Below are 230,686 nucleotides of genomic sequence, written 5' to 3' on the forward strand. Positions count from 1 at the left end.
TTTGGACTTGGAGATGCCAGGGAAGGGGCAGGTCTCAACGGACGAAATCGTGGCGGCGGTCAAGAGCGGCGACCTCCAGGAATCCACCCTCAACCGCTCCGTCCTGCGTGTCCTGAAGATGGCCAAGCGCTTTGCAGCGGAAAATCAGCCGGCGGTGAGATACGACAAGGAGGAGCAGCACGACTTTGCCCGCAAGGTGGCCGACGACGGGATCGTCCTGCTCAAAAACGACCAGGACCTTCTGCCACTCAAGGACCAAAAGCTGGCAATCGTTGGTGAGCTGGCCGCAAAACCGCGGTTTGAGGGTGGCGGCAGCTCCCACGTCAACGCCCACCACGTCGTTAGCCCGCTGGCGGCGGCACCGGACCAGGCCAGCTACTACCAGGGCTACACCTTGTCCGATGACCAGGTTGACGATAACCTGACCCAGGAGGCCATTGCGGGTGCCCAAAATAGTGACGTGGTCGTCTTCTTTGCCGGCTTCCCTGAAGAAATGGAAACCGAGGGCTTTGACAAGACCAGCCTGGCCCTGCCCAAGAACCAGAACCAGCTGCTGGAAGAACTTCTCAAGGTCAACTCCCACGTGGTCGTGGTTCTGCAGAACGGCTCGGTCGCCGAGCTGCCATGGGCCGATCAGGTGCCGGCAATTGTCGAGACCTACCTGGCGGGTGAGCCCGTTGGTGAGGCAACCTGGGACATCCTGCTGGGGCGGGTTAACCCGTCTGGCAAGCTGGCCGAGAGCTTCCCAATCCGGCTTGAAGATAACCCAACCTATGGTACCTTTGGCAAGAATCACGACGAAGAAAACTACTACGAGGGGATCTTCGTCGGCTACCGCTACTACGACCTGCACGCCATTCCGGTCCGCTTCCCATTCGGGCACGGCCTCAGCTACACAACTTTCGCTTACCGGGATCTTGCGATCAAAGAGGGCGCCGACAGCGTCACGGTCAGCTTTAAGATAAAGAACACGGGAAAACGTGCCGGCAAGGAAGTACCCCAGGTTTACGTCGGCAATCACGCCAGCCGGGTCGAAACACCGGTCCGGGAGCTGCGGCAGTTCACCAAGGTTGAGCTAGCCCCGGGTGAGGAAGAGACGATCACCCTTGACCTGCCACGGCGGGCCTTCAGCTGGTACAATGCCAAGGCAAAACGCTGGGAGGCCGACAATGGCGAGTACGTGATCGAGGTCGGCAGCTCCTCGCGCGACATTCGGCTGACGGGCACACTCCAGCTGACGATCGGCTACGATCCCAACCAGACGATCACCGCTGAGACCTACGTTGGTGAGCTGATGGCCCGCCAAGATCCGGCAATTGAGGCGGCCTTGAAGAAGGCCGGCCTGCTGGAGATTATCAAGCAGGCACTGGCCAGCCCGGAAGGCAAGGCGATCTTTGCCAACATCCCGCTGCGTTCGCTGACGATGACAGGGGTCAAGCATCAACAGATTGAGGACTTTCTTCAACATGTCAATTAAATCAAAATAAAGCAAAGCGGCTCCCCGGCAGAAAACTGTTGGGGAGCCGTTTTGTGCTGCCCATAGTGCCTTCCTTGATAATCCACAACATCTCCCCACTTCGTTCACAATTAATCTGCTTGACATTCACATCTTTCTAGTATGATCAATGAAATTTGGATAAGGAGCAGAACGCCTATGAGCAAAAAAAAGAAATGGATCCTTGGGGCAGTCGTCGCGATCCTGCTCGTGATCGGGGGCACGATGCTGGCACAGCGCAAGTCGCTGGGGATTATTTCCGACCGGCAAATCGCCAAAAACATCGACAGTCGGGTGATCAGGGAGAACCCGACGACCAGCGCAACGAAGAAGTACGCCAAAATCGTCAGGACAACCAAGCGGACCCTGAACAACGCCTACGTGAAGGTTAATCCCTACAAGACCTCGCCGCTGACGGCACTGGTAATTTTCAAGACTGACAAGGCGGCCCACGTCACCTACACCGTGGTGGGGAAGACGAGTGAGACGTCGATCACTAACAGCGTCAAGGGCTACAGCAAGACCCACCAGGTGCCGATCGTGGGATTGTACGCCGACTACGCCAACCAGGTGCGGATTAAGGTGAAGTACAAGGACGGAACGACGGAGACCAGGACGCTGACGATTCAGACCGGCAAATTGCCAAAGGAACTGCAGAGCACGAAGATCACTATTTCCAAGAGTGACAAGTCGAAGATGTCCGTCGGCAAAAACGACTTGACCTACATCAACAAGACTTCGCAGGATCCGTTCGCGGTCGACAGCGATGGCCAGATTCGTTGGTACTCAACGCTTTGGAGCCGCCACACCTTCGTTCAGCTGAAGAACGGTCACCTGCTGATCCAGAACAAGGAGAGCGGCAAGACCGCCTACAACATTCTGAACGAAACCGACTACCTCGGTCGCATTTACCGGCGCTACAAACTGAGCGATAAGTTGGGCCGTAGCTCGGAGGAGAAGGTGATCACCGCCGTTCACCACGATGCCGTCGAACTGCCGAACGGTAACTTCCTGGTAACCATTTCCGGTGGGGACAAGTATGTCGAGGACGTCATCGCGGAGATCAACCGGAAGACCGGGAAGGTTGAAAAGGTGATCGACATGAAGAAGATCCTGCCGGCAAGCATGTACCGTAATTACAAGAGCACCAGCTCCAGCAGCGGCAAGATCGACTGGCTGCACATGAACTCGCTCTACTACGATACCAAGACCGGTAACCTCTTGATGTCAGCGCGGAACCAGGACATCATCCTCTCGATGAATTACAAGACGAAGAAGATTAACTGGATCTACTCTGGCAAGAAGAAGAGCTCCTGGCCACTCAAGTACCGCAGCAAGGTCCTGACGCCAACGAAGGGCACGACCATCACTGGGGGCCAGCACTACCTGTCGCTACTGAGCGAAAAGAATGGCAAGCTGAAGATTCTGCTGTATGATAACAACATCGACGTCACGAACGGTGACAAGCAGACCTCCGGGAAGTACTCCCAGGCCGTCGAGTACGTCATCAATACCAAGAAGAAGACGATCAAGCAGACTTGGTCCTACGGCAAGAGCCTCGGGAAGGCCAACTTTACCCGGGTGATCGGCTCGGCCCAGCGCTTGAGCAATGGCAACACCCTGATTGACTTCGGCTACAAGAACGACGGAAGCGAAAGCAACATCATTGAGGTCAATAAGGCCGGTCAGCAGGTCTGGAACCTGACGATCAGCTCCTCGAAGGCGGCCAAGACCTACGTCTATCGGGCGCTGCGGGTTCAATTTACCCCAAGCAACTTTGTCTTTGACGCTACTAAATAAATAGAAAAAATCTGAGGTGGAGCTTGTTCATCTCAGATTTTTTGCTTTATCGGGTTGATTCTGCTGGCCAGAGCGTGCTGAGTTCCTGCAGAACCGGGCGCAGCTGTGCGCGGCGGCTCTTGAGGTAGGAGACGTAGAAGGTCATCGTGGCCGCGGCGTCCGTGATTGGAATGCGGACCCGGTCGTTATCGGGACGCTTGGGCTGGTGGGTCTCCCAGTCGGTGACGTTGGTGCTGAAGTAAGGGAAGTTGGAATACTTGGTGATTTCGGTCATCGCGTCCCGCTGCGCCTGGTAGAGAAACTTGGCGTCGGGGATGTTGTCCTGGATGATTTGCTTCCAGGGGCCAATGTCGCTGAGGACGACGAAGCTCAATCCCCGCAGCTCTTTGAAGGTTACCCGTTGCTTATTAGCGAGGTACATGAACTGGTCGAGGTTGACCATCAGGTGTTCTTTGCCAATGAAAAGCGACTCGATCTGGTCATTTTGGATTTCCTGGTCGCTGAAGATGAGGGAGTACTGGTGATCCAGCAGGGCGGAATTAACGTCCTGGCGCAGGACAAAGTGGCGGTCGACCGCGACGTTGAAGTCCTGCTTTAGGTGTTCGGCGATCGGCAGCGGCCCCGGGGCAATGGTGCCGATTTTGATGGTCTGCTGGGTTTGGTCGAAATTGCGAATCTGGGTGACAAAATCCTGGTTGGCTGCTAGGAGCTTTTTGGCCTGTTGGGCCGCCAACTGGCCGGTTTTGGTCAGGGTGATCTTGTTAGGCTGGCGGTCAAAGAGGGTGACACCCAATTCCTCCTCCAGTTTTTGCATCCCCCGGGTGACGGTCGGCTGGGTGACCATTAATTTTTCGGCGGTTTTTGCCAGCGTCTGGGTCTTGCTGAAGACGACGAGCTCTTCTAATAGGTAGTTATCGATCATTTGCTCCACCTCACAATACTTACTTCAGTATACACCATGCGTATGCTCGGGACTGGGTCGGCGTTCCACAGACGGAACCAAAGTCCAACCAGCTGTTCTGGAAGAACGTTGGCCTGCGCGGCGGGATCGCATCCGTAACAAAGCCGGACAAGGAAATCTTGCTCCAGGCGGTTCTGGACGGCAAGATCAACCCCGGGAAGGTCTTCACGAAGAGCTTCAAGCTGGATGATGTTCAGGACGCCTACGCGGCCATGGACAAGCGGGAAGCAATAAAATATGGGAGTAAAAGGGAACTGCCTATCCGGGTGGTTCCCTTACTGTTTATTAACTTTGATAGAGCGAAAATGGGTTTTTAAGCCCATCAATACCAAAGCGATTTGTGAGCGTAATGTAGTACCCGTTTTGGAGTAACCCTACTATTAGCTCGTTAATTTCATTTAGCTGGAGTGAGGTATTGCAAATGCTGCTGAGAAGGATCTCGATGATGGAATTGAAAGCACAATTAAGGAGCTGTTTTTCATCTTCTGATTGAGAAACGGCATTTTTATCGATACAGACACGCAGAAGAAAATCACGAAGACTTTTAAGATAGTTTTCCGCGAAGAATGGATCGCGGCGTTCCAGCACTAAAAGGCGAATGTAGTCCTTGGTTATTTCTTCGCTATAACATTCATAGAGAATCCGGTTGAAGTCAGCAAGCTCTGGCTCCTTTTCGCTGATTTGGTGGCATTTGTGTTCAAGAGCGAGATTAAGCTCTGCTTCGATCTTTTCAAGAACAGCGTAGACATCATGAAAGTGATTGTAAAAAGTGCCGCGACCAATGCCACACAGATCGGCAAGCTCTTTAACAGTTATTCGATTGATCGGTTTTTCTTGGTATAGTTCCCAAAAAGAAGACAGGATCTTGCTATCGGTTTCTTTTCTGGCATTTGTATAGATTCCCATTTTAAAATTATCCTCCTGTTTTAAAATTTGAACACTAAGATCAAGATTGCTCATTGAATACTTAAGATGCGCCCGATATCATGAACAACATACGAAGGTCATAGCTAAATTATGAAGATAAATTAAACGCTGTGTCAATATTTTAATCAGGAGGAATTGCAACAATGGATCAAAATATGATGGTGAATCCCCAAAAAGATTTGGCATATAAAAAAGATTTTCAGGCAAATTCATGGTTTGCCATTGGTCACTTCGAGGTGGATGGACAGTTACTTAATTGGCTGTACCACATTATCATCACTAAAATGGGGCCCTTGGCAATCGTGGACTCCAACTTCTCTGTTTATAATGAAACAACAGGCGAATATCATTATAGCGATCAGTTGTTTAGCAAAATGCGCTGCAACTTCAAGGAGTTTGCCACCCCGAATGGGCAGGGCTTTTCGATTAAATGCCCGATGGGTGAAATTTCTGGAAATCCAGAAGAAATTCATGTAGAGGCAATGATGAAAAATGGTCGGGTCAATTGCGATCTGAAGCGTACTAGGGAGTATCTCTATAATGCCGGTACGGGAAGCTTTATGACATTCCTTGGCGGTCGGGTTCAACAGTTTTCCATGGCACATATGGATTCTACTGGCAGCCTTACGATTGGCAGGAAAAAATATCCGATTTCAGGTGATTCGTGGTTTGATCGGCAGTGGCAATTTTCGAAAAAAGAGCGGAAAACAATGAACATGCATAGTGATTGGAGATGGGTGTGGATGGATCTAAACCTCGACAACGGAGACACCATCAGCCTATGGGATATGCACGATTTGAAAAATAAAACAACCAAAACGTGGGGAACGATACTGCATGCTGATGACAGTCAAGAAGTTGTGGAAATTGATCCGATTGAAAAAGAAGCAGGCAATTACTGGAAAAGCTCTGTATCGAAAAATAAGTATCCAACAAGCTTTATTGTAAAGATACCGTCGAAGCAAGCAGTCCTTAAGGTTACCACGGATGTCCAGGATCAGGAAATTGTTAGCAAAATGCCACTATTTACAAAGTACGAATCCGGAAGTAAAATTGCGGGAACCTATGAGGGAAAGGACGTTACCGGGTATACTTATGTGGAGTTGCTTGGAAAGTGGCAATGATAGCACTATGGAAGTGAAGAAGCTGAATTAGAGCTTTGAACCCAAACACGCAAACAGGACCAGCAAGCATTTCGCTTGCTGGTCCTGTTGCACTTAATTCAGTTCTTGATAAATGTCACTCAACGGCTGCCGAACCTTGGGCTTGATTGGCTGATCGCGGTAGCCAAAGCTGACGAGGACCGAAACCCGCCACTTGGTCGGGTCCATGAAGCCCTTGCTTGCCAGGTAGTCGTTCATCTGGGCGTAGTTGAAGCCCTCAATCGGGCAAGAGTCGATATCGAGCTCCGCGGCTGCCGTCATCATGTTAGCCATGGCAATGTAGGTTTGCTTGCTGGTCCAATCAAAGCGGGCCCGATCGCTATCCAGCTTGAGGTCGCGCTCCTGGAAATTCTTGAAGTGCTGGGATGGGGCCGAAGTTGGTGAATAGTGCTTGCCCTTGATGTTCTCCACCAGGTCCTTCACGTAGTCGCTGTCGTAGGTCACGTCCGTCCGGGCCAGGATGATCAAAATCTTGTCCGCCCCGTTCAGGCTGTTGACCGCGCCCCAGGCAAAGGGTCGGATGTCGTCCCGGATCTGCTGGTTGTTGATTAACAGGAAGCGCCAGGGCTCGTAGCCAAAGGAACTCGGGGACAGGCGGCCCGCCTCAAGGATCGTCTGCCAATCCGCCTCACTGATGTGCTTGGTCGGATCATACTTCTTGGTGGCGTAGCGACGATTGGCCGTTGCCACGATCTGTTGCCGAATTGCTTCCTTATCCATACTGGTTCCCCTCCTAATTTACGTGCTGGCGGTTGCGGTAGTCCTTGACCTCCCGAAAACGGGCCAGCTCTTCTTTCTGACCGCTTTCCTCCAGATGGCGTTCGTACTGCTTGGCCAGGTCGGGCACGACCTCGCTGCTTCCCGGAACCAGGTGAATTTTCTCCGTCCCGGCGTCCACGGCGGTTTGGTAGTACCATTCCTTGAACTTGAGGTAGGACAGCGTGTCGAGCAGGTCGTTAATCTGGGTTCGCAGCTCCCGCTCATGGTCTGCTAAGAGCTGGGCCCGCGCTTCCAGGGTTGAGTCGCCGACCATCCGCATGCTGACGAACTTGGCAATGTCGCTTACTGACACACCTGCGTTCTTCAGGCAGATAATTGTCCGCATCAGGTGAACGTCATTTTCCGTGAAAATCCGCCGACCGCTGCTGCTCTTCTTCACGAACGGCAACAGGCCCTGTTTGTCGTAGTAGCGAATTGTGTCAATTGTCAGGCCAAGCATGGTTGCGACCTGGCCAATGCTGTAATTGTTAGCCATTGTTCTTCCTTTTTAGTCGTCTGTTGATAATGAAATGTCCTTGTGACTTTCGATTTCCTTAACCAGGCCCTGCAGGTTTTCCAGGCCACCGTTGTAGGCGAATTCGCCCAGTGGCAGGTGGGCCGGCGTGTCCGGACTTTCGACGGCATCAATAATTGCCTTGGCAATCAGCTTCGGGTCGCCAGGAGACTTGGTGACGCCCTCGTCCATCGTTTCGACCATCTGCTGGTAACCGGCGTAGTCAGCGATTTGTGGCACCTGCTTTTGCGAGGAAGCGCCAGACCAGTTCGTCCGGGCGCCGCTTGGTTCTACCGCCAGCACCTTGATGCCCAGCGGGGCCAGCTCCTTGCGCAGCGTGTCGGAATAGCCTTCGACCGCGTACTTGGTGGCCGAGTAGAAGCCCATCGTCGGCAGGGTCGTCAGTGCCAGGGCCGAGGAAATATTGACGATCGTCCCGGACTTGTGCTGACGGAATTGTGGCAGGAATGCCTTGGTCACCTCGGCCAGGCCGAAGACGTTGACCTCAAACATGTAGCGGACTGCCGCCATGTCGCTCTCCTCAATCGTTGAGAAATAGCCCAGGCCGGCGTTGTTGACCAGCACGTCGATCTGCTTGCTGAAGGCCAATGCCTCGCGGGCCGCGCTCTTGATCTCTTCCGGCTTGGAAACGTCGACCAGGACCTTCTTGATCTGACCGTGGTTGTACTGGTCGAGGTAGTCAAGGTCGCTCTTCTTCCGGGCGGTGGCGATCAGCTGCACGTCATCCTTCTGTGCCAATTGTAATGCAAGTTCCTTACCGAAGCCACTTGAAGTTCCGGTTACCATCCATGTCTTTGTCATTTTCATCAACCTCCTAGTAGTTTTCCTTTGCAGCCTTTACCAAACCATCGAGCCAAGCCTGGTGCCCGTTGAGCATCGGGTTGGGCTTCTGAACTGCCAAGTCGGCGGCGGACTTGCCGATTTGAGATTCCTGAGTCAGCAGGCGGACCCGCTTGCCCGGCAGCTGTTCGATCAAGAAGGCGTGGTAGACGTCAATTGAGGAATCCTCATCGCCGTCGTTCCAACCGTGCCATGCCAGGCGAGCCGTGGGGTCATCCGCGCTTGGTGCCACCAGCTCCATCACCTGGGCGTCGATTGGAAAGCCAAAGGTGTCGAAGTGGAAGCGTTCCGCATAGTGCAGCAGGCTGTTTTCGCCGTTGGTCAGCTCAATGTTGGCGGCGTTGTCGTAGTAGCGCTCCCACTTGGACGTGTCGACCAGGTAGCGCCAGATGTCGGCAGTCGTCAGGTCGCTGGCGATCACCTCGTTGGAAACAAAGTTATCGGTTGTCCCGGGTAAGAACCGGGTGGGAAATTGAATTGATTGCATTGTAAATTGCCCCTTTCAAATTGATTTATCTTTGACGTTGGTCACAGCTTATTACCTGGAGCCGACTCCAGGTCAAGGGCAAATTTCAACTTTTTTGAAAAAGTCTGTCTGCTGTTCGCATAGTGAACAAAGAACCGCGATGATGGTCAATTCGCAGTTTAGATGTTAACTTGAACTTATATAGGAAGGTGGGGGTGAGCACGATCGATTGGCAAAAGGACTCAAAGCAATTGCAAACGGCGGTTAAGCTGGCGGCCCAGGGCAAAACAAGCTTGGCACGTCAGCAATTGGCAAAGCTGCTGGCCGGCGGTTCAATGAAGGCTGGCCGGTACCTGGCCGTGCTGGATTTGGAAATCGCGGCCAAGCGGGGCGACATCACGGCCAAGATCGCCTTGGCCAATCTCTATGAGCTCGGTTCGATCGTCGACCGGGACCTGAGCCGGGCGGTGGCCCTTTACTGCTCCGCACTGGAAGACAACCACCGGGACACGGCCGGCTTCATGCTGGCCGCGGGGGCCGACCTCGGCTTGGGCCGGATCGCCTTCTTTAACCACGACTTTACCCACGCCCGGGTCCATTTTGAAAGAGCGGCTGCGACGGGGCGGCCGGAAATCAAGGACATGGCGACCGCCTACCTGACTTTAATGAGGAAAGGAAATGATGAAAAATGAAGTTAACCTCAATGAGCGATACCTACACATTAAATAACGGCGTGCAGATTCCGGTGATTGGCTTCGGTACTTGGCAGACGCCGGACGGGGACGTTGCCAAGGCCGCGGTGAAGGCGGCCATCCAGGCGGGCTACCGCCACATCGATACCGCGGTGGCGTATGGCAATGAGCAGAGCGTCGGCGCGGGAATAAAGGAGAGCGGCATTGACCGGCACCAGTTGTTCATCACGAGCAAGCTCTTTAATGACGCCCACAGCTACGACGCGGCCGCCCAGTCGATTGATCGCAGCCTGCAGAATCTACAGACCGACTACCTGGACCTGTACCTGATCCACTGGCCTAACCCGGTCGCGATCCGCGATCACTGGCAAGAGGGGAACGCGGCGGCCTGGCGGGCAATGGAGGATGCCGTGCGGGCCGGCAAGCTGCGGGCGATCGGCGTTTCCAATTTCCGGCGGCAGCACCTGGATGCTCTGTTGAAGACGGCGACGATCAAGCCGGCGGTCAATCAGATCATGCTCAACCCGAGCGATCTACAGCCGGCAGTGACAAAAACGAACGCGGAACTAGGACTCTTGAGTGAGGCTTACAGCCCGTTGGGAACGGGTGGCCTGCTGGGCAACGCGACGGTTAAACAGGTGGCCGCGGAGACCGGCAAGTCCCCGGCCCAGGTGTTGATTCGCTGGTCGCTCCAGCACGGTTTCCTCCCGTTGCCCAAGTCCATTCACCCGCAGTACATCCAGGCCAATACCGACGTGTTTGACTTTGAACTGACGGTGGCACAGATGACCGCCTTGGATGCGCTGCACGGGGTCAGCGGCTTGGCGCTGGACCCGGACCAAGCTCAATTTTAATTACAGGTGGATGAAGCACTCGCTGTTGTGGCGGGTGCTTTTTTGAATTTGGCGAAAAGAAGGCCCGATAAATCTGCGGATTCACGCAATAGTTGCGTAAATTTGTGGATTTATCGGGTCTTAAAAGTGGAAAAGGTGATTTTGACCAGTTCATCCTTTTTTGTGGGCGGCACTTTATTGTTCTGCATACAAGACCAATATTCGCTATTTTTGTTCTGTATACAAGACCATTTTTCGACTTTTTTGGTCTTGTATGTAGAACAAAAGTTAAGGGCTACTTTGCAAATTGAGGTAGCCGGCTGCGATGTTAATTTACTTGCACACTCTCACCATTTATTTTATTTGTGTGAAAGTAATTTCGGTAGATTATAGAATGAAGTTAGCCACCCAGTTGGTGGTAAATAAAAAACGCCATTCGGCGTGACATCAGGTATCATATTAAGTGAACCAAACCTATATGAAAGGATGTCCGTCAAATGACGCACTTAAATGATACCATGTCTACTATTTTATTGACTACTCATAAAAAGAATGCTCATCTTACTAAAGAAGAACGTGTGATGATTGCGACTTTAAAGTCGCAAGGACTTTCCAATCGCGCAATTGGTCGCCAATTAGGAGTTAATCATCAAACAATTAATAACGAGCTCAACCGTGGTACGGTCCGCCAACTTCGTCGTCAAAAATCTAATGGTAAGATTTACGAATATTCTTACTACATCTATAGTTATGAAGCTGGTCAGGCCACATATCTTGAACATCACCGCCATTCTGGTCGTCGTCGCTTATATTATTCTTCAAAGCAATTTTTACGATTAGCTGATCAGCTAATGCTTGGTGAGTTTGACGACCACCATTACTCCCCACAAGCGGTTATTTATAAGGCTCGAGATTTAATGAATGATGGCACCCTGATCCCAAAGTCGGTTGTAACTTTATATCAATGGATTAATGAGGGTGTGCTTCGTACGTCCAATTTAGACCTCTTTGAAAAACCTAAACGTAAGCATCATCAAACTCATCCGCAAGCTAAAAGGTGCTTAGGGCCTAATATTGCTCAACGACCTCAAACTGCGGACCAACGGTCCGAAATTGGCCATTGGGAACTGGATACAGTTCAGGGACAGAAAAACGGTAATGACAGTGTTGTACTAGTAATGACTGATCGCCTTTCACGAGTTAATATCACGAGTAAAATTGCTGGTAAAACTGCGCATGCAGTAAATCAGTTCTTTATAAATTTGCGCCAGAAAATGGGCACAGATGCTTACTATCGCATTTTTAAGACAATAACCTCTGACAACGGTTCAGAATTTAGTGAGTTAACACAAGTTCACGATCATGTTTTCTATGCTGATCCGTATTCCCCTTGGGAACGTGGATCCAATGAGATCAATAACCGGTTTCTCCGCAAGGAGATTACCAAAGGTGAAGCTATAAATAACTATAGTAGTGCTCAGATCATAGCGACTAATGATTGGATGAATCACTATCCACGAGCTATGTTTAATGGACATTCGTCAATGGATATCTATCGTAAGGCCTTCTACCAAGAGATATCACAGCTCCATCAACCAATAATCAATTGGTCAGTATTATTTATTTGAGTCCAGTGGCTAACTTATTCTTGAAATTTAGGGTGAAAGTAATTTCATATTCATGCTCTGATAACGGTGTAAATTCAAATGCCTATCAACTAAAAGAAGATTAGTGAGTTGGCAAGGGCTCACTAATCTTCTTTTTTTATTGCTCTGTCGCAAAATTCTACTTTAGGTAGTCAATAATCAGATCAACCACTTGCCGGTGCTTTTTGCCATAGACCAAGCCAAAGGGCGCGCTGAAGTCCCAGTCGACGGTCTGTGCCTTCAGCATGGGGTGGGCGGTTTGCCAATCTTCGGCAGAACAGAGGAGCCAGTTATTCTCGACGCAGGCATTCAGGACGGGGATATCAAAGCCGTGAATGTCTTTAATCTTAATCGCGGGGTCCTTTTCCAAGAGATCCCGCACCTGGTCAAAACACGCAAATTCCCCGCGCGGCGAGAGGGCGATCGTCTGGCCCTTCAAATCTGCCATGGTGAGCCGATCCTTTTTGCTCAAGGGGTTCTGCACCGGCACGGAAATCCTTAGCGGCGTGACGTCCAGCTCGGTCGCTGCCAGGTTGAAAGCCTTCAATAGATTCAAGTCATAGACTGACGAAACGAGGTCGAATTCTTTGTTGATCCCGGCCAGAAACTCGTTAAAACTGCCCAGTGCGCAGGAACAGGGGATGAATTGAAACGAGATGTTCGGGTGCTTTTGGCTAAGCTCCAGCCATAAATTATTGGTTCCTACTCCCGTGGCGAGCGGGCCCACCCCGATTTTGACGACCTGCTTTTCTTCCGCGAGGTTTTGGGCATGGCTGATCGACTGGGTATAGGCGGCCACGAGCTTTTTGACGTCCTGATAAAAGGACTTGCCGGCTGTGGTTAGCGAAACCCCGCTGTGGGTCCGGTCGAAGAGGGTGACGTGAATGTTTTTCTCTAGGGCATTGATCTGTTTAATAACGGCCGGCGCGGAAATGAAAAGCTGACTGGCGGCCTTGTTAAAGCTTTTATTTTCGGCCACCGCGATGAAAGTTGTTAGTTGATCGTTCATTGATATCACCCTTTTAACCTTTAGTTATTAGCTAATAACATTTTAGTACTTCCGCTTCCCCCGCGCATGAACTATCATACTTACAGAAAGTAAGAAAGATATCAAAACAGAACGGAGGATTGGAAATGGAATTTATTGATACTGTAAATAATCGTCACTCAGTTCGTGACTTCAAGTCACAGCCAGTTGCCAAAGAAGATCTTGAAAAAATTGTTGAAACTGCCGGGAAGGCACCCTCATGGGCGAACGTCCAGCCATGGAAGGTTGTGATTGCGACCGGGGAAAGCCTCGAGAAGATTCGGGCTTACCATGAATCAGGGCGGATGGAGCATTCTGAATTTCCAGCCCTCCACCGTGGCAGTATGGGGAAGCGGGGACAAGCAAACCTGAGGACCTGGTCCAGTGGGATCCGTCGTTTCCTAGGGGCTGATGGTGACGCCATGTACCGCGACTCGGAGAAGCTCTTCAATGCGCCCGCAGTTGCCTACCTGCTGCTGCCACGCAACATCAACCCGTGGACAACCTATGACCTGGGGGCCTTTGGCCAGACCCTGATGCTGGCTGCTAAGGACTTGGGGATCGACTCGCTGCCGGCCGAGGAATTTGTCTTCAACCCGACTTACCTGCATCAGGTCTTAGGGGTTAGTGATGACTATGTTTTCGCCGTCGGAATCGGTCTTGGCTACCCGAAGGACGCGAAGATTAACCAATTCCGTTCAGAACGGATGAGTTTGGATCAGTTTTTGACAATCAAGGATTAATTGAGGAAAGAGGGATCTTATTATGAAGAACGTTTTAGTAATCGGTGCTAACAGTCGGATCGCTCAGTGGGCTGACAAGATGCTTTTGGATAATCAAGATGTCAATTTAACCATGTTCGTGCGGAACAAGGCCAAGCTGGCTCCAGAACTGGCAGATAAGAACGTGATTGTCGGGGATGCGACCAACAGTGCCGACCTCGAAGCAGCACTTCAGGGCCAAGACATTGTTTATGCAAGCTTAGCCGGCAACGTTGTCGATGAGGCGCAAAAGCTGGTGACGGCAATGGATAAGCTGGGCGTCAAGCGCTTGATCTGGACTTCTTCCTTGGGAATTTACGACGAAGTTCCCGGTAAGTTTGGCGAGCTGAACACGCGGGCATTGCCGGGTTATCTGCAAACCTACCGTCAGGCGGCGGATGTTGTTAGTGGCAGTGACCTGGACTACACCATTATTCGGCCGGCCTGGCTGACCGACAACGATGAGGTGGATTATGAAACCACCAGCTACAACCACGGTGAAGCATTCAAGGGGACCGAGATTTCCCGGAAGAGCATCGCTGCCTACGTGGTTAGCCTGGTCAATGACCCAACAAAGGACGTTCGCGACTCAATCGGGGTGGACAAGCCCGGTTCCGATGGCGATCGTCCGCGCCGTGAAGTCATGGAGGCAAACGGCTTTGATCCGGAGATGTAAGAAAAATCGAATATATCCCTCAAGGGCTTCATCCGCACGATTGATGTGCGGATGAAGCCCTGTTTAGTCAGTTGTCTTCGGCCCAGGTGACCTTTGCGGTGAAAGAATAGTATCTGGTGGACAAAAAAACCCTAGCACCCAAGCTAGAGCTTTTTTCTATCCGTATGGTTAAATTAGTCCACGTCGCCGGTGTCGCCGATCACTTCGGCCAGGTGGCGGGGATCATCATAGCCGTAGCCCGTGATCCAGACCTTGGTAGTTAAAAAGAGATCCTTGCGTTTAACGCCGAGTTCGGCTTCGGCCTTTTTGATCCCCTGGCCGACCTCTTCTTCATTGAAATAGGCCTGGGCGGTGTCGATAAGACGGTAGCCGTTTTTGATTGCCTTAAAGACCAGGTCGGCGGTTTGTTCCTTACTGAGTTGGAAAACACCGTAGCCGACCAGCGGCATCTTGACGCCATTGTTCAGGGTAACAGTCTCCATCTGATTACTTCCTTTCGATTAAATCATTCAGTTCCTTTTGCAAGCTCGCGTTCTGGCTGTCCATGACTTTGATTAATAGTTGCTGCTCGCTTGCGGAAAGACGATTGAAAACCTGGTTGTCGGCCTTCAGCACCGGTGCAACCCACTGCCGGACGAATACATGTCCGGCATCCGTCAGCTTGACCAGCTCCCTCGTTGGTGCGGGGAGTTAGTCAGCTCGACCAAGTTGCGGCGGACGAGCCGATTAACCGCGGAGTTGACCGTTTGGCGAGGATAACAGTGTTCGTCGGCGAAGGCGCTCTGCATCAGCGGCTGCTGGGTCTGACAAATTGAATACAGAATCCAAAATCCCATTTCAGAGATGCCAGCATTGGTGGCCACTTGCCGATAGATGTTTTCCCGGGTGGCAAAGAGGTGGTTGTAGTTTTGCAGTTCTGACATCTTATTCTCCTTAATCCGATATCGGATTTACTTTAGTAAAACAAGCGGGTGAGAAAACGGCAAGTAAATCTGGATCTAAGGCAAGACTATTCAGCAAGCAAAGTGATCGGGAGAAATAAATTAATTTTCTAAACAGAACAATGGAATATTGGGTGCAAGAAGAGTATATTAGACCATAATTAGAAAACAATTATAAGATGTGGAGATTTTCATAATGAGCGAGAAGTTAAAAGTTGGTGTAATTGGTGCTACGGGGATGGTCGGGCAGCGTTTCGTTACGCTGCTGGCCAACCACCCCTGGTTTGAAGTGACGGTCGTTGCTGCCAGCAAGCACAGCGCGGGTAAAACCTATGAGGAAGCCGTCAAGGATCGCTGGAAGATGGGCGCAACGCCGATCCCGGAGGCCGTCAAGAACCTGACGATTTTGGATGCCGAGGACGTCGATCAAGTTGCCTCCCAGGTTGACTTCGTCTTTTCCGCCGTCCACATGGACAAGGATGCCATCCGCAAGCTGGAGGACGAGTACGCTAAGCATGAGACGCCGGTCGTTTCTAACAACAGTGCCCACCGCTGGACGCCAGATGTGCCGATGGTGGTTCCTGAAATTAACCCGGACCACACGGATGTCATTAAGTACCAGCGCGCTCGCCTCGGCACGCAGCGGGGCTTTGTCGCCGTCAAGCCAAATTGTTCGATTCAGAGCTACACGCCAGCCATTGCCGCTTGGCAGCAGTTCGAACCAACCCAGGTTCTGGCATGTACCTACCAGGCAATCTCTGGAGCCGGCAAGACACTGGAGGGCGCCCCGGAAATCCAAGGCAACGTGATCCCGTACATTCCGGGTGAGGAAAAGAAGTCCGAGGACGAACCGTTGAAGATCTTCGGTCACGTTGACCCAGAACAAAAGGCAATCGTGACGGCCGAGTCTCCGGTGATCACCAGTCAGTGCCTGCGGGTGCCGGTCCTGTACGGGCACACGGTCGCAGCCTTCATTAACTTCAAGCAGAAGCCGACGAAGGAAGACCTGATCAAGGCACTGGAGGACTACTCCGGTGAACCACAAAAGCTTGACCTGCCGAGTGCACCTAAGCAGTTTATCCAGTACCTCGACGACGATTTCCGTCCTCAGGTCCGCTACGACGTGAACTTTGAGCACGGGATGGGCATTTCCATCGGGCGGCTCCGTCCCGACAAGCTGTTTGATTGGAAGTTTGTCGGCCTGTCCCACAATACCGCGCGGGGAGCAGCCGGTGGGGCCATCGAATTTGCCGAACTGTTGAAGGCTCAGGGATACATCCAAGCGAAGTAATAGGTAGGAAGCCAGCGGTGCATGGGAGTGCGCTTTGCTGGCTTTTTGCATGCTGGTAACGTTGGTGGGAGCTTAAGGGAAAATTAAATAGCCATTTTTGGAAAAAAAGACTATAATGACAGTATAGAAAGAAGGCATAATCATGGAAATTGATGAAGATGCTCTTAAGAACTTCCAGAACTCGAAGTTTAACTTTGTTGACGCAGATGGCAACGATGTTGACTACAGCAACTTGTCTGAAGACGGCACGTACACGTTACGGGACGGCGACGCAATTGTTGAAGACAACATGAAGGCCGAGAATGTTGTTAACACGATTAACAACGAGTATGGCAAGACTGTGAATGTCTGATTTAATGCCATATATGCTAACTTCTATGGATCTTCCCGAACATCCAAGCAGGGAAGATCTTTTTCTATACTTTGACTAAATTTTCCCTTGTAAAAAGCCGGGAAAACGATTATAGTATTTAACTGTTGTGTTTTTACTGTGAAAACACGATAATCACTGTCATTAATCAAAACCACTTCACAATGTTGTGGTAGTCAATTCTTGAAAGCTAGTTTTGATGACTACATGAAAAAACAATCATTAAAGCCAACCTTGACGATGAGAATAGACGTGATTACAATAGATGGTGCTGCCTTAAGAGAAGCATTAATCAATTTTGAAAAAGTGAAATTGGTTATTGACTTCTGATGGCGGAATTGATATTATGAATAAGCTGACTTCTTCGGCAAGACCAATTACTTGCTTGATGATTAATCAAAAAAGTTCTTGACTTACTGATAAGTTAGATGATATAATATTAACGCTGATTAGCTACTTGCCAATCAGCGCGGTAGACCTTTGAAAACTGAACAAAGTTTCGACAAATCAAATGTGTAGGGTCTTCAATTACTTCGGTGATTTGAAGCAAAACATTTGCGAAGTCAATTCGCTTAATAACTTTTAATTTGAGAGCTATCTCAAATTCTTATATTTTATATGAGAGTTTGATCCTGGCTCAGGATGAACGCCGGCGGTGTGCCTAATACATGCAAGTCGAGCGCACTGGCCCAACTGATCTGACGTGCTTGCACAGAAGTGACGATGGATTACCAGTGAGCGGCGGACGGGTGAGTAACACGTGGGCAACCTGCCCTGAAGCGGGGGATAACATTTGGAAACAGGTGCTAATACCGCATAACAACGAAAACCACATGGTTTTCGTTTCAAAGATGGTTTCGGCTATCACTTCAGGATGGGCCCGCGGTGCATTAGCTTGTTGGTAGGGTAACGGCCTACCAAGGCAATGATGCATAGCCGAGTTGAGAGACTGATCGGCCACAATGGAACTGAGACACGGTCCATACTCCTACGGGAGGCAGCAGTAGGGAATCTTCCACAATGGGCGCAAGCCTGATGGAGCGACACCGCGTGAGTGAAGAAGGGTTTCGGCTCGTAAAGCTCTGTTGTTGAAGAAGAACGTGCGTGAGAGTAACTGTTCACGCAGTGACGGTATTCAACCAGAAAGTCACGGCTAACTACGTGCCAGCAGCCGCGGTAATACGTAGGTGGCAAGCGTTATCCGGATTTATTGGGCGTAAAGCGAGCGCAGGCGGTTGCTTAAGTCTGATGTGAAAGCCTTCGGCTTAACCGAAGAAGTGCATCGGAAACTGAGCGACTTGAGTGCAGAAGAGGACAGTGGAACTCCATGTGTAGCGGTGGAATGCGTAGATATATGGAAGAACACCAGTGGCGAAGGCGGCTGTCTGGTCTGCAACTGACGCTGAGGCTCGAAAGCATGGGTAGCGAACAGGATTAGATACCCTGGTAGTCCATGCCGTAAACGATGAGTGCTAGGTGTTGGAGGGTTTCCGCCCTTCAGTGCCGCAGCTAACGCATTAAGCACTCCGCCTGGGGAGTACGACCGCAAGGTTGAAACTCAAAGGAATTGACGGGGGCCCGCACAAGCGGTGGAGCATGTGGTTTAATTCGAAGCTACGCGAAGAACCTTACCAGGTCTTGACATCTTGCGCTAACCTAAGAGATTAGGCGTTCCCTTCGGGGACGCAATGACAGGTGGTGCATGGTCGTCGTCAGCTCGTGTCGTGAGATGTTGGGTTAAGTCCCGCAACGAGCGCAACCCTTGTTACTAGTTGCCAGCATTCAGTTGGGCACTCTAGTGAGACTGCCGGTGACAAACCGGAGGAAGGTGGGGACGACGTCAGATCATCATGCCCCTTATGACCTGGGCTACACACGTGCTACAATGGTCGGTACAACGAGTCGCTAACCCGCGAGGACAAGCTAATCTCTTAAAGCCGATCTCAGTTCGGACTGTAGGCTGCAACTCGCCTACACGAAGTCGGAATCGCTAGTAATCGCGGATCAGCATGCCGCGGTGAATACGTTCCCGGGCCTTGTACACACCGCCCGTCACACCATGGAAGTTTGTAACGCCCAAAGTCGGTGGCCTAACCATTTTGGAGGGAGCCGCCTAAGGCGGGATAGATGACTGGGGTGAAGTCGTAACAAGGTAGCCGTAGGAGAACCTGCGGCTGGATCACCTCCTTTCTAAGGAATAAAACGGAACCTGCACATTAGTTGAAACTTTGTTTAGTTTTGAGGGGTTTACCCTCAGAGTTTGTACTTTGAAAACTAAATAATATCTATTTTCTTATTTATTAACTTAAAACAATAAACCGAGAACACCGCGTTATTTGAGTTTTATTAACGAAATAATCGCTAACTCAATTAATCAAGGTGATCACTTCGTGATCATCAAGGTTAAGTTATGAAGGGCGCATGGTGAATGCCTTGGTACTAGGAGCCGATGAAGGACGGGACAAACACCGATATGCTTCGGGGAGTGGTAAGTACACTTTGATCCGGAGATTTCCGAATGGGGAAACCCAAGCACCTTAGTCGGTGCTTGCTTGACCAGTGAATCTATAGCTGGCAAGCGGTAAACGCAGTGAACTGAAACATCTCAGTAGCTGCAGGAAGAGAAAGAAAATTCGATTCCCTGAGTAGCGGCGAGCGAAAGGGGAAGAGCCCAAACCAGTGAGCTTGCTCACTGGGGTTGTAGGACTGAACATTTGAGTTACCAAAGTGCGACGTAGTCGAAACAGTTGGGAAGCTGTGCCAGAGATGGTGAGAGCCCAGTAGACGAAACGTCACACCCTCAGTTCAGGATCCTGAGTACGGCGGGACACGTGAAACCCCGTCGGAAGCTGCGAGGACCATCTCGCAAGGCTAAATACTACCTAGTGACCGATAGTGAACCAGTACCGTGAGGGAAAGGTGAAAAGCACCCCGGAAGGGGAGTGAAATAGTTCCTGAAACCATGTGCCTACAAGCTGTCGGAGCCCGTTAATGGGTGACGGCGTGCCTCTTGCAGAATGAACCGGCGAGTTATGATTGCATGCAAGGTTAAGGTGGAAAAACCGGAGCCGCAGCGAAAGCGAGTCTTAAATGGGCGTATGAAGTATGTAGTTATAGACCCGAAACCAGGTGACCTACCCATGTCCAGGTTGAAGGTGCGGTAAAGCGCACTGGAGGACCGAACCCGTGTCAGTTGAAAATGGCTGGGATGAGGTGTGGGTAGCGGTGAAATTCCAAACGAACTTGGAGATAGCTGGTTCTCTCCGAAATCTCTTTAGGGGGAGCCTTGAGGTAAGAATCGTGGAGGTAGAGCTACTGTTTGGACAAGGGGCCCGTCATGGGTTACCAACTTCAGATAAACTCCGAATGCCATTGATTTATCCTCAGGAGTCAGACGATGAGTGATAAGATCCACCGTCGAAAGGGGAACAGCCCAGATCACCAGTTAAGGTCCCTAAATATATGCTAAGTGGAAAAGGATGTGGAGTTGCATAGACAACTAGGATGTTGGCTCAGAAGCAGCCATCATTTAAAGAGTGCGTAATAGCTCACTAGTCGAGTGATCCTGCGCCGAAAATGTACCGGGGCTAAGCATATTACCGAAACTGTGGATGTGCACTATGTGCACGTGGTAGGAGAGCGTTCTAAGGGCGGCGAAGTCAGACCGTGAGGACTGGTGGAGCGCTTAGAAGTGAGAATGCCGGTATGAGTAGCGAAAGACAGGTGAGAATCCTGTCCACCGAATGACTAAGGTTTCCTGGGGAAGGCTCGTCCTCCCAGGGTAAGTCGGGACCTAAGCCGAGGCCGAAAGGCGTAAGCGATGGATAACAGGTTGAGATTCCTGTACCAGTTAACTGCGTTTGAGCAATGGAGGGACGCAGGAGGCTAAGCGATCCGCACGATTGGAAGAGTGCGGTCAAGCAGTAAGTCAGGAGTTGAGTCAAATGCTTAACTTCGGGTTGACAAGCTGTGATGAGGAGTGAACTTTTAGTAACGAAGTCGCTGATGTCACACTGCCGAGAAAAGCTTCTAGCAAGTAGTTAACTGCCCGTACCGCAAACCGACACAGGTAGTCGAGGAGAGAATCCTAAGGTGAGCGAGAGAACTCTCGTTAAGGAACTCGGCAAAATGACCCCGTAACTTCGGAAGAAGGGGTGCTGGCCGCAAGGCCAGCCGCAGTGAATAGGCCCAGGCGACTGTTTATCAAAAACACAGGTTTCTGCAAAATCGTAAGATGAAGTATAGGGGCTGACGCCTGCCCGGTGCTGGAAGGTTAAAAGGAAGGGTTAGCTTCGGCGAAGCTCTGAATTGAAGCCCCAGTAAACGGCGGCCGTAACTATAACGGTCCTAAGGTAGCGAAATTCCTTGTCGGGTAAGTTCCGACCCGCACGAAAGGCGTAACGATCTGGGCACTGTCTCAACGAGAGACTCGGTGAAATTGAAATCCCTGTGAAGATGCAGGGTACCCGCGACAGGACGGAAAGACCCCATGGAGCTTTACTGTAGCTTGATATTGAGTGTTTGTACTGCTTGTACAGGATAGGTAGGAGCCGTAGAAAGCGGAACGCTAGTTTCGCTGGAGGCGTTGGTGGGATACTACCCTTGCATTATGACCACTCTAACCCGCAGCACTGAACGTGCTGGGAGACAGTGTCAGGTGGGCAGTTTGACTGGGGCGGTCGCCTCCCAAAAGGTAACGGAGGCGCCCAAAGGTTCGCTCAGAATGGTTGGAAATCATTCGTAGAGTGTAAAGGCACAAGCGAGCTTGACTGCGAGACAGACAGGTCGAGCAGGGACGAAAGTCGGGCTTAGTGATCCGGTGGTTCCGCATGGAAGGGCCATCGCTCAACGGATAAAAGCTACCCTGGGGATAACAGGCTTATCTCCCCCAAGAGTCCACATCGACGGGGAGGTTTGGCACCTCGATGTCGGCTCATCGCATCCTGGGGCTGTAGTCGGTCCCAAGGGTTGGGCTGTTCGCCCATTAAAGCGGTACGCGAGCTGGGTTCAGAACGTCGTGAGACAGTTCGGTCCCTATCCGTCGCGGGCGTAGGAAATTTGAGAGGACCTGTCCTTAGTACGAGAGGACCGGGATGGACATACCGCTGGTGTACCAGTTGTTCCGCCAGGAGCATCGCTGGGTAGCTATGTATGGACGAGATAAACGCTGAAAGCATCTAAGTGTGAAACTCGCCTCGAGATGAGATTTCCCATTCCCTTCGGGGAAGTAAGACCCCACAAAGATGATGTGGTAGATAGGATGGAAGTGGAAGTGCAGTGATGCATGGAGCGGACCATTACTAATCGGTCGAGGACTTAACCAAGAAGAGCGGTTAGGTTTATTGAAGGGAATAGATATTGTTTAGTTTTGAGAGCATAAGCTCTCACCCGAGAGGGTAGTGTGGTGATGATGGCTTGAAGGATACACCTGTTCCCATGCCGAACACAGCAGTTAAGCTTCAATACGCCGAAAGTAGTTGGGGGATCGCTCCCTGCGAGGATAGGACGTTGCCACGCTAAAGGGCCTCATGAGTCTGCATTTCCAGTGCAGGCTCTTTTTTGTATAATCTTTTACAAGAAGTGTTTTTCAATAATCTCTTGCGTTGAATAAAACGCGTACTTTACCAGGCTAAATGCCTTGCGATTTGAATCCACATCGGCCTAACTAGTTACCGGAGAAGAGAAATGAAGAAAGTCAGACTAATTGAAGCAATCATTTTCGTTGTGGGCTGGAATAGCATCTTTCTTGCCGGGGCAGATTTTCCACCGCCTAAAGGCTTTGCTTGGTTAGTGATAACAACGATAGTTCTCGCTATACTTCAAGATTGGTACTTGAAAAGCTTATTTTCCTGGATTAATAAACCACATGCACTTCTTGATAATGAAATTTTATTTGGTATTGCTGGACTGCTAGTGGCACTCTGTTTTGCTTTCCCGCAGCTAGCTCATTGGCCTGGTTATGAGTATTTGTGGCTTTGGATTTTAATAATTGTCCTTGTTGCAGTGACCTATGGAGCAGTCTTCTTTCTGGTTAATCGTTGGCTCGCCAAACGATATTTGAAGGGTGGAAACGAGGGAAAGCATCGTAACAGGCCGTAATTTTGCCAACCTGGCTGAGCTTTGGCAGACGTTCGCGGGACATCAAAACGCATGCCGGGAGCTTAATCGGTCACGACGCTTAATTTTATTAACTTAATAACCTAATAAATCAAGCGAAAATAAAAATCACTTACGAAAATTAATTCAATCTGGTAAAGTAACCAATTGTGTCTAAGAGAGAATTAATTGGAGGAGTGATTTTTTATTATGAATATTCAAGCGCGCCGGCATGTCCGCCATCCCAAACTGGCGATGGTCAGCATGCTCCTGGGGGCCTTCGTGGGAATGCTCAGTGAAACCTCGCTGAACATCGCCCTGCCTAAACTGATGGCGTCCCTCAACGTCAACACCGCGACCATCCAGTGGCTGGTGACCGGCTACATGCTGGTCATCGGGATCATTCTGCCGCTGTCGAGCCTGATCTCGAAGTGGTTCACCACCCGTCAGATCATCATCTTCGCCCTCAGTGACTTCATCGTCGGGGCGATCATTTCGGCGCTAGCGGGCAACTTCCCCGTCCTTTTGATTGGCCGGATGATTCAAGGGATCGGGACCGGCTTGATTCTGCCGCTGATGTTTGCCGTGGTCCTGCAGATCTTCCCGCCGCAGAAGATCGGGGCCGTCATGGGAGTCTGCGCCCTGGTGATCATGTTCGCCCCGGCGATCGGTCCCACGCTGACTGGGCTGATCCTGGCCCAGCTTTCCTGGCACTGGATCTTTTGGCTGTTCGTGCCGTTCCTGCTGATTGCCCTCTTGTTTGCAATTAGCTCCCTGGAAAATGTCGGTCGGATCACTCGGCCCCACGTCGACGTCCTTTCAATCATCGAATCCGCGGTTGGCTGCTCCGGCCTGGTCGTTGGCGCCAGCCTCTCCAGTCGCGATGGTTGGCTCTCGGTGCCCGTTCTGGCTGCCTTGATTATCGGTCTGATTGTTCTGGGCCTGTATGTTTACCGGCAATTGCACCTGGAAACACCAATCTTGAACCTGCGTGTTTTCAAGAATCGTTCCTTCGCGATCGGTTCAACCCTGGTAATGCTGGACTTTGGGATCATCCTGTCCGCCATGTACCTGCTGCCGATGTACATCCAAAACGGACTGTTGCTGCCAGTTGCCCTAACCGGGATCATCATGCTACCGGGTGGGGTGATCAACGCGCTGACTTCCGCCGTGGCTGGTCGACTGTACGACAGCATCGGCGCTAAAAAGCCGGCAATGCTGGGCTTTGCAATTGCCCTCGTCGGTGCGATCATGCTGGCCTGCACCAGTACCCATTCGTCGGTCGCCTACGTGATTGGCGCCCACGTGATCTTGATGATCGGCTGCCCGCTGGCGATGTCGCCATCCCAGACCAGCGCCCTTAACTCGCTTTCGGGCATGGAGTCGGCTGACGGCAGCACCATTCTCAACACCATGCAGCAAATTGTCGGCGCCCTGGCAACGGCCCTGGCGACCAGCTTTCTGGAGTTGGGCCGCCACTATGCCAGTGGATCCGCTGCTGTCCGTTTCACGACGGGAGCACACTGGGGCTTTTACTTTACGATTGTCCTCGTGGTTGTTGCTTTGCTGTTGACCTTCCAGATGACGGCCAAGCCCCACAGCAGCGATTTGCAAGAATAAAAAATGGAGTAGGATTGAACTCGTTTTCGGGCAATCCTACTCTTATTTTTATTTAGCAAGCCGTTGCAGTTCCTTCAACGCCAGTGGAAATTGGGTGAAGCCGTCGCTGGTGAGAAAATGCCCGCCCGTTTCCTGGACGATCAGCTTGGCGTGGATGTGGTGGGCAACCTGAATGCTGTTCTTGTACGGGGCGATCGGATCATTCTTGGCGGCGATCACCGTTGCCTTGCTGACTTTGGGCGCGATTTGTCCGTAGTCGGGTGCCGGCTGCATGAAAACATCCAGTTCCGGATAGGTTGGCAGGCCTTGGTCGAAGGCCCCGACCAAGAGGAGGCGGGCATCCTTGATCTGGTGGCGTTCAATAAAGCGGAGCGCGGTGATGCAGCCGAGACTGTGGGCCACCAGGATCAGTCCGTCGGTCGGCTTGATCTGATCGTCAACCGCCGCATTCCAAGCGTCCCGCTGTGGGTTGAACGGTTCCGGCAGCCAGAGCCGGTCGAGTTGGATTGTGGGTGCCGCTGCCTGTTCTAACCAGGGGAACCAGTCGTCGTCACGGGTTGAGGTGCCGTGGATGAGGTAAGCTTTTGTCATGATTTTCCCTTCTTTCGTTAGTTTAATTATGGCGCAAGGCTACCAGAATGCCAACCGATGCGACTATAATGGGGATAATAAAATACGAAAGAGTGGTATGATGTCAGAAGTTTCATTGCGGGTTGCCCGCCTGACCGACGCGGCGGCAATCCGACAGATTTACAGTTACTATGTTCAGAACACGGCAATTACCTGCGAGGTGACGGTGCCGACGGTTGAGGAGATCACCGGACGGATGAAGAAGACCCTGCAGCACTATCCTTACCTGGTTGCCGAGCTTGACGGTCAGGTGGTTGGCTTTGCCTACATCGGCCCGGCCAATCCGCGTGAGGCCTACCAATGGACGGTTGAGACCTCAATTTATGTGGACCGGGAGTGCCGTGGCCACCGGATCGGCACCCGCCTGTACGACGCGCTGGAGGAACTCTGCCGGCGGATGCACTTCGTCAACATGACGGCTCATATCGTCTATCCGCACGACGACCAGCCCGACCAGTACCTGACCCTCGCCAGCCCAAAGTTCCATGAGTACTACGGCTACAAGCTGGCGGGCCGCTTTGATCGCAACGTCTACAAGTTCGATAAGTGGTACGACATGATCTGGATGGAGAAGAGCATCGCGGATCACACGCAGGCACCGACAGCACCACTCGACTTCGCGGACGTGGCGGATGACTTCTTTGCAAAATAAAAGGCGGTGGGACAGAACTCGCTAGCGAGTTCGTCTTCCCACCCCCGCGAGGCTGGCTAGGCGTTCCGGGCGTTGATTTATCAACGTTCGGAATCCAGCCAGCTACCGCGCTGTAGCATTTACAGCTATATAAAAGCAAAGAGGCTGGGTTAATTCCCAGCCTCCAATTATGGACCATGCGAGATTCGAACTCGCGACCTCCTGCATGCGAAGCAGACATTCTCCCAACTGAACTAATGGCCCGTTACGGATCCTATTATAGCAGGTTAATTGAAAATGAGTTAATATTAATTCCGTAAAGGGGGATGAAAAGATGAGCAATGAGCAGATTAAGGTTGCCGACCAGGACGATCTCAACGCCCTGGCTGACCTCTATAAGGCGATTTGCGACCACCAGCCACTGGATCAGTACGGCGCTGATTGGACCTGGGGTGAGTACCCGAGCGTCGATGGCTTGCGACAGATGATTGATGATGCCCAGGTACTGGTCGCCTACCAGGACGGCCAGGCAATTGGTGCCGGGGTCCTGACGACCGGGGAGGATTATCCCCAGGTTGACTGGCCAACCCCGGCGGACAACGACGAGATTGGCGTGCTGCACCTCTTTGGCGTTCGCCCAAAGTATCGGGGAACCGGCATTGCCTCCAAGCTGTTGCAGGCGATTTTGCAGCAAGCAAAGACTGTTGGCAAGCGGGTCATTCACCTGGATGTGTTGGATGGCAACCTGCCGTCTGAAAAGCTATATGTAAAAAACGGCTTTCGAGTAGTCCAGTCGCTGACGCTTCATTATGATGACATCGGCGATCAGGATGCCAAAGTTTTGGAATACCAGTTGTAAGAGGGGATCAAGCACCGGAAACGGCGCCTGATTCTTTTATTTTGGCCGAATTAACAATTTAGCCTTGCAAATCAGAAGAAAAGCTCCTATAGTATTTAACTGTTGTGTTTCTACTAACGCAACTAAGTTTTAGCTAGACCAAAGTTGACCACTACTGACTGTCAAGGATAATTACTTGATAGCTGGTTTGGAAAACTACATGAAAAAACAATCATGTTTATTCTTGATTATTTAATACGGACTAGTTATAATAGACAACGCTGCTTGAGGATTACAGCGATTTGTTTTAAGAAATTAAAATTGATTGTTGACTTCTGATGGCGGAATTGATATTATAAATAAGCTGACTTCTTCGGCAAGGCCAATTACTTGCTTGATGATTAATCAAAAAAGTTCTTGACTTACTGATAAGTTAGATGCTATAATGGTGATGCTGATTAGCTACTTGTCAATCAGCACGGTAGACCTTTGAAAACTGAACAAAGTTTCGACGAATCAAATGTGTAGGGTCTTCAATCACTTTGGTGATTTGAAGCAAAACATTTGCGAAGTCAATTCGCTTAATAACTTTTAATTTGAGAGCTATCTCAAATTCTTATATTTTATATGAGAGTTTGATCCTGGCTCAGGATGAACGCCGGCGGTGTGCCTAATACATGCAAGTCGAGCGCACTAGCCCAACTGATCTGACGTGCTTGCACTGAAGTGACGATGGATTACCAGTGAGCGGCGGACGGGTGAGTAACACGTGGGCAACCTGCCCTGAAGCGGGGGATAACATTTGGAAACAGGTGCTAATACCGCATAACAACGAAAACCACATGGTTTTCGTTTCAAAGATGGTTTCGGCTATCACTTCAGGATGGGCCCGCGGTGCATTAGCTTGTTGGTAGGGTAACGGCCTACCAAGGCAATGATGCATAGCCGAGTTGAGAGACTGATCGGCCACAATGGAACTGAGACACGGTCCATACTCCTACGGGAGGCAGCAGTAGGGAATCTTCCACAATGGGCGTAAGCCTGATGGAGCGACACCGCGTGAGTGAAGAAGGGTTTCGGCTCGTAAAGCTCTGTTGTTGAAGAAGAACGTGCGTGAGAGTAACTGTTCACGCAGTGACGGTATTCAACCAGAAAGTCACGGCTAACTACGTGCCAGCAGCCGCGGTAATACGTAGGTGGCAAGCGTTATCCGGATTTATTGGGCGTAAAGCGAGCGCAGGCGGTTGCTTAAGTCTGATGTGAAAGCCTTCGGCTTAACCGAAGAAGTGCATCGGAAACTGAGCGACTTGAGTGCAGAAGAGGACAGTGGAACTCCATGTGTAGCGGTGGAATGCGTAGATATATGGAAGAACACCAGTGGCGAAGGCGGCTGTCTGGTCTGCAACTGACGCTGAGGCTCGAAAGCATGGGTAGCGAACAGGATTAGATACCCTGGTAGTCCATGCCGTAAACGATGAGTGCTAGGTGTTGGAGGGTTTCCGCCCTTCAGTGCCGCAGCTAACGCATTAAGCACTCCGCCTGGGGAGTACGACCGCAAGGTTGAAACTCAAAGGAATTGACGGGGGCCCGCACAAGCGGTGGAGCATGTGGTTTAATTCGAAGCTACGCGAAGAACCTTACCAGGTCTTGACATCTTGCGCTAACCTAAGAGATTAGGCGTTCCCTTCGGGGACGCAATGACAGGTGGTGCATGGTCGTCGTCAGCTCGTGTCGTGAGATGTTGGGTTAAGTCCCGCAACGAGCGCAACCCTTGTTACTAGTTGCCAGCATTCAGTTGGGCACTCTAGTGAGACTGCCGGTGACAAACCGGAGGAAGGTGGGGACGACGTCAGATCATCATGCCCCTTATGACCTGGGCTACACACGTGCTACAATGGTCGGTACAACGAGTCGCTAACCCGCGAGGGCAAGCTAATCTCTTAAAGCCGATCTCAGTTCGGACTGTAGGCTGCAACTCGCCTACACGAAGTTGGAATCGCTAGTAATCGCGGATCAGCATGCCGCGGTGAATACGTTCCCGGGCCTTGTACACACCGCCCGTCACACCATGGAAGTTTGTAACGCCCAAAGTCGGTGGCCTAACCATTTTGGAGGGAGCCGCCTAAGGCGGGATAGATGACTGGGGTGAAGTCGTAACAAGGTAGCCGTAGGAGAACCTGCGGCTGGATCACCTCCTTTCTAAGGAATAAAACGGAACCTACACATTAGTTGAAACTTTGTTTAGTTTTGAGGGGTTTACCCTCAGAGCTTGTACTTTGAAAACTAAATAATATCTATTTTCTTAATTTATTAACTTAAAACAATAAACCGAGAACACCGCGTTATTTGAGTTTTATTAACGAAATAATCGCTAACTCAATTAATCAAGGTGATCACTTCGTGATCATCAAGGTTAAGTTATGAAGGGCGCATGGTGAATGCCTTGGTACTAGGAGCCGATGAAGGACGGGACAAACACCGATATGCTTCGGGGAGTGGTAAGTACACTTTGATCCGGAGATTTCCGAATGGGGAAACCTAAGCACCTTAGTCGGTGCTTGCTTGACCAGTGAATCTATAGCTGGCAAGCGGTAGACGCAGTGAACTGAAACATCTCAGTAGCTGCAGGAAGAGAAAGAAAATTCGATTCCCTGAGTAGCGGCGAGCGAAAGGGGAAGAGCCCAAACCAGTGAGCTTGCTCACTGGGGTTGTAGGACTGAACATTTGAGTTACCAAAGTGCGACGTAGTCGAAACAGTTGGGAAGCTGTGCCAGAGATGGTGAAAGCCCAGTAGACGAAACGTCACACCCTCAGTTCAGGATCCTGAGTACGGCGGGACACGTGAAACCCCGTCGGAAGCTGCGAGGACCATCTCGCAAGGCTAAATACTACCTAGTGACCGATAGTGAACCAGTACCGTGAGGGAAAGGTGAAAAGCACCCCGGAAGGGGAGTGAAATAGTTCCTGAAACCATGTGCCTACAAGCTGTCGGAGCCCGTTAATGGGTGACGGCGTGCCTCTTGCAGAATGAACCGGCGAGTTATGATTGCATGCAAGGTTAAGGTGGAAAAACCGGAGCCGCAGCGAAAGCGAGTCTTAAATGGGCGTATGAAGTATGTAGTTATAGACCCGAAACCAGGTGACCTACCCATGTCCAGGTTGAAGGTGCGGTAAAGCGCACTGGAGGACCGAACCCGTGTCAGTTGAAAATGGCTGGGATGAGGTGTGGGTAGCGGTGAAATTCCAAACGAACTTGGAGATAGCTGGTTCTCTCCGAAATCTCTTTAGGGGGAGCCTTGAGGTAAGAATCGTGGAGGTAGAGCTACTGTTTGGACAAGGGGCCCGTCATGGGTTACCAACTTCAGATAAACTCCGAATGCCATTGATTTATCCTCAGGAGTCAGACGATGAGTGATAAGATCCACCGTCGAAAGGGGAACAGCCCAGATCACCAGTTAAGGTCCCTAAATATATGCTAAGTGGAAAAGGATGTGGAGTTGCATAGACAACTAGGATGTTGGCTCAGAAGCAGCCATCATTTAAAGAGTGCGTAATAGCTCACTAGTCGAGTGATCCTGCGCCGAAAATGTACCGGGGCTAAGCATATTACCGAAACTGTGGATGTGCACTACGTGCACGTGGTAGGAGAGCGTTCTAAGGGCGGCGAAGTCAGACCGTGAGGACTGGTGGAGCGCTTAGAAGTGAGAATGCCGGTATGAGTAGCGAAAGACAGGTGAGAATCCTGTCCACCGAATGACTAAGGTTTCCTGGGGAAGGCTCGTCCTCCCAGGGTAAGTCGGGACCTAAGCCGAGGCCGAAAGGCGTAAGCGATGGATAACAGGTTGAGATTCCTGTACCAGTTAACTGCGTTTGAGCAATGGAGGGACGCAGGAGGCTAAGCGATCCGCACGATTGGAAGAGTGCGGTCAAGCAGTAAGTCAGGAGTTGAGTCAAATGCTTAACTTCGGGTTGACAAGCTGTGATGAGGAGTGAACTTTTAGTAACGAAGTCGCTGATGTCACACTGCCGAGAAAAGCTTCTAGCAAGTAGTTAACTGCCCGTACCGCAAACCGACACAGGTAGTCGAGGAGAGAATCCTAAGGTGAGCGAGAGAACTCTCGTTAAGGAACTCGGCAAAATGACCCCGTAACTTCGGAAGAAGGGGTGCTGGCCGCAAGGCCAGCCGCAGTGAATAGGCCCAGGCGACTGTTTATCAAAAACACAGGTTTCTGCAAAATCGTAAGATGAAGTATAGGGGCTGACGCCTGCCCGGTGCTGGAAGGTTAAAAGGAAGGGTTAGCTTCGGCGAAGCTCTGAATTGAAGCCCCAGTAAACGGCGGCCGTAACTATAACGGTCCTAAGGTAGCGAAATTCCTTGTCGGGTAAGTTCCGACCCGCACGAAAGGCGTAACGATCTGGGCACTGTCTCAACGAGAGACTCGGTGAAATTGAAATCCCTGTGAAGATGCAGGGTACCCGCGACAGGACGGAAAGACCCCATGGAGCTTTACTGTAGCTTGATATTGAGTGTTTGTACTGCTTGTACAGGATAGGTAGGAGCCGTAGAAAGCGGAACGCTAGTTTCGCTGGAGGCGTTGGTGGGATACTACCCTTGCATTATGACCACTCTAACCCGCAGCACTGAACGTGCTGGGAGACAGTGTCAGGTGGGCAGTTTGACTGGGGCGGTCGCCTCCCAAAAGGTAACGGAGGCGCCCAAAGGTTCGCTCAGAATGGTTGGAAATCATTCGCAGAGTGTAAAGGCACAAGCGAGCTTGACTGCGAGACAGACAGGTCGAGCAGGGACGAAAGTCGGGCTTAGTGATCCGGTGGTTCCGCATGGAAGGGCCATCGCTCAACGGATAAAAGCTACCCTGGGGATAACAGGCTTATCTCCCCCAAGAGTCCACATCGACGGGGAGGTTTGGCACCTCGATGTCGGCTCATCGCATCCTGGGGCTGTAGTCGGTCCCAAGGGTTGGGCTGTTCGCCCATTAAAGCGGTACGCGAGCTGGGTTCAGAACGTCGTGAGACAGTTCGGTCCCTATCCGTCGCGGGCGTAGGAAATTTGAGAGGACCTGTCCTTAGTACGAGAGGACCGGGATGGACATACCGCTGGTGTACCAGTTGTTCCGCCAGGAGCATTGCTGGGTAGCTATGTATGGACGAGATAAACGCTGAAAGCATCTAAGTGTGAAACTCGCCTCGAGATGAGATTTCCCATTCCCTTCGGGGAAGTAAGACCCCACAAAGATGATGTGGTAGATAGGATGGAAGTGGAAGTGCAGTGATGCATGGAGCGGACCATTACTAATCGGTCGAGGACTTAACCAAGAAGAGCGGTTAGGTTTATTGAAGAAATGGATATTGTTTAGTTTTGAGAGCACAAGCTCTCACCCGAGAGGGTAGTGTGGTGATGATGGCTTGAAGGATACACCTGTTCCCATGCCGAACACAGCAGTTAAGCTTCAACACGCCGAAAGTAGTTGGGGGATCGCTCCCTGCGAGGATAGGACGTTGCCACGCTAACTAGTAAAGGAGCAGCAATTTCGGTTGTTGCTTCTTTTTTGTTTTAAATCTGTATTAAATCGTCCCCGACAAGCGTAAACTAAAATTACGAAGGAGGGACTTGGGATGGAAAAGGCAGTCAATTTTGATTACTCAGCGCAGCCGGACAGCTTGCTTAGTATTACCTCGGTGGGACGTTCAGACACCATGGCAGGTCACCAGTACGGTCCGGCAGTCCGTCCCTACTACCTGTTTCACTATATTTTGTCCGGTTCGGGGACCTTTCGCGTTAATGGAATTCGGTATCACCTTCACGCCGGTCAGGGATTCTTCATCGCCCCGAACTGTCAGACCGATTACGAGGCGGATGATGTCACTCCGTGGTCCTACATCTGGCTGGGCTTTACCGGTGCCTATGCCCAGGAAGTGATTAATCAGCTGGCGATATCTGCGGAAAATCCCGTCTACAGCAATTCCCACTACTATGAGCTTGCCAACTGCGTCAATCAGATTATCCAACACCGGCCCGTCACGGTTGCCAATAATCTCCTGGCTAATAGCTACTTGCTTCGCTTCCTCAGCCTGATCGCCGATTCGACCATCGTTTCGAGGCAACAGACCCAGCAGAAGAATTCCTACGTAGACCGGGCGATCGACTACCTGGCTAACCACATTGCGACGGCCTCGGCCGATCAACTGGCCCGGGCAGTGAACCTCGATCGGAGCTACCTCACCACGTTGTTTAAGCAGGTGACCGATCTGACGCCCGGCCAGTACATTCGTAACTTTCGGATCACCAAGGCCCGCCACCTGCTGGAATCGACGACCCTGCCCGTGGAAAAGATTGCCACACTCTGTGGTTACACCCATGCTAATTCGTTTGCGCGGATTTTTAAGCAGACGTACGGTTTGTCGCCGCGGGCCTACCGGAAACAAGTGGAAAAAGAATTGAAATAATAAAAGCGTTTAGTGAATCAATCGCAGGTTCACTAAACGCTTTTTGCTACGATGAATGATCGTATCAGATGAATTTCATGGAGACTTGATCTGGCTTTTCTGAATGCTCGGCAATTACCGTAGCAAGCCCGTCTACGAGGACACGTCTCACAAGGGCAACAGCCGAGTCGGCGTCAAAATGCTTTCCCTTACTGTACCAGGAGACGTAGAATGACAAACCCGACATGATAGCAAAATCAAAAACATATTCCATATCCTGATCAGTTGGTGGAATGGCGAATACTTTAAAATAATAGGGCTTTAATGCTTCTTTGATTTTGACGGCGAAATGCGGATCGCCATTTTCACTCAGAAGATACCACAAAATTTCGCCGCTCTCTTCATTGATGCGGGTAAAAGAGTGGATAAACGCTGCCGTTAGACTTTCGGTTGAGCTTAATGTGAAAATTTTAGTAAGTGAAGCAATCAGCCGATCTTCCGTTTGATCTCTAAGGTCGTAGATATCCGAGTAATATTCATAAAAAGTGCTACGGTGATAACCCGCACAGGAACAGATATCTTTGACCGAGATGCGGGTAAATTCTTTTTCCCGGCAAAGCTTAAAAAGAGCAGTGGTAAAGTTTCCCTTTGTAATCCTGCGTTTCTCTTGTTGTTTCATGATGGCCTCCTAAAATCCGACAGTCTTGCGACGACTGTACGTTGTTTCTCCATATGGCAGGCTTTATATTGTAATTGTACGACAGGTTGTCGGAAGTTTTGCAACATTAATTCAAAAATTATCATCTAAATGGAGGGTTTAATCATGTTCAATTGTAAAGCAGTTATTAACGATCAGACCTACACGCCGGAACTTCTCGAATGGATTTTTTATCAACGAACAATTTATACACTTCACGAAATGAAACGCTTGGGGGCAGAAATCAAGGACGGCAATCGGATCCTCTCTGACAGCGACATCAATTTCCTTGGAATGAAGGATGCCAAGAGAATTTCCATTGCTGTTCGGCAAGAACTTGGCATTGAAGGCGTTAAAAAATTGTATGCCGATGCGCTTAAAAACTCTGATGCATTTTGGAAAAATATTCATAGTCAGAGTGGCAAAGCAACAGCGGCTAAAGAGGCTTATACCTATCTGAAAATTGAGGGAATTACAATGCAGGACATGCAAAAAGTCGTCCGTGCTTCAGGTAGTGAAGGGGATACCATCGGCTACGTTTCACATCCAGAACATTTCTTTGTTACGGCGGATGCCGAGGGGAACAGAGGAATGGAAACAATGGGGATGTATGGGGAACCCGTGGATGAGATTGTCGTTTTTGATCAGTCCCTGGATATTCCCAAGGGAAAAGATCCTGAATATCCACTGGCAATGACAAGCTATACGAAACTGGCCTCAGATGGCACGCCAACCGGCATTCGGATCTTGAACCAGTTTAAACCGGCCGACAATGGACTCGAATTAAAACTCAGCATCTTCTTCCCAGAGAAGACCCCGGACGAAATGGTCTTTGGGCACGAGGTTCATCTCGCAATCGAGTTTTACGAAATGGCCAAGCAAGTGTATGCTACTAAGTAAATTTGCCGGTAAGAGAGGGAGTACATTGTAACGGTGCTTAGTAAAAAAGCGTTTAGTGAATCAATCGCAGGTTCACTAAACGCTTTTTGCTATGCCACGGCACGCTGGCCGCCTGCCAAGAGCGGTTCGGCGACGTGGGTGCGGAACCACTGGGTGAGCGGCCCCATGAAGAGGGCGGTGACGATCGTGCCCACCCCGAGGGTCACGTTGAAGAGAAAACCAACCAGGACGCAGAGGCTGTCGCTGATGATCCGGCAGTACTTGAACGGCAGGAGCTTGTACTGGTAAGCGGCGATCAGGGCAATCGCGTCGTAGGCCGAAACGCCCAGGTCGGCGGTGAAGTAGAGCGCCGCTGCCAGACAGGCGAAGACGATGGCGACTACCATCAGCGTTGCACGGAAGACAAGCCCCGGATGCGGTGCCAGGATGTCGAGCAGGTGGTGCATTCCGTCGGCCGCCACCCCGGTGAAGAAGAGGTTAATGACCGTTGCCACGCCGATGTAGTGGCGGCGCAGGACGAAGACCAGCACCAGCAGGAGTCCGGTAAGGATTAGGTAAAAAGTTGAATAAGTAGAGCTGAAGATATTGGCGATCCCGGTGACGAAACAGGTGAAGGGATCCACGCCAAGGTCAGCCTTTTGCAGGGCACCGACGCAAAAGCCACAGAGAACAACGCCACAAAAAGCCATGATGATTCTTCGTACTTGGTACATTTCCTACCTCCGATCTTAACCACTTGAGCAAAATATGAAAATAACAGCGGCAATCTTAACTGCTGTCATTTCCCAAACCAGAGCCTATTGTAGCGCTTTCATCATTGAAAGAGAATAACTAAATGTTGGAGGAAATGCACATTTTGTGGACCAAAACCAATCTCTTTTTAGGGATGAGGTATAATCGCCTAGAGAAGCACAATTAACGAAAAGGTTCAATGTCAAACACTTGCCGTTAACTGATTTTGTGTGATAATAGTTGTAAATATTAATGCTTTAATGGTCTAAACTATCGCAAAAGGGAGAATTGGTAATTATGGTTGGAAAGAATAATCAACAAAATAGGTTACAACATAGCGCGGACCGGGTGCCGCACTATGGATTGCGGAAACTGTCGATCGGCGTTACTTCGGTACTGCTATCAACGATGATATACCTGGGGGGGGTACAAACTGCCCAGGCGGACGCTGATACGCCGCCCCAGTCTAATGAAACTGAGGTGAGTTCGGCTGGAAATGAATTGCAGGGTAGCCAGGCAACGCTGAAGACGAGTACGAGCCAGGCTGGTCAGACTACTCAAGGTGAATCAGCGGCTTCCAGTGCTTCACAATCTAGTTCTAGTGCACAGCCCGCACCCCAAGCCCTTCCAGCTCCGACGACTCCCATTGAAGTTCCGGCAAATCAGGACGCAAATACTAATAAGCAAGAAGTCGGTCAGGGACAATCCCAAACTGTAAGTCTGAACGATGGTGATCAGGCCAGTATCACGATTAGCAACGACCAGCTCGACGAGGCTAAGAGCAGTTCGAGCTTGAAATTCATTTCGAATAACTTCCAAGATGATGACGTCTACCAGATTTATATCCCAAAGGGTGGGATTGAAGTTGGCAGTAATGACGTGGCTAAACTGGGATCCTATTTGGGAACAACGACTTTTACTGAGGATCAGAATTACTACATCATCACGGATCGCTTTACTACTACTGGCAGCGTCAAACAAACAATCACCCTCAGTTTGTCGTCTGTTCCTGGACTTACGGAGGCCGGTTCTTACGAAAAGGTCATCAATCACGGTTACGTTACTAAAAACGGCAGCAAAATTGGGAATTTTGATATTCAGGCCATTGGTCGGCCGTTCACCTTGGAGGAAGATAACGGTTCAACCATTGAAAACGTCTGGAATAAGAAGAGCGGGGTCGACCTGGTGACCAAACTTGTCCCGGGGACCGTCAACATGATGGGGTCCAAGGACAACCTGACCCACATGACCGTGGTTTATAACAACCTGCCCGATTATTACCAGCCAACCAAGGTTGACCTGAAGGAAGGCGACAGGATCATCGAGAGCATTGCTGTCACTAGCGGCATGGTCTCGGGTAAGACGCTGACGATTGACATCCCGGTGGACAGTAATTCCCAGCTGCGTTCACTGCTGAACGCCAGGGAACTGCAACTGATTCTGACGGGGGTTTACAACGTGCCCGACAGCGCCTTTGCCAACGGGGTTTACAACACCACCCTGCAGCAGCCTGCCGTCACCCTGACCGACCAAAACAACTATTCGCTGACTCAGACGGCGGCGCCGGTTAACCTAAAAATCTTTGAATCCACGGATAATACCCAGATTGGTCAGCTGGTTGGGGTTAATCAATCATACGAAGCCGACTACACGAACAAGACTGACGACGTCCCAGAGAATACAGTGGACGTTGATACTACGCACAAAAATGGAGGCTCTGGCTTTTATGCCACGGTCACCCCGATTTCCAACCGGCAGGCAACCAACGTCGTCATTTCTGTACAAATCCCTAACGGGGTCAATGCGCATTCCGTTCAGCTCTCCAGCAACAATAAAGGGCTTGCGGATTTGGATTTGAGTTACGGGGTTCAAATCACTTACACCGATGGTACGACGGCCTTGATCAAGGAGATTCCTAATAACGGGATCATTCAGGGAGCAGCCAACAAATCCATCCGGTCCTTATCAGTCCGGTTCGCGACCTACGATTATGAAGATCAGCTGAGCTTCCAATTGAAGCAGGGGTCCAATTTCACCCTGGCTTCCAGCTACGCGAACGGCAACCCAGTTGCCAGCGGCGACCTGCTGGTCTTGAAGGCCAGCGTGTCGGCCGATCAGGCACCGGTGGCCTCGTTTAACACGACTTATGACCGTCTCACCTTGTTCAAAAGCAATAAACAGGGTGTGTTAATGGCTTCGGACAGTTCTCAGAACTCTGTTGATCCGGGGGTCGTTAGCGCCGGCAGCATTGGCTATGAAATCACCGATTCCGGGTATGGCAAACCGCAGCTGGACCAGCCAATTATGTACATCGAAGTCCCGGACAACGCCATCCTGGACCCAAACAAGGCTATCCAAGTCGGCGAAGCTGGAAATGCGATGCCATGGGGCAATGGTCACACTTCATTAACTCCAAAAAGCACCACGACCTTGAATATTAATGGCCACACCTTTTTGAAGATCGACCTGTCAAACTATGCTCATTTGGAAAATGGATTTTCGGTCAAGGTCTACTACAGCAACGGGATCGACTACCTGACCTCGGTAAAGCACACGCCATTCCTGGTGGTCGCCAAGAATGGGGATCAAGTTGAATCCGTCAATGATAATTCCAATAACGCAGCGGACCACCGCCCGACCAGCAATAATTTCGAAGCCAGCGATAAGGATACCTTTGAGGCCCTGGTCAGCCAAGAACACATCGATGTTCAAAAGGCAATGTATCATGGCAGCAGCGAAACCGGCCTTGGATATAATGCGCAGTGGAAGATCAACGTGGCAGCCGGGACCGTACCGGCAACTATGACCCAAGGAAATACGAATACTACTTCCGTAAGTACTTCAACCCAGGATATCAGTGGCAATGACCCGACCCATTTTACGATCTTCGGTTCACTGATCAACGGAGATTCAGACGCTAAAATTGAGCACGCCACTCAGGTCATTAATCTGCCAAGCACAGAGGACGGCAAGAGTGGATTCACCCCAGCGTTGACCGGCCCAGTTTCTGTGACCGACCCGAATACGAACACGGACCTCTCCAATCAAGTGACGGTCACTTACTACACGGACCGCGCCGACTTAGATCAAGGCGCAAACAGCCTAGCCGGTAGGACGGGCCTGACGGCTGACCAAGTAACCGATTGGAGCAAAATCAAGGCCATCAAGATCGTCTTTAATTCGGAAATTAATAAACAGTTGACAGCCCGGGTGACCATGAAGATGATTGACAATCAGATTTATGATCATGTTGGCAAGTCTATCTATGCTTCAGAACTTGTCTATAGCTCTGGTGACGATCTACGGCAAATCGCCATTCACCCGGGTGACAAATCCTCGGCTAAGCTGACAGTTGTCGGGAAATCAACAGTCAAAACTATCGTTCACTATCAGGATGATAACGGGACTGACCATTATGTTGAATTGTCAGATAAGGCCGTGACCTATAACGATGACGGCAGCGCAACGATGAAGCGGACGGACTTCGTGACTAAGGACAGCGATTTGACCAACAGCGATCACATGCTGCTGCCGGAACACATGGTTCTGGACTATGACCACCCAACGATTAAAAATTCGAATGCCAGCTACGCCGCTGGTTATACCAACGGAACGGCCGCCTTCGACCAGACGGTGGCGTATGACTTTGACGGGGATGCAGTGGTCTTCGAAGGCAAAGTCGCGCAAAAGGTTACTGGAGAACATCAAGTTACTAGAACTGTTCACTATGTTTATGCTGATGGTTCTAAAGCGCACAACGATGCTGTGCAGACGTCAAAGAAGTTTGAAAGCACTGGCTACAAAAATCCATTCACCGGTAAAGTTGCCTGGTCCGAGACAGTGGCAACGGATACTCTGCCTGAGGTGACGAGTCCAACTATTGACGGCTATACACCAGATAAAACTTCGGTTGCCGCGGTGACCGTTGATTCGTCGACTGATGATTTGGTCGAAACGGTGACCTACTCGCCAGCTGACGAAACAGCTAAAGTTGAGTACATTGATGATTCCGATAATTGCAAGGTTCTTGAAACAAAATCGCTAGCCGGTAAATATGGGGCAGATTCTGGCTACAACACTAAGAAAACCATTGCTAAGTATGAAAACTTAGGCTATGACTTGGTTTCCGACCCGACTAAGGGGCAGAACGTGGTCTTCACCAGCAGTCAGGATCCCATCAAGGTTCACCTGAAATTTGTTGGACATGCAGTCATCGTTAAATTTATTGATGATGATACCGGCGAACAAATCGACAGTACTTATAGCTCATCGGGCCGCGTTGGTGCGGAGCTTTCAGATGATCAGCTTAAAGTCCCGGTGAATGAAGAATTAGCGGAGTTGACGCAAAATTGGTATGACTCTAATGGTAATAAGCACAAAGATGGAAAGTATGCTCGCTACCAATTGGTCAGCAACGGCTTCACCGCTTTTGACGGAAAAATTGGCAATCAGGACCTGAATTATGTAATTCACGTCAAAGAGAATGTCGTTCAGGAAAAGCTTGATATTCCAATTGCCCTCCCGCCAATTGTGCAGGTGGATCCCGCATACGCCGATCAGCTAGCACAGGCTTACACTGACGGGACATATTCTGATACGAGCAATGCCGATCACCAAACCCTGGTCGATCATGCTCACCTGATCTACGGGACATTAGTGCCGAATGCAGATGGTAAGGTTGATACCTTATCTCCGCACAATACCAATGGTGGCAGCATTCAATTCAATTTGGATGGAACTCCTTATACTTATGAAGGAGAGGATGCCGACTCCTTGATGGGTTCAATCCAGGGCCTGCAAAAAGCCAACCACTTGGACGCAACCATCACCTTTGATCTCAACATTGCCAAAAACTACAATGGTGACGAGAACCAAGGTGTTTCCAACTTAAAGATTGCTTTTGGTGATTATCACGGCTTTGATACAAAAGGCTATCATGACCTGAAAATGCTGGTTCAGGATCCCCAAAGCGGCCAATACAAGTGGATTTCATTAAATGATCCAACGGTGTTACAAGCTGAGATGAGTGCCGAAGATTATGTGAAGAGCGTTATCGACCAAAGTAATGGTTCTTCTGGCCTAACTATTGATGGCATTCAGGTTACGCCTTCATCATCTAGTATCTATGTTTACTATTCACCAAATTATGAATCAGGGTATAGCTCCATGATTCCGGCAACGACGATCGCAACCAAGCAATACGAGCAATATCAACAAGATTACACGACGGCATATATGCCACAAAATTCGTCCTACGTCATTACCTACATCACAATGACTCCTGACACGGAACAGGCCACGATCGAGTACATTGATGACACGACTGGCCAGACTTTGGCAACTGAGCAAACTAGCGGCGACTATAATTCGGTAATTAATTTCCCAACTAAACCAACTGATAAGATCAGCGCCTACGAAGGACAAGGCTACGAGCTGGTTTCCAATGACTTCACAGATGGCACTAAATACGGCTTAAAGAATAATTTCGAAGTCCATCTGAAACATGGCACGCATGTCGACTACGATTTTAAGACGGTTACGGAAACGATCCATTACAAGTATGATAATGGCACGACGGCTAAACCGGATAAGGTACAGAGCTTCACCTTTAGTCGCAGCAAGACGACTGACTTAGTAACCAAAAAATCTAAATGGAGTGCTTGGTCAGAAAATGGTCGGCACACGTTTGCCGAAGTGATTAGCCCAACGATTGATGGCTATACTCCTGATTACAGCAGTATCGAAAGTGTTACTGTTGATCCTGATAGTCAGAATATCGAAAAGACGGTTATTTATACTGCCGACAAACAAAACGCCAAGATTACCTACATTGATGATACGACTGGTCAGATCTTAAACACGGATACTGCTACTGGCAAGTCTGGCGATGAGATTAGTTTCAATATTGATCCAGCAACGCGGATCAATAATTACAAGAGTCAAGGTTATATTCTTGTTTCTAACAGCTTCACTGCCGGCGCTAAGTATGATTCTGATAATGCCAAGAACGTCTTCGTAGTTCACCTGAAGCATGGCACAAAGTCTGCAACGCAAGACGTAACGATCAAGCAGACGATTCACTATATCTACGCTGATGGTACCAAGGCCGCTGATGATAATGTTCAAAGCGTTAAGTTTACCCGAACCGGGACAACTGACCTGGTAACGGGCAAGACGACTTGGAATCCGACGTCACCACAGAAGTTCAAAGACGTCACTAGTCCGACGATCAACGGCTATACTGCTGATCAGACGAGCGTCAAAGGAGCCACTGTTAATGCTGGCGATGCTGACGTTGTTAAGACGGTCATTTACACGCCGAATGGTTCGACGCAACCGACACAGCCAACGACAGCACCGAGCGAGCCAAGCAATCCGACGCAACCAACAACGGCGCCGAGTGAGCCAAGTAATCCGACACAGCCAACAACGGCGCCAAGTGAGCCAAGCAGTCCGACGCAGCCAACGACAGCGCCGAGTGAGCCAAGCAATCCTACCCAGCCGACTACCCCGGCAACACATGATGAGTCAGGACACCCTACCAAAGAAATCATTTCGTCAGGGAATCACGATTCAGTGAGTGGAAAACGGACAACGACAGGTTCGAGTGCAAAGCAAACCCAGCAGAACAAGTTACCGCAAACGGGCAATGATCGCTCCGAAGCCGCAATTGGCGGTTTGATGCTAGTCGGCTTGACGAGTATGTTTGGCTTGGCTAAGCGGAAGAAACGTGACTAAGGGTTTAAGTGATTTTTCCGGTAACGGATGATCAGAACTATGTAAAATAAAGTCCTCCACTAGCACTACTTGAGTGTTAGTGGAGGACTTTTTGTCGTGTCGAAAATTTTCTTGGATTATTCCTGAATTCGAGGCCACCGGGCGAGGAGAACAATGTAAGCAATGTCAAATACCGAACACAAGGCACCGCAGACGATGACGTAGATGTTGATTTCTTGGAGAACCCCCATCAAAATGGTTGGCGCCAGGGTGCCCAGCCATTTGGCAACCGCAATGGTCATGCTTTGCCCCCTTTTGCCGTCACGCTTGAAGAGCATCGCGATAAAGAGAAGCGACATCACTAGATTCTGCAAGAAGGCGGAATAACGGGAGCCATAGCGCAGGCCGAACTGCCAGTAGAAGGCCAGCTGGACTAACAGGCAGGTTGCAAAAACGGTGATGCTGATCGGGACGAAGAATCGCTGACTATTGGCGGAAAATTCCTTGCGCCCGAACTTGAAATAAGTATAGACAATCAGCAGATCACAGACAAACCAGACAAGGTTCGCAATTGTTTGTGCCGAAAAGGACTGAAGGTCGACGAAGGAATAGATCCCTTCCCAGGCAATGTTTAAAGCGAGGGCGAAGAGGGGCATGCTATAGGTCTTGTCCTTAAATCCCAGGCGAATGCATTCAATGTAGACAATCGTCCATGCGATTCCGCTGACAAGGGTTAAAAAGAGGGTCATCGTCTCAGCCTCCCGTTCTATTCGTTGGCCTTATGCGGGAATACAACCTCGTGCAGCGAATGGGTTTCGTCGACTTCCTCCTGACCGTGGCGCTTAACGGTTAAAGTTTCGTTGCCGACGTAGCGATAAGCGGATTCTCCACCGGTTGGCAACTCGTTTAGGTCCTTCATGACAAAGTGATCGACTTTGATGTCCAGGTCCAACTTGATTTCCGGCGTCTTAGCATGGATCACCAGCCGCTGGGCAAAGGACAAGCCGAGCGTTGGCTCCTTGACCGTGTCCAGCAGCTCGAAGCTGACTTCGCCCTTGCGATGGTGCTCGTCACCGGGCTCCAGGTAAAGATGATCCCGATCCTCGACCAGGAGGGTAATTGCCGGTGCCACATTCGGGTTGGCTGGAATCATGATCCCGTAGTCAACTGCCAGTTCGGCCGTGTGGACCTTTCCCCAGTGCCAGTGGTCAAGCATGTCCCCGTTGTCCATATTCATCCAGTTGTGATCGTGGTAGCCGGTCCCCTTAACCATGATTGTTTCCTGGTTCTTAACCAGCTTTCCTTCCACCCGGGCCGCCGGTTGGGCCACCACCCAGGCCTTTTCGTCCCCGGTCTGCGGGTTATACATTAGGCGCCCTTCCTTGCCCGCTTGCCAGCCCGGTACCTGAGGATAGAAACGCAGATCCACTTCGTAACCGTTAGCGCGGGCCCGGACCTCATAGTGGTCACCGCAGTCCCGGCACCATTCCTGGTTGGCAAAGTTGGCAGCACACTTTTCACGACTGAAGGCGGCGTCCTCTTCGGTGTATTCGTTGATGAACGAATGGTTGTGTCCGTTCTTTTCGTAGAGGTCGAAGCGCACGGACGGCTTGCGAGGGTACAGGCGGGTGTCGTTGACCGAGTACATCAGGACCAGCCGATCGCCGTTGTCGAGGTCGGCGTCGAAGTACCACCATTCGGCCTCCTTGTTGCGTTCCTTGATTGGATAATTAATGTGAAGCTTGTCGTATTCTGCTTGGTAGTTTTTCATGTTCTGATCTTCCCTTCAATAATGTTTTTGTTGATAATTGAAGTATACGGATCCGCACGAAATTTTATAAGATACAATCAAACGCGTTTTGTTACATGGAGGAAAAAGATGGCAGAATACTCACTCAAGGCGTCGGCGCTCATCACCGATGCCCTATTTGAACTCCTCAAGAAGAACTCCTTTGAAAAGATCAGCATCACGGAACTTACCCAAAAGGCCGGGGTCGCGCGCCTGTCCTACTACCGGAATTTTAAAAGCAAAGAAGATATCGTTGAGAAATTCTTTGACCACGAATTCAAGAACTTCATGGCTGAACTCGCCAAGCAGGACCAATCCCAGGTCAGCTTGCAAAGCATCATGATCCTGAGCTTTTCCTATTGGCAAAAAAAGCACCAGCAAATCAGGATGCTGGTGCGTGATGGTCAAATTGATTTGATTTATCTGTCGTTTCAAAAGAACATGCAGCTTATTTTGCAACGGTACCAGGAACAGTTTTCCCTGACCCAGCGCCAGGCGGAGTTCGTGGAGGGTGGCATCATGATTGTCCTCCTGGAATGGATCCAGGATGGCTGCCAGGAGACGCCCGAAGAGATCGCCGCTGACGTCGGCCGGCGCTTCCTGTTCAACATTTAGCCGTGACTGGAAGAGCGGTGGAACAGTCCCAGCAGCTTTTGCATCGGAATCGCCTGAAGAAAAGTGGTGAAGAGGATCAAAAGCGAACCAACCACGGCTGCCAGGGTCAGTCGGGTGCCAAGCAGGGTCACGGCCAGCAGGGTGGCGATCAGGGGCTCAAAGGCACTGAGAATTCCGGTGACCGATGGTGAGATGTAGCGGATGCTCTGTAAAAACATCGTGTAGGAGAACATCGTCCCACCGACGATGATGTAGGCCACCAGCCACCAGTCGCCCGCGGTCAGGTGCGGCAGGGGCATCGTCACCAGCCACGGCAGGAGGACGATCCCGCTGATCAGCATCGCCAGCCCGCAGACGGCTAGGGCATCGTAGCGTTGCAACAGTGGTCGGGGCAAGAGAGTGTAGAGCGCCGCGGCTCCCGCGCACCAGAGCCCCCAAAAGAGGGCGATCGGTGTCAGCGTTAGCGTGTTGAGATGGCCGCCCGTCACCAGGTAGAAGGTCCCGATCAGGGCGATGACGATCGAGATGCAGTCGATGCGCCGCGGCCACTGTCGTTGGGAGATGGACAGCCAGAGGATGATCAGCACCGGCTGCAGGTACTGGATCACCGTGGCGGTCGGCGCGTTGCTGTACTTGACCGCCAGAAAGTAGGTCAGCTGCGAGTTCATCATGCCGAAGAGGGCGAAGGCAAGCAGGTAGGCCAGGTTGCGCCGCTGGTGGGTGAGGGCCCGGACCTGGTGCGGGACCTTAATCGCACTGATGAGCGTCAGCAGAATTCCGGCGGCGATCAGGCGGACGGCCACCAGCCAGGTCGTCGAAATATTGGTGGTCGAAAAAAGGTACTGGGCGGCGGCCCCGGAGCCACCCCAGAGTGAGGCCCCGCCCGCGGCGAGCAGGATTCCCTTGGTTTGCTTGTTCAATCTAATTCCCCCCGTTTACGTAGTTAGTCCAATGTAACACGGATTGACCGTCCTGCAAACCGCTGGGCAGATTTTCCTAGCAAAGTAAAGGGAAAGCATTTAAAATGATTAAGGATGTTTTGGCGACTCGGATTTTAAATTAAAGAAGGCAAGAACTATGCAAACAGTTAAAATTGGCGGTACCAATTGGGTGGCTTCGAACGTGGCCCTGGGGATCATGCGGATGGGCACCCTGCCCGTTCCGCAGGCGGTCGAAGCTCTGCAAATGGCCCACGAGGTCGGAATCAACTTCATCGATTCGGCGGATATTTACGGCAACGATCCCGTGCTCGGTCGGGGATCTTCCGAGATTCATTTCGGCCAGGCCTTCAAGAAGAGTGGCTTGAGTCGGGATGATTTCTACATCCAGTCCAAGGGCGGCCTCTTTGCCAACAGCGACAACAAGATCACCCGCTACGACTCGTCCAAGACGCATCTCATTCAGGCCGTCGACGGGATCCTCCAGCGGATGGGAATCGACTACCTGGATTCCTTCTTGATCCACCGGCCCGACCCGCTGATGGACCCGGCGGAAGTCGCGGCGGCTTTTGATGAGCTCCAGGCGGCGGGGAAGGTTCGCCACTTCGGCGTCTCCAACTTCAACCCCCAGCAGATCGCGCTACTGCAGTCGGCCACCGATCAGCGGCTGTTGGTCGACCAGGTCCAGTTCAGTATTGCCCACACGGGGATGATCGACTTTGGCCTCCACACCAACATGACCGACGCCCGCTCGATCAACCACGACGGCGGCCTGCTCGAGTACGCCCGGCGCAAGCACATGACGATCCAGACCTGGTCACCGTTCCAGTATGGGACCTTTGCCGGCACCTTCATCAACAATGACAAGTTTGCCGACCTCAACGACCTACTGGCCAAGCTGGCGGATAAGTACCATGCCAGCAAGAACGCCATCGCGGTGGCCTGGATTCTACGGCACCCGGCCCAGATGCAGGTCCTACTCGGCACGATGAACACGGCCCACATTGCCGACAGCGCGGCCGGTTCCGACATCCGGTTGACCAAGCAGGAATGGTACGACATCTACTTCGCGGCCGGCAACGACCTGCCATGATCAGGCATGACTACGTGGCCTTCTATCAGCGACTGACCGCGCCGTTCGTCCGCCATCCCGGCTGGATCCGCCTGCTGCGGTTTTTCAACCACCTAATCGAGGTTGTGATGTACGGCTGCTACATTGCCCTGCTTGCCGGTCTGATCTGGCTGGGGAGCCGGGTGAGCTGGGATGCAGCTTTCCATCGGGTGTTGCCCTTTGTTCTCGTGCCGGGGATCAGCTTCATCCTGCTCTCGCTGGTACGGGACTGGCTGAACAGCCCCCGGCCCTACGAGGAATGGGCGATCGATCCCCTGATTCCCCGAACCAAGAAGGGGGACTCGATGCCGAGCCGCCACGTCTTTTCGGCGGTCACGATTGCCATGTGCGTGCTGCGGCTCAGCTGGCTCTGGGGGGCACTGTTCCTTGTCCTGGCGGCCGCATTGGCCCTGATCCGGGTGATCGGCGGGGTTCACTACCCGCGCGACGTCATCGTGGGTGCTCTCTGTGGCCTGGTAGCCGGTAGCTTATTGTTTATTTAAAAATCCCGGCCCGTTTGTGCACGCAAGCGGGCCTTCATTATTGGGGAGGAAAAAATGGATCCGTTAGAAAATGCAATCTTAAACGGGCTCTACGACCAGCGCTACCGCGGCCACGAGCTGCTTTCGCCGGGGCTGTTGACCAACCGGGACCAGGACAAGATCTGGTTGACTTTGCGGCGCGAACTGCTCACCTGCCGGAGTTTTACCTGGGCGGTGGCCTTCATCACGGCCGACATGCTGGTGCCATTTAAGGTCGTGATGGCCGACCTGGCCGCCAAGGGAGTGCGGGGAACGCTGCTTACCGGTGACTACCTTGGCTTCAACTCGCCCCGGGTCTTCGAAGAGCTGCTGAAGATCCCCAACCTGACCGTCAAAATCGCAACGGGACGGGGCTTTCACGCCAAGGGCTACCTCTTCGATCACGGCGATTACCAGACGGTGGTGATCGGCAGCGCCAACTTCACCCGTGCGGCACTGTTGGCCAACACCGAGTGGGCGCTGAGGATCAGCACCCGCGACCAGGCAGCCCTGGCCGAGCAGCTGAAGGAACAATTGGCGGCACTGGAGCGGGACAGCCGGGAGCTCGATCAGGAATGGCTGGCCGACTACGCGCAGCGCTGGCGGCCGCCGGTTCGGGCCGCCGCTCAACCCGCGTCAGCCGCCACGGCCAAGATCGAGCCAAATCCAATGCAGGCCGCGGCCCTCAAGGAGCTAAACGCCCTCGTAAAATCTGGCGCCCATCACGGATTGGTTGTTTCGGCTACCGGGACGGGGAAAACCTACCTCGGCGCGCTGGCGGTCCGTGACTTCCGGCCGCACCGCTTCCTCTATCTGGTCCACCGTGAACAGATCGCCCGTAAGTCACTGGCCAGCTTTCGACGGGTAATCGGCGGCCCGGCGACGGACTTCGGGATGCTGACGGGGGACCGCCATGATACCGGGGCCAAGTACCTCTTCGCCACCGTTCAGACGATGAGCCAGCCGGCGGTGCTGGAGCGCTTTGCCCCGGACGAGTTCGACTACATCCTGATCGATGAGGTTCACCGGGTGGCCGCGCCGTCCTACCAGCGGATCATGGAACACTTCCGGCCACAATTCTGGCTGGGGATGACGGCCACACCCGACCGCCCCGACCAGCAGAGCGTCTACGCCAATTTCGACTACCACCTGGCCTATGAGATCCGCCTGCAGGATGCCCTGGAGGCGGGGATGCTGGCGCCGTTCCACTACGTCGGTGTCCAGGACTACACGGTCGGTGACACGACGATCGATGAGACCACCCAGCTGCGGCGGCTGGTGGCCCCGGAACGGGTGCACTATGTCTTACGGCAGCTGGACTACTATGGCTACTGCGGCCGGCAGCCACGGGGGTTAGTCTTCTGTTCTCGCCAGGACGAGGCCCACGAACTGGCGGCCCAGTTCAGCGCCCAGGGTCATCCGGCTGTCGCCTTGACCAACCAGAATTCAGTCGCGCGGCGCCACCAAGCGGTCCAGGACCTGGAAGCCGGAAAAGTGGAGTACATCGTCACCGTCGACCTCTTCAACGAGGGGGTCGATATCCCGTCCTTAAACCAGGTCGTGATGCTGCGCAATACCCAGTCGGCGATCGTCTTCCTCCAGCAGCTCGGCCGGGGCCTGCGCAAGTACCCGGGCAAGGACTACCTGACCGTCCTGGACTTCATCGGCAACTACAAAAACAACTATTTGATTCCACTGGCACTTAATCACGACACCAGCCGCAGTCTTGACCGGGCCCGGGCCGAGACCCGCCTGCCCGGAATTGTCGGCCTCTCGACAATTAACTTCACCCGGGTGGCCACCGCACAGATCCTGCATTCTCTGGGGCAAACCAAGCTCGATTCGATGACCAGCCTGCGCCAATCCTACCAGGAGCTGAAGAACAAGCTGGGCCGGGTACCCTACCTGCGCGACTTTCAGCGCTTCGGCTCAACCTCGCCACTGGTCTTCGCGGCTAATTCGCGGCTAGCCCACTACGGCAACTTCCTGACCCGGATGGGGGAGCGAGTGACCTTGAGCAAGGGGGAGAGTGCGGTCCTTTCCTTTGTGACCAAGGAGTTGCTGAACGGCAAGCGACCCCACGAACTGTTGCTGCTGCGGGAACTGGTGGACCACGCCACGTGTTCGCGGGAGCGTTGCCGGGAACTGTTGAAAAGGGCGGGGGCCAGCGCCGATCCGGCCACGCTGCGGTCCGTGCTGGCAATCCTCTCGCTGGATTTCTTCGACGTGAAGGCCGGCAAGCAGACGAAAAAGGCCCGTTACGGTGGGCAGCCGCTGGTCATTCAGACGGATAACGGTTATCGGTTAAGTCCGCAGTTGACGGCGGCCCTGCAGGACAATTCCCAATTCGCTAAGCTCTTTACGGATGCCGTTGCCACCGGCCTGGTGATCAGTCACGGCTACGACCCGGCGCGCCAATTCACCTTGTACCGGCAATACAGCCGACTGGACGTCTGCCGCTTGCTGAATTGGCCGCTGGACGTCAGTGCGCCGATGTACGGCTACCGGGTGGCCGGGGACGTCTGCCCGATCTTCATCACCTATCACAAGGACGACGGGGAAAAACGCAACGCCGTCTATGATAACCAGCTGCGCAACGGCCAGTCACTGCGCTGGTACACCCGGAGCCCGCGCCACTTGAGCTCACCAGAGGTGCAGGAGCTGCTGGCCGGCGTCGACGAGGGCCAGCCCAAGGTGCAGCTCCACCTCTTCGTCAAGCGTTCGGACGCGGCCGGCAAGCAGTTCTACTACCTGGGCCCGGCTAAGATTCAGCCCGGCACGGTTAAAGAAGAGCAGCTGGGGCCGAAGAAAAAAGCCGCGGTGGGGATGGACCTGCTATTGGACCGGCCCCTGGCGCCGCGGATGTATGAATTGTTATTTGATTAATCAAATCACCTGATGAGAGATCGTCAGGTGATTTTTACTTGCATTTTGATATGGTTGCCTATATACTTAGTTACATAAGTAATTAACCAAATAAGTAACCAAGCGAAGAGAAGGTGATCCTTTGCAATTCAAGTTTGACGAATCGGCACCGCTCTACCAACAGCTGGCCGCACAGCTGGAAGAGATGATCTTCACCGGGGCCTTTGAGGAGGACAGCCAGGTGCCGTCAACGACCCAGCTTTCTCAGCAGCTGCACATCAATCCAGCCACCGTTTTGAAAGGGATGAACATGCTGGTGGATGCGGGTTTGCTGGAAAAACGACGGGGCATCGGGATGTTTGTCCGCCCGGGGGCCCGCCAGAAAATCATGGAGCAGCGCAAGGACAATTTCTACAACGACTACGTCAAAAAACTCCTGGTCGAGGCCGCCAAGCTCGGCATCACCACGGAGCACCTGATTGAACTGATCGAACGGGGGGAACACGATGGAACAATTAAGCATTAAGCACGTCACGAAGCGTTTCGGACATCGGGAGGTCCTGGACGACGTTTCGTTTACTCTGGCGCCGGCCAAGATCTACGGCCTGCTGGGGAGCAACGGGGCCGGGAAGTCGACCCTGCTCAACATTATCACCAACCGGATTTTTCCGACCAGCGGCACGGTTGAGCTGGGCAAGGAGAACATCAACAACAATGATGACGCTCTGGGCAAGATCTTCCTGATGAGCGAGGCCAACCTTTACCCGAAGCGGACCAGCGTGCGGCGGATGTTCGACCTGGCCAACGGCGCCTATGGGCATTTCAACTACCAGACGGCGGAACGCCAGTTAAAGCTGTTCGGTCTCGATGAATCGGCCCACCTCAACAACCTGTCGACCGGGGAACAGACGATTGCCAAGATGATCCTGGCCCTCAACGTGGCGGTTGACTACGTCTTGCTGGATGAACCGGTGCTCGGCCTGGATGCCAGCCACCGGGAGCTTTTCTACCAGGAACTCCTGAAGAGCTACCAGGCCCAGCCGCGGACCTTCGTGCTCTCGACTCACTTGATCGAGGAGGTTCAGCAGCTGGTGGAACACGTCATCGTCATTGACCAGCACAAGGTTATCGCGGATTCGGACGTCCAGGAGATGCTGGACCGGGCACACAGCGTCAGCGGCCCGGCCAAGCTGGTTGACCAGTACACCGCCGGCCTGCGGGTCCTGAAGGTCGAAGACATGGGGAAACTGCGGACCGCTTACGTCTACGATGACCTCGACGACGACCGGATCCTGCCCGACCAGGTTCAGCTTGGCCACTACGACCTGCAGCACTTATTTATCTACTTAACGAACGGAGGGGAAAACAACCATGATTAGCACGAAGAAGGAAATGGTCACGACCAACGTCCTGCACCAGCTGGGTATTACGGCCCTGACCGCCGCGGCCTGGGTGGTCGGCGTTGAGCTGGTTTTTGATTTACTGGCATTGATTTTTAACCATAATCTGCAATCATTCTTGGTCAGCCTGCAGGGAATTCCGACCACCCTGGCGAATATTCTGCCGATCGTTCTGGCCATCTACTTTCTGGTGACGCCCTACATCGACTTTAAGTGGGCGATTCAAAATGGTGTTTCACGGCGAACAATGTGGCAGGGACGCCTCTTAGCTTTAATGCTTTCAACCATTTTGATTGACCTGATCGACGAGCTCTTGGCCCTTACCTACCGGCCAATGGGCAGCTGGAGCGCGCTGCTGATTCACCTGCTGGGCCTGCTGACAACGGTGCTGACCTTCCAGGCAATCGGCAATGGCTTTGGCCTCCTCAATCGGAAGTGGAAGGTAATTGTCGGAATCGGCATACCGATAGTGATAATTATTCTGTTGATGATGCTGATGTCAGCCGTCGATGGCGTAACTCTCGACTACAGCAACGGCCACTTTATCGGTTCACTGGGCTGGCTCTTCAACCTTCTCGATTCGTCGGCAACCCCGTGGATTCTCTGGATGATTTACCTGGCCGTCGTCCTCTTCTTGACCAAGTTCTTTAACGACCGCATGCAGCTGCGGCGGGATTAAAATTAAAAAATGGTTCAGAGCGAAAAAATCGTTCTGAACTTTTTTGTTGCCCTAAAAGCAGCGCATTTTATTTCGTCTTTAATTACGGGCCTAATTGGAAATGGTCAAAAGATTATTGATCTATAGATAAGTGGTGAACAATAATATAAAAAGACACTGATTTGGAAAATGTTCATTTAGAAAGCTCCGCTAATTAGGTTAATCTTACTATGGCAGTTTTTGCTCTTATTATCCGCAATTTTTTTGCTTTTACCGTGATTTATTCATGAACAGTAGTTATAATGTTAACTGACATAAGCAAGCAATTTATCGATTGCTAAATAAACAGGAGGGGCTTTCTCTATGTTATCTAAGAATAACCATTTGATGAAGCAACGATTGATTAGTAATGCAGCTACGCACCAGCGGTTTGGTTTGCGCAAGTTATCCATCGGGGTGGCCTCGGTCTTGCTGTCCACCACCTTCTTTTTAGGTACTGCTCATGCTGACGCCATGGGAGCTACAGTTACCCAAGCTGGCAACACGGCAATGCCGAGCGAGAATGTCACCAGTTCTAGTGCTTCTAATTTACAAAACAGTAATACTATTACTCTCGGCTCCGGAAGTCCTGCTGACTCAACATCAGCTTCGACTAGTAATGATTCTGGTGCTAGTTCGTCAAATAACGAAAGCACGTTATCTTCAGAAGTAAATTCTGCGGCTTCTGAGAGCAGTAGTCAGAATACTCCTGCAGCTACTGTCGCTAACTCTAAGCGTGTCGCTGCTGCCCCGGCAAGCGAGACTCCAGCTGAGCAAGCTTCGGCAACTATCGTTTACCGGGAAGGCAGCAAAGAAGTCGGAACTGAAAGTACTATCTCAGGAACTGTTGGCCAAACAGTAGATTTGACCCTCAACGTTCCGTCTGGTTACTCACTAGTGCCTGGTGTCACTGTGCCGTCCACTTATACCTTCACCAATGCCAGTGAACAATACATCTACATTCCGGTAGTCGCACCTGATCACCGAGTCGTTCACGCTGATGAAACTAAATCACTCAATTTCACCTTCAACTACGAAAAGGTCAAGGTTAACTACGGCGCTAATGGTCTACCGACTGGCGTAAGTGATGACGGCCGGCTGGGAACCAACAACGATTCCCTCAAATTCACCTACACCTATACCGGTGATGTTCTGGATGCGAGCGACAACACTATTATCCAACAAGGACTATGGGAATTTACGAGTGTTGATAACCAGCTGGCTAATGACCCCCGCGGCAATGATGGTTCTAATGGGGGAACATTCCTGCAAGGCTCGACCATGTACCTTTTCCCAACGGGTAAAGAAGGTGTTCCTAGTTACTCAAATCACTATAATGGCTGGCTGATTGGGCCTAATATTTCTGATGAGGAGCTGAGCCATTACTATTTGATTATTTCGAATGATTCTGCTTCACCTTATTCTTTGGTTTTTGATAATCCCCAGTTAGCTCAATATATTAATATAATCGGTTACCTTGGTTTCCAGCTTCAATTGCTTGGCAGCGATTATGATAATGTCGAAAAATTACCTGACACCATCGGTTTGACTTTAAAATATCTGGAAAATCCCAGCGTGGTCGCTATTGGCACCGATGGCCAGCGAATCACCACTCTATCACCGCTGCAACTAGCTGGCTACAATGGCAGCACCGGGGATATCCATTCTCCTCAGGTCATGATATATGATCATGGTTATAGCGACATTTATGGTTTCGCGGACACCTCTCAATGGGCCGGTTATCACCGCTACACGGGCAGTGATGCGTCACATATCATTGAGCAGTTTGGGGACAACAATGGCTTCAAGGATAGTGGCTACACCGCTAGTGGCGCCAGCTTTGATTCCGATAGCTCAACGATCGCCAAATATGACGAAGGCATCTCTTATGGTAACGGCTTTACCTTAGCTGATGGCACGCAACTCTTGGGCCCCGTTTACGTCGTGATGGTAACTGATCCTCAGTCAGTCACCTACCGTTTCGTTGATACTGATAACAACAATGCCCAAGTTGGTTCAGATCATACTTACGAAGGCAAAACAGATCAACCGATTACACTCAGCCCTAGTCTTAGTATTCCTGAGGGCTATGAGCTCGCTGATGGCCAAACGTTGCCGACTTCATACACCTTTAAGGCCACCAACCAGCCGATCGTCATTCGGCTGAAGCACCAGCGTAAGGATACCAGCGACACGGATCCACAGACTACGAAGACGGTCACCCGGACAATCATCATTAATAACCCGGTTGACGGAACCAGCAGTCAAGTGCAAACCGTCACCCTTCACCGGACGGCAAGCTACGATGTCGTGACTGGCCAAACCAGCTATGGCGTTTGGTCAGTCGGTGAATGGGCTGCCGTTGCCGTACCAGTTGTTGCTGGTTACACGGCCAGCCAAGCTGAAGTTCCAGCCGTGACGGTTACCGGTTCAACAGCGGATGCAACCGTGGTGATCAATTACACCGGGGATGAGCAGACTAATGTCTATCGGTTCGTCGATACGGACAATAATAATCAACAGGTTGGCTCTGACGTCACGATTAGCGGTAAAACTGGCCAAACAGTTGCCCTCAACATTAGTATTCCTGAAGGCTACGAGCTCGCTGATGGCCAAACGCTGCCGACTTCATACACCTTTAAGGCCACTAATCAGCCAATTGTCATTCGTCTGAAGCACCAGCGCCAGGATACAAGTGACACGGACTCTCAAGCTACGAAGACGGTCACCCGGACAATCATTATTAATAACCCGGTTGCCGGAACCAGTCGGCAAGCCCAAACCGTTACCCTTCACCGGACGGCAAGCTATGATGCCGTTACTGGGCAAACCACTTACGGAGACTGGTCCACTGGCGAATGGGCTGCCGTTGCTGTACCAGTCGTTGCCGGTTACACGGCCAGTCAAGCCGAAGTACCGCAAGCAACAGTTACGGGTTCAACAACGGATACAACCGTGGTGGTTAATTACACTGCAAATGACCAGACCAACGTTTACCGTTTCGTCGATACGGATAACAATGATCAGCAAGTTGGTTCTGACGTTATGATTAGCGGTAGAACTGGTCAAACGATTGCCCTTAACATTAGTGTTCCTGAAGGTTATGAGCTCGCCGATGGCCAAACCCTGCCAACTTCGTACACCTTTGAAGCCACTAACCAGCCGATCGTTATTCGCCTGAAGCACCAGCGTCGGGATACCAGCGCTACGGATCCACAGGCTACGAAGACGGTTACCCGGACAATCATCATTAATAACCCGGTTGACGGGACCAGCAGTCAAGTGCAAACCGTCACCCTTCACCGGACGGCAAGCTACGATGTCGTGACTGGCCAAACCAGCTATGGCGTTTGGTCAGTCGGTGAATGGGCTGCCGTTGCCGTCCCAGTCGTTGCCGGTTACACGGCTAGTCAAACCGAAGTACCGCAAGTAACGGTTAATGGCTCCACAACGGATACGACCGTGGTGGTTAACTACACCGGCGATGACCAGACGAATGTCTACCGCTTCGTTGATGCGGACACCAACCAACAGATTGGTTCTGACTTCACGATCAGTGGTAAGACTGGCCAAACGATTGCCCTCAACATCAGTATTCCGGACGGCTATGAGCTCGCCGATGGCCAGACCCTGCCGACCTCATATACCTTTAAGGCCAACAACGAACCGATCATCATTCGCCTTAAGAGCCAACAACAGAATGCTAGTGGCGCGGATTCGCAAGCAAAGCGGCCGGACACTGGTTCAAACCAATCCAGCAACAGTCAAACGGGGACAAACGCTAGTCCTGTTGTTAACAATGTCCAATCACAATCCGCTGCTGGTTCAAAGCAGTCCCAGCAAACGTCGGCTAGTCAATTACCGCAAACTGGTAATGACCATTCCGAAGCCGCAGCTGCCGGCTTGATGTTAGTTGGACTGACAAGTATGTTTGGCTTGGCCAAGCGGAAGAAGCGTAACTAAGGGCAAAAAGCTATAGTTTGATTGCTCCTTTCGTTAGATGATCAGTACTCAACATTTTAAAGCCCCAAAAAAGAAGAACCATTCAGGATTTCATTTGAAACTCTGAATGGTTCTTCTTTTTGTTACCTTCTACTCACTTTTAATCATGTAACTGCCGTGCCTTCAGCGCCCAGAGGATCGAGACGGTGTCGATCACTTCCTGGAGCATGGCGCCAACGAAGGCCGGGATGATCCCGGTCGTCGCAATCAGCATCAAGAGAGTACAGATGGCAATCCCGATCAAGACGGCCTGACGGGCAATCTTCAGGGTGTCCTCGGAAATTGCCACCGCCTTGGCAACCTTGTAGAGATCGTCCTTTAGGATCACGACCGCGGCTGATTCGCTGGCCGCCGAAGAACCGTGGGCCCCCATGGCAATCCCGACGTCGGCGGTAACCAGGGATGGCGCGTCGTTGACCCCATCGCCGACCATGAAGTCGGGGTGAAGATCCTGCGGCACGCTCTTCAAGGCGGCAATCTTGTCCTTTGGCAGGAGATCGGCCCGGACGTCGGTAATCCCGACCTGCTTGGCGACCCGCTCGGCGATTGCCCGCTGGTCCCCGGTCAGCATCATCAGGTTGGTGACGCCGAGCTCCTTGAGCTTGGTCATCGTCTTGGCGGCTTCTGGCCGGATGTGGTCGGTGAAGGTGACCGCCCCGTAGTAGTGGCCGTCAAGGCTGACGTAGATGGCGGTCGTCTTCAGCAGAGGCTGCCCGCTGTCGGGCGCGGCGAACTTGAGCTTGCCGACCTTGACCACCTGAGTATCGATCTTGGCGGCAACCCCCATCCCAGTAGTTTCGGTCAGGTCACTGACGTCCAGGAGCTTGGTTCCCGCGTCCTTGGCGTAGGCAATCATGGACCGGGCCAGGATGTGGGACGAGTCCTGTTCGGCGCTGGCCGCGATCTGCAGGAGCTTGTCCTTGTCAGCACCGGCAGCCGGGAGAACCTCATCGACGGTCAGTTGCCCGTTGGTGATCGTCCCGGTCTTATCGAAGGCGCCCGTCTTGGCAGCGGCCAGCTTCTCAAGCACGCTCCCGGTCTTCACGACGATCCCGTTCCGCGAGGCCCGGCTCATCCCCGAAACCATGGCAACGGGCGCCGCCAGGATCAACGGACACGGCGAGGCAACCACGAGCACCTCGGCGAAGCGCCGCGGGTCGCCGGAGAGCCACCAGGCGGTCACCGAAATCACGATGGCGAGGATGGTGAAGGGCACCGCGTACCGGTCGGCTAGCCGAACAAAGTGGGCCGGGGTGCTCTCGGCCTCCTTGACCAGTTTCACCAGCTGCTGGTACTGGCTGTCCTTGGCCAGCTTGGTGACGGTGATCGTGACCGCGTTGTCACCGTTGACCGACCCGGACATCACCGTGTCGCCGATTTCCTTGTCGACCGGCTTGGATTCCCCGGTCAGGGAGGCTTCGTTGAAGGATCCGCTCCCCTTGATGATTTGTCCATCGACCGGGACCAGCTCCCCGGGTTTGACCAGGACCTTTTGCCCGACCTTGACCAGATCGACCTCAACGTCATTGGTGCCGGTCGCGGTCAGCAGGTGGGCGGTTTGCGGCGAGTTGTCGAGTAGGGACTTGAGCTCCGAGTTGGCCTTGCGGGCGGCGTAGTCCTCGAGGGCATCCCCGCCGATCAGCATGACCAGGATCACCATGGCGGCCCAGTACTCGCTGATCGAAAGGGTGGCGACCACCGCCATGATGGCGAGCAGGTCGACCCCGTACTTGCCGGAACGCAGGGTTTTGATCATCCCGATGAACATGTTGATGGCCATGATCGCCCCCACGATCGTGACCAGTCCCTGGGCCCAGAGTGGCTGGTGAAGAGCGTACTGCAGGATTAGGGCCACCGTGGCGATTGCCAGGATGATGGCCAGCTTTTGCTTATTCGATAAACGTTTCATAATTTAACACCCCTCCCAAAGTATTACTATCTTAATTATAGAATAAGTGCCGGATTAACGCAGCTTTTTAAGACAAATTGGTGGAAGAGTGTAAATAGATGATTGACGACTAGCGCCGGTTATTGAAGTAAAAGGCCAGGGCGATCAGAAGAAGCAGGACGATAATGGCCAGCCGTGGATTGGCCTTGAACAATTCGTGGAAGGCGTGAACCTGACCGATGCCGAGGGGTAAAGCGAACATAAGAAAGCCTCCTTTAAGTCTTTGGGGTCAATTATGACGGTTGGTGGCGCGGGGATCAAGCAAGAACAACTCTTTAAGAATTGGCAATGTTTCGGGTCGACTGCTTGGCTTGTGAAATCGGTTCCGGGATAATGAAATTAGAAGAGCCGTCTCGGCCCCAACTGACAGTATTCGCACCACGAAATGGAGGAAACGCTATGACCAAGATTTTCGCGTACAGTATTCGTAAAGATGAAGAACCCTACTTAAAGGAATGGGCAAAAAACCATCCCGAGGTTGAGGTCGACTACACGGCTGACCTGCTGACGCCGGACACCGCCGCCAAGGCCGCCGGTGCTGACGGGGTGGTTGTCTACCAGCAGCTCGACTACACGCCAGAGACCCTCAACGCCCTGGCCGACGAGGGGATTACCAAGATGTCCTTGCGGAACGTCGGTGTCGACAACATTGATATGGCAACCGCCAAGGCACGCGGCTTTGAAATCACCAACGTGCCGGTTTACTCACCAAACGCGATTGCCGAGCATGCGGCCATTCAGACGGCCCGGATCCTGCGTCAGACGAAGGTCCTCGACGCCAAGATTGCCGCGGGTGACCTGCGTTGGGCACCAACGATCGGGCGCGAGGTGCGTGACCAGACGATCGGGGTGGTCGGGACCGGCCACATTGGTCAGGTCTACATGCAGATCATGGAGGGCTTCGGCGCCAAGGTTATTGCCTACGACGTCTTCCATGACCCGAAGCTGGAAGCAGCCGGCTACTACGTCGATTCACTGGATGACATTTATCGCCAGGCCGACGTGATTTCGCTACACGTGCCGGCCCTGGAGAGCACGATCAAGATGATCAACGATGAGACGATCGCCAAGATGAAGGATGACGCGGTCCTGGTCAATGTTTCACGTGGAGCATTGGTTGATACCGACGCGGTCATCCGGGCACTTGATTCCAGCAAGCTCTTTGGCTTCGTGATGGACACCTATGAAAACGAGGTCGGGATCTTCAACGAAGACTGGCGGGGCAAGGAATTCCCGGACGCCCGGCTCAAGGATTTAATCGACCGGCCAAACGTCCTGGTAACGCCGCACACGGCCTTCTACACGACACACGCGGTTCGCAACATGGTCGTTCTGGCCTTCGATAACAACCTGGCACTGGTCAAGGGTGAGCAACCTGCTTCACCGGTTGAGGTTAAATAAGTATAATTAAGATTGGAAGTGGAAAATAACCACTAAAGTGGGGCGTATGGCTAACCTAGGGCGGGAGTCGGCGCTGAAGGCGTCGGCTTTCGTCCGTAGTTAGACACTAGCCCCACGGTTATTTTCCACGTTATCTTTTTCAATAACTTGGGGCGCAGTTTCGGCTGGGCCCCTTTTGCAATTAAAGGGGGAATCGAGAATGGAAAAGCAAGAAGAACTGCGCAGGCGCCTGACGCCGGAGCAATACGCCGTCACCCAGGAGGCGGCGACCGAGCGGCCCTTTACCGGTAAGTACGACCAGTTCGACCGGCCGGGAATTTACGTCGACGTGGTCAGCGGGGAGCCGTTGTTTTCCTCGCTGGATAAGTACGATGCCGGCTGCGGCTGGCCGTCCTTTACCAAGCCGATCGCCAAGCTGACGGAAAAACGGGACCAGTCCCTGGGAATGGAACGCACCGAGGTTCGCAGTCAGCAAGCCAACTCCCATTTGGGCCATGTCTTCACCGATGGTCCAACCGACCGGGGCGGGCTGCGCTACTGCATCAATTCAGCGGCCCTGCGCTTTGTCCCACTGGCCGACCTGGAGAAGGAAGGTTACGGGCAGTACCGTGCATTATTTGAATAAAGAAAAAGCAAAGGCCCCAGCTCGTTTGAGTTGGGGCCTTTGCTTATAAATGAATAATTGCTTGGATTAGTTATTCTTGGGGTTTACCACCTATAAACATCCCGGCAGCAGAAGCCAAAATAATTCCAATGAAACTTACAACAGCGATCATGTTACTAAGAGCTGACATCATGGTAAACACCCTTCCTTTTCTAAATAAGCTCTGATATCTTTCAACACCCATATTATAGCAAGTTTCTGCCATTACGCTGATAATAATTGGGTAATTTTTTGCTAAGCAAAACCGGCGACAATGCTTATTAAACGCTTAGGAATAGTTAATAATCTGGTAGTGTGTTCCCATTAGGGTGGTAGGGTCCAAATTGTCCAAAAAGTGGATAGTGAACGAAAAATGATTCGCCAAAATGAATCTTCACCTTTTCTTAAACAAATGTGAATGAACCCGCCGGATTATCAACTTATTGCCAAAAGAAAACGCTGAGGAAAATTCTCAGCGTTTGGAAGGGAGTTAATAATCTTCTAATCGAAGAAATCATGGACGATTTGTTTGTAGGTTTTAATGGTAGAAAGAAAACTGGAGATGGTGGTGTACTCGTCCTTTTGGTGGGCACGCTCCCACTTATCGCAGCCGAGCACCACCACCGGAAGGTCCGGCCGGTGCAAGGTGAAGACGCTGGCGTCCGTGGCCCCGTTGATGATGTCGAGCTTGATCTCCTTATCAAAGTTCGTCTGGGCGGCACTTAGGATGCCCTGCACGAACTTGCTCTTGGGATCGGTCGCCACCGGCCGAAAGCTCATTAGGATTGTTAATTCGAGGTGGTAAGGAGTGGTCTGGTTGATGTGGGCGATTGTCTGCTTGAGCCGCGCGATGACCTTGTCGTTGTCAAAGACCGCCGTGGGCCGGATGTTGCCCTGCAGGATGGCCCGGTCCGGAATCGTGTTGACCTGGTCACCGCCCTTGATGACGGTGACGCTGTGCTGGAGCTTTCCCAAGTAAGGGTCGTCCTGCACGTCGTCGAAGAGCTGGTTTTCGGCCTGGATGAAGGCAACCAAACCGCTGATGGCGTTGATCCCGTCGGCGGGGCGGGAACTGTGGACGGACTTGCCGAGGCTGGTGACCTGGTAGTTCATGCTGCCGGAGTGGGCAAAGATGACGTTGCCGCTGGTTGGTTCACCAACGACGAGGGCGTCAATGTCCTTTGCCGCGCCCGCGTGTTCGAGGCGGTTGGCCCCTGGCGTCCCGTATTCCTCACCGGCCGTGGCAATGAAGCGCAGCGTGCCGGCTGGCAGCTGACCTTCCTCCTTTAACTCGATCAAGGTGAGGGCCTGGGCGGCCAGGCCGCTCTTCATGTCGGCGGCTCCACGTCCGTAAAGACGGTCGCCGTCGATTTCGGCACCAAACGGGTCGTGCTGCCAGCTTTCGGGATCGCTGACGGCGACCGTGTCCTGGTGCCCGGTCAGGGCGAGTACTCGTGGATCGCTGCCTTGACCGATCTGGGCGGTCAGGTTGGCCCGGTGATCGCCGAACTCGTCGACGGTCGCTTCAATGCCGTGGGCCGCAAGCAGCTTTTGCAGGTAGCGGGCGACCGCCACCTCGTTGCCATTGACGGAATGGATCTTGATCAGGTCCTGCAGAATCTTTACCTTTTCACTATCTTCCATAAGAACGACTACTCCTTCCAATCAAACAATTAGCGCAAATTAACGATCCTGGTGGTTGAACTTCTTGGCGAGCAGGTCACCGACGATCTGGATGATCAGGACGAACAAGAGGACCAGCAGGGTGGCCACCAGGGTGACGTCGTTGTTGAAACGATCGTAACCGTAAGAGATGGCAGTGTTCCCCAGGCCACCGGCACCGATCGCCCCGGCCATGGCGGTCAGGCCGACCAGGCTGATCAGGGTAACGGTTGAAACCCGAATGATTTCGGACCGCCCTTCACGCAGGTAGACGTCGTGGATGATGTCCCAGTTGGTTGCCCCGATGGCCTGGGCGGCTTCGATCTTACCGTGATCAACGCTTTCCAGGGCCACCTGAATCTGCCGGGCGTAGAAGCCAAAGGCCCCGACCGTCAGTGGCACCAGGGCCGCGGTCGTCCCGATCTGGGTACCGACCAGCAGCTGGGTGAACGGTGCGATGAAGGCCAGCAGGATGATAAATGGGATGGCCCGGAAGATGGAAACAAGCTTGTCGCAGATGTTGAACCAGACCTTGTTTTCCAGGATGCCACCGGGTTCGGTAACGACGAGGGCGACTCCGAAGAAGAGTCCGAGTAGGCCGGCAAAGATGGCGGGCCAGAAAGTCATGTACAGTGTTTGGAGAATCGACGTGCCCCAGCCGTTATCGCCGGACCAGCCGAGTTCCACTACGTTAGGAAAAATACTACTCATTCCAAATCCTCCTATCATCAATCTTGGTTACGGTAACGTTACTATCGTGCAGGAACTTAACGGCGTCCTTGCGCTGCTGATCGTCCCCCTTGACGACGACGAACAGGGTCCCAACCGGTTGGCCGGAGAGAACTTCGACGTTCCCGTAGAGAATACTTGCTTCGACGTTGAGCCGCTTGTAGAGCTCAACGATGATTGACTGGGTGACGTTATTGCCGTTGTAGACCAGCTGGAAGAGCTCTTCGTTGTCGGCCAGGTGGTCGAGGTTGAAGGCCTTCAGGGTATCGACGGCGGCCAGGGAGCCACCGACGAACTGCCGGGTCAATTCCTGCTTTGGCCGCAGGAAGACGTCCTGGAGGGCACCCTTTTCAATGATCTTGCCGTGTTCCATGACGGCGATCTTGTTGGCAACCCGCTTGACAGCGTCCATTTCGTGGGTGATGAGGACGACGGTCAGGCCACGCTCCTGGTTAAGCCGCTTCAAGAGGTCCAGGATCTGGTTGGTGTTTTGTGGGTCGAGGGCCGAGGTCGCTTCGTCGGAGATCAGGATCTTCGGGTCGTTGGCCAGCGCCCGGGCGATTGAGACCCGCTGCTGTTCACCACCGGAGAGCTGGACCGGGTAGAATTCGGCCTTATCCTTTAAGCCGACCAGGTCGAGCAGTTCGAGCGCCTTCTTTTCCTGGGCGTCGTCGTCCAGGTCACTGTGCTTTAGGGCGAAGAGGACGTTTTCGATCACCGAGGTTTCGTTTAGGAGGTTGAAGTGCTGGAAAATCATTCCGATGTTCCGGCGCTTAGTCTGGAGCTCCTTGCCGGAAACCCGTTGCTGGTGGTCACTGAAGAAGGTGTCGCCATCGACGGTCACCGTCCCAGCGGTCGGCTTTTGGAGGAGGTTGATCGTCCGGACCAGGGTTGATTTCCCGGCACCGGAGTAACCGACGATCCCGTAAATGTCGCCGGGCTGGATCTGCAGGTTGACGTCCTGGACGGCACGGACAACCTTTTTGCCCTGCTTAAAGGTCACATCAATATCTTGTAAGTTAATGATTGGTTCTGCCATGCAAATCCCTCCGCTTATTACTTATTGAAGTTCAGGTTCCAGGCTGGAATTTCGGCACTGCCGTAGTGCTTCTTCAGGAATTGCTTCGTCTTTTCAGTCTGGTAAGCCTTGACAACGTCCTTGTACAGTTCGTTGTTCTTGTCGCTCTTCTTGACGGCGATGACGTTGACCCATTGCTTAGCGTCCTTGTTGATTGGTTCAACGAAGATGGCGGACTTGTAATTAATGCCAGCGGCTTGGGCGTAGTTGGTGTTAACAACGGCGGCGTCAACGTTGCTTAAGGAACGTGCGGTTTGGTCAGCAGCCAGTTCCTTGATCTTGATGTTCTTCGGGTTGCTTGCGATTGAGTTAGCAGTGGCGAGCTTGGTGCCCTTCTTCAGGGTGAACAGGCCGGCGTTCTTCAGAACAGTGAGGGCCCGGGATTCGTTGGTAGCGTCGTTTGGAACGGCGATTGTGGCACCGTTTGGCAGATCCTTGATGCTCTTGTACTTCTTGGAGTAAACCCGGATTGGCGTGATGAAGGTGTCACCTAAGGAAACGATGTTGGTCTTGTGAGCCTGGTTCCAGTTCTTTAAGAACAGCTTGTGTTGGAAGGCGTTCAGGTCAACGTCACCGTTTTGCAGGGCCTTGTTTGGCTGGTTGTAGTCGGTGAATTCCTTGGTCTTGATCGTCACGTTGTACTTATTCTTGGCGGTCTTGGCAACGGACTTCCAGAGGTTCTCGTCGTTCTTGTCCCCGGACATAATCCCGACGGTCACCGTCCGCTTGGCCTGTTGATGGGGCCGAACAAAACTAAAGTAACCAAAGACGATCACTAAGACAGCGACGATGGTCCAAATAATTGCATTTCTCTTCTTTCGATTCTTCCGCATAGTAAAAACTCCCTTTCTTGTTGTTATGCATTTGTTAGTTTCAATTAATCGTCACGATCGAATGCTTAGAATAAAAAAAGCACTCGTCCCTAATTCAAAGGACGAGTGCTCGCGTTACCACCTTTATTCGCCGTACCGTCACCGGTACAGCCTCAGCAGGTTACTCTAATTAAATCATTAGAATTACCTAGCACGAATAACGTGTGCTAACCCGTTACCGACTAACTATCGCCGGTACCATTCCAAGCCCATCTTCGGCAGTTAGACCTGCTTCCTTCCACCACCCGGAAGCTCTCTTAAAGGCTTGGCTGCTTACTCTGCTTTTCGATATGTTTGTTTCGATTAATTGATTATGGGTTCATTATAATGGAAATCTAATCTTTGTCAACAACTTTTAAGAGAAAATTCTAAGAAAATTAATTTGCCCGCTAAATCGACCTGTCGGAAGAGCAGTTGAAATTGGCCAAATTAGCGCTATGATAGGAAATGTTAAAATGATGAGTGCTTCATGCAAAGGAATGTGATATTAATGGTAGAACCGTTATTCTTAAAGCCCGTTTTTCATGAAAAAATCTGGGGTGGCCGTCGCCTGGCAACCGACTTTGGCTACGACCTTCCCGCGGGAACGATCGGCGAATGTTGGGCCATCTCTGGCCACCCGCACGGTCCTAACGAGATTGAAAATGGTGAATTCAAGGGGCAATTGCTGCCGGACGTCTACGCCCAGCACCCCGCAGTCTTCGGCAATCCCAAGTCCAAGGTTTTTCCCTTATTGACCAAGATTCTGGACGCGGAGGCGAGCCTGTCCGTGCAGGTGCACCCGGACAACGCCTACGCCGAGGAGCACGAGCATGAACTGGGCAAGACCGAATGCTGGTACATCATCCACGCCGACGAGGGCGCCTACCTAACCTATGGCCACACCGCCAAGACCAGGGAAGAGCTCAAGGAGATGATTGACAAGCGCGAGTGGGGCAAGCTCTTCGCTAAGAAGCCGGTCAAAACCGGTGACTTTGTCTACGTCCCGAGTGGCACCATCCACGCGCTGAACAAGGGGATCATGGCACTGGAGACCCAGCAGAGCTCGGACACGACCTACCGGATCTACGATTACGACCGGGTGGACAAGAAGACCGGCAAGAAGCGGGCCCTTCACCTCAAGCAGTCGATCGGCGTGACGACGGTGCCGTTTAAGGAACCGGCCCTCCACAGCACCACGGAAAAGGTCGGTGATTCCACGGTTACCACGCTGATCACCCAGCCCGACTCGCCATTCTTCAGCGTCTACAAGTGGGAGGTCAACGGCAAGCTGACGCGGCGCCACGAACACGGTCCGTACACCCTGATGTCAATCATTGACGGCGAGGGGACCCTAACCGCTGCCGGCAAGACCTACGACCTGAAGAAGGGGACCCACCTCCTGATGCCAGCCACGATTGATGAATGGACGCTGGACGGTAAGATGTTGATTATCGCCTCGGAATCGGTTGAATAAGGCTATTCTTATGCAGGGCCCGGCGCTAATTTAGTGGTGTCGGGTCCCTGTTTAATTTGGTAAAATGGGGGAAACTTTTGGGAGGTGGACGCAGTGACGAGTTCCTTAACCATTGCACTGGCGTTTTTTCTGGTTTGTGCCGGCAGCTTTGCGGCGGTTCTGTACCACGATAAGCGAACCCTCTGGACGGGTGCCTTAGCCGTCCTGACGGTGATCAGTCTGGGAGTGCTCCTGTTAGTCGGTGCAATGATCATCTTCAACGTGACGGGTGCCGACCACAAAGTGTTGCTCGGCATCCTGGTGGCGATCGCCCTGCTGATCCTGATTGCGACCCTGTTGTTTATGGTGACGGTGGTCGTGATGTTTCTCGCCGAGGGGGTCAGGATTCTGACCAAGGAAGGCTGGCAGGTGCGCAATATGCTGTCACTGGCCACCGGGATCCTACTGGTGGGCTACCTGGTGGTCTGGCCGTTTATCGGCCGGCTGGCCCGGCAGAGCTTCACGACCTACCTGTACGAGTACGTCAGCCTGGTGGCCCTCTACCTGCTGTTTTTGGTTTCGATGTACGCCCTGACCGCGATCCTCAACCTTTATAATCCCGGGAAGCACCAGCTGGACTACCTGGTGGTGCTGGGCGCCGGGCTGATCGGTGAACGGGTCTCGCCCGTGCTGGCGGCCCGGATCGATCGGGCAATCGGCCTGCTAGCGCAACACCCGCACGCCAGGCTGGTGATGTCGGGTGGCCAGGGACCGGACGAGGTCATCCCCGAGGCCGTCGCGATGAAAAACTACGCGGTGGCCCACGGCGTCCCGGCGGAGCGGATCATCCTGGAGGATCAGTCAAGGACGACCTACGAGAACATCAAGTTTTCCTACCGGTTGATAAAACCCGGCGCCCAGGTCGCGTTGGTGACGAACTCCTTCCACGTTTACCGGGCCCTGCTGATTGCCAAACGGCAGGGCTTCAAGTGCATTGGCTACGGGGCCAAGACCAGGTGGTACTTCACCCTCAACGCCTTCGTTCGGGAATTTGCGGCCTACCTGAAGATCACCTACCGGATGCAGTTGACGGTGGCGGTGGGGATTGCCGCCCTGGTGATTTTCGATGCCCTGGCCCAGCGTTTCTGAAGTTTGATCATTTTATAAAAAGTTGCGAATTTGCTCCCTAATTTAAGACCTAAATTTCAAGAATAAGTTAGCCACTGGACTCAAATAAATAATACTGACCAATTGATTATTGGTTGATGGAGCTGTGATATCTCTTGGTAGAAGGCCTTACGATAGATATCCATTGACGAATGTCCATTAAACATAGCTCGTGGATAGTGATTCATCCAATCATTAGTCGCTATGATCTGAGCACTACTATAGTTATTTATAGCTTCACCTTTGGTAATCTCCTTGCGGAGAAACCGGTTATTGATCTCATTGGATCCACGTTCCCAAGGGGAATACGGATCAGCATAGAAAACATGATCGTGAACTTGTGTTAACTCACTAAATTCTGAACCGTTGTCAGAGGTTATTGTCTTAAAAATGCGATAGTAAGCATCTGTGCCCATTTTCTGGCGCAAATTTATAAAGAACTGATTTACTGCATGCGCAGTTTTACCAGCAATTTTACTCGTGATATTAACTCGTGAAAGGCGATCAGTCATTACTAGTACAACACTGTCATTACCGTTTTTCTGTCCCTGAACTGTATCCAGTTCCCAATGGCCAATTTCGGACCGTTGGTCCGCAGTTTGAGGTCGTTGAGCAATATTAGGCCCTAAGCACCTTTTAGCTTGCGGATGAGTTTGATGATGCTTACGTTTAGGTTTTTCAAAGAGGTCTAAATTGGACGTACGAAGCACACCCTCATTAATCCATTGATATAAAGTTACAACCGACTTTGGGATCAGGGTGCCATCATTCATTAAATCTCGAGCCTTATAAATAACCGCTTGTGGGGAGTAATGGTGGTCGTCAAACTCACCAAGCATTAGCTGATCAGCTAATCGTAAAAATTGCTTTGAAGAATAATATAAGCGACGACGACCAGAATGGCGGTGATGTTCAAGATATGTGGCCTGACCAGCTTCATAACTATAGATGTAGTAAGAATATTCGTAAATCTTACCATTAGATTTTTGACGACGAAGTTGGCGGACCGTACCACGGTTGAGCTCGTTATTAATTGTTTGATGATTAACTCCTAATTGGCGACCAATTGCGCGATTGGAAAGTCCTTGCGACTTTAAAGTCGCAATCATCACACGTTCTTCTTTAGTAAGATGAGCATTCTTTTTATGAGTAGTCAATAAAATAGTAGACATGGTATCATTTAAGTGCGTCATTTGACGGACATCCTTTCATATAGGTTTGGTTCACTTAATATGATACCTGATGTCACGCCGAATGGCGTTTTTTATTTACCACCAACTGGGTGGCTAACTTCATTCTATAATCTACCTCCCTAATTTAAGAAAATCTTTGTAAAATAGAAACATGCAAAACTATCAAAGTCGATCAGAAAGACACCTAAAACATTCAAATAATTTTAATCGCTACTGGCTGCTGGCGATCGTCGTCCTGGTGCTGATTGCCCTGGTGGCCTTTTTCCGCCGGCCCTACCGGCAGTCAAAATCGCTGTCCTACACGGTTAACCAAACGGCGACCGTCAAGGAAGACGCCAATCTCTATAAATCACTCTCGGCGCGCGTACGGACAAGCCGCGCGAATAACGCCTCTGGAACCGTGAAAAAGTACTATCTACTGACCCGGGATAAGAAGCAGGTGACCTATGCCAAAGTAAAGCTCGGTGGCAAGACCTACTACGTCAATGCCAAAAACCTGAACCTGACGATGACTAATCCGGTCAACCGCTACGTGGCCCAGCTGGGTTACCCGCACGCCAAGATTACCAAGCGGATTTATCACAAGTTCAACCATAAATCCTACGCGACCGCTAGCGGGAAGCCCCGCGGCGTGGTCGTCCACGATACGGGAACCGACTATTCGACACTCAACGGGGAAGCCTCTTACATGGAGGAAAATTATAAGACGGAGGAGGTCTTCGTCCACACCTTCGTCGACAGCAACGAGATTCGTAACATTGCCAGCCTTAAGTACATGGCGGAGGGGGCCGGGCCCAAGGCCAATCCCTACTTTGTCCAGTTTGAAATGATCCGGGAGACCTCCGCCCGCGGCTTTGCCAAGCAGCTGGCCAATGCCGCCTACTACACGGCCTACATTCTGAAGAAGTATGATCTGCCGGTAACGAAGGGGACGAAGAGCGGCTCGGGGACGGTTTGGACCCACAACATGGTTTCCAACTACCTCGGGGGAACCGATCACGTCGACCCGAACGCATACTGGCGTCGGGATGCTAGACGCTACTTTGGCACCACCTACACGATTGATGACTTCATCAAGCTCGTTCAGGCCTACTACAACCAAATCTAATAAAATGCGTAACAAAAAGAGCAATCTGTCAATTAATTTGCGGATTGCTCTTTTTTGCTTCTTGATGTTTAATGCCAGGGCCGTATAGTCGAAATAGACGCTATCAAGGGGGAATGCAAATGCTTGGAACAGTTTTAGTCGGCATCAGCGGAGTCGCGTGGACGGTGGTCTACATTGAGTTGATTCGCCGGGGCTTTCGTGAGCGGGCGTGCGGGATGCCGCTCTTCGCTCTGGCGTTAAACCTGGCCTGGGAATGGCTCTACGGCCTGGACGGGTTCTTCGGCAGCCGTTCCTTTATCCCGGCCCAGTCAATCGCCAACATCGCCTGGGCGCTCTGCGACGTCGCGGTTCTGGCCACCTGGCTGAAGTTTGGCCGGCAGTATTTGCCGAAGTGGGGCCAGCACTTTTTTGTCCCCTATACCTGTTTGGCGCTGGGCTTTGGTTTTGCCCTGCAACTGGCCTTTTATTTCAACTGCGGCACCATGGAGCGGGCGTCGATCTACTCGGCCTTTGCCCAAAACGCGGCGATGTCGGCGATGTTTATCGACCAGCTGCTGCGCCGTCCCGATATCAAGGCGCAGTCGCAGAGCATTGCCATTGCCAAGTGGTTGGGGACGCTCGCCCCGACGATTTATGGGCAGCTCAACGGTAATTCCCTGGGAAACTATATTTTAATCACGGGGATTGTCTGCTGCGTCTTTGACCTGCTTTACATTGCCCTATTGAGGCAGCGACAAAGAACCTTGGGGAGGTGGGCAGATGAAGAAAAAGCTTGAGAGTCGGCGCTTGATCGGCTATTTGATCGGGATGAACCTGCTCTGCGTCGGCATCAACCTCAATACCCGGTCCGGGCTGGGGGTAGCCGCCTTTAGTACCCTGCCGTACTCGCTGTGCCGGATCTTTCCCCATTTAACATTTGGTCAGACCAACATCATCGTCTACCTACTGATCGTGATTCTCCAGTTCATCATTGAGCGCCGCTTTAGCTGGGCACTGGTGGCGGAGATCCCGTTCTCGTTTGTCTTCGGAATGTTCGTCGACCTCTACAACGCAATTCTGCCCACGGTCGGCCACGAGATCATTCTGCGGTCACTGATTTTGCTGCTGGGCAACACTTGCAGCGCGGTTGGCGTCTTTCTGATGGTTGAGGGGGATTTGGTGGTGGCCCCGGTCGACGGGATCGTGGTCAGCATCTCCAAGGTCTCGAAAAGGGCCTATTCCCTCTGCAAAAACTGTTTTGACCTTTCGATGGTCTGCATCACCGTCGGCGTCTGCCTGGTCTGCCGGAGCCCCTTTTACGGCATCGGCGTGGGAACGATCTTTTCCGCACTATACGTGGGGCGGATGATCCGGCTGTGCGAACGGGTTGCGACGAAAGATTAACGGGTGCCGGTCAAAAACTGGTCGCAGAGCTGGTAGAGGCGCTTTTGAATCTCGGCCTTGCTCATTTGGGGATGGTGCAGCCACCAACGGATGCACTGGTTGAGCGCACCGGTCAGGAACTGGACGGCCAGCTCGTCGCGCATCCCCGGTGGCAAAATCGCTCGGACCTGCTTGTCGCCCGACTTACCTGGGTGCTCACTCAGGGTCAAGATTACCCCGGTGGCCGCGGGACTGCTGTCGAGCGCCAATAAGAGCGCGCGGTGGTTTTCGACGAAGGCCAGACCGCTATCGACCAGAGCGTGGTAATAGGCGACGGGTGAAGCGCCTTGCGGGACGGTTTCATTGATGATTTCGGCGCGGATGGTGGTAATCATGAAGGCCAGGAAATCATACTTGTCGGCGAAGTGCTTATAGAAGGTGGCCCGCCTGGTTTGGGCGCGCGTGCAGAGCTCGGCCACCGTGATCTTCTCGAAGGGCTTCTCGGTCAGCAGCTGCTGGCAGGCGGCGATTAGTGCCCGGTAAATTTTTCGTGTTCGCAGGTCCATTTGTCTTCCTCCAAATTAATTATTGGTTTTACCATAGTTAAAAACGTAACAACTGTCAATGAATAGTTAAAACGGCACCCGACCGCTAGTAGTCGGGTGCCGTTTCAGTTATTCTTTATAAACATTTTTCAGCCACTTGAGCGATTGCTGAACGCTGTCCTGGCCGAAGCTGTACTGTTTCAGCTGGCCTAGTTTCTTGTAGATTGGCGACTTGAAGGCCATCCAGTAGTTGAAAACAATCCAAACGATGGCCAGCACGTAGTCGACCCAGTTGAAGTAGTACTGGTGGTTGCCGATGAAGTAGCAGATCGAGATTGGCGTCAGGCCGAAGAAGGCGGTCAGAAGGCCCGGGTTGTACCAAAACTTCATCTTGATTGGGAAGAAGAAGGTGTGCATTGCAAATTCGAGGAAGGCGAAGAGCATTACGGCCAGCGTCAGCCAGCGGTATTGCGGCAGCAACAGGGCCAGCAGGTAGACGGCCACGGCGAAGTACTCGTTGCCCCAGGCCGTGGTGGCAAGGTTGAGGTCCCAGCTCTTGGGATCGGTGTTGGTGATGTGAAGCTCCAGGTATTCGCCCATAAAGGGAAAACCGCCGGGGTAGCCCATTTCTTCGTAGAAGTGCAGGTGGATCATGGCCATTGCCCCGAGGACCATCTTGGCGCGGAAGTCCAAGGGAGCGATTAAAGCAATCACAAAGATGAGGCCGGCGATCAGGACGCTGATCTTGTACCAATTTTTCAGGTAGTAGTTCATGAATTTCTCCTCCTTAAATGTCATGGTTGTGACTTTTATGATGCTATCGTATACTGGGAGGAAAGCAGGCGCAATCAATTAGAGACGAGGTGGCACGAATGAACGAAAACGTGACAGTTAAGCACGTCCGACAGCGGCAGATCGAACAGACCCAGGCGGACTTTACCGAGGCCCTGTACCGGCTATTGAAGAAGGAAAAGCTCGCCAAGATCAACATTGCCCAGCTGTGCACGACGGCGGGCTATGCGCGGCGAACCTTCTACCGCCACTACTCGTCCGTTGCGGATCTCCTCTTGCAGGAGGTGGATCGACAAACCCTGGCGTTGATGGCCCAGCTCAAAAACGCCAATGACTTTGAGGCGGTAGTCCAGTGTTTCTTTACCTACTGGGCCCAGCACACGGCGCTGCTGACGATTCTGCGCCAAAACGACAGCTTCCACCTGCTGATCAATTCGTGGACCCACCACCTGGAGGACAGCGAGCTTTCCCAAAGCGACGTTAAGGACAATCTTTACGCCCAGTTCTTCGGGGTGGGTGGGATGTTTCAGATGCTGTATCTCTGGAGCTGGCGCGATTTTCAAGAAACGCCAGCGCAGATGCAGTTGATTGCCGACCAGATTACCGACCACCTGAAGAAGAACAGCTTTCACTAGGAATTGATATAATTGAGGAAAACGATAGGAGGACGCGCAATGAAAATCGCTGAACAAGACAAGCTCAACCCGACCGAAAGTGAGACGCTCCTTGGTATTTGGGAGCGCTCGGTCAAGGCCACCCACGACTTTTTGAGCCCGGCTGAGGTGGCGGCAATCAAGGAATACGTTCCCCAGGCCTTTGCCGGGGTGGAACACCTCATCATCGCCAAGGACGATGCCGGCCAGGCGGTGGGCTTTATGGGCATCAACGACAGGAAGGTCGAGATGCTCTTCATCGACGCCAACCAGCGGGGCCGGGGCGTCGGACGCCGGCTGCTGGAATTTGGGATCCAGCACTACGGGATCGACGAGCTGGCGGTCAATGAACAGAACCCGCAGGCCCGCGGCTTTTACGAGCACATGGGTTTTACCGTCGTTAAGCGGTCCCCGTTGGACGACCAGGGGAACCCGTACCCGATTTTGGAAATGAAGAGGAAAAACAACTAAACTCATAAAAGCACCAGCAAATCGGTGAGAAGATTTGCTGGTGCTTTTGCATTTTTGATTGAAATTTTGCAATCGTCCTTCTATTATTTACAGTGTGTAAATAATGATGAGGGGACAAAAAGATGAGTACTTATTTCAAACAGCACAACCAATTGCTGCTCAACGTTGGCGGCTTTGCGATTAATTTAATGCCATTCTTGCTGTACCTAATGCTGGTTTCTCGGCACGGGGACGTGGTGTCTGACGCCTTACCATTCGCGCTCTTCTATGCTTTTCGTCGGACGGCCCTCTTTGCCGTCCGGGGCGCGCACGACTCTGACAACCTGCTGGGGTGGATTGGCCTTATTGCAGCGCTTAGTGGCTTTGCGATTGGAATGTTTGGTGAACTCAGTCCCATTTGGTGGGACCTTTCCGCGGCGGGTGCCGGGATCGGGGCGGCCTTTTTCCCGTCAGTCCAAAAACAGTTTCGCCTGACCCATCGCCAGTCACCAGCGGACCAGCAAAAGGGTAATGCCTGGGTCATGTTGCTTTCCTTGATCGGGCTGATTGCACTGCTGGCCCTGACGGAACGCCGCTGGCCGGCCCTGTCCTTTGCGGCTTTGCTCCTCTTTGCCCTGGTCGGGTTGATTGGCTTTTACTACGACCCGTTGCGCCATCCGGGGAAGACACGTTTAACCATCAGTGTCCCCAACCTGGTGTTGGCGGTCCTACTGTTTTGTTCCGTTTTCCTAGTGCGGATCGGGCGCAGCCTTGGTACCGGCCAGCCAGCAATGTGGGGGATCGGCCTGCTGGCGCTGATCGTCGTCGCAATTATCGCGGCTGCACTTTCTAACCGGCCCCACCCGACGGCGACGCCCTGGCCGCTAAAGCTGCGGCTGATGCTGTTTGGCCTCTGCGCCGATTTTTGCGCGATCTTCAGTGCGGTCTACATCGGCGTCACTTACGGGATCAAGACCTATGCCTGGATGGCGGTCGCCTACCTGCTGGCCTTTATCATCGGTGGGCGGCTGGTGCGAGTGCTCTGTGCTCGTCTACCCTTTTCCACGCTGACGACCGAGCTGTTGGGGATCGTCGCGGGGCTTTTACTGACCTTCAATTTCTATACCTACTTTGTCGGCATCTTCCTGATCCGGGCCTTTGCTTCCGTCCAAAATCAGGAGGCAATTCGAGAGTACGACCAGCAGAGCGCGGCCAACAATTCGTACATGGTTTCCTACCGGCTGATGTCCATCGCCGGGTTGACCACCCAGCTGATTCTCTGGCTAAGCCTGCTGGTGGCGACTCATTTAACCGGCTTTTCCGCAATCCTTGCCGACTTTACCTTTCATCAGCCAACCACCCGTTTTGCCCGGCCACTGCTGATTACCCAGGTGGTCCTGGCGGTTTGGATGCTGCTCTTTATTTTCTGGATTTACCGTGCCAACCAACCGAAGGAGGAAAACGATGACTAAACTCAACCGCCAGCTGATCATTCAGACCGGCAAAGAACTAATCAGGACTGACCAGCAGCCGACCTTTTCCACGATTGGCCGCTGCCTTGGAGTCCACTCCCAGGCGCTTTACCCATACTTTCAAAACCAGGCTGCCCTTAAGGCCGCGATTGTTAATGATCTCCTGGGACAGCTGATCTCCTTCTGCAAAAAGCAAGCAGAGGATACGGGGCTTCGTGTCCAGCTGTTGGCGGTACGCAGCCAGGCACTGGCTCATCCCCGCCTGACCCGGTTTGTCCTCAACCAGCTGCAAAACGCACCGGTGATGGTTGCCCAGGACAGGCTGAAAGAGCTGCGGGAATTGCTGCACGACCTGCTTGCGACAACCTACCGACATTCCCAGGTTCGCTTGCTGGCCAGTCGGACCCTGCGCAGTCTGTTGATCGGTGATATTTACAACAACATTAACGGCTGGTTTACGGACCGGCAGTTAACTGCCGATACGAGCTTTACAGCCGAGCTAGCCGGGACCTTGCAGTGGCTGGAACAATTGGACGGTGAAGAGTAGGGGGTAAATGTCACAGTTGCCCCGGCGGTGTGCACGCTGTCCCTAAAAAGATTGCCCTCCTAAATGCCTCATCTTATTATAAATAGCACAAATGAGACATTTAGGAGGGCGAAAAATGAAAGTGATCATTAAAAACTGGTACCGAATTGGTGGCGTGCTTTTGCTGTTAATGGCGGGGTGGCTAGTATTTGCACAGCCCCAGATGAGCCGGGTGCAGTGGTTGCTGATCTTTAATTTCATGGCTCTGCTGGCACACCAGGTAGAGGAATATCAGCTGCCTGGCGGGGCACCAACGATTATCAACCGGGTGGTCTACAACGAAACGACCCTGGCCGATCGCTACCCGGGCAACGAATTATCGATCTGCCTGGTCAACACCAGCGCCTGGGTGCTCTATATTTTGTCGGTTTGCTTTAGCCGGGTCTACTGGTTCGGGCTGGGTATAATCTTCTTTAGCCTCTTTCAAATCCTCGGCCACGGCTTGGAGATGAATATTAAGCTGCGGACCTGGTATAACCCGGGGCTGGCAACAACCGTTTTCCTCTTCCTGCCGATTGGGATTGCCTATATTGAAACCGTCACAGGCCAGCACCTGATCAGCGGTTGGGACTGGCTCTTCGCAGTGCTGACGCTGCTGGGCTGCATCGTTGTAACCATTATTCTGCCTGTGCAGTCACTCAAAGATAAAAATACCAAATACGTCATCAGCCCCTGGCAGGTTCAGCGCTGCCAGCAGATTATTCGCTTCGCTAGGGTTGGCGGTGCTAAGCAATGATGGGTGTCCAGAATGATTTGAGAAAAGACACTGCTTGGCTGCTGATAAGAAAAAACTGCGATTGGGCAATCTCAATCGCAGTTTTTGTAAACGTTATAGTGGAATGAAGAAACCACCATTAATGTCAATGGTAATCCCAGTAATAAAGCCGGCACCTTCAGAGGCGAGGAAGGCGAAGGCCGGTGCGTCGTCTGCTGGCACCGCGACCCGACCAAGAGGAGTTGCGTCGATGTATTCTTTTGGTGCTGGGTTCTCAAGCATCGGTGTCTTGGTCCAGCCTGGCGCAATCAGGTTCGCGGTAATGCCATAACGACCGTACTGGGAAGCTACCGTCCGGGTCAGCGCGGAGACGCCACCCTTCGATGCTGGGTAGGAAGCACCGGCGAAGTAGGTAGTGTGCCGTGCGGTTTGTGACATGACACTGATGATCCGTCCCCACTTGTTCTTCATCATGTAAGGCAGTGCCGCCCGGGTAACAAGAAAAGTACCGGTCAGGTTAACGTCGATGACTTTTTTCCATTCGTCCAATGGTGTCTGGTCCGTTAGATAAGCCATCCCGTTGGGGCCATTGTTTGGTGCAATGGCCGCGATGTTGCCGAGGATATCCAACCGGCCAATTTTCTTGACGACTTCAAAGCCCTTCTTGACGGATTCTTCATCGGAAATGTCTACGCCAACCCCGATGAATTCGGCCCCTTCGGCTTCAACCAGTTGCTTGACGTGGTCCTGGTTAACACCGGGATATTCGAAACCGATGATCGTTTTGCATGTTTTAGCCATTTCCTGACAAATTGCCGTGGCAATGCCACCGCTGCTTCCTGTGATTAAACAAACCCGTTCCTTAGCCATAATGACAGATCCCTTCTTAAGTTAAATTGATCACATAAGCGCTTACAAGTGCATCATATGCTAGGAACGAATTGATGACAAGAAAATTTATGAGACAATTATTCTCATTTTGTTTCGCTTTTTGGCTGGATTGCTGGTTAAGCAAAAAAATGAAAACCTGCGAAGACTAAACCCTAAGGCCAATTTAGCTTTTGCATCAGGTGCTATTTCTTTTTGATTTTTTGGTTAATTGCATGGATTTCTTTGCGCGCCCGATAAGAACTGTATAGCCAGATTGTGACGTAAATTGCGACAAAAATCAGGGTGAAGACGGCAAAGTTTACGCCGTTAAGTGGAAACCAACCAGCGAGAATCGCTAAGACACTCAGACCAAGGTAATAGGTTACAAAATTGATGACCGTTCGCTTACGCAGCGACCACTGCTCAATCGAAAAGATGAAACTGCCAAAGCCAAAGAGTTCGCCGATAGTTGCCCAGAGAAGGGCCGAAATGGAGACGGCGTTGAGAGCGTGCTCAAAATGATCGACAAAGTTGGGGGCAGAAGGGTAATATGAGGAAGTCCCGTACGCGTAGTTAAAAGCCAGTGAAATTATCAGGCCAAATAAGACCCCGGTTGCGGCGAAATTGAAAATATATTTGAGATACTTGCTCATATTCCGAGCCTCCTTTTGAGTGTTTGAATATTCCGACGTGAAATTTGGACTCGTCGCTGATTGGTTAAGACGACGTCAATTAGCCCATTATCAAGCAGCTCTAGATGATCGATGTGGCGGTAGTTGAAAATTGCGCTTCGGGAAGCGGTGATAAAATCGTTTGGCAACTCCTCTTTCAGCCGGGAGAGCCGGTCATGATAGAACAATTGCTGGTCGGCGGTGTAGACGGTGATTCCCCGGTTCGCTGCTTCCAAGCAGAAAACGTCCTGGTAGTTTACCGGGATGATTTGGGCATCAGAGTGGCACCAGAGGACTTGGCTGTCGGCGCCAATCTGCTGGATTAGTCGGTTGACTTCCGGTGTCATTTTATGCAGCCAGAGATCGATATGCTCGGCTTCGAGATTTGGGTCAATGTGGAAGTTAATCTTCATAATTTGCCTCCCTTCTGTACTCGCTGTTTTGAGTATAGCAAAGCTTTTAAGCATTAATCGGGTTGGTAGCTAACTGGTTGTCCTGGAGATCTAAACGGTCGAATAATTAACTTTTGGTTCTAGAACGCTTGTTCCCACCGGATGACATCTGATATGATAAAGAGCGACTAATCAATTAGGAGCGAAAAAAATGAAAACCTATGAAGATCAAACTTTCACCGATCTCACAGAAAGCGAGCTGGAGCTTACGGACACCGACTTTATCGACTGCCAGTTCAGTAACTGTCAAATCGAGGGTGCCCAGTTGCAGAACGTGCGCTTCATGGAATGCAGCTTCGACCACTGTACAATCGTCAATCCGGTTCTGACTTTCTCGGTGGCGCGCAACCTGCGGATCACTGACTGCAGCCTGATTGGGATCAGCTGGGCCGACCTGGTGATCAATAAGTATTCGCTGGTGATCGATCGGCTCACCAACAGTCTCCTGAAGTACAACAATTTCATCGGTCTGGACCTCCCACACTTCAGCTTTGCCGGCAACGAGATCCTCAACTCCAATTTTGAGGAATGCGACCTGAACGGGGCGTCCTTTGCCGGCTGCGAACTGGTGGACACTCAGTTTTTGAACAATAACCTCAAGCGCGCCGACTTCAGCAATGCCCACGGTTACTTCATCGATCTCCATACCAATCAGCTGCAGAAGGCCAGCTTTACCTATCCAGACGCGATGAGCCTGCTGGACTCGCTGGACATTAAACTTAATTAGACAACGACAGCCCCATTTTGGATTCTGGTCCAGAATGGGGCTGCTATTAGTTTAGCGGTGAAGCCACGAAGCATTGGCAATCTTGCCCAGGGCCGTGCTCAACTCTTGGGGAGTAGCCTTGATTTTGCCCCGCACCCAGTCGGTAAAGATCCCAAAGATTCCCGAAACGCTGTAAAGGTACTGAATGTTTTCGGTCAGGTCGTCCTTGCTGCTGCACTTGGTTGCCTCGCGCTTAAAGGCCTCCTGGAGATGACTGACAGCCGGTACACCGTTTTCGTCATTGGCAAAGAAAGTGAACAGCTCCTTGTTCGCCGTGACGTAGTTAGCCAGGCCCTCAAACAAGGGGATAAAATTACCGTTCTGCACTCCTTTAGCACTTTCTCGCCGGTAGATTGTCAGCAGGTCGGCAGTAATTTTTTCGATTAATGCGTCGTACAGGTCGTAGATATCCTGGTAATGGGTGTAGAAGGTTCCGCGGCCAATATCCGCCAGGTCGGTAATTTCGGCAATCGTGATTTTGGATAGCTTCTTTTGGGTTAGCAAGGTGGTAAAGGCCCGCTTGATCTCACGTTCAGTGCGGCGAATTCGTCGATCAGTCATCTTTTCGCTCCTTTTCATGACAATTGCGATCGCAGTGTTTAAAAACGGACATTCCGGTGGCAATTGAACATTGCTCTATTTTCCTTTCCCAATGTAATATACAAATGTTCAATAATCAACATTTTTTCAATAAACGGGAAAGGAGTCACAGATGAACTGGTTAAGAAAGAAGCATGGTGCTGCACTGATTGTATGGTTGGTACTGACGATTGTGGCCGTCGTTTGCCTGCCAAACACTTCACGTCTGGTACGGGAAAAGGGACAGATCAACCTTCCGGCCAGTAGCGAGAGCACGCGGGCCAATCGCCTTGCCCAAAAAATTGGTGACAAGAAGGGGACTGATTCGGTTGCCATCGTTTATCATAAGTCATCAAAAATCACCAAGGCCGATCAAAGACAGATCAACAAAAAGGTCAGCAAGCTGGAAAAGCACAAGGCCCGCTACCACGTGACAACTGTTACCAGTGCCAAGGATGGAGAGGCGGTTGCCAAACAGGTGATTTCCAAAAACGGGCGAACCGAGCTGGTTAACGTCGCCCTCAAAAAGGGAGCCGGCTTTGACCAGCGAGCCCAGCAGGTCAAAAACCAGCTCGCGGTCAGCGGCATCAAGACCTACGTGACTAGTGACCAGCTGCTCGACGACGAGTTTTCTAACGTTGCCGAAGAGGGAATCAAGAAAACGGAAGTGGTCGCGGTCGTCTTTATCCTGATTGTTTTGATCCTGGTCTTTCGCTCCGTGATTGTTCCACTGGTATCGCTACTGAGCGTGGGAATCGCCATGTTTATCTCGCTTAGCCTGGTCATGAACATGGCCAAATACTTTAACTTTCCCATCTCCGACTTTACCCAGGTCTTTTTAGTGATCATTCTCTTTGGAATTGGGACGGACTACAACATCCTGCTGTACGACAAGTTCAAGGAAGCGCTGGGCGACCACGATCGCTACCAGGCAATTGACATCGTCAAAAAGACGGCCGCCCACACGGTTCTGTACAGTGGCTTGTCGGTCTTCATCGGCTTTGCGGCCCTAGCGTTAGCGAAGTTTTCTTTCTATCGCTCGGCGGTGAGCTGCTCAGTGGGGATTATTGTCCTGCTGCTCGTCTTGTTAACGTTGAATTATTTCTTCATGGCAACTTTGGGACGCAGGCTTTTCTGGCCCTCTAAGAAATTCAATGGCGAACAAAAAAGTATGGTGTGGTCCTTCCTGGCTCGACAGGGAGTGCAGCGGCCACTCCTTTATTTAGGTGTGTTCGTGGCAATTGCCGGAATCGCCATTGCCAAGGCACCGCAACTGCTGAACTATAATTCTGCCGATGAGATTCCCAACAGCAATCCGATCAAGCGGGGGTACTTGATTGCCCAGCGGGACTTCTCCAAGGGGAAGATTTCGCCGGTGACGATCAACATTCAGTCTGCACATGCGCTGGATAACCAAACCGATCTGGCGGCAATCGACAGCCTGACCAACGCCTTAAAGAAGGAGACTGGGGTCAAGCAGGTCATGTCGGTGACCCAACCGACGGGGCGGCCAATCAAGCAGCTTTATGTTGGCAACCAGCTGGCAACCCTGCTTAAGGGGATGCAGCAAGCACAGACCGGCCTGGGAACCATCAAGGCGGGGCTGCAGTCGGCCGACAGTCAGCTGTCATCGGCCAACCTGCAGCAGGGCCTAGCGCAGGTCCAGCGTCTGGCGGATGGCAGCCAGCAATTGGCCAGTGCCAGCAATCAGCTGACAAGCGGTCTCAGCCAATACGTTCAGGGCACCAGTCAGTACGTGAACGGTGCGAGTCAGCTGACTGGCGGTCTTGGCCAGCTCAATGCGAAAGTGACGCCATTTGCCAATGGAATCAGTAACGTGACCGCGGCCAGTCAGGAGTTAAATCAGCAGGTTACGGCCGCTAATCGCCAGATTCAGCAGTTGGCTGCTATTTCTGGGAGCAATCCTTCCGCTCAACAAATTGCCCAGTTGAACCAAGGCACCAGCCAGCTAGCGGGTGCTTTGACGACGATTAACCGGCAGCTGCCGAACCTGACCAACGGGATTAGTCAGCTCGCTAATGGGGGGCAGAGCTTAGCTAACGGTGGTTCGCAATTAATCAGCGGTGGCAGCCAATTAATGGCCGGCAGCCAAAGTTTGAACAGTGGAATTAGCCAGGTTAACGCGGGCGTACAGCAACTGAACCAGCAGTTGCAGGAGCTGTCCGGGCAGGTCAGCCAGCTGCAAAGCGGTTTAGACCAGGCCGTTACCGGGATTGCCAAGGTTCAGGCGGGGATCTCGACGGCCAGCTCATACCTGACCGATCTACGAAAGTCGCCGACCGGGAAGCAGTTCAACATCCCGAAGAGCCAACTCCAGGCCAGTGCCCTGCACGATTCTTACCAAACCTACATGTCCAACGATCGAAAAGTTACGCAAATTTCGGTGGTTCTCAAGGAGGATCCGAGTGGCCACACTTCCGCCAAGGACGTTGCCCGGTTGACCCGTGATATTAAGGCCCAAACGAAAGCGACGGCACTCGATGGGGCCACGGTTGCCGTTGGTGGTCAGAGTTCTCAGATTGTGGATCTCGAACAACTGGCCCAGAACGATTTTAAGCGGACGGCACTGATTATGATTGCTGGAATCAGTATCGCTCTACTCTTCGTCACCCGGTCGGTAATGGAAACCGGCGTAATCGTCGGGACCTTGATTGGTACCTACTATGCCGCAATTGACTTAACGGCCCAGATTACCGGCCACTTTTTCAGCAACAGCCAATTAACCTGGAATGCGCCATTCTTTGCCTTTATCATGCTGTTTGCGCTCGGGGTCGATTACAGCATCTTCTTAATGATGCGATATCGCAATCGGGAACTGGTTGAGCCGCAAAAGCAGGTTGACCACATTCTCTCATCCGCAACGACGATTGGGGCGGTGGTCATTTCGGCGATTATTATTTTGAGTGGGACCTTTGCCGCCTTGCTGCCATCCGGCGTTCTCACTCTGATTCAGGTGGCCGTCATTGTCATCATTGGGCTGATGATTCTAATGGTTGCCCTGCCGGTAGTTATTTCGGCATACATCAAATTGGCGTACAGCAACTCTGCCGATCAACAATCTTAAAAAATTTGACAGCCTGATCTCAGGAAAATTTCCCGGATCAGGCTGTTTGCTTTTGCTTACCGGCACGGCCAGAAATGAAAACTCCCCCGCGCGTAGATTGATTTCGTATCTACGCGCAGGGGAGCATGTCAGTAAGAAGGCGATCCCAAATTTAACTTTTATTGTGCAGTGTAGCCACCATCAACAAGGAACTCTGAGCCGGTGCTGAATGAGGACTTGTCCGAAGCAAGGAAGACGGCGAGGTTGGCAATTTCCTCTGGACGAGCTAAGCGGCCCATTGGGTGCTGGGCCTCAATGGCGGAACTCCGCATGTCTGGATAAATGTCGATCATTGGCGTATGTGCGTACCCGGGGTGAATCGAGTTGATCCGGATCGGGTAGTGGTTGTTGCAGCAGTGCAGGGCCGCCGCCTTGGTAATTACCCGAACGGCCCCCTTAGAGGCAGCGTAGGAGAAGACCTTTGGTACCCCGATGATGCCGGCAATGGAGCTCATGTTGACAATTGAGCCCCCGGTCTTCTTCATGTTGATGATTCCGTACTTTTCACCGAGAACGACACCGTCGAGGTTGACCGAAAGGGTCTTGTGAAGGTCGTCCAGCGTCACGGTTTCAGCATTGTCAAAGACCAAGATCCCGGCGTTGTTAACCATTGCATTCACCGGACCAAAAGTCTCCTTGGCCTTGTCAAACACTTTCTGCCATTCTTCTTCCTTTGAAACGTCCTGCTTGACAAAAATGGCATTGTCGCCAAGGGCCGTGGCCTGCTTTTGACCTTCTTCTTCGTTGAGGTCCGTCATTACAACCTTGGCACCCTCCTTAACGAAGGCCTTGGCGTCTGCTAACCCGAATCCACTGGCGGCACCAGTAATAATAGCAACCTTTCCATCTAATTGACCCATAATGATCTTCCTTTCTGTTTGTTGAATTAATCACATAAGCGCTTACAAGTGCATGATATGGCAGAAAGGTGGTGGAAACAAGCTAACTTATGATACACGCATCGCTATTTTGTCTCGCTTTCTGGGGTGAAATTTGCGAACTGCAGGAAGGCCAAAGCCATTTCGTGCGGCGACTCCTTGGCGCCGCTCTCCAGCCAGTGGATCATCATGTTGTCGAGCGCCCCGGCATAGTAGTAGAGCCGGTAGCGCAGAATGGAGTTGACGGGCATTGTGCCGTAGGAAAGGGCCATGCTTTCGGTGATGATTTCTAAAACCGTGGTTGAGGTGCCGGCGTGATGAAAGGAGAGAATCAAGTTTCGATTTTGGTAGTAAAAGGAGAAGGTGTATTCCAACATTGCCGGTTCCACGAAGCTCCCGTTATTTTGCGGGACATTCTTCCAATATTCTTCCCGGAGCTGGTTGACACCGTAGTCGATGAGGTCGGCAATTCCCTTGAAGTTCCGGTAGAAGCTGGCCCGGGCGACCCCGGACTCCGTAACGAGGTCGGTGACGGTCACCTGGTCGAGACTTTTGTTGGTAGTAATGGTCCGCAATGCCTGCAGGAGGCGTTCCTTAACCTGTTTTTTGCGCTTATCCATGATCAAAATGCTCCTTTATTGATGTTTTCCTTTACGTTTCCAAATAAAGGATACAAGTTGTCTCACAAAATACAAGCAAAAAGTGGCGCGATTTCCTGATTTGGGTTTGAAAATCCGGCCCAGTATGTTATATTAAAATCCAATTAAAATACAAGGAGGATTTTATCATGACACGAAAAGTTGCCGTAATTGGAATGGGGCACGTTGGTTCAACAGTGGCCCACTATATTGTTGCCAACGGTTTTGCGGACGACCTGGTCCTGATCGATACTAACGAGGCCAAGGCCCAGGCGGACGCCCTGGACTTCCGGGACGCGATGGCCAACCTGCCCTTTCACACTAACATCGTGGTCAACGACTATGCGGAATTAAAGGATGCCGACGTGATCGTGTCCGCCCTGGGGAACATCAAGCTGCAGGACAACCCCAACGCGGATCGTTTCGCCGAACTGCCATTCACCCGGAAGGCCGTTGCTGGCGTGGCCCAGCAGATCAAGGACAGCGGCTTTAACGGCAAACTGGTCGTCATCACCAACCCGGTTGACGTGATTACCTCCCTGTATCAAGAAATTACCGGCTTACCAAAGGGCCACGTGATTGGGACCGGGACCCTGCTCGATTCCGCCCGGATGAAGCGCGCCGTGGCCGAGCGTCTCCACGTGGATCCACGCTCCGTGGCGGGTTACAACCTCGGCGAACACGGGAACTCTCAGTTCACCGCCTGGTCGACGGTCAAGGTTCTCGACCAGCCGATCACCAAGCTAGCAGCCGACAAGGGGCTGAACTTAGACGAGCTGGATAAGGAGGCCAAGATGGGTGGCTGGACCGTCTTCAAGGGCAAGAAGTACACCAGTTACGGAGTCGCCACCGCCGCGGTTCGCCTGGTCAACGTCATCCTGTCCAACTCCCTGACCGAGCTGCCGGTCTCTAACTACCGCGCGGAATACGGAGTTTACCTGTCATACCCAGCCGTGGTCGGGCGTGACGGGATCGTGGCCCAGGCCCAGCTGGACCTGACCGAAGAAGAGCTGCAGAAACTGCAGACCTCCGCCGATTTCATCAAGCAAAAATACACGGAAAGTTTGGCCGCCACTAAGGATTAGGCCAAAGTGAGATAAGCAAAGGCCCCGGAGATTCGCTTCTCCGGGGCCTTTGCTATTTTAAATATCTTTAGTCGGAATCTTTTAGCCGGTGCTTCCAGTCTAGGCTGGCCCGGTACAGGCCGTAGCCAATCAGGCAGGTGACAATGTCGCTGGCCGCCTGGGCCCAGACGATTCCGTGGTAGCCAAAGCTGTGCTTGAGCAGCTCCAGGGCGATCCAGTAGATGATTCCCTGGCGTGAGATCGACATGATGAAGGCGCCTAGGGCGTTGCCGATCGATTGGAAAACGGTGGTGTAGACCAGGATGAGGCCCACCAGCGGGGTCGTGACCAGGGTCGCTAACAGCATGTAGCTGCCGGCGTTGACGATCGCCGGCTGGTTCATGAAGAGGGCGGTCAGCGGCCGGGCAAAGATCAGCAGGACGCTGCCGACCACCAGTGCGTAGCAGACCTGGACTAAAAAGTCGAAGCGCAGGATCTCTCGCAGCCGCTTCCACTGCCGCGCCCCGTAGTTGTAGCCGACGAGCGGTTGGGAGCCAAAGGCAAAGCCGACGATCACCATGGTGACAATCCCGTAGATCTTCTGGGTGATCCCCATCGCGGCTACCATGTCGGTCCCGTAGATTGCCAGCGACGAGTTGAGCAGGGCCATGCCAAAGGTCTGGGCAAAGTTGGTGATGGAGCCGGGGATCCCGATGGCGATGACGTCCCGGGGTGTCCGGCCGTCGATGCGGGCCCGGTGAATGTCCATGTTAATAACGCGGGCCCGTTTGGCAACAAAGTAGACGAGCAGGAGATCGGTGAGAACATAGCCGATGACATTGGCCAGGCCGACTCCCGCCGCACCCCATTTGAAAACGAAGAGGAAGATCGGATCCAGGATGATCGCCAAAATGGTGCCGGCCATCGACGCAATCATCGCCTGGCTGGCCAGCCCCTCGGTTCGGATCAGGTTCTGGGGGATGATTGAAAAGACAATGAAGACGGCTCCCAGGCTGAGGACACGGTAAAAGGCAGCGGCCGCGTCGTAGGTTGCCGGCTTGGCCCCCAGCAGATTAAGAATCGGGTGCTCAAATGTCAGCAGGATCACCGTCAGTAAAAGTCCTGCAATGATTCCGCCATACATGCAGAAGCTGCTGACCCGCTTGGCCAGGTCCGGTTTCTTTTCACCGAGCAGGCGGGAAACGACGGAACTGCCACCGAGGCCGAAGATGTCCGAAACCGCCAGCATGAACATGAAGAGCGGGGCCCCGAGCGTCACTCCGGCCACCAGCCGCGGGTCGCCGGTCTTGGCCACGAACATCGTGTCGGCAAGGTTGTAGATCATCGTTGTAATCATGCCCAGGACCACCGGCAGGGCGAGCTTGAAGTAGACCCGTTTCACCGGTGCCGTGGAAAATAGTTCATCCATCGAAAAAACTCCTCTAAAAAAGCGGTCAGAGCATGGTGGAGGAATCATTCCTCGCGACTGCTGACCGCTATCGTAATTAATCTTATTGTGAATATTCTAAGGGATCCGGAATCAAAATGCAATTGCCTACATTACATTGTCTTGGCCGTACTTGCACATTGCCAGCAGGGGGCAGTGGTCGCACTTGGGATTGCGGGCCGTGCACTGGTAACGGCCCCAGAAAATCATGCTGTGGTGGGCGTCCAGCCATTTGTCTTCTGGGATGGCGGCCATCAGGCGTTTCTCAATCTGCAACAGGGTGGCCTTAGGGGCGACCATTGCCAGACGGCGGGAGACCCGGCTGACGTGGGTGTCGACCGGGAAGGCGGGGATGTTGAAGCATTCGGCCAGGACCACGTCGGCGACCTTGCGCCCGACGCCGGGCAGGGTCATCAGTTCCTTGCGTGTCTTCGGAACCTGGCCGTTAAAATCGGTGAGGATCGCTCGGGAGCAGTTGACGAGGTACTTGGCCTTGTTGCGGTAGAGACCGAGCTGCTTGATGTAGGGCTCCACCGCCTCGGGTTCAACCGCGGCCAGGTCTTTGGGCTCCGGGAAGCGCTGGAAGAGTGCCGGGGTGGTGAGGTTGACGGACTTGTCGGTGGCCTGGGCGCTGAGGATGGTGGCGAGCAGAAAATGGAAGGTGGTGTCGGCCTTTAAGGTGGTGCCGGCATCCGGAAAGGCCCGGCGCATGGTTTGGATGGCCTGGCGGATTTCTTGATCGGTAAGCATGAGTGAGCACTTCTTTCTGTAATCGGTCTGTTAGCTTGATTTTCGCGACTTGCGGGATGGAAGTCAAGCTGCACAAATTGTAAAATTAAAGAATTTTAATTTTAATCTCAGATCCACCGACAAATGACAAATGCCGCAAGCTAAGAAATGAAAACGCTTATTGTTGATGTTTGAACAAACTAGGGCCGCCAAATTAATTAAATTAACGTTTGACCTTGGCAGGACTGCTTGGTAGAATAAATTAAAGTTTTTCTTATGATTCTAATAAATATCTAATAAAGGAGGAAGAGTTATGAGTTTTTGGAAAACGATCACGCGTAAAGAAGATCCGCGTGTTTATGCAAACAAAGACGGCCACTTGGTCCGATCACTGCGGGTGCGTGACTTTCTAGCACTGGGTGTCGGAACCATTGTGTCGACCTCAATTTTCACTCTTCCCGGTGAAGTTGCGGCAATGCATACCGGACCAGCGGTTTCAATTTCGTTCCTGGTCGCGGCCATTGTTGCCGGTCTGGTGGCCTTTGCCTACGCCGAGATGGCGGCGGCAATGCCCTTTGCTGGTTCGGCTTATTCCTGGATTAACGTTGTCTTTGGTGAATTCTTCGGTTGGGTGGCCGGCTGGGCCCTCTTGGCCGAGTACTTTATCGCCCTGGCCTTCGTTGGCTCCGGGCTCTCGGCCAACTTTCGGGCATTGATCGCCCCGCTCGGCTGGAAGCTGCCGGCTTCACTTTCCAACGCCTTTGGGACCGACGGCGGGGTAGTTGACCTGATCTCCGTGGTCGTCATTGCCGCGGTCGCCCTCCTGATTTCCTTCGGGGTGTCCCGGGCGGCCCGGGTGGAAAACATCCTGGTGGTCTTGAAGGTCTTCGCCGTCCTGCTCTTCATCGTGGTCGGCCTTTTCGCCCTGCACGCCGCTAACTACGTGCCGTTTATTCCAAAATACCGTCAAACAGCTAACGGGGCCTTTGGTGGCTGGCAGGGGATCTACGCCGGTGTCTCAATGATTTTCTTATCATACATCGGTTTTGACTCCATCGCTGCCAACTCAGCCGAAGCGATCAACCCGCAAAAGACGATGCCACGGGGAATCCTGGGTTCTCTGGCCATCGCCGTGGTTCTCTTCGTCGCCGTTAGCCTCGTCCTCGTCGGCATGCTGCCATACCAAAAGTACGCCAACAGCGCCGAACCAGTCGGCCTGGCACTGCGGGCAGCCGGTCACGGTGGCGTGGCAACCGTCGTTCAGAGCATCGCCGTCGTGGGGATGTTTACCGCTTTGATCGGGATGAGCATGGCCGGTTCCCGGCTGATCTACTCCTTCGGTCGTGACGGGATGCTGCCGAAGTGGCTCGGTGGCCTGGACAAGAACCAGCGGCCAAACCGCGCACTGTGGACCCTGACGCTTGGGGGGATCCTCATCGGGGCCTTCTTCCCATTCTCCTTCCTGTCCCAGCTGATTTCTGCCGGGACCCTGATCGCCTTCATGTTTGTTTCCCTCGGTATTTACGCCCTGCGGAAGCGTGAAGGTAAGGACATTCCGGACCCGGCCTTTAAGGTGCCGTTCTACCCGGTTCTGCCTGCCTTAGGCTTCTTGGCTTCCTTATTCGTCTTCCTCGGATTGGATTACGAGGCCAAGCTCTACGCCGGGATCTGGTTCTTAGTCGGTCTGGTAATTTACTTTGCATACGGTATGAAGCACTCCTACTTAAGTAAAAAGGAAGCGAATGAGGATGGACAAACCAAGTAATCGCGAAATCTTAAGAAAAGAGCAGGCGGCCTTTTCCAGTGCCGCACGGATTAAATACTACGACATCGTGATCGACCACGGGCACGGGGCGATCATCACCGATGTTGAGGGCAACGACTACATTGATCTCTTGGCCAGCGCCAGTTCGACCAACACCGGTCACGCCCACCCACGGATTGTCAAGGCGATTGCCGACCAGGCGGCCAAGATTATCCAGTACACGCCGGCCTACTTTGCCAACTCTCAGGCAGCCCGGCTGGCACCACGTTTAGCAGAATTGGCACCAATGTCTGGCCCGGTTGAAATCGCCTGGGGAAACTCGGGCTCCGACGCCAACGACGCCATCATCAAATTTGCCCGGGCCTACACTGGGCGGCCGTACATGGTCTCCTTCACTGGGGCCTACCACGGCTCCACCTATGGTTCCATGACCCTTTCGTCCGTCACCTTAAACATGAGTCGCAAGATGTCACCGCTCTTGCCGGACGTGGTCAAGGTGCCGTTCCCGTCGCCGTGGGACCGGTTACCGGACGAAACCGAGGACCAGTTCGTCGACCGGATGTTTAAGGCCTTCAAGCAGCCGTTTGAAACCTATCTGCCGGCCGAGGAAACGGCGGCGATCATCATCGAGCCGATCCAGGGCGACGGCGGGATCGTCAAGACGCCACCGGCATACATGCAGAAAATCTATGATTTCGCCAAGGAGCACGGCATCCTCTTCGCCATCGACGAGGTTAACCAGGGAATGGGGCGGACCGGAAAATGGTGGTCCATCCAGAACTTCTCGGGGATCGAACCAGACTTGATGTCCGTCGGCAAGTCCCTGGCTTCCGGGATGCCGCTCAGCGCAATTATCGGCCGCAAGGAAATCATGGAGTCCCTCGGATCCGCCGCCAACGTCTACACGACGGCCGGGAACCCGGTCACGACAGCGGCCGCCAACGCCACTTTGGACGTTATCCAAGACGAGCACCTGCTGGAACGTTCAACCCGGTTGGGCAAGAAGGCCGCGGACTTCTTCAACCAGGAGAAGGCCAAGTTTGACTTCATCGGGGGCGTGCGGATGTACGGCCTTGACGGCGGAATTGACATCGTTGATCCAGCTACCGGCAAGGGTGACGTAGAGGCCACCACCAAGCTGATGTACCGAATCTTTGAGCTCGGTGCCATTATCATTAGCCTGCGGGGCAACATCCTGCGCTTCCAGCCACCATTGGTCATCACCGAAGAGCAGTTGGACCAGGCCTTTGCCATGATCGACCAGGCCTTCAGCGAGCTGGCAGCGGGGAAGCTGTCGCTGCCGCAGAACGCCGACGAGTTAGGTTGGTAAGAGAGAAATTAAGCAAATAGCACCCGATAAACCTGCAGATTTATCGGGTGCTATTTTTGCAATTTGCCTTGGATGGCGCCTTTCGGTTATACTTTAAACGCCGTCTTAGCTCAGATAGGTAGAGCACATCCATGGTAAGGGTGACACGGCAGTTCAACTCTGCCAGACGGCTTTTAACTATTTCCACTGTTGATTGGCGTAGGCCATTTGCCAAAATTGCAGCTCATAGTACGAACTGCGGACAAATGCCTGCGCCATCGCTGTTTTCTCTGCCGGGTCAGCCTGGGCGGCCAGCTGGTCCATCAGCTCAATCATCGGGACCGTACTCTTGTCATGGGCCGCCTCCTCATAGGTTTGGAAAAAGTCATCGTAGACTTCAACCGGGCTGGTGGCGTGCTGCCAATGGGTCGCCAGCTCGACGTACAGCCAGGGGCAGGGGAGAAACGAGGCCAGGCCCACGGCGGGCGAGGTTGCCAGGCTATGGCGCATGTGGTTGAGGTAGTTATAGTTTGCCGGGGCCAGCGGGGTCTGCGCCCACTCGTCCTGACTGATGCCGAGCTTTTGGAAGGTGTGGTTGCGGGCCTCGAGCTCGTCGACGGTCAGATTCTGCACGTAGTCCTTGACGACCTGGCGTTGGGGGCCAGGCAAGAGCTGGGCGAGCTTCAGGTGCAGCTGATCGAAGACCTTGAGATAGTGGTAGTCCTGGATTACGTAGAACTTAAACTTGTCTTCTGGCAGCTCACCGGTGACCATTTCCCTGATGAAGGGATGGTCGAAGCTTTTTTGCCACAGCTCCTTAGTGTCGTGGTGGACCTGTTCTGAAAATTTAACCATATAAAAGGGCTCCTTTCGTTTTCGTGATAAAACAAAGGGAGCCTTTAGATCTATTTCAGACACGTTTCCTCGCGCAGGAATTATCCTGTTCAGGTTCAAGGGTATAATCTCAGCCAAAAAGGCACCCCTAGTGAATTATCAGTTAATTTCATTATAGTCCTAAACTAAGCCCCTTCAAAGACCATTTCCTCACGCAGGGCCGCATGGATTGGCCGTCCGCCCAGCACGTTGCAGGTCAGGTAGGCGATGAAGGTGAGCAGGACCATCGGCAGGATTTGTTCGACCGAGCCCACCATCTCCGTTAAAAGCGTCAGGGCGGTGAAGGGGGTCCCCTCAACCGCGCCGAAGTAGGCGGCCATCGTGATGACGATCAGGTTCAAAAAGCAGGTGGCCGGAATCAGGTGATGGTTGATCATGACGATGCCGATGATTCCACCGATCAAGGCACCGAGAACCAGCAGGGGCATGAAGATCCCGCCCGGTACGGTGGACCCGTAGCTAATCATTGAGAAAACAAAGCGCAGTGCGAGGAAGACAAGAAAGATAATGAGCAGGCTGCTCAGGGGAACGCTGGCGGGCAGCTTGGTGAGGTAGAGGATGAAGCCGTGACTGCCGCCGAGTACCCGGGCATTCCACAGGCCGATCGGGATGACCAGCAGGAGCGGGATCGCCTTGTGGTATTTCTGGGGCAGGGGCAGCTTGCTAAACCACCAGTGCAGGTTGAGCAGGGTGTACTGGTAGCCAAACGCCAGCACCCCGATGACGACTCCGACCAGGATCAGCCAGCTGTAAGCAGACGCTGGCAAGTCGGCTTGCAGCGGCAGGTAGAGGCAAGGGTGGACGCCGAAGAAAGCCACCGTCACTAGGTCGGCGCTGATGGCCGCGGCGAGGGCGGCCATGCACTTACGCGGCTGAAACTTAAAGGTGATTTCCTCCACCAGGAAGATCACGCCGGCCAGGGGTGCAGAGAAGGCCGCCGATAAGCCGGCCGCGATGCCGCTCTCCATCAAAAAGCGCTTCTGTTGAGCACTCAGCCGGAAGCGCTCACCGAGAATTTGGCCGACACAGGCGCCCATCTGAATGCAGGGACCCTCGCGACCGAGGAAGAGCCCGGGACAGATTGCCAGGAGGCCACCAACGAAGCGTCGCCACAGAACGTCCTGGGCATTCATCCGGTGCTGTCCGTGGAGGATCTCCTGAATCTGGGGAACCCCGGAACCGACCAGATCAATTGGCTCCGCCTGCATGACGTTGTTGAGCAGCCAAACGATCCCCAGCGTAAGGATGACGTATGGGATCAGGTAGAGGGGATGCTGGGCCATCTGAGGATAGATGACCATCAGGGCCTTCATTGCGTGGTCGATGATCCACCGAAAGACACTGACGATCAGGCCAGTGATTGCCCCGACCACGATGCCACTGACAACCTCACTGAAGAATGAGGTGACGGGTGCGGTTCTCAAAACGTCGCGGGATCGTTTGATGCTGTGCTGGTTAGTAGCCAAAACCAGGCCTCCTTAAAACAAAGTTACGCCTTGATCATAGCATTTTAGCCCGGGCCCTAGCTATGGTAAAATTAGGACAATCTTAGTTTTTTGTGTACGCGAACCAAATATTGGAGGAATTTCATGGAGTTTATTGCGGAGCTCGCCGGACTGTTGCTGGCAACCCAAATCGTGGCCAACTTTTGCCGCCGGGTCGAAATCCCCGAGGTGATCGGTCAGATCCTGGTGGGAATTATCGTGGGCCCGGCGCTGCTGAATTGGGTCCACTTAGACAGCATGATGAACGAGTTTCAGGAGATTGGGGTCGTCATCCTAATGTTCATCGCCGGACTCGAGAGTGACCTGTCGCTTTTGAAAAAATACCTGCGGCCGGCCGTGATCGTTGCCGTGATCGGGGTCATCGTGCCGGTGCTGGTGATGGGTGGCACCAGCTACCTCTTTGGCTTCACCAAGCTGGAGGCCCTCTTCATTGGGGTGATCTTCTCGGCCACCTCGGTCAGCATCTCCGTGGCGGTCCTGCGGGAGTTCAAACGCCTGGATAGTCGCGAGGGGGCGACCATCCTCGGGGCCGCCGTGGCCGATGACATCATCGGCGTCATCATGCTGAGCATCATGATCAGCATGATCAACGGCAGCAAGGGTGGCCACACCAGCATGCCGTTGGGGATGGCCCTCCTTTTGCAGGTGCTCTTCTTCGGGGGCACCTACCTGGTTGTCCGCTGGCTGGCACCGTACCTGATGCACCTGAGTGAGCACCTGCTGACGGTGGCGGCACCGTCCGTGATGGCAATGATTATCTGTCTAGGAATGGCCGCCCTGGCAGATTACGTGGGACTGAGCGGGGCCGTGGGTTCCTTCTTTGCCGGGATCGCGGTCGCTAACACCCACCGTAAAGAGACGGTTGACCGGAGCTTCATCCCGATCGGCTACGCGCTTTTCATTCCGCTCTTCTTCGTCAGTGTCGGCTTAAACATGCGCTTTGATCACATCCAGCGTTCACTGGTCTTCGTGATCGTGATGACGCTGCTGGCCTGCCTGACGAAGCTGCTGGGCTGCGGGGCCGGAGCCAAGCTTTCCAGCTTCAGCATGCCAAGTTCCTACGTCGTCGGCAGCGGGATGGTGGCCCGGGGGGAGATGGCCCTGATCACCGCCCAGATTGGTTACGAGGCCCATCTGATGTCGGAGATGTATTACTCCGACGTGATCACGGTCATCATCTTGGCAACGGTGATCGCGCCGTTTATGCTTAAGCACGCCCTGAAGGTGGCCCATGAAGAATAAGAAAAAGGCAGCGAGTCGATTGTGGTCGCTGCCTTTTTACGTTCTTATGAATGTTTGGCGGCCTGGTAGAGGTCCTTGGCCGCATGCGGTGACATCCCCTGTAGCTGCGTTAGGAAGGTGATGACCTGTTCTTGGGTTTGGCCATTTTTGATCAGGTTTTTGACCATGATCAGCTGCTGGCTTTGCTGTCCTTGCTCAATTCCCTGTTCAATTCCTTGTTTGATTCCCTGCTCACGGCCCTCCTTAACTGCAACTGCCCGGTCGTGTTCCAGGTCCATTTCGTAGAGTGATTTAAGCATGTAGTCCGCCCTCCATTTCCGATTTTGTTTTACAAACTGAATTCGTTGCCTTAATTGTATGATAAGTGCGTCGCTTTCATCAACTGATCGGCCCGCCATTAGGTCGAAGAGGTTTTGGAGCCCCGGGCCGACCGTGTGCTGCAGACTATTAATGTCGAAATAAGTGGTTGATTCGCCGTCACGATAGGGATAGGTCGGAAAATTGACCAGTGAACGCGGTGAGTCGTATCGCTGTGCCCCAATCCCAAATGGGTCAAAGCAACAGAAGAAAACGACGTTGGCGTTGTCCGCCTGATTATAATCCTCGCCCTTGAGGTAACAGTCATTGGCGAGTGTCGATTGGTAGTAGCGGTTGCGATAGGGGAGATTGTGGCGGTCGAGCTGCTGCATCTCCAGGTCATAGCGGCTGCCGTGGTCGTCGATTGCGTAAATGTCAAAGCGGACACTCTTGGCATCGTAAGTGGCTCCCATTTCCTGTTGCGGGTTCAGCAACTGGATATTGTTGATTCGTCGGGCGGGAAAGACGCGTTTGATGATCTGCAGACTGATCTGTGGGTCCAGCAGGGCCTTGCTGAAAACAAAATCGTCGGTCAGACTTGCCGCTTCCCAGCGCTTGGCGATTAATTGCTTGTCGGTTGTTAAAGACATCAGGACACCTTCCTAACTTTGAGATGGGAGCAAAACTCCCTCACTTATAAATAGACGTAAAAAATGAGTAATTATCAGAAACAACATTTCGACGCCTTTAGATTGTGAAAAACCAGTCTGCCATTTCAGACGAGACTTGGTGAAACATGTTTCATCAAATGAAACGTGTTTACAGCTCTTAAACCTCGTGGCAACGGCGTTGAAAACGGTTCCTTATTTTGGCGGGGTACGGTATTATAAAACCGTCAAGAGAATAACAAATCAAAATTAAGGAGTTGTTTCACATGCCAAAGCGTGATTTTATTGATACTTATACATACAGTAAGGAAGAGCTGCAATTCATGGTTGACCTTGGCCTGAAGATCAAGGCAGCAATCAAGGATGGCTACTACCCGCCGCTGCTCAAGAACAAGTCGCTGGGGATGATCTTTGAACAGACCTCCACGCGGACTCGGAACTCAGCTGAGGCCGCAATGACTGAACTGGGTGGCCACGCTTTGTACCTGGCACCAGGTCAAATCCAACTCGGTGAGGGTGGCCATGAAACCTTGGATGACACCGGTCACGTTCTGGGCCGTCTGCTCGACATCATCGGCGCCCGGGTAAACCGTCACTCCGAGATTACCGACCTTGGTAAGTATTCCAAGGTGCCGGTTGTCAACTTCATGAGTGACCAAAGCCACCCAACCCAAGCCCTGGGTGACCTGACCACCATTGAGGAACACATGCCAGCGGGCAAGCAGGTTGAAGACTTGAAGATCGTCTTTGTTGGTGATGCTACCCAGGTTTGTGTATCCACCCTCTACTTCGCCGTTCAGATGGGGATGGACTTCGCCCAGTTTGGCCCAAAGGATCACCAAATTCCAGCCGACGACCTGAAGCGGGCACAGAAAATTGCCAAGGAGACGGGAGCAACCATCACCCTTTCCGAAGACGAAAGCGTTCTGGAGGATGCCGACTTCGTTTACACCGATGTTTGGTACGGCCTGTACGACAAGGAACTGCAGAAGGACGAATACATGAAGATCTTCTACCCAAAGTACCAGGTCAACGACGAGCTGCTTGCCAAGACCAACAACCCGGACGTGAAGGTAATGCACTGCCTGCCAGCTAGCCGGGGTGAGGAAATCACCGATTCCGTTCTTGATGGTGAGCACTCCATCGTTTGGGACGAAGCAGAAAACCGGAAGACGGCCATGCGGGCAATCTTTACCTACCTGCTGAATCCTAACATGAAGATCGCTACTAAGGCCTTAGCCGATAAGTACCAAGGTGAATTGGACCACATGTTGGCACACGAACCATACCGTACTAACGAAGAATTAAACAAGTAATAGTCTGCACGAGTTAAATTGAAATGGATGGGTGATACAAATGGATGCAAAACCAAAGAAACAATTCCGTTTGTTTGACGCCGTCTTGATGTCCGTAGTTGTTATTATGACGGTCGAGTCAGTCGCACCCGCAGCCGCCATTGGTCCATCACAGTTCTTCTGGTGGATCTTTCTCCTGATCTTCTTCTTTCTGCCGTATGGATTGGTTTCCTCAGAATTGGGGACCGCCTATACCGGTGAAGGGGGCATCTATGACTGGGTTAAACAAGCATTCGGCGACCGCTGGGGTGGCCGCTTAGCCTACCTCTACTGGATTAACTATCCACTCTGGATGGCGAGTCTAGCCGTACTGTTTACGCAAATTGCCGACCAAGCTTTCCAAATCCACATGGGAATCTGGGTGACGATGATTATCCAGCTTATCTTTGTCTGGGCCGTCACCTTGATCGGTAATAAGCCGGTATCCGAAAGTAAATGGCTGACCAACGTTTCTGCCATTTTCAAGATCATTATTATTCTCTCCCTGGCTGGCCTGGGAATTTACGTTGCAGTTACCAAAGGGGTCGCAAATGATTACAGCGGTACTAACTTGTTGCCAAAGGCTAATCTGAGTAGCCTGAGCAACCTGTCAGTGATCATCTTTAACTTCCTGGGCTTTGAAGTTGTTGCTACCATGGCTGACAACATGGATGATCCAAAGCACCAGATCCCGAAGGCCACCATTTATGGTGGGATCCTAATTGCAATCTTCTACCTGTTAGCAGCGTTTGCGGTCGGCGTTGCAATTCCAACGTCGAAGCTCTCTGCCTCCAGCGGCCTGCTTGACAGTTTCCTCCTTCTGATGGGCAAGATGAACTGGTTTATCGTCATGGTCGGGATCATGTTTATGTTCATCCTGGTCTCGGAGATGATCTCCTGGGCGTTAGGGATCAACTACGTGGCCGACTATGCCGCAAAGAACCATGACCTTCCCGCAGTTTTTGCCAAGGAAGACAAGAACGGGATGCCGATCGGTGCCGGAATCGTTAATGGCATCATTGCTTCCATTCTCTGCATTGCCGCCCCATTCATTCCAAACCAGGACATTTTCTGGGCCTTCTTCTCCCTGAACGTCGTGACCCTGATTCTTTCCTACGCCTTGATGTTCCCAGCATTCTGGAAACTGCGTAAGATTGACCCAGATCACGAGCGGCCGTTCAAGGTCCCTGGTGGAAAGGTGATGATCAACCTCTTCACCTGGATTCCAGAAATCCTGATTATTCTGAGTGTTCTCTTAACCATTTTGCCAACCGGTAAGGCTGACTTTAACAGTAAGATGCCGGTCCTAATCGGGACAATCGTTGCCCTGATTTTAGGTGAGATTATCGTTCGTGTTGCACAAAAGGGAAAAATTAAGTAACAGAAAGGATCTTAATCATGAAAACTTTAAAAAGCAGTCCTAAAAAAGATGGTTTCCGCATGCCAGGAGAATTTGAACCACACAAAGGTGTATACATTCTGTGGCCACAACGTCCTGACAACTGGCGTAACGGAGGAAAGCCGGCTCAAAAGACCTTCGTTGAGGTCGCCAAGGCCATCTCACAATTTGAACATGTGACGGTTGGGGTTAATGATGACCAGTACGAAAACGCTCTGACAATGCTGCCTGATAATGTGGAAGTGGTCGAAATTTCAAACGACGACTCCTGGGTTCGTGACTGTGGTGCCACCTTCGTCAAGAACGACAAGGGCGACATGCGGGCCGTTGATTGGCACTTCAATGCCTGGGGTGGCTTGGTTGATGGCCTTTACTTCCCGTGGGACAAGGACGACCGGGTAGCCTCCAAGATGGCGGAACTGGAAGGCGTCGATCGCTACCGCCTGAATGACTTTACCCTAGAAGGGGGCTCCATCCACGTCGACGGCGAAGGTACCCTGGTAACCACCGAAGAATGTCTGCTTTCCGAGGGTCGGAACCCACAATTGTCCAAGGAACAGATTGGTGAAGTCTTAAAAGAATACTTGAACCTTGATAAGATCATCTGGCTGCACAAGGGGATTTACAACGATGAAACCAACGGGCACGTTGACAACATCTGTAACTTCGTTGAACCGGGTCACGTTGTCCTGGCTTGGACCGATGACCAGTCCGACCCACAATACGAGATTTCTCGTGAAAACCTTGAGATTCTCGAAAACTCAACCGATGCCAAGGGTCGGAAGATTAAGGTTACCAAGCTCTACGTTCCAAAGCCGGTGCTGATCACGAAGGAAGAGTCCGAAGGCGTGGACGCGGTTGATGGTACCCTGCCACGTCAAGAAGGCGACCGGCTTGCCGCTTCATACGTAAACTACTACACCGCAAACGGCGGGATTGTCTTCCCAACGTTTGGTGACCCAAACGATGAAAAGGCAAAGGAAACCCTGCAGGCCTGCTACCCAGACCGAAAGATTGTTGGTGTGCCAGCGCGTGAAATCTTGTTAGGTGGTGGGAACATCCACTGCATCACCCAGCAGGTTCCGAAGGCATAAATTAACTTCATAAGGACTTTGCATTACAAAAGCCAGCGACGAAGAGAAATTCAATTCTCCTCGTCGCTGGCTTTTTCAATGCTGCGAATTCTTTTTGAGGTTAAAGTCGTGGCCACCGTACGACTCAATGTATTGGTACAGGATCAGTTCCATAATGGCGATAACCGAGATTCGAGACCCGATATCGGTTTCATTGATCGTGATTTTGTCAGTGAAAATATAGAAATTCACGTCGCTGAGATTTTGGATGGTGTTGTTGTCCGCTTCGGTAATGGAAACGATCATGGGCGAGATTCCCTGGCGGATCAGGCCATTAATCAGTTTAACGAATTCGGCATTTTCGCCGTTGAAACTCATGATGAAGACGAGCGAGTTATCCGTGATCTGCTGCTCGGCCAGTCGCCGATAGTCCTTGTCGGGCGGGAAGGAGACGTTGAAACCGGACATCGAAAAAAGATACTTGATATATTCGGTGAGGTGCTTGGTGGTGTCCTTGGCAAAGAGAAAGATGTGGGGATGCTCGGCCAATTTGTCGGCGATCCGTTTCAGCTGATCAGCCTTTAATACCCGGATGCTTTCCTCGATGTTTTTGGTGTATTCGTTTCGATAATCTGTTTGTGGGACTGTAAAGGGATTTTCTTGTTCTTCCTGATGGTTCATCAGTGTAAACTTGATCACGGTGGTGAACTCACTAAAGCCAGAAAAGCCTAGCTTGCGGACAAAACGCAGGAAGGTTGCGGTGGAAACGTAGCACAGCGACGCAACTTCCCGGATGCTTTTCCCATTTATTTCATCCATGTTCTTGACGACAAAGTCAAACAGCTTGTGTTCGTTGTCAGATAGATCTTTGAGACGCGGGCCAACGATGTCAAAAAAATTCATAGAATCACCTCGTTAGAATTTTGGCAAGGTATTTACGATTGTATGCAGTCCACCACCGCCGATCAGAATCTCACGAACAGGGAAGCCGATAATTTGCCGCTGGGGGAAGAGTTTTTCTAGTTGCTTTTGCACCACTTGATCTTGGGGATCATTAAATAAGGGGAAGATGATTGCGCCATTGATTGTAATGTAGTTGACGTAGGTTGCCGTTAACCGCTGTCCCACCGCCCGGGGCATGAGGCCGTTAACAAGGTCAATCCCCTCGGATTCGGCTTTGGTTAGGCACTGGGTAGCTGGCACGACTAATTTATGAATGGTAAATGAGCGTCCCTTGGCATCCGTTGCCGTGCTGAGAATCTGGAACGCTTCGTGGCATGCGGCGTATAGCGGATCGGTTTGGTCGTTGGTCCAGGTTAGGACGATTTCTCCGGGACGGACGAAGTTGATCATGTTATCGATATCGCCGCCAGTTTCGTCGAGGAAGTAGCCGTGTTTGAGCCAGATGATCTTTTTGGCGCCCAGGTATTGCCTGAGGACCGTTTCCATAAATTTCTTCGACATATTGGCGTTGCGATCCTCGGCCAGCAACACATCCTCAGTAGTCACGATGGTTCCTTCGCCGTCCGTCATGATCGAGCATCCTTCAAGAACGATGTCACTGGAATAGTAATCGAGCTTTTCCAGTTCGGCCGTCTTGATTGCCAGCTGATCATCCTTGTCCCAAGGGAAAAACAGGCCGTCCAGGAGCCCACCCCAGGCGTTGAAGCTAAAACTGACGGCTCGGACCCGTTGGTTGTTGTCCACATAGTAGGGAAGGGTGTCCTTTGCCCATGCGTCATCGCTGCTCATTTCGACAACCTGGGCGATCCCATCGAGTTTATCCTTAGCATTGATGTACTGGTCTTCATTGACCAGCATCGTGACCGGTTCGAAATTGCTAATCAACTTGGCCAGCTCGGCGAAGGCCTTTTGGGCAGGCTTTCCCCCGTTGCGCCAATTATCTGGTCGCTCCGGCCAAATCATAAAGGCCTTTTTCTGGGTGTTAAATTCGGCCGTCATCTTAAAGTGATCGCGTAGTGGTGTTGAATCTTTGATTTGCATCGTTCCAATTGCTCCTTGCTAACTTTGCTGGTGCCTCTATTATATCAGTAATTGGCTCTGCCCAGTATTCGACACGCTCCGCCATTAGAAGGATTTCTCCAGGTTGTCATCAGCGACGCCGCAACCATAAAATGCTACAATACTATAATGCAATTATGAGAAAAGAGGGTAAGCATGGGAGAACGAGCGGAAAAAGAACAGGAACAAGCACGGGTCGACCAGGTCACCACGGAGATCAAACGTCAGATTGAGGAGACTAAGCAGGCGGTGGCCGCGGCCCACAAGGAAACCCGGGCGGTGGAACGCAACTACAGTGAAAACGCCTCGATTAACCGCTACGAAGTCGATGACATTGCCGAATCGCGGGCAATGATCGAACAGCAGCGGCAACTGGTTTCTCGGGCGGCCGAGAGTGAAACGATTCTCAAACACCAGCTGAAGACACTCCAGAATCTCCAGGGTTCGCCCTACTTCGGCCGGATCGATATCGTCGACCCCGGCGAGCAGGGGCCGGAATCGCTCTATATCGGGACCGCCTCGCTGATGAACGCTGACCGGACGGACTTCCTGGTCTACGACTGGCGGGCCCCGATCGCTGGGGTTTACTACAACGGGACCCTTGGCAATGTCAGTTACGAGACGCCGGCGGGGATCCAGCATACCAAGCTGGTCAAGAAGCGCCAATTTACGATCAAGGACGGCCAAATCACCAACATGTTCGACACCAACGAGACGGTCGGTGACGAGCTGCTCCAGGCGGCTCTTGGTGAGCAGAACGACCAGTACATGCACAACATCGTCGCCACGATCCAAAAGGAACAAAACGACATCATTCGGGACACCCGGAGCGATCTCCTGCTGGTGCAAGGGGTGGCCGGATCGGGGAAGACCTCGGCAATTTTGCAGCGAATTGCCTATTTGCTTTACCACAGCCGGGCCGAGCTAAATGCCGACCAGATCGTCCTCTTCAGTCCCAACAACCTTTTCAGCCACTACATCTCAGAGGTCCTGCCAAGCCTGGGGGAGCGGAACATGCGCCAGGTAACCCTGGCCGGCTTTATCCGGCGGCGCTTCGAGGGCTTAAAGGTCGAGAGCCTCTTTGATCGCTACGAGAGTCGGCAGAATCAGCCGGCCCTGAAGCACCCTCTGGCCGATTTTATGGAGGGGACCGCGGTGATGAGCCAGGTTCGCGACTATGTTGACCACCTGAGTGACGCGGACCTGCAATTTGCGGACCTTCGTTTTAACGGCCAAGTCTTCTTTAGCGCGGCCCACATCAAGCGGCTCTACCAGGCAACCCCGGCGGCCATGGCCCCGGCCGATCGCCTTGTCCACTTGAAGAATAAGCTGATTCGGGAACTCCAGCACCGGGTTCGCGAGGAGGCCAAGAAGGATTGGGTTGCTAAGGAACTGAGCGACCTCGACGTCCAGCAGCTCCACAGCCTGTATGGCAAGAAGACGGTCGACGACTTCAAGGACGAGGACGCCCAGTTTGCCTACCTTGCCCGCCGCTACACCAAGCGGCGACTGCGGATCATCGCCGATGCTATTTACAACAATTACTTCATCGACTTTTACAACCAGTACGACCGCTTTCTTAGTCAGGTGCACCTGCCCAAGGCGCTCAGTCAGCGCGACTGGCGGACGATGATCCTGACCTACCGCGACGAGATCGAATTTCATCGCCTAGAGCTAATGCACGCGGCCCCGCTGATGTACCTGCGGGATTTGATTACCGGCGGCGGCCAGAATCAGGCCTTCCAGTACGTCTTCATCGATGAAATGCAGGACTACTCGCTGGCGATGATGATCTACCTGCGCCACGCCTTCCCACGGGCCAAGTTTACGGTCCTGGGTGACAGTGAGCAGGCACTCTTTAAGCCACTGCAGCTGCCGGAGGAGATGCTGGAAGAGCTCAGCACGGTCCTGGCGGCCAAGCGCCCCAACCTGATTGCCCTGCGGCGAAGCTACCGATCGACCAAGGAGATTACCGACTTTGCCAAGTCCCTCTTGCCGGATAGCGACCGGGTGATTTCCTTTACCCGTCATGGTGACCGCCCGAAGCTGGTGATTGCCGCGGACGATGCCGGCATGCAGGAGGCGCTGCTGAACGCGGTCGCCAAGCTGCGCAAGGTCAATGAGACGGTGGCGGTGCTGACCAAGAACAAGCAGCAGGCTCAGGAGATCTACCAAAACCTCCACCGGGCGAAGGTGAGTGACCTGCACCTGCTGGACGAGGGGGACAGCGCCCTGCCGACCGGGGTGTTGGTCCTGCCGATCTACCTGGCCAAGGGACTGGAGTTTGATGCCGTGGTGGCCGGCGACATCTCGGCCGCCAACCTGGCCCACACCGATGCCGTTGGGATGATCTACACAATGGCCACGCGGGCGATGCACCACCTGGTTCTGCTCAGCCAGGGACCGGTCAGCCCGGTCGTTACCGAGCGAGCACGCCAAGAGCTGGTAATTGAACGTAAAATTGTTAAACAAAGTCGTTGAAAGTGCTTTCATTCGCAAGGGGGATATGATAATCTAGAACTAGTGATTTGTAAAGGAGACATTCGTTATGGTTAGAGACGAATACACATTAGTTTTAGTAAAGCCAGATGGGGTCAAGACCCGTCACATTGGTGAAATCATCACCCGGATTGAACGCAAGGGCTACAAGATCGAAGCCCTGAAGATGATTCAGCCAACCGAGGAACTACTGCGTCAACACTACGCCGACAAGGTTGACAAGCCGTTCTTCCCGGACCTGCTGGAGTACATGACTGAAGGCCCGATCGTGGGAATCGTGGTCTCCGGGACTAACGTTATCAAGGCCATCCACAACATGGCCGGTGCTACCAACCCGGTTGAAGCCGAATGGGGAACGATTCGTGGTGACTATGGTCGTGAATGGCCAGATGGCAACCTGCGGAACATCGTCCACACTTCCGACGAACCGGCCAGTGCCACCAAGGAAATTCACATCTGGTTCCCAGAATTCAAGTTCGACCAACCAGACGCCTAATAATTCAACCTTAGGAAAAACAGCAAATAGAGGCTGAGAGAAAACTATTTTCTCTCAGCCTCATTTGTTTTTGAACATTGGAAAGATAACGTGGAAAACAACCGTGGGGCTAGTGTCTAACTACGGACGAAAGCCGACGCCTTCAGCGCCGACTCCCGTCCTAGGTTAGCCATACCTAATAGGCTAGCTTTGCGTCGCGCCCCACTCTTGCGGTTGTTTCCCACTCACTTTTTGTTTTGGCGAAAGGCCGAGGGACTGAAGCCACTGTAACGTTTGAAGGCCTTGGAAAAGGTGAATTCGTCGCGGTAGCCGACCTGCCGAGCAATCTCCTGGACCGTTTTGTCGGTGGCCTTGAGGAGCTGGATCGCCCCTTCCATTCGCAGGTGGGTGAGGTAGCCCTGCGCGGAAACGTTCATGTTTTTCTTGAAGAGGGTGTAGAGGTAGCTCCGTGACAGCCCGAGGTGGTGACAGAGACCTTCAACGTTGCACTTGCTGTCATGATAGTTTTCTTGTAGGTAGTAAACTGCCAGTTTTAGCCGGTCGGCAGCCCTGCCGCTTGACTTGGCAACCTTGGCTGGGTATTCCGTCACCAGGTGGTAAAACATTTGGTAGGTCAGGGACTCGACCAGGATGTCGTTGGCCAGCGAGCTCTGATTTTTAAGGGCGGCAAAGAGCTGGGTGAGGCTGGCATAGAATTGACTGCCCTGGACTTGCCGCAGGTAGCGCCTGTCCAGCAGCTGCGATCCTTCAAGCATTGTCTTGATCTTGGTGCCGGACAGGCCGATCCAGAAATACTTCCAGGGATTCGTCCCGTCGGCCTGATAAAAGCAGGGAACGCCCTTGGGGAGCAGGAAAATGTCGCCCTTCTTCAGGGTAACGGCCGACCGGTTGGCGGAGGAAAAGGTTCCCTGGCCGTCCAAAATATAGTGGATCACGTAGTTGTCGCGGACGTTATTGCCACGAAAGAAGTAGTTCGGCGGGCAGTTCTCCTGGCCGATGAAAAGAATCTTGCTTTCAAAGCTGGTGCCCGTTAGGCTTCGATATTCACCATCCATAAAAATGTCGACCTCCAGTCCCTTGATGGTTATTTGTTTACTCTTAATGTTGTTGCTTTGCTGATTATACCATTGCTTTGTCCGTGAGATGTCAATTTGTTCAACTAGCGATCTGGCATGTTCCGAGCGCAAACTGCCATGGAAGAAACGGGCTTCGTTCAATATAATGAAGTTAAGAAACTTGTAAGCGGATACAGGTAGACTAGTAGTCATGCCTCATCAGTAATATAATTAAAATGTAAATGCTTACAAAATGACAAAGGGGTTATTCAAAATGGGTATTCATGTCAATGAAGAACAGCAGCTTTTTCATCTCCAGACGGCCAAGACCAGCTACATTTTCAAGATCTTGGAAAACGGTCAGGCCGGGCAACTCTACTACGGCCCAAAGATTCCGGTCAAAAAGGACTACCAGAACCTGGCCAGCCGTGAGGAACACGACTGTACCAACACCCTGACCGTGGACCAGGGCGATTTCCAACTGGAACTGATTAAGCAGGAATACGCCGGCCTGGGCAAGGGCGACTACCGCTACCCGGCTTACCAGATTACCTACCCAAACGGTTCCCGGATCAGTGAGTTTGCCTACGCGGGTTACAAGCTGGCAAAGGGGAAGAAGCGTCTCGGTGACCTGCCGTCCACCTTCGATGACCAGGGCGACGATGCCCAGACACTGACGGTACGGTTCAAGGACGAGCTTGCTAACGTCCGGCTCGACCTGCACTACACCGTCTTTGAAAAGGAAGACGTGATCGTCCGCAGCGCCACCTTCACCAACCACGGTGAACCAATCACCTTGAACCGGGCCCTGAGCGCCCAACTGGACCTGCCGGACAGTGACTACGACATGCTGCAGTTCTCGGGGACCTGGGCCCGGGAGCGGCACCTGATTCGCACCCACCTACGTTCCGGCGTCCAAAGCATCAGTAGCCTGCGGGACGCCTCCAGCCACCAGCAGAACCCGTTCTTCATTCTGGCCCGTCCCCACACCGATAATAACCAGGGAGCGGCATTCGGCTTCAACTTCGTCTATTCCGGCAACTTCCTGGATTCAGTCGAGGTCGACCAGTTCGACACCACCCGGGTCCTGGTGGGGATCAACCCGGACGAGTTTGGCTGGCACTTAGACGATGGCGATAGCTTCCAGACGCCGGAAGCCGTAATGACCTACACGGACCAGGGGCTCAACCAGCTTAGTCAGCAGCTCGGCAGCTTTTACGCCGACCACCTGATCAACCCGCACTTTGCCCACGAGGAGCGGCCAATCCTGATTAACAACTGGGAGGCCACCTTCATGGACTTCAACGAGGCCAAACTGATGCCAATCGTCAAGAAGGCGCACGAACTCGGCATCGAAATGTTTGTCCTGGATGATGGCTGGTTCGGCCACCGGGACAACGACCGGTCCAGCCTCGGCGACTGGTTCGTCGATCAAAAGAAGTTCACCAACGGGATCAGTGGCTTTGCCAAGAAGGTCCACGAACAGGGACTGAAGTTTGGCCTCTGGTTTGAGCCGGAAATGATCTCCATCGACAGCAAGCTCTACGAAAAGCACCCCGACTGGATGATCGCCACGCCGGGTCGGCAGAGCACGCCGGCACGGAACCAGTACGTTCTCGACATGACCCGGCCGGAAGTAGTGGACTACCTGGTGGACCACATCAGTGCAATCATCAAGCAGACCAAGCTCGACTACATCAAGTGGGACATGAACCGGAACATTACGGAGATGTACGGTAGCAAGCTGAGTGCGGACCGCCAGCTGGAATTTGCCCACCGTTACATTCTGGGCGTCTACCAGCTTTACAGTCGCCTGACCACTGCCTTCCCGAAGGTGCTCTTTGAATCCTGTGCCTCCGGTGGTGGTCGGTTCGACCTGGGGATGATGTACTATGCACCGCAGGCCTGGTGCAGTGACGACACCGATGCCGTGGAGCGGATCAAGATCCAGGAGGGGACCTCCTACGGCTACACGCCATCGATGTGGGGTGCCCACGTTTCCGCCGTGCCGAATGACCAGGTGGGCCGGTTGACCTCGATCGAGACCCGGGCGGCCGTGGCCTACTTCGGCGACTTCGGCTACGAGCTCGACATCACCAAGCTGCCGGCCGATCAGTTGGCAACGATTAAGAAGCAGGTGGCCTTCTACAAGCAGTACCGGCACCTCTTCCAGCAGGGGACCTTCTACCGGCTGGAGAATCCGGACACCGCTAGCCAGAATGTTTATGGCTGGCAGGTTGTCAGTGCCGACAAGAAGGAAGCCGTTGCGGCCCGTTTCCAGATCTTAAACGGTGCCAACCCGGCCTACATCCGCTTCTACTTCCAAGGCCTCGATCCGGACAAGACCTACACCGTCAACGGCGGCAAGGAGAAGTTCTCGGGAGCCGAATTAATGCACGTCGGCTACTTTGTTCCGCGGATCATGGACCGGACCAAGCCGGAGAAGGATCCATCCGACTTCAGTGCCCGCCTCTTCGTGGTCAAGGAAGCTTAAACTAATTTCATCGCACATATTAAAAGCCCTGCTCGAGAAAAATCGAGCAGGGCTTTCTCTTTAACGATAGCGGCGGACGATATCATCCCGGATGATCCGGCTGCCGTATTTGCGGCGCAAATTGTTGAGCTTTTGGCGGGGAAAGGCGTGGCAGAGCACCGGCACGTCCCAGTGCTGCTGCAGGCCCATCAAAACCTGAACGTAGTCGTCATAATCAAAATGAGCAAAGGGGAGGTGGCAGATGATCGCGGTGGTGATCCCGGTGCCAACCCGCTTCTGGGCCTCGGCAGTGATCACGTAGTTCTGGCTGAGGTCGACGATTGACGTCCAGAGGTTCAGCCGCCCTGTTGAGTGCTCTTGGAAGTCGGCGACGACCTCATTGCCATTCTTAATCGCTGCCTGAATTTCCGGTTTGGTTGCCATTTTGCTCCTCCCTTCCTGCTTCCCGAATGTTGAGCAACGGAATGTGGTGCCCATCTTTGAAAAAGGCCTCCTGCTTATTCCAATTAACGTGGTCTAGCTGGCCCTGGTACTGGTCGTAGTAGCCGCTTTGTCCGTTGAAGTAGGTCAGGCTGATCCGCTCGCCGGTCGAGCATGAGTGGAAAAAGTCGAAGACCGACTGAACCTGCTCTTCGGTCGGGTAAACCTTGTTGGCATAACGGGCGGCTGTCTTGGCCAACAGCTCGTGGTAGCCGGTCAGGGCCGCAAAGGGCGCGAATTGGCCGGCCCGGTCCCGCCCGGTCATCGGCAGGTGAGCGCGTGAGACGTGGCGGGGGGCGTCCACGATGTCATTGTAGCGGGAAGTATCATTAAACTGGGCTTGTTCGGCCTGCCATTGCTTCTTGTCCATTATGCCTTGTGGCCCCCAATCTCTTTGTTGCGTTTCTTGGCGACGGCCCCGTCCTTGAGATCGGCCGCGCGAATGATTGAATTCTTTCCGAAGTCCTGGTGCATCTTGAGGATTAGCTTTTGCAGCCGGTAGTCTTGGTCGCGGATTGCCTGCTTTTCTCGGGCCTCCTTGACAACCTGGTGCGGGTCGCTGAAGAGGTCGAGCTGCTCGGCGTAGGTCTGTTCCTGGGCCTTCTGGCGGGTGAGCAGGTGGTTGGCGGTCACCGTCACCCGGCGGCTCAGGAGTTGACGATTAAAGTGCTGGTCGTAGGCCTCCAGGAAGTGCTTGGTCAGTTCGGTCGTCGAAGCGGTCGGCACCGCAAAGGAAAAGGCCCGGTGCTCCGGGTGGGGGACGTCCCGGCCGTAGAAGTCCTTGGTGATTGCGCCGTGGTAGTTGTTGCCAGTGTGCAGAGACTCAACGTCATAGTCGACGGCCAGGGAAAAGTCGGTGGCGACCAGATCCCGCTTAACCATTTGCAGGCAGAGCATGTTGACCATTTCCGAAACCACGATGCGGCCCTCGTTAAACCGGTAGGGGCGGGGGAGGACGATGCTGGAATAGATCCCGTGGTTGTTGGACCGGTAATTCTTGATGTCGTCGATCGTGGCGGATTCGTAGCCCCAGGCATGGTCGATCAGGAGCTCGGCGTTCTTGCCAAATTCTTGGTAGAGGGTCTCCTCGTTTTGGGGATCGGACAACTTACCGAGGGAGCAGCGGGCGATGTCGCCCATCGTGTGCAAGCCAAGTTTTGCCAATCTTTTGGCATAGCCCCGGCCGACCCGCCAGAAGTCGGTGAGCGGTTCGTGGGCCCACAGGTAATGCCGGTACTTTTGTTCGTCCATTTCGGCGATCCGGACACCGTCTTCATCGGCCGGGATCCGTTTGGCCACGATGTCCATCGCCACCTTGGCCAGGTAGAGGTTGTCGCCGATGCCGGCGGTGGCCGTGATGTGGGTCTCAGCCTGGATCACCTGGATGATCTCCTTGGCGAGGTCATGGGCGGTGACGTGATGGGTCTGGAGGTAGTCGGTGACGTCCATCATCACCTCGTCGATTGAATAGGGGTGAATCTTGGCTGGCGGGAGGTAACGGAGGTAGATCTCGTAAACCTCAGCGCTGCGCTGCAGGTAAAAGGCCATCCGTGGGGCCACCACTTTGTATTCGATCTTGAAGGTCGGATTGGCCAGGAGATCGTCCCGGTAGATCGATCCCCAGGGGGCCAGTCGGTGATCGGGAGCTTGCTTGGCCCGCTCCCGATTGAGCTCGGCCACCCGCTGCTCGACCTCGAATAATCGCGGCCGGCCGGGCAACCCGAAGCGCTTGAGGGCCGGCGAGACAGCGAGGCAGATCGTCTTGCTGGTGCGGGTGGCGTCGGCAACCACCAGGTTCACGTTGAGCGGGTCGAAACCGAGGTCGGCACACTCGGCCGAAGCGTAGAAGGATTTGAGGTCAATTGCCAGGTAGGTTGCCATTGGGCGCGGACTCCTTTCGAAAAAAACTATTACTATTATAACTGATCGGGTGTGTCCAGAACAAGCGTTTGCTTTTGGCCGGTGCGGGTCTTGCCAATACGGTTAAAAGGGCTTAAAATATAGGCATCAAAAAGTAGCGTGAGTAACAGCGAGGGACGGCTGGTGGAAAGGTCCCCAAAGCGCGAACTGGTAACAACTAAAGATGGCCCGATTGGGCATGAGTGGCAAGCAATTGCAATTTAGGTGGCACCGCGCGCAAAGCGTCCTATTAGTTTCGACTAATGGGGCGCTTTATCTATAAAGGAGGAAATTAAAATGACTGAAAAGAAACACGTAATTTTAACTGGTGATCGACCAACTGGCAAGCTGCACATCGGACACTACGTTGGTTCCCTGAAGAACCGGGTGGCCCTGCAGAATACCGGCAAGTACGATACCTACATCATGATCGCCGACCAGCAGGCACTGACCGACAACGCCCGCGATCCCGAGAAGATCCGCCACAGCCTCCACCAAGTGGCCCTCGACTACCTAGCTGTCGGCATCGATCCGAAGAAGTCCACGATTCTGGTTCAGTCCCAGATTCCGGCCTTAAATGAACTGACGATGCACTACCTTAACCTGGTTACGGTTGCCCGGCTGAAGCGGAACCCGACCGTCAAGACCGAGATCAAGCAGAAGAAATTCGGCGAGAGCGTACCGGCCGGCTTCTTCATCTACCCGGTTAGCCAGGCGGCCGACATCACGGCCTTCAAGGCGGACACCGTGCCGGTTGGTGATGACCAGGAACCAATGCTGGAGCAGACCCGGGAAATCGTCCGGACCTTCAACCGGATTTACCAGCAGGACATCCTGGTTGAACCAGAGGGGGTCTTCCCGCCAAAGGGTGAGGGGCGGATCCCAGGCCTGGACGGCAACGCCAAGATGAGTAAGTCCCTGGGCAACTGCATCTACCTGTCCGACGACGCCGACACGATCCAAAAGAAGGTCATGTCGATGTACACCGACCCGACCCACATTAAGGTCAGCGATCCCGGTCACGTTGAGGGCAACACTGTCTTCACCTACCTGGACATCTTTGACCCGGACAAGGACTACGTGGCCCAACTGAAGGAACAGTACCAAGCGGGTGGCCTCGGTGACGTCAAGATCAAGCGTCACTTAAACGACGTCCTCCAAGAAATCCTGCGGCCAATCCGGGAACGGCGCGAACACTACGCGGCTAACCTGGACTATGTTGACCAGGTCCTAACTGAAGGCTCCGCCAAGGCCAATGAGGTTGCCAACCAGACCTTGAAGGAAGTTCGTGACGCCATCGGCATCAATTACTTTGGCTAAAAAATAAGCTTATTCAAGCTACCAAATGGGAGACCGGACCGGCAAACATGCTGGCGGGTCTCCTTTGGCGTTTAAAAATCATTTTGCTAAAACAGTTATTAGTGTTTCACGGGGCGGAACATGGTAACATTAAAGAGAATGTTTTTAATGATAATAAATTAATCAAGCGGAGGTGAGAAATAGTGGAAAACCTCGCGATTGTTGACCTGGGCTCGAATTCGGCCCGGATGGCCATTACGGAGATTGCCCCGGATGGCCGTTTTCGGGAAATCAAACGGGTAAAGGAAAACACCCGTCTGTCCGAGGGCATGGGCCGGGAAAAAATGCTCCAGGAAGGGGCGATGGACCGGACAATTGCCGCCCTCAAGCGCTTCAAGAAGATCTATGAGGGGATGCCCAACACCCAGGTCCGCGCCATCACGACGGCGGCGGTCCGTCAGGCGCATAACCGGCAGGAGTTCTTGGACCGGGTCCAAAAGGAAGTTGGCATTAATCTTCAAGTCCTGTCGGGCAAGAAGGAAGCCTACTACGACTACCTAGGTGTGATCCGCACCATGAAGTTGAACCACTGTTTAATTTTGGATGTTGGTGGCGCGAGCTGTGAGCTGGTCCTGGTTCAGCAGCGGCGCGCCCGGGACCTGATTTCCATTCCGGTCGGGGCAGTGACCCTGTCGGAGCAGTTTCACCTGAATGGCTACGTTCGCTCGGCCGACCTCTTTCGGGCCCAGGTAGCGATGAACGAACGGTTGACGAAGATTCCCTGGCTGCGCTATGCAACCCGGGTGCCGATCGTCCTGCTTGGCGGTGCCAACCGGACCCTGGCCCGGATGACCTGGGCCTATCATCACCGGCACCGGCGTCAGCACTCCATCCACGGCTACCAGATTTCGTCCCGGGTCGTCTTTGCGACCTACCGGGAGCTCTTGAACCGCAACCTCGCCCAGCGTAAGCGGATGGTGGGCCTGGAAGCCGACCGGGCCGACATCATCGTCGGTGGGATGCTGCCGCTGGTGAGCCTTTTGCAACGCAACAGCGACGGCCGGGTGATCTTTTCCGAAAGCGGCGTGCGGGAAGGAATCATCACGGAATACGTGAACCAAAGGAAGCGACAGCATGACTGATTGGCAGCACGGCTTTTACAAGCTCGATCCCCAGACGCGGCGGGAACGCCTGGTGCACGGCCTTAAACTGCCGGCCAGCGTCGTCGAGCAGCTAGCCTCGGGGGCCTCGCCCTTGGGCAACGAGCTGGTGGAAAACTACCTGACCGACTATTCACTGCCCGAGGGAGTGGGTCTCAACCTGGTCGTTAACGGGCAACAATACGTGGTTCCAATGGTGGTTGAGGAGCCGTCGGTAATTGCGGCGGCTTCCAACGGCGCTCAGCGGGTAGCCCGGTCAGGTGGCTTTCATGCCTCCAAACAATCCCGTGAGCTGGTCGGCCAGGTCGTCCTGACCGACGTTGACGATGTTGCGGCCACTAAAGAAAAAATCCTTGGCCAGGCCGCCCACCTGCTGGCGGTTGCCAATGCCGCCCACCCGTCGATGCAGCGCCGGGGTGGCGGGGCCAAGCACCTGACCGTTCGCACCCCAGGCGATTTCGTCAGTGTCGACCTCGGCATTGATGTTTGCCAGGCGATGGGGGCCAACAGCGTCAATACGATGGCCGAGGCGGTGGCCCGCGAGCTGACCGCTCAGGGCTACCACGTGCTGGTGGCGATCCTCAGCAACTTTGCCACGAATAGTCTCCAGACAGTGGCCTGCGACGTTGACTTTGCTCAGTTGGCAACGGCCAAGATGAACGGGCGGACGGTGGCCGAGCGGATCGCCCGGTTAAGCGACCTTGCCCAGGTAGATCCATACCGGGCCGCCACCCATAACAAGGGGATCATGAACGGTATCGACGCCGTCATGATCGCCAGCGGCAATGATTGGCGGGCCATCGAGAGCGGTGCCCACGCCTACGCCGCCCGTGACGGTCACTATCGGGGCCTGTCTACCTGGCGGGTTAAAGCAACTGGCCTGCACGGCGAGCTGACCCTGCCGTTGCCGGTCGGGGTGGTTGGCGGTTCGATCGGCCTCAATCCCCAAACCAAGCTTAATTTTCAAATCAGCGCAATTCAGACGGCCGAGGAACTGGCGGCGGTAACCGCCAGCATCGGCCTCGCCCAGAACCTGGCCGCCCTGCGCGCCCTGGCGACGACCGGTATTCAGGCCGGCCACATGAAACTGCAGTACCGTTCGCTGGCGGCCAGCGTCGGTGCCACCCCGGCCGAGGTTTCACAGGTCGCGGCCAAATTGGCCGAGAGCGACCACGTCGACCAGGAACGGGCGCGTCAAGTTCTCCAAGCGATTAGAAAGGAACAAAAATGACCGAAGAAAAGATTGAATTAAACGATACCAACAAGGCACTGCTGGAAGAGATCAATTCCCTCTACCCGGACGGGACGGTCTTTGTTCAGTTTCATGGTGAAAAGGCCGGCTATGTCCGTCACGACCAGGCAACGCAGAAGACCCTGCCCGGCGGCCTCTTCATCATTGTGACCGACCTGACGGCACCGAACTACACGGCCAGTCACGAGCTGCTGCACCTCTTGATGCTGCTCCAGGGCTTCCCGCAGATCTTCTTCCAGCTTTCCCTTGGCGACAAGGAACTCGACGAGCAGATGATGATCATGTCGACCGACCTCTACAACGTGGCCATGCACCGGGTGGTCGTGGCCGAGCAGCGCAAGCACGGCTTGATCAATGACCAGATCGAGGAGCTCTACTTCAAGGGAATCGAGCACACCCTGACCAAGGAAGGGGCAAAGGACGATGACGAACGGGCCCTGCGCCTGCTGACTCTCCTGGACGCCCTGGTCTTCTATGGAGAGGACCTGCCGAAGTTTGAGACGCGGCTTCAGGAAAACTACCCACTGGCTTTGGCAGCCGCAAAGAAGATCTATCAGAAGATCGCGGCCAAGCCGATCAAGTCTCCGTTTGACATGCGGCGGACGATCGTGCGGCTTTACGGTCTCTTTGATGAACAAATGCAGGAATGGGGGATGCCGGCCCTGCACAACAACGAGTACACCACCGTTTCACCGGTGCTGAGTGCCCGCCAATTGCGCCTGGAGATGCGCCAGGTCTTCGAAATTTTCCATTCCGACATGAAGGAGCGGGGGACCAACCGGCGGGCCTACGTTGGGCTGCGGCGCAACGATCACCAGAATTCGTTTACGATGGCCGCTCCACAGCCGGAGACGCCGGAAGCCTTCAAGAAGATTTACGGCATGCCGGTCCAAAAGTTCTTAGAAGAGCACAGCATTCCATACATTGTAAGGAAGTAAGATTATGGAACAGGAAATTCAACACTTATTTGATCAGGCCAAGCACATCGTCTTCTTGACCGGGGCCGGGGTTTCTACGGCCTCCGGGATTCCAGACTTTCGCTCGGCTAACGGACTCTACACCCAGGACAAGAACGCGGAATACTACCTCAGTCACCGCTATTTTGCGACCGATCCCGACGGCTTTTACAACTTCTGCAAGAAGAACCTCTACTTCCCGGATGCCAAGCCGAACGTGATCCACGAAAAGCAGGCGGCCCTGACCCAGCAGGACCGGGCGACGGTAATCACCCAGAACATCGACAACCTCTACGAAGAGGCGGGGGCAACCCACCTGATCGACTTCCACGGCAACCTCTACCACGTCTACTGTGAAAAGTGCAAGGAGAGCGTGCCGGTGGCCGATTACCTGAAGAGCCGGATCCATGCCAAGGACGGCGGTCCGCTGCGTCCCGACATCGTCCTCTACGACGAGGGAATCAAGCAGGACGACGTGATCAATTCCGTCCGGGCGATGCAGGCGGCCGATCTGATCGTGATTGTGGGAACCTCGATGAAGGTCTACCCGTTTGCGGGGCTCCTGCAGTACGGCAACCCGGCGGCCCAGGTGCTGGCTATCAACCAGCAAAAGCTCGACCTGCCAGTTAAATTCACGATGGTTCAGACCGACGCCACCAAGTTCTTCGCAGAATTGAACGTATAACAAAAGAACGATTGCTTTTGTGGGCAACCGTTCTTTTTAAGCTGTAGTATTTAATTGACGTCACTTAGTTAAAGAAGACGACCTTTCCGTCGACCTTGAAGGGGAATGCCGCCGCACCTTTCGCGTGGCCTGCGCCCTTCTTAAAACTGGATTTGACGTTAGACATTAACTTAGTGTTTAGCAGCATCGTAATCGCCCCTTTCAAATTGTTCAACCGTAAGATAACATCTTTTTGGCGACATTGACAGGAAAAAATCCCATTCTGAGAAGTGCTCTCATCTTTGTTCGCCCATTTTTTGCATAATCTGCGCGAGCCTAAGGACGGCAATGCATAAACGGGACCAGGGCGGCCCTGCGCGCCAGCTAAATAATGCATATAGATTTATTTTGCCCAGAATAAGAATTTGCTAAGCATGGGCAACACTTTGAGAAGGGAGGCAAGCAAAATGAAAATCACGATTGGCTTGACCACCTGGACCGAGCACCCGGCCCTGATCCATAACCAAGAGCGGCCGGTCACCTTAAACGAATACGCCCAGCACTTGCCGACGGTCGAGGTGGATACTTTTTTCTACGCCCTGCCGCAGATGACGACCATTCAGAATTGGCTGGTGGAGGTGCCAGCAAGCTTTCAATTTGTCATCAAGGCCCACCGGGGGATGACCCTGCACGAGCGCGGGCAGGACAAGGGGGCTCTGGCGGAGCTATTTGAACGCTACAAGCAAACCGTGGCGCCGTTGGTGGCGAGCGGGCAATTGAAGACGGTCCTCTTTCAATTTCCGCCTTACTTCGCCGCCTCGCCTGAGGATATTGAGTATCTGAGGTTGGTGCGAACCTGGATGGGCAAGCTGCCGGTGGCAATTGAGCTGCGCAACCAGACCTGGTACCGCCCCGGCACCTTGAAATCCCTGGTGGCCTTTTGCCGGGACCTGAAATTTACCCTGGTGGCGGCGGACGAACCGCACGGCATCATCGCCTCGGTGCCCTTTTACCTGGCGACGACCAATCCCGAGCTGGCGATGCTGCGGCTGCATGGCCAAAACACCAGCGGCTGGCTCAACCAGGACAAGAGCTGGCGTAAGACCCGCACGCTGTATCGCTATTCGGACGCCGAACTGCACCGGTTTCAAACGGCGATTGAGAATTTGACGCCTCCGCCACGGGAGGTTTGTGTGATCTTCAACAACAACTCCGGCAAGGATGCCGCCCCCAACGCACTGAAATTGCAGAAGATGATGGGCGTCCATTTCACCGGCCTGGCATCGCGTTCCCCCGAGCAGCTCGACCTGTTTTAGGCCGTCAGACGCCGGGGGAATATGCTATACTAAACTGTAAAACTAATCTTAGAAAATCATTAGAGAGAGGGGCCTCATATGGCAACTGAAAAACCAACCTATTACATCACGACACCAATTTACTATCCATCTGGTAAGCTTCACATTGGTAATTCCTACACGACGATCGCCTGTGACGCCGAGGCGCGCTACAAGCGGCTCAACGGCTACGACGTCTTCTTCTTGACCGGGACCGACGAACACGGACTCAAGATTGAGGAAAAGGCCGAACAGCTGCACATGCAGCCACAGGAATACGTTGATCAAATGGCCGCGGGGAACAAGAAACTCTGGAAGACGCTGAAGATTACCAATGACAAGTTCATCCGGACGACCGATGACTACCACGAAAAGGCAGTTCAGAAGATCTTCCAAAAGTTCATCGACCAGGGTGACATCTACAAGGGTGAGTACACCGGCTGGTACTCGGTTGACGACGAAGAGTACTTCACCGAAAGCCAACTGGCCGAGGTCTACCGCGACGACAACGGCAAGGTCATCGGTGGAAAGGCACCATCCGGCCACGAGGTTCAGCTGGTTAAGGAAGAATCCTACTTCTTCAAGATGAGCAAGTACGCCGACTGGCTGATGAACTACTACAAGGAACACCCGGACTTCATCGAGCCCCACTCCCGGATGAATGAAATGGTCAACAACTTCTTGAAGCCGGGCCTGGAAGACCTGGCCGTCACCCGGACCTCCTTCAATTGGGGTGTCAAGGTGCCAAACGATCCGAAGCACGTCATCTACGTCTGGATCGACGCCCTGTCCAACTATATTACTGCTCTCGGTTACGGCAGCGATGACGACAGCCTCTTCAAGAAGTTCTGGCCGGCCGACGTTCACATGGTCGGTAAGGAAATCGTGCGTTTCCACACCATCTACTGGCCAATCATGCTCCACGCCCTCGGCCTGCCGCTGCCAAAGCACGTCATCGGCCACGGCTGGCTGACGATGAAGGACGGCAAGATGTCCAAGTCCAAGGGGAACGTCATCTACCCAGAGACCCTGGTTGATCGCTACGGCCTCGACGCCACCCGTTACTACCTGCTGCGGGCAGTACCGTTTGGCAACGACGGGGTTTTCAGCCCAGAAGACTTTGTCGACAAGGTCAACTTCGACCTGGCCAACGACCTGGGGAACCTGCTGAACCGGACCGTTGCCATGATCAACAAGTACCAGGACGGTAAGCTGGCCGGGCAAAATGACGCCACGACCGACTTCGATGCTGATCTGGAGCAGACTGCTTCCGACGTGGTTGCCGAGTACAAGCAGGAAATGGACGCCACCCACTTTGCCGACGCCCTGGCCACCGTTTGGAAGCTGGTCAGCCGCGCCAACAAGTACATTGATGAGACCGAGCCATGGGTGCTGGCCAAGGACGACAGCAAGAAGGCTGAACTGTCCGACGTCATGACCCACCTAGCAAAGAGCCTCCGGATGATCGCCGCCCTCCTGCAGCCCGCAATGCCGGACGCACCAAAGGAAATTGTTCGTCAGCTGGGCCTGGACGGAACCGACCTGACCCTGACCGATCTGCAGTTTGATGACTTCCCGGCCACGGCCCAAGTGGTTGCCAAGGGAACGCCGATCTTCCCACGGCTGGACGTTAAGCAGGAAGTTGACTTTATCAAGAGCAAGATGAGCGCAAACCAGAAGAAGAAGGGGAGAAAAGCAATGGAAGAAGCAAAGAAGCAGGCCCAAACCGCTGCTAAGCAGGAAGAAGAAACGACCGGCAAGAAGCCGATTCGGATCGACGTCTTTGACAAGGTTGAGCTGAAGGTGGCCAAGATTACCGCCGCCGACCACGTCGAAGGGGCCGACAAGCTGCTCAAGTTCCAGATGGATGACGGGACTCCAAAAGGCCGGCAGATCCTGTCCGGCATCGCTAAGTGGTACCCGGACCCATCCGTTCTGGTTGGTAAGAACGTACTGATCGTGGCCAACCTGAAGCCGCGGAAGATGCGGGGCGAACTCAGCCAGGGGATGATGCTCTCGGCTGAAAAGGATGGCGAAGTCAAGGTTGTCATCGCACCCGACGACCTGGTACCAGGCATGGGCGTTGAATAATCGTGGCAAAGCACAAACCGTGGCGAAAGGTCTACGATTCCCACACCCACCTCAACGACACGCCGTTCTTTGACGACGTCCCGGCCTTCATTGCCCGGGCAAATCACTACGGGGTGGTTGAGATGAACATCGTGGGCTCCAACCGCCTGCTCAATGACCGGGCGGTGGAGTTGGGACATTGCTACCCTAACCTCCATCCAGTCATTGGCTGGCATCCCGAGGACCTGGCGACCTTTAACGTCGAAGAGGAGGCTCACCTCCTAACTCAGTTGAGGGATCCGCTGGTGGTTGGCGTGGGCGAGATTGGCCTGGATTATTATAACGACGAGCACTCGCCGCACAAGCTTCAGTGGGCGCTTTTCGAAAAGCAGCTCGCCTGGGCGCGTCAGCTGCACCTGCCGGTTTCCATTCACTGCCGCGATGCCCTGGCCGACGCCTACGCAATCTTAAAGGATGCCCACGTCGCCGAATTCGGTGGGGTGATGCACAGTTTTAACGGTTCGCCGGCGTGGGCCGAAAAGTTCATGGACCTGGGGATGGCGATCTCCTTTAGCGGGGTGGCCAGCTTCAAGAACGCCACGGACGTTCACGCGGCGGTGCAGGCCGTGCCACTGGAAAGGATGATGGTCGAAACCGACGCACCATACCTGACCCCCAAGCCGTTCCGTGGCAAGCAAAACGAGCCCGCTTTCACCAAGTTTGTGGTGGACGCGGTGGCCGAATTAAAGCAGGTGGACGCCGAAAAGGTAGCCTACCAGACCTACCACAACGCCAGGAGCTTATTTCTGAAGAAGGACGAACAGGATGACTAAGATCAAAGAAGTGATCGTCGTCGAGGGTAAGGACGACACCAAACAAATTCATAAGGCGGTGGCTGCCGACACCTATGAGACGAATGGTTCGGCCCTCTCGGCCACCGACCTGGAGCGCCTAAAGAAGCTCCAGAAAACACGGGGGTTGATTGTCTTCACCGATCCCGATTTCAACGGGGAACGGCTGCGCAAGATGATCAGTGCCGCCGTGCCGGGAGTCAAGCACGCCTTCATCCGTCGTGATCAGGGCGTTCCCGACGTTGCCCACGGCAGTCTCGGCGTTGAGCATGCCGACCCGGCAACGATCAAGGCGGCCCTGGCCCACCTCTATACCCAAGAAGAGGAGCCCGCGGCGACCTTTACCGTCCAAAGCCTGCAGGCTGCCGGCCTAACGGGCAACCCGCACGCTCGCCAGCGCCGGGAACGGCTTGGCCAGCTTTTGGGCATCGGCTACGGCAACGGCAAGCAGCTGGCCCACCGGCTGAACATGTTTCAGATCAGCCCGGCCCAGTTTAAAGAGGCAATGACACAGATCAAGCAGGAGGAGAACGAATGAGTCAGTCACCAGAAATTGGCAGTCGCACCCGGACCCGGGCGATCATGGAAAAGTACGGGATTCGCACCAAGAAGAGCTTTGGCCAGAACTTCTTGACCGACCTCAACGTCTTGAAAAATATTGTTGAGGCGGCCCAGATCACGAAGGACGACAACGTGATCGAGATTGGTCCCGGGATCGGGGCCCTGACCGAGCAGCTGGCCCAGGCGGCGGGAGGGGTCGTGGCGCTGGAAATTGATTCCGATCTGATTCCGGTCCTAAAGGAAGTGCTCGCCCCGTACGACAACGTGATGGTGCTGAACCAGGACGTCCTCAGGGCCAACCTGCCGGAGTTAATCCAGCAGCAGTTCACCGACCCGACCCGGCCGATCAAGGTCGTGGCCAACCTGCCGTATTACATCACCAGCCCGATCCTGATGGGTTTGCTCGCTAGTCCGGTTGATTGGGACGCCATCTGCGTCATGATGCAGAAGGAGGTTGCCCAGCGCCTGACGGCCAAGCCGGGAACCAAGCAGTATGGGGCCCTGACCCTGGCGATTGAGTACCAGATGGATGCCCGGATTGCCTTTGACGTTTCCCGGCGGGTCTTCGTGCCGGCGCCGAATGTTGACTCCGCCATTGTGGTTCTGACGCCCCGGCAGGAAAAACTGGCGGTGCAGCCCTTTGATAAGCAGAAGCTCTTTGGCTTTATTCGGGGCTGCTTTGCCCACCGCCGGAAGAGCCTGTGGAACAATCTCCAGGGGGTCGTCGGCAAGGATCCGGCGACTAAGTCCCAATTGGAAGAAGTCTTGGCTCAGCTGGACCTTCCCAAGCAGGTTCGCCCCGAACGGCTGGACCTCACCCAATTCATTGAGCTGGCCAATGCCCTTCATGCGGCGGAACTACTCTAATTTAATAGACACTGTTTTGAAATCTGCTCACTAACCTCGTATACTGGAAGTAACAGTGAGGTGAGGGCGGGTGCCAGAGACGATTGACGAAATTAGAGAATGGCTGCAAGAACGAATCGGTCAACCGGTGAGAATCGATGCCCAGGCAGGTCGCAAACGGGTCAATACCCTGCACGGGACGCTGGGGAAGACTTACCCGGCGATCTTCATCGTTCACCTGAGCGACGATGAAAAGGCGGTTCAACGGGTTTCGTATAGCTATACTGATTTATTGACCCACAACGTTGCATTGACATTTGAATAGTTGACGATTAAAGAATCCGCATTCGCCTTTAAGAGGCGAGGCGGATTCTTTGCCTTCCTAGGGACTTGCCAGCACGCCGGCCCGATTAGTATAATCGACGTAAGATGTTTCACGGGAAGGAGCGGTACACATGCTTGTTACGGAAAAGGCCCCCGCAAAGCTGAACTTGAGCCTCGATACGCCGATGCGCTACTTTGATGGCTCACCACGCTGGGACATGGTGATGATCTCGGCCGACCTGGCGGATTACGTCACCGTCGAGACCCACCTGCGTCCGGGGACGATCAAGGTTTACACGGACAGTGGCTTTTTGCCCAATGATCAGCGCAACCTGGCCTACCAGGCGGCCCATATCTTACGCAATCGGTTCCACCAGCGCGAAGGCGTGACGATCAAGATCAGGAAGCACATCCCCGTGGCGGCTGGCTTGGGTGGTGGTTCCTCGGACGCGGCGGCGGTGCTGCGGGCCCTGAATCGCATTTGGCGCCTCGGCCTGAGCCTGGAGGAGCTTGCCACCCTGGCCCTGTCGATTGATTCCGATGTTCCCTACTGCGTTTACGGCAAGCTTGCCCACGTGACGGAGCACGGGGAGAAGATCGAGCTGCTGCCGCCCCAGCCTCACTACTGGGCGGTGATCGCCAAGCAGCAGACCAGCGTTTCGACCCCGCAAATTTTGCGCCAGATCAACTACGAGCAGCTGCACCACCTCAATAACCAGCAACTGATTGCCAGTCTGAAGGCCGGGGACTGGGCGACGGCGGTCCAGTATATGGGCAACGTTCTGGAGCCGGTCACGATGCGGACCCACCCGGAGATTCGGCGCCTCAAGGACAAGATGATCAAGCTGGGGGCGGACGTGGCCCAGATGAGCGGGACGGGGCCGACCGTCTTTGCCATCTGTCATACCGAGTCCCGGGCTCGGCGAATTCAAAATAGCATCTGTGGCTTTTGCCGCGACGTGCACGTGGTAACGCTATTGTAAATTGGGAGTTGGGGAGTGCGAAAGAGCTCGCTTGCGAGTTCTTTCCCACCGCCGCTCCTTTTTTTGTGAAAAGACTTGTGCTGGGGGCTGATCTTCGTTAAGATGGATTATGTTGTAAATAGTAATCATTACTATTTAAGAAAAGGGGTTGTTAGTTTTAATGAAGAGATATCAAGCCGGGGTCACCGTCCTGGTCGCAATTTTACTGGTAATCCTGGGGATCTCCTTTGTCCCCTGGAAGACGCTGGGGCAGAACCAAAAGCCCATCCGGGTGATCACCAGCCTGAATTTTTATGGTGAGGTGGCCAGTGAGGTTGCCGGAAAGTACGGCCAGGTCGATTCACTGATCAACAGTGCCTCGGTCGACCCACACGATTACCAGCCGGGAACGGCCCAGGCGCAAAAGATGGAGCGAGCCAATGTGGTGATTGAGAACGGCCTGGGCTATGACCACTGGCTGACCAAGCTGGCACAGTCGACCAGCGACCATGACTACACCACGATTAATGTTGGCCGTCAGGTTGCCGGGAAACACAACGGCGACAACGAGCACGTTTGGTACGCACCGACCACAATGAGCAAGCTTGCCAGTCGTCTAGCAACTGAATACGGACGAATCGATCCGGCCCATCGCACCTATTACCAGCGGCGGGCGCGGACTTATCAGCGTTCCCTGACCGACCTGAATCAAGAGATCGCCAAGGTCAAAAACCAGGTTGGCAGCAATAAAAACGTGGCGGTCAGTGAACCGGTCTTCGACTACGCCCTGCAATCCTTGGGCTACCGGGTGACCGACCGCCACTTTGAGAAGGCGATCGAGGACAGCAACGACCCGTCCCCGCAGGACATCAGTGACTTGCAGCAGGCGATTGTCAACCACCGGATCGCGTTCTTCGTGGAAAACAAGCAGACGAGCGATAAGGTGATCGATAACCTGGTCAAGCTGGCTCACCAGCACAACGTTCCGGTGCTGCAGGTGACGGAATCCAAGCCCAATGGTCTGACCTACCGGGAGTGGATGCTGCGCCAGTACCGGCAGCTCGCCAAGATTCAACGAGAGGGGGAATGAGCATGGCAGTTGTCTCAGTAGAAGACCTAAACGTCGCCTATGGCAGTCACCAAGTGATTACCAACCTGAGCTTCACGGTCAACGAGGGTGACTTCCTGGTGGTCGTCGGTGAAAACGGGGTGGGGAAGACCACCCTGATTCGGGCCCTGCTCGGTCTGCTCAAGCCCCGCAGCGGTGAGATTAACATTCCAGCGCAGACCAAGATCGGCTACGTTCCCCAGTTTCGCAACCTCGACGAGGAATACCCGCTGTCGGTGCGTGACTTTGTTTCACTGAACTGCCCGCCGCGCCTGATCCCCTGGCTGAGCAAGAAAGAACGGGCCAAGGTTGACCGCATCATTCGCTTGACTGACCTGACCGCGATCGCCGACCGGCCACTGGGGCTGGCCTCCGGCGGAGAAAAACAGCGGGCCTACCTAGCCCAGGCCCTGCTTCAGGATCCGGAGCTCCTAATCCTGGATGAATCAACGGCCAGCCTGGATAACGAGATGAAGTACGAACTCCTGGATCTGGTGACTAAGTTCCAGGAGAACGGGCTGAGCGTGATGTTCATCACCCACGACTGGGACCTGGCCCGCCACTACGGGACTCGCTACCTGCACATGATGCCCAACGGCTATGAAGAGGGCTCGATTGACGAGCTGCCCGTTCAAGAAGATGAGGAGGGGACCGAATAATGCTAACCTTAGCCTTCATGCGTCACGCCTTCGTGGCCAGCACCTTCATCGCGATCGTCAGTGGGGTGATCGGGGTCTTCGTGGTGGCCCGTCAGCTGCCATTTCTGACCCACACCCTGTCCGAGATCGGCTTTGCCGGGGCCTCCTTTGCCGTCTTCGCGGGTTGGCCGGCCCTAGACGGGATGATCCTCTTCACGATGTTGAGCTCGGTTCTGGTTGGCCAGATGAGTGTCAAGGAGTCGCGCCGGGAAGCGGTGATCAGTGCCGTATCGGCACTCTTCATTGGTCTGGGGATCCTCTTCTTGTCGCTGAGCAGTCAAACCGCCAGTTCGGCCACCAGCATCCTCTTCGGCAGCGTCGTCGGCATCAGCACGGGTGAGGTGGTCCAACTGATCGTCCTGTCAATTGTTGTGCTGCTGATCACCCTGGCGATCTATCGTCAGCTGAAGTTTACCTCCTTTGACGCGATCGGAGCCCGGGTGCAGGGGATTAACGAAACCGTGATTTCGGTGATCTTCCTCTTGCTCCTGGCCCTGAGTGTCAGTGTGGCCGCCCAGATCGTCGGCTCGCTCTTGATCTTCATCCTGCTGACCCTGCCGGCCGCCAGCGCCAAGTACTTCACCCACGGTGTCTTCAAGATGATCATCCTGGCAATCCTCTTCTCCCTGCTGGGAACCTGGCTGGGCCTGCTGCTCGGCTATCTGACCAACTGGCCGGTCAGCTTCTTCATTGCCGTGATCGAGGTGTTGATCTACGTGGCCGCACTGCTCTACCAAAATTACTTTGTAGAAGCCAATTAAAATATTTAAGTGGGACTGGCCAAATTTTGTTGCCAGTCTTTTTCATTTTGTTACGCAAAATCCGAACGTTTTATGTTAGAATTAACGGGAAACAATCCATTTTGAAAGGCAGAGAAGAATAATGAAAGTACGTCGTAGTAATCGGCTGGTTGACATGACCCGCTACCTGATGGAACATCCCCGTACCTTGGTGTCCCTGAAGTTCTTCAGCGAACGCTTTGGTTCCGCCAAATCATCAATTAGTGAAGACCTCAGCATTGTTAAGCACACCTTTCATACCTGGGGGGAAGGTAGCCTGGAGACCATCCCCGGTGCTAGCGGCGGTGCCATCCTGACGCCGTTTTATTCCAAGGAAAATGCACAGCGGGCCATCGACAACCTGGTGGCGGAGGTCAATGACGACACCCGCCTCTTGCCCGGTGGCTACGTTTACCTGTCCGATTTAATCGGCCGTCCCGACATCCTGCGCCAGGTGGGCCGACTGATTGCGACCCAGTACGTTGACAAGGACGTCGACGTCATCATGACGGTCGAGACGAAGGGCATTCCGATCGCGCAGAGCGTGGCCATGTACATGAATAAGCCGTTCGTGATCGTGCGGAACAGCTCCCACATCACGGAGGGGCCGACCGTCAGCGTGAACTACGTCTCCGGTTCCGTTCAGCGGATCAAGAAGATGGAATTGTCCCGGCGGACCCTGTCGGCCGGGGCTAACGTGGTCGTGGTTGATGACTTCATGAAGGGCGGCGGCACCCTGAATGGAATGCACTCCCTGATTAAGGAATTCGGGGCCAACCTGGTCGGCATGACTGTCCTGGCCGAGGGGAATGCCACCAACGGCAAGCGGCTGGTTGACAACTGCACGGCATTGATTAAAGTAGATGCAGAGGATGGCGAAGAAAAGTCCATCACGGCCCGTCCCGGGAACTTTATGGCGACGGTATTTGATTAGAAATGGAGAATTAGTAATGGCAAAACGTAACGCAATTATTTTAGCTGCTGGCAAGGGGACGCGGATGCGCTCCAAGCTCTACAAGGTGCTGCACCAAGTCTGTGGCAAGACGATGGTTGACCACGTCCTGACTCAATTGGAGGACGCCCACATCGAAAACATCATCACGGTTGTTGGCTTTGGTGCCAAGACGGTCGAGGAGCAGCTGGGCCACCGGACTCACTACGTCCTGCAAAAGCAGCAACTGGGGACCGGGGATGCGGTCATGCAGGCCAAGGATCTTCTGGCCAATGAGGATGGCGAAACCATCGTTGTCAGTGGGGACACGCCACTCTTTACGGCGGAAACCTTTGAAAAACTGTTCCAGTACCACGAGCAGCGGCACGCGGCGGCCACCATTCTGACTTCCGTTGCCCCGGACCCGACTGGCTACGGCCGGATCGTTCGGAACGAAGTTGGCATCGTGGAGCGGATCGTGGAACAAAAGGACGCCAACGTCAAGGAACAGGCCATTCACGAGATCAACACTGGGGTTTACTGCTTCGACAACAAGAAGCTTTTTGCCGCCCTTGAAAAGATCAACAACGACAATGCCCAGGGCGAATACTACCTGACCGACGTCATTGGGATCCTGAAGAACGCCGGCGAAATCGTTACCGCCTACAAGATGGATGACTTTGACGAATCGATGGGGGTTAATGACCGGATCGCCTTGGCCCGGGCCAACAAGATCATGCAGGCACGGATCAACCGGCACTGGATGCAGGAAGGGGTCTCTATGATCGACCCGGATACGACCTACATTGACGCCGACGTGCAGCTGGGTAAGGATACCGTCTTGGAGGGCAACGTGGTCATTAAGGGCCACACCGTCATCGGCAACGACTGCTACATCAGTGCCGGCTCCCGGATCATCGATTCCACGATTCACGACGCGGTCAAGATTACTTCCTCCACGCTGGAAGAAGCTGAAATGCACAACGGCTCCGATATCGGTCCGAACAGCCACCTGCGTCCAGCTGCTGAGATCGGCGAAAACGTCCACATTGGGAACTTCTGTGAGGTTAAGAAGGCCTACATCGGTGCCAATACCAAGGTCGGCCACCTGACCTACATTGGCAACGCCACCCTGGGCAAGGACATCAACGTTGGCTGTGGGGTCGTCTTCGTCAACTACGACGGGACCAACAAGCACCACACCAACGTCGGTGACCACGCCTTCATTGGCTCCAACTCCAACCTGGTTGCCCCAGTCAACATCGCCCAGGACGCCTTCATTGCGGCCGGTTCGACCATTACCGACAGCGTCGATCAATACGACATGGCAATTGCCCGCGCCCGGCAAGTTAACAAAAAGGACTATGCCAAGAAGCTGCCATGGTAGACCGAGTTTTGCTTGCTTTTTATTCGACTGGTCTATATGATAGAAAAGGATAGTAACATATTCTCTAGATGGCGCTTTTAGCCGTGTGATGACGACTATTTAATAATTTGCGGAGGATCTAATGACACAGCATTATTCTGATTCTAATCTCAAAATTTTTTCCCTGAATTCCAACCGGCCCCTGGCGGAAAAGATCGCCGACCACGTTGGGGTGGAACTCGGGAAATTATCCGTTGATCGTTTTAGCGATGGCGAAATTCAAATTAACATTGAAGAGAGTGTGCGGGGGGACAACGTGTACGTTATCCAATCAACCTCTGCACCGGTCAATGACAACCTGATGGAGCTGCTGATTATGGTTGATGCTCTGCGTCGGGCCAGTGCCAAGACCATCAACGTGGTAATGCCGTACTACGGTTACGCACGTCAGGACCGGAAAGCCCGGAGTCGGGAACCAATCACGGCCAAGCTGGTGGCCAACATGCTGCAAAATTCCGGGGTTGACCGGGTGATCGCCCTCGACCTGCACGCTGCCCAAATCCAGGGCTTCTTCGATATCCCGGTGGATCACCTGATGGGCGCCCCACTGCTGGCCGAATACTTCATTAAGCAGGGAGTTGCCAAGGATGCCGTTGTCATTTCCCCAGACCACGGTGGGGTTACCCGTGCCCGTGCCCTGGCTGAATTCCTGAAGTCGCCAATCGCCATCATTGACAAGCGGCGGCCGCGGGCCAATGTTGCCCAGATCATGAATATCATCGGGAACGTGAAGGGCAAGAAGTGCATCATGATTGATGACATGATCGACACGGCCGGGACGATTACCCTGGGTGCCCAGGCACTGATCGATGCGGGAGCCGATGAGGTTTATGCTTCATGTACCCACGCGGTGCTGTCCGGTCCAGCCATTGAGCGCCTGGCCAAGTCACCGTTGAAGGAAGTCGTTGTTACCGACTCCATCAAGCTGCCTGAAGAAAAGCAGATTGACAAGATTAAGCAGGTTTCGGTTGCCCCACTGATTGCCGATGCGATCAAGCGGATTAACGAGAACCGGCCGGTTAGTCCGCTGTTCAAGCAGGTCTTCCAAAGCGCGGAAATAAATAAATAATTTTAGTGAGCGGGTCCCAAATGCGGATCCGCTTATTTGCTAGCGATTGAATGATGGTATAATATAGGTGTGTTAAACAACAATACTTTAAGGTTGAGATTAGGAGGGGCTGTGTTATGAGCAGTAAATTCAAAAAGGTGATTGTCGGGACGGCAGCCCTGACGATGTCGGTCTTGCTGGCGGCGTGTGGCAGTCAGCAGAGCACGACCACCAAGTCAACTAGCAGCAGTTCTTCATCGGCACCCCAAACGGCGGAGAGTGAGTCCACCAAGGCTTACCGGTCTGCCAACAAGATGATCCGCAATCACGATTACCAGGGGGCCTACGACCGGCTGAATGCAGTCAATAACGGTTCTACCCAGACGAAGAACCTGAGCACGGACCTGAAGAACTACCTGAATGCACAGGAAGCATACAACAACGGCGATTACGACGGCGCGGCGGGCAACTTGAAGGAGCTCAAGTCGACCAGTCCGGCGATGAAGAATGCCTACGCGGCACTGCAGGATAAGATTACCAGCGCCAAGAAGGGCAGTTCCAGTGCAACGAGCTCAAGCACGGGTGCAGTAAGCAGCAGTGCAGTTGCCAAGAGCAGTACCAGCACGCCGGCCGCTAATGCCGCTGTCAGCAGCGAGACGAGTGAGAGCGTTGTTAATAATTTTGCTAACAAGATGGGCTTTGACGGTGCCAAGGGCTACGAGATTATTCCGGTTGCCAAGAACGGCAGCGTTTACCAGTTCGAAGTTCGGCAAAATAACGAGGACAACACAGTGGCAAGCATGATCGGCATCTACCAGTACAACAGTCAGACGGGTGCCGTCAGCAAGCTGCAGTAAGATAAATCGCTAATTGAAAATGAAGAGGGAGCGTGGATTGCCAAACGGCAAACACGCTCCCTTTTTTGAAAACGGGGGGTAATTGAAAATGTGTACGGTAGTAACGCTCGGCGCTCAGCAGCTATTCGGTCGGACGATGGATTTCCCACCGCGGACGCCCTGGCATTTGACCTACGTACCGCCGGAGTATACCTGGCGGGCGGCAGAGATGGCCGATGACATCTGCAACCGTCACGCCATCCTGGGTGGGATGCGGGTGGTGGATGATCACTACCTGGTTGGTGACGGGCTGAACGACGCCGGGTTAGCCTGCGCTGAATTATTCTTCCCGGTCGCCGCTACCTACCCGGACGCAGTACGCCCCGGGACTTTGGGCCTGACCCCACAGGACTTCATCATGTGGGTGCTGGGCCGGCACGGTTCAGTCGCGGAGGTGGCCGCTGAATTAAACCGGGTCACGGTCATTGATGCCCGCTGGTACGATCAGCAGCGCTACCCCTTTCACTGGCTCTTGATGGACCGGACGGGGACCTACATTATCGAACCCCTCGGTGATCACCTGCAGGTGCGAGCCAATCCACTGGCCGTCTTTACCAACACGCCGGCATTAGATGACCAACTGGAACGTTTGGCCCGCTTCCTGCACCTTCCGGAAACGGCAACGGTGGCGACATTGACCAAGGCCATCGGGACCACGGAGCAAGCCGCTCCCCGTGGTGGCAATTCCGTTCAGCGCTTCATTCAGGCGGCCCTTTGGCGGTGGCGACATCCACAGGCAACCAGTGACGAACTGCTGGGCTTCTTGAAGAGTGTGACGGTTCCCCAGGTGCCCGAGCACGCCCACAACTACACCCACTACCGAATGATCATGGATCTGAATGCTCAACGCTACGATTTCCATGACCTTCACAGCGGCCAGCTAGTGAGTCAGCGCCTGCCGGATCTGATGCGGCAGTTTCCCCACAGTCCTTATCGGTTTGAATAAAAAAATCCCTGTGGCTACGGATCAGCCACGGGGATTTTAGTGTCTCTTAAGCGTTAAAAACGTATTTTTCCACGGCCTCGGCGACCCCGTCGTGGTTGTTGTCGGCCACGGTGACGTCGGCGATCTTTAGGGTTTCGGGAACCGAATTGCCCATGGCGACCCCGAGCCCGGCATACTCAATCATTGAGTTGTCGTTTTGGGCGTTGCCGAGGGCCATGATCTCATCCTGCTTGATGTTCAGCTCTTTGCCAAGCTGCTCCAGCGTCTGGCCCTTGCTGGCGTTTTTGTGCATGAATTCCAGGTAGAAGTCCTCGCTGCGGACAATTGAGAAGCGGGTCTTGAAGTCGGCCGGCATGAGGGTGATGGCGTGGTCGATCTTCTCCTTGCTGTCGACCATCATTGCCTTGGCCACGACGTAGTGATCGCGGTCGCGGGCCATTTGGTCCATCGTCCGGTAGCGGACGTCCATGGAGACCAGGGCGGACTCGTAGACGGTGTAGTGACTGATGTTTTGGTCGGTGGTGTAGATGAAGTCCCTGGTCTCAATCTGGGAATGGACACCGGCCTTCAGGCAGAAGTTGACCCAGTCGGCATAGTCCGCAAAGCTCAGTGAGTAGTTGACCAGGACGTTGCCACTAGTGGATTGAGCTAGGGCACCGTTAAAGCTGATCACGTACTCCTGATCCTGATCATCCAGGCCGAGCTGTTCCAGATAGGCCTCGACCCCGGTCATTGGCCGGCCGGTGCAGAGCACCACTTTGACGCCCTCGGCGCTGGCCTTCTTGAGGGCCGCCACGGTCTTAGGCGTGATTTGCTGATGGTCATTGATCAGGGTGCCGTCGATGTCGATTGCGATGAGTTTAATTGCCATTACTGATTCTCCTTAGGATTGATGATGTGATTGTTTCGAATGTAGTTTTGGAATTCCTCGTAGATGGGTTCGAAGATTTCAATGTTATCGTGTTTGGCCAGCATTTCCTTAGGGAAGAAGAAGCGCTGGTCACCGGCCTCACGCCCCGAAACGCTGGCAACCAGGGTGCTGACCTGAGAAAGCTCGATGAAGTCACCGTTGGGCTGCACCAGCTCGATCTGGGTCTGTGGCTTGGAAGCCTTGGGGTTATAGGTATCGTAGGGAAGCTTGAAGCTGTCGTTAACCGCGGTGTAGTAGCGTTCATCAAAGCCGGCCGTTCGGATGAGTTCCCGCAGCTTCGGCAAGAGGTCGACTGTCGTCTGGTCATAGACGGCCGATTTGAAGGGCCGCCGGTTGAGAAAACGGCTGGCGAGGTCGTTTAAGATGTCGTCGCGGGAGTGGGTCCAGTGGTTGAAGTAGGTCGTCAGCACCCCGTCGTCGAGCGCCAAGTAGTCGGCCAGGGTGAAGTGCTTGTTGAAAAACGGCATCAGCATGTGGGGTGTAAACTCGGGTTCAAATTCGCTGGGATGCTCGTAGATGTACTTGGCCCGCATCAACAGGTGGTCGAGAATGACCTCCATTGCTCGGGAAACCGGGTGAAAGTAGACCTGAAGGTACATTTGCAGCCGGCTGATGATGTAGTCCTCGACGGCGTGCATCCCCGAAATTTCAAAGGCGATCCCGTCTTTGACCGGTCGCATCACGTGGAGGACGCGGTCCAGGTCGAACTTGCCGTAGTTGGTGCCGGTGTAGTAGGAATCCCGCTGGAGGTAGTCCATCCGGTCGGCATCGACCTGGCTGGAAATCATCTGGACGACCTGGTGATTCGGGTAGGTGTGGTCGATTACACTGGCTACTTTGTGGGGAAAGTCCGGGGAGACCCGCCGCAGGATCCGGTTGATGTTGGTCTCCGGGCTAGTGATGATCTGGCGGGTAATCTGTTCGTGATTGGTATGGAAAATGTGCTCGAAGGTGTGTGAATAGGGCCCGTGTCCTAGGTCGTGCAAGAGGGCCGCGCAGAGGGCGACGGGGCGTTCCCGATCGTCCCACAATCCGTCACCGGCTTGCTGGCTGGGGTAGTTGCGCTGAAAATTATTGCACATCTGGCGAGTGATCTCGTAGACCCCGAGGCAGTGGCCGAAGCGGGAGTGCTCGGCGCCGTGAAAGGTAAAGGATGTGGTACCGAGCTGCTTGATCCGGCGCAAGCGTTGGAACTCGGGGGTGTTGATCAGGTCCATGATGATCTGGTTGTCGACGATGATCTGTCCGTGGATCGGGTCGCGAAAGACCTTTTCACGGGGCAGCTTTTCTTCGTTGAAGTATTCCACCTTAGTCCTCCTTGTGCAGGCGCTCCTGCAGCCGGGTCATGGTGTCCATTTCGTCCTGGACCAGCCGAATGAAGTCCGGTGACCAGGTGAGCTGGGCAAAGTCGTCCTGGCCGTGATCGGCGAAGACGTTGAGCAGGCGCTGTTTGGTATCTGCGATGCTTAACGGCTGGTGCAGCAGCTCCTCGATGTTGACCATCGAGGTCGGCCAGATGTCTGGGAAGTGCCACTTGTTTTCGGCACCCTGCAGGCCGCGGCTATAGAAATCACGAATTAATTCGCCCCGGCCCATTTGGTCGCCGTTGACGCTCAGGTAGAGCATGACCACCACACCATCAGTGTTGCGCCGTTGGGAGATGCCGCCGATCTTTTGGCCGTTGACGCTCAGGTCGAAGGTGCCCGGGCAGTATGAATGGGTGATCTCACCGGTCTCGATTGTCAGCTCCGGGAAGGCTTGACTGACGACAAACTCCATCCGCTGGTAGGCTTCGTCGATCTTTAATTCGTGATCTTCAAGGTGCCAGGGAAAGAAGAGCGAGAAGTTGAGGACGCCTGCGTCACTGACGACGGCCAGGCCGCCGGAGTTACGCATGAAGTAGTGGTAGCCCCGTTCGGTCAGAAAATGCAGGGCCCGGTCCAGGTAAGGAAGACGCTGATCCTTAAGTCCCAGGATCACGGAATCCTGCAGGGACCAGAAGTGCAAGAGTGGTGCATTCATCTTCTTGCTGGAACGCAGGAGGGCATTGGTGTAGGCAAAGGAGGTCAAGTTGTTGGCCGGCGCTAAGGGCTGGTCAAAGTATTCGATGTGTTGTTGGTTAAAGTTTTCCATTATTTTTGACTTCTTTTCTTTGAATATTGTACGTTTCTAATTGTATTATAAATAGGGTAAGAAATGAACTATCGATGACGGGGGGGATTTCCATCAAAAAACGGGTACCGGTAAAAGTTCGCCTGCGGACCGTGATTAGCCAGGATGGTCAGCAGGAACAGTTCAATTTTCAAGAAGTTGGCGAATTCATCGAATTAAACGGTAAGCACTACCTGCGTTACCAGGAACATCAGAATGGGCAGGTGACCCCGGTGCAGTTCCGCCTCGATGAAGAAGAGGTCCATCTCCACCGGCAGGGAGCCACGGAGACCCGGCTGGTCTTTGATCGAGAGCGGCCGACGATTAGTCGCTACCAGACGGAATACGGGGCGCTGACGCTGCGGGTGGTGACAAGCCAACTCGAACGCCAAGTTGATCCACTCGCACCAGCCGGCCGATTAGTAGCGGCCTACCAGCTGCGAGCAGGTGACCAGCTAATCGGCAGCTACCGATTAGAATTGCAATTTACGGCTTGATATTGTATGATGTAGTTTAGACTTTTTGAAGGGATGTGCACCAATTTGGATTTAAAGGTTTTTGACGGCCAAGACAAATCAGAACTTTCAATGATTGAGGTCGCACACGCAATTTTAGCTGACCACGGGGAAGCAATGGCGTTTGTTGACTTGACCAATGAAATTCAGCAGTACTTGGGTAAAAGTGATGAGGAAATTCGTGAGCGGCTTGCCCAGTTCTACACTGATTTGAACATCGACGGCAGTTTTATTTCCCTTGGTGACAATACCTGGGGCCTGCGGGCATGGTACCCATACGAATCCATCGATGAAGCCACGGTTGGTGAAAACGAGGACGAAGAGGACCAGCCAAAGAAGAAGCGCCGTAAGGTTAACGCCTTCCTGGCAGACTCCAACGATGATGATGACGTGATCGACTACGATAACGATGATCCTGAAGACGAGGATCTCGATGACGATGACGACAACAATGACAATGATGACGACTACGATGCAGACAACGACGATTTTGATGACGACGATGACGACTTGGATGACGGCATCGAAGGCCAATTGTCCGAACTGCAAGACGAAGACGACGATGATGATGACGAGGACGATGAATAAATTCGGGCGGGCTGCTTGACTATTCATCGCTGACCCTGTATTATCTTTCTTGGGCGCCTGTATTACAGGCCAATAAGTTCGTAGATAATGAAGCTCCCTGTTTCAACGGAAATGGGGAGCTTTTTTATTTATTGTTGCCCGGCAAAATTAATCAAAGGAGTAGAAAGTTCAATGACGAAATACATTTTTGTAACCGGTGGGGTTGTTTCATCACTAGGAAAGGGTATTGTTGCCGCCTCGCTGGGCCGTCTGCTGAAAAACCGTGGCCTGAAGGTGGCCATCCAGAAATTCGACCCGTACATTAACGTTGACCCCGGAACGATGAGCCCGTACCAGCACGGGGAAGTCTTCGTCACCGATGACGGAACGGAAACCGACCTGGACCTTGGTCACTACGAACGGTTTATCGATAACGACTTAAACAAGTACTCAAACGTCACCACGGGGAAGATCTACTCCGAAGTGCTGCGCAAGGAACGGCGCGGGGACTACCTCGGCCGGACCGTTCAGGTGATCCCACACATCACCAACGCCATCAAGGACAAGATCAAGCGGGCCGGCGAGAGTCAGGACGCCGAAGTGGTTATCACCGAAATCGGTGGGACCGTGGGGGACATCGAATCCCAGCCGTTCATGGAAGCTATTCGACAGATGAAGGAAGAAGTTGGCGCCGACAATGTCCTCTACATCCACACCACCTTGATCCCGTACCTGCGGGCAGCCGGCGAAATGAAGACCAAGCCAACTCAGCACTCCGTTCGTGAGCTGCGGGGCCTGGGGATCCAGCCAAATATCCTGGTAGTGCGGACCGAAAAGCCAATCACCGAGGAAATGCGGAACAAGATCGCCCTCTTCTGTGACGTTGATCCAAAGGCGGTCATCGAATCCCTCGACGTGAACACCCTCTATGAGATTCCGTTGAACCTCCAGAAGCAGGGGATGGATCAACTGGTTGTTGACCACTTCGGCCTCGACGTACCGGTTGCCGACATGCGGGAATGGACCAACATGGTTGACCACATTGAAAATGGCCTGACCAAGACGATCAAGATCGCCATGGTTGGGAAGTACACCGACCTGCAGGATGCCTACATCTCAGTTAACGAAGCGCTGCGCCACGCTGGCTACCCGGTTGACGCCAAGGTCAAGATCGACCACTTCAACGCCGAGCACATCAACGAGGACAACGTTGCCGACACCCTGAAGGACTACGACGGGATCCTGGTTCCTGGTGGCTTCGGTAGCCGGGGAATTGAAGGGATGATCACGGCAATCAAGTACGCCCGTGAAAATGACGTACCGTACCTGGGTATCTGCCTGGGAATGCAGACGGCCTGCATCGAATTTGCGCGGGACGTCCTGGGTTACAAGGATGCCAATTCCACTGAATTCGATCCTAACACCAAGCACAACATCATTGACCTGATGGCCGACCAGGAAGACGTTGAAAACATGGGTGGGACCCAACGGCTGGGTGCTTACCCATGCAAGCTGAAGGCGGGGACCATCGCTGCCGCTGCCTACGACAACCAGTCCATGATTAGCGAACGGCACCGTCACCGTTACGAATTCAACAACAAGTACCGGCAGGAAATGGAGGACCACGGCCTGGTCGTTTCCGGAATCAACCCGGACCGCAACCTGGTCGAAGTCGTTGAACTGCCGGATAAGAAGTTCTTCGTGGCCGCTCAGTACCACCCAGAATTCAAGTCCCGGCCGAACCACCCAGAAGGGCTCTTCAAGGCCTTTATCAAGGCAGCTGTCGACAATCAGTAATTAACAGGGACAATTTCCCGGGGAATTTGTTTTCCCGTCCATGAATAAAAGCTACCGTTCACTGAAAAGCGCTTTTTAGTGAACGTTGGCTTTTTATTTCTTTAAGATTATTTAGAAAAGGTTGTAATTTAGTAAACATTTCATTATCATTACAGTTGACTGTTTTTATAAGTAAAATGCTCACAAACAGTTTAAAAACTAAAATTAACAATTAATGAAATCAAAAAACTAAAAAACTTTTAAGCGAGGAACCGTAAACATGAAACGAATGATCATTCAAGGAGGAAACCGACTTTCGGGTGAAGTTACCATCGGTGGTGCTAAGAACAGTACCGTTGCCCTCATTCCAGCTGCAATTTTGGCTGACACGCCAGTATCATTTGATACCGTGCCAGATATCTTGGATGTTCACAATTTGATGATTATCCTGAAGTCAATGAACGTCCATTCCAAGTTCAGCCACGGTGTCTTGGAGATTGACCCAACGCAGATTGTGGAGGCGGAACTGCCGAGCAAGGCCATCAAGAGTCTGCGGGCATCCTACTACTTCATGGGAGCCCTTTTGGGGCGCTTTCACCGGGCGACTTTGACCTTCCCCGGTGGTGACAACATTGGTCCCCGGCCGATTGACCAACATCTGAAGGCCTTCAAGGCGATGGGGGCCGAGGTCAGTGAGGAACACGGCACGGTCCACCTGGACGCCACGAAGAATGGCCTCCACGGTGCCCGGGTCTTTTTGGACATGGTTTCCGTTGGGGCCACGATTAATGCAGTCCTGGCGGCCGTCCGGGCAAAGGGCACGACGATCATCGAAAACGCCGCCCGGGAGCCAGAAATCATTGACCTGGCAACTTTCTTGAACAACATGGGTGCTAAGGTGCGGGGCGCCGGGACCGGGACCATCCGGATTACCGGGGTCGACACCCTGCAGTCGATGAACACTCACACCATCATTGCCGACCGCATTGAGACCGGAACTTACCTGTCACTAGCGGCGGCCCTTGGTGATGGGATCATGATTCACAACGTCATTCCGGAACACCTGGAATCCTTCACCAGTAAGATGATTGAAATGGGCGTTGACCTACAAATCGACAGCGATAAGATCTTTGTTCCAAAGACGACCCACTTGAAGGGTGTCAAGATCAAGACGATGCCATTCCCTGGCTTTGCCACCGACCTGCAGCAGCCACTGACGCCGCTGCTGTCAATGGCGGAGGGCGATAGCACGATCATTGACACGATCTACCCGAAGCGGACCAAGCACGTCTCCCAGCTGCAAAAGATGGGGATGGATATTGAAGCCCACGACGGCACGATCATCGTCAAGCATACTGATCACTTGCACGGCGCCAATGTTGAGGCTGGTGAAATTCGTGCCGGAGCGGCTCTGATGATCGCCGGGATGATGGCTGACGGCACAACCGTGATCAATAACGCCGGCAACATCCTGCGGGGCTACGATCGAATTGTTTGGAAGCTGAACCGGCTGCACGCTAACGTAGCGATCGAGGACGATTCATCGGTAAAAATTGACTAAGCTGGTTGCGTGGATCGTCAATCCGTGGTATCCTGTTAGGGTTGATTATCTATGTTTCAGGCAATGATTCATGGCAAAAGGAGCGTATTAAATTATGAAACAAGGAATTCATCCAGATTACCATCCAGTAGTATTCGAAGATTCTTCTACTGGCTACAAGTTTCTTTCCGGCTCAACCGCAACCTCTAAGGAAACGGTTAAGTGGGAAGACGGCAACGAATACCCACTGATCCGGGTTGAAGTTACTTCTGACTCGCACCCATTCTACACTGGTAAGCAAAAGTTTACCCAGGCCGATGGTGCGGTCGACAAGTTCAACAAGAAGTACGGTCTCAAGTAAGCCGAACGACTTGTTATCCAAAGCGTCTTGCAGGAATGCAGGGCGCTTTTTCTTTATAACTAATGAGTTTGAGCAGGATTTGGCGAGGGAGCGATTACGATGCAAACAAAAATTGTGATGGAGTTGGTGCGCTTTAACCAGCATTCCTTTATTCGGGTAACCCGCCAGACGTTGGCTGCATTATTTCCTTGGGCCTTAGTGGCGTCATTTTCTTGCCTAATTGAAAAAAGCTTTCTTAATGCAAATGGTTTTTTTTACAACATCCTGGTTATCAACGCATGGCTGCCACTGGTTTGGCAACGAGTACTTCAATATATATTCACGAGCATTACTAGTGTCATTTTCTCCCTACTGGGAATCTTCGCTTGTTATTTCAATGCCAGTCATACGGCGCGCTTGTACAAAAAGAATAATTTGCAAGCGGGAATGACTGCGGTTGTTACCCTGCTCCTGCTCGCCTATCGTTATGGGAAAAATCCACAGCAGCCGTTGGATTTTCACCTGGGGCTGCTTGGAGGAAAAAGTCTGCTGTTGTGCTTGGTGCTTGGTTATGGAGTGGGACAGCTTTACCGTCGATTCGTCCCGGATTATGACGAGCAGCTGGTTAGTGACCGCTCGATTAGTTGTTTTTGGCCGCTTTTGATTTCACTAGCGGCTGGGGTATTGTCGGCGGCAATCATCAATTCAGGAGCCTTTTACCGACTTTACGCGGGTAGCTATTCTCAGCTTGTTACGGCCAGTCAGGATCCGCATAATCCATTTCTGACTTGTTTATTCACCATTGTTTTGGGACTGATGGATTGGCTAGGGCTCGGAATGCCGGTCAGCTATAGTGGACCAGCCAATACACCAGCTTACGTTGCCAACCTCAATTATGCTCTGACTCATGGCTCGGCCTGGAATGTTCCCTATAAATTCTTAGGGAGTACGCTTTACAATTCCTTTGCCAATTTTGGTGGGGATGGGTTGGTACTGGCACTAATCGTTGCCATCCTCCTGTTCCCGGGAAATACCGGGACCCACCGTGTGGCACGTTGGTCGGCGGTCCCAACGCTCTTTAATTTTGACTATAGTTCACTGATTGGACTGCCGATTATTTTGAATCCAGTCTTTTTGGTACCATTCATCTTTTTGCCGGTGATTAACCTGTTACTGGCAACGGCAATGATCGCGCTGCACCTGCTTCCCGCCACGCCGTATCCGGTGCTACTGGGCACACCAGGGCCACTGTTAGGCTTTATCGCCACGAACGGTAATTGGGCGACACTGGCATTTACAATTGTTCTGCTCCTAGTTGATGTTTTTGCCTACACACCGTTTGTCCGGATGGCCTTTGCGGTTGAAAATGAATTAGTACGAGAAGCAACGGAAAGTGGTGAGCAGCATGACTAAGTTCAAACGCCTGATTTCACAGCGCAGTCGCTTGGTATTGACGTCCCTGGTCCTGATCATTGTGTTCTTGGCTTTGCCAACCTACTTTTGGATGAAAAACGAAAACGCTAGTCTGGCGGCTCGGCACAACTCGCGGGTGTCACCGGTCATCATGATCCCGGGCAGTTCGGCCACCACCAACCGCTTTAATCAGCTGGTTGCTATGTTGAATAAGCAAACTGATAAGAAACACAGTTTGCTGAAACTGGAAGTGGAGAATAACGGTAAGATCAAGTCTTCGGGCTGGATCGATCGGGGCGACCAGGAGCCAATCATCGTGGTCGGCTTTGAAAATAACCATGACGGCTATGACAATATCAAAAAGCAGGCCCGGATGTTTAACCAAGCCTTCGCAATAATTAGTGAAAAATATCAGTTCAATAATTTCAAAGCCTTTGGTCATTCTAACGGGGGTCTGATTTGGACACGCTGGCTTGAGCTTTACTATCATCGCTATCGCCAGCGGATTCAGATTAAGCGCCTGATGACCCTGGGGACGCCCTATAACTTTGCTGAAAAGTCGGTCAGCCATCCCACTCAAATGTTCACGGACATGGTTAAGGCGCGCGACCAAATTCCCCAAAAGCTTAGCGTTTATTCGGTTGCCGGAACAGAGACCTATGATTCGGATGGCTTGGTTCCAGAGGCAAGCGTGGAGGCCGGCAAATATATTTATCAAAAACGCGTTGCCCATTATACAACTATGACGGTCACGGGCAAGGATGCTCAACATTCGGATCTGCCGCAAAACAAGCAGATTGTCAACCTGATTGAGCACTATCTTCTCGATACACCACAGCCCAAAGGTGGGCCGGCTAATTCTCCCGCCAAGCCCTAAGCCTGTTGTTTTGAGCTTGAAGTTGGTATACTAGGGAACGATTAGATTGTTTTGAGGAGGAAACGGGATGAAGAAGCAGAAGCATTCACGGGAATGGCTCCGCTGGACGGCGGTCGTAATACTGCTGGTTGTAGCGGTCTGCTTGATGTTTAACCAACAGATTAAGGAGCACCTGGTCAACACCTACCGGCCACAGATTACCCGGCAGACGATCAAGCGGGACTCGAAGAAGAAGGCCACCTATAACTTCAGTGATGTTAAGGACCTCGACTTCCAAACCGTCGCGAAGGCCCGGGCCAAGAAGCAGCCGATCAATATCATCGGTGAGATCACGGTGCCAGACATCAACATGACAATTCCAATTGCCAACGGGGTCGACAACACCACCCTAGCCCTGGCCGCTGGAACGCTGCGGTCGGATATGAAGATGGGGCAGGGGAACTACGCTTTGGCCGGGCACAACATGGCCAACGGCAGCAAGATTCTCTTCTCGCCCCTGTACTACCATGCCAAGGTTGGTCAGATGGTTTACATCACCGACCTGAAGAACGTTTATGAATACAAGATCTACCAGCGCAAGTACATCGCGGCAACCGACGTTCAGGTGGTTAATAACACCCACAAGAAGATCATCACCCTGATCACCTGTGATGCCACCGGGGCGCGCCGCTTGATGATTCGTGGTAACTACGTTAAGAAGGAACCATTTAGTCAGGCCCCGAAGAACGTCCAGAAGAACTTTAGTGAGAAATACACGACGGGTCGTAATTCATAAAAATAAAAAATTCCATCGACAACCACTTGGCTGACGATGGAATTTTTTTAGTTCTGATTCAACTGCTTGCGAATAATGGCGAGCCAGTATGGCAGGGCGACAGCCAGGCTCTGGTAGGTGTCCTCGAAGCGGTGGGTGTACCAGGGATCGGGAATTTCCGCGTTCTCCTTGCCGGGAACCGGTTCGTTTGCCAGGTGGATCTTGTCCTGGTCGCTTTCGGGAGCCAGGCGGTGGAGCTCGTCCAGGTTCATCCGGTCCATGCAGATGATGTAGTCGGCCTGCTCAAAATCCTCGTTCGTGATGTGGCGGGCAATCAAGCCGGCCGTTGACAAACCATGCTGATGCATCACGGCGGCGGCACCCGGGTGGGGACCGTTGCCGATTTCCTCGTAGTTTAGCCCGGCGGAGTCGACTTTGATCTGACCACTGAGCCCGGCCTCCTTAACTAGCTGACGAAACATTGCCTCGGCCATCGGTGAACGACAGATGTTGCCGAGACAGACAAATAAAACATTCACGTAAAACACCTCGCTTTTGATTCCTAATACTATCATACCCAAAGAGATAAGCTTTTGCTAAGGAGGTACCAATTTAATTTTCTTTGCCGGGCGGGTTTGGTAAAATGAGATCAGTATTAACAAAAGGAGGAATCATATTGATGACCTGGATTATTGTAATTGTCATCCTGGTGATCCTCGTGGCGATCTACGTGGCCCTCTACAACGGCCTGGTTCAGCTGCGGGTTCACGCCCAGGAATCCTGGAGCCAGATCGACGTGCAGCTGCAACGGCGTTCCGATCTGATCCCGAACCTGATCTCCACCGTCAAGGGCTACAGCAAGTACGAAGCCTCGACCCTGGAAAAGGTGACCCAGTTGCGGACGGAACTGAATAACGTTCCGGATACTGATCGGGCAAAGAAGATGGAGGTTTCCAACGAACTGTCCGGCACCCTGCGGACCCTGTTTGCGGTTTCCGAAAATTATCCGGACTTGAAGGCCAGTGCGGAATACCAAAAGCTGATGGAGGAACTGTCCAACACCGAAAATAAGATTGCCTACTCCCGGCAGCTGTACAACAGCACGGTCGCCGCACTGGATGCCAAGATCCAAAGCTTCCCGAGCAATCTGGTTGCCAAGATTCACCACTTCACGGCAATGGACTATCTGGCCGTTCCAGAGGAATCCAAGACCGTGCCGAAGGTTTCCTTCGATGACTAGGTGACGAGCGATGCTATACCAACAAATTGCCCGTAACAAACGGAAAACCGTCCTGGTGATGGTCGGTTTCTTCCTCTTGGTTGCGCTGATCGGTGCGGCGATCGGCTATCTCTTTGCCCGCTCGGCCGTGTCCGGCGTCATCATTGCTGGCGTGATTGCGGTGATCTACATGGCGGTGATGGTCGGTCAGTCGACGGAAGTTGTCATGAATATGAATAACGCCCGTGAGATCCACTCGGCAAGCGAGGCTCCAGAGCTTTGGCACGTCGTTGAGGACATGGCGATGGTGGCCCAGGTGCCGATGCCGCGGGTCTTCATCGTCAATGATCCCAGCCCAAATGCCTTTGCGACCGGAAATAACCCGGAACACGCGGCGGTGGCGGCCACGACCGGCCTGCTGCAGATCATGAACCGGGAGGAACTGGAGGGCGTGATGGGGCACGAAATGAGCCACGTCCGCAACTATGACATTCGCCTGCAGACGATCGCCTTGGCGCTGTCGGCTGCCATTTCCGTCCTGGTTAACTTTGCCGGGAACTTCTGGTGGTTTGGCGGCAGCCGCGACGATGACGACGATAGTGCCGGTGGCGTGCTGGCTATCATCGGTTCGATCCTCCTGATTATCCTGGCACCCCTGGCGGCGACGATTGCCCAGATGGCCCTGTCGCGGAACCGGGAGTACCTGGCGGATGCCGGTTCGGTGGAGTTGACCCGCAATCCCCACGGCCTGATTTCGGCCCTGGAGAAGCTGAAGGGGGCCGAACCGATGCAGGCAGCCAATCCCGATAGTGCCGGGCTCTACATCAGCGATCCGGAGCTCAATGCCAAGCACCGGCCCTTTGCCCACCTCTTCGATACCCACCCGCCGCTAGATGATCGAATCAAGCGGCTGGAAGAAATGTGAAAATAGCTTTAGAGCACTGTCCAACCTTTTGAGGGCTGGGTGGTGCTTTTACATTGCATTTCGATAACAGCTGATTCTTTTGATCGCCTTTGGCCGGATTGAATGCTATAATTAAAAGGCTAGACCAAAGTATCATAAAGAAGAGGTAGCTTTTTCATGAAAATGAAGTTAGCGGAAATTGCCAAGGCAATTAACGCGCAAAATGATATCGAACAATGGAAAGATGTTGAATTAACCAGCGTTTCTTTCGATAGCCGTCACCTGGAAGCGGGGGCCCTTTTTGTGCCGCTTCAGGGCGCCCAGGACGGTCACCGCTTCGTGCCCAGCGCCTTTGCTAACGGGGCCGGGGCGGCATTGTGGGCGAGTGACCATGAAATCGTTGACCACGAACATCCCTTACTGGTGGTGGATGATCCGCTGAAGGCCCTGCAAAAGCTGAGCAAGTATTACCTGCGTAAGATCAACCCGATTGTGGTGGCCGTTACTGGCAGCAATGGTAAGACGACCACCAAGGATATGATTGCCTCAATTTTGAGCACCCAGCTGAACGTGACGAAGACCTATGCTAACTTCAACAACGAGATCGGGGTTCCGGTAACCCTGCTCAACATGGAGTCAAACACGGAGGCCGTCGTTGTCGAGATGGGGATGGACCGGTTTGGCCAGCTCGACTTTCTGAGCAAGCTGGCGTCCCCGGACATTGCGGTCATCACGATGATCGGTGAGGCCCACATCGAGTTCTTCGGGACCCGCGACCGGATTGCCGATGCCAAGATGGAGATCACCCACGGCCTGAGTGAGGATGGGACCCTGGTTTACAACGGTGACGAGCCGCTGCTCAACGACCGGGCCGCCAAGATCGACCAACGTTTAGTTCGCTTTGGCCGTCACCTGGATGATGACATTTACGCTACCAGTGTCAAGGCCGGTGAACGATCAATTGACTTCCAGGTCAACGAATGGCCGGACAAGACCTTCACCATTCCGATGGTGGGGGAGTACAACGTCAATAACGCCCTGGCTGCCATGGCGGTTGGTCAGCTGCTGCACATCACGCCGGACCACATGAAGTCCGCTCTGGCTAACGTTGAGCTGACGGAAAACCGGGCCGAATGGGTGGCCGGCAAGAGCGGCGAGCAAATCTTGAGTGACGTTTACAATTCCAACCCAACTGCGGCCAAGCAAGTTTTGAAGACGATCTCGGCAATGCCGACGACCGGCCGGCGCTTTGCGGTTCTCGGTGACATGCTGGAACTGGGTGAAGCCAGTCCGCGGCTGCACGCCAGCTTGGCCAGCCAGATCGACCCTGAAAAGATCCAGGGGGTTTACCTGGTCGGCCAGCAGATGGCGGCATTGAAGAAACAATTGGAAGAGGACGGCTATCCAAAAGATGCCATTCACTACTACCAGGCAGACCAGCTGGAACAAGTGGCGGCGGATCTGCAAGCCACGTTGCGTGGTGACGACCTGGTATTGCTCAAGGGTAGTCACGGAATCCACCTCGAACGGGTGCTGGACGCAATTAAAAAGTAATTAATTAATGAAACGGGGGGCTGTGGCATTGGTTACAGCCCCGCCTGCATAACTAGGAGGAATATTTTTGAAGTTTAGCGAATTAGGCTTATCCGAAAGCCTGTTGAAGGCCATCAAGCGCAGTGGTTATGAAGAAGCCACCCCGATTCAGGAACAAACAATCCCGATGGTCTTAGACGGCCAGGACGTGATCGGTCAGGCCCAGACCGGGACCGGGAAGACCGCCGCTTTTGGCCTGCCGATCATTGAGCACGTCAACACCAAGGATCCCGACATTCAGGCAATCGTGATTTCACCGACCCGGGAGCTGGCCATCCAGACCCAGGAGGAGCTTTACCGTCTGGGCAAAGACAAACACGTTCGGGTTCAGGTGGTCTACGGTGGGGCCGACATCCGGCGGCAAATCAAGAGCTTAAAGCAGCATCCGCAGATCCTGGTTGGCACGCCCGGTCGACTGCGTGATCACCTGCACCGCCACACGGTCAAATTAGATAACATCAAGACCCTGGTGCTTGACGAGGCCGACGAGATGCTCAACATGGGCTTCTTGGAGGACATCGAGGCGATCATCAACCAGACGCCGGCGGACCGGCAGACCCTACTCTTCTCCGCCACGATGCCGCCGGAGATTAAGAACATCGGCGTTAAGTTCATGACCGATCCTAAGATGGTGCGGATCAAGGCCAAGGAACTGACCACCGACCTGGTTGACCAATATTACGTGCGGGCCAAGGATTACGAAAAGTTTGACATCATGACCCGGCTGATCGACGTCCAAGATCCGGCCCTGACAATTGTCTTCGGCCGGACCAAGCGGCGGGTCGATGAATTATCCAAGGGCCTGGTCGCCCGGGGCTACAATGCGGCCGGCATTCACGGTGACCTCAGCCAGGATCAACGGACCAAGATCATGCGCCAGTTCAAGAACGGTCAGCTCGACATTCTGGTTGCCACCGACGTTGCCGCCCGGGGGCTCGACATTTCCGGGGTGACCCACGTCTACAACTACGACATTCCATCTGACCCTGACAGCTACGTTCACCGGATCGGTCGGACGGGCCGGGCCGGGCACCATGGCGTATCACTGACCTTCGTAACGCCGAACGAGATGGACTACCTGCACGAGATTGAAAAACTGACTCGGGTCCGGATGCTGCCGCTGAAGCCACCAACGGCCGAGGAAGCTTTCCGTGGTCAGGTTGCCACCGCCTTCAACGACATTGATGAACTGATCGCCCAGGATTCGACGGACCGTTACAAGGACGCGGCCGCTAAGCTCCTGGAGACCCATGATGCCGTCGACCTAGTGGCGGCCCTGTTGAACAACATGACTAAGGAAGCCGCCAGTGAGGTGCCGGTCAAGATCACGCCGGAACGACCACTGCCACGGCGCAACCGCCACAATCACCAGCGGGGCCGCAACGGCAATTCCGGTCACTACCGTCGCCACGATGGCCACGGTCGTCGTCACGGCTACCGTTCCAATGGGCACCGTTCTGATAACCACGGCAAGAGCCACTCTAGTCGACATGCATTCAATATTCGTCATCGTAAGGACGACTAATTATAAAGAAGAGCCAATAACCGCTGATCAGACCGATTAGCGGTTATTTTTTACTCATCTTTGTTCAAATAGTGAACAAAAAATTCGATGTTCGCTTACTTTTCAATGCCTTGTTATGCTATGCACAATGTTAAAACATGGTACAAGCTTAAAAGGAGTGAATGCTAATGGAACGCTTAACTGTTAAAGTTGTCTTGGTTAATAGATTCCGATATAAAACGGACGAGCTCGTTGTAGTTAATGGAGGTCACACAGCGAACTTGTAAAATTGATAAGGAAGGCGATTAAAATGCTAACGACGATTCAAAAGGCTGCGCAAATCATGAACCTCTTGCAAAAACAAGGAAACTTAACGCTCACGGAGATCAGCCGATTGACCAATAACAATCATTCAAGCGTTTATCGCCTTCTGCAATCGCTACAGGAGGTTGGCTACGTGACAAAGCGTGGGCGTCGTTATGACTTTAGCTGGCAGGCGATTGGCGACCAGCAGGCGACGCACCTGCTCAACTGGACAACTAACGCAATTCTGACACCGGTGGTTAAGAAGTATCACTTGGTTGCGTACGTCGGGATTATCCAGGGTGGCGAAAGCGTAATTGCGGACGTAGTGCCCCGTCCCGGCCATGCCGAGGAAGACATGGCCCGCCTCGGTGAACGACTCCCGGTGAATATCAGTGCCCTGGGTAAGTGCGCGGTGGCCTTTACTTCTTCTGACGATCGCCAGCGGCTTTACAACCTGCTCGATTTTCGGGGCGGCACGAAGCACGCAATTAGCGACCTAACCGCGTTTCGTCAAAGTATTCGGGTGATTCAAAAGAACGGGTATGCAATCGATGATGAGGAGACCCAGCTGGGGTTGCGCTGCGTTTCCGTCCCTTTGCTCGACGATCGTGGCAAATGCGTAGCCGTTTTAGCCTTGTCCGGCGAATTGGCCGACTTCCCACGGACTAGTTTTATCAAGGTTCGCGATGATTTATTGCGATGCCGTGAGCAAATAATGCAGGAAATGAATTAAGAATGGAGCGATAATGATGACGAAAACAATTGTGATTACGGGTGCTAAACAGGGCATTGGCCTGGCAACGACCAAGAAGTTTCTAGCGGAGGGCTGGAACGTCATGATGGCGGATCTGGCCGACGCCAGTGCGGTTGCAAGCGAGCTTGACCAGCAATATGAAGGGCAGGTTGCCTTTACCAAGACCGACGTGACCAAGCAAGCGGACCTGGAAAACCTGCTGGCGGCGACCCTGAAGCAATTCGGCCAGGTCGATGCGCTGTACAATAATGCGGGAATCTTCCTTGGTGGCAGCGTGACCGAGACCAGCGTGGCCGATTGGGACAAGATGATGAACATCGACGTTAAGTCCGTCTTCCTCAGCAGCAAGGCCTTCTTACCGGAAATGCTGAAGCAAAAGTCCGGCGTGATCATCAACACGTCTTCCGTCTCGGGCTTGCTCGGTGATTACGGTGAAGCGGCCTACAATGCGGCCAAGGGGGCAGTGACTAACCTGACGCGTTCGATGGCCCTGGATTATGGTCAGTACGGAATTCGCGTCAATGCGGTCAATCCGGGCCCAACCATGACGCCATTGATGACGTCGGCAATGCCGGAAGAGCAGCTGAAGGCTTTCATTGCCAAGAGCCCGATGAAGCGCTTGGTGGCCCCAGAAGACATCGCCAACACGGTCTTCTTCCTGGCCTCCGACGCTGCCCGGTCGATCAACGGCGAGAACATTCCGGTGACGAACGGTAGTGAGATCCACACCGGCTTACCGGTTCTGTAATTTCGAAGAATTAAATCAACGCGGCCGACAAGGATGCTGCCTATCAGGGTTCCTTGCCGGCCGCGTTTTAGTGGTTTCATGGGGCGGTTAGTGGTCAAGAAAATCTAAAGCTTTGGATAAAGTGATTGCGCACCGCGCCGCTTTGAGCTATGCTTAAGATTCTGAAAAAAGACGAGGAGGAATTGCGGATGATTAAGGGAATCGGCATCGACCTGACGGAAATTGACCGGGTCCAGGCAATGATCAGCGAGCATCCCCAATTTGCACAGCGCCTGCTGACCCCGGCGGAACTCAAGCAATATCGTCAGTTTAGCGGGCAGCGGGCAGCGGAGTACATTGCCGGGCGGTGGTCGCTCAAGGAATCCTTCAGCAAGGCCTGGGGGACCGGCATCGGGGCCCGGGTCGGCTTTCAAGACATTGAGATCGTCGACAACCAATTAGGGGCGCCCACGGTTACCAAGTCGCCATTTGGCGGTGCCGTGCACGCCTCGGTGAGTCACACCGCAACCCTTGTGATGACGGAAATAATTTTAGAAAGTGTGGATGAAGATGATTAGTGGTCGTTTACGAAAGACGGAGTACGTCGTTGATTTGGGCGCGTTGAAACACAATATTCAGGCCCAGCGCGCAGCCTTGCCGGACAATAGCCGGATTCTGGCGGTCGTTAAGGCCAATGCCTACGGTCACGGCCTGGTGCCGGTGGCCCAGGCGGCACTGGCGGCCGGCGCGACCGGTGCCTGCGTGGCCATTCTCGACGAAGCCTTAGAGTTGCGTGACAACGGCATCGATGCCCTGACCCTGGTGCTAGGAATCACGCCGGTGGAGTTTGCCCACATCGCGGCCACGGCTGGTGTTTCCCTGACGGTGGGCTCCCTGGATTGGCTGCAGGAATACCACCAACTGGCCCAGCTGAACCACTGGACGACGCCGCTTAAGGTGCACCTCGGCGTTGACAGCGGAATGGGCCGGATCGGCTTTACCACCGTTGAACAGTTCAAGCAGGCAGTGGAGATGCTGAAGGCGCCGGAGTTTGAATTCGAGGGGATGTTCACCCACTTCGCGACCGCCGATAGTGCCGACGCGACCTACTTTGAAAAGCAGGTCGGGCGCTGGCAGAAGTTCGTCGACAGCCTTGAAACCCTGCCGCCGTACGTGCACATGGCGAACTCCGCAACGGGGATGTGGCACCAGGAGCACATCACAGCCAACACGGTCCGGATGGGAATTTCGATGTACGGTCACAATCCATCCGGTTGCGAGATTAAGGAGAACCTGGGCCTGCAGCCGGTAGGCACCTTCAAGACCGCCATTGGCTTTGTCAAAAAACTCAAGGCCGGTGAATCGGTCAGTTATGGGGCCACTTACACGGCCAAGGAGGACGAGTGGCTGGCAACCCTGCCGGTCGGCTATGCGGACGGCTACCCACGTGCCCTGAGCAGCTTCAAGGTTATGATCGATGGTCAGTTCTGCCCGATTGCCGGGCGGGTCTGCATGGACCAAATGATGGTTCGTCTGCCCAAGTACTACCCGGTAGACACGCCGGTGATCCTGATGGGCAAATCCGGCCAGGTGGAGCTGACGCCGACCGACCTGGCTCAGCAGGTGGGGACGATCAACTACGAAATTCTGACCGGAATTAACGAACGGGTCCACCGGGTCTACAAAAACTAGGACCATGGAAAAACAAATCTGGCGCGGGGACGTCTATTATGCCGACTTATCGCCGGTGGTGGGTTCCGAGCAGGGCGGCGTCCGGCCGGTGGTGATCCTGCAAAACGACCGGGGAAATCGCTACAGTCCGACCGTCATTGTGGCGGCCATCACCGCCCAGGATCAAAAGCACCCGTTGCCGACCCACGTGCGATTGCCTAAGGAGGAGACCGGGCTGGCCCATGATTCGGTTGTGCTCGTCGAACAGCTGCGTACAATTGATAAGCAGCGCCTCCAGGATCGATTGACAACGCTAAGTGCGAAACGAATGCGAGCAGTTGACCATGCCCTAGCCGTCAGCGTCGGCCTGACGCCGCTTGGGCCGATTGACAAGAAAGCGCAAAAACTGTAAGATTGAAGCAATTGAAAAAATGAGTCCTTTAATGTAGCCCCGTGAGACTGCAAAAGACGTTCGAATAAAATAGAACCGCGCGCATTGCGTGTACTTTTGAAAAGCCTGAGGGGACGAATTGGACCCAAAGGCTTTTTTGCTTTCAAATAAGGAGGAAATTGATTTGAAAGACCAACAGCACGCGCGCATCTTTAGCATTCCGATGAAGAGTCGGAAGACGACCCGTTGGGACATGTTTGCAACCTGGGTTGGTGCCAACGCTAACAACGGGACCTGGTTCGTCGGCGGGGTCCTGGCCGCCTGTGGCTTTGCCCTAGCGATGAAGGTTCTGGTGCTTTCGTCGGCCCTGTCCTACGTTTTCCTGAGTCTAATCGGCTACATCGGCTACAAGACCGGGGTATCAACAATGAGCATTAGTCGGGCATCCTTTGGGGAGCGGGGGAGCTACTTGCCGTCACTGGTTAACATCACCCAGTTCATCGGCTGGACGGCCGCCAACACCTTCATTGCCGCACAGTCCGTCAGCATCCTCTTTCATGATCTCCTGGGCTGGCCGGTCTGGGGCCATCATGGCGGCTACATGGGGTTGATTGTCGGAATTTTAATCATGAGTATCCTTCACATTATCAGTGTGTCTAGCGGTTCCCGATCGGTTCAGATGATCGAGCGGGTCGGCATCATCCTGGTTTTCATCTTCGTCATCTGGGAGTCAATCGCGGTCTTTCGGACGGTCTCCTTTAGCCAGATCGTTCACTGGCAGGTTCCGGCCCACGCCAAGATGGCAACCGGGGCGGCCATTGACTACGTGGCAGCCTTCAACCTGGCCTGGGTCACGGCCGGGGCCGACTTTACCCGCTTCACTTCCAAGCGCGATAACGCCATCTACACGCCATTCTTTGGTGCGCTGATGGGGGTGGTGTGGTTTGCCTTCATCGGTCTGATCTCCACCATCAGTATCGCCATCTCATCCGGCGTATACGACGCCAATAACTCCGATCCGTCGACGATTGCCAGCAAGCTGGGTCTCGGGGTCGTCGCCCTTCTGGTCATCATTCTGACCTCGATGACGGCCAACGCGGTTAACCTTCTGGCTGCCGGTTCGGCCCTTTCTAACATCTTCACCCGGCTGCGTCTCAAGTACTCGCTTTGGATCGTGGTTGTGCTGGCAACGATCGTGACCTTCATCCCGATGTTTGTCGGCAGCTTCCTGACGACCTTCGAATCCTTCCTTGACTATGTCGGCATGGTCCTCGGCCCGACGATTGCCATCATCTGCACGGACTTTTATTTCCGGGCCCACCAGGACTACGACGTCAGTGAACTGGGGAAGATCAACGGTAAATACTGGTACCACGGTGGTATTAATTGGGTAGCAATGATAACATTTGTAATAGGGGTTGCCTTCTTTGTCGGCGTCCACCAATTACCACTGTTTGCCAATACGGTCGGGGCAACCTTTATCGACATGGTATTGAGTGGCCTGCTGTACTACGGAATGATGAAGCTTGCGGATCGAAAGGAAGCCTAAGTTATGTTAATTCAAAATGTCCATATTGATAATCAAAAGGAAACGTCCGACGTGCGAATCGTCAATGGCAAGTTTAAGGAGATTGCCAAAAGCCTGACGCCGGTTGCCAACGAGCAGGTGATCGACGGGGGCGGCAACCTGCTGCTGCCACCATTCGTTGACTCCCATGTCCACCTTGACGCTACCCTGACGGCCGGTCAGCCGGAATGGAACGAGAGCGGCACCCTGTTCGATGGGATCCGGATCTGGAGCGAGCGCAAGCAGGACCTGACCAAGGAAGACGTCAAGAAGCGGGCCCGCAAGACGATTGAAAATATGGTCGGCCACGGACTCCAGCACATCCGGAGCCACGTCGACGTTACCGATCCGCACCTAATTGCCGCCCAGGCCCTACTGGAATTGCGGGAAGAACTGAAGGACCAGGTTGACCTGCAGCTGGTGGCCTTCCCACAAGAGGGAATCCTTTCCTATCCCCACGGTCGGGAACTGATGGAACAGGCCGTGAAGGAAGGCCTCGACGTGGTCGGGGGGATTCCGCACTTTGAATTCACGACCGAGTACGGCTGGCAATCCGTCCACTTCCTGATGGCCCTGGCGGACAAGTATGACCGCCTGGTTGACGTCCACTGTGATGAGATCGACGACCCGGCCTCCCGCAACCTGGAAGTTCTGGCCACCGAGGCCCTGGAGCGGGGGATGAAGGACCGGGTGACCGCCAGCCACACCACGGCGATGGGCTCCTACAACAATGCCTACACCTACAAGCTCTTCCGCCTGTTGAAGATGAGCAACATCAACTTCGTCTCCAACCCACTGGTGAACGTTCACCTGGGTGGCCGCTTCGACACCTATCCAAAGCGGCGTGGGGTTACCCGGATTAAGGAACTGACCGCTGCCGGGATCAACGTGTCCTTCGGTGAGGACGACATCCAGGATCCGTGGAATCCATTGGGCGACGGCAACATGCTTGACGCGGTCACGATGGGTGTCTACATTGCCCACCAAATGGGCTACCACCAGTTGCAGGACGCCTTTAAGTACGTCACCTACAACGGGGCCAAGACAATGCACATCAGCGACCAGTACGGAATCGAAGCTGGCAAGCCGGCCAACTGCATTATCTTAAACGCCCACGACTTCTACAACGCCCTCAACAAGCACGTCGAGGTTCTCTACAACATTCGCCACGGGAAGATCCTGGCCAAGACCAAGCCCGCCGAAACCAAAATTAACTTGAAATAAACAAACTTGCCCGCTAGTAAAGCCTTTGTGCTCAGAACTAGCGGGCACTTTTTTAGTCTAATTCTAAAGAAAACCTAGCATTGGTAAAGAATCTTTAGGAGTGATTAAGTAATGATATAGAAATCATGATTTGTATCACAATGAGACGTTTCTTTGATATTATAGGAATCAGCAAAAAGAGTTTTATTTAAAAGCAAGGGGACCCCTGATGACTGGCTGATAAATAAAAGTAACAATTGCTACTTTTCTCGTTTATTTTAACCACAGGAGGTAAATATGGTATCAAAGAACAACCTGCAGCTGTTAGAAAGAAAGCAGCAGCCACGCAAGCAGCGCTTTGGTTTGCGTAAGATGAGCATTGGCCTGGTTTCAGTTCTGCTCGGTCTCTTGTTCATCACGAACGGTAATTCGGCCTCGGCAGATGAAGTGGCGACCAGCGAACCGACCACGACAGTTCAGGCGAGCAGTGCCACGCTGAATTCGACCGCGGCCGAAGAAACGTCGGCAGTGGCGACCAGTACCACGGTGAGCAGTGCTGTGATTGCCGAGAGCGTGAATAGCACCGCGAGTACGACGGCTGCTTCCACAGCTTCGGTAGCGCCAGCATCAACGGCGAGCAACAGTCCGCTAGTTAGCGAGGGGAGTACCGTGAGTATTCCCGTTAGCTCAAGCAGTACGGCAGCTTCGGATGTAAGCCAGCCAGTTTCATCCGCGAGTAGCAGTGCGGTAAGTGCCCCGGATCAGCCATCGAGTGAAGGGGCGAGGCAAGACACGTCGACTGGCACGGTGGACACGATTCACACGGACCAGATTCTAAAAGACAAGTATGGAATTGACGTGAATCACTTGGACGCCAAAAGCGTGTTGCTACTGGCATCACTTTTCCACATTTTCGCCAACGAGGCCAACCTCGGGGCTGACGTGAACGGCAACATTGCGGTAGGAAACCTGAACAGCAATGTCGACTTCGGGACCCGTGGCGAATCCATTCACCTGACGAACGGGGACATCTACTACATTCAAAACCTGAATGCGGCCCTGCAAAACGGTTCGTTCCGCAATCAGGAGTTTAACCACGTGATCTTCGGGAAGGACGTGAACGTAGAGATCCGGGATGGCCAGGTATACGTAAACGGTGAGCACATGCCGAACCTGAAGCCGGAGGAAGTCTTTAAGGACGGTGCGGGAACAAGCTACATTGACTTCCCGGCAGTCTTTCAACGCCTGATTGCCGCTTCGAACTTTTACGCGGGCCAAGAGGAGTCTGCTGGCGTCATTAAGGACTTCAACGACATGAATGATCGGTACGTGGACGTGTCCAATGCTGTAGCGAAGGATAACGTAATCTACGTCAACATCCCTTATGAATACTTAAACGGCCCACAGCCAATCAAGATTTACGGCCTTTCCAGCCAGGTAAATGGGCCGACGGTAGTGATCAACGTAATTGGGATGCCCGCTGACGGTCAACTGGATATTAATACCCAGATCAAATTGCACTACGATGATGACCGGAACAATCACGTTAGTCCCGGTGAGAGTCACGCCCACCCGAACCACGTTCTGTGGAACTTTGGAACGACGGCAGCCGAGATCACCATTGGTAGCGGCCATTTCATGGGCAGCATTCTGGCGCCGAATGCCACGGTGACGGCGAACGTAAACGTTGATGGCAATATTGTTGCCAACGTTGTGAACATTAAGGGCGGGGAAAGCCACAAGTGGGACATCCACCCGGTCCTGCCGCCTTCCTTTATCGAAATTCCTGAAGAACCGCAACCGACAGATCCGCAACCGACGGACCCGCAGCCGACAGATCCACAGCCGACGGACCCACAGCCGACAGATCCACAGCCGACGGACCCACAGCCGACGGACCCGCAGCCGACAGATCCACAGCCGACGGATCCGCAGCCAACAGACCCGCAACCGACGGACCCGCAGCCGACGGACCCGCAGCCGACGGATCCACAGCCGACGGACCCACAACCAACGGATCCGCAGCCAACGGACCCGCAACCGACGGATCCACAGCCGACGGACCCGCAGCCGACGGATCCACAGCCAACAGACCCGCAGCCGACGGATCCGCAACCAACGGATCCACAGCCGACGGATCCACAGCCGACGGACCCACAGCCGACGGATCCACAGCCGACGGACCCACAACCGACGGATCCACAGCCAACAGATCCGCAGCCAACGGACCCGCAGCCAACGGATCCGCAACCAACGGATCCACAGCCGACGGATCCACAGCCGACGGACCCACAACCGACGGATCCGCAGCCAACGGATCCAACACCACTTCCGCCAACGGGAGAGATGGAGGATGCAGGAGCTGAGCCGGAGCAGACCGGAAGCGAGCTGGAGCAGCCAACTGATCCACAAGGAGATGCTTCAGCTACGGAACAACCGCTCCAGGCAGACACGGTGGGCGTGATGAAGGCGACCGTTGGCTCGGATCGCTCGACTGAGCATGCGGCAACAACGAACAACGCCAGCCAGAACCAAACCCTTCCGCAGACTGGGAATAGCCACGAACAGGCAGTCTTAGCCGGAATCGTTCTGGCAATCACTGCCCAGTTACTGGCCCTCGGCGCCCTGTCCTGGAAGAAGTACAATGAAGAATAATTAAAAAAGCCGGTTAATCCGCAGCGATGAGAGCTAAACGGGTTAACCGACTTTTAATTGTTTAATAGCGTTGGTGCAGGTCTTCGATTTCGGGGACTTCAAAGCCCTTTTTGGTGAGTCGTCGGACAATCTTTTCCATCTTCTCTCGGGTGACGTCCGCCGGGAGAGTGAAGAGAATTTGCTTGACGGATGAGTGCTGGGGGTCGAACGAGAGCACGTTGACGATCTGGCAGTAGCGGGTGATCTCCTTGGTGGCGTTCATCAACGCTCCCCGCTCGTCAGGAGCCACGACGGTCAGAACATAACTGCCGTTGTTGACGTTCCAGCCCTCGGCGAGGACGCGCAACAGGCTGTTGTGGGTCAGAATCCCGTAAAACTGGTTGTTTTCGTCGAGAACCGCGATGTAAGGAAGGTCGCGGATGGCGAAGAAGACGGAGAAAAAGGCCGAATTGATGAAGACGAACTTGGTGGCATTCTTCAGCAGGGCGGTAACGGGGAGATTCATGTCACCATTGCGGGACTTGTGGCGGTAAAGGTGCATCTTGTAGATGTTACCCCGGAAAATCTTTCCGGACTGGTCCAGGACCGGGACGCAACGATAACCGGTATTTTCGAGCACCGTCAGCGCTTCTTCGAGGGTGGCCGTTTCGGGAAGAGTGGTCAGGCTTTCCTTCTTTTTAATGAGTGAACTAAAAATCATGGTGAACTTCCTTTGTATCGAATCTAAGTGCACTAATCATCATAACACAAATTTCAACTTGTTATTAAAAAAAGATGAGAACAAATTAAGAATTGCTCGGCCGCGGGGGCGATCGTTTTCGTTTCAAATCCGGCTAGGGTATAATGAAAGCCAGAATATTGTGCTGGACGGGGTGAGTTTCCCGTGCGGCCTTTTTGCATTTAAGAATGTGGAGGAATTGATAACGATGAAGATGATTGTTGGTCTGGGAAATATCGGGACGCGGTACGATGAAACGCGACACAACACGGGCTTTATGGTGGTTGATCAGCTGGCCCGGGACTATCACTTGGGGGCCTTTACCCACCTCAAGCAGGAGGCGGTGGCCGTTTCCGGCGTGATCAACGGGACCAAGGTCATGCTGGTCAAGCCGACGACCTTCATGAACGATTCCGGGCGCGCAGTGGGGCCCTTGGTTGACTATTACGATCTCGATTTAGATGACCTGGTAATCGTCAACGATGATCTTGACATGCCGGTTGGCCAGATTCGGCTCAAGACTCATGGGGCCTCGGGCGGCCATAATGGCCTGAAGAGCATCATCAACGCCCTCGGGACCAAGCAGTTCAATCGGGTCAAGCTCGGCATCGACCATCCCAAGCACGGCACGGTGGTCAGCCACGTCCTCGGCAAGTTCAGCGCCGAAGAACGGCCCGAGTTTGACGCGGCCGTTGAACAGGCCGAGCACGCCCTCGAGGATTGGATCAATGGCGAGGACTTTGCCCAGCTAATGAATAATTACAATTAACGATCTTAAAAATAACGGAAAGGGGTGAACGATTTAAAGTGCAATTAACTGACTTTATGGAAAAGGTTCCGGCCTTTTCCAAAATTACGAAGACGCTGGCGCCAAAGAAACATCAACTGGTGACCGGGATTGCCGGTTCGGCCCGAACATTGCTCTTGGCAGCGCTGCTGAAAAAAACACAGCACCCGATCCTGGCGGTGACCGATAGTCTCACCCACATGCAGGAACTGGCGGATGACCTTGGAAACCTTCTGGCCGATGAGCAGGTCTACCAGTTTCCGGTCGAAGAAGTCCTGGCGGCTGAAGTAGCGACGAGTTCGCCCAACTACCGTCTTCAGCGGGTCCAGGCACTCAACGCCCTGGAACAGCAGACTAACGCGATCGTGGTCACCTCGGCGGCGGGGCTGCGTCGGAATATCGTTTCCCCGCAGTTCTTCCGGGAAGCGACCCTAAAGATCGAAGTCGGTGGCGAATTGGATCCCGAGACCGCTCGCAATCAGCTCAGCGCAATGGGTTACCAGCTGCAAAAGATGGTGCTGCGACCGGGAGACTTTGCCATCCGGGGCTCGATCATTGACATCTACGCCCTCAACACGACGGATCCGGTCCGGGTTGACCTCTTCGACACCGAGGTCGATTCGCTGCGCTATTTTGACGCCAGCACTCAGAAGAGCATTGATAACGTCAAACAGGTTGAGATCCTGCCGGCGACCGACTTCATCCTGCCACCGGCGGAGTTCACCCGGGTCGAGCAGGCGGTTGAAGCCCAGTACCATGACCTGCAGCAGCTAGCAGACGGCGATCAGGATATTAAGGAACAGGTCAACAACCGCTTTGTTCCGCTGATCACGGCATTGAAAGCCCACCACCTGCCAAACGAGTTGTTGGAGTTTAGCAACGTCGTCTACCCGACTAACCACTCGCTGCTCGACTACCTGACGAAGGAGGGAGTCGTCTACCTGGATGATTTTGGCCGAATCAAGCAGGCGGCCATGCAGATGCAGGCCGAGGACCATGGCTGGCTGGCGGACAAGGTGAAGTATCACCAACTGACGACGGTGCCGGAGTTGAGCAATGATCTGGAGCAGCTGGTGCACGCGGATAGTCACGCCCAGTTGTTCAGCGCCCTCTTCAAGAAGGGGATGGGCAACCAACGCTTTAATCTGCTGACTGAATTGACGGCCCGGCCGATGCAGCGTTTCTTTGGCCAAATGCCACTGTTAAAGTCCGAACTGCAGCGTTGGGTTGAGCAGGGGCAGTCGGTGATTTTGATGGCCAACTCCAAGGCCCGGCGCGACCAAATCGCCCGGACCTTGCGGGAATTTGACGTTTCCGCCATCGAAACCCAGCCGGACGACCTGAAGCAAAACGTGGTCCAGCTGGTGGCCGCCAACCTCAACGACGGCTTTGAGCTGCCGGCCGGGGGCTTGGTCGTGGTCACTGAGGGTGAAATGTTTAAGCAGGTCACCAAGAAGCGCCATCGTCCCCAGAAACTGGCGAATGCCGAGCGGCTCAAGAGCTACACTGACTTGAAGCCCGGTGACTACGTGGTACACGTCAACCACGGGATCGGAATCTTTAGCGGGATCCGAACCATGGAGGTCGACGGGGTTCACCAGGATTACATGGTGATCAACTACCGGAATAATGCCCAGATCTTCGTTCCGGTTACCCAACTGAACCTGGTGCAAAAATACGTCTCATCGGAGTCCAAGACGCCGCGCTTGAACCGGCTCGGTGGCAACGAGTGGGCGAAAACGAAGCGCCGGGTGGCTTCCAAAGTGGAGGACATCGCCGATGAACTGGTCGATCTTTACTCCAAGCGTGAAACGGCCAAGGGCTATGCCTTTCCGCATGACGACTACCTGCAAAAGCAGTTTGATGCCAACTTTCCGTACACTGAAACCCGGGACCAGCTGCGCAGCATCAAGGAAATCAAGACGGACATGGAAAAGCCCAAGCCGATGGACCGGCTCTTGGTCGGGGATGTCGGTTACGGGAAGACCGAAGTGGCGATGCGGGCGATCTTTAAGGCGGTCGCGGGCGGCAAGCAGGTGGCCTTCTTGGTGCCGACGACGGTCCTGGCCCAGCAGCACTACGACACTTTGACCAAGCGTTTCGCGGGCTTCCCGGTTGAAATTGCGCTGATGTCCCGTTTTCGGACAAACAAGCAGCTCAAGGAAACCGACGCTGGTCTGGCCGATGGAACGATTGACATCGTCGTCGGCACCCACCGGATCCTGTCCAAAGATGTTCGTTTTAAAGACTTGGGACTGGTAATTGTCGACGAGGAGCAGCGGTTTGGGGTTAAGCATAAGGAGCGGCTCAAGGAGTTGAAAAACAACGTTGACGTTTTGACCCTGACCGCCACGCCGATTCCGCGGACCCTGCACATGTCGATGCTCGGCGTGCGGGACCTTTCCGTCCTGGAGACCCCACCGGCCGGTCGCTTCCCAATCCAAACTTACGTGATGGAACAAAACGACGGCGCCATCCGCGACGGGATCATGCGGGAAATGCAGCGGGGCGGCCAGGTTTATTACCTGCACAACCGGGTTAGTGACATCGAAGAGACGGTTGCCAAACTCAAGGAACTGGTCCCCGAGGCCGCAATTGGCTACATCAATGGTCAGATGAGCGAAAACGAACTGGAGACGGTGCTCTACGAATTTATCCAGGGCAACTACGACGTCCTGGTGACAACGTCGATCATTGAGACCGGGGTCGATATCCCCAACGTCAACACCCTCTTCGTGGAGAACGCGGACCGAATGGGGCTGGCTCAGCTCTACCAGATCCGGGGGCGGATTGGTCGCTCCAACCGGGTGGCCTACGCCTACTTCATGTACCAACCCAACAAGGTGCTGACCGAGCTGGGGGAGAAACGACTGGCCGCCATTCGGGACTTCACTGAGCTGGGGTCCGGCTTTAAGATTGCCATGCGGGACCTGGCAATCCGTGGTGCGGGAAACCTCTTGGGAAAGCAGCAGCACGGCTTCATCGATTCGGTGGGGTACGATCTTTACTCGGCCATGCTTTCTGATGCCGTGGCCAAGAAGCAGGGTAAGAAGCCGCAGGAGACGTCTGACGCCGAGGTTGAATTGGGTGTCGAGGCCTACCTGCCGGATGATTACATTGACGACCAGCAGCAGAAGATTGAACTATACAAGTCAATTCGTCAGGCCCAGGATGATAGTGAGCTCCTGGATCTGCAGGGCGATTTGATTGACCGCTTTGGCGACTACCCGGCTGCGGTCGGCAACCTGTTGTTGATCAGCAAGCTCAAGCATCACGCGGACCTGGCACTGATCAAGCAGATCAAGCGCCGCCAGGATAACATTACGGTAACCTTTAGCCTGAAGGGCAGTCACCTGGTGAAGGCCCCGGAGATTATTAAGCAGCTAGCAAAGACCAAGTTTAAGGCAACCCTGGGTGAGAGTGATCAATTGCTGACCGTACGGCTGGTAATCCAACCCCAGATGACGACGGCCGACTGGCTCAACCAACTGACCAAGTTTGTGGTGGGGCTAGGCGAGGTCGTCCAGGGTACCGACCAGGCTGCATAAAAAATGGAGGAAGCAAAAATGCGATTAGATAAATTCTTAAAAGTTTCACGAATTATTAAGCGCCGTTCCGTTGCCAAGGAGATCGCCGACCAAGGACGGATCCTGGTCAACGATCATCCGGCCAAGTCATCGTCCAAGGTGGCGGTGGGTGACACGCTGACGATTAAGTTTGGCAACAAGACCGAGATCGTCAAGATCAATCGGATCGTTGAAACCACTAAGAAGAGCGAAGCCGAGGATATGTATGAAATCCTCGACGAAAAATACGCTGAAAACTTTGATTGATTATAAATAAGTTGATATTTTCCGGAGCGGTGGTGGACAATTCACGTGATTCATTGCTATACTAAGACAGTAATGAATTTATGGTGAAAGTGAGGGAATCAAATGAAAAATCGAAAAGTTGTTCAGCTTGAGACCCCTCATGTTCAGCAGGTTGGGATGGACCGGGCCGCTCGTCGACGGGTTCATATTCGGCGGTGTGAGCGGATCGCGGCCTGCTTTTTGGTTATCTTCATCTTTTTGGGCTGGCAGATCCTGAGCAGTCGCCACACACTGGCAAAGGTGAATACTAATATTTCACAAACCCAGACCGAACTAAAAAAGCAAAAGCAGACGGGCAAGCAGCTCAACCAGCAGATTAAGCAGCTTCACGATCCCGAGTATGTTCAGCAGGTAATCCGTTCGAAGTACAACTACTCGAAGAAGGGTGAAACGATTTATAACCTCGACAATTAAAGAAGTAATGATGGTGAAGGCGTCAAGTATTTGATTTACGACGCCTTCACCATTTTTCTTTTGTTGTGGTCCGGCATTAAAATAGTGGCAAAAACCAGGCTTGTTTGAGATAATAAGTATGTTATACTCAATTACAATTAACTGATTATCAAGTATCAATGATTCGAGGAGGATCCATTAGTTTCATGGCAATTGAAGTGGGAGCAAAGGTTTCAGGAAAAGTTTCAGGAATCACTAATTTTGGTGCGTTTGTCGATCTTGACGATAATCAAACGGGATTGGTCCACATCAGTCAGATTTCTGATAAGTACATTAAAGACATTCATGACGTGCTGGCAGTCGGCGACACGGTGACGGTCAAGGTTACGCGGATCGGTGACGATGGTAAGATCGCCCTTTCGATGAAGGCGGCAGCTCCTCACGAGCACAAGGACGACCATGAGCACGGTCATGGCCACGGCCACTTTGATCGTCAGCGGGGTGAGGAGCGTCACTACCACCACGAACGCAACAATGACTACCATGGTCATCGTGACAGCGGCTACCGGGGCGGCTTTGGCGGGGGTGCCCACCATCACAGCAGTCACCAGCACGAGGACTTTAACGAAATGCTGGCGGGCTACATGAAGGAGAGCGAGTCCCGTTTGTCGACACTGAAGCGGCAGACTGACGGCAAGCGTGGTGGCCGTGGTGGCCGGCGCAGCTAAGATGACAATCCAAACAGACTTTAAGCGGCACTTACAAGAGGGCCGCTTTTTTACTAGCAATGAGCTGGTCGTGGTGGCCGTCTCCACGGGCGTTGATTCGATGACCCTACTGGACTTGCTGCAGAGTCTGCCCAAAGAGCAGCGGCCACGGTTGTTGGTGGCCCACGTCAATCACGAGCTGCGGGATCAAAGCAAGCTTGAGGAACAATTCATCCGGAATTACTGCCAAAAACGTGGCTTGCGACTGGCGGTTGCTCACTGGCCCCGGCGCCAGCATCCCGCCACGGGCATCGAGGAGGCGGGGCGCCAGTTTCGCTACGCCTTTTTCGCCCGTTTGATGAAGAAAAACGGGAGCAAGGTCCTGTTGACGGCCCACCATGCCGACGACCTGGCGGAAACAATCATGATGAAGCTGACCCGGGGCGGTCAGTTGGCGCAGCTGGTGGGGATTGCCGACCGCCGACCTTTTGCGGGTGGTCAGCTAGTCCGGCCGTTGCTGCCGTTTCGGAAGCAGGAACTCTATGATTACGCCACCAGCCGTCAGCTGACTTGGTTTGAGGATGCTACCAACCGGAAGCTGACGGTCAGCCGCAATCGTTTCCGTCACCAAATCATCCCCGCCCTTGAAAAGGAAAATCCACACTTCGTTGACCACCTGCTTGATTACCGGGAACAGTTGGCTGACTTACTCGCCTGGCGGGACCAGGCAGTGGGAAACCAACTGGCGAAAATTAGCGTGGCAGGGCGGTTGAACCTTGCCACTCTGCGCAGCCTTCCTGCGGTCCGCCAGTCAATTTTGCTGCGGACCTGGCTAGAACGGGCGGGAGTTCGAGATTTGAAAAGCAAACAGATCCGGCAGCTGATCGGGGCGCTAGCTAATCCGCACCAGCCGCAGCGTCGCCTTGAGTTGCCGGGAAATTGGTCCTTGGTTCACGACTATGACTGGTGCTGGCTGGAAAAAGCAGACAAAATGCGTGGCCAGTCGCAAAAAGCACCGGCGCATGTGGTAAAATTGGGCCAACGATACCCAATTGATGACCAATCTAATTTAGTCGTGACAGACGAGCCGCTGTCGGAAACGCATTTGTTGCCAATGTGGCTTGCGCCGACCCAGCTGCCATTGTTATTGCGGCCGTGGCGGCCTGGTGATCAACTGTTATTAAAAAGTGGTGGTCACCAGGCGGTCCGGCGGGTATTGATTGACCAGAAGGTTCCGCTTGCTCAGCGGGAGCGCCAGCTGGTGCTCGTTGACTCCCAGGGCACCGTCGTTTGGCTGGTGGGCCGCAAATGGAGCTGGTTTACCCGACCCGCGGATTACAAGCGTACCTGGCGGCGACTACTGATTGGAATAGTAAAGCGAAGAGGAGAAAAACATGAATAACGACATCGAAAAGGTTCTGTTTACAAAGGAAGACATCGAAAAGGCCACTGACCGGCTTGCCAAGCAACTGACCAAAGACTACCGGGACAAGAATCCGTTGATCGTCTGTGTCTTAACCGGGGCGGTCCTGTTCACGGTGGACATGATTGAGAAGATGGACATCATGGCCCAGCTGGACTTCATCGACGTCTCCACCTACTTTGGGGGGACCGCATCGACGGGCAATCTGAAGCTGATTCATGATCTGAACAAGGACGTTCGCGGCCGCAACGTCTTGATCATGGAGGACATCGTCGACAGTGGTCACACCCTGAAGTTCTTGATTGACCTGTTGAAGGAGCGGGGAGCCAAGAGCATTAAGACCGCTTCGATGATGGACAAGCCGGAGGGACGGGAGTACGACGTCAGCGTCGATTACTACGGTGTCCGGGTCCCGAACGAGTTCCTGGTCGGCTACGGGCTCGACTACAAGGGCTACTACCGGAACCTGCCTTATATCGGCGTATTGAAGCCGTCCGTTTACCAAGAAGATTAAATCGCTGCTTGCCTTTCAATTTAATGGTCAAGAATTGTCAAGTATGCTATTATAGTGTGTACAATTATTTACTGTTGCTGGTAGTTAGGAGGTTGTTATGAACAACAATCGTAGGAACAATAATTTCACTCATAACGTTCTCTTCTACGCCGTGATGTTCTTGTGCATTATGGGAATTGCCTACTTCTTCCTCGGTGGTAACCAATCCAACGGGCAGTCCAAGACGGTTTCTCAAACCGAGTTCATCTCCGAACTGAAGAGCAACAAGATTAAGAGTGTCCAGCTACAACCAAACGGTGGGGTTTACCACGTCACGGGGACTTACCGGAAGCCGCAGACCAATAATGACTCCACGAGTGGCTTTGCACTTGCAACGCAACGCGACAGCAAGGTTTCACAATTCGAAAGCTCCGTGCTGGAGAGCGATGTCACGGTCAACCAGCTGCAAAAGTATGCTGACCGTCACAACGTCAAGATCAGCACCCACGCCGAAGAGTCCAACAGTGTTTGGATGAACCTGCTGCTGACGGTTCTGCCACTGGTCATCATGATTTTCTTCTTCTACATGATGATGGGCCAAGCCGGCCAGGGTGGCGGTGGCCGGGGCGTCATGAGCTTTGGCAAGACCAAGGTTAAGCCCGCAGATCCGAAGAAGAATAAGGTTCGCTTCTCCGACGTTGCCGGTGAAGAAGAAGAAAAGCAGGAATTGGTTGAAGTTGTTGAATTTTTGAAGAATCCAAAGAAATTCACGCGCTTAGGTGCCAAGATCCCATCTGGGGTTCTCCTGGAGGGGCCTCCGGGTACTGGTAAGACCCTGCTTGCCCGGGCCGTTGCCGGTGAATCTGGTGTTCCATTCTTCTCCATTTCTGGTTCTGACTTCGTTGAAATGTTCGTCGGTGTTGGTGCCAGCCGTGTTCGGGACCTGTTTGATCAGGCCAAGAAGGCGGCTCCATCGATCATCTTCATTGATGAAATTGATGCCATTGGTCGTCGCCGTGGTAACGGCATGAGCGGTGGTAACGATGAGCGTGAACAGACCTTGAACCAGTTGCTGGTTGAAATGGACGGTTTCCAGGGTGACGAAGGGGTCATCGTGATGGCCGCTACCAACCGGTCCGACGTTCTGGACCCAGCCCTGCTGCGGCCAGGTCGTTTCGACCGGAAGATCCTGGTCGGCCGACCGGACGTCAAGGGTCGTGAAGCCATTCTGCGGGTTCACGCCAAGAACAAGCCGATCGCTCCAGACGTTGACCTCAAGGAAATTGCCAAGCAGACCCCTGGATTCGTGGGTGCCGACCTGGCTAACCTCCTGAACGAAGCGGCCCTGCTTGCTGCTCGGCGCAACAAGAACGAAATTGACGCTTCCGACATGGACGAGGCCGAGGATCGGGTCATTGCCGGTCCAGCTAAGCACGACCGGGTTGAATCCGCTGAAGAGCGGAAGACGGTTGCCTACCACGAGGCCGGTCACACAATCGTTGGGCTGGTCCTAAACGACGCCCGGGTTGTCCACAAGGTAACGATTGTGCCGCGTGGTCGTGCCGGCGGTTATGCCATCATGCTGCCGCGGGAAGACCAGATGCTGATGTCGAAGAAGAATGCCAAGGAACAGATCGCCGGTTTGATGGGTGGTCGGGCTGCCGAAGAATTAATCTTCAAGTCCCAGTCCTCTGGTGCTTCGAACGACTTTGAACAGGCAACTCAGATTGCCCGGGCAATGGTTACCCAGTACGGGATGAGCGACAAGATTGGACCGGTCGAGCTGCAAAGCTCCGGCCAGGTCTTCACTGGCCAAGGCTATGACCAGTCAACGTACTCACAAAAGACGGCTGCCCTGGTGGACGAAGAAATTCGTCGGATCCTGAGTGAAGGACATGAAGAAGCCCTCCACATCATTGAGACACACCGTGAGCAGCACAAGGCAATTGCCGAAGCCCTGCTGAAGTACGAGACCCTGAATGAAAAGGAAATTCTCAGCCTGTACCGGACCGGGAAGATGCCTGAAAAGACTCAGGCAGCAGCAAACGAGGCGGCATACGCCAAGACCTTTGAAGAGTCCAAGCGGGCACTGGAACGCAAGGAAGATGAGAAGCGGGAGAACAAGTCTGACGATACTTCTGTCACTGCTCAGCTGGCCGCCAGTGAACAGCCGACCCAGCCATCAACGCCTGCCCAGTCCACGCAGCCAAGCGCAGCGGATGGGGCAAGCAGTCATGAGGGTCAGGATCAGCCGGAAAGTCATGATGACACGAACGATTCTGATCACGATGAATAGCAAAAATGCTAAAATAGGAGCATGACCATCAGCGTCGCTCCTATTTTTTATTTGGAAGAAGGAGGAAAATTATGAAAACAACTGATTATTTGGTAAAGAGCATCACCAAGGACGGCAAGTTCCGGGCCTACGCGGTCAACGCCACCCAGCTGGTTGAGCGTGCCCACGAGATTCATGACACCTGGAGTACCGCCTCCGCTGCGCTCGGGCGGTCACTGATTGGAACCTTGCTGTTAGCCAGCGCGGGCCTTGAGGGCGACAGCGTGATGAAGGTGCAGATCCAAGGAAACGGGCCGGTTGGCTACATCGTGGTCGACGGGAACGCACACGGCACGGTGAAGGGTTACATGGGCAATCCGCACGTCAACCTGCCGGCCAATGCCAAGGGCAAGCTCGACGTGGCCGGCGCGGTCGGCAAGCAGGGGACCCTGTCCGTAACCAAGATGGCGCCGGGCAACAAGACACCGTACACCGGTGAGGTCAACCTGGTTTCCGGTGAGCTCGGCGACGACTTTACCTACTACCTAGCCCAGTCTGAACAGATTCCGTCCGCGGTGGGCCTGTCCGTCTTCGTTGACACCGACGACAGCATCGAGGTTGCCGGTGGCTTCATGATTCAGGTCCTGCCAGGGGCATCGGACGAGGCAATCAGCAAGCTGGAAAAGACCTTGAAGGATCTGCCACTGGTTTCGGAAATGCTTCGCGATGGCGACACGCCGGAGGACATCTTGAAGAAGATTTTTGGCGACGACCTGAAGATCCTCGACCAGATGCCAGTCCGCTACGAGTGTGACTGCTCCAAGCAGCGGTTTGCCCACGCCCTGGAGAGCATCTCCACCAAGGACCTCAAGAAGCTGATTGACGAGGACCACCACGCCGAAACGGTTTGCCGTTTCTGTGGGAAGAAGTACGAATTCAGCGAGGAAGAACTGCAGCTGCTTTACGACAAGAAGGTTGCCGATGCCGAGGCCGACAAGGAAATCGCCGATCAGAAGGACGAAGGCGACCAAAAGCCGGCGGATCAAAAGTAGCTGCTTGGTCTGAGTGCCGGTGGTGTGCTATGATAGTTGGGTTATCGGACATTAAGATTTGGGAACTGGAAGGCCAACTCAGCTCCCGAGAATAATGAGGTGAAAGAATGAAGTGGAAGATCGGAAACGTTGAAATTCCGAATCAGGTCGTGGTCGCTCCCATGGCCGGGGTCACCAATTCAGCTTTTCGGGTGATCTGCAAGGAGTTTGGCGCGGGTTACGTGGTGTGCGAGATGATCTCCGACCGGGGAATCATGTACCATAACAAGCGCACCCTCAACATGATGAACGTGGACCCGAGTGAGCACCCAATGGGCATCCAAATTTTCGGCGGGACCAAGGAGACCCTTGTCCAGGCCGCCAAGTATGTGGACGAGCACACCGCGGCGGACGTGATTGACATCAACATGGGTTGTCCAGTCAACAAGGTGGTCAAGACCGACGCCGGTGCTCGCTGGCTCCTGGACCCGAACAAGGTTTATGAGATGGTTTCCTACGTGACGGACGCCGTCAAGAAGCCGGTGACCGTCAAGATGCGGACCGGCTGGGACGACAAGCACATTTACGCGGTCGAAAATGCCCTGGCGGCCGAGCGCGCTGGTGCGGCCGCAATCGCAATGCACGGTCGAACCAGAAAACAGATGTATACGGGACACGCCGATTGGAATATACTAAAAGAGGTCGCTGATCACCTGACGATCCCGTTCATGGCTAATGGTGACGTCCGGACGCCCGAGGATGCCAAGAAGATCCTTGACATGACCGGAGCCACCGCGGCAATGATTGGCCGGGCTGCCATGGGGAACCCGTGGATGCTAACCCGGACGGCGCATTACCTGGAGACCGGGGAACTGCTTCCCGAGGCGACGGCCGAGGAGAAGATCAAGATGGCCAAGGAGCACCTAAACCGGCTGATCGATCTGAAGGGCGAGTACGTCGGCGTGCGGGAATTCCGGGGACTGTCAACCTACTACCTGAAGGGAATTCCGCGTTCGGCACGGACCAAGGCGGCGCTGGTTGAGGCCGAGACCCGTGATCAGATGAATGAGATCTTTGATCGCTTTGCTGAGCAGACGGCAGAGCGGGAGATGAAGCGGGCTGCGCACAAGCAAGCTCAATAAGAGGAGGAAAAGTTAGTGTCACAAGAACTAGATCAGATGCGTGTTCGTCGTGAAAAGATGGAGGAGCTGGAACAGGCCGGGATTGAACCATTTGGCCGCCGCTTCAAGCGGGACCACCTGGCTGCCCAGCTGCACGATGAATTTGACAAGTACGACAAGGAAGAGTTAAACGATAAGGACGAAGTAGTAATCATCGCCGGTCGGATGACTCGGAAGCGGAGCAGCGGTAAGGCCGGCTTTGCTGATTTCGTTGACCGGAGCGGCAAGATTCAGGTTTACGCCCGGAAGGATATGGTGGGGGATGAACCATACCACATTTTCAAGCGGGCCGATATCGGTGACTTTCTGGGGATCGAAGGGGACGTCATCAAGACCAACTCCGGCGAGCTGACGGTGCGGGCCCACAAGATTACCTTCCTTGCCAAGGCACTGCGGCCACTGCCAAACAAGTGGGAAGGGGTTACGGATCCCGAGACCATTTACCGGCAGCGTTATCTGGACCTGATTTCCAATCCAGAGAGCTTCAAGCGGTTCCACCAGCGGACGGCAATCATCAAGGCCGTTCGGAAGTACATGGATGAAAATGGCTTTACCGAAGTTGAAACGCCAATCCTGAACACCCAGGCCGGTGGTGCCAACGCGCGGCCGTTCGTTACCCACCACAACGCCTTGGATATTGATATGTACCTGCGGATTGCCACGGAACTGTACCTGAAGCGGCTGATTGTCGGTGGCTTCGAGCGGGTTTACGAGCTGGGCCGGATTTTCCGGAACGAGGGGATGGACCCACAGCACAACCCAGAATTCACCACGATGGAAACCTACGCGGCCTACTGGGACTTCCATGACGTCATGGACGAGACGGAAGGAATCGTTAAGGCAGCGGCTAAGGTTGTTTCCAACGACGGCCACGTTAACTATCAGGGCAATGATATCGACCTGGCAAGTGACTTCAAGCGGGTAACGATGGTTGATGCCGTCAAGGAGAAGACCGGGATTGACTTCGGTGACGAGAACATGACCGACGACGATGCTAAGAAGCTGGCCGACGAGCACCACATTGAATACAAGTCCTTCTGGAAGAAGGGCCACATTCTGAGTGCCTTCTTTGACGAGTACGTCGAGGATACGCTGATTCAGCCAACCTTTGTTTACGAATTCCCAGTCGAGGTTTCCCCATTGGCTAAGCGGAACAAGGAGAACCCTGAGATGACGGACCGGTTCGAACTTTACGTGAATGGAAGCGAGCTGGCGAACGCCTTCAGTGAATTGAACGATCCAATTGACCAGAAGCACCGGTTTGAGATGCAGGCCGAGGAAAAGGCCAATGGTAACGATGAGGCCGAACCAGTGGACCTTGATTACGTCAAGGCGCTGGAATACGGGATGCCGCCGACGGGTGGTCTCGGCATCGGGATTGACCGCTTGGTAATGCTTCTGACCAATGCTAAGTCAATTCGTGACGTTATCCTCTTCCCAACGATGCGTCCGGAGAAGGAAAACAAGAACAAGAAGTAGTATTAGAAAATATCCAATCGTTTCGGCGATTGGGTATTTTTGTTTTAAAACTTTTTTAGTTGATGGCCTGAGAAATGGTCACGGATATTTTACTTTGTTGAGAGGATTTTTGTTTGCATATTGTGCCTCTTGTTTTGGGGAGCTATTTGATAACGTTCATGTTTTGGAAATTGATTTAAATAAAGTTTAAACGGCGTTGACAATTGCTGGAATTACCTGTATAGTAGTCATCGTTGTACGAAGCAACAGAACGTTGGCTTACTTTGATTGAAAAATATTGTTGACGAATTGTTGCTCGTATGATATATTATAAAAGTTGCTTGTCGCTAGCGACTTGAAGATGCGTTAAATTTCTTCTTGACTTTAGCTGTGACAATGTGATAAAATTTTGATTGCTGATTCTATTCAGTAATCGGTAGACCTTTGAAAACTGAACAAAGTTTCGACGAATCAAATGTGTAGGGTCTTCAATCACTTTGGTGATTTGAAGCAAAACATTTGCGAAGTCAATTCGCTTAATAACTTTTAATTTGAGAGCTATCTCAAATTCTTATATTTTATATGAGAGTTTGATCCTGGCTCAGGATGAACGCCGGCGGTGTGCCTAATACATGCAAGTCGAGCGCACTGGCCCAACTGATCTGACGTGCTTGCACTGAAGTGACGATGGATTACCAGTGAGCGGCGGACGGGTGAGTAACACGTGGGCAACCTGCCCTGAAGCGGGGGATAACATTTGGAAACAGGTGCTAATACCGCATAACAACGAAAACCACATGGTTTTCGTTTCAAAGATGGTTTCGGCTATCACTTCAGGATGGGCCCGCGGTGCATTAGCTTGTTGGTAGGGTAACGGCCTACCAAGGCAATGATGCATAGCCGAGTTGAGAGACTGATCGGCCACAATGGAACTGAGACACGGTCCATACTCCTACGGGAGGCAGCAGTAGGGAATCTTCCACAATGGGCGCAAGCCTGATGGAGCGACACCGCGTGAGTGAAGAAGGGTTTCGGCTCGTAAAGCTCTGTTGTTGAAGAAGAACGTGCGTGAGAGTAACTGTTCACGCAGTGACGGTATTCAACCAGAAAGTCACGGCTAACTACGTGCCAGCAGCCGCGGTAATACGTAGGTGGCAAGCGTTATCCGGATTTATTGGGCGTAAAGCGAGCGCAGGCGGTTGCTTAAGTCTGATGTGAAAGCCTTCGGCTTAACCGAAGAAGTGCATCGGAAACTGAGCGACTTGAGTGCAGAAGAGGACAGTGGAACTCCATGTGTAGCGGTGGAATGCGTAGATATATGGAAGAACACCAGTGGCGAAGGCGGCTGTCTGGTCTGCAACTGACGCTGAGGCTCGAAAGCATGGGTAGCGAACAGGATTAGATACCCTGGTAGTCCATGCCGTAAACGATGAGTGCTAGGTGTTGGAGGGTTTCCGCCCTTCAGTGCCGCAGCTAACGCATTAAGCACTCCGCCTGGGGAGTACGACCGCAAGGTTGAAACTCAAAGGAATTGACGGGGGCCCGCACAAGCGGTGGAGCATGTGGTTTAATTCGAAGCTACGCGAAGAACCTTACCAGGTCTTGACATCTTGCGCTAACCTAAGAGATTAGGCGTTCCCTTCGGGGACGCAATGACAGGTGGTGCATGGTCGTCGTCAGCTCGTGTCGTGAGATGTTGGGTTAAGTCCCGCAACGAGCGCAACCCTTGTTACTAGTTGCCAGCATTCAGTTGGGCACTCTAGTGAGACTGCCGGTGACAAACCGGAGGAAGGTGGGGACGACGTCAGATCATCATGCCCCTTATGACCTGGGCTACACACGTGCTACAATGGTCGGTACAACGAGTCGCTAACCCGCGAGGGCAAGCTAATCTCTTAAAGCCGATCTCAGTTCGGACTGTAGGCTGCAACTCGCCTACACGAAGTCGGAATCGCTAGTAATCGCGGATCAGCATGCCGCGGTGAATACGTTCCCGGGCCTTGTACACACCGCCCGTCACACCATGGAAGTTTGTAACGCCCAAAGTCGGTGGCCTAACCATTTTGGAGGGAGCCGCCTAAGGCGGGATAGATGACTGGGGTGAAGTCGTAACAAGGTAGCCGTAGGAGAACCTGCGGCTGGATCACCTCCTTTCTAAGGAATAAAACGGAACCTACACATTAGTTGAAACTTTGTTTAGTTTTGAGGGGTTTACCCTCAGAGCTTGTACTTTGAAAACTAAATAATATCTATTTTCTTATTTATTAACTTAAAACAATAAACCGAGAACACCGCGTTATTTGAGTTTTATTAACGAAATAATCGCTAACTCAATTAATCAAGGTGATCACGTCGTGATCATCAAGGTTAAGTTATGAAGGGCGCATGGTGAATGCCTTGGTACTAGGAGCCGATGAAGGACGGGACAAACACCGATATGCTTCGGGGAGTGGTAAGTACACTTTGATCCGGAGATTTCCGAATGGGGAAACCCAAGCACCTTAGTCGGTGCTTGCTTGACCAGTGAATCTATAGCTGGCAAGCGGTAAACGCAGTGAACTGAAACATCTCAGTAGCTGCAGGAAGAAAAAGAAAATTCGATTCCCTGAGTAGCGGCGAGCGAAAGGGGAAGAGCCCAAACCAGTGAGCTTGCTCACTGGGGTTGTAGGACTGAACATTTGAGTTACCAAAGTGCGACGTAGTCGAAACAGTTGGGAAGCTGTGCCAGAGATGGTGAAAGCCCAGTAGACGAAACGTCACACCCTCAGTTCAGGATCCTGAGTACGGCGGGACACGTGAAACCCCGTCGGAAGCTGCGAGGACCATCTCGCAAGGCTAAATACTACCTAGTGACCGATAGTGAACCAGTACCGTGAGGGAAAGGTGAAAAGCACCCCGGAAGGGGAGTGAAATAGTTCCTGAAACCATGTGCCTACAAGCTGTCGGAGCCCGTTAATGGGTGACGGCGTGCCTCTTGCAGAATGAACCGGCGAGTTATGATTGCATGCAAGGTTAAGGTGGAAAAATCGGAGCCGCAGCGAAAGCGAGTCTTAAATGGGCGTATGAAGTATGTAGTTATAGACCCGAAACCAGGTGACCTACCCATGTCCAGGTTGAAGGTGCGGTAAAGCGCACTGGAGGACCGAACCCGTGTCAGTTGAAAATGGCTGGGATGAGGTGTGGGTAGCGGTGAAATTCCAAACGAACTTGGAGATAGCTGGTTCTCTCCGAAATCTCTTTAGGGGGAGCCTTGAGGTAAGAATCGTGGAGGTAGAGCTACTGTTTGGACAAGGGGCCCGTCATGGGTTACCAACTTCAGATAAACTCCGAATGCCATTGATTTATCCTCAGGAGTCAGACGATGAGTGATAAGATCCACCGTCGAAAGGGGAACAGCCCAGATCACCAGTTAAGGTCCCTAAATATATGCTAAGTGGAAAAGGATGTGGAGTTGCATAGACAACTAGGATGTTGGCTCAGAAGCAGCCATCATTTAAAGAGTGCGTAATAGCTCACTAGTCGAGTGATCCTGCGCCGAAAATGTACCGGGGCTAAGCATATTACCGAAACTGTGGATGTGCACTATGTGCACGTGGTAGGAGAGCGTTCTAAGGGCGGCGAAGTCAGACCGTGAGGACTGGTGGAGCGCTTAGAAGTGAGAATGCCGGTATGAGTAGCGAAAGACAGGTGAGAATCCTGTCCACCGAATGACTAAGGTTTCCTGGGGAAGGCTCGTCCTCCCAGGGTAAGTCGGGACCTAAGCCGAGGCCGAAAGGCGTAAGCGATGGATAACAGGTTGAGATTCCTGTACCAGTTAACTGCGTTTGAGCAATGGAGGGACGCAGGAGGCTAAGCGATCCGCACGATTGGAAGAGTGCGGTCAAGCAGTAAGTCAGGAGTTGAGTCAAATGCTTAACTTCGGGTTGACAAGCTGTGATGAGGAGTGAACTTTTAGTAACGAAGTCGCTGATGTCACACTGCCGAGAAAAGCTTCTAGCAAGTAGTTAACTGCCCGTACCGCAAACCGACACAGGTAGTCGAGGAGAGAATCCTAAGGTGAGCGAGAGAACTCTCGTTAAGGAACTCGGCAAAATGACCCCGTAACTTCGGAAGAAGGGGTGCTGGCCGCAAGGCCAGCCGCAGTGAATAGGCCCAGGCGACTGTTTATCAAAAACACAGGTTTCTGCAAAATCGTAAGATGAAGTATAGGGGCTGACGCCTGCCCGGTGCTGGAAGGTTAAAAGGAAGGGTTAGCTTCGGCGAAGCTCTGAATTGAAGCCCCAGTAAACGGCGGCCGTAACTATAACGGTCCTAAGGTAGCGAAATTCCTTGTCGGGTAAGTTCCGACCCGCACGAAAGGCGTAACGATCTGGGCACTGTCTCAACGAGAGACTCGGTGAAATTGAAATCCCTGTGAAGATGCAGGGTACCCGCGACAGGACGGAAAGACCCCATGGAGCTTTACTGTAGCTTGATATTGAGTGTTTGTACTGCTTGTACAGGATAGGTAGGAGCCGTAGAAAGCGGAACGCTAGTTTCGCTGGAGGCGTTGGTGGGATACTACCCTTGCATTATGACCACTCTAACCCGCAGCACTGAACGTGCTGGGAGACAGTGTCAGGTGGGCAGTTTGACTGGGGCGGTCGCCTCCCAAAAGGTAACGGAGGCGCCCAAAGGTTCGCTCAGAATGGTTGGAAATCATTCGCAGAGTGTAAAGGCACAAGCGAGCTTGACTGCGAGACAGACAGGTCGAGCAGGGACGAAAGTCGGGCTTAGTGATCCGGTGGTTCCGCATGGAAGGGCCATCGCTCAACGGATAAAAGCTACCCTGGGGATAACAGGCTTATCTCCCCCAAGAGTCCACATCGACGGGGAGGTTTGGCACCTCGATGTCGGCTCATCGCATCCTGGGGCTGTAGTCGGTCCCAAGGGTTGGGCTGTTCGCCCATTAAAGCGGTACGCGAGCTGGGTTCAGAACGTCGTGAGACAGTTCGGTCCCTATCCGTCGCGGGCGTAGGAAATTTGAGAGGACCTGTCCTTAGTACGAGAGGACCGGGATGGACATACCGCTGGTGTACCAGTTGTTCCGCCAGGAGCATTGCTGGGTAGCTATGTATGGACGAGATAAACGCTGAAAGCATCTAAGTGTGAAACTCGCCTCGAGATGAGATTTCCCATTCCCTTCGGGGAAGTAAGACCCCACAAAGATGATGTGGTAGATAGGATGGAAGTGGAAGTGCAGTGATGCATGGAGCGGACCATTACTAATCGGTCGAGGACTTAACCAAGGAGAGCGGTTAGGTTTATTGAAGAAATGGATATTGTTTAGTTTTGAGAGCATAAGCTCTCACCCGAGAGGGTAGTGTGGTGATGATGGCTTGAAGGATACACCTGTTCCCATGCCGAACACAGCAGTTAAGCTTCAACACGCCGAAAGTAGTTGGGGGATCGCTCCCTGCGAGGATAGGACGTTGCCACGCGTTATTCCGGCATAGCTCAGTTGGTAGAGCACCTGACTGTTAATCAGGTTGTCGTCAGTTCGAGTCTGACTGCCGGAGTTATTAAGGTGTTGACTGGGTTGAGTTAACACCTTTTCTTTTATGCCAACTTAGCTCAGTCGGTAGAGCATCTCCCTCGTAAAGAGAAGGTCGGAGGTTCGATTCCTCTAGTTGGCATTATTAAGCTTTATGAAGTTTGATAATCCTTGATATATCAGCATTTTGCGAAGGTATATCAAGGATTATTTTTGTTTATTTATGAATGTAATGCACACGCCTGTGCACACGGAAAAACTGTGTGCATGAGGTTGCATCGAGAAAAGGCTATACATACTGACCTGATGGGCTTTACGCCCATTTTTTTGTGTGCAAATTGCCATTTGAAATCCATAATAGCATTTTCGGCCCAATTTTGTGGGGGTTTAAATTTTAATCTGTTTTCTTGAATTAACTGTTAAAATACCGTATCATAATAAAAGAAAAGAGAGCAGTGAGCTGCAACCTCATTACTCTCAATCGTGAATGTTCTGGAAGACATTAGGGTGACTAACCATCATGGTTAGTCTTTTTTATTATCCGATACGCCTTGGCAAACTGAACAGCAGCTTTGGACAGTATCCAGATAGCCACAGCCGCTTGGACCGTGTCTGACCCTCCAGTCGTTCCTAGCTCTCGGCATGACTATCACCTCCGTGATTCTGGATTGTTTTGAGGGGTGACGCGTCATCCGAAGATTCACTAGGACGCTGATGCTAGGTAGCTAACCCGTTATCTTAGTCCTGGTTAAAAGTATATCATGACCACATACTTTATCCTAATGTGAAAAGTATGCGGTCTTTTTGTCCTGTCTTATTTGACCAGCAATCTTCTCCTTATTTTTGATATTCTCGAACTAATCTTATTAATAAGGAGCCGATTATTATGGTAGTTAATAGGGAAAAAGAAATGGAGAATGCCCAACAGTTGACATCACTGGGTAAACTCTTTTGGAACAATCATAATGAATTTTCGACTATCAAGGAAAATTATGAGTTGCAAACAACTAAGGTAGTCAAGTGCTTTGATCAACTGGTTAATGCGGTATTGGATGAGTTACAATTTTCGGTTCGGACAAATTCAATGATAAGCGATCAAGCTCCTAAAGCAATTCTACGTTTTAGCCAAAAATATGATAGTCAGCGGCGGCATCTGATGACCTGTTGGCCTAGCTGGGGCAAGACCTTTGAACTTTTTTACTTTTACGTTTTATCTGACAAAGAACCAGATTTGGTAGATTATAGAATGAAGTTAGCCACCCAGTTGGTGGTAAATAAAAAACGCCATTCGGCGTGACATCAGGTATCATATTAAGTGAACCAAACCTATATGAAAGGATGTCCGTCAAATGACGCACTTAAATGATACCATGTCTACTATTTTATTGACTACTCATAAAAAGAATGCTCATCTTACTAAAGAAGAACGTGTGATGATTGCGACTTTAAAGTCGCAAGGACTTTCCAATCGCGCAATTGGTCGCCAATTAGGAGTTAATCATCAAACAATTAATAACGAGCTCAACCGTGGTACGGTCCGCCAACTTCGTCGTCAAAAATCTAATGGTAAGATTTACGAATATTCTTACTACATCTATAGTTATGAAGCTGGTCAGGCCACATATCTTGAACATCACCGCCATTCTGGTCGTCGTCGCTTATATTATTCTTCAAAGCAATTTTTACGATTAGCTGATCAGCTAATGCTTGGTGAGTTTGACGACCACCATTACTCCCCACAAGCGGTTATTTATAAGGCTCGAGATTTAATGAATGATGGCACCCTGATCCCAAAGTCGGTTGTAACTTTATATCAATGGATTAATGAGGGTGTGCTTCGTACGTCCAATTTAGACCTCTTTGAAAAACCTAAACGTAAGCATCATCAAACTCATCCGCAAGCTAAAAGGTGCTTAGGGCCTAATATTGCTCAACGACCTCAAACTGCGGACCAACGGTCCGAAATTGGCCATTGGGAACTGGATACAGTTCAGGGACAGAAAAACGGTAATGACAGTGTTGTACTAGTAATGACTGATCGCCTTTCACGAGTTAATATCACGAGTAAAATTGCTGGTAAAACTGCGCATGCAGTAAATCAGTTCTTTATAAATTTGCGCCAGAAAATGGGCACAGATGCTTACTATCGCATTTTTAAGACAATAACCTCTGACAACGGTTCAGAATTTAGTGAGTTAACACAAGTTCACGATCATGTTTTCTATGCTGATCCGTATTCCCCTTGGGAACGTGGATCCAATGAGATCAATAACCGGTTTCTCCGCAAGGAGATTACCAAAGGTGAAGCTATAAATAACTATAGTAGTGCTCAGATCATAGCGACTAATGATTGGATGAATCACTATCCACGAGCTATGTTTAATGGACATTCGTCAATGGATATCTATCGTAAGGCCTTCTACCAAGAGATATCACAGCTCCATCAACCAATAATCAATTGGTCAGTATTATTTATTTGAGTCCAGTGGCTAACTTATTCTTGAAATTTAGGATTAAAAACATTAATGAACAAGTGGTAAACGACTTTGCACATGACTTTGTGGCTTCACATAAAGTTACTGTCGGTAAATCAACCGTTATTGCACGTAGGCTAACGCATATGCGAAAGTTTTTCAAAGAGCTTGAGGGGAGATCCGTTAAGGTTAATCCTGTTCCTGAACAATTTTTGCAAAAATTATTCCGCAAAAGTGAGTTTAGCGTTAAGAAAAATCAGTATTTATTTTCAAATGCAGAGTTAGCCAGTATCAAAAAAGAAATTAAAAGTGAGTTAAATGGCCTAACCATCAATAATATGGGAACCAGGCTGGCAATTTGGATTGATTTAGAAACTGGAATGCGTCCAGGAGAACTTCAAGCATTAAGGTTTCAAAATTTAGTTGTTAAGGATGGTTACCCAACATTTAAGATTAATGATAGCTGGTCAGACTACACTAATGGTTTTAACGGCTCGCTGAAATCCCGGCCCAAAGGCGCTTTTAGGTATTGCTTACCAATCTCTAACGACTTGGCAGCTTTTTTAACAGAATATCAGAAAAAACAGGATGATTTTCTTAGCCTAAATTTCAAGAATAAGTTAGCCACTGGACTCAAATAAATAATACTGACCAATTGATTATTGGTTGATGGAGCTGTGATATCTCTTGGTAGAAGGCCTTACGATAGATATCCATTGACGAATGTCCATTAAACATAGCTCGTGGATAGTGATTCATCCAATCATTAGTCGCTATGATCTGAGCACTACTATAGTTATTTATAGCTTCACCTTTGGTAATCTCCTTGCGGAGAAACCGGTTATTGATCTCATTGGATCCACGTTCCCAAGGGGAATACGGATCAGCATAGAAAACATGATCGTGAACTTGTGTTAACTCACTAAATTCTGAACCGTTGTCAGAGGTTATTGTCTTAAAAATGCGATAGTAAGCATCTGTGCCCATTTTCTGGCGCAAATTTATAAAGAACTGATTTACTGCATGCGCAGTTTTACCAGCAATTTTACTCGTGATATTAACTCGTGAAAGGCGATCAGTCATTACTAGTACAACACTGTCATTACCGTTTTTCTGTCCCTGAACTGTATCCAGTTCCCAATGGCCAATTTCGGACCGTTGGTCCGCAGTTTGAGGTCGTTGAGCAATATTAGGCCCTAAGCACCTTTTAGCTTGCGGATGAGTTTGATGATGCTTACGTTTAGGTTTTTCAAAGAGGTCTAAATTGGACGTACGAAGCACACCCTCATTAATCCATTGATATAAAGTTACAACCGACTTTGGGATCAGGGTGCCATCATTCATTAAATCTCGAGCCTTATAAATAACCGCTTGTGGGGAGTAATGGTGGTCGTCAAACTCACCAAGCATTAGCTGATCAGCTAATCGTAAAAATTGCTTTGAAGAATAATATAAGCGACGACGACCAGAATGGCGGTGATGTTCAAGATATGTGGCCTGACCAGCTTCATAACTATAGATGTAGTAAGAATATTCGTAAATCTTACCATTAGATTTTTGACGACGAAGTTGGCGGACCGTACCACGGTTGAGCTCGTTATTAATTGTTTGATGATTAACTCCTAATTGGCGACCAATTGCGCGATTGGAAAGTCCTTGCGACTTTAAAGTCGCAATCATCACACGTTCTTCTTTAGTAAGATGAGCATTCTTTTTATGAGTAGTCAATAAAATAGTAGACATGGTATCATTTAAGTGCGTCATTTGACGGACATCCTTTCATATAGGTTTGGTTCACTTAATATGATACCTGATGTCACGCCGAATGGCGTTTTTTATTTACCACCAACTGGGTGGCTAACTTCATTCTATAATCTACCTTTAATTTAAATTAAGTGTTTTCTCTAACTAGTTAGCATGATATAATACTATTTGTTGATTATATTTGCCAACTTAGCTCAGTCGGTAGAGCATCTCCCTCGTAAAGAGAAGGTCGGAGGTTCGATTCCTCTAGTTGGCATTCTTTTTATTTTAAAAGTTTTCCGCATTCAAAAAAGTTGGGTAGGCCGAAAAAGCTCCTGGTCAATAAAGGAAAGCCAGATGATGAACCAATTTTTGATTCATCATCTGGCTTTTCGCATACATTCGTAATCGTTCTTGATTTGCGTTCCCTTCTGCTAGCGTTGGTTTTATCAGGATTTATTGATCATGGCTCTTTTGGTTTGACTAAATTGATGATGCTCTGGCAGATCTTCTCCTGTTCAGTCAAACTGTATTGATTGAGCAGCTTTATTAGTTGAAGTCTGTTTGGGCCAAAATTAGTAGTTATTTTAGGGACGTTATCATCGACGAGATTTTCCATACTGGTCCCTAAAGATTGTGCCAGTAAGTATAGTGTTTGACTGCTAACTTGATTGCTATGGCCTCTTTCAAGTTTCGACAAAAAGTTAACTGAAATGTTGGCTTGCTCAGCAAGAACAGCTTGCGTCATGTGCAGCTCATGTCGTCTTTTTGCAATATTAGTTCCAAGGGTATTCGTAATAGACCACCTCCTGTTCCATTGTAATAAGGTTTCTGTTTGTACTGACTCACTTCAATGTAACTCGCTAATATTTTCAGAATGAGAACCATCTCAAACACACACAGAGATTGATACACCAAATTAAATAGCGGCCACCACTCAGTTATTCGAGCAGTGGCCGTTGTTTTATTCCAGATTCAATTCATAGGCGAGCCGCCAGGGGTCAATTTTGTCAACGACCTTGATGTCGCCCCGTTTTTGGAAATCAAACTTGGCACCGAGATGCTGGAGGGCGCGGTTCAGCCGGAAGGTATCGAAGCGGACGTTCTTGACGCCGCGCTCGACACTATTTGAAATCAAGAGGGCCATGAAAAGGGTTGAGAGGTGCTGGCCACGGAACTTGCTCCTGATGGCAATCCGGTGAATCACCATGTAGGGATCAGCATCATTCTTCCACGCCCCGTGGTAAATTTGCCGATAGGTCGGCTCGGGTGAGTGGACCAGGGCCGCGTAACCGGCCACCTCTTGACCGACCACTAAAACGTAGCCAACGCCCTGCTTTAGATCGGCTTCAATCTGCTGGCGATCGGGGTGACCGTCCTGCCACTGCGGACTGCCGTCAGCTTTCAGCTTTGCCCGGACCTCCGTGATTACCTGCCACACGGCGTCGCGGTCCTTTGCTTCCGTCTTTCTCATGTATGTTACTGCCACTTTCATTACCTACTTTCCAAAGTCGACCGGGTGGTACCGGTTAACAATTTCTTGAATTTCATTCATATCCCTGACCACCGTCGTTAGCTCGTCTGCCGGCAGCGCGGCCAGGATCGTCTGCACCTGCTCATCCGAGCTCTTGTTCACCCGGTCGACCACTTGCCGTCCCTGGGCCGTCAGCGTTAGAATTTTGCTTCGCCGGTCCTGAGGGTCGACCGCACTTTTCAGCCACTGCCGACTCACCAGCTGCTTAATGGTCCGACTGACATAGCCCTTGTCGAGGTTGAGAATTTTGACTAACTGATTGACCGTTCGGTAACCGTAGCTAATTTCCAGCATGATGCGCCCCTCCAAGAGCGTCGTCGTCGACCCTAAGTGATGGCGGTCCATCAGATTCAGCTGGGTGGTGTAGAAGCGGTTAAATTGACGGATTTGCGCTAGCTCTTCCTTCTTCATTTTTTTAGCTCACTTTCGAGAAAATGGTTGCTTTTAGCAACTAAAATGATTATACTCACTAAGGTAAATAAGTCAAGCAACGAAGAAAGGACCATCAACACTCAATGACACGACAGCACAAACTAATCCTCAGCATTATGATCATGGGGGCGTTCCTCGGCAACCTCTGCTCCAGCATGATGAACACGGCCATTCCGCAGCTCATGCACGCCTTTGCCATCAGCTCCGCCCGCGTCCAGTGGGTCAGCAATGGCTACATGCTCGCCAATGCCCTCATGATCCCGGTCAGCTCCTACTTGATCAAGCGCTACTCTTATCGGCGCCTCTTCATCACCTTTGCCGCCATCTTCACGGTTGGAACGATCATCGGCAGCCTGGCCGCCAGCTTTACCATCATCGTCGCTGGCCGGATGGTGCAGGCGATCGGTGCCGGGATCATGATGCCGCTGGTCAACGTGATGGCAATTCACTACGCAACCGCGGGGCACCAAGGCCGGGTCATGGGAATCATCGGCTTGGCGTTTAACTTCGCCCCGCTGCTCGGCCCCTCGGTCTCGGGGCTCCTGCTTGACTACTTCAACTGGCGCTACCTCTTTATCCTGATCGTGCCCTTTGGCTTATTGACAATCATTCTCTCAATTATCTTTTTGCCAAGCGTCGCCAATTCCGTCCCTTGTTCGTTTAACCTCCGGGGATTGATCCTGTGCAGTTTCAGCCTCTTCTTCCTCCTTGAGGGCTGCTCCAACATTGGCAGCACGGCCTTCCTAACCTGGCGGGTCGGCGGGATCCTCGCTGCCGGTCTCATCTTGTTAGCCCTCTTCGTGGCAACGCAATGGAATGCCGAGCGGCCCTTCGTCAATCTGCGGGTCTTTACGCACCGTGACTTCCGCATTGCCACCATTACCAATTGCCTCCTGGTAGCGACGATGTATGGCAACACCATTCTCTTGCCGCTGCTGGTGCAAAACGTCATGCACTACAGCCCCTTTATCTCCGGGCTGGTAATCTTTCCCGGGGCGGTCTCAACCGGGATCCTGTCGCCGCTCAGTGGAAACCTCTTCGATCGCTTCCCAGTTCGCTGGCTAGTGACGACCGGACTGATCATTGACCTGATCGGGACGGCAATGCAGGCCTTCGTCGGGGTCCGCAGCGGAGTCGTCTTCGTGGCCTTCTGGCAGTGGATTCGTCAATTGGGGATCGTGCTTCTGCTGATTCCACTGCAAACCGAGGCCCTGTCGATCATTCCCAAAGAGGAATTGCCGGACGGGGTGGCCCTTTTTAACACGACCCGGCAGGTTGCCGCCAGCTTCGGGATGGCTGTCGTGGTCGCGGTGGTCAATCTGCGGGACCGCGGCCTGCACCTGGGGACCTCGCGGGTCGGCATTCAGGCCGGCTTCTTGACCTGCTTTGCCATCCTCCTGCTTGCCCTCTTCCTCAGCCGTCATTTGGGCGCGGGCAGTCGGCAAGCCTACCTGAATACGAGCAATTAGGAATCGCTTTCGGTCGGTATGGTAAAATAGTATTAACGATAAAGACTGAGGTGGGATCAAGATGACTAATAAATTTGACAAGCTGCTCTTCTCGGGTCAGATCTATAACCCGGATAATCCGGAATTGCTCAAGACGCAGGGTGAAGCGGCCCGGTTGATGTATGAGTACAACGCCACGCGGGCCGATCAGGGTGAACAGCGGGCGGCACTGCTGCCAAAACTGCTGGCCGAGTGCGGAGAAAGCTGCTACATTGAGGCGCCGTTTTACGCCAACTGGGGCGGGCACCACGTCCACTTCGGCGACCACGTTTACGCCAACTTTAATCTAACGCTGGTCGACGATGGTGAAATCTTCGTCGGCAGTCACACCATGTTTGGCCCCAACGTCACCCTGGTTACCGCGGCCCATCCGGTACTGCCGGAGCTGCGGGAAAAGGGCTACCAGTACAATCTGCCGGTTCACATCGGCCAGAACTGCTGGTTTGGTGCCAACGTCACGGTCCTGCCCGGCGTGACGGTCGGGGACAATTCCGTGATCGGTGCCGGCAGCGTGGTCACCAAGGATATCCCGGCCAATGTGGTGGCGGTGGGTACGCCATGCCGCGTGATGCGTGAAATTAGTGAGCGCGACCGGCAATATTACCACCGGGGGATGCAGATTGACCCGGCGCTGTTGAAAAAAGTTGAAAAAGAGTAATTAAAAATCTCCTGAAGAGTCAAATTGGCCCTTCAGGAGATTTTAATTTGCTTACCAGATGGCACCCTTCGCCTTGGCCGGCAGGCGGAGCAACTGGTAGAGATTGTAGACGGCAATCACCGTTGCGACGACCCCAGCAAAGTAATAGAGCGGGGTGTTGTAGATTTGGGGAACAATGCTGGTGAAGAAGCCGATCCCCTTGGGTGCGAAGTTGAACAGGGTACCGAGGACGACGAAGATGTAGAGCATGACGGAGCTGCCCTGGCGGCTATTGCGCTTGAGCAGGGTATAGCCGGGGCCGATCGCCATGACGAAGTTGGTCAATGGCAGCCAGATGAACATCGCGACGTCGTGGTCCAGGTAGCGGAAGAGATTGACGATGCAGAAGTTGATCAGGATCAGGAAAACGGTCTGCACGATGGCTCCCGGCAGCGCCCGGTTGAACTCGGCGGAGGCATTGTACTTCAGTTCCATTGTGATGCAGACCAATTCCAGAATTGCCCAGGTCAGCATCCCCAGCGCATAGATGGTAAAGAGCCAGAAGAAGTGGTGGCGAAATGCCAGCAGGGTGAAGATAACCCCGGCCGTGGTATCGTGGGCAAAGAAGAAGGCATGCATCCACATCGGGAAGGGACCGGCCTTTTCCTTGAAGGTGAGGGCCACGGCCCAGATGTATTCGAGCAGGCCGATTGCGTTGGCAATGCCAAAGCCAATGATTAATGCCACGAAACCGGGGTGACCGGGTGTCATGGCGGTGATGATTTGTTGAACGGTATACATAGTTACTGCTCCTCCCAAGCTGTTTTTGCCAATTATATGCGTTAGCGCTTTCTGCTGCGGTCCGGGCCATCTTTAAGTCGTGTATTAATACTCAAACTAGCGTAGAATGAGTATTAGGAGGGGATCAACGATGGCAGTAAACGATCGACGCTACCAGAAAACGGATCGGGCAATCCAAGAAAGCTTTATGCTTCTGCTGACTACCAAGCCGCTTGAGAAAATTACCGTTACGGCCCTGGCACAGACGGCAGACATTGAGCGCAAGACCTTTTATTTGCACTATTCGTCACTCGATGAACTGCTGGCCGCAATTGAGGAGCGACTGGAGGAAAGCCTCGCTCGGGAATTGACTGCCGTGACCAGCGTGCCCGAGCTGGTGCGCCGACTCAATTCGCTGATGCTGGCGGATCAGGATTTTTACCGGGGGATGCTCAACACCTCGCCTAATCTGTTCTTGCTGGACGACCTTTTCCTGATGCTGAAAAAGGGACTGAGCGGCCAGGTCGCCGCGCTCGCCAGTGATGACTACGCGGCGGACTTCCTGGCGGCTGGCATTATTCAGGTGTACCGCCAGTACCTGCAAAAAGACAGAGCTGACCTGGCCCAGCTGACGGCGGCCCTCGAGCGGCTGATCCGGGGCATTTTAATGGCGGACTAGTAAAATTGCAAAATAAAAAGTGCCCGCAATCTTGGGGCACAGTTGTGAATCAATCTGTTAAATTCAGTAGGTACAGCAGCGAGTCGCGGTCTGGATAGTGGTATTCAGATTAGGCAGAGCACGGTTAGGCCTAGTTTAGCACACGCCAGTCTCCGCGCGGTATAATTATTAAAAAGAGTCTTGAAATGAGCGTGGGGGGATTTACATGGCAAAAGCACTCAGTAAACGGGTTTCGCTGGTTGAATTGTTCTATGACCTGGTCTTTGTCTACATGGTCTCGCGGGCGACCGGCCTGATTCACCACCTGCACAACGGGGTGGTGAGCTTGCCAACGCTGGCGATCTTTTTCCTGGTGATCATCGTTTTCATTAACTCCTGGATGGTGCAGATGGTCTTCACCAACCGGTACGGGCGCTCCTCGTGGACGAACATCATCTTTTCCTTCATCGACATGGCGATCGTCCTTTACATGTCCAACGTTTTTACCGCCACCTTTGACCGGCACCTGGCGACCTTCTTCATCGCGGCCGGCCTACTGTCGCTGACCCTCTGTCTCCAGTACCTGATCACTTATTTCCAGGTCCACAAGGCCGCTGACAAGCGGATCGCCCGGGCCTTTTCCTGGATTCTAGGTTTTCGGACCGTTACCCTCTTGATCGGGGGTCTCTTCTACAACGCGGTTGGGATCACGATCGCTTTGGCCGGAATTATCGTCAGCTGGATTGCGCCCGGCTTCACGGGGCACCACACCAAGCATCACCCGATCATCTTTTCCCACATGCTGGAACGGCTGACCGCCCTGATCATCGTGATGTTTGGCGAAACGATCGTCGGGATTGCCGATTACTTTACCCAGGAGACTTTCTCAATCCAGTCGCTCTTGATCTTCATCATTGTGGTCGGCCTCTTCTTTACCTACATTGTTGAGTTTGACCACCTGATCAATGAGCACCGGGAAGGGGAAACGGGGAACCTCCTGATCTACCTGCATTACTTCATTCTCTTCGGCTTGAGCCTGGTGACGGTGGCTCTGAAATTTATCAACGAGCCGGAAGCCGACCAAACTTTTGCAATTAGCTTCCTCTACCTGGGGATGGCTCTCTTTTACCTGGGCCTAGCGCTGGCCAACCATTACAATCACCGCCACCTGGTTGTCACGACGCCGATTCGGATTTGCTTCGTGCTTTCGACCCTAGTCGGCTACGTTCTGTCGCTACTTTTTCCATCCTTTGCCACGGTCACGCTGGTGGCGGCGGTCGTGGTCGTCTTGAACGCCGGCGTTTTGGTCAACTTTTTGACCCGGCGGCAGGCGGCGCAACAATAGGATTTTCCCGCATCAGCTGTGCGGGCTTTTTTATTTTCAAAATTTTGTTGACAAGCAACTATAATGTGGTATTATGTTGACAAGCAACAAAGCATCGAAAGGAAATGAGATTAATGAGTACCTTATTAGTTATCCAAGCCCACCCGCACATTGAAAACAGCCTCTCCCTGACCGTTGGTGAACAATTCGTGAAGTCCTACCGGCAGGCCCACCCGGACGACAAGGTCATCATCCGCGACCTCTATGCCAAGAAGGGGGTACCGCCGTTAAACGACGTCACGATGGAGGCCTGGCGCAAGCAGAAGTTCGAGGAGCCGATGACCGACAAGGAAACGGCTCTGCTCAAACGACACGAAGAATGGTTGGACGAGTTTATCAACGCCGATAAGTACGTTTTCATCAACCCAATGTACAACCACTTCCTGCCGGCCGAGATGAAGCAGTACCTTGACCTGACGGCAGTTGCGCACAAGACCTTCAAGTACACGTCCAATGGTTCGGTCGGTCTGCTGCACAACAAGAAGGCTCTCCACATCCAGGCGGCCGGGAGCGAGTACCACAAGGGCGGCACCTGGGGAACCATCAAGTTCTTAATCAAGAAGGCCCTTCACATCAAGAGCAACCAAAGCTGTGCCCTCATGGACCTCGGTGACATGTACCTGACCAACATGATGAAGTTCTATGGCATCAATGACGTTGAGAAGCTCTTCATTGAGGGTGCCGATGCCCATCGCGACCAGCGTCAGCAGATCTTGGACGCCGCCCTGGCCCAGGCAAAGTCAATGGCCAAGGATTTCTGATATAATTAGCCTAACCAGAGAAAGGCGGTTAATTACGATGAACGAGACGACAGTGGCGGAGATTACGAAAATGATTAAACTGATTCGGACAAGTCGCAGCAGTGTCCACGGGTCCCAGGAGCAGCAGTGGATCGAGCACCAGCTCAGTGATGACCGCCTGAAGGAAGTCGTGGCGAATTTGTCGATCATCGCCCTCCACATTCTGTCGGCATTGGAGGAGACGGAGCTAACCGGGATCGAATTGGCCCAGCGCCTGGCGGTCACCCGGGGTGGCGTGACTCGGGCGGCCAAGAAATTGCTCGAATACGACCTCGTCCATGCCGGCAAGCATCCCGACGACCAGAAGAAGATTTACTATTCCCTCACGGCAGCGGGACGCGAGATCGCGGCGGTTCACGACCGGATGCATGAAGAATTGCGGGCCACGGTGACAAAAAAGTTGCTCGCCAAGTATTCCGACGAGGATCTCGAGGTGGTCAGTCGCTTCCTGCAAGACTTTTACCAGCTAGAAAAAGAACTGAATTAACGACTAAAGGCACGTTGCCCCGTTTGGTGGGTAACGTGCCTTTGTTTGTGAGCGATGATTTTATTGTCCGCTCTCACTTAAAGAGTTTTTGCATCTGCGAATCGGTCAGGTCAAATTGGTGCTGAACTTTAGATTTCAGCTGTTCTTCCGGCAAGCCGGCTTCACGCAGTAGGGAGATTGTGCCACGAATTGCTTCCATTTTTCCGGTAGTAATCCCAGCTTTTTCGCCTTCCTTTCGGCCTTCTTCACGGACGTCTTCATCGTGGAACATCATGTGGGTCTTGTTATCCATGTAGTCATTCCTCCATTCCGTGTTTTTGCTTAGATTCTGGATGTAATCCTTCAATTCATCGACGTAATCGTCATCTACTACATCCTTATTATCCACGTAATCAAGGAAGTTGTGCAAGTCTTTACTGATGTCATTCTTGGAACCCTTGGTGTTCAGAAATCGCCAAACGAATCAAAGAATTTAGCGCAATCAGAACAAAACGGGAACGCCAGCCGTCAAGCCGGTATTCCCGTTTTGTTGATTATCCTTGGAAAGCCAGTCCGCCGTGGCTGACAATTGTTTCCGGCGTCAGGTCGGTTGCCGTTTCCGGAAGCAGGCTTTCGTACCGGTCGGCAGCCGCAGCGGTCCGGTAGTTGGTCAAAATCACCAACCGCTGCGGGTCGTCCTGGTCACGGCCAATCAGGCAGGCCAGGTAGTCCGGATCCCTTTGAATTGCCTGCTGGAGTTTCGGGAAGACGGTGGCTTTCAGCTTGGCCAGTTGCTGGTCGTCAACGGTTAACTGGCGTAACTTCACCACGGAGCGGCCGGCCAAAACGATGAAACTCGTTGGCTGCTCGAACAGGAAAAGCGGCTTCAACTGGGTGATGGCCCGCTTCTTGATCGTTTCCTTGGCCATGGCCGAAAATTCCTGGAACTGCGGGGAGTGGGCATGAACCTGGTAGGCCGCGTCATCCGCATAGACTTCGAAGATATAGTTGTCTCTTCCCTGCGCGTCGGCGTGGGTTGAGTACATGGTCAGGGTTCCCACTTCGTCTTGCAGCGAGGTCAGGAGGTTGTGCTGGCCGACCCGGTTAAATTTATCCCGGTCCGCTGCATCGATTCCTAAGTTAAACATCCGAAAAATCATTTGATATCCGCCACCAATCTTTGATAATTTGCTTTATTAATTGCTTCCTGCGTTTGGGGAGCCAGCTTTAACTGGGCGAGTGCCTGGATAATCGTTCGGGTCGCCCCTGCCGGCGCCTCACCGAATGGAGCGTCAGTGCCAAACAGAACGTGGTCGGGCCCAAAGTAATCCAGTGTCAGGCGCAGGGCCGGAGCGTTGCCGAGTAGGGCGGTGTCAACGTAGAACTTCTTGAAGTCCGCGGCCTGCTGGGGCGGGAGAATGTGGGCGATTCGCCCGGCAAAGAAGGGCACCATTGCTCCCGCGTGGTGCACGATTAGCTTGATTTCCAGCCAGCGCTCGAACAAGCCGGCCTGGACCAGCTGGAGCATTGCCTGGGAAAGCTCGTACTCCCAGCTGAAGACCAGGTTGTTGTCCGGCTTGCGCGAATCGAAGACCGGGTGCAAGAGAATCAGCAATCCGCGTTTAGCGGCGGCCGCAAAGACCGGAGCAAAGGCCGGGTCGGCGATACTCTTGCCCAGCGCCCGGGTGAAGACCTGGATGCCCACCAGATCGTCCGGCAGGTCGTTAATCATTTCCACCGCCGCCGGAACGTTATTCATCGGGACCATTGCAATCCCGGCGGTAAACATCTCCGGATACCGGTCGACCAATTCACTGATTTCCTGATTGGCCTGCTGACACAGGTTCGCTGCCTGGGCAGGAGCGGTGAAATCCTCGGGATTGATGTTGACCGCGGAGATCACCTGCTTGGTTTCCCCGTCAAAGTGTTGACGGCGCAGTTCCATGTCGGATAAAGCCGCAATGTTGATGAAAGGGAAGCGCTGGGGGATCTCCGGCGCAATTTTCAGCATTGTTTGGTAAAACTTGGGTGGTAGAACGTGGGCAAAAACATCGATACGATTTGTCATTTAGCATTCACCTCGGTTTGGATTGATTACGCTAGTTAAATTGTAAGGCCACAGTGCGCTGATTCCAAGGATTGATCTCTTTGCCTAACCCTGATAGCCGAGCCAGCTGGACGTGCCCCGGTCGAGTCCACGCAGTTCCTCCATTTCCGCCAGGGTGAGCGTGAAGTCGAAGAGGTCAATGTTTTCCCGAATGTGCTGGGGGTTAGTGGAGCCCGGAATTGTCATGAAGCCGGACTGCACCAGGAATTTCAGCATGATCTGGGCGACCGACTTATGATGCTTCTGTGCCAGCTGTACCAGGACAGGGTCGGAAAACATCGGGTTGGGGCCCTCGCCCAGCGGTGCGTAGGCCTCTTGAATGATACCGTACTGCTTCATGAATTGGGTTAATGACTTGTCCTGGGTGTAGACGTTGGTCTCAATCTGGTTGACTGCTGGCAGGACATCGAAATGATCGATGATGCGCTGCATGTCCCGATTGTCAAAGTTGGAAACGCCGATCGCCCGCAGCTTGCCTTCCTGGTAGGCTTCCTCTAGGGCCTGGTAGGTGCCCATGTAGTCGGGCATTGGAAAGTGAACCAGCATCAGATCAAAGTAGTCTTGGTGAGCCACCCGCAGCGATTTCTCAATGCTGCGCTTGGTAGCCGCATAGCCCCCGGTCCGGGCCTTGGTAGTCAAGAAGAACTGATCACGCGGAATCCCGCTGTTGTTGATGGCTTCCCCGACCTGGGCTTCGTTTTGATAGTACTGGGCGGTATCGAAGAGCCGGTAGCCGGCCTTGATTGCCTCAGTGACGTATTTGGCCGTGACCCGCGGGCTGATCCGGTAGGTCCCGAATCCTAGGATGGGGGCCGTGATGCCGTTGTTAAGTTGAACTGTTTCCATCAAAATCATCTCCTTTACTAATTTACCCTTATGGTAGGAAAAATTCGCTGATTGGTAAAAGACCGAGTTTGCATACCAATTGATAGGCTGGTTGAATATATAGCTAATCTGGATATTAAACGATGATCAATAGATATTTTACAGGGGAACCGCGACCGCATATACTAGTGACAATCAATTCAGAGAAGGGAAGAATGACAGATGTATATTATCAATATTCAATTAGACCGTTCCCAGCAGTTCGGTGATGACAAACTTGCCCAGCACCGGGCCTGGTTTACCCGTCATTTTGAAGCGGGCGATTTTCTGATCGTTGGGCCATCGAAGACCCATCCGATGAGCGGGGTCGTGATTGCCCAGGCTAAATCTCGGGAAGCGCTGGACAAGATCCTGGCCGAGGATGCCTTTTACCCGGATGGGGCCAGTTATGATGTCAATGAGATTGCTGCGCACATGGTTGCGGACAACATTACGGATTACCGCGAATAGGGGGGAATGATCATGGTGAAATTAAACGATGGACAAACGATGCCGGCAATTGGCTTTGGAGCCATGATCTATAGCGCTGCGGCGGCCAAACGCGCCGTCGCCACGGCCCTGACGAGCGGCTACCGCCTGATCGATACGGCGGAAACGTACGGCAACGAAGCGGCGGTCGGCAGTGCCATCAACGAGAGTAGCGTGCCCCGTGACCAGATTTTTCTAACCACCAAGCTGTGGCCGAACAGTCGGAGCAACTACAAGTCCACCACCCGCCAGTTCAAGCAGTCACTGCGGCGCTTGGGCCAGGACTACGTTGATCTCTACTTGATTCACGAGCCGTACGGCGATATCAATGAGGAATGGCGGGCACTGGAGGATCTCCAGGCGGCCGGACTGGTTAAGTCGATCGGTGTTTCCAACTTCAGTGCTCAGCAGCTGGAACAAGTGATGACAACTGCGAAGGTGACGCCGGCCGTCGACCAGATCGAAAGCCATCCTTGGTACAACGAAAACGAGCTGGTCGCTTACTGCCGTGAGCATGGAATCGTGCCTGAGGCCTGGTCAGCCTTAGCTGAGGGGAGAAACAACATTTTCCACCAACCGACCCTGACCGCCATTGCCCAGCGCCACGGCAAGTCAGTTGCCCAGGTGATCCTGCGCTGGGACGTCCAGCGGGGCCTGGTGCCACTGGCAAAGTCGGAGAACCCGACGCGGATCGCGGAGAATCAGGACATCTTCGACTTTTCGTTGACCAATGATGAGATTGAGCAGATCAACCAGCTGGATACCGGGGTCAGCCTCTATCCGGGATACTAAAGGCTATTAAAATGCGGAAACCGCAGCTGAATTGCGGTTCCCGCCTTTTTGTCATTGTTCAGATAATTGTGAGCGCAGGTGATTGACCAGCCGTTGTGCCGGTTCGCTGAGGGAGACGCCCTTGCGCCAGATCATATAGTGGTCGAGGTGGCGTTCCGGGGTCAGGGGGATGAAGGTCAGGTGGGCCTTGGCCGGTAGGGGAGCATTCTTAATGCAGACCAAATCACCAATCCCGGCCGCGGCCAGGTAGGCGGCGTTAGTCAACAGGTTGTACTCACCCACGACCTGGATCTCATTGCCATCCGCGGTCAGCCAGTCGCTGATCTCGTCGTGGACTAGGGACCGATGGGGGATGATCAGCGGCCGGCCCTTCAATTCGCTGATGTCAACCATCTCACGTCCCCGAAAGCTGCTGTCGGCGTTGACCGCGATTCCCCAGCGGTCGCTCACCGGCAACTGGCGGTAGTTGTACTTGGCGGCGTTGATTGGCGTGGAGACAATCCCGATCTCGAGGGCGCTGCGGTCGAGCTGGTCTTTGATGGACTCCCCGTCGGCGTCGTACATGTTCAACCTGACCTGGGGGTATTGCTGCTGGAACTCGTGCAGGACTGGGACTAGAAAATTGGTGACTGAGGACTCAACACAGCCGATCCCCACACTGCCGGTTAACTCATCGTTGTTGAGGTCGGCGACGGCCTGGTTGGCGCGGTCGAGCTCGGCCAAGATCTGCTGGACCCGGATTTGATAAGCCAGGCCGGCCTTGGTCAGGACCATTCGGCGCCGCTCCCGGATGAAGAGCGGGGTGCCGAGCTGCTCCTCAAGCTGCTGGAGTTGCCGACTCATCGTGGGCTGGGCGACGTGCAGCGTGCGCGCGGCCGCCGAGATTGTGCCGAGCTTGGCGATTGTTAAAAAGTAACGAAGAATCCGGGTTTCCATAGTTTTCCTCCTAGTATTCATTTTAGGTAATGATTTATATACATTATAAATCTTTTACATATATAAAGGAACTAATTAGAATAAGATTTGCGATGAAGGGAGGAATGCCAGTGACAGCTACTATTCAGCTGAACAATGGAATTGAAATTCCGCGAGAAGGGCTGGGCGTCTACCAGCTGACGGACCTGACTGAATGCAAGCGCGTTGTGCTGGACGCCTTGGAGAATGGTTATCGGCTAATTGATACGGCCCAGATATACCACAACGAGGCGGCGGTCGGGGCGGCGATTCGCGAGAGTGCCGTTCCCCGCGAGCAAATTTTCGTGACGACCAAGGTTTGGCTGCCATTCTATGGGGACCAAATGACGATTGATGCGGTAAAACGCTCGCTAAAACGCATGAGCCTCGACTACCTCGACCTGGTGCTGCTGCACGAACCCTATGGTGACTATTACGGTGCCTACCGCGCACTGGAAAGACTGGAGCGGGAGGGACTGGTCCGGGCGATTGGCGTGTCCAATTTCGATGCGAGCCAGCTCCTCGACCTCAGCCACCACGCTGAAATTCCGCCGGCAGTCAACCAGGTCGAGTTCAACGTCTACCAGCAGCAGGTGCCCCTGCGGCGTTTTCAGCGGGCCAATCAGATTGCACTGGAGGCCTGGGCCCCCTTGGGTGAAGCGCAGGAGCCCATTCTCCGGGAACCGCTTGTCCACCAGCTGGCCGCCAAGTATCACAAGACCCCCGGCCAGATCCTCCTGCGCTTTCTCACCCAGCAGGGGGCAATCGTGATTCCCAAGGCCGCCCAGCACCAGCACTTGATGGACAACATCCGCATTTGGGACTTTACCATGACGCCGGGCGAACTCGGCATGCTGGCAAAGCTTGATAAAGGACGCTGGCTGTCACCGTACCGCCGTGCACTGACGACCACCCAGCACTACATGGATTTAATTGACCAAACGAAGAATCAGCAAAGGAGACTTTAATTAAATGAAGACGATTGAATTAGCAAATGGAGTCAAGATGCCGATGACTGGCTTCGGCGTTTACCGGATCAAGCCGGGTGAAGACACCAAGCAGGCCGTCCTCGGCGCACTGAAGAACGGTTACCGCGCAATCGATACCGCGGCCGCCTACATGAACGAGGGCGACGTGGCCGCCGCCATCAAGGAGAGCGGTGTGCCGCGCGAGCAGATCTTCGTTACCTCGAAGCTCTGGCTGCAGGACTATGGTGAAGAGGCCGCTCAAAAGGAAATCAACCGGGTCCTGGCAGCAACCGGCCTGGACTACTTCGATCTCTACCTGCTTCACCAGCCGTTGGCGGATTACTACGGTGCCTGGCGGGGCCTTGAGCAGGCCTATCAGGAAGGAAAGCTGCGGGCCATTGGGGTGGCCAACTTCACGCCCGGCGTGGTTCTTGACCTGATGATGAACAACGAAATTGCGCCAATGGTCGACCAGATCGAGCTTCATCCTTACTACCAGCAAGCCGAAAACGTCAAGTGGCTCCAGGATCATCAGATCGTGGTTGAATCCTGGGGACCCTTCGTCAATGGTCAGGGCGGCATCTTTACCAATCCGGTCCTGACTAAGATCGCGGCGGCCCACGACAAGACCGTTGCCCAGATCATCCTGGCATGGCTGCTCCAGCGCAACATCGTGATCATCCCAAAGTCGGTTCACGAATCCCGGATGCAACAGAACCTGGCCGTTGAAGACATTCAACTAACGGCTGACGAAATGAAGGCGATTGCCGGTCTCGACCAGGGCCACTCCGCCTTTGATTGGAACATCATGGATAATTTCAACAACCCGGCGATGATCAAAGTGTTGAACGACGCGCGGGTGCATGATTAAAATAACGGTAGAGGAGGTAATAATTATGAAGACAGTTGTATTATTATTCCATCCAAACTATGGTCAGTCACGGGCCAACAAGACCCTGGCCAATGCCCTGGACAGCGACATCACGGTTCGGAACATGTATGCCCTCTATCCGGACGGCAAGATCGATGTCGAGGCCGAAAAGAAGGTGCTGGAAGACGCCGATCGGGTTGTCCTCCAGTTCCCGATCATGTGGTACAGCTCACCGGCCCTGCTCAAGCAATGGGAAGATGACGTCTTCGAATACGGCTGGGCCTATGGCGAGGGTGGTACTGCCCTGCACGGCAAGGAACTGCTGCTGGCGGTCACGCCGGGGGCCCACAACTACGGCCGTAACGGCTTCGTCAAGTACACGGTCACCGAGTTGCTGCGGCCGTTCCAGGCCACCAGCCGCCTGATCGGGATGACCTACCTGAAGCCATTTATCACGATCGGAGCCTCATCGATCTCCGATGAAGACTTGAATAGTCAAGCTAAAAAGTACAACCAATACCTGCATGAGGACCAGCTGCCGGTACTGAGCGACTTTGAATAGTTATTCGATAATTGAATAGAATTTGAATGAAAGGGGACCGTGTCAATGACAATGACGGAACATGAAAAGGAACTTGCCGGGCAGGAGTACGACTACCGTGACCCGGAGCTCCAAAATATGATTAAGACGGGGCAGCGCCTGGTAGCTCAGCTAAACCAGGAGCGTGACCCCAAGGAGCGGCAGGCGACGATTCACCAGCTGTTCGGCAAAGTCGGCAAGGGCGTGACCGTCAACGGCCACTTTGAGGCCCTTTACGGTGCTCACATCTCCGTGGGGGACGACGTTTTCATTAACGGCAACTGCTTCTTCCAGGATTCCAACCTGATTACCCTGGGCGACCGGGTGATCATTGCGCCCGACACCAAGTTCTACTGCGGCCAGCACGACCTGGACGCCACAAAACGTTTCGGCACCAGGGACGACGGCAGTCACTACCTGATCACCACCACGGCCCCGATCACGGTCGGCAGTGATGTCTGGATTGGCGGCAACGTCACGGTGATCGGCGGCGTCCATATTGGTAACAACGTGATCGTTGGCGCCGGGGCGGTCGTCACCAAGGACGTGCCCGACAACACGGTCGTTGGTGGGGTTCCGGCCCGCAAGATCAAGGACTTGCCACCGCTGAACTAAGATTGGCAGAGAATCGGGAGGCAGAATGATGGAATACAGTCAGATTCCGGGAACGGATATTAAGATTTCGAAACTTGCGGTCGGCGGGATGAGCTTTGGCAAGCCCGCCTTCAAGACCTACCGGTGGATCCTGGACGAGGATGCGACCGATGCGATGGTCCAGCACGCGCTCAATTTAGGAATTAACTTCTTCGATACCGCGAACGTGTACGGGGCCGGGACTAGTGAGGAGTTCATTGGTCGGTCACTTAAAAAACACCAGGTTTCCCGGAGTGCGGTGGCGATTGCCAGCAAGGTCTACTTCAACCCCGGCCGCCTGTCCAGAGAAGCCATCAACCGTGAAATCGACGGAACCCTGCGACGACTCGGCACCGACTACCTGGACCTCTACATCATCCACCGCTTCGACTACGACACGCCGATTGAGGAAACGATGGAAGCCTTAAACGATCTGGTTGTCGCTGGCAAGGTCCGCGCTCTCGGGGCCTCGGCGATGTATGGCTACCAGTTCCAAAACATGCAGCACGTTGCCGAGAAGAACGGTTGGCACCAGTTCATGGCGATGGAAAATCATTACAACCTACTGTACCGCGAGGACGAGCGGGAACTGATCCCGATTTGCAAGCAGGATGGGGTCATGCTGATGCCGTACAGTCCGCTGGCGGGTGGGCACCTGACCCGGCCAAGCTGGAACAGCGACTCGGCTCGCAGCAAGACCGATACCTCGGCGCGGGCTAAGTATGATGCGGCGGAGGAACAGGACATGCCGATCATCAAGCGGGTTGACGAATTAGCCCAGCAGCACGGCGTCAAGATGTCGCAGATCGCGCTAGCCTGGCAATGGGCGAAGGGCGTGACGGCCCCGATCGTTGGCGCCACCAAGCGGCAGTACCTGGACGACGCCGCGGCCGCCATGGACATCAAGCTGACTCCGGATGAGGTCGCCTACCTGGATGAGCCCTACACCGCCCACGAGATCGTCGGGGCGCTGGACCAGAACCCGACGGACATGTTGCCGAAGAGCGTGGAGAATTGATTAAAAACAAATAAAAGAGCATTCTTTCCAAATGGCCTGGCGGGTTGAACCCGGCCGAACCGATTAGAGAGAATGTTCTTTTTGCTTTACTGACTTATTTTTTCATAATCAATTGCGGGAAGGCTGCGCAGTCTAAACTTGTACAGGACCATTAGGAGAACGGCGGAGCAGGCAAAAATACCCAGCAGAACGTAAATGTCAGTGGTTGCCGTGCCACCAATCATCAGACTCTCTTTCAAACCATGGACGGAGTAGCTAGCCGGCAGGTAAGGATGAATGGCCTGGAAGAAATGATTGGAGAGCTCCAGGGGATAGGTTCCGCCAGAGCCACCTAGCTGGAGAATTAAAACGACCAGTGACAGGAAGCTGCCGACCTTGCCAAAAGCAACGTTCAACATGGTGACAAAATTGGAGAAGGCTAGGGAGGTCACCATTACGACCGCCAGGGTTGCCCATGGGTGAACTGGATCGAGACCCAGCCATTTTATCATTGCCACGTAAGCAACGACCGCCTGCAAAATTGCAAAAGTGCCGACGACCGAGATCTTGGCTGCCCACCAGCCGATTCCGGTCCGCGGGTATCTGCGGGGCGTGATGATGTCATACATCAGGTTAAGCGCCAGGCAGCCGACGAAAAGGGCCACGGACATCATGTATGGTGCCATCCCGGTCCCGTTGTTCGGCGTGTGGCTTTTATCCGAGTGCACCAGTTTGATTGGCTGGGCAATTTGATCGATTGTTTTGTCAGTCAGGCTTAGGCCACCGGCTTGCTGACTGGCTAGCGGAGAGCTTTGCATCACCTGGAGCTGTTTGGCCATGATGGTGAGATACTGCTTAGTCATGCTTGCTGAAACGGTGCTTGCCAGCTGCTTGGCCGCCGACGTCATCATCTTGCCGGCAACATAACTGCTGCCAAGGTTGGTTTCATAATGAAGCTTCATCTTTTGTGGTTGATCAGTGAAGGCCGTGGCGGCATGTTTAGAAAAGCTCCGCGGAATTGTGACGACCATGTAGTACTGACCGTTTTTGAGCTTTTGCTGGGCGCTCTTTTCGGACGAAACGAAATGGTAATCCATTGAATCCGTCTTTTTGAGCTGGTGCACAAGCTGGTCACCAGCAGCGAGCTTTTGTCCCTGAACACTAACTGTGACGTCCTTGTTAACAATGGCAATTGGTAAATTATCGACTTTTTTATATGGGTTCCATAAAAAACTGAGAAAAATAGTAGTGTAAAGCATTGGAATGAGCATAATCACTAGTAGGATGGCGAGCGTCAATTTATGGCTAGTGATGTATTTCCATTCGGCTTTGATCATAGTTCCACCTCGTTTTAGCTGTTAATTGATTGTGGACATATCTTGACGCCTTTTGCCAGCTATTACAACCAGCATTAACTGTTATAATGTTGTTTAAAACGAGGAGGGACCACTGATGACAAGCGATTTGCGCTTTCGCCGCACGGAGTATCAAATTCAAAAGACCTTTGTTAAGTTGGTTAATCAAAAGGGCTTCCGTCACACAACGGTTGGCGATATTGCAAAAATGGCCCATATTAATCGGGCAACTTTTTATGCTCATTACTTGGATAAGTACGATCTACTGGATTCCTTGGAAGAAACAACAATTAATGTGATTCGCAAAATCCTTAAGGAGACCACCTTCGCTAATGATGAGCAGGAAAGTTGGCAGGCAGTCTTGCAAAAAAATCAGTATTTAGTTTTTAAGCAGCTAGCTAACTACCTGTACTCAAATCGACCATTGATTCTCGCGTTGTTTCAAGATGTAAATTTTAGAAATGAGGTTCAAAAGGTTTTAATTGCCGAAACTAATGCCCGTCGCAAGCGGATCGGGCTCAGCTTCAATGATGAATTGCCGAGGGAGTATGCCGAAGAGCTAATTATCACTAGCTTTCTGGGGATTATTATTCAATGGCTCAAGAAAAAACGCCCAGAATCCCCAAACGATTTTGCTGGCACCCTGTTGAAGTGTGCACAATTGTTGCCACTGCAACTATTGATGAGGAAGGATTAGTCATTGTAAACCAGCAGGTCCAGCGGGGCGAGCATCCGACTGTCGGTCAGGATTTGCGAAAAGTTCGCCGTGCTTTCCGGATGGGGATTTTGCAGCCAGGCGGTGATCAAATCCGCCAAGCCGCCGCCGAGAATTTCCATGGCGTAGCGTTGCGGGATCTTGGTGGTTAACCGGGCGTGGTACAGTTTGATGCGGGTGCGGATTTCCTGATCGAGCAGCTGCCGCAATTTGATCATAAATTGTGGGTCACCGTTAGCCGACAGCAGCGCTTTGAGAATCGGCCGCTCACTATTTAAGATTTCCAGGACCTGGTTAATCGTCAAGTAACTTTGTCGGCGCAGGCCCGTCGAATCGGCGAGCACCTGCCCAAAGTGGTGATGCTCCTCAGCCAATGCAGCTTGCAGTTTTTCCAGGATCTTATTTTCTTGGATCAGCAAAAAATTATATTTGTCTTCGTAGTGCAGGTAGAAGGCCTTCCTGCTGATTTGGGCGGTGGCGACCACTTCACCGACCGTGATCTTTTCAAACGATTTCTTTTTTAGCAGGGTGACGAAGGCCCGCCGAATCTGTTCGTCGGTCCGCCGCCAGCGCAAATCATTTTGATTAGTTGCCATCTAAGCATTCTCCTAACTTTATTACACAGTTTAGGTATTATTAGTAATTGTACCGTGGTTATGGTGGCATTACAATTAGGTCAACAATTAAACGAGGAGGAATTACTAATGACACAGCCAATCAAGATTCATGTATTGCACACGGGAACGGTGATCGTCGATGAAGCCCTGCCGTTCCACCGTCCTACTGATCGTCCCCTGGCCTGGACCGGGCTGTTTCGTTCCAAAAAGCACCGGGTGGAGGTCCCGGTGTCCGTTTACCTGATCGAACATCCCCAAGGACTGATCCTGATCGATACGGGCTGGAACACGGTCAACCGTGACCACCAGCTGCGCAACCTCAGCTTCCAGTGGCCGGTGAACAAGGCTAACTTACCGGCGGGGCAGGCGGTCAACGAGCAGCTGGCAGCAATGGGGATTAAGACCAGCGACCTCGATTACGTTCTGATGAGCCACCTGCACTGCGACCACGCCGACGGGCTCAGTCTCGTCCGTGATGCCAAACACATCCTGGTGAGTGAGGAGGAGTGGCAGGCCGCTAACCACGACCACATGCGATACCTGCCCCACGAGTGGAAGGGGGTCCCAGTCAAGGCCTTCCACCTCGCGCCGAGCCTGGATGGGGCTTACCACCGTTCCTTCGACCTCTTCGGCGACGGCAGCGTCAAGATGATCTGGGAACCGGGCCACAGCGCCGGCCTGTGCGCGACCCGGGTCCAGAGCTATGACACGGATAAGTACGTGATGCTGGCGGCCGATGCCGGGTACGCCGCCAAGTCCTGGGAAGAAAACCTGACGCCAGGCGTGGTGATCGACCGAGCGGAAGCACAAAAGTCACTGAATTACATCGCCAAGGTGGCCCAGGATCCCAAGTGCGTGGAGTGCCTAGCCAACCACGATGCGGCGGTCCGTCCCCACGTGATCACGCTTTAAGCATGATCGCCTTGCCCCGTCACCTTGCGTAGGTAGGAGAAGGCGCCGTTTTGTAAAATGTCGGAGATAGAGTGGATGACCTCTTCACCGTCAATTTGATCGGCATTGAAGAGCCAGAACTTCAGAACGGTCATTGAGGTGGCCACGATGACCTGGCGAATCATCATTGCCTGAGCATTGTCCTGGTGGTGAGTAAGGGTTGCAAAACGTTCGTTGAAACCCTGGGTGAGTTTGGTTTCAAAATGGCGGTCACCGTTATTGCCGAGCAGGGTTTGGAGCTCGTTAAAATGCTGATTAAAGAAGTTAACCTCCGTCTGCAAAAGCTCCGCTGAGTGATCGGCCTGCAATGGGTTCACCTGATCGCGAATCGAGTCGATCTGTTCGATCAAATCGTCCTCGATCCGCTCAAGCAACTGGTACTTATCATCATAATAGCGATAGAAAGTCGACCGATTGACATGGGCCGTGTCTGCAATGTTATTGATCGTGATCTTTTCAAATGGCTTAGTTGCCATCAACTTGAGGAGCGCGTCTTGCAGCTGCTGGTTGGTGTAGTCGGTCTTTTTGGTGTACTTCATTTTTCTTCCTCCATCATTTTGATTTGTCACCATTATACCGGAATGAAGCGGTTAAAAAAGGTTAATTTACGACTAATCGTCTTATTTAAGACAGACTGCCACAAATTAGCCTGGGCATCGCATTTCCCCCTCGGTATAGTATTTCCAGAAATTGATTTTGAGGAGGAAATGCGATGACTAACGTTCAAACGGATATTCATGGCAAAACTTATCATCGGCTGGCCCTGTTTATGCTGATGCTGATCGCGACCTTGGCCGGTTCGCTGATGCAGTCGACGCTGGGGACGGCCCTGCCAACACTGATGGACAAGTTTTCCATCAACCTGAACACCGCCCAGCAGGCGACCACCTGGTTTCTGCTGGCGATTGGGGTGATGGTTCCGGTGTCGTCATACCTGGTCAAGCGGGTGCCGACCAAGCGGTTGACCCTGATCACCTACCTGGTCCTGTTGGCCGGAATTTCGATCACCGCCTTTACACCGGAGAAGCACGACATGTGGTGGCTCTTCGTCGTCGGCCGGGTGGTTGCCGCGGCCGCGGTCGGGGTGGCGATGCCGCTTTTGCAGATCATCATCGTCAACATTTACGCCGCCAGCGAACGGAGCGTGGCGATGGGCTTGATGGGTCTGGTCGTCGGGATGTCGCCGGCGATTGGCCCAACACTGACCGGGTGGATTCTGGATCGTGACCACCACTTCCTGGGAATTACGCTGGCCGCCCATTGGCAGACGATTTTCTACATCCCGATGGTCATTCTGGTCGTCGTGCTGATCTTCCTGCCATTTTTCATGCGGGATGTGATTCCAAATGAACCGGTCAAACTGGACTGGCCATCGCTCTTGCTGTCCAGCTTTGGCTTCTGCCTCTTCCTGCTTGGCTTTACCAACGTCTCCAACGATGGCTGGTCGAGCCTCACTACGGTAGATGGTCCGATCATCATTGGCTTAATCCTGCTTGCCTTCTTTATTCGGCGTCAATTGAAGCTGAATGCGCCCTTCCTCGACGTGCGGGTCTTTAAGTCCCGTGAATTTACCGTAACGACGATTGCAATCGCGGCCGTCATGATGGCAATGATGGGGGTCGAGATGATGCTGCCGACCTACCTGCAAAACGTCCATGGCATGTCGGCGCTGGAATCTGGCTTGACGCTTCTGCCGGGAGCCCTCTTCCTCGGCATTCTGTCACCGGTTGCCGGGATTCTCTACAGCAAGGCCGGAACGAAGCGGGTTGCCTTTGCTGGTCTCCTGGTGCTGGCCGCGGGGACGATTCCCTTTGCGGTGATCACCGAATCGACCCCGTCAATCATCATCACCCTGATGTACACGGTGCGGATGATTGGGGTGGCGATGGTCCTGATGCCGATGACGACGGCCGCCATGGACGCGCTGCCGAAGGAAAAGTCGGCGGACGGAACCGCGGTCAACAATACAGCCCGGCAGTTAGCCTCGTCGGTTGGGGTGGCCCTTTTGACCTCCGTGACCCAGGACGTCATCAACAACCACAAACCCGCTGCTAGCCTGAAGGCAACGGATCCAATCGCTTATGCCGACAAGGTCATCAACGCCTCGATGGATGGCTTCCAGCTGGCCTTCACCGTGGGCCTGGCCTTTGCAGTGATTGGCCTTGTCGTGGTCTTCTTCCTGAAAAACAAGAACCAGCAGGAAGCGGAAAGAAGGGAGTTTGTCAAATGATTATTTACGTAATTTTTGCCCTCGTGGTTGTGACCATCCTGGCCTGGACGTTGATTCCCAACCGTCCGCTGCGCTGGGCTACCGGGATCTTGAGTGGCCTGGCGCTGGTGGGGGCGATTGGCGTCATGAGCGCGAACTTCGCCAACCATTATGGAATGAAAAAGGTGACGACGACCACGACCCAGCGGATCTATTCCGCGGCTGGCAGCAAGTCACCGGCCGGGGTCCTCGTTACCAAGCAGCTCGGCACGAAGTCGGGGCGTTACGTTTTGGTGTATGCGGACACGGCAAACGGTAAGGCCAAAGCCCACTTTGTTCCCAAACAAAAACACATCACCACGGCGGTCAAGCAGCACGCCACTTACCGGACGGCAAACGTCAAGCAGGCGACGCTGAAGACGACGACCACCCGGTGGGAATGGAAGAGTAAGCGGGCCAAGTTCTGGCTCAACGTCGGCGACCAGGCCGGGGAGCTGGTCAGCCAGTACCGGACGGTCACGATTCCAAAGGACACCTGGCTGGCGGTCACGCCCAACCAGATGAAGAAGCTGCAGAAGGCGATGGCATCCGGCAATACGGGTGCCGCCAACAGTCAGACGGCCGCACTGAGCTCGCTTTCGAAGGACCAGCAGGCGGCGATGGTGGTTAAAGTAGCCAAGAAAGCATTAGAATAAGAGAAGTCCTGAAGCCATTTTGCCGCTTCAGGATTTTTTGCTTGCTCATCCTTAAAAAGTGTAGTAAGCTACACTTATGGAAAGAGAGGTGACAACGATGGGACAACACGCAATGCCGATCAACGACCTTGGCCGGCAGATTAAATTATTGAATATTTCCATTGAAAAACGGCTGAATGCCAAGCTAACGTCCTTGGGCATCACCCTGACCGGTAACCAGGTGCTGGTGTTGATGTACGTCTTCGACCACCAGGGCCAGCCGGTGACCCAAAAGGAGATTGAAATTAAATTCGAGATCAGTCACCCCACCATTCGGGGAATTATTCGCCGACTGGTGGCCGCCGATTTGCTTGCCACCGCGACCAGCAGCCAGGACAAGCGCCAGGTGCTCTTGTCACTGACGCCACGGGGCCAGCAATTTTTGAAAGAAAATATGACCGACCTGCAAAAACCGGTTCAACAGCTGAACGCAACTTTGACGGCCCAGATCAGCGAGGCCGACCTGGCCGTCTTTGAACGGGTCCTCAAACAGATGCAGGCCAACATGAAGTAGGGCAAAACCGCCTTTTCTTTTTAGGTAAAAGTGTAGCTAGCTATAGAATGGAGGAGAATCATGCTCACAATTAATTCACCGCAAAATAAAAAGGTCAAGATGATGGCGGTTTTGATCCTCGGGGCCTTCACCATGATGCTGACCGAAACGTTCTTCAACAATGCCTTGCCGACGATTATCAACCAGTACCATGTCAGCCAATCGATCGCCCAGTGGGTCAGCACCGGTTACCAGCTGGTGACCGGGCTGATGATCCCACTGTCGGCCTGGGTCTTTCACCGCTTCAACACCAAGCATACCTTTCTCAGCCTGCTGACCATCTTCTTGGTAGGTTCGGTAATCGGCTTTTTTGCCACTAATTTCTGGGTAATGCTGGCGGGGCGGCTGATCCAGGCGATCGCCTCCGGGTCCATGATCCCGCTGATTCAAAACGTGGTCCTGATGCTCTTCCCTGTCAAGGACCGGGGCTTTATCATGGGGATCATTGGTCTGGTAGTTGCCTTTGGGCCGGCACTGGGGCCAACGGTCGGGGGCTGGATCATTGACAACCTCGGCTTAAAGTGGCTCTTCGGGGTCCTGATCCCCTGGGTCGCCCTGCTGATGATCGTTAGTTTCTTCGTGGCCCATAACGTGGTCAACGTCGACACCAGCCAGGCAGTGGACTGGATTTCGGTCATGGAGTCCTGCCTGGGCTTCGGAGCCCTGCTTTACGGCTTCTCGGACATCGGTAACCTCGGCCGGATCGATGTTATCAACGGTCTGGCTATCGTGGCGGGCCTGGTGGTCATCGTGGCCTTCTGCCGGCGTCAGCTGAAGCTCACCGTTCCCCTGGTCAACCTGCAGGTATTTAAGAACGGGGTCTTTAACCTCACGACCGTCCTGAGCGCCATCTCGAACATCGCCCTCTTGAGCGTGGAACTGGTCCTGCCCCTTTACCTGCAGCGGGTCCACGGGCTTTCGGCCTTCCATGCCGGGTTGATGCTGCTGCCGGGGGCAATCCTGGAAGGGGTGATGAGCCCGATCGCTGGTCGGCTGTACGATAAGTACGGGATCAGGAATCTTTCCCTCGTTGGTTTTGCAATTATTGCCCTGGGGAGTTTGCCGATGCTGTTCTTTACGCCACACACCAGCCTGTGGATCGTGGCCGGGTCCTACGCCTTCCGGATTGTCGGGATCGCGACCGTCATGATGCCAACCTTTACCGAAGGGTTAAACGCCCTGCCACGTGAGCTCTACGTTCACGGGAACGCGGCCTCTTCGACGGTTCGGCAGATCGCCGGTTCCCTGGGGACGGCCCTGTTGATGATGATTGTTGCCTTTGGAACCCAGTCCACGGCGGGCGAGGGGCTTTCCCGGGCCAGCCAGCTCAACCACGGTTACTGGTACGCTTTCCTGGCTTCGTTCATCTTCGCCGCCCTGGGCTTCATCTGCTCGTTCTGGCTGAAGCCGAAGAAGGCCCAAAAGTAATTGAAACTCTTCCTTGACAGCTTACTTATAATAAGCTATGATGTAACCATCATTGATTAGGAGGAAACGTCAAATGTTCAACAAACCATTTGTTAACGCTAGTGTTTGTTGTTGTGGATCGCGTCTTATGCGACCCATGTTTTGGCGTGCTCATTTTTAAGTAAGTGACCGACTAACAACACGGGATAAATGCATAAGGCGCAGATTCAAGAATTCTTGAATTTGCGCCTTTTTCTTATCCTAATTTTTTGAGGAAAGGATTATCAACTATGTGGGAAACAATTCAATCATCGCTGCCCCAGCTCCTGGCGGCTGGCTTTAAGTACACGATTCCCCTTGCCATTATTTCATTTTTCTTCGGTCTCATCATCGCCCTGGTGACGGCCTTGATCCGGCTGTCGCGTCAGCGCGGTGCCTTCATGATCCTGAAGTGGATCGCCCACTTCTACGTCTGGCTCTTTCGGTCCACGCCGCTTTTGGTCCAGCTGTTCATCGTCTTCTTTGGCCTACCATACCTGCGGATCAAAGGAGTCCTGCCCCACGGTATTAAGCTGGAACCGTTCACCGCGGGGATCATTACCTTCTCGCTGAACACCGGGGCCTACGCTTCTGAAACCATCCGGGCGGCGATTGCGGCCGTACCGCGGGGACAATGGGAGGCGGCCAGTTCGATCGGGATGACCCGCTGGCAGATTCTCTGGCGCATTATCCTGCCCCAGGCACTGCGGATTGCGCTGCCGCCGCTGTCGAACAGCTTCATCAGCCTGGTGAAGGACACCTCACTGGCGGCCTCGATCACGATCATGGAGATGTTCGCGGTCAGCCAGCAGATTGCGGCGGAAAATTATCAGCCCCTGGTGATGTACACCCTGGTCGCGGCGGTTTACGCCGTCTTCACCACCGTGCTCTCGTACCTGCAGGGCTACTTGGAACGGCGCCTTGGTCAGCAGACAAAGATTGGGTAGGTGAAATGCAATGAAAATCAGCAATGTTAACAAAACCTTTGGTGAAAAGCACGTGCTTCACGACGTCAGCCTTGACTTTCCAGCCGCCAAGACGACGGTGATCGTCGGGCCATCCGGTTCTGGAAAATCGACCATCCTGCGCTCCCTCAACCTGTTGGAGGTGCCGGAGAGCGGCCGCTACGACTTTGATGACCTGCAACTCGACTTTGCCAAAAAGATCACCAACAAGCAAAAACTGGCCCTGCGCAAGAAGACGGGGATGGTCTTCCAAGATTACAACCTTTTCCCGAATAAGACGGTGCTGGGCAACATCATCGAGGGCCCGACCCAGGTCCTCAAGCAGAGTAAGGCGGTGGCCACTAAGACGGCCAACGAGCTGCTGGCCAAGGTGGGACTCGCCCAGTACGGGGATTCCTATCCCAACCAGCTCTCCGGTGGTCAGGCCCAGCGGGTGGCCATCGCCCGGGCCCTGGCGATGAATCCGGAATACATCCTGTTGGACGAGCCGACCTCGGCCCTCGACCCCGAACTGGAGTTGGAGGTGCTCAAGGTCCTGCTCCAGCTGGCCCGGGAAAAGCAATCGATGGTGATCGTGACCCATAACATGATCTTTGCCCGCCACGTCGCCGACAAGATCGTCTTCCTGGAGGACGGCCACGTCCTGTTCGACGGGGCGCCGGAGCAATTCTTCGCGCCGGATAATCCCAATGAACGGATCAAGAGCTTTATTGCATCAATGACAATGGAAAACTTAGACTAAGAGAGGTAAATAAATTATGAAGTTTTGGAAGAAAGCATTATTAGTTGTCGCCGCATTAACTTTGGGAACCGCGGGGAGCGTCACCAGCATTCACGCCGCCAGTTCCAGCGTCAATTCCGAGCTCCAGCACAAGGGCGAGTTGACGATCGGCCTGGAGGGAACCTATTCTCCATATTCTTATCGTAAGAACGGCAAACTGACCGGCTTTGAGGTCGACCTCGGCAAGGCCGTTGCCAAGAAGATGGGCTTGAAGGCCCACTTTGTACCAACCAAATGGGATTCGTTGATTGCGGGCCTGGGCGCCGGCAAGTTTGACGTCGTGATGAACAACATTACCCAGACGCCGGAACGGGCCAAGCAGTACAACTTCTCAACGCCTTACATTCGCTCCCACTTCGCCCTGATCGTGCCGAAGAGCAGCAAGATCACTAACCTGAAGCAGATCTCCGGAAAGAAGATCGTTGCCGGGACCGGGACTAACAACGCCACCGTGGTGAAGAAGCACAAGGGGAAGCTGGTGGCTAACAGCGACTTTGCCAGCGCCCTTGACATGGTTCGCCAGGGTCGGGCAGCCGGGACCGTCAACTCACGGGAAGCCTGGTATGCCTACACTAAGCAGCATGCCACCAAGGGCTTGAAGATGATCGACGTTTCGAGCGAGCAAAAGCCAGCCAAGATTTCCGCCCTCTTTAATAAGAAGGATCCGGCAATCCAGAAGTCCTATAACCAGGCCCTCCAACAGCTGCAAAAGGATGGCACCGTCAAGAAGCTTTCCCAGAAGTACTTTGGGGCCGACATCACGAAGTAATTAGAATACCGTTTGGTGAAACATTGTCGTTCACCAAACGGCTTTTTTAACTGCTACCTGGTGAAAAGTGCACAGATTGCACAAAATGTGCCACTTATTGTGCAAATGTTAACCATCTTTCCCAATCGGCGTTAGAATAACCCTAAAGTGGGAGATGGTGACAAATGGCTGACGAAGACAAGAAAAACAGCCAAAATGATCAGACCATCGAAATAGCCCGGCTCCAACCCGCCGAAATTTATCAGCGGCTCGCCAGTCGTGACCAGGGTTTGACCACTGCGGAAGTTGAAAAACGACAAAAACAATTTGGCAAAAATATTTTGGAAAAGAAGAGCGGCGAATCCCTCTTCACTAAGTTTATTAAGAACTTTACGGGACTGATGGCCATCATGCTGTGGGCAGCCGGTTTAATCGCCTTCGTGGCCCAGCTGACGGAACTGGGGATTGCAATCTGGTTGGTTAACATCATTAACGGCTGCTTTAGCTTCTGGCAGGAATACCAGGCGGGCAAGGCCACCGATGCCCTGCAGAACATGCTGCCGGCCCACAGTCGGGTCATTCGTGACGGCAAGGAGATCAAGATTCTGTCGGCCGACCTGGTACCCGGCGACGTGGTGAAGCTGGAGGAGGGCGATGACGTCCCGGCCGATATCCGGCTGATTGCTTCGACGGACGTGGCCGTGGACCAGTCCTCTTTGACCGGGGAGGTAACGCCGGTGCATAAGCAGAGCGGTGCCGTGAAGGCCAAGGCTGATACCAATCACTTCGACCTGGACAACATTGTCTTCTCTGGGACCTCGATGATGAAGGGCAACGCCACCGGGGTAGTGGTCAAGACCGGGATGCAGACTGATTTCGGCCAAATCGCTGCCCTGACGCAAAACGTGCAGGAAGACCTGAGCCCGCTCCAACGGGAACTCAACACCCTGACTAAGCAGATCACCGTCCTGGCTGTCAGCATCGGGGTGGTCTTCTTTGTGGTGGCCATCTACTTCGTTCACTATCCGCTGGTAAAGTCCTTTGTCTTTGCCCTGGGGATGATCGTAGCCTTTATTCCAGAAGGCCTGGAACCGACCGTCACTCTGTCCTTGGCCGGAGCGGTTCAACGGATGGCTCGGCATAACGCCCTGGTCAAGCGGCTTTCCAGTGTGGAGACGCTGGGTAGTGCGTCGGTGATCTGTTCAGATAAGACCGGGACACTGACTAAAAATGAAATGACGGTCCAGCACCTGTGGACGCCGGAGCGTGACTACACGGTAACCGGCGAGGGCTATGACGCTCACGGTAGCATCATGGCTGGACCAACCGACCAAACCTATCGCGATAACGAGAGCTTGAAGGAACTGCTGCTGGGCGGGGGCTTTGCCGACGATGCGCGGATCGTCGCCCCAACCAAGGACCACCCGCGCTACCAGATTCTCGGTGACCCCACCGAGGCCTGCCTCGAGGTGGTAGCACGCAAGGGTGGCGTTGCCGTTGAAAAAGAACAAGCGGCCACGCCCCGGATCAAGGAGCTGCCCTTTGACTCCGAACGGAAGATGATGACCGTCATCTTAAAGGACAAGGGAACGCACCGCTTTGACGTTTACACGAAGGGTGCCCCTAACTGCGTGATCGAAAAGTGTACCACCTATCTAAATCAGGGAAAGATTGTCCCCTTGACCGCCGAATTAAAGAAGCAGGTGATGGGCGCCAACGACGGTTATGCCAAGCATGGCCTGCGGGTGCTGGCGGTTGCCGGGCGAATCCTGCCCGACGCATTGCGCCAAAACCTGGACGCGGCCACGATTGCTGCCGTTGAACAAGGGTTGACCTTCATCGGGCTCTCGGTCATGATGGACACACCGCGTTCGGAGGTCATGAAAGCGGCCACCGAGTGTCGGAATGCCCACATTAAGATCATCATGGTCACCGGGGATTATAGCCTGACGGCGAAGAGCATCGCCCGGCAGATTGGCCTGACCGATCCTGACAAGCCCCTGGTGGCGGTAACGGGTGAGCAGCTGAAGACGATGTCCGACGATGAATTGCGCCAGGTTCTGTCCGGTGAGGTTGTCTTTGCCCGGATGGCACCGGAGCAGAAGTACCGGATCGTCGATATGCTTCAGCAAATGGGCAAGACCGTCGCGGTAACTGGCGACGGGGTCAACGACGCACCGGCACTCAAGAAGGCGGACATCGGGGTCGCCATGGGGGAGACCGGGACCGACGTTGCCAAGGAAGCGGCGGACATGATCCTGACCGACGACAACTTTTCCTCGATTGTGACCGCCATTCGTGAAGGGCGGGGCGTCTACGCCAACATCCGCAAGTTCCTGCTCTACATCCTTAACTCCAACATGCCCGAGGCCATCCCATCGGTCTTCTTCCTGCTCTCCGGCGGGCGAATTCCCCTGGCACTGACGGTGATGGAAATCCTGTTTATCGACCTGGGGACAGACATGCTGCCGGCACTAGGCCTGGGACGGGAAAATCCGGAGCCGGGGACGATGCATCAGCCACCGCGCTCTCGCCACAGTCACCTGATCAACCGGGCATTGCTGGGGAAGGCGTTTGGCTGGTACGGGCTCTGGTCGTCAATTATTGCGATGGGCGGTTTCTTCATGGCCAACTACCTGCACGGTCACGTCTATCCGGATCTGCCGGCCACTGGCTTTGACTACCGGCAGGCGACGACCCTGGCACTCGGCTTGATCATCTTTTGTCAGGTCGCCAATGTCTTGAACATCCGTTACCAATTCGGGACGATGTTTAACCGGCACTTCCTGACCAATTCGATGATCTTCATTGGGATCGCCTTTGAAATTGTCCTCCTGATCTGCGTCAGCTACGTTCCGCTCCTGCAGGACGTCTTCGGAACCGAAGCACTGTACCGGCAGGACTGGCTGATGCTGGTCTGCGTACCGCTGCCATTAATCTTGATTGACGAGCTGCGGCGGTGGGTGATCCGGCGGCACAGAAGCCTGTAATCATATTAAAGATAAAAATTCAAAAAAATGTTTGCAACTCCGGCGGGGCATGCTATAATAATTATCGTTGATTTGTTATTCCGGCATAGCTCAGTTGGTAGAGCACCTGACTGTTAATCAGGTTGTCGTCAGTTCGAGTCTGACTGCCGGAGCTTTCCAGAGCGGTTGATGTTTTCATCAGCCGTTTTTTTTATTTTCACAATGGAGGATTCAAGAATGGACATCGTATATTTGCTCTTATGTCTGGTATTCATGGTGGTTGGCCTGCAATTGCTGCGGGGTAAGTGGCTGAAAATCCTGGTGGGCCATCGTGCTGCCACTGCTGATCAAGTTAAGCGCGGGGATGGCACTGGCGCCAGGGGCGATTGCCTTGGGGCTGAGCATGTTTTTCTTCGGCTTCTTTGACAGTCATTACTGGGCAAACATCGGGAACGTCATCTTTGTGCTATCGATTGCCTACCTGATCGTGATTGACGTCTGGTTAATCAGCCGTGAGCGGCAGGGACGGTAGGGCGGTTCATATTGTGTCGTCGAAAGGGTTTCCAGTCTTAAGATCATTAAAGCCGTCTGCTGGCCTTCCTAAATATTTTTAAGCGAAATGCAACAAAATGCCGGTATTCTCTCATCAAAAACTTATTTTTCCATTGACTAATTTAGAGGACGGGTCTAAAATAGTTACATTGTTACAAGAAAGTTAGATTTTTCTAATATTTGGAATGAGTATTCTGAATGATTAAGCTGACTTTGCAATAATTGGAGGAATATAACTCGATGAGTAAGCAAAAAGATATTGATACCGCGTTCTTCGGGCAACCGCGTGGTTTATCTACGCTGTTCTTCACTGAAATGTGGGAACGGTTTAGTTACTACGGAATGCGGGCAATCCTGTTATTCTACATGTACTACGCCGTTTCCAAGGGTGGTTTAGGGATGAACCAAACCACCGCCGCATCGATCATGTCCATCTATGGATCCTTGGTTTATCTGTCCGGGGTTGTCGGTGGGTGGCTGTCTGACCGGGTCTGGGGCCCACGGCGGACCGTCTTTATCGGTGGTGTCCTGATCATGTTCGGGCACATCGCCCTGTCATTGCCGTTTGGCGTTGGTGCCCTCTACGTTTCGATCGCCCTGATCGTTATCGGGACCGGGCTGCTGAAGCCAAACGTTTCCGAAATGGTTGGTGGCCTTTACTCTGAAAACGACCGGCGCCGGGATTCCGGTTTTAGTATGTTTGTCTTCGGGATCAACTTGGGGGCTGCCGTTGCACCATGGGCTGTTCCGTGGGCTGCTAACGGTTTTGGCCTCAACCTCTTCCATGGCGAAATGAACTTCCACGCCGGGTTCTCCCTGGCCGCCATCGGGATGTTCTTTGGCCTGATCCAATACGCGATCGGTGGACGGAAGTACCTGTCCAAGGACAGCCTCTACCCGGATGACCCGATCGACCGGGAAAGTCTTCGTCCAGTCCTGATTTGGAGTCTGGTTGGGATCGTTGCCTTAGCGATTGTCCTGGGCCTGCTCGCTGCCATGGGTCAGCTGAACGTCAACAACATCATCACGATCATCACGATCATTGCGATTGCACTGCCAATCTACTACTTCATCATGATGCTGAACTCCAAGAAGGTTACCAAGGAAGAGCACTCACGGGTGCTGGCCTACATTCCGCTCTTTATCGCGGCCGTAATCTTCTGGGCAATTGAAGAATCTGGTTCAGTTGTTCTGGCCCTCTTCGCCGAACAACGGACCATCTTGCACATCGGTGGCTGGCACTTCGCCGCTGCCAACTTCCAGACCTTGAACCCACTGTTCATCATGATCCTGACGCCGGTCTTTGTTACCCTTTGGGATCACTGGAAGAACCAGCCAAGTGCCCCTGGTAAATTTGCTGCCGGGCTGGTCTTCGCCGGTCTGTCATACGCCTTCATGGCACTGCCTGCATTGATTCACGGGACGACCGCTGGACGGGTTAGCCCATTCTGGCTGGTTGGTTCCTGGTTCATCGTTGAAATTGGTGAAATGTTGATCTCACCAATCGGTCTGGCCGTTACGACCCGGCTGGCACCAAAGGCCTTTAAGTCCCAGATGATGAGTATGTGGTTCCTGGCCGATGCCGCTGCCCAGGCGGTCAACGCCCAGATCGTTAAGTTCTACTCATCAGCAACTGAAGTGCCATACTTCCTGACGATCGGTCTGGTAAGTATTGCCTTCGGGATCATCCTGATGTTCTTCGTCAAGCGGATTCACGCTTTGATGGGCGGGGTGGACTAAAACCCTTTGAGAAAATTCATTTGATTACAGCTAAAATTGCCGTCTTGCGGGACGGCAATTTTTTTGTTTAAAAAGTTCTTGCATTTAGTTCGGAAATTCGGTATTATAATAAACGTTGATTAGTTACTGATCAGTAATTAATCCTCTCAACCTTTTGGGGGAGTAGCGAAGTCTGGTTAAACGCGACGGTCTGTAAAACCGTTCCTTCGGGTTCGGTGGTTCGAATCCACTCTCCCCCATTTTATTATTGGGCTATAGCCAAGCGGTAAGGCAACGGTTTTTGGTACCGTCATGCGCTGGTTCGAATCCAGCTAGCCCAACTGTACTAAGGTCGGCGACTGATATCGGTTGCCGGCTTTTTCTTTAGCCAAAAGAGGGGGACAATATGCCGAAGCAGGGACACTTTGCCAAGTCAACGCGAATCAAACAGCTGAATAATTTTAAGGTCAAAAAACATTTCCCGGGAAATACCATTCCCGACTCTCAGCTGACGGACTTTTTAGTGGCCCGCTTTGCCCTGACCGCCAAGAAGCGGGTTCCGCGGGACTCTCAGGAGGCCGTCCAACGCTTCTTGATCGAATTAGCCGATCAGCTGCTGGCTTATCACGGCAAGCTCAGCGACCTGGTGCCCGTCCTGCTACAGGACATTAACCACCGGGCGCCCTGGCAGTTTTACATGCAGCTGCTGCCGGAATGGGATCTCTTGCAGGATTTTTTGAAAAAGGAAGTCCCAGCGGTGCCACTGCGGCAGCGCTGCTATTTGACGGGGTTACTGACCAAGGAGGAGGTTAGCTTGGTGGTGGCGCAGCTCTTAGCCGACAAGGCCAGCGCCATTACCTTCCTAAAGCAGCCAAATGCGCCGGCCGCCCTGCGCCAACAGACTGCCAAAATGCTGCTGGCCACGATTTATCACGACAGTCAAATCGACTGGAGCAAGGTGCGGGCACTCTTGGCGCCGTTCCCATTTCAGGTTGATCCGAACCTGGATGCGGGGACGAAGGAGTGGCTGACGGCCCTCAGCCGGCAATAGGATTTAACCATGAAAAATATTTTGATCTTTGGTATAATCAAATCAACATCAAAAGAACAACTTTAGGGTGCTGTGGTGGAGCTTTAATCACCATAGCGCTTTTTATTTTAAATTTTTAAAGGAGGGGATAGTTTGGCTAAAACTAAACTACAACACATTTACTTAGCAATTATTTCGCTGGCGCTCCTGACGTTCATCGGGATTCTAAACGAAACCTCGATGAACGTCACCTACCCGGAACTGTCAAAAACCTTTGGCGTTTCTTTGGACACGGTCCAGTGGGTCACGACTGGCTACCTGCTGATGGCGACCATCACGATGGGAACCACGGCCTACCTGCTCAAGCAATTCCCGGCTCGCAGGCTGCAACTGGTTGCCGTCTCAGCCTTCATCATCGGCGATCTGCTGGGGGCGCTTTCCCTGAACTTTCCGATGCTGTTGATCGGCCGGCTGGTTCAGGCGGTGGCGACGGGCCTGTCGACGCCGATCCTGTTTCACTTGATCTTCACCGAGATCCCGCGGGAACGACTGGGATCGATGACCGGATTTGCCGGAATGGTGATCTCCTTCGCCCCGGCCCTCGGACCGACTTACGGTGGCTGGATCTCGGAGGCCAGCTCGTGGCGGATGATCTTCTGGTTGCTGATCCCATTCGCCCTGGTCAGCCTGCTGTTGGGCCAGCTCTTTATCCGCAATCAGCCGCTGGGTAACACCAAGCGCTTCAGCTACGCTAGTCTTTTGACCCTTTCACTGGCGCTCTTTTCGATCGTCTACGGCCTGTCGACAATCGGGAAACATGGCTTGGGCTGGCCGATCGTTGGCTGGCTGGTCCTGTTCGTTGTCTTCTTTGCTCTCTTTATCTACATCAACAACCATGGCCAGTCGCAGCTGTTTGATCTGCGGGTATTCAAGGTGCACCCGCTGCGGTTGTCGACCTTGACCTACTTCAACCTCCAGTTCATCAACATTGGGGTCTCGTTGGTGATCCCCCTGTACGCGGAATACGTGCTCAACACTTCCGCAACGGTGGCCGGCCTGATCCTGCTGCCGGGTTCGGTCATCGGGGCTTTTATTGCCCCACTTGCCGGACGCTTGGCCGATAGCCAGGGCTTTGCCAAGCCGGTCACTACTGGTGGTAGCATTCTTTTAATTGGGATCGCTGGCTTTGTGTTCTTCCAACGTCAACTGACTCCAATCCTGATCATGACCTTCTTCATTCTCATGCGGATCGGCTTCAACTTCTCGTTCTCCAACACCATCTCGAACGCCACCACGCTGGTCGACTCAAAGAACAGCGCGGACGTCAACTCCATCTTTAACATGCTGCAGCAGTTTGCTGGCTCGTTGGGCACCGTCTTCCTGTCGGCCGTCATGGCGCTCTTCCAAAATAACGGGACCGGGACACTGGCGGCGCGGTCGTACCGGGGTGGCCGCTTCGACTACCTCTTCCTCTTCGCGATGGCAATCATTGCCTTGACGGCGATCGTCAACAACTACCGGATTCAAAAACGAATGAAAATTCGGGCCACCAACTAAACTTATGGTAAAATAGGGGCTTGTAGAATGACGATAACGAAAATAAGGAGGAAGATTAATGAGCGAACAGCCTTTTGTTCCGCTGATTCTGGGGAGCGACTTTAACGCCTATGGGATGGCACGGTCGATGTACGAAAAGTACGGGATCAAGTCCCACCTGTACGCCCGCCACGAATTAGCGCCGACTCGTTTTTCCAAGATTGTCGACCTGCACTTCAACAAAGACCTGCAGGCCCCGGATGTTTTTACCAAGGTCCTGATTGATGCCGCTAAGCAATACATTGCCCAGGGGAAGAAGGTCGTCCTGATCAGCTGTGGGGACGATTACACCGAACTGGTCAGCAAGAACCGCAAGGAACTGTCCAAGTACATGGCCTGTCCATACGCCGACTACGAGGAAGTCGCCAAGCTGACCAACAAGGAAGAGTTCTACCAGGTTTGTGAACAATACGGCCTGCCATACCCAAAGACCGACATTCTGAAGCCGGACCTCGACTACAAGCACTACCAGTCACCGTTTGATTTTCCGATCGCCCTCAAGGCGGCCGACGCGGTTGAATGGCACAAGGGGAATTTCAAGGGCTACGAAAAGGCCTACATCATCAAGGATGCCCAGCGCCTGCAGGAAGTCTTGGAAATCATCTACGAGCACAGCCCCTACAAGGGTGATTTGATCCTCCAGGAATTTATTCCCGGCGACGACAGCAACATGCGGACGATCAACTGTTACGTCGACCGCAACCACGAGGTCAAGCTGATGAGCCTCGGCCACCCGCTGCTGGAAGACTGCAACCCAGCTAATGTCGGTAATTACGTTGCCATCATGCCAGCCTACGACGAGCAGATCTACAAGAATATCAAGAGCTTTTTGGAGAGCGTCAAGTTCACCGGTTTCGTCAACTTTGATCTCAAGTACGACCGGCGTGACGGCCAGTTCAAGGTTTTTGATCTGAACCCGCGGCAGGGACGTTCCAGCTTCTTCACTTCGCTGAACGGACACCAGCTGGCCACCTTCCCGGTTGAGGATTACATCTTTGACAACCTGAAGGACCAGGAAACAATCTACGCCAACCAGGATCCAAAGCAGTACAAACTCTGGCTCGGGGTGGGCAAGCAGACCTTCCTCCAGTACGCCAAGGACAATGAAATTAAGCATCAGGCGGAACAGCTGATCAAGGAGGGCCGTTACGGGACGACCTTCCACTACGACCGCGACATGAACCTGATGCGCTGGATCATGGAGAAGCGGATCAACCACAATTACCAGCAAAACTTTGAAAAGTACTTTATTGAAAAGAAGTAAGAAAAGCATGAGGCAGAGTTAAATCTGTCTCATCTTTTGCTTTTAAACTGGTGATTCAATTGAATTCAAATACTGGCAATGTGATAATGTTGTCTGAATCAAAAGAAAGTATAGAAGAGATAATTAATAATGCACACAATCGTTCACTTCATGGTGAATAATCAAATTTTTACCCTCTTTATCTGCATGGCCCTTGGCTTTGCGATCGGCAACTACAAGATCGGTGGCCGCTTTAACATCGGGGCGACGGTGGGGACCCTGGTCGTCACCCTGATTGTTGGCCAGATCGGGGCCTTCCCGCGTGATGAAATGCTCGGCACGATCTTCTTTGGGGCCTTCATGTTCTCCGTCGGCTACCGAATCGGCCCCCAGCTGCTGGTCAGTCTGCGGATCTTCGGGGCCCGGATCATCCTGGCCAGTTTGTTCTGGATGCTGATCGTCTTCCTGGTCTCCTGGGGACTCTTTGTGGCCTTCCACATCGGTCCCGGGGTCGGTGCGGGGATCATCTCCGGTTCACTGACCCAGTCGGCAACCGTCGCCAGTTCGATGCAGACGATTGAGGCCCTGCCGGTGAGTCACGCGGTGAAGGCGGCCTACGAGGCCCAGCTGCCGGTTGCCTACGCCTTAACCTATGTCTTTGGGACCCTCGGCGTCATCATTTTCCTGCGGGACCTGGCACCGAAGATCTTGGGAATCAAGGTTGAACAACAGGGCCCAGCGATGGCGCGTCGGTACCACTTCCACGCCAAAAACCCAAACCCGACCTGGCGACGGACCTACCTGGTAGCGGAAGACTCGCCCCTGGTCGGCAAGACGATTGCCCAGTTTAACAAGTGGTCCGATTACCACCTGATTGCCCTGGCGGTCTTTCGTGACCTGGAAATGACCGATCACCTGGAATACCGGATCGAACCGGGGGATATGGTGACGGTGATTGGCTATGCCGTTCACTTCGACCGCCTGCACCAGGTTCCGGGAATCAAAGAAGTCCTGACGCCAACTAATGCACCAAAGGAACGGAAATTTGTTTTGGGAAAGAATTTCCGGCCGGTCCTGCTGGCCATCCTGCGCCAGCATGGTGTCTTCATTAACATTCAGGACCCGATTACCGGGAACGAGCAGCTGATCAACCAGTTGCGGCCCGGGGACGTCATCTCCCTGACCGGGAACACCTCGCGGACCGCGGCGATTCTGCGGAAGATGGGGCGCTGGGCGACGACCGACAAGGCGATCAACTACGTCCTCTTTTCTTTGGGGATCGGTGGGGCTTCCCTTTTGGGGATTCTCGGCTTAAAATTAAATGGTATCCCGCTTCAATTAGGTAACGGAACGGCGGCCCTGATTATGGGACTGCTCTTGAGTTCGTGGATTGACCGGCACCGGGACTACAAGTCAATTCCGGTCACAGTCACGGACTTCATGCAGAGCTTCGGCTTGACACTGTTCGTGGGCACGGTCGGGCTTCAATCAGCCCAGGCCTTTACCAGTGCGATCAAGAGCCTCGGGTTCGGGGTGCTGATCATCGGGGCGGTTGTCTCGATTGCACCACACCTCTTGACCCTCTTGTTTGGTCGTTACGTTCTGCGGATGGAACCGCTGGCCCTGATGGGGGCACTGACCGGTTCCGGCACGATTGCCGCTGCCATGAGTGAGATTTCGCAGAAGGCTGGCCCCGAGGGTGGTGCCTACTATGCGGCTGCCTTTACGCCCGCCTTCGTAGTTGGTAATATTGGTATTACATTACTAGGACCGATCTTCGTGGCCCTCTTGTCATGACGACCGGTAGAGAAAGGTTAAAGATAAAATGAAAAAATTCTTCACAGTGCTTGGTGGGATGGGGACCCTGGCAACGGAGAGCTACGTCCGGATCTTGGACAAGCGGACGCCGATTCATCGTGACCAGGATTACCTGGACTACATCGTCGTTAACCACGCTACGGTTCCGGACCGGACGACCTGGATCCTGGACCATTCCAAGCCCGACTATAACCCGGCCCTGATCGAGGACATCAAGCAGCAGAGCCTGCTCAAGCCCGCCTTCTTCGTGCTGATCTGCAACACCGCCCACTACGCCTTCGACCGGCTCCAGGCGGCTACCGACATTCCGATCCTGAACATGCTTGACGAAACGGTCAAGGCGATCAAGAACATCAAGCCAGACGCTAAGAAGGTTGGCCTGCTGGCGACTCGGGGGACCATCGAGTCCGGTCTGTACGACCACTACATCACGGCCGCCGGCTACGAGGAGATCAAGCCGACCGCGGAGATCGTTGATCAAACGGAGGACTTGATTTACCACGACATCAAGGAAGCCGGCCACTCCAACGGCCAGAAGTACCACGAGCTGGTGCGGAAGATGATCGAGGAAGAGGGCGCCGACATCGTCATCCTGGGCTGCACGGAGCTTTCCTACGCTGAGGAAATGGACCCGGAGACTGAGTACCCGGTTGCCGATTCTCAGTCCATCATTGTTGATCGTTCATTGGAGCGCGGCCTGGCACTGCGCAAGTAACAAAGAGGCAAGAACCACCGATTGGTCATCACGGTTCCTGCCTCTTTTTGGTAGGCAAAATTTTAACAATGTCTTAATTGGTCTAGATAGGTGATTCCATGTTAGAATAGAACAAGCTGAAGAGAGCATAAGAGGGGGAAGTGCAATGGGTTCACCAGTATATATTAAGATTCATAATCAGCTCCGCGAAAACATCGAAAGCGGCAGGTGGACGGTCGGCCAAAAGATTCCGGCCGAACGGGAATTGGCAGCCAGCTTTGACGTCAGCCGGATGACCCTGCGCCAGGCAATTCAGGCCCTGGTCGACGAGGGGATTTTGGAGCGCCGGGTTGGTTCCGGGACCTTCGTAGCCAACCGGAAGGTCCAGGAGAAGATGTCTGGGGTCACCAGCTTTACCGAGATGATGCAGGCGGCCGGCAAGCGGCCCTCCAGTCGTACGATTTCCTACCACCTGACGATCCCGTCCCAGACTGAGATCGAAAAGCTCAAGCTGCCGGCCGGGGCTCAGGTCCTGCGGATGGAGCGGGTCCGCTACGGCGACGACGTCCCAATCTGCTTTGAAATCGCGACAATTCCGGCCCAGCTGATTGAGAATTTCAGCAAGGAGGAGGTCACGAGCTCTTTCTACCGGACCCTGGAGAAGAAGGCCAACCTTTATCCCGGCCACGCCGTTCAGATGATTTCGGCCACCAAGGCCACGGAGCGAATCGCCACTTACCTGCAGATCAAGCGAGGGGATGCCCTGCTGCGGATGAGTCAGCTCTCCTACCTGCAGGACGGGCGGCCGTTTGAATACGTTCACACCCAGTACGTGGGTTCGCGCTTTGAATTTGTCCTGGAGAAATAGCTCTGGCTAATCGCCACTGCCAAATCGTGCTACAATAACGTTATTATTTATTGATTGATAAGGGGAAAATTAATTATGAAGTTTGATTATCCAGATGATAGCCTGGCACTGCATACCGATGCCTACGAACTGAGTATGATGCAAACCTACTGGAAACAGGGTGTTGGCAACCGCCGTGCTGTTTTTGAGGCTTTCTTCCGGAAGATGCCGTTCCAAAATGGTTACGCGATCTACGCAGGACTGGATCACATCATTCGCTACATCAAGGACCTGCACTTTACGGACAGTGACATTGCTTACCTGAAATCCACTGACCAGTTCGACCCGGACTTTTTGGAATACCTGCGCGACTTCAAGTTTACCGGGACCATCCGGAGCTTTGAGGAGGGGGACCTGGTCTTCAATCACGAGCCAATCCTGCAAGTCGACGCACCGATGATTGAGGCCCAGCTGATCGAAACGGCAATCCTCAACATCCTTAACTACCAGATCATGGTGGCCACTAAGGCTTCCCGGATCAAGTCAATCGTCGGGGACCAGAGCATCATGGAATTCGGCAGCCGGCGGGCCCAGGAACTGGATGCAGCAATCTGGGGGACTCGGGCGGCCTACATTGGCGGCTTCAACGCCACCAGTAACGTTCGGGCCGGCAAACTCTTCGGGATTCCGATCTCGGGGACGCACGCCCACGCCCTGGTACAGGCCTACCGCAACGACTACGACGCCTTCAGGGCCTACGCCGAGACGCACCACGATTGCGTCTTCCTGGTCGACACCTTCGATACCCTGAAGAGCGGTGTGCCGAACGCCATCCGGGTGGCCAAGGAGTTTGGCGACAAGATTAACTTTATCGGGGTCCGGATCGACAGTGGCGACATGGCCTACCTGTCCAAACGGGTCCGGGCAATGCTGGACGAGGCCGGATTCCCGAACGCCAAGATTTTTGCCTCCAACGGACTGGACGAAAAGACCATCCAGAACCTGAAGATGCAGGGGGCCAAGATTGACGTCTGGGGTGTCGGCACCAAGCTGATCACCGCCTACGATCAACCAACCCTGGGGGCTGTCTACAAGCTGGTCTCCATGGAGGACGCCGACGGTAAGATGGTCGACACCATCAAGCTTTCCAACAACGTTGCCAAGATGTCGACGCCGGGCGAGAAGCAGGTTTGGCGGATTAACGACCGGGTCGATGGCAAGAGCGAGGGTGACTACATCACCCTGATCGACGAAGATCCGCGCACGGAGGATTCGTTGAACATGTTCAACCCGAACTTCCCACTCCAGCAAAAGGACGTCAGCGACTTCCTCGCCCGGCCAATGCTCAAGGACATCTGGAAAGACGGCGAGTTTGTCTACGATGAGCCAAGCCTGGACGAGATTAGGGATCACCGTGAGGCCAGCCTGGACGCCCTCTGGGATGAATACAAGCGGGACCTCAACCCCGAGGTCTATCCGGTCGATCTGTCGCAGAAGTGCTACGACAATAAGCTGCAGATGATTCATCACATTCACGAATACGTTAAGACGCTTGAGAACAAGGAGCGATAATTGATGCGCAAGATGCAGGAACAGATTATTAAAGATCTTAAGGTCCTTTCGACAATTGATCCGCAGGTTGAGGTTAACAGGCGGGTACAGTTTCTCTGTGACTTTTTACAGAAAACGGGGATGAAGACCCTTGTGCTCGGCATTTCTGGCGGCCAGGACTCAACCCTGGCCGGCCGGCTGTGCGAGCTGGCGGTGACCAAGCTGCGGCAGGAGACCGGGGATAGGGACTACCAGTTTATCGCGGTTCGCCTGCCGTACGGGACCCAGGCTGACGAGTCGGACGCGATGGCGGCCATCAACGACTTCATCAAGCCCGACCGGACAATACGGGTCAACATCAAACCGGCTACCGACGCGATGGTTGAGAGCCTGACGGATGCCGGCAGCACGATCAGCGATTTTAACAAGGGCAATATCAAGGCCCGGGAGCGGATGATCGTTCAGTACGCCATTGCCGGTCAGTACGGCGGGGCCGTCGTGGGAACCGATCATGCGGCTGAGGCGGTCACCGGCTTTTACACCAAGTTTGGTGACGGCGGGGCCGACATCACGCCCCTGTCCCAGCTGGACAAGCGTCAGGGGAAGGCCCTCTTAAAGTACCTGCATGCCCCAGCGGAACTCTACGAGAAGACCCCGACCGCCGATTTGGAAGACGATAAGCCAATGCGGCCTGATGAGGCGGCACTGGGGGTTCGCTACGAGGAGATTGACGACTACCTCGAGGGCCGGCCGGTTACCGACGCGGCCGCCGAAAAGATTGAGGGCTGGTACCAGCGGACGCAGCACAAGCGTCACCAGCCGATCACCCCACTTGATACCTGGTGGAAATAGTAAATCAAAGTTAAGGAAGTATATATGGATAAACAGACACTGCAACTTGTAAGCCAAAATTTACCAAATTTACGCCAAACACAGATTGATGCCGCCCTAAAGCTGATGGACGAGGGGAACACGATCCCGTTCATCGCCCGGTACCGCAAGGAAGCGACGGGGACCTTGGACGAGGTTCAGCTCCAAGACATTCGGGACGAGTATCGCCACGTGACCAACCTGCTAGAACGCCAGGAGACGGTCATCAACAAGATCGCCGAGCAGGGGAAGCTGACCCCGGGCTTGGAAAAGAAAATCCGGGGCGCCAGTGAGCTCCAGGAGGTCGAGGATCTCTACCTGCCGTACAAGCAGAAGCGGCAGACCAAGGCCCAAAAGGCGCGGGCAGCCGGCCTGGCACCACTGGCCAGCTGGCTCTTAACCTACCCGGACGGCGACCTGCAAAAGGAAGCAACCAAGTACGTCAACGCCGAGGTGGCGGACGCCCAGGCGGCCCTAGAAGGTGCCCACGAAATCCTGGCGGAGGCCATTAGCGAAATGGCGACCGTCCGCGGGTGGCTGCGCAGCTTTGTGTCCAACCACGGTCAGTTGCAAACCAAGGTCAAGCGCGGTGGCGAAGACAAGGACGAGCTTGGCACCTACAAGCAGTATTACGACTTTGCTGCACCGGTTAAGGATCTCAACTCGTACCAGGTGCTGGCAATCAACCGGGGTGAGAAGGAGAAGGTCCTAAACGTCAAGGTCACAACCGATGATGACGCGGTCCTCAACTACCTGCATTTCCGCCTGATCCGGACGAATAAGCAGAACGCGGCGACGACCTTTATTGAAGAGGCCTACCAGGACGCCCTCAAGCGGTTCCTGGGGCCCAGCATCGAACGGGAGATCCGGCGCCAGCTGACCGATCAGGCTGATGCCCAGGCCATCAAGGTCTTCGGTGACAACCTTTACCACCTCCTGATGCAGGCGCCGATCAAGGGCAAGATCGTGATGGGCTTTGATTCAGCCTACCGGACCGGGTGCAAGCTGGCAATCTTGGACCAGAATGGTAAATTCCTGACTAAGGCGGTTATTTATCCACACAAGCCGGCTCCCGAAAAACAGCGGGCCGCCGCTGAAGGTGAATTCCTTCAATTGATTGAGGACTACCACGTGGAGATGATTGCGATCGGGAACGGGACGGCCAGCCGGGAGTCAGAAAAATTCGTGGCGGCAGCCCTCAAAAAGCTGAAGCGACCGGTTTACTACGTGATCGTCAACGAGGCCGGGGCATCCGTGTACTCGGCCAGTGAAACGGCCCGGGAGGAATTCCCCGACCTGCACGTAGAACAGCGCACTGCCATCAGCATCGGCCGCCGACTTCAGGATCCACTGGCCGAGCTGGTGAAGATCGACCCGCAAGCAATTGGTGTCGGCCAGTACCAGCACGACCTGCCGACTAAGGAACTATCTGCCGAGCTGGACGCGGTGGTTGAGCGGGCGGTTAACCGGGTTGGGGTTGACCTCAACACGGCGAGCTACCAGCTGCTGACCCAGATTTCGGGCCTAAACAAGACCACGGCGAAGAACATTGTTCACTATCGGGACGAGCACGGCCGCTATACCAACCGGACCCAGCTGAAGAAGGTTCCCCGCTTGGGCCCCAAAGCCTACCAGCAGGCGGTCGGCTTTTTGCGGATTACCGGTGGTGAGAACCCACTGGACAACACCGACGTCCACCCGGAGAGTTACCAAATCGCCACCAAGATGATGGAAGACACCGGGATTTCGGTTGATCAGCTGGGCTCGGCGGCCGCCAACGAGCAGCTGGCCAAGCTGAAGCCGGCGGACTACACCACCGACCAAGCTGGTGAGGCAACGGTGAGTGACATCATTGGCTCACTGGAGAAGCCGGGCCGCGACCTTCGTGACAGCATGCCAATGCCGCTGCTGTGCCACGACGTCATGACGATTGAGGACCTAAAGCCGGGGATGAAGCTCCAGGGAACGGTTCGCAACGTGGTCGACTTCGGGGCCTTTGTCGACATTGGCGTCAAGCACGACGGACTGGTGCACATTTCTAAGATGAGTAAGAAGTTCATCAAGGATCCCCGCAGTGCCGTGTCCGTGGGCGACATCGTGGACGTCTGGATCGATGACGTGGATCTGAACCGGCAGCGGATCCAATTGACGATGATCGCACCAAAGAAGGTTGAAAATGACTAATCAGGAATTACAAACCCTGACGGAAAAATGGTCGCTGGAGTACTTCCGGCGGCCTTTTCGTCACCAAATTTTCTTTAACCGCCGTTTAAAGACCACCGGCGGGCGCTACCATCTGGCCGACCATCACATCGACATCAATCCGCTGATGCTGACGGAATTTGACCAGGAAAACCTCAAGCGAGTGGTCCTGCACGAGCTCTGTCACTATCACCTGCACCTGACCGGACAGGACTACCACCACCGTAGTCCGGCCTTCAAACACCTGCTGGCAGCGGTGGGCGGATCGCGGTACGCGCCACCGACCAGCAAGGTTCAACACCGACGGCAGGCCAAGTGGCTTTACCGCTGCCAGGGTTGCGGGGTAGTGATTGCCCGCCAGCGGCGCTTTAATACCGCCCGTTACGTCTGCCGACGGTGCGGTGGCCGGTTTCGATTAATAAATTAAAAAAAGTTGTTGCCAAGGTTAGGCGCGTTTGCTATAATAGTTCTTGTTGATGAGATATGCGGCCGTGGCGGAACTGGCAGACGCGTAAGATTAAGGATCTTATGGTCGATTATGACCGTGGAGGTTCAAGTCCTCTCGGCCGCACTACTCAAAAGCCGGAACGATTTTCGTTCCGGCTTTTTCTTTTTAAAATTTTCTACTGCTAAAAATTAAGTAAATTTTACTTGTAATCCTATCATTCTATTTATGAAAGCGCTATACTTAAAGGTGAACTTGTTGAATGAGGAGGATTTATTAATGGATGCAGATATTAAATGGTTAGATGACCCGGAGACTTTCCGGGTTAACCAACTACCCGCCCACAGTGACCATCATTACTATGGCAACTATGCGGAGTGGTCAGCAGACGACAGCCGTTTTGAACAGTCCCTGGATGGCCAGTGGCAATTCAAGTTTGCCAATTCACCATTGGAACGGCTGAAGGGCTTCTACGAGACCGATCTCGATACCACCGATTTCGACGAGATTGAGGTGCCGAGTGAAATTGAATTGAGCGATTACGCCCAGAACAATTACATCAACACACTGATCCCGTGGGAAGGCAAGATCTACCGGCGGCCAGCCTACGCCCTGAGCGCCGATGACGCCCAGGCCGGCTCCTTTAGCGAGGGTGCCGACAACACGGTGGGCATGTACCGGAAGACCTTTGACCTGGATCCGGCCCTGCGTGGCAAACAGATCCGCGTTCGTTTTGAAGGGGTTGAACGGGCAATGTTCCTGTGGCTTAACGGTCACTTTGTTGGCTACGCCGAAGACAGTTTCACCCCATCCGAATTCGACCTGACTCCGTACATTGAGGACACGGGCAACGTGATGGCCGTTGAGGTCTTCAAGCACAGTACAGCTTCCTGGATTGAGGATCAGGACATGTTCCGCTTCTCCGGGATCTTCCGGAGTGTTAGCCTCTTAGCCCAACCGGTAACCCACGTTGAGGACATGACGATCCGGCCGGTCCTCGATGACAACTACCAGGATGGTAAGTTCAGCCTGCACCTGAGCCTGACGGGTGAGGAGAGCGGCACCGTTCGCGTCCTGGTCAAGGATGCCGATGGCCAAGACCTGCTCGACCAGTCCCTACCGGTGAAGGAGACCGTTGACTTGGCGGACGTGGCCTTTAAGAACGTGCACCTTTGGGACAACCATGATCCATACCTGTACCAGCTCCTCGTTGAGATTCATGACGACGCCGGCCAGCTGGTCGAACTGGTACCATACCGCTTCGGCTTCCGCAAGATCGAAATCAGCCCGGACCACGTTGTTCTGCTGAACGGCAAGCGGCTGATTATCAACGGGGTCAACCGGCACGAATGGGATGACCACCGCGGCCGCAGCGTCACGCTGGCCGACATGAAGGCCGACATCAAGACCTTCCAGGAAAACAACATCAACGGTGTGCGGACCTGCCACTACCCGGACCAGATTCCGTGGTACTACCTCTGTGACCAAAACGGGATTTACATGATGGCCGAGAACAACCTCGAATCCCACGCCACCTGGCAGAAGATGGGGGCCATCGAACCGTCCTACAACGTACCGGGTTCCGTTCCGCAATGGAAGGAAGTCGTCGTTGACCGGGCCCGCAGCAACTACGAGACCTTCAAGAACCACACGGCCATCCTCTTCTGGTCGCTGGGGAATGAGTCCTTTGCTGGTGACAACATGGTCGCCATGCAGAAGCTCTACAAGTCCCACCACGACGGCCGGCTCGTCCACTACGAGGGCGTTTGCCACACCCACGACTACAGCAAGCAGATCCCGAGCCTGGATCCAAAGGGCTACCTGCCAGCCGGCGGGACCAAGGACTACCGGGACGAGATTTCCGACGTTGAGAGCTGGATGTACCTGCCACCGAAGCAGGTCGAGGAATACCTGCAAAACAACCCGGACAAGCCGTTCATGGAGTGCGAATACATGCACGACATGGGGAACTCCGACGGGGGCATGGGCTCCTACATCAAGCTGCTTGATAAGTATCCACAATACTTCGGCGGCTTTATCTGGGACTTTATCGACCAGGCCCTGGTTGTCCACGACCCAATCAGCGGTCGCGATGTAATGCGCTACGGTGGCGATTTCGATGATCGGCACTCAGACTATGAATTCTCTGGCGACGGCCTGATGTTTGCGGACCGGACACCAAAACCAGCAATGCAGGAGGTACGGTACTACTATGGCTTACACAAATAAACTACACGTCATTTACGGTGACGGCACGCTCGGCGTTGCGGGCGAAGGCTTCCAATACATCTTTAGCTACGAAAAGGGCGGCCTGGAGTCGCTGAAGTTAAACGGCAAGGAATGGCTCTACCGGGTACCGACGCCAACCTTCTGGCGGGCCACTACCGATAACGACCGGGGCAGCGGCTTCAACATCAAGTCGGCCCAGTGGCTGTCTGCCGATGTCTTCCAGAAGTGCGTCGGCATTGACCTGACCGTCGACGACCATCACTTTGGCCAGCCACCGTTGGCTCCTGAAACGAACCAGTTCTCGAACAACGAGTACGCCGACAAAATGACGATCGCCTACACCTTTGAGACCCTGACCGTGCCGGCTACCCAGGTCACGGTTAGCTACACGGTTACGGCGGACGGCAAGATCAAGCTCAGCGTTCACTACGCCGGGCACGCCGACCTGCCGGAGCTGCCGGTGATGGGAATGCGCTTCGTCATGCCGACGGCGGCCACTGGCTTCACCTACGAAGGACTTTCCGGCGAGACCTACCCGGACCGGATGGCGGGGGCTGTTCATGGGACCTATACCGTCAAGGGCCTGCCGGTTGCCAAGTACCTGGTTCCACAGGAAAATGGGATGCACATGGCAACGGACTGGCTGACGATCACACGGGCAACGACCCAAAACAACGCGGATCCAGACCAGGCACCGTTCTCCCTGAAGGTGGCCAAGGCGGATCAGCCGTTCAACTTCAGCTGCCTGCCGTACACGGCCGAGGAACTGGAGTCGGCGACCCACCTCGAGGAATTGCCGTTAGAACGGCGGACCGTCCTGGTAGTGGCCGGGGCCGTCCGGGGCGTCGGCGGCATCGACAGCTGGGGTGCCGACGTTGAGGAACAGTATCACATTCCGGCGGACAAGGACATCGACTTCTCATTTGTCCTGGAACCGGCTGAATAAGCTCATAATAAAAACGACCTGCAAAAAATTGCGGGTCGTTTTTTATATTTTAAAAACCCTAAATTTCAAGAATAAGTTAGCCACTGGACTCAAATAAATAATACTGACCAATTGATTATTGGTTGATGGAGCTGTGATATCTCTTGGTAGAAGGCCTTACGATAGATATCCATTGACGAATGTCCATTAAACATAGCTCGTGGATAGTGATTCATCCAATCATTAGTCGCTATGATCTGAGCACTACTATAGTTATTTATAGCTTCACCTTTGGTAATCTCCTTGCGGAGAAACCGGTTATTGATCTCATTGGATCCACGTTCCCAAGGGGAATACGGATCAGCATAGAAAACATGATCGTGAACTTGTGTTAACTCACTAAATTCTGAACCGTTGTCAGAGGTTATTGTCTTAAAAATGCGATAGTAAGCATCTGTGCCCATTTTCTGGCGCAAATTTATAAAGAACTGATTTACTGCATGCGCAGTTTTACCAGCAATTTTACTCGTGATATTAACTCGTGAAAGGCGATCAGTCATTACTAGTACAACACTGTCATTACCGTTTTTCTGTCCCTGAACTGTATCCAGTTCCCAATGGCCAATTTCGGACCGTTGGTCCGCAGTTTGAGGTCGTTGAGCAATATTAGGCCCTAAGCACCTTTTAGCTTGCGGATGAGTTTGATGATGCTTACGTTTAGGTTTTTCAAAGAGGTCTAAATTGGACGTACGAAGCACACCCTCATTAATCCATTGATATAAAGTTACAACCGACTTTGGGATCAGGGTGCCATCATTCATTAAATCTCGAGCCTTATAAATAACCGCTTGTGGGGAGTAATGGTGGTCGTCAAACTCACCAAGCATTAGCTGATCAGCTAATCGTAAAAATTGCTTTGAAGAATAATATAAGCGACGACGACCAGAATGGCGGTGATGTTCAAGATATGTGGCCTGACCAGCTTCATAACTATAGATGTAGTAAGAATATTCGTAAATCTTACCATTAGATTTTTGACGACGAAGTTGGCGGACCGTACCACGGTTGAGCTCGTTATTAATTGTTTGATGATTAACTCCTAATTGGCGACCAATTGCGCGATTGGAAAGTCCTTGCGACTTTAAAGTCGCAATCATCACACGTTCTTCTTTAGTAAGATGAGCATTCTTTTTATGAGTAGTCAATAAAATAGTAGACATGGTATCATTTAAGTGCGTCATTTGACGGACATCCTTTCATATAGGTTTGGTTCACTTAATATGATACCTGATGTCACGCCGAATGGCGTTTTTTATTTACCACCAACTGGGTGGCTAACTTCATTCTATAATCTACCATATTTTAAAAACTGTTATTGATGACGAGCTTGGTTGGCACGATTTTAATCGATGGCTCGAAACTTTCCTGCGGATTTTCAAGCTTGTCGATTAGTAGGGCCGCGGCTTCCACGCCCAGCTCACGGGAATCCTGCTGGATGCAGCTGATCTGTGGCCGCATCGTCTTCATCCATTCAAACTCCTCGTACGTTGCCAGGCCGTAATCGTCTGGGTAGTTGTAATTGGCCAGTTGCATTGCTTGCAAGAGCCTGATGAATACGCGGGCGTTCATCGTGAAGAAGGCTGGCTTATGGTCCCGATGGCTCTCCATGATTTCTTTGATTTGCTGGTTAAACTGATCGTAGAGCTTCTTTTCGCCCAGGTGTGGGACGGTAATCAGGTGGGACCCCTCCGTATAGCCGGTTGCATCCAGAAAGCCATGATAACGCAACGTCCGTGTGCTGACGGCATCCAGCGGCCATGAGACGAAGTAGAGATCCTGGTAGCCCTTTGCCATCATCTTTCGAATCATCTGGTAGACGGAGTGGTTGTTGTCGGTGACGATCGTATCGATCTTCGTCTTGACGGCTTGCCGGTCGACGATCACGGTTGAATTATTTGAAAATGACTTGTAGATCGGTCCGTTGGCGTTAACGGGATCAATAATAAAGCCGGCAACGTTTTCGGA

General features: G+C 53.1%; 201 protein-coding genes, 9 tRNA genes, 9 rRNA genes, 1 pseudogene, 1 riboswitch and 1 other annotated feature (2 of these 222 only partly in view). Of the genes and pseudogenes, 158 read left to right on the forward strand and 62 right to left on the reverse strand.

What is annotated here, in order from left to right; genetic code table 11:
- Nucleotides 1–1,477 carry the 3' portion of a glycoside hydrolase family 3 C-terminal domain-containing protein gene (locus LKE23_RS08110; RefSeq protein ID WP_291976841.1) on the forward strand. The gene continues 746 nt to the left of window position 1, outside the view, so the window shows 1,477 of its 2,223 coding nt (coding positions 747–2,223); its start codon lies off the left edge, out of view; the stop codon is at nt 1,475–1,477.
- A 177-nt stretch (nt 1,478–1,654) separates the two neighbouring features.
- Nucleotides 1,655–3,295, forward strand: a complete 1,641-nt coding sequence (locus LKE23_RS08115; protein WP_291976842.1) for an aryl-sulfate sulfotransferase — start codon at nt 1,655–1,657, stop codon at nt 3,293–3,295.
- Nucleotides 3,296–3,341: 46 nt separating this feature from the next.
- Here LKE23_RS08115 and LKE23_RS08120 read toward each other — a convergent pair whose 3' ends face one another.
- Nucleotides 3,342–4,217 carry a LysR family transcriptional regulator gene (locus LKE23_RS08120; protein WP_291976844.1) on the reverse strand — a complete coding sequence of 292 codons (876 nt, stop codon included), beginning with the start codon at nt 4,215–4,217 and terminating at the stop codon, nt 3,342–3,344.
- Between the two features lie 56 nt (nt 4,218–4,273).
- On the opposite strand from LKE23_RS08120, the pseudogene LKE23_RS08125 reads away from it, so the two are divergent.
- Nucleotides 4,274–4,573 (forward strand): annotated as a pseudogene (locus tag LKE23_RS08125) (hypothetical protein); the annotation flags it as partial.
- Here the strand turns inward: LKE23_RS08125 and LKE23_RS08130 are convergent.
- Entirely contained in the window at nt 4,542–5,162 is a 621-nt protein-coding gene (locus LKE23_RS08130) for a TetR/AcrR family transcriptional regulator (RefSeq protein ID WP_291976845.1), read from the reverse strand. The pseudogene LKE23_RS08125 and the gene LKE23_RS08130 sit on opposite strands and share 32 nt — an antisense overlap.
- 164 nt (nt 5,163–5,326) lie before the next feature.
- Here LKE23_RS08130 and LKE23_RS08135 point away from each other — a divergent pair, with 164 nt between their 5' ends.
- Entirely contained in the window at nt 5,327–6,307 is a 981-nt protein-coding gene (locus LKE23_RS08135; RefSeq protein WP_291976846.1) for a lipocalin family protein, read from the forward strand.
- Nucleotides 6,308–6,400: 93 nt separating this feature from the next.
- Here LKE23_RS08135 and LKE23_RS08140 read toward each other — a convergent pair whose 3' ends face one another.
- The 4 genes from LKE23_RS08140 to LKE23_RS08155 are packed head-to-tail and all read right to left on the reverse strand — an operon-like array spanning nt 6,401 to nt 8,967.
- Entirely contained in the window at nt 6,401–7,066 is a 666-nt protein-coding gene (locus LKE23_RS08140) for an NAD(P)H-dependent oxidoreductase (protein WP_291976847.1), read from the reverse strand.
- Between the two features lie 13 nt (nt 7,067–7,079).
- A complete protein-coding gene (locus LKE23_RS08145; protein ID WP_291976848.1) occupies nt 7,080–7,601 on the reverse strand; it encodes a MerR family transcriptional regulator in 522 nt (173 codons plus the stop codon).
- Nucleotides 7,602–7,613: 12 nt separating this feature from the next.
- Nucleotides 7,614–8,441, reverse strand: coding sequence for an SDR family oxidoreductase (locus tag LKE23_RS08150; RefSeq protein ID WP_291976849.1), 828 nt, complete (start codon nt 8,439–8,441; stop codon nt 7,614–7,616).
- A gap of 13 nt (nt 8,442–8,454) precedes the next feature.
- Nucleotides 8,455–8,967, reverse strand: a complete 513-nt coding sequence (locus LKE23_RS08155) for an SRPBCC domain-containing protein (protein ID WP_291976850.1) — start codon at nt 8,965–8,967, stop codon at nt 8,455–8,457.
- A gap of 194 nt (nt 8,968–9,161) precedes the next feature.
- On the opposite strand from LKE23_RS08155, the gene LKE23_RS08160 reads away from it, so the two are divergent.
- The 3 genes from LKE23_RS08160 (at nt 9,162) to LKE23_RS08170 (ending at nt 12,099) form a co-directional block, all read left to right on the forward strand.
- Nucleotides 9,162–9,638: a hypothetical protein gene (locus LKE23_RS08160; protein ID WP_291976851.1), complete on the forward strand. Its 477-nt coding sequence runs from the start codon at nt 9,162–9,164 to the stop codon at nt 9,636–9,638.
- On the forward strand, nt 9,635–10,492 hold the full coding sequence (locus LKE23_RS08165) for an aldo/keto reductase (protein WP_291976852.1): 858 nt from the start codon (nt 9,635–9,637) through the stop codon (nt 10,490–10,492). The genes LKE23_RS08160 and LKE23_RS08165 overlap by 4 nt, the downstream gene beginning before the upstream one ends.
- Before the next feature lie 476 nt (nt 10,493–10,968).
- Nucleotides 10,969–12,099: an IS30 family transposase gene (locus tag LKE23_RS08170; RefSeq protein WP_291976173.1), complete on the forward strand. Its 1,131-nt coding sequence runs from the start codon at nt 10,969–10,971 to the stop codon at nt 12,097–12,099.
- 157 nt (nt 12,100–12,256) lie between these two features.
- Here the strand turns inward: LKE23_RS08170 and LKE23_RS08175 are convergent, their stop codons facing one another.
- Entirely contained in the window at nt 12,257–13,126 is an 870-nt protein-coding gene (locus LKE23_RS08175) for a LysR family transcriptional regulator (protein ID WP_291976853.1), read from the reverse strand.
- A 125-nt stretch (nt 13,127–13,251) separates the two neighbouring features.
- On the opposite strand from LKE23_RS08175, the gene LKE23_RS08180 reads away from it, so the two are divergent.
- Nucleotides 13,252–13,887, forward strand: coding sequence for a nitroreductase (locus LKE23_RS08180; RefSeq protein ID WP_291976854.1), 636 nt, complete (start codon nt 13,252–13,254; stop codon nt 13,885–13,887).
- A 22-nt stretch (nt 13,888–13,909) separates the two neighbouring features.
- Entirely contained in the window at nt 13,910–14,581 is a 672-nt protein-coding gene (locus tag LKE23_RS08185) for an NAD(P)H-binding protein (RefSeq protein ID WP_291976855.1), read from the forward strand.
- A 173-nt stretch (nt 14,582–14,754) separates the two neighbouring features.
- Here LKE23_RS08185 and LKE23_RS08190 read toward each other — a convergent pair whose 3' ends face one another.
- Together LKE23_RS08190 and LKE23_RS08195 are read right to left on the reverse strand one after the other, a co-directional pair.
- On the reverse strand, nt 14,755–15,063 hold the full coding sequence (locus LKE23_RS08190) for an aldo/keto reductase (RefSeq protein WP_291976856.1): 309 nt from the start codon (nt 15,061–15,063) through the stop codon (nt 14,755–14,757).
- Nucleotides 15,064–15,237: 174 nt separating this feature from the next.
- Nucleotides 15,238–15,504: a MarR family transcriptional regulator gene (locus tag LKE23_RS08195; protein ID WP_291976858.1), complete on the reverse strand. Its 267-nt coding sequence runs from the start codon at nt 15,502–15,504 to the stop codon at nt 15,238–15,240.
- 214 nt (nt 15,505–15,718) lie between these two features.
- Between LKE23_RS08195 and asd the strand changes: the two genes are divergently transcribed.
- The 7 genes from asd (at nt 15,719) to LKE23_RS08230 (ending at nt 24,899) form a co-directional block, all read left to right on the forward strand.
- The gene (gene asd / locus LKE23_RS08200; protein ID WP_291976859.1) at nt 15,719–16,813 is read left to right on the forward strand and encodes an aspartate-semialdehyde dehydrogenase; all 1,095 of its coding nucleotides are present in this window, start codon (nt 15,719–15,721) and stop codon (nt 16,811–16,813) included.
- 142 nt (nt 16,814–16,955) lie between these two features.
- Nucleotides 16,956–17,165 carry a hypothetical protein gene (locus tag LKE23_RS08205; RefSeq protein ID WP_267202572.1) on the forward strand — a complete coding sequence of 70 codons (210 nt, stop codon included), beginning with the start codon at nt 16,956–16,958 and terminating at the stop codon, nt 17,163–17,165.
- A 632-nt stretch (nt 17,166–17,797) separates the two neighbouring features.
- Nucleotides 17,798–19,373: ribosomal RNA gene (locus LKE23_RS08210) — 16S ribosomal RNA — on the forward strand.
- 211 nt (nt 19,374–19,584) lie between these two features.
- A 23S ribosomal RNA gene (locus LKE23_RS08215) occupies nt 19,585–22,507 on the forward strand.
- 76 nt (nt 22,508–22,583) lie between these two features.
- Nucleotides 22,584–22,700 (forward strand): 5S ribosomal RNA (rrf, locus tag LKE23_RS08220).
- Together the 16S, 23S and 5S rRNA genes form the textbook arrangement of a ribosomal RNA operon.
- Nucleotides 22,701–22,868: 168 nt before the next feature.
- A complete protein-coding gene (locus LKE23_RS08225) occupies nt 22,869–23,282 on the forward strand; it encodes a hypothetical protein (protein ID WP_291976860.1) in 414 nt (137 codons plus the stop codon).
- 207 nt (nt 23,283–23,489) lie between these two features.
- Nucleotides 23,490–24,899, forward strand: a complete 1,410-nt coding sequence (locus LKE23_RS08230) for a DHA2 family efflux MFS transporter permease subunit (protein ID WP_434737595.1) — start codon at nt 23,490–23,492, stop codon at nt 24,897–24,899.
- Between the two features lie 48 nt (nt 24,900–24,947).
- Here LKE23_RS08230 and LKE23_RS08235 read toward each other — a convergent pair whose 3' ends face one another.
- Entirely contained in the window at nt 24,948–25,490 is a 543-nt protein-coding gene (locus LKE23_RS08235; RefSeq protein WP_291976861.1) for an RBBP9/YdeN family alpha/beta hydrolase, read from the reverse strand.
- A gap of 100 nt (nt 25,491–25,590) precedes the next feature.
- Between LKE23_RS08235 and LKE23_RS08240 the strand changes: the two genes are divergently transcribed.
- Nucleotides 25,591–26,181 (forward strand): GNAT family N-acetyltransferase, encoded by a 591-nt coding sequence (locus tag LKE23_RS08240; protein ID WP_291976863.1) that lies wholly within the window; start codon nt 25,591–25,593, stop codon nt 26,179–26,181.
- A gap of 170 nt (nt 26,182–26,351) precedes the next feature.
- On the opposite strand, the gene LKE23_RS08245 is transcribed toward LKE23_RS08240, so the two are convergent.
- A tRNA-Ala gene (locus LKE23_RS08245) sits at nt 26,352–26,424 on the reverse strand.
- A gap of 70 nt (nt 26,425–26,494) precedes the next feature.
- Between LKE23_RS08245 and LKE23_RS08250 the strand changes: the two genes are divergently transcribed.
- The 5 genes from LKE23_RS08250 (at nt 26,495) to LKE23_RS08270 (ending at nt 33,463) form a co-directional block, all read left to right on the forward strand.
- Nucleotides 26,495–27,019 carry a GNAT family N-acetyltransferase gene (locus LKE23_RS08250; RefSeq protein WP_291976864.1) on the forward strand — a complete coding sequence of 175 codons (525 nt, stop codon included), beginning with the start codon at nt 26,495–26,497 and terminating at the stop codon, nt 27,017–27,019.
- A gap of 602 nt (nt 27,020–27,621) precedes the next feature.
- Nucleotides 27,622–29,197: ribosomal RNA gene (locus LKE23_RS08255) — 16S ribosomal RNA — on the forward strand.
- 212 nt (nt 29,198–29,409) lie between these two features.
- Nucleotides 29,410–32,332 (forward strand): 23S ribosomal RNA (locus tag LKE23_RS08260).
- Nucleotides 32,333–32,407: 75 nt separating this feature from the next.
- A 5S ribosomal RNA gene (gene rrf, locus LKE23_RS08265) occupies nt 32,408–32,524 on the forward strand.
- Between the two features lie 108 nt (nt 32,525–32,632).
- Nucleotides 32,633–33,463: an AraC family transcriptional regulator gene (locus tag LKE23_RS08270; protein WP_291976866.1), complete on the forward strand. Its 831-nt coding sequence runs from the start codon at nt 32,633–32,635 to the stop codon at nt 33,461–33,463.
- Nucleotides 33,464–33,527: 64 nt separating this feature from the next.
- On the opposite strand, the gene LKE23_RS08275 is transcribed toward LKE23_RS08270, so the two are convergent.
- Nucleotides 33,528–34,121, reverse strand: coding sequence for a TetR/AcrR family transcriptional regulator (locus LKE23_RS08275; RefSeq protein ID WP_291976867.1), 594 nt, complete (start codon nt 34,119–34,121; stop codon nt 33,528–33,530).
- Nucleotides 34,122–34,265: 144 nt separating this feature from the next.
- On the opposite strand from LKE23_RS08275, the gene LKE23_RS08280 reads away from it, so the two are divergent.
- Nucleotides 34,266–35,039 (forward strand): hypothetical protein, encoded by a 774-nt coding sequence (locus tag LKE23_RS08280; RefSeq protein WP_291976868.1) that lies wholly within the window; start codon nt 34,266–34,268, stop codon nt 35,037–35,039.
- A gap of 89 nt (nt 35,040–35,128) precedes the next feature.
- Here LKE23_RS08280 and LKE23_RS08285 read toward each other — a convergent pair whose 3' ends face one another.
- Nucleotides 35,129–35,728, reverse strand: a complete 600-nt coding sequence (locus tag LKE23_RS08285; RefSeq protein WP_291976869.1) for a YczE/YyaS/YitT family protein — start codon at nt 35,726–35,728, stop codon at nt 35,129–35,131.
- 340 nt (nt 35,729–36,068) lie between these two features.
- Between LKE23_RS08285 and LKE23_RS08290 the strand changes: the two genes are divergently transcribed.
- Complete coding sequence (locus LKE23_RS08290; RefSeq protein WP_291976870.1) at nt 36,069–42,509, forward strand: mucin-binding protein; 6,441 nt, start codon at nt 36,069–36,071, stop codon at nt 42,507–42,509.
- 116 nt (nt 42,510–42,625) lie between these two features.
- Here LKE23_RS08290 and LKE23_RS08295 read toward each other — a convergent pair whose 3' ends face one another.
- Complete coding sequence (locus LKE23_RS08295) at nt 42,626–43,237, reverse strand: transmembrane-type terpene cyclase (protein WP_291976871.1); 612 nt, start codon at nt 43,235–43,237, stop codon at nt 42,626–42,628.
- A 17-nt stretch (nt 43,238–43,254) separates the two neighbouring features.
- Complete coding sequence (locus LKE23_RS08300; RefSeq protein WP_291976872.1) at nt 43,255–44,259, reverse strand: lipocalin-like domain-containing protein; 1,005 nt, start codon at nt 44,257–44,259, stop codon at nt 43,255–43,257.
- A gap of 108 nt (nt 44,260–44,367) precedes the next feature.
- Here LKE23_RS08300 and LKE23_RS08305 point away from each other — a divergent pair, with 108 nt between their 5' ends.
- Nucleotides 44,368–44,892 (forward strand): TetR/AcrR family transcriptional regulator, encoded by a 525-nt coding sequence (locus tag LKE23_RS08305; RefSeq protein ID WP_291976873.1) that lies wholly within the window; start codon nt 44,368–44,370, stop codon nt 44,890–44,892.
- On the opposite strand, the gene LKE23_RS08310 is transcribed toward LKE23_RS08305, so the two are convergent.
- On the reverse strand, nt 44,889–45,812 hold the full coding sequence (locus LKE23_RS08310) for an EamA family transporter (RefSeq protein ID WP_291976874.1): 924 nt from the start codon (nt 45,810–45,812) through the stop codon (nt 44,889–44,891). The two genes, LKE23_RS08305 and LKE23_RS08310, sit on opposite strands and share 4 nt — an antisense overlap.
- 157 nt (nt 45,813–45,969) lie before the next feature.
- Between LKE23_RS08310 and LKE23_RS08315 the strand changes: the two genes are divergently transcribed.
- The 7 genes from LKE23_RS08315 to LKE23_RS08345 all read left to right on the forward strand — a co-directional run bounded on the left by LKE23_RS08315 (nt 45,970) and on the right by LKE23_RS08345 (nt 56,387).
- Nucleotides 45,970–46,923, forward strand: a complete 954-nt coding sequence (locus LKE23_RS08315) for an aldo/keto reductase (RefSeq protein WP_291976875.1) — start codon at nt 45,970–45,972, stop codon at nt 46,921–46,923.
- Nucleotides 46,881–47,444, forward strand: coding sequence for a phosphatase PAP2 family protein (locus LKE23_RS08320; protein ID WP_434737596.1), 564 nt, complete (start codon nt 46,881–46,883; stop codon nt 47,442–47,444). Before LKE23_RS08315 ends, LKE23_RS08320 begins: the two co-directional genes overlap by 43 nt.
- A gap of 54 nt (nt 47,445–47,498) precedes the next feature.
- Nucleotides 47,499–50,348 carry a DUF3427 domain-containing protein gene (locus tag LKE23_RS08325; protein WP_291976876.1) on the forward strand — a complete coding sequence of 950 codons (2,850 nt, stop codon included), beginning with the start codon at nt 47,499–47,501 and terminating at the stop codon, nt 50,346–50,348.
- A 121-nt stretch (nt 50,349–50,469) separates the two neighbouring features.
- A complete protein-coding gene (locus LKE23_RS08330) occupies nt 50,470–50,853 on the forward strand; it encodes a GntR family transcriptional regulator (protein WP_291976878.1) in 384 nt (127 codons plus the stop codon).
- Entirely contained in the window at nt 50,834–51,706 is an 873-nt protein-coding gene (locus LKE23_RS08335; RefSeq protein WP_291976879.1) for an ATP-binding cassette domain-containing protein, read from the forward strand. Before LKE23_RS08330 ends, LKE23_RS08335 begins: the two co-directional genes overlap by 20 nt.
- Nucleotides 51,699–52,406 carry a hypothetical protein gene (locus LKE23_RS08340; RefSeq protein ID WP_291976881.1) on the forward strand — a complete coding sequence of 236 codons (708 nt, stop codon included), beginning with the start codon at nt 51,699–51,701 and terminating at the stop codon, nt 52,404–52,406. The genes LKE23_RS08335 and LKE23_RS08340 overlap by 8 nt, the downstream gene beginning before the upstream one ends.
- 342 nt (nt 52,407–52,748) lie before the next feature.
- Entirely contained in the window at nt 52,749–56,387 is a 3,639-nt protein-coding gene (locus tag LKE23_RS08345) for a mucin-binding protein (protein WP_291976883.1), read from the forward strand.
- A 139-nt stretch (nt 56,388–56,526) separates the two neighbouring features.
- Here the strand turns inward: LKE23_RS08345 and LKE23_RS08350 are convergent, their stop codons facing one another.
- Nucleotides 56,527–58,335 carry a heavy metal translocating P-type ATPase gene (locus tag LKE23_RS08350; RefSeq protein WP_291976884.1) on the reverse strand — a complete coding sequence of 603 codons (1,809 nt, stop codon included), beginning with the start codon at nt 58,333–58,335 and terminating at the stop codon, nt 56,527–56,529.
- Between the two features lie 109 nt (nt 58,336–58,444).
- A complete protein-coding gene (locus LKE23_RS08355) occupies nt 58,445–58,576 on the reverse strand; it encodes a hypothetical protein (RefSeq protein ID WP_291976885.1) in 132 nt (43 codons plus the stop codon).
- Nucleotides 58,577–58,773: 197 nt separating this feature from the next.
- Between LKE23_RS08355 and LKE23_RS08360 the strand changes: the two genes are divergently transcribed.
- Together LKE23_RS08360 and msrB are read left to right on the forward strand one after the other, a co-directional pair.
- Nucleotides 58,774–59,775 (forward strand): D-2-hydroxyacid dehydrogenase, encoded by a 1,002-nt coding sequence (locus LKE23_RS08360; RefSeq protein ID WP_291976886.1) that lies wholly within the window; start codon nt 58,774–58,776, stop codon nt 59,773–59,775.
- A 199-nt stretch (nt 59,776–59,974) separates the two neighbouring features.
- A complete protein-coding gene (msrB, locus tag LKE23_RS08365; RefSeq protein WP_291976887.1) occupies nt 59,975–60,400 on the forward strand; it encodes a peptide-methionine (R)-S-oxide reductase MsrB in 426 nt (141 codons plus the stop codon).
- A 519-nt stretch (nt 60,401–60,919) separates the two neighbouring features.
- Here the strand turns inward: msrB and LKE23_RS08370 are convergent.
- From LKE23_RS08370 to LKE23_RS08385, 4 genes are read right to left on the reverse strand one after another with little or no spacing between them, the layout of a single operon-like run.
- Nucleotides 60,920–62,062 (reverse strand): ArgE/DapE family deacylase, encoded by a 1,143-nt coding sequence (locus LKE23_RS08370; protein WP_291976888.1) that lies wholly within the window; start codon nt 62,060–62,062, stop codon nt 60,920–60,922.
- Nucleotides 62,063–62,101: 39 nt separating this feature from the next.
- Entirely contained in the window at nt 62,102–62,809 is a 708-nt protein-coding gene (locus tag LKE23_RS08375) for a methionine ABC transporter permease (RefSeq protein WP_434737597.1), read from the reverse strand.
- Complete coding sequence (locus LKE23_RS08380; RefSeq protein ID WP_291976890.1) at nt 62,784–63,848, reverse strand: methionine ABC transporter ATP-binding protein; 1,065 nt, start codon at nt 63,846–63,848, stop codon at nt 62,784–62,786. The genes LKE23_RS08375 and LKE23_RS08380 overlap by 26 nt, the downstream gene beginning before the upstream one ends.
- A 17-nt stretch (nt 63,849–63,865) precedes the next feature.
- Nucleotides 63,866–64,720, reverse strand: a complete 855-nt coding sequence (locus LKE23_RS08385; RefSeq protein WP_291976891.1) for a MetQ/NlpA family ABC transporter substrate-binding protein — start codon at nt 64,718–64,720, stop codon at nt 63,866–63,868.
- Between the two features lie 94 nt (nt 64,721–64,814).
- Nucleotides 64,815–65,057 (reverse strand) — a binding site (T-box leader).
- Between the two features lie 192 nt (nt 65,058–65,249).
- Between LKE23_RS08385 and manA the strand changes: the two genes are divergently transcribed.
- Complete coding sequence (manA, locus tag LKE23_RS08390; RefSeq protein ID WP_291976892.1) at nt 65,250–66,215, forward strand: mannose-6-phosphate isomerase, class I; 966 nt, start codon at nt 65,250–65,252, stop codon at nt 66,213–66,215.
- 93 nt (nt 66,216–66,308) lie between these two features.
- The gene (locus tag LKE23_RS08395; protein WP_291976893.1) at nt 66,309–67,343 is read left to right on the forward strand and encodes a YdcF family protein; all 1,035 of its coding nucleotides are present in this window, start codon (nt 66,309–66,311) and stop codon (nt 67,341–67,343) included.
- Between the two features lie 80 nt (nt 67,344–67,423).
- Here the strand turns inward: LKE23_RS08395 and LKE23_RS08400 are convergent, their stop codons facing one another.
- On the reverse strand, nt 67,424–68,554 hold the full coding sequence (locus LKE23_RS08400; RefSeq protein ID WP_291976173.1) for an IS30 family transposase: 1,131 nt from the start codon (nt 68,552–68,554) through the stop codon (nt 67,424–67,426).
- Between the two features lie 151 nt (nt 68,555–68,705).
- Between LKE23_RS08400 and LKE23_RS08405 the strand changes: the two genes are divergently transcribed.
- From LKE23_RS08405 to LKE23_RS08415, 3 genes are all read left to right on the forward strand, one after another.
- Nucleotides 68,706–69,662: a peptidoglycan recognition protein family protein gene (locus LKE23_RS08405; RefSeq protein ID WP_291976894.1), complete on the forward strand. Its 957-nt coding sequence runs from the start codon at nt 68,706–68,708 to the stop codon at nt 69,660–69,662.
- A gap of 119 nt (nt 69,663–69,781) precedes the next feature.
- On the forward strand, nt 69,782–70,438 hold the full coding sequence (locus LKE23_RS08410) for a transmembrane-type terpene cyclase (RefSeq protein WP_291976895.1): 657 nt from the start codon (nt 69,782–69,784) through the stop codon (nt 70,436–70,438).
- Entirely contained in the window at nt 70,422–71,045 is a 624-nt protein-coding gene (locus LKE23_RS08415; RefSeq protein WP_291976896.1) for a YczE/YyaS/YitT family protein, read from the forward strand. Before LKE23_RS08410 ends, LKE23_RS08415 begins: the two co-directional genes overlap by 17 nt.
- Here LKE23_RS08415 and LKE23_RS08420 read toward each other — a convergent pair.
- Both LKE23_RS08420 and LKE23_RS08425 read right to left on the reverse strand, forming a co-directional pair.
- A complete protein-coding gene (locus LKE23_RS08420; protein WP_291976897.1) occupies nt 71,042–71,590 on the reverse strand; it encodes a TetR/AcrR family transcriptional regulator in 549 nt (182 codons plus the stop codon). The genes LKE23_RS08415 and LKE23_RS08420 overlap by 4 nt on opposite strands.
- 108 nt (nt 71,591–71,698) lie before the next feature.
- A complete protein-coding gene (locus LKE23_RS08425; RefSeq protein WP_291976898.1) occupies nt 71,699–72,343 on the reverse strand; it encodes an HXXEE domain-containing protein in 645 nt (214 codons plus the stop codon).
- Between the two features lie 98 nt (nt 72,344–72,441).
- Between LKE23_RS08425 and LKE23_RS08430 the strand changes: the two genes are divergently transcribed.
- From LKE23_RS08430 to LKE23_RS08450, 5 genes are all read left to right on the forward strand, one after another.
- Nucleotides 72,442–72,996, forward strand: coding sequence for a TetR/AcrR family transcriptional regulator (locus LKE23_RS08430; RefSeq protein WP_291976899.1), 555 nt, complete (start codon nt 72,442–72,444; stop codon nt 72,994–72,996).
- A gap of 39 nt (nt 72,997–73,035) precedes the next feature.
- Complete coding sequence (locus LKE23_RS08435; RefSeq protein ID WP_291976900.1) at nt 73,036–73,485, forward strand: acetyltransferase; 450 nt, start codon at nt 73,036–73,038, stop codon at nt 73,483–73,485.
- 122 nt (nt 73,486–73,607) lie between these two features.
- Complete coding sequence (locus LKE23_RS08440) at nt 73,608–74,936, forward strand: hypothetical protein (RefSeq protein ID WP_291976901.1); 1,329 nt, start codon at nt 73,608–73,610, stop codon at nt 74,934–74,936.
- The gene (locus LKE23_RS08445; RefSeq protein ID WP_291976902.1) at nt 74,929–75,483 is read left to right on the forward strand and encodes a TetR/AcrR family transcriptional regulator; all 555 of its coding nucleotides are present in this window, start codon (nt 74,929–74,931) and stop codon (nt 75,481–75,483) included. The genes LKE23_RS08440 and LKE23_RS08445 overlap by 8 nt, the downstream gene beginning before the upstream one ends.
- Before the next feature lie 115 nt (nt 75,484–75,598).
- A complete protein-coding gene (locus LKE23_RS08450; protein WP_291976903.1) occupies nt 75,599–76,258 on the forward strand; it encodes an HXXEE domain-containing protein in 660 nt (219 codons plus the stop codon).
- A gap of 93 nt (nt 76,259–76,351) precedes the next feature.
- On the opposite strand, the gene LKE23_RS08455 is transcribed toward LKE23_RS08450, so the two are convergent.
- The 3 genes from LKE23_RS08455 to LKE23_RS08465 all read right to left on the reverse strand — a co-directional run bounded on the left by LKE23_RS08455 (nt 76,352) and on the right by LKE23_RS08465 (nt 78,191).
- On the reverse strand, nt 76,352–77,107 hold the full coding sequence (locus tag LKE23_RS08455) for an SDR family NAD(P)-dependent oxidoreductase (RefSeq protein ID WP_291976904.1): 756 nt from the start codon (nt 77,105–77,107) through the stop codon (nt 76,352–76,354).
- Nucleotides 77,108–77,310: 203 nt separating this feature from the next.
- A complete protein-coding gene (locus LKE23_RS08460; RefSeq protein WP_291976905.1) occupies nt 77,311–77,760 on the reverse strand; it encodes a DUF3021 domain-containing protein in 450 nt (149 codons plus the stop codon).
- Nucleotides 77,757–78,191 carry a LytTR family DNA-binding domain-containing protein gene (locus LKE23_RS08465; RefSeq protein ID WP_291976906.1) on the reverse strand — a complete coding sequence of 145 codons (435 nt, stop codon included), beginning with the start codon at nt 78,189–78,191 and terminating at the stop codon, nt 77,757–77,759. The genes LKE23_RS08460 and LKE23_RS08465 overlap by 4 nt, the downstream gene beginning before the upstream one ends.
- 190 nt (nt 78,192–78,381) lie before the next feature.
- Here LKE23_RS08465 and LKE23_RS08470 point away from each other — a divergent pair, with 190 nt between their 5' ends.
- Nucleotides 78,382–78,957 (forward strand): pentapeptide repeat-containing protein, encoded by a 576-nt coding sequence (locus tag LKE23_RS08470; protein WP_291976907.1) that lies wholly within the window; start codon nt 78,382–78,384, stop codon nt 78,955–78,957.
- A gap of 51 nt (nt 78,958–79,008) precedes the next feature.
- Here the strand turns inward: LKE23_RS08470 and LKE23_RS08475 are convergent, their stop codons facing one another.
- Complete coding sequence (locus tag LKE23_RS08475; protein ID WP_291976908.1) at nt 79,009–79,557, reverse strand: TetR/AcrR family transcriptional regulator; 549 nt, start codon at nt 79,555–79,557, stop codon at nt 79,009–79,011.
- A 151-nt stretch (nt 79,558–79,708) separates the two neighbouring features.
- Here LKE23_RS08475 and LKE23_RS08480 point away from each other — a divergent pair, with 151 nt between their 5' ends.
- Nucleotides 79,709–82,660 carry an MMPL family transporter gene (locus LKE23_RS08480; RefSeq protein WP_291976909.1) on the forward strand — a complete coding sequence of 984 codons (2,952 nt, stop codon included), beginning with the start codon at nt 79,709–79,711 and terminating at the stop codon, nt 82,658–82,660.
- A gap of 158 nt (nt 82,661–82,818) precedes the next feature.
- On the opposite strand, the gene LKE23_RS08485 is transcribed toward LKE23_RS08480, so the two are convergent.
- Nucleotides 82,819–83,559: a glucose 1-dehydrogenase gene (locus LKE23_RS08485; RefSeq protein ID WP_267202699.1), complete on the reverse strand. Its 741-nt coding sequence runs from the start codon at nt 83,557–83,559 to the stop codon at nt 82,819–82,821.
- Between the two features lie 104 nt (nt 83,560–83,663).
- A complete protein-coding gene (locus tag LKE23_RS08490; RefSeq protein WP_291976910.1) occupies nt 83,664–84,197 on the reverse strand; it encodes a TetR/AcrR family transcriptional regulator in 534 nt (177 codons plus the stop codon).
- Nucleotides 84,198–84,364: 167 nt separating this feature from the next.
- Here LKE23_RS08490 and LKE23_RS08495 point away from each other — a divergent pair, with 167 nt between their 5' ends.
- A complete protein-coding gene (locus LKE23_RS08495) occupies nt 84,365–85,300 on the forward strand; it encodes an L-lactate dehydrogenase (RefSeq protein ID WP_291976911.1) in 936 nt (311 codons plus the stop codon).
- 67 nt (nt 85,301–85,367) lie between these two features.
- Here the strand turns inward: LKE23_RS08495 and LKE23_RS08500 are convergent, their stop codons facing one another.
- Both LKE23_RS08500 and nth read right to left on the reverse strand, forming a co-directional pair.
- On the reverse strand, nt 85,368–86,708 hold the full coding sequence (locus LKE23_RS08500) for an MATE family efflux transporter (RefSeq protein ID WP_291976912.1): 1,341 nt from the start codon (nt 86,706–86,708) through the stop codon (nt 85,368–85,370).
- A 126-nt stretch (nt 86,709–86,834) separates the two neighbouring features.
- Nucleotides 86,835–87,476, reverse strand: a complete 642-nt coding sequence (gene nth / locus LKE23_RS08505; RefSeq protein ID WP_291976913.1) for an endonuclease III — start codon at nt 87,474–87,476, stop codon at nt 86,835–86,837.
- A gap of 292 nt (nt 87,477–87,768) precedes the next feature.
- Here nth and LKE23_RS08510 point away from each other — a divergent pair, with 292 nt between their 5' ends.
- From LKE23_RS08510 to LKE23_RS08520, 3 genes are all read left to right on the forward strand, one after another.
- The gene (locus tag LKE23_RS08510; protein WP_291976914.1) at nt 87,769–89,220 is read left to right on the forward strand and encodes an APC family permease; all 1,452 of its coding nucleotides are present in this window, start codon (nt 87,769–87,771) and stop codon (nt 89,218–89,220) included.
- Entirely contained in the window at nt 89,204–90,550 is a 1,347-nt protein-coding gene (locus LKE23_RS08515; protein WP_291976915.1) for an aspartate aminotransferase family protein, read from the forward strand. The genes LKE23_RS08510 and LKE23_RS08515 overlap by 17 nt, the downstream gene beginning before the upstream one ends.
- 99 nt (nt 90,551–90,649) lie before the next feature.
- Nucleotides 90,650–90,722, forward strand: a tRNA-Thr gene (locus LKE23_RS08520).
- 5 nt (nt 90,723–90,727) lie between these two features.
- Here LKE23_RS08520 and tenA read toward each other — a convergent pair.
- Together tenA and LKE23_RS08530 are read right to left on the reverse strand one after the other, a co-directional pair.
- Nucleotides 90,728–91,384, reverse strand: a complete 657-nt coding sequence (gene tenA, locus LKE23_RS08525; RefSeq protein WP_291976916.1) for a thiaminase II — start codon at nt 91,382–91,384, stop codon at nt 90,728–90,730.
- Nucleotides 91,385–91,431: 47 nt separating this feature from the next.
- A riboswitch (TPP riboswitch) is annotated at nt 91,432–91,523 on the reverse strand.
- A 25-nt stretch (nt 91,524–91,548) separates the two neighbouring features.
- Complete coding sequence (locus LKE23_RS08530) at nt 91,549–92,889, reverse strand: ClC family H(+)/Cl(-) exchange transporter (protein ID WP_291976917.1); 1,341 nt, start codon at nt 92,887–92,889, stop codon at nt 91,549–91,551.
- 123 nt (nt 92,890–93,012) lie between these two features.
- Between LKE23_RS08530 and LKE23_RS08535 the strand changes: the two genes are divergently transcribed.
- On the forward strand, nt 93,013–94,170 hold the full coding sequence (locus tag LKE23_RS08535) for a cation:proton antiporter (protein ID WP_291976918.1): 1,158 nt from the start codon (nt 93,013–93,015) through the stop codon (nt 94,168–94,170).
- A 44-nt stretch (nt 94,171–94,214) separates the two neighbouring features.
- Here LKE23_RS08535 and LKE23_RS08540 read toward each other — a convergent pair whose 3' ends face one another.
- The gene (locus LKE23_RS08540; protein ID WP_291976919.1) at nt 94,215–95,117 is read right to left on the reverse strand and encodes an Rpn family recombination-promoting nuclease/putative transposase; all 903 of its coding nucleotides are present in this window, start codon (nt 95,115–95,117) and stop codon (nt 94,215–94,217) included.
- A 284-nt stretch (nt 95,118–95,401) separates the two neighbouring features.
- On the opposite strand from LKE23_RS08540, the gene argF reads away from it, so the two are divergent.
- Genes argF through aguA (LKE23_RS08555) form a run of 3 tightly spaced genes read left to right on the forward strand, consistent with a single transcriptional unit; the run spans nt 95,402 to nt 98,962 of the window.
- A complete protein-coding gene (argF, locus tag LKE23_RS08545; protein WP_291976920.1) occupies nt 95,402–96,451 on the forward strand; it encodes an ornithine carbamoyltransferase in 1,050 nt (349 codons plus the stop codon).
- Nucleotides 96,452–96,491: 40 nt separating this feature from the next.
- The gene (locus LKE23_RS08550; protein ID WP_291976921.1) at nt 96,492–97,850 is read left to right on the forward strand and encodes an APC family permease; all 1,359 of its coding nucleotides are present in this window, start codon (nt 96,492–96,494) and stop codon (nt 97,848–97,850) included.
- A gap of 17 nt (nt 97,851–97,867) precedes the next feature.
- Nucleotides 97,868–98,962 (forward strand): agmatine deiminase, encoded by a 1,095-nt coding sequence (gene aguA, locus LKE23_RS08555; RefSeq protein ID WP_291976922.1) that lies wholly within the window; start codon nt 97,868–97,870, stop codon nt 98,960–98,962.
- A gap of 75 nt (nt 98,963–99,037) precedes the next feature.
- Here the strand turns inward: aguA (LKE23_RS08555) and LKE23_RS08560 are convergent, their stop codons facing one another.
- Nucleotides 99,038–99,844, reverse strand: coding sequence for a MurR/RpiR family transcriptional regulator (locus LKE23_RS08560; protein ID WP_291976923.1), 807 nt, complete (start codon nt 99,842–99,844; stop codon nt 99,038–99,040).
- A gap of 12 nt (nt 99,845–99,856) precedes the next feature.
- The gene (gene aguA / locus LKE23_RS08565; protein ID WP_291976924.1) at nt 99,857–100,945 is read right to left on the reverse strand and encodes an agmatine deiminase; all 1,089 of its coding nucleotides are present in this window, start codon (nt 100,943–100,945) and stop codon (nt 99,857–99,859) included.
- 174 nt (nt 100,946–101,119) lie between these two features.
- Here aguA (LKE23_RS08565) and helD point away from each other — a divergent pair, with 174 nt between their 5' ends.
- The gene (gene helD / locus LKE23_RS08570) at nt 101,120–103,444 is read left to right on the forward strand and encodes an RNA polymerase recycling motor HelD (RefSeq protein ID WP_291976926.1); all 2,325 of its coding nucleotides are present in this window, start codon (nt 101,120–101,122) and stop codon (nt 103,442–103,444) included.
- 67 nt (nt 103,445–103,511) lie between these two features.
- Nucleotides 103,512–103,958: a nucleoside-diphosphate kinase gene (gene ndk, locus LKE23_RS08575; RefSeq protein WP_291976927.1), complete on the forward strand. Its 447-nt coding sequence runs from the start codon at nt 103,512–103,514 to the stop codon at nt 103,956–103,958.
- A gap of 224 nt (nt 103,959–104,182) precedes the next feature.
- Here ndk and LKE23_RS08580 read toward each other — a convergent pair whose 3' ends face one another.
- On the reverse strand, nt 104,183–105,013 hold the full coding sequence (locus LKE23_RS08580) for an AraC family transcriptional regulator (protein WP_291976928.1): 831 nt from the start codon (nt 105,011–105,013) through the stop codon (nt 104,183–104,185).
- Nucleotides 105,014–105,287: 274 nt separating this feature from the next.
- Here LKE23_RS08580 and LKE23_RS08585 point away from each other — a divergent pair, with 274 nt between their 5' ends.
- Complete coding sequence (locus LKE23_RS08585) at nt 105,288–107,507, forward strand: alpha-galactosidase (protein WP_291976929.1); 2,220 nt, start codon at nt 105,288–105,290, stop codon at nt 107,505–107,507.
- Between the two features lie 60 nt (nt 107,508–107,567).
- Here LKE23_RS08585 and LKE23_RS08590 read toward each other — a convergent pair whose 3' ends face one another.
- Genes LKE23_RS08590 through LKE23_RS08600 form a run of 3 tightly spaced genes read right to left on the reverse strand, consistent with a single transcriptional unit; the run spans nt 107,568 to nt 109,868 of the window.
- The gene (locus LKE23_RS08590; protein WP_291976930.1) at nt 107,568–107,930 is read right to left on the reverse strand and encodes a transposase; all 363 of its coding nucleotides are present in this window, start codon (nt 107,928–107,930) and stop codon (nt 107,568–107,570) included.
- Nucleotides 107,896–108,357, reverse strand: coding sequence for a hypothetical protein (locus LKE23_RS08595; RefSeq protein WP_291976931.1), 462 nt, complete (start codon nt 108,355–108,357; stop codon nt 107,896–107,898). The genes LKE23_RS08590 and LKE23_RS08595 overlap by 35 nt, the downstream gene beginning before the upstream one ends.
- The gene (locus tag LKE23_RS08600; RefSeq protein WP_291976932.1) at nt 108,357–109,868 is read right to left on the reverse strand and encodes a Y-family DNA polymerase; all 1,512 of its coding nucleotides are present in this window, start codon (nt 109,866–109,868) and stop codon (nt 108,357–108,359) included. Before LKE23_RS08600 ends, LKE23_RS08595 begins: the two co-directional genes overlap by 1 nt.
- Before the next feature lie 315 nt (nt 109,869–110,183).
- On the opposite strand from LKE23_RS08600, the gene trpS reads away from it, so the two are divergent.
- From trpS to LKE23_RS08700, 20 genes are all read left to right on the forward strand, one after another.
- On the forward strand, nt 110,184–111,206 hold the full coding sequence (gene trpS, locus LKE23_RS08605; protein WP_291976933.1) for a tryptophan--tRNA ligase: 1,023 nt from the start codon (nt 110,184–110,186) through the stop codon (nt 111,204–111,206).
- A gap of 182 nt (nt 111,207–111,388) precedes the next feature.
- Nucleotides 111,389–112,327, forward strand: a complete 939-nt coding sequence (locus LKE23_RS08610; protein ID WP_291976934.1) for a Ppx/GppA family phosphatase — start codon at nt 111,389–111,391, stop codon at nt 112,325–112,327.
- Nucleotides 112,320–113,576, forward strand: coding sequence for a hydroxymethylglutaryl-CoA reductase, degradative (locus tag LKE23_RS08615; RefSeq protein WP_291976935.1), 1,257 nt, complete (start codon nt 112,320–112,322; stop codon nt 113,574–113,576). The genes LKE23_RS08610 and LKE23_RS08615 overlap by 8 nt, the downstream gene beginning before the upstream one ends.
- On the forward strand, nt 113,573–114,535 hold the full coding sequence (locus LKE23_RS08620) for an IpaB/EvcA family protein (RefSeq protein ID WP_291976936.1): 963 nt from the start codon (nt 113,573–113,575) through the stop codon (nt 114,533–114,535). Before LKE23_RS08615 ends, LKE23_RS08620 begins: the two co-directional genes overlap by 4 nt.
- 4 nt (nt 114,536–114,539) lie before the next feature.
- Complete coding sequence (locus LKE23_RS08625) at nt 114,540–115,238, forward strand: NAD-dependent protein deacylase (RefSeq protein ID WP_291976938.1); 699 nt, start codon at nt 114,540–114,542, stop codon at nt 115,236–115,238.
- A 446-nt stretch (nt 115,239–115,684) separates the two neighbouring features.
- Nucleotides 115,685–116,533 (forward strand): DUF72 domain-containing protein, encoded by an 849-nt coding sequence (locus LKE23_RS08630; protein WP_291978288.1) that lies wholly within the window; start codon nt 115,685–115,687, stop codon nt 116,531–116,533.
- Between the two features lie 78 nt (nt 116,534–116,611).
- Nucleotides 116,612–118,642 carry a methionine--tRNA ligase gene (gene metG, locus LKE23_RS08635; RefSeq protein WP_291976939.1) on the forward strand — a complete coding sequence of 677 codons (2,031 nt, stop codon included), beginning with the start codon at nt 116,612–116,614 and terminating at the stop codon, nt 118,640–118,642.
- Nucleotides 118,643–118,644: 2 nt separating this feature from the next.
- A complete protein-coding gene (locus tag LKE23_RS08640) occupies nt 118,645–119,454 on the forward strand; it encodes a TatD family hydrolase (RefSeq protein ID WP_434737598.1) in 810 nt (269 codons plus the stop codon).
- Nucleotides 119,447–120,010, forward strand: a complete 564-nt coding sequence (gene rnmV / locus LKE23_RS08645) for a ribonuclease M5 (RefSeq protein WP_291976940.1) — start codon at nt 119,447–119,449, stop codon at nt 120,008–120,010. Before LKE23_RS08640 ends, rnmV begins: the two co-directional genes overlap by 8 nt.
- On the forward strand, nt 120,007–120,900 hold the full coding sequence (gene rsmA / locus LKE23_RS08650; protein WP_291976941.1) for a 16S rRNA (adenine(1518)-N(6)/adenine(1519)-N(6))-dimethyltransferase RsmA: 894 nt from the start codon (nt 120,007–120,009) through the stop codon (nt 120,898–120,900). The genes rnmV and rsmA overlap by 4 nt, the downstream gene beginning before the upstream one ends.
- A 70-nt stretch (nt 120,901–120,970) precedes the next feature.
- Complete coding sequence (locus LKE23_RS08655) at nt 120,971–121,204, forward strand: Veg family protein (protein WP_291976942.1); 234 nt, start codon at nt 120,971–120,973, stop codon at nt 121,202–121,204.
- Nucleotides 121,205–121,334: 130 nt separating this feature from the next.
- The gene (gene ispE / locus LKE23_RS08660) at nt 121,335–122,186 is read left to right on the forward strand and encodes a 4-(cytidine 5'-diphospho)-2-C-methyl-D-erythritol kinase (protein ID WP_291976943.1); all 852 of its coding nucleotides are present in this window, start codon (nt 121,335–121,337) and stop codon (nt 122,184–122,186) included.
- 160 nt (nt 122,187–122,346) lie between these two features.
- Nucleotides 122,347–123,255, forward strand: a complete 909-nt coding sequence (locus LKE23_RS08665; RefSeq protein ID WP_291976945.1) for a metal ABC transporter solute-binding protein, Zn/Mn family — start codon at nt 122,347–122,349, stop codon at nt 123,253–123,255.
- 2 nt (nt 123,256–123,257) lie between these two features.
- A complete protein-coding gene (locus LKE23_RS08670) occupies nt 123,258–123,932 on the forward strand; it encodes a metal ABC transporter ATP-binding protein (RefSeq protein ID WP_291976946.1) in 675 nt (224 codons plus the stop codon).
- On the forward strand, nt 123,932–124,732 hold the full coding sequence (locus LKE23_RS08675; RefSeq protein WP_291976947.1) for a metal ABC transporter permease: 801 nt from the start codon (nt 123,932–123,934) through the stop codon (nt 124,730–124,732). The genes LKE23_RS08670 and LKE23_RS08675 overlap by 1 nt, the downstream gene beginning before the upstream one ends.
- Before the next feature lie 121 nt (nt 124,733–124,853).
- The gene (gene purR, locus LKE23_RS08680) at nt 124,854–125,684 is read left to right on the forward strand and encodes a pur operon repressor (RefSeq protein ID WP_291976949.1); all 831 of its coding nucleotides are present in this window, start codon (nt 124,854–124,856) and stop codon (nt 125,682–125,684) included.
- Between the two features lie 16 nt (nt 125,685–125,700).
- Entirely contained in the window at nt 125,701–127,068 is a 1,368-nt protein-coding gene (glmU, locus tag LKE23_RS08685) for a bifunctional UDP-N-acetylglucosamine diphosphorylase/glucosamine-1-phosphate N-acetyltransferase GlmU (RefSeq protein ID WP_291976950.1), read from the forward strand.
- Nucleotides 127,069–127,189: 121 nt separating this feature from the next.
- Complete coding sequence (locus LKE23_RS08690) at nt 127,190–128,176, forward strand: ribose-phosphate diphosphokinase (protein ID WP_291976951.1); 987 nt, start codon at nt 127,190–127,192, stop codon at nt 128,174–128,176.
- A gap of 116 nt (nt 128,177–128,292) precedes the next feature.
- On the forward strand, nt 128,293–129,012 hold the full coding sequence (locus LKE23_RS08695; protein ID WP_291976952.1) for a hypothetical protein: 720 nt from the start codon (nt 128,293–128,295) through the stop codon (nt 129,010–129,012).
- A gap of 88 nt (nt 129,013–129,100) precedes the next feature.
- Complete coding sequence (locus LKE23_RS08700; RefSeq protein WP_291976953.1) at nt 129,101–129,997, forward strand: linear amide C-N hydrolase; 897 nt, start codon at nt 129,101–129,103, stop codon at nt 129,995–129,997.
- A gap of 46 nt (nt 129,998–130,043) precedes the next feature.
- Here LKE23_RS08700 and yidA read toward each other — a convergent pair whose 3' ends face one another.
- From yidA to LKE23_RS08715, 3 genes are read right to left on the reverse strand one after another with little or no spacing between them, the layout of a single operon-like run.
- Entirely contained in the window at nt 130,044–130,868 is an 825-nt protein-coding gene (gene yidA / locus LKE23_RS08705) for a sugar-phosphatase (RefSeq protein ID WP_291976954.1), read from the reverse strand.
- The gene (locus LKE23_RS08710) at nt 130,868–132,235 is read right to left on the reverse strand and encodes an HD domain-containing protein (RefSeq protein ID WP_291976955.1); all 1,368 of its coding nucleotides are present in this window, start codon (nt 132,233–132,235) and stop codon (nt 130,868–130,870) included. The genes yidA and LKE23_RS08710 overlap by 1 nt, the downstream gene beginning before the upstream one ends.
- A gap of 1 nt (nt 132,236) precedes the next feature.
- The gene (locus tag LKE23_RS08715; protein WP_291976956.1) at nt 132,237–133,061 is read right to left on the reverse strand and encodes a lipoate--protein ligase family protein; all 825 of its coding nucleotides are present in this window, start codon (nt 133,059–133,061) and stop codon (nt 132,237–132,239) included.
- Nucleotides 133,062–133,135: 74 nt separating this feature from the next.
- Here LKE23_RS08715 and LKE23_RS08720 point away from each other — a divergent pair, with 74 nt between their 5' ends.
- The 8 genes from LKE23_RS08720 to LKE23_RS08755 all read left to right on the forward strand — a co-directional run bounded on the left by LKE23_RS08720 (nt 133,136) and on the right by LKE23_RS08755 (nt 140,882).
- Nucleotides 133,136–133,576, forward strand: a complete 441-nt coding sequence (locus LKE23_RS08720) for a DUF1934 domain-containing protein (protein WP_291976957.1) — start codon at nt 133,136–133,138, stop codon at nt 133,574–133,576.
- Between the two features lie 45 nt (nt 133,577–133,621).
- Nucleotides 133,622–134,182, forward strand: a complete 561-nt coding sequence (rpoE, locus tag LKE23_RS08725; RefSeq protein WP_291976958.1) for a DNA-directed RNA polymerase subunit delta — start codon at nt 133,622–133,624, stop codon at nt 134,180–134,182.
- A gap of 171 nt (nt 134,183–134,353) precedes the next feature.
- Nucleotides 134,354–135,958, forward strand: a complete 1,605-nt coding sequence (locus LKE23_RS08730) for a CTP synthase (RefSeq protein ID WP_291976959.1) — start codon at nt 134,354–134,356, stop codon at nt 135,956–135,958.
- A 259-nt stretch (nt 135,959–136,217) separates the two neighbouring features.
- Nucleotides 136,218–137,498, forward strand: coding sequence for a UDP-N-acetylglucosamine 1-carboxyvinyltransferase (locus LKE23_RS08735; RefSeq protein WP_291976960.1), 1,281 nt, complete (start codon nt 136,218–136,220; stop codon nt 137,496–137,498).
- A gap of 94 nt (nt 137,499–137,592) precedes the next feature.
- Complete coding sequence (locus LKE23_RS08740; RefSeq protein ID WP_104689009.1) at nt 137,593–137,838, forward strand: type B 50S ribosomal protein L31; 246 nt, start codon at nt 137,593–137,595, stop codon at nt 137,836–137,838.
- A gap of 99 nt (nt 137,839–137,937) precedes the next feature.
- The gene (locus LKE23_RS08745) at nt 137,938–139,230 is read left to right on the forward strand and encodes a PTS transporter subunit EIIC (protein ID WP_291976962.1); all 1,293 of its coding nucleotides are present in this window, start codon (nt 137,938–137,940) and stop codon (nt 139,228–139,230) included.
- Nucleotides 139,223–140,107 carry an alpha/beta hydrolase gene (locus tag LKE23_RS08750; protein ID WP_291976963.1) on the forward strand — a complete coding sequence of 295 codons (885 nt, stop codon included), beginning with the start codon at nt 139,223–139,225 and terminating at the stop codon, nt 140,105–140,107. The genes LKE23_RS08745 and LKE23_RS08750 overlap by 8 nt, the downstream gene beginning before the upstream one ends.
- A gap of 67 nt (nt 140,108–140,174) precedes the next feature.
- Complete coding sequence (locus LKE23_RS08755; RefSeq protein WP_291976964.1) at nt 140,175–140,882, forward strand: class A sortase; 708 nt, start codon at nt 140,175–140,177, stop codon at nt 140,880–140,882.
- 47 nt (nt 140,883–140,929) lie between these two features.
- Here the strand turns inward: LKE23_RS08755 and LKE23_RS08760 are convergent, their stop codons facing one another.
- The gene (locus LKE23_RS08760; protein ID WP_291976965.1) at nt 140,930–141,400 is read right to left on the reverse strand and encodes a low molecular weight protein-tyrosine-phosphatase; all 471 of its coding nucleotides are present in this window, start codon (nt 141,398–141,400) and stop codon (nt 140,930–140,932) included.
- 140 nt (nt 141,401–141,540) lie between these two features.
- On the opposite strand from LKE23_RS08760, the gene LKE23_RS08765 reads away from it, so the two are divergent.
- The 12 genes from LKE23_RS08765 to LKE23_RS08820 all read left to right on the forward strand — a co-directional run bounded on the left by LKE23_RS08765 (nt 141,541) and on the right by LKE23_RS08820 (nt 155,355).
- Nucleotides 141,541–142,101 (forward strand): LemA family protein, encoded by a 561-nt coding sequence (locus tag LKE23_RS08765; protein WP_267202646.1) that lies wholly within the window; start codon nt 141,541–141,543, stop codon nt 142,099–142,101.
- Between the two features lie 10 nt (nt 142,102–142,111).
- Nucleotides 142,112–143,005, forward strand: a complete 894-nt coding sequence (htpX, locus tag LKE23_RS08770) for a zinc metalloprotease HtpX (protein ID WP_291976966.1) — start codon at nt 142,112–142,114, stop codon at nt 143,003–143,005.
- A gap of 156 nt (nt 143,006–143,161) precedes the next feature.
- Nucleotides 143,162–144,538 carry a UDP-N-acetylmuramoyl-tripeptide--D-alanyl-D-alanine ligase gene (locus LKE23_RS08775; protein ID WP_291976967.1) on the forward strand — a complete coding sequence of 459 codons (1,377 nt, stop codon included), beginning with the start codon at nt 143,162–143,164 and terminating at the stop codon, nt 144,536–144,538.
- A 67-nt stretch (nt 144,539–144,605) separates the two neighbouring features.
- Nucleotides 144,606–146,102, forward strand: a complete 1,497-nt coding sequence (locus LKE23_RS08780; RefSeq protein WP_291976968.1) for a DEAD/DEAH box helicase — start codon at nt 144,606–144,608, stop codon at nt 146,100–146,102.
- 289 nt (nt 146,103–146,391) lie between these two features.
- The gene (locus tag LKE23_RS08785) at nt 146,392–147,120 is read left to right on the forward strand and encodes an IclR family transcriptional regulator (RefSeq protein WP_291976969.1); all 729 of its coding nucleotides are present in this window, start codon (nt 146,392–146,394) and stop codon (nt 147,118–147,120) included.
- 16 nt (nt 147,121–147,136) lie between these two features.
- Nucleotides 147,137–147,889 carry an SDR family NAD(P)-dependent oxidoreductase gene (locus tag LKE23_RS08790; RefSeq protein WP_291976970.1) on the forward strand — a complete coding sequence of 251 codons (753 nt, stop codon included), beginning with the start codon at nt 147,137–147,139 and terminating at the stop codon, nt 147,887–147,889.
- Nucleotides 147,890–148,077: 188 nt separating this feature from the next.
- Nucleotides 148,078–148,446, forward strand: coding sequence for a holo-ACP synthase (acpS, locus tag LKE23_RS08795; RefSeq protein ID WP_291976971.1), 369 nt, complete (start codon nt 148,078–148,080; stop codon nt 148,444–148,446).
- The gene (gene alr / locus LKE23_RS08800; protein ID WP_291978290.1) at nt 148,439–149,560 is read left to right on the forward strand and encodes an alanine racemase; all 1,122 of its coding nucleotides are present in this window, start codon (nt 148,439–148,441) and stop codon (nt 149,558–149,560) included. The genes acpS and alr overlap by 8 nt, the downstream gene beginning before the upstream one ends.
- A 4-nt stretch (nt 149,561–149,564) precedes the next feature.
- Nucleotides 149,565–149,951 carry a type II toxin-antitoxin system PemK/MazF family toxin gene (locus LKE23_RS08805; RefSeq protein ID WP_291976972.1) on the forward strand — a complete coding sequence of 129 codons (387 nt, stop codon included), beginning with the start codon at nt 149,565–149,567 and terminating at the stop codon, nt 149,949–149,951.
- A 202-nt stretch (nt 149,952–150,153) separates the two neighbouring features.
- On the forward strand, nt 150,154–151,479 hold the full coding sequence (locus tag LKE23_RS08810) for a cytosine permease (RefSeq protein ID WP_434737617.1): 1,326 nt from the start codon (nt 150,154–150,156) through the stop codon (nt 151,477–151,479).
- Nucleotides 151,480–151,482: 3 nt separating this feature from the next.
- Nucleotides 151,483–152,721, forward strand: a complete 1,239-nt coding sequence (codA, locus tag LKE23_RS08815; RefSeq protein ID WP_291976974.1) for a cytosine deaminase — start codon at nt 151,483–151,485, stop codon at nt 152,719–152,721.
- A gap of 276 nt (nt 152,722–152,997) precedes the next feature.
- A complete protein-coding gene (locus LKE23_RS08820) occupies nt 152,998–155,355 on the forward strand; it encodes a collagen-binding domain-containing protein (RefSeq protein WP_291976975.1) in 2,358 nt (785 codons plus the stop codon).
- Nucleotides 155,356–155,416: 61 nt separating this feature from the next.
- Here LKE23_RS08820 and cbpA read toward each other — a convergent pair whose 3' ends face one another.
- Nucleotides 155,417–156,055 (reverse strand): cyclic di-AMP binding protein CbpA, encoded by a 639-nt coding sequence (gene cbpA / locus LKE23_RS08825; protein WP_291976976.1) that lies wholly within the window; start codon nt 156,053–156,055, stop codon nt 155,417–155,419.
- Between the two features lie 226 nt (nt 156,056–156,281).
- Here cbpA and pth point away from each other — a divergent pair, with 226 nt between their 5' ends.
- From pth to LKE23_RS08920, 19 genes are all read left to right on the forward strand, one after another.
- The gene (pth, locus tag LKE23_RS08830; RefSeq protein WP_291976977.1) at nt 156,282–156,842 is read left to right on the forward strand and encodes an aminoacyl-tRNA hydrolase; all 561 of its coding nucleotides are present in this window, start codon (nt 156,282–156,284) and stop codon (nt 156,840–156,842) included.
- A gap of 56 nt (nt 156,843–156,898) precedes the next feature.
- The gene (gene mfd / locus LKE23_RS08835) at nt 156,899–160,408 is read left to right on the forward strand and encodes a transcription-repair coupling factor (protein ID WP_291978291.1); all 3,510 of its coding nucleotides are present in this window, start codon (nt 156,899–156,901) and stop codon (nt 160,406–160,408) included.
- A gap of 18 nt (nt 160,409–160,426) precedes the next feature.
- Nucleotides 160,427–160,693 carry an RNA-binding S4 domain-containing protein gene (locus LKE23_RS08840; protein ID WP_267202138.1) on the forward strand — a complete coding sequence of 89 codons (267 nt, stop codon included), beginning with the start codon at nt 160,427–160,429 and terminating at the stop codon, nt 160,691–160,693.
- A 102-nt stretch (nt 160,694–160,795) separates the two neighbouring features.
- Complete coding sequence (locus tag LKE23_RS08845; protein ID WP_291976978.1) at nt 160,796–161,146, forward strand: FtsB family cell division protein; 351 nt, start codon at nt 160,796–160,798, stop codon at nt 161,144–161,146.
- 185 nt (nt 161,147–161,331) lie between these two features.
- Entirely contained in the window at nt 161,332–161,853 is a 522-nt protein-coding gene (locus tag LKE23_RS08850; RefSeq protein ID WP_291976979.1) for a S1 domain-containing RNA-binding protein, read from the forward strand.
- 1 nt (nt 161,854) lies between these two features.
- Complete coding sequence (gene tilS / locus LKE23_RS08855) at nt 161,855–163,234, forward strand: tRNA lysidine(34) synthetase TilS (RefSeq protein WP_291976980.1); 1,380 nt, start codon at nt 161,855–161,857, stop codon at nt 163,232–163,234.
- Entirely contained in the window at nt 163,227–163,769 is a 543-nt protein-coding gene (hpt, locus tag LKE23_RS08860) for a hypoxanthine phosphoribosyltransferase (protein WP_291976982.1), read from the forward strand. The genes tilS and hpt overlap by 8 nt, the downstream gene beginning before the upstream one ends.
- Before the next feature lie 97 nt (nt 163,770–163,866).
- Nucleotides 163,867–166,044 carry an ATP-dependent zinc metalloprotease FtsH gene (gene ftsH, locus LKE23_RS08865; protein WP_291976983.1) on the forward strand — a complete coding sequence of 726 codons (2,178 nt, stop codon included), beginning with the start codon at nt 163,867–163,869 and terminating at the stop codon, nt 166,042–166,044.
- A gap of 71 nt (nt 166,045–166,115) precedes the next feature.
- Nucleotides 166,116–167,075, forward strand: coding sequence for an Hsp33 family molecular chaperone HslO (gene hslO, locus LKE23_RS08870; RefSeq protein WP_291976984.1), 960 nt, complete (start codon nt 166,116–166,118; stop codon nt 167,073–167,075).
- 107 nt (nt 167,076–167,182) lie between these two features.
- A complete protein-coding gene (gene dusB, locus LKE23_RS08875) occupies nt 167,183–168,196 on the forward strand; it encodes a tRNA dihydrouridine synthase DusB (protein ID WP_291976985.1) in 1,014 nt (337 codons plus the stop codon).
- A gap of 15 nt (nt 168,197–168,211) precedes the next feature.
- Nucleotides 168,212–169,714, forward strand: a complete 1,503-nt coding sequence (lysS, locus tag LKE23_RS08880) for a lysine--tRNA ligase (RefSeq protein WP_291976986.1) — start codon at nt 168,212–168,214, stop codon at nt 169,712–169,714.
- A gap of 557 nt (nt 169,715–170,271) precedes the next feature.
- Nucleotides 170,272–171,847, forward strand: a 16S ribosomal RNA gene (locus LKE23_RS08885).
- Between the two features lie 211 nt (nt 171,848–172,058).
- A 23S ribosomal RNA gene (locus LKE23_RS08890) occupies nt 172,059–174,981 on the forward strand.
- Between the two features lie 75 nt (nt 174,982–175,056).
- Nucleotides 175,057–175,173, forward strand: a 5S ribosomal RNA gene (gene rrf, locus LKE23_RS08895).
- Nucleotides 175,174–175,178: 5 nt separating this feature from the next.
- Nucleotides 175,179–175,251, forward strand: a tRNA-Asn gene (locus LKE23_RS08900).
- 44 nt (nt 175,252–175,295) lie between these two features.
- Nucleotides 175,296–175,368, forward strand: a tRNA-Thr gene (locus LKE23_RS08905).
- A gap of 744 nt (nt 175,369–176,112) precedes the next feature.
- Entirely contained in the window at nt 176,113–176,523 is a 411-nt protein-coding gene (locus LKE23_RS08910; protein WP_291976987.1) for a hypothetical protein, read from the forward strand.
- Nucleotides 176,524–176,575: 52 nt separating this feature from the next.
- Nucleotides 176,576–177,706 carry an IS30 family transposase gene (locus LKE23_RS08915; protein WP_291976173.1) on the forward strand — a complete coding sequence of 377 codons (1,131 nt, stop codon included), beginning with the start codon at nt 176,576–176,578 and terminating at the stop codon, nt 177,704–177,706.
- Between the two features lie 5 nt (nt 177,707–177,711).
- On the forward strand, nt 177,712–178,341 hold the full coding sequence (locus LKE23_RS08920; RefSeq protein ID WP_291976988.1) for a hypothetical protein: 630 nt from the start codon (nt 177,712–177,714) through the stop codon (nt 178,339–178,341).
- Here LKE23_RS08920 and LKE23_RS08925 read toward each other — a convergent pair.
- Nucleotides 178,334–179,464, reverse strand: coding sequence for an IS30 family transposase (locus LKE23_RS08925; RefSeq protein WP_291976173.1), 1,131 nt, complete (start codon nt 179,462–179,464; stop codon nt 178,334–178,336). The genes LKE23_RS08920 and LKE23_RS08925 overlap by 8 nt on opposite strands.
- A gap of 183 nt (nt 179,465–179,647) precedes the next feature.
- Between LKE23_RS08925 and LKE23_RS08930 the strand changes: the two genes are divergently transcribed.
- Nucleotides 179,648–179,720, forward strand: a tRNA-Thr gene (locus LKE23_RS08930).
- Between the two features lie 186 nt (nt 179,721–179,906).
- Here LKE23_RS08930 and LKE23_RS08935 read toward each other — a convergent pair.
- The 3 genes from LKE23_RS08935 to LKE23_RS08945 form a co-directional block, all read right to left on the reverse strand.
- Complete coding sequence (locus LKE23_RS08935; RefSeq protein ID WP_291978292.1) at nt 179,907–180,242, reverse strand: helix-turn-helix domain-containing protein; 336 nt, start codon at nt 180,240–180,242, stop codon at nt 179,907–179,909.
- Nucleotides 180,243–180,407: 165 nt separating this feature from the next.
- Nucleotides 180,408–180,932, reverse strand: coding sequence for a GNAT family N-acetyltransferase (locus LKE23_RS08940; RefSeq protein WP_291976989.1), 525 nt, complete (start codon nt 180,930–180,932; stop codon nt 180,408–180,410).
- Between the two features lie 9 nt (nt 180,933–180,941).
- Nucleotides 180,942–181,388, reverse strand: coding sequence for a MarR family winged helix-turn-helix transcriptional regulator (locus LKE23_RS08945; RefSeq protein WP_291976990.1), 447 nt, complete (start codon nt 181,386–181,388; stop codon nt 180,942–180,944).
- A 104-nt stretch (nt 181,389–181,492) separates the two neighbouring features.
- On the opposite strand from LKE23_RS08945, the gene LKE23_RS08950 reads away from it, so the two are divergent.
- On the forward strand, nt 181,493–182,878 hold the full coding sequence (locus LKE23_RS08950) for an MDR family MFS transporter (protein WP_291976992.1): 1,386 nt from the start codon (nt 181,493–181,495) through the stop codon (nt 182,876–182,878).
- Nucleotides 182,879–182,939: 61 nt separating this feature from the next.
- A complete protein-coding gene (locus tag LKE23_RS08955; RefSeq protein WP_291976993.1) occupies nt 182,940–183,575 on the forward strand; it encodes a sugar O-acetyltransferase in 636 nt (211 codons plus the stop codon).
- Nucleotides 183,576–183,626: 51 nt separating this feature from the next.
- Here LKE23_RS08955 and LKE23_RS08960 read toward each other — a convergent pair whose 3' ends face one another.
- Nucleotides 183,627–184,355: a hypothetical protein gene (locus tag LKE23_RS08960; RefSeq protein ID WP_291976994.1), complete on the reverse strand. Its 729-nt coding sequence runs from the start codon at nt 184,353–184,355 to the stop codon at nt 183,627–183,629.
- A 130-nt stretch (nt 184,356–184,485) separates the two neighbouring features.
- On the opposite strand from LKE23_RS08960, the gene LKE23_RS08965 reads away from it, so the two are divergent.
- The 4 genes from LKE23_RS08965 to LKE23_RS08980 all read left to right on the forward strand — a co-directional run bounded on the left by LKE23_RS08965 (nt 184,486) and on the right by LKE23_RS08980 (nt 187,663).
- The gene (locus LKE23_RS08965) at nt 184,486–185,013 is read left to right on the forward strand and encodes a TetR/AcrR family transcriptional regulator (protein WP_291976995.1); all 528 of its coding nucleotides are present in this window, start codon (nt 184,486–184,488) and stop codon (nt 185,011–185,013) included.
- 205 nt (nt 185,014–185,218) lie between these two features.
- Nucleotides 185,219–186,337 carry a low temperature requirement protein A gene (locus LKE23_RS08970; RefSeq protein WP_291976996.1) on the forward strand — a complete coding sequence of 373 codons (1,119 nt, stop codon included), beginning with the start codon at nt 185,219–185,221 and terminating at the stop codon, nt 186,335–186,337.
- 113 nt (nt 186,338–186,450) lie between these two features.
- The gene (locus tag LKE23_RS08975) at nt 186,451–187,137 is read left to right on the forward strand and encodes an FMN-dependent NADH-azoreductase (protein WP_291976997.1); all 687 of its coding nucleotides are present in this window, start codon (nt 186,451–186,453) and stop codon (nt 187,135–187,137) included.
- A gap of 37 nt (nt 187,138–187,174) precedes the next feature.
- Nucleotides 187,175–187,663, forward strand: a complete 489-nt coding sequence (locus LKE23_RS08980; RefSeq protein ID WP_291976998.1) for a MarR family winged helix-turn-helix transcriptional regulator — start codon at nt 187,175–187,177, stop codon at nt 187,661–187,663.
- Between the two features lie 73 nt (nt 187,664–187,736).
- Here the strand turns inward: LKE23_RS08980 and LKE23_RS08985 are convergent, their stop codons facing one another.
- From LKE23_RS08985 to LKE23_RS09000, 4 genes are all read right to left on the reverse strand, one after another.
- A complete protein-coding gene (locus LKE23_RS08985; RefSeq protein WP_291976999.1) occupies nt 187,737–187,955 on the reverse strand; it encodes a hypothetical protein in 219 nt (72 codons plus the stop codon).
- Between the two features lie 241 nt (nt 187,956–188,196).
- Nucleotides 188,197–188,802: an antibiotic biosynthesis monooxygenase gene (locus LKE23_RS08990; RefSeq protein ID WP_291977000.1), complete on the reverse strand. Its 606-nt coding sequence runs from the start codon at nt 188,800–188,802 to the stop codon at nt 188,197–188,199.
- A complete protein-coding gene (locus LKE23_RS08995; RefSeq protein ID WP_291977001.1) occupies nt 188,799–189,710 on the reverse strand; it encodes an amidohydrolase family protein in 912 nt (303 codons plus the stop codon). The genes LKE23_RS08990 and LKE23_RS08995 overlap by 4 nt, the downstream gene beginning before the upstream one ends.
- Before the next feature lie 84 nt (nt 189,711–189,794).
- The gene (locus LKE23_RS09000) at nt 189,795–190,595 is read right to left on the reverse strand and encodes an aldo/keto reductase (protein ID WP_291977002.1); all 801 of its coding nucleotides are present in this window, start codon (nt 190,593–190,595) and stop codon (nt 189,795–189,797) included.
- Nucleotides 190,596–190,796: 201 nt separating this feature from the next.
- Here LKE23_RS09000 and LKE23_RS09005 point away from each other — a divergent pair, with 201 nt between their 5' ends.
- Both LKE23_RS09005 and LKE23_RS09010 read left to right on the forward strand, forming a co-directional pair.
- Nucleotides 190,797–191,084 carry a YciI family protein gene (locus tag LKE23_RS09005; protein ID WP_291977003.1) on the forward strand — a complete coding sequence of 96 codons (288 nt, stop codon included), beginning with the start codon at nt 190,797–190,799 and terminating at the stop codon, nt 191,082–191,084.
- A 12-nt stretch (nt 191,085–191,096) separates the two neighbouring features.
- Nucleotides 191,097–191,894 (forward strand): aldo/keto reductase, encoded by a 798-nt coding sequence (locus tag LKE23_RS09010; protein ID WP_291977004.1) that lies wholly within the window; start codon nt 191,097–191,099, stop codon nt 191,892–191,894.
- Nucleotides 191,895–191,945: 51 nt separating this feature from the next.
- On the opposite strand, the gene LKE23_RS09015 is transcribed toward LKE23_RS09010, so the two are convergent.
- On the reverse strand, nt 191,946–192,830 hold the full coding sequence (locus LKE23_RS09015) for a LysR family transcriptional regulator (RefSeq protein WP_291977005.1): 885 nt from the start codon (nt 192,828–192,830) through the stop codon (nt 191,946–191,948).
- Nucleotides 192,831–192,940: 110 nt separating this feature from the next.
- Between LKE23_RS09015 and LKE23_RS09020 the strand changes: the two genes are divergently transcribed.
- The 5 genes from LKE23_RS09020 to LKE23_RS09040 are packed head-to-tail and all read left to right on the forward strand — an operon-like array spanning nt 192,941 to nt 196,918.
- On the forward strand, nt 192,941–193,816 hold the full coding sequence (locus tag LKE23_RS09020) for an aldo/keto reductase (RefSeq protein ID WP_291977006.1): 876 nt from the start codon (nt 192,941–192,943) through the stop codon (nt 193,814–193,816).
- Nucleotides 193,817–193,820: 4 nt separating this feature from the next.
- On the forward strand, nt 193,821–194,687 hold the full coding sequence (locus LKE23_RS09025) for an aldo/keto reductase (protein WP_291977007.1): 867 nt from the start codon (nt 193,821–193,823) through the stop codon (nt 194,685–194,687).
- A 25-nt stretch (nt 194,688–194,712) separates the two neighbouring features.
- Nucleotides 194,713–195,249: an NAD(P)H-dependent oxidoreductase gene (locus LKE23_RS09030; protein WP_291977008.1), complete on the forward strand. Its 537-nt coding sequence runs from the start codon at nt 194,713–194,715 to the stop codon at nt 195,247–195,249.
- A 45-nt stretch (nt 195,250–195,294) separates the two neighbouring features.
- A complete protein-coding gene (locus LKE23_RS09035) occupies nt 195,295–195,882 on the forward strand; it encodes a sugar O-acetyltransferase (RefSeq protein WP_291977009.1) in 588 nt (195 codons plus the stop codon).
- Between the two features lie 28 nt (nt 195,883–195,910).
- On the forward strand, nt 195,911–196,918 hold the full coding sequence (locus LKE23_RS09040; protein ID WP_291977010.1) for an aldo/keto reductase: 1,008 nt from the start codon (nt 195,911–195,913) through the stop codon (nt 196,916–196,918).
- Between the two features lie 86 nt (nt 196,919–197,004).
- Here the strand turns inward: LKE23_RS09040 and LKE23_RS09045 are convergent, their stop codons facing one another.
- The gene (locus tag LKE23_RS09045) at nt 197,005–198,234 is read right to left on the reverse strand and encodes a YhgE/Pip domain-containing protein (RefSeq protein ID WP_291977011.1); all 1,230 of its coding nucleotides are present in this window, start codon (nt 198,232–198,234) and stop codon (nt 197,005–197,007) included.
- Between the two features lie 115 nt (nt 198,235–198,349).
- Here LKE23_RS09045 and LKE23_RS09050 point away from each other — a divergent pair, with 115 nt between their 5' ends.
- Nucleotides 198,350–198,949, forward strand: coding sequence for a TetR/AcrR family transcriptional regulator (locus LKE23_RS09050; protein WP_291977012.1), 600 nt, complete (start codon nt 198,350–198,352; stop codon nt 198,947–198,949).
- On the opposite strand, the gene LKE23_RS09055 is transcribed toward LKE23_RS09050, so the two are convergent.
- Complete coding sequence (locus LKE23_RS09055) at nt 198,946–199,563, reverse strand: TetR/AcrR family transcriptional regulator (RefSeq protein ID WP_291977013.1); 618 nt, start codon at nt 199,561–199,563, stop codon at nt 198,946–198,948. The genes LKE23_RS09050 and LKE23_RS09055 overlap by 4 nt on opposite strands.
- Before the next feature lie 108 nt (nt 199,564–199,671).
- On the opposite strand from LKE23_RS09055, the gene LKE23_RS09060 reads away from it, so the two are divergent.
- Nucleotides 199,672–200,496 carry an N-acyl homoserine lactonase family protein gene (locus LKE23_RS09060; RefSeq protein WP_291977014.1) on the forward strand — a complete coding sequence of 275 codons (825 nt, stop codon included), beginning with the start codon at nt 199,672–199,674 and terminating at the stop codon, nt 200,494–200,496.
- Here the strand turns inward: LKE23_RS09060 and LKE23_RS09065 are convergent.
- Nucleotides 200,493–201,074 carry a TetR/AcrR family transcriptional regulator gene (locus LKE23_RS09065; RefSeq protein WP_291977016.1) on the reverse strand — a complete coding sequence of 194 codons (582 nt, stop codon included), beginning with the start codon at nt 201,072–201,074 and terminating at the stop codon, nt 200,493–200,495. The two genes, LKE23_RS09060 and LKE23_RS09065, sit on opposite strands and share 4 nt — an antisense overlap.
- A gap of 173 nt (nt 201,075–201,247) precedes the next feature.
- Here LKE23_RS09065 and LKE23_RS09070 point away from each other — a divergent pair, with 173 nt between their 5' ends.
- From LKE23_RS09070 to LKE23_RS09195, 26 genes are all read left to right on the forward strand, one after another.
- Entirely contained in the window at nt 201,248–202,765 is a 1,518-nt protein-coding gene (locus tag LKE23_RS09070; protein WP_291977017.1) for a DHA2 family efflux MFS transporter permease subunit, read from the forward strand.
- Nucleotides 202,762–203,439, forward strand: a complete 678-nt coding sequence (locus LKE23_RS09075) for a DUF4811 domain-containing protein (RefSeq protein ID WP_291977018.1) — start codon at nt 202,762–202,764, stop codon at nt 203,437–203,439. The genes LKE23_RS09070 and LKE23_RS09075 overlap by 4 nt, the downstream gene beginning before the upstream one ends.
- A 97-nt stretch (nt 203,440–203,536) precedes the next feature.
- The gene (locus LKE23_RS09080) at nt 203,537–203,992 is read left to right on the forward strand and encodes a MarR family winged helix-turn-helix transcriptional regulator (protein WP_291977019.1); all 456 of its coding nucleotides are present in this window, start codon (nt 203,537–203,539) and stop codon (nt 203,990–203,992) included.
- Between the two features lie 60 nt (nt 203,993–204,052).
- Entirely contained in the window at nt 204,053–205,459 is a 1,407-nt protein-coding gene (locus LKE23_RS09085; RefSeq protein WP_291977020.1) for an MDR family MFS transporter, read from the forward strand.
- 269 nt (nt 205,460–205,728) lie between these two features.
- Nucleotides 205,729–206,424 carry an amino acid ABC transporter permease gene (locus LKE23_RS09090; RefSeq protein WP_291977021.1) on the forward strand — a complete coding sequence of 232 codons (696 nt, stop codon included), beginning with the start codon at nt 205,729–205,731 and terminating at the stop codon, nt 206,422–206,424.
- Nucleotides 206,425–206,434: 10 nt separating this feature from the next.
- Nucleotides 206,435–207,184 (forward strand): amino acid ABC transporter ATP-binding protein, encoded by a 750-nt coding sequence (locus LKE23_RS09095; RefSeq protein WP_291977022.1) that lies wholly within the window; start codon nt 206,435–206,437, stop codon nt 207,182–207,184.
- Nucleotides 207,185–207,200: 16 nt separating this feature from the next.
- Nucleotides 207,201–207,992 carry a transporter substrate-binding domain-containing protein gene (locus LKE23_RS09100; protein WP_291977023.1) on the forward strand — a complete coding sequence of 264 codons (792 nt, stop codon included), beginning with the start codon at nt 207,201–207,203 and terminating at the stop codon, nt 207,990–207,992.
- Between the two features lie 164 nt (nt 207,993–208,156).
- Entirely contained in the window at nt 208,157–210,961 is a 2,805-nt protein-coding gene (locus tag LKE23_RS09105) for a cation-translocating P-type ATPase (protein ID WP_291977024.1), read from the forward strand.
- 79 nt (nt 210,962–211,040) lie between these two features.
- Nucleotides 211,041–211,113, forward strand: a tRNA-Asn gene (locus LKE23_RS09110).
- Between the two features lie 158 nt (nt 211,114–211,271).
- Nucleotides 211,272–211,472: a hypothetical protein gene (locus LKE23_RS09115; RefSeq protein WP_291977025.1), complete on the forward strand. Its 201-nt coding sequence runs from the start codon at nt 211,272–211,274 to the stop codon at nt 211,470–211,472.
- 260 nt (nt 211,473–211,732) lie between these two features.
- Nucleotides 211,733–213,232, forward strand: coding sequence for a peptide MFS transporter (locus LKE23_RS09120; RefSeq protein ID WP_291977027.1), 1,500 nt, complete (start codon nt 211,733–211,735; stop codon nt 213,230–213,232).
- A gap of 156 nt (nt 213,233–213,388) precedes the next feature.
- Nucleotides 213,389–213,471: transfer RNA gene (locus tag LKE23_RS09125), tRNA-Tyr, on the forward strand.
- 9 nt (nt 213,472–213,480) lie between these two features.
- A tRNA-Gln gene (locus LKE23_RS09130) sits at nt 213,481–213,552 on the forward strand.
- Between the two features lie 65 nt (nt 213,553–213,617).
- Nucleotides 213,618–214,262: a hypothetical protein gene (locus LKE23_RS09135; protein WP_291977028.1), complete on the forward strand. Its 645-nt coding sequence runs from the start codon at nt 213,618–213,620 to the stop codon at nt 214,260–214,262.
- A 132-nt stretch (nt 214,263–214,394) separates the two neighbouring features.
- On the forward strand, nt 214,395–215,798 hold the full coding sequence (locus LKE23_RS09140; protein ID WP_291977029.1) for an MFS transporter: 1,404 nt from the start codon (nt 214,395–214,397) through the stop codon (nt 215,796–215,798).
- A 58-nt stretch (nt 215,799–215,856) separates the two neighbouring features.
- Nucleotides 215,857–217,101, forward strand: a complete 1,245-nt coding sequence (locus LKE23_RS09145) for a carboxylate--amine ligase (protein WP_291977030.1) — start codon at nt 215,857–215,859, stop codon at nt 217,099–217,101.
- A 150-nt stretch (nt 217,102–217,251) separates the two neighbouring features.
- Nucleotides 217,252–218,877 carry a TrkA C-terminal domain-containing protein gene (locus tag LKE23_RS09150; RefSeq protein WP_291978293.1) on the forward strand — a complete coding sequence of 542 codons (1,626 nt, stop codon included), beginning with the start codon at nt 217,252–217,254 and terminating at the stop codon, nt 218,875–218,877.
- Between the two features lie 28 nt (nt 218,878–218,905).
- A complete protein-coding gene (locus LKE23_RS09155; protein WP_291977032.1) occupies nt 218,906–219,613 on the forward strand; it encodes an aspartate/glutamate racemase family protein in 708 nt (235 codons plus the stop codon).
- A gap of 145 nt (nt 219,614–219,758) precedes the next feature.
- Nucleotides 219,759–220,460, forward strand: coding sequence for a GntR family transcriptional regulator (locus LKE23_RS09160; RefSeq protein WP_291977034.1), 702 nt, complete (start codon nt 219,759–219,761; stop codon nt 220,458–220,460).
- A gap of 75 nt (nt 220,461–220,535) precedes the next feature.
- Nucleotides 220,536–222,011 (forward strand): nicotinate phosphoribosyltransferase, encoded by a 1,476-nt coding sequence (locus LKE23_RS09165; RefSeq protein ID WP_291977035.1) that lies wholly within the window; start codon nt 220,536–220,538, stop codon nt 222,009–222,011.
- Between the two features lie 3 nt (nt 222,012–222,014).
- Nucleotides 222,015–222,842, forward strand: a complete 828-nt coding sequence (gene nadE, locus LKE23_RS09170; protein WP_291977037.1) for an ammonia-dependent NAD(+) synthetase — start codon at nt 222,015–222,017, stop codon at nt 222,840–222,842.
- Nucleotides 222,843–222,866: 24 nt separating this feature from the next.
- A complete protein-coding gene (locus tag LKE23_RS09175; protein ID WP_291978335.1) occupies nt 222,867–225,044 on the forward strand; it encodes a Tex family protein in 2,178 nt (725 codons plus the stop codon).
- Nucleotides 225,037–225,489, forward strand: a complete 453-nt coding sequence (locus tag LKE23_RS09180) for a SprT family protein (RefSeq protein WP_291977039.1) — start codon at nt 225,037–225,039, stop codon at nt 225,487–225,489. Before LKE23_RS09175 ends, LKE23_RS09180 begins: the two co-directional genes overlap by 8 nt.
- Nucleotides 225,490–225,547: 58 nt before the next feature.
- Nucleotides 225,548–225,633, forward strand: a tRNA-Leu gene (locus LKE23_RS09185).
- A gap of 153 nt (nt 225,634–225,786) precedes the next feature.
- Nucleotides 225,787–227,736 (forward strand): glycoside hydrolase family 2 TIM barrel-domain containing protein, encoded by a 1,950-nt coding sequence (locus LKE23_RS09190; RefSeq protein WP_291977041.1) that lies wholly within the window; start codon nt 225,787–225,789, stop codon nt 227,734–227,736.
- Nucleotides 227,720–228,682: a beta-galactosidase small subunit gene (locus LKE23_RS09195; RefSeq protein ID WP_291977042.1), complete on the forward strand. Its 963-nt coding sequence runs from the start codon at nt 227,720–227,722 to the stop codon at nt 228,680–228,682. Before LKE23_RS09190 ends, LKE23_RS09195 begins: the two co-directional genes overlap by 17 nt.
- Nucleotides 228,683–228,771: 89 nt before the next feature.
- Here the strand turns inward: LKE23_RS09195 and LKE23_RS09200 are convergent, their stop codons facing one another.
- Together LKE23_RS09200 and LKE23_RS09205 are read right to left on the reverse strand one after the other, a co-directional pair.
- On the reverse strand, nt 228,772–229,902 hold the full coding sequence (locus tag LKE23_RS09200) for an IS30 family transposase (RefSeq protein ID WP_291976173.1): 1,131 nt from the start codon (nt 229,900–229,902) through the stop codon (nt 228,772–228,774).
- Nucleotides 229,903–230,023: 121 nt separating this feature from the next.
- A protein-coding gene (locus LKE23_RS09205) for a LacI family DNA-binding transcriptional regulator (protein ID WP_291977043.1) crosses the window boundary here: on the reverse strand, nt 230,024–230,686 show its 3' portion. 345 nt of this gene lie beyond the right edge of the window; the window shows 663 of its 1,008 coding nt (coding positions 346–1,008); its start codon lies off the right edge, out of view — the gene reads right to left on this strand; it ends in the stop codon at nt 230,024–230,026.

This window comes from Limosilactobacillus sp. (assembly GCF_022482365.1).
GTDB lineage: Bacteria > Bacillota > Bacilli > Lactobacillales > Lactobacillaceae > Limosilactobacillus.

Excerpts from the sequence above, each read along its gene's own strand:
- LKE23_RS08115 (WP_291976842.1), top strand. The coding sequence starts at position 1,655 with ATGAGCAAAAAAAAGAAATGGATCCTTGGGGCAGTCGTCGCGATCCTG.
- LKE23_RS08120 (WP_291976844.1), bottom strand. The coding sequence starts at position 4,217 with ATGATCGATAACTACCTATTAGAAGAGCTCGTCGTCTTCAGCAAGACC.
- LKE23_RS08130 (WP_291976845.1), bottom strand. The coding sequence starts at position 5,162 with ATGGGAATCTATACAAATGCCAGAAAAGAAACCGATAGCAAGATCCTG.
- LKE23_RS08135 (WP_291976846.1), top strand. The coding sequence starts at position 5,327 with ATGGATCAAAATATGATGGTGAATCCCCAAAAAGATTTGGCATATAAA.
- LKE23_RS08140 (WP_291976847.1), bottom strand. The coding sequence starts at position 7,066 with ATGGATAAGGAAGCAATTCGGCAACAGATCGTGGCAACGGCCAATCGT.
- LKE23_RS08145 (WP_291976848.1), bottom strand. The coding sequence starts at position 7,601 with ATGGCTAACAATTACAGCATTGGCCAGGTCGCAACCATGCTTGGCCTG.
- LKE23_RS08150 (WP_291976849.1), bottom strand. The coding sequence starts at position 8,441 with ATGACAAAGACATGGATGGTAACCGGAACTTCAAGTGGCTTCGGTAAG.
- LKE23_RS08155 (WP_291976850.1), bottom strand. The coding sequence starts at position 8,967 with ATGCAATCAATTCAATTTCCCACCCGGTTCTTACCCGGGACAACCGAT.
- LKE23_RS08165 (WP_291976852.1), top strand. The coding sequence starts at position 9,635 with ATGAAGTTAACCTCAATGAGCGATACCTACACATTAAATAACGGCGTG.
- LKE23_RS08170 (WP_291976173.1), top strand. The coding sequence starts at position 10,969 with ATGACGCACTTAAATGATACCATGTCTACTATTTTATTGACTACTCAT.
- LKE23_RS08175 (WP_291976853.1), bottom strand. The coding sequence starts at position 13,126 with ATGAACGATCAACTAACAACTTTCATCGCGGTGGCCGAAAATAAAAGC.
- LKE23_RS08180 (WP_291976854.1), top strand. The coding sequence starts at position 13,252 with ATGGAATTTATTGATACTGTAAATAATCGTCACTCAGTTCGTGACTTC.
- LKE23_RS08185 (WP_291976855.1), top strand. The coding sequence starts at position 13,910 with ATGAAGAACGTTTTAGTAATCGGTGCTAACAGTCGGATCGCTCAGTGG.
- LKE23_RS08190 (WP_291976856.1), bottom strand. The coding sequence starts at position 15,063 with ATGGAGACTGTTACCCTGAACAATGGCGTCAAGATGCCGCTGGTCGGC.
- LKE23_RS08195 (WP_291976858.1), bottom strand. The coding sequence starts at position 15,504 with ATGTCAGAACTGCAAAACTACAACCACCTCTTTGCCACCCGGGAAAAC.
- asd (WP_291976859.1), top strand. The coding sequence starts at position 15,719 with ATGAGCGAGAAGTTAAAAGTTGGTGTAATTGGTGCTACGGGGATGGTC.
- LKE23_RS08205 (WP_267202572.1), top strand. The coding sequence starts at position 16,956 with ATGGAAATTGATGAAGATGCTCTTAAGAACTTCCAGAACTCGAAGTTT.
- LKE23_RS08225 (WP_291976860.1), top strand. The coding sequence starts at position 22,869 with ATGAAGAAAGTCAGACTAATTGAAGCAATCATTTTCGTTGTGGGCTGG.
- LKE23_RS08230 (WP_434737595.1), top strand. The coding sequence starts at position 23,490 with ATGAATATTCAAGCGCGCCGGCATGTCCGCCATCCCAAACTGGCGATG.
- LKE23_RS08235 (WP_291976861.1), bottom strand. The coding sequence starts at position 25,490 with ATGACAAAAGCTTACCTCATCCACGGCACCTCAACCCGTGACGACGAC.
- LKE23_RS08240 (WP_291976863.1), top strand. The coding sequence starts at position 25,591 with ATGTCAGAAGTTTCATTGCGGGTTGCCCGCCTGACCGACGCGGCGGCA.
- LKE23_RS08250 (WP_291976864.1), top strand. The coding sequence starts at position 26,495 with ATGAGCAATGAGCAGATTAAGGTTGCCGACCAGGACGATCTCAACGCC.
- LKE23_RS08270 (WP_291976866.1), top strand. The coding sequence starts at position 32,633 with ATGGAAAAGGCAGTCAATTTTGATTACTCAGCGCAGCCGGACAGCTTG.
- LKE23_RS08275 (WP_291976867.1), bottom strand. The coding sequence starts at position 34,121 with ATGAAACAACAAGAGAAACGCAGGATTACAAAGGGAAACTTTACCACT.
- LKE23_RS08280 (WP_291976868.1), top strand. The coding sequence starts at position 34,266 with ATGTTCAATTGTAAAGCAGTTATTAACGATCAGACCTACACGCCGGAA.
- LKE23_RS08285 (WP_291976869.1), bottom strand. The coding sequence starts at position 35,728 with ATGGCTTTTTGTGGCGTTGTTCTCTGTGGCTTTTGCGTCGGTGCCCTG.
- LKE23_RS08290 (WP_291976870.1), top strand. The coding sequence starts at position 36,069 with ATGGTTGGAAAGAATAATCAACAAAATAGGTTACAACATAGCGCGGAC.
- LKE23_RS08295 (WP_291976871.1), bottom strand. The coding sequence starts at position 43,237 with ATGACCCTCTTTTTAACCCTTGTCAGCGGAATCGCATGGACGATTGTC.
- LKE23_RS08300 (WP_291976872.1), bottom strand. The coding sequence starts at position 44,259 with ATGAAAAACTACCAAGCAGAATACGACAAGCTTCACATTAATTATCCA.
- LKE23_RS08305 (WP_291976873.1), top strand. The coding sequence starts at position 44,368 with ATGGCAGAATACTCACTCAAGGCGTCGGCGCTCATCACCGATGCCCTA.
- LKE23_RS08315 (WP_291976875.1), top strand. The coding sequence starts at position 45,970 with ATGCAAACAGTTAAAATTGGCGGTACCAATTGGGTGGCTTCGAACGTG.
- LKE23_RS08320 (WP_434737596.1), top strand. The coding sequence starts at position 46,881 with ATGGTACGACATCTACTTCGCGGCCGGCAACGACCTGCCATGATCAGG.
- LKE23_RS08325 (WP_291976876.1), top strand. The coding sequence starts at position 47,499 with ATGGATCCGTTAGAAAATGCAATCTTAAACGGGCTCTACGACCAGCGC.
- LKE23_RS08335 (WP_291976879.1), top strand. The coding sequence starts at position 50,834 with ATGGAACAATTAAGCATTAAGCACGTCACGAAGCGTTTCGGACATCGG.
- LKE23_RS08340 (WP_291976881.1), top strand. The coding sequence starts at position 51,699 with ATGATTAGCACGAAGAAGGAAATGGTCACGACCAACGTCCTGCACCAG.
- LKE23_RS08345 (WP_291976883.1), top strand. The coding sequence starts at position 52,749 with ATGTTATCTAAGAATAACCATTTGATGAAGCAACGATTGATTAGTAAT.
- LKE23_RS08350 (WP_291976884.1), bottom strand. The coding sequence starts at position 58,335 with ATGAAACGTTTATCGAATAAGCAAAAGCTGGCCATCATCCTGGCAATC.
- LKE23_RS08355 (WP_291976885.1), bottom strand. The coding sequence starts at position 58,576 with ATGTTCGCTTTACCCCTCGGCATCGGTCAGGTTCACGCCTTCCACGAA.
- LKE23_RS08360 (WP_291976886.1), top strand. The coding sequence starts at position 58,774 with ATGACCAAGATTTTCGCGTACAGTATTCGTAAAGATGAAGAACCCTAC.
- msrB (WP_291976887.1), top strand. The coding sequence starts at position 59,975 with ATGGAAAAGCAAGAAGAACTGCGCAGGCGCCTGACGCCGGAGCAATAC.
- LKE23_RS08370 (WP_291976888.1), bottom strand. The coding sequence starts at position 62,062 with ATGGAAGATAGTGAAAAGGTAAAGATTCTGCAGGACCTGATCAAGATC.
- LKE23_RS08375 (WP_434737597.1), bottom strand. The coding sequence starts at position 62,809 with ATGATAGGAGGATTTGGAATGAGTAGTATTTTTCCTAACGTAGTGGAA.
- LKE23_RS08380 (WP_291976890.1), bottom strand. The coding sequence starts at position 63,848 with ATGGCAGAACCAATCATTAACTTACAAGATATTGATGTGACCTTTAAG.
- LKE23_RS08385 (WP_291976891.1), bottom strand. The coding sequence starts at position 64,720 with ATGCGGAAGAATCGAAAGAAGAGAAATGCAATTATTTGGACCATCGTC.
- manA (WP_291976892.1), top strand. The coding sequence starts at position 65,250 with ATGGTAGAACCGTTATTCTTAAAGCCCGTTTTTCATGAAAAAATCTGG.
- LKE23_RS08400 (WP_291976173.1), bottom strand. The coding sequence starts at position 68,554 with ATGACGCACTTAAATGATACCATGTCTACTATTTTATTGACTACTCAT.
- LKE23_RS08405 (WP_291976894.1), top strand. The coding sequence starts at position 68,706 with ATGCAAAACTATCAAAGTCGATCAGAAAGACACCTAAAACATTCAAAT.
- LKE23_RS08410 (WP_291976895.1), top strand. The coding sequence starts at position 69,782 with ATGCTTGGAACAGTTTTAGTCGGCATCAGCGGAGTCGCGTGGACGGTG.
- LKE23_RS08415 (WP_291976896.1), top strand. The coding sequence starts at position 70,422 with ATGAAGAAAAAGCTTGAGAGTCGGCGCTTGATCGGCTATTTGATCGGG.
- LKE23_RS08420 (WP_291976897.1), bottom strand. The coding sequence starts at position 71,590 with ATGGACCTGCGAACACGAAAAATTTACCGGGCACTAATCGCCGCCTGC.
- LKE23_RS08425 (WP_291976898.1), bottom strand. The coding sequence starts at position 72,343 with ATGAACTACTACCTGAAAAATTGGTACAAGATCAGCGTCCTGATCGCC.
- LKE23_RS08430 (WP_291976899.1), top strand. The coding sequence starts at position 72,442 with ATGAACGAAAACGTGACAGTTAAGCACGTCCGACAGCGGCAGATCGAA.
- LKE23_RS08435 (WP_291976900.1), top strand. The coding sequence starts at position 73,036 with ATGAAAATCGCTGAACAAGACAAGCTCAACCCGACCGAAAGTGAGACG.
- LKE23_RS08440 (WP_291976901.1), top strand. The coding sequence starts at position 73,608 with ATGAGTACTTATTTCAAACAGCACAACCAATTGCTGCTCAACGTTGGC.
- LKE23_RS08445 (WP_291976902.1), top strand. The coding sequence starts at position 74,929 with ATGACTAAACTCAACCGCCAGCTGATCATTCAGACCGGCAAAGAACTA.
- LKE23_RS08450 (WP_291976903.1), top strand. The coding sequence starts at position 75,599 with ATGAAAGTGATCATTAAAAACTGGTACCGAATTGGTGGCGTGCTTTTG.
- LKE23_RS08455 (WP_291976904.1), bottom strand. The coding sequence starts at position 77,107 with ATGGCTAAGGAACGGGTTTGTTTAATCACAGGAAGCAGCGGTGGCATT.
- LKE23_RS08460 (WP_291976905.1), bottom strand. The coding sequence starts at position 77,760 with ATGAGCAAGTATCTCAAATATATTTTCAATTTCGCCGCAACCGGGGTC.
- LKE23_RS08465 (WP_291976906.1), bottom strand. The coding sequence starts at position 78,191 with ATGAAGATTAACTTCCACATTGACCCAAATCTCGAAGCCGAGCATATC.
- LKE23_RS08470 (WP_291976907.1), top strand. The coding sequence starts at position 78,382 with ATGAAAACCTATGAAGATCAAACTTTCACCGATCTCACAGAAAGCGAG.
- LKE23_RS08475 (WP_291976908.1), bottom strand. The coding sequence starts at position 79,557 with ATGACTGATCGACGAATTCGCCGCACTGAACGTGAGATCAAGCGGGCC.
- LKE23_RS08480 (WP_291976909.1), top strand. The coding sequence starts at position 79,709 with ATGAACTGGTTAAGAAAGAAGCATGGTGCTGCACTGATTGTATGGTTG.
- LKE23_RS08485 (WP_267202699.1), bottom strand. The coding sequence starts at position 83,559 with ATGGGTCAATTAGATGGAAAGGTTGCTATTATTACTGGTGCCGCCAGT.
- LKE23_RS08490 (WP_291976910.1), bottom strand. The coding sequence starts at position 84,197 with ATGGATAAGCGCAAAAAACAGGTTAAGGAACGCCTCCTGCAGGCATTG.
- LKE23_RS08495 (WP_291976911.1), top strand. The coding sequence starts at position 84,365 with ATGACACGAAAAGTTGCCGTAATTGGAATGGGGCACGTTGGTTCAACA.
- LKE23_RS08500 (WP_291976912.1), bottom strand. The coding sequence starts at position 86,708 with ATGGATGAACTATTTTCCACGGCACCGGTGAAACGGGTCTACTTCAAG.
- nth (WP_291976913.1), bottom strand. The coding sequence starts at position 87,476 with ATGCTTACCGATCAAGAAATCCGCCAGGCCATCCAAACCATGCGCCGG.
- LKE23_RS08510 (WP_291976914.1), top strand. The coding sequence starts at position 87,769 with ATGAGTTTTTGGAAAACGATCACGCGTAAAGAAGATCCGCGTGTTTAT.
- LKE23_RS08515 (WP_291976915.1), top strand. The coding sequence starts at position 89,204 with ATGGACAAACCAAGTAATCGCGAAATCTTAAGAAAAGAGCAGGCGGCC.
- tenA (WP_291976916.1), bottom strand. The coding sequence starts at position 91,384 with ATGGTTAAATTTTCAGAACAGGTCCACCACGACACTAAGGAGCTGTGG.
- LKE23_RS08535 (WP_291976918.1), top strand. The coding sequence starts at position 93,013 with ATGGAGTTTATTGCGGAGCTCGCCGGACTGTTGCTGGCAACCCAAATC.
- LKE23_RS08540 (WP_291976919.1), bottom strand. The coding sequence starts at position 95,117 with ATGTCTTTAACAACCGACAAGCAATTAATCGCCAAGCGCTGGGAAGCG.
- argF (WP_291976920.1), top strand. The coding sequence starts at position 95,402 with ATGCCAAAGCGTGATTTTATTGATACTTATACATACAGTAAGGAAGAG.
- LKE23_RS08550 (WP_291976921.1), top strand. The coding sequence starts at position 96,492 with ATGGATGCAAAACCAAAGAAACAATTCCGTTTGTTTGACGCCGTCTTG.
- aguA (WP_291976922.1), top strand. The coding sequence starts at position 97,868 with ATGAAAACTTTAAAAAGCAGTCCTAAAAAAGATGGTTTCCGCATGCCA.
- LKE23_RS08560 (WP_291976923.1), bottom strand. The coding sequence starts at position 99,844 with ATGAATTTTTTTGACATCGTTGGCCCGCGTCTCAAAGATCTATCTGAC.
- aguA (WP_291976924.1), bottom strand. The coding sequence starts at position 100,945 with ATGCAAATCAAAGATTCAACACCACTACGCGATCACTTTAAGATGACG.
- helD (WP_291976926.1), top strand. The coding sequence starts at position 101,120 with ATGGGAGAACGAGCGGAAAAAGAACAGGAACAAGCACGGGTCGACCAG.
- ndk (WP_291976927.1), top strand. The coding sequence starts at position 103,512 with ATGGTTAGAGACGAATACACATTAGTTTTAGTAAAGCCAGATGGGGTC.
- LKE23_RS08580 (WP_291976928.1), bottom strand. The coding sequence starts at position 105,013 with ATGGATGGTGAATATCGAAGCCTAACGGGCACCAGCTTTGAAAGCAAG.
- LKE23_RS08585 (WP_291976929.1), top strand. The coding sequence starts at position 105,288 with ATGGGTATTCATGTCAATGAAGAACAGCAGCTTTTTCATCTCCAGACG.
- LKE23_RS08590 (WP_291976930.1), bottom strand. The coding sequence starts at position 107,930 with ATGGCAACCAAACCGGAAATTCAGGCAGCGATTAAGAATGGCAATGAG.
- LKE23_RS08595 (WP_291976931.1), bottom strand. The coding sequence starts at position 108,357 with ATGGACAAGAAGCAATGGCAGGCCGAACAAGCCCAGTTTAATGATACT.
- LKE23_RS08600 (WP_291976932.1), bottom strand. The coding sequence starts at position 109,868 with ATGGCAACCTACCTGGCAATTGACCTCAAATCCTTCTACGCTTCGGCC.
- trpS (WP_291976933.1), top strand. The coding sequence starts at position 110,184 with ATGACTGAAAAGAAACACGTAATTTTAACTGGTGATCGACCAACTGGC.
- LKE23_RS08615 (WP_291976935.1), top strand. The coding sequence starts at position 112,320 with ATGACTGATTGGCAGCACGGCTTTTACAAGCTCGATCCCCAGACGCGG.
- LKE23_RS08620 (WP_291976936.1), top strand. The coding sequence starts at position 113,573 with ATGACCGAAGAAAAGATTGAATTAAACGATACCAACAAGGCACTGCTG.
- LKE23_RS08625 (WP_291976938.1), top strand. The coding sequence starts at position 114,540 with ATGGAACAGGAAATTCAACACTTATTTGATCAGGCCAAGCACATCGTC.
- LKE23_RS08630 (WP_291978288.1), top strand. The coding sequence starts at position 115,685 with ATGAAAATCACGATTGGCTTGACCACCTGGACCGAGCACCCGGCCCTG.
- metG (WP_291976939.1), top strand. The coding sequence starts at position 116,612 with ATGGCAACTGAAAAACCAACCTATTACATCACGACACCAATTTACTAT.
- rnmV (WP_291976940.1), top strand. The coding sequence starts at position 119,447 with ATGACTAAGATCAAAGAAGTGATCGTCGTCGAGGGTAAGGACGACACC.
- rsmA (WP_291976941.1), top strand. The coding sequence starts at position 120,007 with ATGAGTCAGTCACCAGAAATTGGCAGTCGCACCCGGACCCGGGCGATC.
- ispE (WP_291976943.1), top strand. The coding sequence starts at position 121,335 with ATGCTTGTTACGGAAAAGGCCCCCGCAAAGCTGAACTTGAGCCTCGAT.
- LKE23_RS08665 (WP_291976945.1), top strand. The coding sequence starts at position 122,347 with ATGAAGAGATATCAAGCCGGGGTCACCGTCCTGGTCGCAATTTTACTG.
- LKE23_RS08670 (WP_291976946.1), top strand. The coding sequence starts at position 123,258 with ATGGCAGTTGTCTCAGTAGAAGACCTAAACGTCGCCTATGGCAGTCAC.
- LKE23_RS08675 (WP_291976947.1), top strand. The coding sequence starts at position 123,932 with ATGCTAACCTTAGCCTTCATGCGTCACGCCTTCGTGGCCAGCACCTTC.
- purR (WP_291976949.1), top strand. The coding sequence starts at position 124,854 with ATGAAAGTACGTCGTAGTAATCGGCTGGTTGACATGACCCGCTACCTG.
- glmU (WP_291976950.1), top strand. The coding sequence starts at position 125,701 with ATGGCAAAACGTAACGCAATTATTTTAGCTGCTGGCAAGGGGACGCGG.
- LKE23_RS08690 (WP_291976951.1), top strand. The coding sequence starts at position 127,190 with ATGACACAGCATTATTCTGATTCTAATCTCAAAATTTTTTCCCTGAAT.
- LKE23_RS08695 (WP_291976952.1), top strand. The coding sequence starts at position 128,293 with ATGAGCAGTAAATTCAAAAAGGTGATTGTCGGGACGGCAGCCCTGACG.
- LKE23_RS08700 (WP_291976953.1), top strand. The coding sequence starts at position 129,101 with ATGTGTACGGTAGTAACGCTCGGCGCTCAGCAGCTATTCGGTCGGACG.
- yidA (WP_291976954.1), bottom strand. The coding sequence starts at position 130,868 with ATGGCAATTAAACTCATCGCAATCGACATCGACGGCACCCTGATCAAT.
- LKE23_RS08715 (WP_291976956.1), bottom strand. The coding sequence starts at position 133,061 with ATGGAAAACTTTAACCAACAACACATCGAATACTTTGACCAGCCCTTA.
- LKE23_RS08720 (WP_291976957.1), top strand. The coding sequence starts at position 133,136 with ATGACGGGGGGGATTTCCATCAAAAAACGGGTACCGGTAAAAGTTCGC.
- LKE23_RS08730 (WP_291976959.1), top strand. The coding sequence starts at position 134,354 with ATGACGAAATACATTTTTGTAACCGGTGGGGTTGTTTCATCACTAGGA.
- LKE23_RS08735 (WP_291976960.1), top strand. The coding sequence starts at position 136,218 with ATGAAACGAATGATCATTCAAGGAGGAAACCGACTTTCGGGTGAAGTT.
- LKE23_RS08740 (WP_104689009.1), top strand. The coding sequence starts at position 137,593 with ATGAAACAAGGAATTCATCCAGATTACCATCCAGTAGTATTCGAAGAT.
- LKE23_RS08745 (WP_291976962.1), top strand. The coding sequence starts at position 137,938 with ATGCAAACAAAAATTGTGATGGAGTTGGTGCGCTTTAACCAGCATTCC.
- LKE23_RS08750 (WP_291976963.1), top strand. The coding sequence starts at position 139,223 with ATGACTAAGTTCAAACGCCTGATTTCACAGCGCAGTCGCTTGGTATTG.
- LKE23_RS08755 (WP_291976964.1), top strand. The coding sequence starts at position 140,175 with ATGAAGAAGCAGAAGCATTCACGGGAATGGCTCCGCTGGACGGCGGTC.
- LKE23_RS08765 (WP_267202646.1), top strand. The coding sequence starts at position 141,541 with ATGACCTGGATTATTGTAATTGTCATCCTGGTGATCCTCGTGGCGATC.
- htpX (WP_291976966.1), top strand. The coding sequence starts at position 142,112 with ATGCTATACCAACAAATTGCCCGTAACAAACGGAAAACCGTCCTGGTG.
- LKE23_RS08775 (WP_291976967.1), top strand. The coding sequence starts at position 143,162 with ATGAAAATGAAGTTAGCGGAAATTGCCAAGGCAATTAACGCGCAAAAT.
- LKE23_RS08785 (WP_291976969.1), top strand. The coding sequence starts at position 146,392 with ATGCTAACGACGATTCAAAAGGCTGCGCAAATCATGAACCTCTTGCAA.
- LKE23_RS08790 (WP_291976970.1), top strand. The coding sequence starts at position 147,137 with ATGACGAAAACAATTGTGATTACGGGTGCTAAACAGGGCATTGGCCTG.
- acpS (WP_291976971.1), top strand. The coding sequence starts at position 148,078 with ATGATTAAGGGAATCGGCATCGACCTGACGGAAATTGACCGGGTCCAG.
- alr (WP_291978290.1), top strand. The coding sequence starts at position 148,439 with ATGATTAGTGGTCGTTTACGAAAGACGGAGTACGTCGTTGATTTGGGC.
- LKE23_RS08805 (WP_291976972.1), top strand. The coding sequence starts at position 149,565 with ATGGAAAAACAAATCTGGCGCGGGGACGTCTATTATGCCGACTTATCG.
- LKE23_RS08810 (WP_434737617.1), top strand. The coding sequence starts at position 150,154 with ATGAAGAGTCGGAAGACGACCCGTTGGGACATGTTTGCAACCTGGGTT.
- codA (WP_291976974.1), top strand. The coding sequence starts at position 151,483 with ATGTTAATTCAAAATGTCCATATTGATAATCAAAAGGAAACGTCCGAC.
- LKE23_RS08820 (WP_291976975.1), top strand. The coding sequence starts at position 152,998 with ATGGTATCAAAGAACAACCTGCAGCTGTTAGAAAGAAAGCAGCAGCCA.
- cbpA (WP_291976976.1), bottom strand. The coding sequence starts at position 156,055 with ATGATTTTTAGTTCACTCATTAAAAAGAAGGAAAGCCTGACCACTCTT.
- pth (WP_291976977.1), top strand. The coding sequence starts at position 156,282 with ATGAAGATGATTGTTGGTCTGGGAAATATCGGGACGCGGTACGATGAA.
- mfd (WP_291978291.1), top strand. The coding sequence starts at position 156,899 with ATGGAAAAGGTTCCGGCCTTTTCCAAAATTACGAAGACGCTGGCGCCA.
- LKE23_RS08840 (WP_267202138.1), top strand. The coding sequence starts at position 160,427 with ATGCGATTAGATAAATTCTTAAAAGTTTCACGAATTATTAAGCGCCGT.
- LKE23_RS08845 (WP_291976978.1), top strand. The coding sequence starts at position 160,796 with ATGAAAAATCGAAAAGTTGTTCAGCTTGAGACCCCTCATGTTCAGCAG.
- LKE23_RS08850 (WP_291976979.1), top strand. The coding sequence starts at position 161,332 with ATGGCAATTGAAGTGGGAGCAAAGGTTTCAGGAAAAGTTTCAGGAATC.
- tilS (WP_291976980.1), top strand. The coding sequence starts at position 161,855 with ATGACAATCCAAACAGACTTTAAGCGGCACTTACAAGAGGGCCGCTTT.
- hpt (WP_291976982.1), top strand. The coding sequence starts at position 163,227 with ATGAATAACGACATCGAAAAGGTTCTGTTTACAAAGGAAGACATCGAA.
- ftsH (WP_291976983.1), top strand. The coding sequence starts at position 163,867 with ATGAACAACAATCGTAGGAACAATAATTTCACTCATAACGTTCTCTTC.
- hslO (WP_291976984.1), top strand. The coding sequence starts at position 166,116 with ATGAAAACAACTGATTATTTGGTAAAGAGCATCACCAAGGACGGCAAG.
- dusB (WP_291976985.1), top strand. The coding sequence starts at position 167,183 with ATGAAGTGGAAGATCGGAAACGTTGAAATTCCGAATCAGGTCGTGGTC.
- LKE23_RS08910 (WP_291976987.1), top strand. The coding sequence starts at position 176,113 with ATGGTAGTTAATAGGGAAAAAGAAATGGAGAATGCCCAACAGTTGACA.
- LKE23_RS08915 (WP_291976173.1), top strand. The coding sequence starts at position 176,576 with ATGACGCACTTAAATGATACCATGTCTACTATTTTATTGACTACTCAT.
- LKE23_RS08925 (WP_291976173.1), bottom strand. The coding sequence starts at position 179,464 with ATGACGCACTTAAATGATACCATGTCTACTATTTTATTGACTACTCAT.
- LKE23_RS08945 (WP_291976990.1), bottom strand. The coding sequence starts at position 181,388 with ATGAAGAAGGAAGAGCTAGCGCAAATCCGTCAATTTAACCGCTTCTAC.
- LKE23_RS08950 (WP_291976992.1), top strand. The coding sequence starts at position 181,493 with ATGACACGACAGCACAAACTAATCCTCAGCATTATGATCATGGGGGCG.
- LKE23_RS08955 (WP_291976993.1), top strand. The coding sequence starts at position 182,940 with ATGACTAATAAATTTGACAAGCTGCTCTTCTCGGGTCAGATCTATAAC.
- LKE23_RS08960 (WP_291976994.1), bottom strand. The coding sequence starts at position 184,355 with ATGTATACCGTTCAACAAATCATCACCGCCATGACACCCGGTCACCCC.
- LKE23_RS08965 (WP_291976995.1), top strand. The coding sequence starts at position 184,486 with ATGGCAGTAAACGATCGACGCTACCAGAAAACGGATCGGGCAATCCAA.
- LKE23_RS08970 (WP_291976996.1), top strand. The coding sequence starts at position 185,219 with ATGGCAAAAGCACTCAGTAAACGGGTTTCGCTGGTTGAATTGTTCTAT.
- LKE23_RS08975 (WP_291976997.1), top strand. The coding sequence starts at position 186,451 with ATGAGTACCTTATTAGTTATCCAAGCCCACCCGCACATTGAAAACAGC.
- LKE23_RS08980 (WP_291976998.1), top strand. The coding sequence starts at position 187,175 with ATGAACGAGACGACAGTGGCGGAGATTACGAAAATGATTAAACTGATT.
- LKE23_RS08985 (WP_291976999.1), bottom strand. The coding sequence starts at position 187,955 with ATGGATAACAAGACCCACATGATGTTCCACGATGAAGACGTCCGTGAA.
- LKE23_RS08990 (WP_291977000.1), bottom strand. The coding sequence starts at position 188,802 with ATGATTTTTCGGATGTTTAACTTAGGAATCGATGCAGCGGACCGGGAT.
- LKE23_RS08995 (WP_291977001.1), bottom strand. The coding sequence starts at position 189,710 with ATGACAAATCGTATCGATGTTTTTGCCCACGTTCTACCACCCAAGTTT.
- LKE23_RS09000 (WP_291977002.1), bottom strand. The coding sequence starts at position 190,595 with ATGGAAACAGTTCAACTTAACAACGGCATCACGGCCCCCATCCTAGGA.
- LKE23_RS09005 (WP_291977003.1), top strand. The coding sequence starts at position 190,797 with ATGTATATTATCAATATTCAATTAGACCGTTCCCAGCAGTTCGGTGAT.
- LKE23_RS09010 (WP_291977004.1), top strand. The coding sequence starts at position 191,097 with ATGGTGAAATTAAACGATGGACAAACGATGCCGGCAATTGGCTTTGGA.
- LKE23_RS09015 (WP_291977005.1), bottom strand. The coding sequence starts at position 192,830 with ATGGAAACCCGGATTCTTCGTTACTTTTTAACAATCGCCAAGCTCGGC.
- LKE23_RS09025 (WP_291977007.1), top strand. The coding sequence starts at position 193,821 with ATGAAGACGATTGAATTAGCAAATGGAGTCAAGATGCCGATGACTGGC.
- LKE23_RS09030 (WP_291977008.1), top strand. The coding sequence starts at position 194,713 with ATGAAGACAGTTGTATTATTATTCCATCCAAACTATGGTCAGTCACGG.
- LKE23_RS09035 (WP_291977009.1), top strand. The coding sequence starts at position 195,295 with ATGACAATGACGGAACATGAAAAGGAACTTGCCGGGCAGGAGTACGAC.
- LKE23_RS09040 (WP_291977010.1), top strand. The coding sequence starts at position 195,911 with ATGGAATACAGTCAGATTCCGGGAACGGATATTAAGATTTCGAAACTT.
- LKE23_RS09045 (WP_291977011.1), bottom strand. The coding sequence starts at position 198,234 with ATGATCAAAGCCGAATGGAAATACATCACTAGCCATAAATTGACGCTC.
- LKE23_RS09050 (WP_291977012.1), top strand. The coding sequence starts at position 198,350 with ATGACAAGCGATTTGCGCTTTCGCCGCACGGAGTATCAAATTCAAAAG.
- LKE23_RS09055 (WP_291977013.1), bottom strand. The coding sequence starts at position 199,563 with ATGGCAACTAATCAAAATGATTTGCGCTGGCGGCGGACCGACGAACAG.
- LKE23_RS09060 (WP_291977014.1), top strand. The coding sequence starts at position 199,672 with ATGACACAGCCAATCAAGATTCATGTATTGCACACGGGAACGGTGATC.
- LKE23_RS09065 (WP_291977016.1), bottom strand. The coding sequence starts at position 201,074 with ATGAAGTACACCAAAAAGACCGACTACACCAACCAGCAGCTGCAAGAC.
- LKE23_RS09070 (WP_291977017.1), top strand. The coding sequence starts at position 201,248 with ATGACTAACGTTCAAACGGATATTCATGGCAAAACTTATCATCGGCTG.
- LKE23_RS09075 (WP_291977018.1), top strand. The coding sequence starts at position 202,762 with ATGATTATTTACGTAATTTTTGCCCTCGTGGTTGTGACCATCCTGGCC.
- LKE23_RS09080 (WP_291977019.1), top strand. The coding sequence starts at position 203,537 with ATGGGACAACACGCAATGCCGATCAACGACCTTGGCCGGCAGATTAAA.
- LKE23_RS09085 (WP_291977020.1), top strand. The coding sequence starts at position 204,053 with ATGCTCACAATTAATTCACCGCAAAATAAAAAGGTCAAGATGATGGCG.
- LKE23_RS09090 (WP_291977021.1), top strand. The coding sequence starts at position 205,729 with ATGTGGGAAACAATTCAATCATCGCTGCCCCAGCTCCTGGCGGCTGGC.
- LKE23_RS09095 (WP_291977022.1), top strand. The coding sequence starts at position 206,435 with ATGAAAATCAGCAATGTTAACAAAACCTTTGGTGAAAAGCACGTGCTT.
- LKE23_RS09100 (WP_291977023.1), top strand. The coding sequence starts at position 207,201 with ATGAAGTTTTGGAAGAAAGCATTATTAGTTGTCGCCGCATTAACTTTG.
- LKE23_RS09105 (WP_291977024.1), top strand. The coding sequence starts at position 208,157 with ATGGCTGACGAAGACAAGAAAAACAGCCAAAATGATCAGACCATCGAA.
- LKE23_RS09120 (WP_291977027.1), top strand. The coding sequence starts at position 211,733 with ATGAGTAAGCAAAAAGATATTGATACCGCGTTCTTCGGGCAACCGCGT.
- LKE23_RS09135 (WP_291977028.1), top strand. The coding sequence starts at position 213,618 with ATGCCGAAGCAGGGACACTTTGCCAAGTCAACGCGAATCAAACAGCTG.
- LKE23_RS09145 (WP_291977030.1), top strand. The coding sequence starts at position 215,857 with ATGAGCGAACAGCCTTTTGTTCCGCTGATTCTGGGGAGCGACTTTAAC.
- LKE23_RS09150 (WP_291978293.1), top strand. The coding sequence starts at position 217,252 with ATGGTGAATAATCAAATTTTTACCCTCTTTATCTGCATGGCCCTTGGC.
- LKE23_RS09155 (WP_291977032.1), top strand. The coding sequence starts at position 218,906 with ATGAAAAAATTCTTCACAGTGCTTGGTGGGATGGGGACCCTGGCAACG.
- LKE23_RS09160 (WP_291977034.1), top strand. The coding sequence starts at position 219,759 with ATGGGTTCACCAGTATATATTAAGATTCATAATCAGCTCCGCGAAAAC.
- LKE23_RS09165 (WP_291977035.1), top strand. The coding sequence starts at position 220,536 with ATGAAGTTTGATTATCCAGATGATAGCCTGGCACTGCATACCGATGCC.
- nadE (WP_291977037.1), top strand. The coding sequence starts at position 222,015 with ATGCGCAAGATGCAGGAACAGATTATTAAAGATCTTAAGGTCCTTTCG.
- LKE23_RS09175 (WP_291978335.1), top strand. The coding sequence starts at position 222,867 with ATGGATAAACAGACACTGCAACTTGTAAGCCAAAATTTACCAAATTTA.
- LKE23_RS09180 (WP_291977039.1), top strand. The coding sequence starts at position 225,037 with ATGACTAATCAGGAATTACAAACCCTGACGGAAAAATGGTCGCTGGAG.
- LKE23_RS09190 (WP_291977041.1), top strand. The coding sequence starts at position 225,787 with ATGGATGCAGATATTAAATGGTTAGATGACCCGGAGACTTTCCGGGTT.
- LKE23_RS09195 (WP_291977042.1), top strand. The coding sequence starts at position 227,720 with ATGGCTTACACAAATAAACTACACGTCATTTACGGTGACGGCACGCTC.
- LKE23_RS09200 (WP_291976173.1), bottom strand. The coding sequence starts at position 229,902 with ATGACGCACTTAAATGATACCATGTCTACTATTTTATTGACTACTCAT.